Consider the following 224,733-nt stretch of genomic DNA (forward strand, 5'->3'; position numbering starts at 1 on the left):
TGTCGATCCTCGGCGCGGTCGTCGCCTCGATGCAGCTGCTCCAGGCGAAGCACGAGCGCGTCCTCGCCGAGCGCGCCGCGACCGAGGAGTTCCCCGAGCACTGGGGCCGCTTCGGGCACGTGCTGGACCGGCTGCCCTCCTCGTCCTCCCTCGAGGCGCTGAGCTTCCGCATCCACTCGGTCGCGTTCGTGTGCTGGACCTTCACCCTGATCTTCGGGGCAATCTGGGCCCGCGAGGCATGGGGCCGCTTCTGGGGCTGGGACCCCAAGGAGGTGTGGACCTTCATCATCTGGGTGATCTACGCGGCCTACCTCCACGCCCGCGCCACCGGCGGCTTCCGCGGCTCCCGTGCAGCGGGCCTGGCCCTGGCCGGCTTCGTCGCCGTGGTCTTCAACTACACGATCGTGAACACGGTGATCAACGGCCTGCACTCCTACTCCGGCCTCGGCTGAGACTGCGGCCAGGGCTGGCGGTCCGGCCGCGGCCGGTACGCCGCGTCCGGTTGATCAATCGGCCTCGGCTGGCACGCCTCGTCCGGTTGATCAATTGGCCTGGGCTGGTGCTCCGGTCCCGGCTCTGCCCGCACCGAGCAGTTCTTCGACGATCCGTTCCAATACTTGGAACGGATCATCGAAGTGTTTCCGGCCCCAGCGGTGCGGAGAGGTCAGCGCCGCAGCCCGCGCAGAGTTGTTCGACGCGAGGTACCACTTTCCTGGTACCTGGCGACGATCAACTCTGCGCAGTGGTCGTGCGGATGGGGTCGGTGCCTGCGCGTGTGCTGTTGGTCGACGTGAGGTACCACTTTCCTGGTACCTGGCGTCGATCAACGGCGGTGGGAGGGCTCGGCCGAGCTGCGCTGAGGGGGCGCGGCCGAGCTCCGCGGGGAGGGCGCGGCAGACTTCCGGTGACCGGTCCGGTCAGCAGCGGTGCATGGGGCGTTCCGCGGCACGGATCGCCGAGGCGGCTCTTCCCGAAGCGGCCAGGTCAGGCGCTGCGGCCGGTGTCGGTCCCGCCGTCGCCGGGGCCGTCGTCGAGCTCGCCGGAGTCGCCGGGGCCTTCGCCGCGCTCGCGACGCTCACGACGCTCGCGGCGGATGTCCTCGTCGAGCTTGCGCAGGAACTCGGGATCCTCGTCGGGGGCGAGGGGGCCGTCGCGCCGCGGACCGGGACTGCCGGAGGAGCCTCGGCCCCACCAGGAGCGCTCCTTGCCCACGAACAGCCAGGTGAGCGGTCCCACCCAGGGGATCAGCACGATCAGTACGATCCATGCCCATTTCGGCACACCTCTGACCTTGTCGTCCTGGGTCTGCACACAGTCGGCGAGTGCGAAGACGGTCAGGGCGATCGAGAGGACTGCCAGGATGCCGCGGGCCATGGGGACAGTCTAGGGCGCGGACCTGGGATGGGGCCGGGGACTCGGAACTGGGCTGGCAGCGGCCTGGGACTCGGGACCGGATCGGGAACTCGGGACCGGATCGGGAACTCGGGACCGGATAGGGAGCTCGGGACCGGATCCGGACCGGGCGGGGACGCGGAACGAGACCGGACGACGGCAGGGCGGCCGTCGCGTCCGCGTCACTGTTCGCGGCCCGCGCCGAGATCGCGGCCCGCAGTCCCGCGCTGTGTTCGCGGCCCGAGTCCCGCGGCGTGATCCTGGCCCCGAGCCGCCTCCGCGGACAGCGGGTTCCCGGGCGGGGGACCTAGTCTGGAGCGATGCGACAGTTCCTGCTCTACGCCGTCATCCGCCTGGGCCTGTGGATAGCCCTGTGGTGGGTGCTCACCGTGAGCGGGGTGGGCGTGATGCTCGCCGGCGTGCTCGCGGCGTTGATCGCGATGCTGATCTCGATCCTGTTCCTGGACCGTCTGCGGGACGCCGCGGCGATGCGCTGGAAGCTCGCGCACGAGCGCAGGGTCGAGAAGCGCGGCGAGACCGTGGACGAGGACGCCGAGTACGAGGACGGGCTCTTCGCCGACGAGGTCCGGATCGACGGAGAGACGCGGGTGGAGGACACCAACGCAGGCGCCGCGGACCTGCCCGACCTCCCCGAGGACGGCACGAGCGACGGGGACACCAGGGCCTGAGCTGCCCCAGGGCGCTCAGCGCGCTGACACGCTGCCCTGTGCCCTGTGCCCTGTGCCCTGTGCCCTCCGCTGGGGGCCCGTCGCTCCCCGGATGCTGCGTCGTGCGGAACGACGAGGTCAGAGCACGAGGCCGACGAGCAGCAGCAGCGAGAACACCAGCTCGAGCCGTCCGGTCGCGCCGAGCACGGGGATCAGGTCCCGGCCCCCCGTCCCGCCGAGCACCTTCCGCACCGGACCGAGGGCGAGCGGCAGGGCGAGCAGCACGAGCGCCGCGGGCCGGTGCGCGATGATCACCGGCACCATGAGCACGAAGGGCGCCAGCAGCGTCGTCGTGTAGAGCAGGCGCGTGCCGCGCTCGCCGAGCCGGACCGCGAGGGTCCTCTTGCCGGAGGCGGCGTCGGTGGGGATGTCGCGCAGGTTGTTGGTGAGCATCAGCGCGACGGCGAGCAGCCCGATCGCGACCGAGGCGAGCAGCGCAGCCCAGGAGGGGCGGCCCGTGATCGCGAGCGCCGTGCCGTTGACGGCGACGAGACCGAAGAACACGAACACGAAGACCTCGCCGAGGCCCAGGTAGCCGTAGGGCTTCCTGCCGCCGGTGTAGAACCAGGCCGCGGCGATCGCGGCGGCGCCGACGACCAGCGCCCACCACATCTGCGCCACGGCCACCAGCGCGACGCCGAACAGGCCGCCGAGGGCGAGGGAGATGATCGCGGCGCGCTTCACGGTCGCGGGGCGGGCGGCGCCGGAGCCGGTGAGGCGGAAGGGGCCGACGCGGTCGTCGTCCGTGCCGCGGATCCCGTCGGAGTAGTCGTTGGCGAAGTTCACGCCGATCTGCAGCGAGAAGGAGACGGCGAGGGCCAGCAGCGCCCGGGGGATCACCAGCGCCCAGTCGACCGATCCGGTGAGTTCGCCGAGCTGCCACACGGCGACGCCGGTTCCGGCGGCGACGGGGGCGAGGGCGGCGGGGAGGGTCTTCGGTCGGGCGCCCTCCACCCACTGCGGCAGGCTGGCCATCGTGCTCCTCACGCGTGCTGGGGCCGGCGGTCGACGGCCCCGACGAGCTTACGCCGCGGCGCGGCGCCGGACCGTCCCGTCGACTGTGAGTCGTGACCCGAGTGACGAGCACCGGGCCACCCGGATGCCGGGCCGCCGCGATGCAGGATCGGCCCGATGCCGGGCAGCTCCGATGCCCCGCCGCCGCTCTGCTCGACGTCCGTGGCGCACGGGCTCCGCGGCCTCCCCGACGGCGCGGCCGACGGGCAGGGCGGGGCAGCGGGCCCTCAGCCGCCGGCGAGGCGGCGGGCGGCGGCGCGGTCCACCTTGCCGATGCCCAGCAGCGGCAGCTCCTCGACGACGTGGACGCGCTTGGGGATCATGTGCGCGGGCACCTCGGTGGTGCGCAGCGCGGAGCGGACGAGCGCCGAGGCCTCCGCGGGGTCCGTGCCCTCCTCGAGGGTGACCAGCGCCTCGACCCGCTGGCCCCATTCCGGGTCGGGCACCCCGACCACGACGGAGGTGCGGACCAGGCCGCGCAGCATGAGGGAGCGGTCGATCGCGCGCTCGACGTCCTGGGGGAGGACCTTGCGTCCGCCGGTGTTGATCACGTCGTCGGCCCGGCCCAGCACGGTCAGCGCGCCGTCGTCCCCGATCTCGGCGAGATCGGAGGTGAGGAAGGCGCGGTCCGCGCCGTCGTCGGCGACGGGCGCGCCGGCGGCCGGCGCGTCGGTGCCCTCCCCGGCGGTCGGCGCCGAGGCGGCGGCGAACACTCCGCCGTCGGTGACGCCGTCGGCGGTGAGATAGCCGAGGGCGAGGGTGGGGGAGGAGATCCGCAACCGGCCCGCGCCGGACTCGTCGGGGTCGAGCACCGACAGGGACACCCCGGGCAGCGGCCGACTGTCGTAGACGCAGCCGCCCGCGGTCTCGGAGGAGCCGTAGGTGGTGCGCACCGGGATCCGCTGCCCGCAGGCGCGGGTGAGGACGTCGGTGCTGGTCGCCGCTCCGCCGACGAGCACGGCGGCGAAGCGCTTCAGCAGGCCGCGGGCGCGGGCGTCGTCCCCGGTCGCGCCGGTGACGATGCGGGTGAGCTGGGTGGGGACGAGGGAGGTGAACGCGGGCAGCCCGGACCGCTCCGCCTGCTCGAGGACGGGTCCGGCGAGCTCCACGAAGGCGGCGGCGTCGAAATGGCCGCGCAGGTCCGGCAGCGGATCCGGCAGGGCGGGCCCCGGAAGGCCCAGCACCTGGCCGGTGCGGTGGGCGCGGGCGAGGACCTGCACCCCGGCGATGTGCGTCGGCGGCAGCAGCGGCAGCCAGAACCCGTGCCCGCGGGAGTCCGGGGCGGTGCCGTCGGCGGCGAAGAGCTGCGCGGTCGCGTCCTGCGAGGCCCTCAGCGCGGCGAGGCTGAGCGCGACGGCCTTCGCGGTCCCGGTCGATCCGGAGGTCGGGACCACCAGCGCTGTGTCCTCGAGCCCGGCGGGCAGCCTGTCGGGGGCCGGGAAGTGCCCGAGCCACAGGCGCGCCCGGCCCGCCATCACCTCGCCGATCGCCTCGGAGTGCGCGGCGATAGAGGCGGCGGAGGCGTCGTAGGCGGGCGGGACCAGCCAGGGCAGGGACGCGGCGGCGGGGCCGTCGGGCACGGGCGCGGCCATCTCAGCCCTGCGGGTGGGGGAAGGAGGACCAGTCGGGGTCGCGCTTCTCGAGGAAGGCGTCGCGGCCCTCGGCGGCCTCGTCGGTCATGTACGCCAGGCGCGTCGCCTCCCCGGCGAAGACCTGCTGGCCCATGAGGCCGTCGTCGGCGAGGTTGAAGGCGAACTTCAGCATACGTATCGCCTGCGGGGACTTCGTCGCGATGGTCGCGGCCATCGCGAGGGCCTCCTCCTCGATCCGTGCGTGGTCGACGACCCGGTTCACGGCGCCCCAGTCGTAGGCGTCCTGGGCGGAGTACTCCTCGGCGAGGAAGAAGATCTCCCGCGCGCGCTTCTGACCGACCTGCTTGGCGAGATAGGCGGAGCCGTAGCCGCCGTCGAAGGAGCCGACGTTCGCGTCGGTCTGCTTGAAGCGGGCGTGCTCGCGGGAGGCGATCGACATGTCCGCGACCACGTGCAGGGAGTGCCCGCCGCCGGCGGCCCAGCCGTTCACGACCGCGATCACGACCTTGCCCATGGTGCGCATGAGGCGCTGCACCTCGAGGATGTGGAGGCGGCCGGCGGAACGGGTGCGCACGGAACCGGTCTCCTCCACAGCCTCCTCGGCGGCGTACTCGTAGCCGGCACGGCCGCGGATCCGCTGGTCGCCGCCGGAGCAGAAGGAGTGCCCGCCGTCCTTGGGGGAGGGGCCGTTGCCGGTCAGCAGGATCACGCCCACCCCGGTGTCGAGCCGGGCATGGTCCAGCGCCCGGTACAGCTCGTCGACCGTGTGGGGGCGGAAGGCGTTGCGCACCTCGGGACGGTCGAAGGCGATCCGCACCGTCGGCAGGTCCCGGGAGGTCAGCTCCCCGTCGGGCGACTCGATCCGCTCCACCGCCCGGTGGTAGGTGATGTCGGTGAGCTCGGGCCCGCCGTGCTCCTGCGGCGGCACCTCCCGCCAGCGGCGGGGGTCGAAGGTGTCGGAGACCCGACGGGGCAGCGGAGCGGGCGGGGTCGTCATGGCCTCCAGGGTAGTCCGGGCAGAGCCGGCCACGGATCGCTGCGCAGCCTTCCGCAGATGCGCACGTCGAGGCGCTCGCCGTCGATCAGGAACTTCCCACGCTCGACCCCCTCGTCGACGAAGCCTGCCGCGCGGGCGACCGCCGCGGAGGCGGGATTGTTCACCCGGTGTCCGAGCTCGAGCCTCTCGAGGCCCCACCCGCCGCCGGCCGTCGGCGTCAGCGCCTGGTCCGCGACGGTGGCGGCCGCCCGGGACGCGAGCCCACGACCGCGATGCTCGGCGCGCAGCCAGTAGAAGAACCAGCCGCTGCGGTTCTCCTCGTCCACGGTGATCGCCACCAGGCCGACGAGCCGATCTTCCGCATTGACGATCGCGGTCGCCCGGCGCTGCGGGGCGAGCAGCCAGGCCACCTGCTCATGGGCCTGCTCGAGAGTCCGCACCCCGGCTTGGCGGGCCATGTCAGGCGCCGAGCGGAAAGCGCCCAGCACCGCGAGTGCGTCCTCGGCCCCTACGGGGCGCAGCCCGTATCCGTCTCCGGGCGTCATCGGGAGCGCTGAGGGGCCGGACGCGGCCGGGCTCCGCGAGGCATCGTCGGTCGTGGGTTGCATCGCCTCATCGTGCCGTGCCTCGTACGCGCGGCGCACGCTCATTACTCTCGGGAACATGCTCATTCCCCCTGCCCTCCGCGAGCGCGGCATCGACCGCGTCCACGCCTGGTCCATCCCGATGACCACCCGGTTCCGCCGGATCACCGAGCGCGACGGCCTGCTGCTGCACGGTCCGGAGGGCTGGGCGGAGTTCTCCCCGTTCTGGGACTACGACGCGGCCGAGTCGACGGCCTGGCTGCGCGCCGCCCTCGAGGACGCGACGACGCCCCGCCCCGCACCGCGGCGCGAGGAGGTCGAGGTCAACGCCACGATCCCGGTGCTCCCACCGGTGCTCGCGGCGCGGATCGCGACGGTCGGCGGGGCGCGGACGGCGAAGGTGAAGGTCGCCGACCCCGGCTCCGACCTCGCCTCCGACGCGCAGCGCCTCGAGGCGGTCCGCGACGCGATGGGCCCCGACGCCCGGATCCGCATCGACGCGAACGCCGCCTGGACGTACGAGGAGGCGCTCGAGGCGCTGCCCGTCCTGGACCGGGCCGCGGGCGGGCTCGAGTACGCCGAGCAGCCCTGCGCCGCGCTCGAGGACCTCGCCGCGCTGCGCCGCGCCCTCGACATCCCGATCGCGGCCGACGAGTCGGTGCGCCGGGCGGAGGACCCGCTCCGGGTCGCCCGGGCCGAGGCCGCCGACCTGCTGGTGATGAAGGTCCAGCCGCTCGGCGGCATCACCCGCTGCCTCGAGCTGGCCGAGGAGGCGGGGCTGCCGGTCGTGGTCTCCTCCGCGCTCGAGTCGAGCATCGGCCTCGGCGCGGGGCTCGCCCTCGCCGCGGCGCTGCCGGAGCTGCCGCACGCCTGCGGCCTCGCGACCGCGACCCTGCTCACCGGCGACCTCTCCCCGCAGCCGCTGCACGCGACCGGCGGCACGCTGCCCGTCGGCCGGACGGCGCCGAGTGAGGAGCTGCTCGCCCGCCACGCGGCCGACGACGCCCTCGCCGCACGCTGGGAGGAGCGGCTCACGGCCTGCGCAGCCCTGCTCTGACAGCCCGCGCGCAGGCCGGGACTACCCTGACGGGGTGCACGAGCCCTCCGCCCCGATCCCCGCACCGCTGACGATCCCCGCGCCCCGGCCCACCGGCTCCGGCGCCGTGGACCAGGCGGTCGCGGTCTGGTCCGCGCTCGCGGAGCTCGGACTGGCCGAGGCGGTGCTCGCCCCCGGCTCGCGCTCCGCGCCGCTGGTCTACGGCCTCGCTGCCGACGAGGTCGCCGGTCGGATCCGTGCCCACGTGCGGATCGACGAGCGCGCCGCCGCCTTCACGGCCCTGGGTCTCGGCCGCCTGGACCCCGCCCGGCCCGCCGCGGTCGTGACCACCTCCGGCACCGCCACCGCGCACCTCCACGCCGCCGTGATGGAGGCGCACCACTCGCGGATCCCGCTGCTCGTGCTCACCGCGGACCGGCCTGCCGAGCTGCGCGAGGTCGGCGCGAACCAGACCACTCGCCAGGCCGGCATGTTCCGCTCGCTGGTGCGCCTGACCGTGGACCTGCCCGCCCCGACCGCCGGGGCGGCGAGCCCGGTCGAGCTGCGCACGGCCGTCTCCACCGCCGCCCGCGCCCTCGCCGCCGCGACCGGGGAGCACCCCGGTCCCGTGCACCTGAACCTCTCCTTCCGCGACCCGCTCGTGCCCCGCGCAGAGGAGTCGGAGCAGCCCGACAGGACCGCGGCGCGCGAACGGATCGTCCTCACGCGCCGCGTCCCCGCCCCGGCGCCCGCCCCGCAGCCGGTCCCGGTCGACTCCCGCACCGTCGTCGTCGCCGGGGACGGGGCGGGACCGGCCGCCGCCGCGCTCGCCGATGCGCACGGCCTGCCGCTGCTGGCCGAGCCGAGCTCCGGCGCGCTCACGGCGGACGGCCTCGTCCCCCGCTATCCGGCGCTGCTGCGCGCGGTGATGGCCGATTCCGCGCACCCGCTGCGCCCGCGCCGTGCGATCGTGCTCGGTCACCCCACGCTGTCCCGGCCGGTCGTCGGCGCGCTCCTGGGCGCGGCCGACGTCGAGGTGGTCGTCGTGGACCCGCATCCGGACTGGCCCGACGTGGCCCGCCGCGCGAGCCTCGTGGTCCCCGCCGCGATCGGGCAGGAGATCCCCGGGACGGGACAGGAGGCGACCGGGACCGAGCAGGACACGCTCGGTCCCGGACAGGACGCGGCCTCACCCGGTGCCGCGTCGGCCGCGCCCGACGCCCCCGAGATCGATCCGGCTCGGCGCCGCGCGTGGATCCAGGCGTGGCGCACCGCGGCCGACGCCGCCGCAGCACGGCAGCCGCAGCCGTGGCAGCAGCGCGCCGCGCTCGCGGTGTGGGAGGCCTCCGCGCCGGGCGACCTGCTCGTGCTCGGCTCCTCGAGCCTCGTGCGCGACCTCGAGCAGCACGCCGGCCCCACCTCTGCCCGTGTGATCGCCAACCGCGGCCTCGCCGGGATCGACGGCACCACCGCCATGGCCGGCGGCCTCGCCCTGGCCCGCGCCGCACGGGATGAGCCGGGGGAGCGGGGCCGCACCCGGGTCCTCGTCGGCGACCTCACCGCCCTCCACGACCTCACCGGTCTGCTCGTCGGCCCCGAGGAGCCGCGCCCCGACCTCGACGTGATCGTCGTCGACGACGGCGGGGGCCGCATCTTCTCCGGCCTCGAGCATGCCGCGGCCTCGCCCGCGCTGCTGCGCCGCTTCTTCACCACCCCGCACGGCGCCGACATCGCCGCGGTCGCCGCGGGCCTCGGCGCCGACGCACGGACTCTCCAGGCCGACGCGCTGCCGGCGGCGCTCGCCGAACCCACGCAGGGGCTGCGGGTGCTCGTCGTCCAGGAGCCGCCCAGCGAGGTCCCGAGGAACTCTTGAGCGCGAGTGGTGACATGACCCCATGAACGACGAGCACGCCCCGCAGCCGCCCCGAGACCCGAGCGCCGGGACCCCGGATGCCCCGCACGGCCCGACCCCGTCCTACGGCAGCCCTGCCCCCTACGACGGGGCGCCCCCGTACGCCGCGTCCTACGGCGCGACACCGGCCTACGGCGCGGCTCCGGTCCAGGGCGCGCCGTCGGCCGAGACGACCGAACAGCTCCCGGCCACAGCCTCCTCGTTCGATCACGCCGTCCACGGCTCCGCCGCTGCCGGCTCCGGCGCCCCCGCGCCGGTCGCCGCCGGGGCCGCCGGGACGGCCGCGCCCCGCCGCGGGCCCGGCTGGGGCGGGACCAGCGCCCTCGTGCTCGCCGGGATGCTGCTCTCCAGCGGCCTCACCCTCGGCGGCGTCGTCGCCTATGACCAGCTGCAGGGCGACGAGCCGGTCGCGGCCGCCCAGGACTCGCAGACCTCCGAGGCGCGACCTGCCGCGACGACCACTGCGGAGGACCCGGACTGGGCCGCGATCTCCGAGCAGGTCTCCCCGAGCGCCGTCTCGATCCTCTCCTCCACCGGCTCCGGCACCAGCCAGGGGACCGGCGTGGTCCTCGACGAGGACGGCACGATCCTCACCAACGACCACGTCGCCGGCGACGCCGAGTCCCTGCAGGTCACCACCAGCGACGGACGCAGCTTCGCCGCGAGCGTCGTGGGCACCGACCCCTCGACCGACCTCGCCGTGATCCGCCTGGAGGACCCGCCCGAGGACCTGCAGCCGGCGACCTTCGCGGACTCCTCCACCGTGGTCGTGGGCCAGCCCGTGATGGCTCTGGGCACCCCGCTCGGCCTCGAGAACACGGTCACCACCGGCATCGTCTCGGCGCTGGACCGGCCGGTCAGCGCCACCGGCGAGGAGACCGACGGCTCCGACACCACGTACACCTCCGCGATCCAGACCGACGCCGCGATCAACCCCGGCAACTCCGGCGGACCGCTCGTGGACGCCGCCGGGCAGGTCATCGGCATCAACACCGCGATCGCCTCGATCCCCAACGAGTCCGGGCAGGCCGGCAGCATCGGGCTCGGCTTCGCTATCCCCGCGAACACGGCGATGCTGATCGCCGAGCAGCTCCAGGACGGCGGCACCGTCCAGCACGCCTTCGTCGGCGTGACCACCACCGACGGCACGGCCGACGACGGCAGCGCCGGCTACCACGGCGCGGAGGTCGTCGCCGTGGAGCCGGGCAGCCCCGCGGCGGAGGCGGGACTGGCCGAGGGGGACCTCATCACCGGGATCGACGACACCCCCGTCGGCGGGGCGGGCGCCCTGACCGGCATCGTGCGCGGCCTCGAGGTCGGCTCCACCCACACGCTCGAGCTGGTGCGCGACGGGAAGGTGCAGACGCTCGAGATCACCCTCGCGGCCCGGGAGGGCTGAGCAGGGGAGACCTCGTGCCCGTCCGGCCGTCGCTCGGGCGGCGACGTGGCGGGCGGCGCAGTCGCCCGTCCCGTGCTCTCGGGCGCCGCGCCTGGGACCTCAGGCCTCGGCGTCGCCGCGCAGGGCCCGCAGCATCGGACGGCACTTCGCGAGCGCCTCGGCATGCTCGGAGACCGGGTCGGAGGCCGCGACCAGACCGCCCCCGGCCTGCAGCACCGCGGAGCGCTCACCGGTCAGATGCGCCATCCGCAGCGCGATCGCCCACTGGCCGTCGCCGCTCGCGTCCATCCAGCCCACCGGGGCCGCGTACCCGCCGCGGTCGCGCGGCTCGAGGCGGGCGATGATCTCGTCGGCCTGCTCGCGCGGGGTGCCGGAGACCGCCGCCGAAGGATGCAGGCGCGCGGCGACGTCCAGGCTCGTCACCCCCTCGTGCAGGCGGGCCGAGACGTCCGAGGCGAGGTGCTCGAGCCCCGGCAGGCGCAGCACGAACGGCTCCGCGGAGACCTCGATCTCCGCGGCGAGGTCCTCGAGCCGCTCGACCACGGAGTCCACCGCGTAGGCGTGCTCGGAGCGCTCCTTGTGATCGGCGCGGAACGCCCGACGGTCCGCCTCGTCGAGCTCGCCGTCGTCGGCCGCCGGCCGGGACCCTGCCAGCACGCGCGAGAAGACCCGCCCGTCCTCCGTCTGGGCGAGCATCTCCGGGCTCGCGCCGATCACGTCCTCGAGGTGGTACACCCAGGTGCTCGGGTAGGCGCGGGCGAGCCGCGTGAGCAGCAGGGCGGGGGAGAGCGGCTCCGGGGTGCGCACCGAGGTGCGCTCGGAGAGCACGACCTTCTCGGCGACGCCGGAGCGGATCTCGTCCACGGCCTGCTGGACCAGCGCCTGGTACTCGTCGGGCGTGTGGTCCGCCTCGAGCTCGAGCGGCGCGGCCGCGGGCGCGTCGACGGGGGAGGAGGGGAACAGGTCGCGCCAGGAGGCCGGCAGCTCCGGCTCCTCGTCGATCCCGACGACCGTGAGGAAGGCCTCCCCGTCGTGGACGCCGAGCAGCGCGCGCGGCACCAGCAGCGTCGAGGGGCGCTCGGAGGCGCCCGCGTAGGAGAAGGAGCCCAGCGCGATCAGGCCGCTGGTGCGCACCCGCACCTCGTCGTCGACACGGGCGCGGGAGGCGAGGTCGCGGAAGGCGGCGCTCGCGGCCGCGAAGCGGTCCGGGCCGGTGGTGCGCACCGACCAGGCCCGGCCCACGGCCACCAGTCCCTGGCCGTGCCGCAGCCAGGCGCCGGAGACCCCCGCGGGGACATGGCCCAGCAGGTCCACCGGCTCCTCGATCCGCACGCTGCGCACGAGCGGCGTCGCGGAGGCGGGCGCGGAGAGGTCGGGATGCGTGAGAGGAGCGGACATCCGTGTCATTATGCGACACCCCCGCGCCGCCGCGCCGTGACCCGCGTCCCGTCCCCGGATGCGTCCTGCGGAGGGGGCGAGGTGCGACCATGGTCCGGCGAGAGACCGCGGGCCCGGCACCGACCGGGCGCCTTCCCCCACCTCCCGAGGAGCATCGCGTGAGCACAGACGGCGACAGCATCACGACGCCCCTGGTGCGCGGGCTCCTCGCGGCGCTGTCCGTGCTCGGGATCGGCCTGGCCGTGGTGGTCGTGCCGGCGCTGGCGGCGCAGGCCGCCGGCACCGCCTCGAGCGCCACCGCGCTGGACGCCGTGCTGATCGCGCTGAACGTCCTGGTGCTCGGGCACGGCGGCGGGGTCGTGCTGAGCACCGGCGTGATCGACGGGGCGGTGACGCTCACCCCCGTCGGCCTGCAGATCCTGCTCGTGCTCCTGGCAGCGCTGTCGCTGCGCCGGGTCGGCCACCGCCTCGAGCTCGTGCGCGGCGACGGCGTGCTGCGCGTCGGGGCGCTGCGGGATGCGGGCGTCTCCCTCGCCGCCTTCGGCGGGACCTACGCGATCGGTCTCGCCGTGCTCGCCGCGATCGGCCGCAGCGCCGATGCCGCGCCGATGGTGACCTCCGCCGTCGTCTCCGGGGCGCTGGTCGCCATCGGCGGCGGACTGATCGGCCTGCTGTGGTCGCTGCGGCGCGAGCCCACCACGGCGGTGCCGGGCGTGCGGGTGCTCGAGCTGCTGCCGGCCCCCTACGGCGCGGTCGCCCGCTCCGCGCTGCTGGCGGTGCTGGGCCTGTTCGGCGCAGGGATGCTGCTGGTGCTGGTCCTGATGCTCACGCACGTGCCGGCCCAGTCCGCGCTCTTCGACCAGCTCGACCCCGGGATCGTCGGCGGCCTGGTGCTCACACTGCTGCAGCTGGCGCTGCTGCCGCTGCTGGCGGTGTGGGCGCTGGTGGTGCTGCTGGGCGGCACGGTCGTGGTGGGCACCTCCACCGGGATCTCCCTCGGCGAGGTCCAGACCGGCGTGCTGCCGGTCCTCCCGATCCTCGGTGCGCTGCCCGAGCCGGGCGACCTGCCGGGAGCGACCTGGGCGCTGATGCTGGTGCCCGCGCTCGCCGTCGGCCTCGGCGCCGTCTCCCTGGTGCGGGACGTGGCCGAGCTCGAGCGGCGCGAGCAGATCACGGCCTGGATCGCCTACCCGGTCGTGGTCGTCGTCGCGGTGCTGCTGCTCGCCGGGCTCACCACCGGCGGGATCGGCGACGGCCGCCTGGTGCACCTCGGTCCCGCCATGGGAACCCTCGTGCTGCCCCTGCTGGGCGTGGTCGTGCTCGCGACCGGGCTCGTGATCGCCGTCCTCGCCACGGACCTCGTGCCGTGGACGCGACGCAGCATCGCCTCCCTGCGCGAGCGCGTGGACGCCGCCGAGTCCGCGGAGCGCGGCGAGGGCGCCGACGGCGCGAGGGACGAGGTCGCGGACAGGGCCGACGACGAGCACTCGTCGGACCTGAACGCCTGGGACGAGGGCGCCGAGGACGGCGACGACCAGGACGAGGATCTCGACGGCGACCGGGACGAGGACGCTCGGGACGGGGACGCCTGGAGCGCGGACGCCGCGGACGATGCCGCTGCCGACCACGCCGACGAGGACCCGATCGAGCCGCCCGCGGACGAGGACCCGCTCAGCCCCCGAGCAGGCCGCTGAGCCAGTCGACCATCGACCCCTGCGCCTCTGAGTCGCAGGCGGTGCGCGACTGCTCCGTGATCGCCGAGGCGCGGCACTCCTCGAGCTCGGCGAGCGGGCCGTAGAACAGGGTGCTCAGCAGCGCCCCGGAGATGATCATCAGCGTCGCCGGGACGCCGAGCAGACCCCCGATCACCACCATCGACCAGCGCCGGTCCTTCACCGACTGGACGATCACCGGCACCAGCAGCACGAGCGCGACCAGCCCGGTCACCCCCGCCAGCAGCGAGAGCGGCAGCGGCATCATCATCAGCAGCCACGAGGCGAGCAGCGCGATCGCGAGCGCGCCCACCCGGCGGCGATGGCGCCTCTCCGGGGTGACGTCGGAGCGCGGGGAGGAGTCGGGATCGCTGTTCACCCCACCCATTGTGCCGTGCCCGCGGAAGACGCCGTCGTACGGCCGTCGGGACGGCGTCCCGCACCGCCGCCGCGGCGGGCCCCTGGCTCCACCGCCGCCGCGGGCTCCCGCCCCCTCCGTCTCAGCGGGCCCCCGGCCGCCGCGCACTACCCTGGGACGGTGACCCGCACCCCTGTCGTCGTCCTGATCTCCGGCACCGGCTCGAACCTCGCCGCCCTCCTCGCCGCCGCGGCGGAGGAGCAGTGCCCCTACGAGGTGGTCGCCGTCCTCGCCGACCGCGAGGCCTCCGGCCTCGAGCACGCCCGCGCCGCCAGCATCCCCACCGAGGTGGTGGCCCTGCGCGACCACCCCGACCGCGCCGCCTGGGACCGAGCCCTCACCGCCGCCGTCGCCGCCCACGACCCGCAGCTCGTGGTGCTCGCCGGATTCATGAAGCTCGTCGGCCCCCCGCTGCTCGAGTCCTTCGGCGGCCGGATCATCAACACCCACCCCGCCCTGCTGCCCGCCTTCCCCGGCGCCCACGGCGTGCGCGACGCCCTCGCCTACGGCGTGAAGGTCACCGGCTGCAGCGTGATCGAGGTCGACGCGGGGGTGGACACCGGGCGGATCCTCGCCCAGCGTGCCGTGGACGTGCTCGAGGAGGACACCGAGGAGGCCCTCCACGAGCGGATCAAGGCCGTCGAGCAGCCTCTGCTGGTCGAGGTCGTGCGACGCCTCACCGCCGCCCGCTGACGCCTCCGGCCCGCCCCGTCCCGGCGGAAGCACGCGGCACCGTTCCGCTCCCGCCCGCCGGGACCCGCGCCCCGTCTCGTCGATGCCCGCCGGGGTCGGGGACGGGCACGCGGACCGCTAGGCTGGGCCCCACACGACTGGCGCAGGTGGGGGACCACCGGGGAGTGTTGTGACGTCGGGGGCATCGACCGCCTGGGTGCCCTCCGCAAGCAGATCCGAACAGGAGCACGCCACGTGAGCACCGCAGGACGCCGCCCGATCCGCCGAGCCCTCCTCTCCGTCTTCGACAAGACCGGCATCGTCGACCTCGCCCGCACCCTCGCCGAGCAGGGCGCGGAGATCGTCTCGACCGGCTCCACCGCCTCCACGATCCGCGACGCCGGCATCGCCGTGACCGAGGTCGAGACCGTCACCGGCTTCCCTGAGATGCTCGACGGCCGCGTCAAGACCCTCCACCCGCGCGTGCACGGCGGGATCCTCGCCGACCAGCGCCTGGAGTCCCACCGCGACCAGCTCGCCGAGCACGACATCGCCCCCTTCGACCTCGTGGTCGTGAACCTCTACCCCTTCGCCGAGACCGTCGCCGCCGGCGGCAGCTTCGCCGAGATCATCGAGAAGATCGACGTGGGCGGCCCGACCATGGTGCGCGGCGCCGCGAAGAACTTCGCCTCCGTCGCCGTGGTCGTGGACCCCGAGGGCTACCCGATCGCGGCCGAGGCCGCGGAGGAGGGCGGCTTCACCCTCGCCGAGCGCCAGGAGCTCGCCGCCATCGCCTTCACCCGCACCGCCGAGTACGACGAGGCGATCAGCGACTGGATGCTCGGCCAGCTCGCCGAGGACGACGCGTCCGCCGAGCCCGAGGTCGAGGCCGACGACGTCGAGATCCCCTCGATCCTCGACCTCTCCGACGCGGACGCCGCAGAGCTCGGCATCACCGCGACCCTCCGCTACGGCGAGAACCCCCACCAGAGGGCCCGGCTCGCCGTCACCGACGAGACCGTCCCCGGGATCGCGGGCGCCGAGCAGCTCGGCGGCAAGGCCATGAGCTACAACAACTACGTCGACGCCGACGCCGCGGTGCGCGCCGCCCACGACCACGCTCGCCCCGCCGTCGCCGTGGTCAAGCACAACAACCCCTGCGGCGTCGCCGTGGTCGACGAGGGCCAGGACATCGCCCTCGCCCACGCCCGCGCCCACGGCACCGACCCCGTCTCCGCCTACGGCGGCGTGATCGCCGCGAACCGCACGGTCACCCTCACCATGGCCCAGCAGGTCAAGCCGATCTTCACCGAGGTGATCCTCGCCCCCGGCTACGAGGACGAGGCCCTCGAGCTGCTGCGCACCAAGAAGAACCTCCGCATCCTGAAGCTCGAGGGGGAGTACTCCCGCGGCGTCGAGATGCGCGAGATCTGGGGCGGCATGCTGATCCAGGACGCGGACCGCATCGACGCAGGCGGCGACGCCCCCGCCGGCTGGACGCTCGCCGCGGGCGAGGCGGCCGACGAGGCGACCCTCGCCGACCTCGAGTTCGCCTGGCGCGCGGTGCGCGCCGTGAAGTCCAACGCGATCCTGCTGGCCGCGGACGGCGCCGCCGTCGGCATCGGGATGGGCCAGGTCAACCGCCTGGACTCCTGCCGCCTGGCCGTCTCCCGCGCCAACACCCTCGGCGAGCACGCCGAGGGCGAGGCCGCGCCGGAGCGGGCCCGCGGCGCGGTCGCCGCGTCGGACGCCTTCTTCCCCTTCGCCGATGGGGTGCAGATCCTGCTGGACGCCGGCGTGCGCGCGATCGTCCAGCCCGGCGGCTCGATCCGCGACGACGAGGTGATCGAGGCGTGCCGTGACGCGGGCGTCACGCTCTACCTCACCGGCACCCGTCACTTCGCCCACTGACCGCCCGGCACCGCCCGTCCGCGCCGCCCGGCCCGGACGGGCGGCGCCGCCCCGCCCTGCCCGCGTCGGCCTGCGCCGATCCCGGGCGGAGCTCCCCGACGGCGGAGGACCTCTGTTCACCTCCGGTCCATCCGTGACCTTTAAACTTGGGCGCATCCACCAGCGAGCGCCGAAGGAGTGACCGTGAAGATCCCCGACAACCAGAGCCTGCGCGAGTACATCGAGCACCTGCGCGAGGAGGGGTACTCGGTCCAGGACGGCCACACCCCGGACCCGGACCTGATCGACCCTCAGGGGAACCCGGTCTACACCTGGCAGGAGGGGTACCCGTACGAGACCCGGATGGACCGGGAGGACTACGAGCTGCAGAAGTACCAGCTCCAGGTCGAGCTGCTGAAGTTCCAGTACTGGCTCGAGGACAACGACCAGAAGGCCGTCATCATCTTCGAGGGGCGCGACGCGGCCGGCAAGGGAGGCACGATCAAGCGCTTCACCGAGCACCTCAACCCCCGCACCGCCCGCGTCGTCGCACTGAACAAGCCCAGCGACCGCGAGCGCGGCCAGTGGTACTTCCAGCGCTACGTCCAGCACCTGCCCACCGAGGGCGAGATGGTGCTCTTCGACCGCTCCTGGTACAACCGCGCCGGCGTCGAGCGGGTGATGGGCTTCGCGACCCCCGAGCAGTACGAGACCTTCATGAATCAGGTCCCCCACTTCGAGCGGATGCTGGTGGACTCCGGCATCCATCTCACCAAGTTCTGGTTCTCGGTCTCGCAGAAGGAGCAGCGCACCCGCTTCGCGATCCGGCAGCTGGACCCGGTGCGGCGCTGGAAGCTCTCCCCGATGGACCTCGAGTCGCTGGACCGCTGGGAGGCGTACACCGAGGCCAAGGAGGAGATGTTCCGCCGCACGGACAAGAAGTACGCGCCGTGGACGATCATCCGCTCCAACGACAAGAAGCGCGCCCGCCTGAACGCGATGCGCTACTTCCTCTCCCAGTTCGAGTACGAGGACAAGGACCACGAGGTCGTGGGGAGCCCGGACCCGAAGCTGGTCATGCGCGGGAAGATGGAGGAGGCCGACGAGTGAGCCGCTCACGGCGCCGCTCGTGTGACGGGCCGGTCACCCCTGGGGGTGACCGGCCCGTCAGCTCTCCGGTGCGGCTCAGAAGTCCAGGCGCTCCGTCGGCGGCAGCGCCACCTCGCCCGAGTCGGGCTGCTCCGGCGCGGCGGCCGGCTCCGGCTCCTCGTCGAGCGCCGGGATGGTGCCGGTGGCCGTCGCCCGGTGCGGCGAGGTCATCGAGGCGGGGGAGAGCAGCCCGGCCAGACGTGCCTCGTCCAGCAGGCCGCGCTCGAGCACCAGGTCCCGGACCGGACGGCCGGTCGCCAGCGCCTCCTCCGCGACCTCGGTCGCGGCCGCGTACCCGATCACCGGCACCAGCGCCGTGACCACCCCGATCGAGCGGTGCAGATAGTCCCCCAGCACCTCCTCGTTCAGGGTGATCCCGGCGACGCAGCGGTCGGCGAGGGTGTTCATCGCCCGGGTCATGATCTGCGTGGACTCGAGGATGTTGAAGGCGATCACCGGCTCGAACACGTTCAGCTGCAGCTGACCGCCCTCGGCCGCGAAGGTCACCGAGAGATCGTTGCCGATCACCTCGTAGGCGACCTGGTTGACGACCTCCGGGATCACCGGGTTCACCTTGCCTGGCATGATCGAGCTGCCCGGCTGCACGGCCGGCAGGTTGATCTCGTGCAGGCCGGCACGCGGCCCGGAGCTCAGCAGGCGCAGGTCGTTGCAGATCTTCGAGATCTTCACCGCGATGCGCTTGAGGATCCCGGAGAAGGTCACGAAGGCGCCGGTGTCGCTGGTGGCCTCGACCAGGTCGGCGGAGACCACGAAGGGCACCCCCGTCAGCTCGGCGAGCTCGGCCGTGGCCATCGCCGCATAGCGCGGATCGGACGTGATGCCGGTGCCGATCGCCGTCGCGCCGAGGTTGATCTCCTGGAACAGCGTCGCGGTGCGGGTGAGGCGCTGGACGTCCTCCTCGATCGTGGTGGCCCAGGCGTGGAACTCCTGGCCCACGGTCATCGGGACGGCGTCCTGCAGCTGGGTGCGTCCCATCTTCAGGACCGAGGAGAACTCCTCGCCCTTGGCGCGCAGGGTGGAGATCAGGTGGTCCATCGACTCGGCCAGCGCAGGGAAGGACAGCATGATCGTCAGCCGGATCGCCGTGGGGTAGACGTCGTTGGTGGACTGGCCGAGGTTGACGTGGTTGTTGGGGTGCAGCCGGTCGTACTGCCCCTTCTCGTGCCCCAGGATCTCCAGCGCGCGGTTGGCGATCACCTCGTTGGCGTTCATGTTCGTGCTGGTGCCGGCCCCGCCCTGGATCATGTCCACGATGAAGTGCTCGTGGAGGGCGCCGCCGATGATCTCCTCGCAGGCGCGGTCGATCGCGGCGAAGCGCTCGTCGTCGAGCGCCCCCAGGCGATGGTTGGCGCGGGCGGCGGCGCGCTTGACCTGGGCGAGGGCCTCGATCATCCGGGGGAAGTGCTGCAGCTGCACCCCCGTGATGTGGAAGTTCTCCTTCGCACGCAGGGTCTGGACGCCGTAGTAGGCATCGTCTGGGACGTCGCGGTCTCCGAGCAGGTCGTGCTCACGGCGGGTGCCGGTCGACGTCGCACCGGGGCTGGTCATCGTGGGATCCTCCGGATGTCGCTGTGGCCGACGGCTCTGCCGGCCCCTGCCAGGGTAGCGGGGCGGGGACCGTACGATGGCCGGGTGCGCGCGCCCCGATCCCCCCACACGCTCCGCGCCGCCTTCCGGCGGCAGACGGTGCTCGCCCTCGCCCTGCCCGCGCTCGCGCTGATCGTCCTGATCGGGGCGACGCTGTCGGCGCCGCTGGCCGGCGTGCTCTTGGCGACCCTGCTGCTGGTCCTCGCGCTGATGCGGGCCCTGCTGCCGGTGCGGGCGGTCGGCGCGCTCGCCGTCCGCTCCCGCGGCCTCGACGTCGCGGTGCTGCTCGCTCTCGCGCTCGGCATCGCGGTGCTGAGCACCTCGCCGAACCTCTGACCCGAAGCGCTCCGGGAGGGCCCGTCGGGTGTGAGCTTCGTCGGCCCGCCGGCGGGAGCGGGGCCCGCCCGCGGTGTGGGACGATCTGTGCGTGCCCACCGACTCCGCCCGGCTCCATGCCGTGTTCGACCTCGCGATGAGGATCGGGGAGGGCCTGCTCACCAACGGTGCCGCCGCCTCGGAGGTCACCGCGACGGTGCTGCGGGTGACCAGCTCGTCCGGCCTGCGCAACGTCTCCGTGCAGGTCACCTTCAACGAGGTCACGATCTCCTATCTCGCCGACGAGTCCGCGACCCCGTTCACGAGGGTCCGCTCGGCAGGGGAGCGGACCCAGGACTTCGCGCGCCTGGCCGCCTTCGAGGACATCTCCCACCAGTACCTCTCCGGGGAGCTGCCGCTGGACGAGGCCCGGCACCGGGCCGCCGCGGTCCCGCAGCGCCAGCCGCTGTACCGGCTCGTGCTCGTGGTCGCGGGCTTCGCGGTGATGGGCGGCGCGGCCGCGCTCAGCTTCGGCGCCGGCAGCCTCGTCGTGGTCGCCGCGACCCTCGCCGCCGGGCTGCTGATCGCGGCGGCGGAGCTGCTGGCCCGGTGGAGCATCCCGCCGTTCTACAGCCAGGCGCTCGGCGGGCTCGTCGCCGTCGCCGCGGCGATCGGGGTCAGCGCGATCGACCCCACCCAGAACTCCTCGATCGTCGTGGTCTCGTGCCTGATCGTGCAGCTCGCGGGGCTCTCCTCGATCAGCGCCGTGCAGGACGCGGTGACGGGCTGGTACATCACCGCCGCGGGACGCATGCTCGAGACGCTCATGCTCACCGTCGGTATCGTGGTGGGCGTGCGCGCCGGGCTGCTCGCGGCCGACGCGATCGGCGCGGACATCTCCGTGACCGCGTCGATGCCGCTGTCGATCACGACGGCGCTGGTGGTGCTGATCTCGGGGCTCGGCATGGGGCTCGGCTACGGCGTCGGCACCCAGACCCCGCCCCGGCTGCTGCTGATGGCCGCGCTGGTCGCCGCCGGCTCGGGCCTCGTCTCGCACCTGATCACCGGGACGCTGAACGACCGCACCGTCGCCGTCGGCGTCGCCGCCTTCCTCACCGGCCTGGTCGCGACCGCGCTCGCCGACCGGGTGCGCGCCCCCTCCCTCGCCTTCGTCATGGCCGGGGTGATCCCGCTGGTGCCCGGCAGCCGGATCTACCGCGGCCTGCTCGGGCTGCAGGACGACCTCTCGATGGGCATCTCCGAGCTGCTCGAGGCGGCGCAGGTCGCGATCGCGATCGCCGCGGGCGTCGTGCTCGGCCAGCTCATCTCCTCGCGGATCATGCCCTACTTCCGCCGCAGCGGCATCGCCTACACCCCGGCGATCTCCTCGCCCTTCACCACCATGCGCCGTCGCCGTCTCTCGCTCGGCACGCGGTCGATGCGGCGTCGTCGCGGCACTCCGGTGATCGAGCCGTCTACGATGACCGGAGAGATGACGGCGCTGTCACCGGCTCTGTTCGAGGACGCGGACCTGCTCGACGACCTCGAGCCCCCCGCGGATCTCGTGGACCGCGACCGCGGGGAGCGCCGCGACGAGGACGAGGAGGTCCCATGACCGAGAACGCACTGCTGGCCGTCGCCGGCTACTCCACCAGCGGCACCGGCCGCGGCCGCGGCATCGAGCTGCTGGCGCTGCGGTCCGACGGGCAGGGCCTCGCCGTCGAGCGTCGTGCCGCCGTCGACCTGCCCGACCCCTCCTTCGTGCTGTGGAGCGAGGACGGCACCCTGCTGCACGCGGTGCTCGAGACCGAGCCGACCCGGGTGGTCACCGTGCGTGTGGACGAGGACGGGGCGCGGGCGGAGGTCGTCGCGGACCTCGCGCTGGACGGGGCGGGCGGCTGCCACCTCGCCCACGGCAGCGACGGCCGCTCCCTCGTGATCGCCCAGTACGGCTCCGGCTCCGTGGCGACGGTGGGCCTGGACGAGGAGGGCCTGCCCACCGCGCAGATCGACGTCGACGACCACCACGAGCTGACCGACGGCATCGCGGAGACCGCGCCGCACCCGCACCAGGTCGTGGCGCTGCCCGGCACCGAGGCCCTCGCCGTCCCCGACCTCGGCCTGGACCGCGTGCTGCTGTACCGCCAGGGCGCCGGCGGCATGATCGACATCGCCGGGGAGATCTCGCTGAGCCGGGGGAACGGACCGCGCCACCTCGTGGCCGACCACGAGTCCGAGCAGATCCACATCGCCTGCGAGCGCTCCGGCATGGTCGCCACCGCCGTGCGCGCCCACGAGACCTCGCCCCGCTCCGTCCCCGCCGTCATGCCGCAGGCGCCGCGCCGCTGGGCCGTGCGCTCGATGATGCCGGCCAGCGGCAGCGAGTCCGCCGCCGCGCTCTCCCACATCGAGCTCGTCGCCGACGAGTCCGCGCTGCTGGTCGCCAATCGCGGGCCCGACACCCTCTCGCTGCTCTCCCTCGACGCGATGCGGCCGCAGCGCGTGGCCGAGGTCGAGGTGGGCGCGCACCCGCGTCACTTCACCCAGTGGGGTGACCTGGTGCTGGTCGCCGCGCAGGAGGGGGACCGGATCGACGTGCTGCGCCGTCGCGGCGAGGAGCTCTCGCGGGTCGGGGAGCCGATCCCCGCGCCGTCGGTCGCGTGCCTCGCGGTGCGTCCGGTGGCCTGAGGACCGCGTCCCGGGAGCGGTCTCCCCGGACGCGGGTGAGCGGCTCCGCAGCGGACCTGTTGCCGACGGTGGCCGCGAGACGGATAGACTCACCGGCGCCCTACCGGTCGGCCGGTGGGTTCCGTCGTGCCCTCGCCCCGTCCTGGAAGGACCCTTCCCGATGACCGCTGCCGCTGACTCCCGCACCGCTCCCGCTCGGCAGGGAGCGGTGCTCTCGGCCGCACCGGAGCGCTCCGCAGCCGCCGATCGCGCCGCCGAGAGGTTCGAGCGGTCCTTCGGCTACGCGCCCGACGGGGTCTGGTCCGCGCCGGGCCGCGTCAACATCATCGGTGAGCACGTCGACTACCAGGACGGCCTCTGCCTGCCGATGGCGATCTCGCACCGCTGCTTCGCCGCTGCCGCCCGCACCCCCACCTCGCGGGTGCGTCTGCGCTCCGCCCAGGACGACCTCGAGCTCGACCTCGACGCGGCCGCGCTCGAGCCCGGCGCGGTCGAGGGCTGGCCCGCCTACGTCGCCGGCGTGCTCTGGGCGCTGCGCCCCTTCATCTCCGGCGCCGTCACCCAGGGCATGGACGTCCTCATCGACGGGCAGGTCCCGCTCGGGGCGGGCCTGTCCAGCTCGGCCGCGCTCGAGTGCGCCGCCGCCGAGGCGATCGAGTCGCTGCTGACGCTGGGCACCACGCCGCTGGACCGGGTGCGCGCCGCGATCACCGCCGAGACCGACTTCGCCGGCGCCTCCACGGGCGGGCTCGACCAGTCCGCCTCGGTCCTCTCCCGTGAGGGCCACGCCCTGTTCCTGGACTGCCGGGACTTCTCCACCCGCGCGGTGCCGTGGGACCTCGCCTCCCAGGGCCTCGCCCTGCTCATCACCGACACCCGCGCCGAGCATTCCCATGTCGACGGGGAGTACACGGCGCGCCGCGCCGACAGCGAGCGCGCCGCCGACTCGCTCGGCGTGGCGACCCTGCGCGACGCCGATCCCGCCCGGCGCGAGGAGCTCCTGGTGAGCATCGACGACGAGGTCGTGCGCCGCCGCGCCCGCCACGTGATCACCGAGATCCAGCGCGTGCAGGAGTTCGACGCGCTGCTCGCCGAGGGGACGGTGCGCGCGCACGTCACGGAGCTCGGCGCGCTGCTGAACGCCTCCCACGACTCGCTGCGCGAGGACTACGAGGTGACGGTGCCGCAGCTCGACCTCGCCGTGGACACCGCCCGCGAGGCCGGTGCGCACGGCGCTCGCATGACCGGCGGCGGCTTCGGCGGCTCGACCATCGCGCTGGTGGAGGCGGAGCAAGCGCAGTCGATCGCCGAGGCCATCGCCGCCGCCTTCGCCGCGGCCGGCTTCACCGCCCCGGAGTTCTTCCTGGCACTGCCCTCGGAGGGCGCCGGCCAGGACCGCTGAGCCGCGACGCCGGAAACACCGGCGGACGACGTCTTTCCGCCGTCGGTGCCTCCCCGCCGTCGGCGCGGCACCGTCGTCAGCGCGTCGCGTCGCCGGGCGCGGGGGCCGCGAGCCAGTCCCGCACCCCCGCGAGGAGCCGGGAGCGGACCGGTGCGGGAGCGGCCGAGAGACGGATCGAGGAGGCGGCGAGGTCGGCGAGCTCGACGTCGTCCAGCCCGATCCGCCGCGCGGTCTCGTACTGGTCCAGCAGCCGGGAGCCGAACAGCAGCGGGTCGTCGGCGCCGAGCGCGATCTGCGCCCCGGCCTCGATCAGCCGGCGCAGAGGCACGTCCTCGGCGTGCTCGAGCACCCCGAGGGAGGCGTTCGAGGCCGGGCAGAGCTCGAACCCGATCCCGGCTGCCACCACCTGCTCCAGCAGCTGCGGGTCCTCGGCGGCGCGCACCCCGTGGCCCAGCCGGTCCGGTCGCAGGTGCTCGACGACCTCCCGCACGTGCGCGGGCCCCAGCAGCTCCCCGCCGTGCGGCACCGCCAGCAGCCCGGCCTCCCGCGCGATGCGGAAGGCGGGGGCGAAGTCCTCGGTGTCACCGCGCCGCTCGTCGTTGGAGAGCCCGAAGCCGATCACCCGGCCGGCGCTGCGCGCCGCGAGCCGGGCCAGGGTGCGGGCGTCCAGCGGATGCCGGGTGCGGGAGGCGGCCACCACGATCCCGACGCTGACCCCGGTCTCCGTCTCGGAGCGCTCGGCCTGGTCCAGCACGATCTCGACCGCGGGGGTGATTCCGCCGACGAAGGGCGCATAGCTGGTCGGGTCCACCTGCAGCTCGAGCCGGCCCGAGCCCTCGGCGGCGTCGTCGACCACCGCCTCATGGAGCAGACGCCGCATCGCCGACTCCGTGTCGACGACCGCGCGGGCAGTGTCGTACTGGCGCTGGAAGCGGAACCATCCGCGCCGGTCGGGCTCGACCTGCAGTGCCACGTCGTCGGTGAGGGAGCGGGGCAGTCGCATGCCCCGCTCCGCCGCCAGCTCCCACAGCGTCGTCGGACGCATCGAGCCGGTGAAGTGCAGGTGCAGATGCGCCTTGGGCAGGGTCCGCAGGTCGCGGCCCGATCCGGCGGGGGAGGGGCTCATCCCGCCAGGAGCGCGGCCACCCGGTCGATGCCCTCGACGATGTCCTCGTCCCCGAGGGCGTAGGAGAAGCGCAGGTGGCCGGGGGCGCCGAAGGCCTCGCCCGGCACCGCGGCGACCTCCGCCTCCTCGAGGATCACGGTCGCGAGCTCGGTCGAGGTGGTCACCTTCCGGCCGCGGATCTCCCGGCCCAGCAGCTGCGAGACGTCGGGGAAGACGTAGAACGCGCCGGTGGGCGTCGGCACGGTGAAGCCGTCGATCGCGGAGAGCTTCTCGACGATCAGCTGCCGACGCCGGTCGAAGGCGAGGCGCATCTCCTCGACGGGCTCCTTCGGCCCCTTCAGCGCCGCGAGCGCCGCCCGCTGGGCGATGTTGTTGACGTGGGAGGTGAGATGGGACTGCAGGTTCGAGGCCGCCTTGATGACGTCGAGGGGGCCCACCATCCAGCCCACCCGCCAGCCGGTCATCGCGAAGGACTTCGCCACGCCGCCGAGCAGGATCGTGGTGTCGGCGAGCTCGGGGACGGCCTTCAGCACCGAGGTGAAGGGCATGTCGCCGTAGGTGAGGGACTGGTAGATCTCGTCGGTGATCACCCACAGCCCGTGCTCGAGCGCCCAGCGGCCGATCTCCTCGACCTGCTCGGGGGAGAGCACCGCGCCGGTCGGGTTCGAGGGGGAGCACAGCACCAAGGCGCGGGTGCGGTCGGTGCGGGCGGCCTCGAGCTGCGCGACCGTGGGGACGTAGCCCTGGTCGGCGCCGGCGAGGACGGGGACCTCGGACGCGCCGGACTGGCGGATCGCCTCGGGGTAGGTGGTCCAGTACGGGGCGGGCAGCAGCACCTCGTCGCCCGGGTCCAGCACGGTCGCGAAGGCCTGGAACACGGCCTGCTTGCCGCCGTTGGTCACCAGCACCTGGGCCGGATCGATCTCGAGCGACGTCGTGGCCGAGACCGACGCGGCGAGGGCCTCGCGCAGCTCGGGAAGGCCGGCGGTCGCGGAGTAGCGGTGGTTGCGCGGATCGCGCGCGGCCTCCACGGCGGCGTCTACGATGTGCGCGGGGGTGGGGAAGTCCGGCTCTCCGGCGCCGAAGCCGATGACGGGCCGTCCGGCGGCCTTGAGCGCCTTGGCGGTCGAGTCGACCGCGAGGGTCGCGGAGGGCTCGATCGCGCCGATGCGCTGCGAGATGCGGGAACGGGAGGCGGGAGTGCGTGCGTCGTCGGTGGTCACCCGACTATCGTGACAGAGCTCGCCCCGCGCCGCCAGGATGGACGCCCCTTGGGAACGGGGGCGGGCCGGGACTCGCCGAGGCTCCGGAATGTGACGTGATCCGGGTCGATTCGCACGAGTCCCCGTCGGCTTGTATGCTGGTCGCTGGTCAGAATCGCTCAGGCTTCTCCGGGCACGTCCCGGGACCGGGCGAGGCGACCGCACGGGGCTCGTCCCCGTGAAGGGCAGTGGCGCAATTGGTAGCGCAGCGGTCTCCAAAACCGCAGGTTGCAGGTTCGAGCCCTGTCTGCCCTGCCGGTCCGGCCGGGGTCACCCGGCCGGATGCGGATGACCTCGACGAGATCGGATAGCTCCCTGTGAACTCCAGCCAGAACGCCCCGTCGGCACCGCGCACCGGTGACGTCCAGGGCTCCGGGTCGAAGAACCCGCTCCTGGCGATCGGTCTGTTCATCCGTCAGGTGATCGCCGAGCTGCGCAAGGTGGTCGTCCCCAGCAGGCGCGAGCTGGTCCTGTACTCGATCACGGTGCTGCTGTTCGTCGCCTTCATGATCCTGCTGATCTTCGGGCTCGACGCGGCCTTCAGCTGGATCTCGCGGATCGCCTTCACGGTCCCCGACGTGTGAGCGGGCGCCTGATCCGCACCTCGCACAGCCCTGTGACCGACCAGTCCACCGCAGCCAGGAAGGCAGGTTCCCGCCGATGAGCGAGACGACCTCTACCCCCGACAAGTCCTTCGACGACGTCGACGACACCCTCTCCTTCTCCGCCTCGGCCCCGACCGGCGAGGCCGCGGGCGAGGACGCCGCCGCCGAGGAGACCGCGGCCGAGGACGCCGAGCTCGACGCGGAGCTCTCCGACGACGACGCGCCGGCTGGCGACGAGAGCGCCGAGGCGCCCGTCGACCACGCCGACGACCCGGCCGAAGCCGACGACTCCGACGAGCCGGCCGGCGCCGACGAGGCCCCGGCCGCCGAGGACGCCCCCGCGGCCGAGGAGGCCGAGGAGGACCCGGTCCAGCAGCTGCGCATGCACCTGCGCTCCGCGCTCGGCGAGTGGTACGTCATCCACTCCTACTCAGGGCACGAGAACCGCGTGAAGACCCAGCTCGCCACGCGCACCGAGACCATGGACATGGAGGAGTTCATCTTCGAGGTCCAGGTCCCGATGGAGGACGCGACCGAGGTCAAGAACGGCCAGAAGAAGATCGTCCGCCGCGTGCGCATCCCCGGCTACGTGCTGGTGCGCATGGACCTGACCACCGAGTCCTGGCGCGTCGTGCGCGACACCCCCGGCGTGACCGGCTTCGTCGGCAACGCGACCGAGCCCACCCCGCTCACCTTCGACGAGATCTTCTCGATGCTCGCGCCGTCCGTCGGCCTTCCCGAGAAGAAGCGCTCCTCCGGCTCGTCCGGCTCCTCCTCGAAGCCCGCGGCCGCGCAGAAGGTGCCCGACTTCCAGGTCGGCGAGTCCGTCACCGTCATGGACGGCCCCTTCGAGACCATGCCGGCCACGATCTCCGAGATCCACGCCGAGGCCCAGAAGCTGCAGGTGCTCGTGTCGATCTTCGGCCGCGAGACCCCGGTCGAGCTCGGCTTCGACCAGGTCGCCAAGATCTGACCAGCCGGTCCGCCTCGTGCGGGCCCTCGGACGCGCGGCCCCTCGCCCGCGTCCGCCCCGAATCCCCGCGGCGCGCCCGGCTCCGGCCGGGCGGGCTCCCCGGTGGGGGAGTACGACCGAGATCACGCACGATCGAGGTCGACGCCGCAGCGACGTGCAGGTAACGTCGCATCCCGGTTCCGCGTCCGCCTCGTGCGAGCGCGGGTCCAGCAGTGGGAGGAGCGCGTGATCAGCTCCGCCCGGACCACACCACAGTAAGGAAGAGCAATGGCTCCCAAGAAGAAGATCGCGAGCATCATCAAGCTCCAGATCCAGGCCGGCCAGGCCACCCCTGCGCCGCCCGTGGGTCCCGCGCTCGGCGCTGCCGGCGTGAACATGATGGAGTTCGTGAAGGCCTACAACGATCGCACCGCCGATCAGCGTGGCAACATCATCCCCGTCGAGATCACGGTCTACGAGGACCGCTCGTTCACCTTCATCACGAAGACCCCGCCGGCCGCGGAGCTCATCAAGAAGGCCGCCGGCCTCCAGAAGGGCTCGGCCGTGCCGCACACCGACAAGGTCGGCAAGATCACCCAGGCTCAGGTCCGCGAGATCGCGGAGACGAAGATGCCTGATCTGAACGCGAACGACATCGAGGCCGCGGCGAAGATCGTCGAGGGCACCGCTCGTTCCATGGGCATCACGGTGGAGGGCTGAGAACGATGGCATTCCGTAGCAAGGCTTACAAGAACGGCGCCGCTCTGATCGAAGAGGGCCGCACCTACTCCCCGCTCGACGCGCTGCGCCTCGCGCAGAAGTCCAGCCCGGCGAAGTTCGACGCCTCCGTCGAGGTCTCGATGCGTCTCGGCGTCGACCCCCGCAAGGCGGACCAGATGGTGCGCGGCACCGTCAACCTGCCCAACGGCACCGGCAAGACCGCGCGCGTCATCGTCTTCGCGTCCGGCGCGCAGGCCGAGGCCGCTCTCGCGGCGGGCGCCGACGAGGTCGGCGACGACGACCTGATCGAGAAGGTCGCCGGCGGCTGGACCGATTTCGACGCGGCCGTCGCCACCCCGAACCTGATGGGCAAGGTCGGCAAGCTGGGCCGCGTGCTCGGCCCCCGCGGCCTCATGCCGAACCCCAAGACCGGCACCGTGACCATGGACGTCACCAAGGCCGTGAACGACATCAAGGGCGGCAAGATCGAGTTCCGCACCGACCGTGCGGCGAACCTGCACTACATCGTCGGCAAGGTCTCCTTCACCGACAAGCAGCTCGTCGAGAACTACGTCGCGGCGCTGGACGAGATCCTCCGTCTCAAGCCGTCCGCGTCCAAGGGCCGCTACATCACGAAGATCACCGTGTCCACCACCATGGGCCCCGGCATCCCGGTCGACGTGAACCGCACCCGCAACCTCCTCGAGGACACCGACGAGGCCTGAGCCTCCTCATCTCCTCGCATCTCGGCGCCTCGCCCACCGCTCAGGTGGGCGGGGCGCCGTGCTGTGTCGGGCGCCGGGCCTGGAGGCTCTTCGACGATCCGTACCAGGGAAGTGGAGCGGATCGTCGAACAACTCCGCCCCGGTCCGCTTCGCGGGGCGCCGCTTCGCGGGCCGCACCCGCACCGCAGCGGAGCCGGCAGGTGAGTTGATCGACGTCCGGTACCGCTTCGCTGGTACTTCTCGTCGAACAAGTGCGCCGAGGGCTGCGCGGTACGGAGAGCCGGTGGCGCCGCCGGTCGCCTCGAGCCGCGCAGCTCTCGGCGCCCACCGCCCACCACCCGACGCCCGCCGCCGTCCACCCGCCGCCCGTCGCCGGACTGTGACGGAGACCGCCGCCCGCACCGTGGCGCGCACACCCGTCCCTGCACTACTCTGGACCTACCGAAGACCGCCGGTCGTCGCCCTCCACCCGGAGAGCGACCGAAGAAGTCCCCACGGGACGGCCTGCGCAGGTGAACGAACGCGACCCGCACGGTCGCGCCCTCCGAGGAGCAGCTGCTCCCGGGGAGCCGGATCGTGCGTGCTGGCCTCGACACCTGCGTGTCGAGGCCTTTTCCTGTTCCAGGGCCCTTCACCCGGTGGCGAGAGACCTCTGGAAGGAGGGCCATGGCGAATCCCGAGAAGGTGGACGCCGTCGCGGAGATCGCGGACATGTTCCGTGAGTCCGACGCCGCCGTCATCACCGAGTATCGCGGGCTCAGCGTGGGGGAGCTCAAGGAGCTCCGTCGTGCGCTGGGTTCCGAGACGACCTACGCCGTGGTGAAGAACACGCTCACGGAGATCGCCGCCCGCAAGGCCGGTATCGACGTGTTCGACGGCACGCTCAGCGGGCCGACCGCGATCGCCTTCATCAAGGGCGAGCCGGTGGAGCCTGCGAAGGCTCTGCGTGACTTCGCCAAGACCCACGAGAACCTCGTGGTCAAGTCCGGCTACTTCGAGGGCAAGCTGCTCTCGCAGGAGGACGTCCAGAAGCTCGCGGACCTCGAGTCCCGCGAGGTCCTGCTGGCCAAGGCCGCCGGCGCCATGAAGGCGTCGATGTCCAAGGCCGCCGCAGTGTTCGCTGCACCGCTGTCCAAGACGGCGCGCACCGTGGACGCGCTGCGGGCCAAGCAGGAAGCCGCCTGAGCCTTCCGGCTCACCGGCTTCCGCACCACAGCCACAGCGCTGTCCCCCGGCTGCCCCGTCGGAGCATCCGGATCGCAAGACCCGGCGCGTGAGCGCCGCTCAACACCGCAGGGACGCAGGTCCCGCCTACAGGAAGGAACGCCCTCATGGCGAAGCTCAGCAACGACGAGCTCATCGAAGCTTTCAAGGAGATGTCCCTCATCGAGCTCTCCGAGTTCGTGAAGCAGTTCGAGGACGTCTTCGACGTCACCGCCGCCGCCCCCGTGGCCGTCGCCGGTGCCGCTCCCGCCGCCGGTGGTGGCGAGGCCGCCGCCGAGGAGGAGAAGACCGAGTTCGACGTCATCCTCGAGTCGGCCGGCTCCGCGAAGATCGCCGTCATCAAGGAGGTGCGCGGCCTGACCTCCCTCGGTCTGAAGGAGGCCAAGGCGCTCGTCGACGAGGCCCCCAAGCCCGTCCTCGAGGGTGTCAAGCAGGAGGACGCCGAGGCCGCCAAGGCGAAGCTCGAGGAGGCCGGCGCGACCGTCTCCGTCAAGTGATCTCCGGCGCACGCCCCGGCGTGCGCCTCACCTGACGGCAGTCGCACTGCCCCGTGGAGGGCCGTCCCGCATCGCGCGGGGCGGCCCTTCCGCATGTCTGCAGCGGGGGAGCGGCGCGCACGGGCGCAATCCGGGCCCGCGCCGGGCCGGCTCCCGGGCCCCCGGCATCGGGGCGCAGCGCCGACACGATCCCTGCGCGGGGGTCCGAGGAATCGCCTCTGACATGGCCCGACACCCCGCCGCGGGCCCCGCCTGCTTGACTGCGGAACGATTTCCGTCCACACTTTTTCCCGTACGGGGCTGATCCTGCCGCATGCGCCCGGTGTAATGACACCGCCGGGCCGGTCGAGACAGACGGGCAGGACGCGCCGACGAGAACCCCGCGCCAGGCATATAGCGGCCGACGCGGATGGAGGAGCCCTTTCGGGGGCCTTGTCTCCATCCGCGATTTTGTGTATGCTCGGTCCTTGCGCTGTGCGTCCCCCGTGGGTTCCGTCGACTGACCTCGACGCCGTTCTCTCCACTTCCTGACGGGTGTTCGCCGCGCCTGGGATTCCGTCATCGGCCTGTGGAAGGACCCCCCTTTGGCTGCCTCGAGCACCGATCGCACCACCGACATCGCACTTCGCACCGCCTCCCCTCGCGTCACCTTCGCGAAGCTCGGCGACCCTCTTGAGGTCCCGGATCTGCTGAGTCTGCAGACCACCTCGTTCGACTGGTTGCTGGGCAACGAGCGCTGGCAGGAGCGTGCGGCCGAGGCCGCCGCCGCCGGCCGTGAGGACGTGCCGCAGACCTCCGGTCTCGCGGACATCCTCGAGGAGATCTCCCCGATCGAGGACTTCGCCGGCAACATGTCGCTGTCGTTCCGCGACCACACCTTCGACGACCCGAAGTACACGGTCGAGGAGTGCAAGGAGAAGGACCTCACCTACGCGGCTCCGCTGTACGTCATCGCGGAGTTCATGAACAACGAGACCGGTGAGATCAAGACCCAGACGGTCTTCATGGGCGAGTTCCCGCTCATGACCGACAAGGGCACCTTCATCATCAACGGCACCGAGCGCGTCGTCGTCTCGCAGCTCGTCCGCTCCCCGGGCGTGTACTTCGAGGAGTCGATCGACAAGACCTCGGACAAGCACATCTTCTCCGCCAAGGTCATCCCCTCGCGCGGCGCCTGGCTCGAGTTCGAGGTCGACAAGCGCGACCAGGTCGGCGTGCGCATCGACCGCAAGCGCAAGCAGTCCGTCACGACCCTGCTGCAGGCCCTCGGCATGTCCCACAGCGACATCCTCGAGGAGTTCGGCGAGTTCGAGTCGATGCGCTCCACCCTCGAGAAGGACCGCATCGCCTCCCAGGACGAGGCCCTCATCGACATCTACCGCAAGCAGCGCCCGGGCGAGCCGCCCACACGCGATGCGGGCGAGGCGATGCTGAACAACCTCTACTTCAACGCCAAGCGCTACGACCTGGCGAAGGTCGGCCGCTACAAGATCGGCAAGAAGCTCGGCCTCGAGGGCAGCCTCTCCGAGTCGACCCTGCGCCTGCAGGACATCGTCGCGACCATCAAGTACATCGTCGCCCTGCACGACGGCGTCTCCGAGTACACGAGCGTCGACGACCGTCCGGTGCGCGTCGAGACCGACGACATCGACCACTTCGGCAACCGTCGCATCCGCGCCGTCGGCGAGCTGATCCAGAACCAGGTCCGTACGGGCCTGTCCCGCATGGAGCGCGTCGTCCGCGAGCGCATGACCACGCAGGACGTCGAGGCGATCACCCCGCTGACGCTGATCAACATCCGTCCGGTCACCGCGGCGATCAAGGAGTTCTTCGGAACCTCCCAGCTCTCGCAGTTCATGGACCAGAACAACCCGCTGTCGGGCCTGACGCACAAGCGTCGCCTCTCGGCGCTGGGCCCGGGCGGCCTCTCCCGCGACCGCGCGGGCATGGAGGTTCGTGACGTCCACCCGAGCCACTACGGCCGCATGTGCCCGATCGAGACCCCCGAGGGTCCGAACATCGGCCTGATCGGCTCGCTGGCGACCTTCGCCCGCATCAACCCCTTCGGCTTCGTGGAGACCCCGTACCGCAAGGTCGTCGACTCCGTCGTGACCGACGAGATCGTCTACCTCACCGCGGACGACGAGGATCGCCACATCATCGCCCAGGCGAACGCGAAGATCGATGAGGACGGCCACTTCCTCGCCGACGAGGTGCTCGTGCGCCTCCCCGGCGGCGAGCCCGACCTCGTGCCGATCTCGGACGTGGACTACATGGACGTCTCCGCACGTCAGATGGTCTCCGTCGCGACCGCGATGATCCCCTTCCTCGAGCACGACGACGCCAACCGTGCGCTCATGGGCTCGAACATGCAGCGCCAGGCCGTGCCGCTGCTCCGTTCCGAGATGCCGCTGGTCGGCACCGGCATGGAGCGTCGCGCCGCGGTGGACGCGGGCGACGTGGTCGTCGCGCAGAAGGGCGGCGTCATCGAGGAGCTCTCGGCGGACCTCATCATGGTGATGGCCGACGACGGCACCCGTCAGACCTACCCGATCGGGAAGTTCCAGCGCTCCAACGCCGGCAACTCCTACAACCAGCGAGTCCTCTTCGACGAGGGCGACCGCGTCGAGGCCGGTTCCATCCTGGCCGACGGCCCCTCGACCGACCAGGGCGAGCTCGCCATCGGCAAGAACCTGCTGGTCGCGTTCATGTCCTGGGAGGGTCACAACTACGAGGACGGCATCATCCTGTCCTCGCGCATGGTCCAGGACGACGTCCTCACCTCGATCCACATCGAGGAGCACGAGGTCGACGCCCGCGACACCAAGCTCGGCAAGGAGGAGATCACCCGGGACATCCCGAACGTCGGCGACGACGTGCTGGCCGATCTCGACGAGCGCGGCATCATCCGCATCGGCGCCGAGGTCGAGCCGGGCGACATCCTGGTCGGCAAGGTGACGCCGAAGGGCGAGACCGAGCTGACCCCGGAGGAGCGCCTGCTGCGCGCGATCTTCGGCGAGAAGGCCCGTGAGGTGCGCGACACCTCGCTGCGCGTCCCGCACGGCGAGTCCGGCACCGTCATCGGCGTGCGCGTCTTCACCGACGACGAGGACGGGGACATCCTCCCCACCGGCGTCAACGAGATGGTCCGCGTCTACGTGGCCCAGAAGCGCAAGATCACCGACGGCGACAAGCTCGCCGGCCGTCACGGCAACAAGGGCGTCATCGCGAAGATCCTGCCGGTCGAGGACATGCCGTTCCTGGAGGACGGCACCCCGATCGACATCATCCTCAACCCGATGGGCGTGCCCGGCCGAATGAACATCGGCCAGGTCATGGAGACCCACCTCGGCTGGGTCGCGAAGTCCGGCTGGGGGCTCGATCCCGAGGACCCGACCGCCGCGGACCTGCCCGAGGCCGCGCTGCACGGCGAGCCCGGCACCCCGGTCGCGGTCCCGGTCTTCGACGGCCTCACCGCCGACGAGGTCACCGGCCTGATCGCCAACCACCTGCCCAACCGCGACGGCGAGCGGATGGTCAAGGAGAACGGCAAGGCGCGCCTGTTCGACGGCCGCTCCGGCGAGCCGTTCCCGGACCCGATCTCCGTGGGCTACATGTACATGCTGAAGCTCCACCACCTGGTGGACGACAAGCTGCACGCCCGCTCGACCGGTCCGTACTCGATGATCACGCAGCAGCCGCTGGGCGGTAAGGCCCAGTTCGGCGGCCAGCGCTTCGGCGAGATGGAGGTGTGGGCCCTGGAGGCGTACGGCGCCGCCTACGCCCTGCAGGAGCTGCTGACCATCAAGTCCGACGACATCTCGGGCCGCGTGAAGGTGTACGAGGCGATCGTCAAGGGCGAGAACATCCCCGAGCCCGGTATCCCGGAGTCCTTCCGCGTGCTGCTCAAGGAGATGCAGTCGCTGTGCCTGAACGTGGAGGTGCTGTCCAGCGACGGCACCGCCCAGGAGGTCCAGGAGAGCGACGAGGAGGTCTTCCGCGCCGCGGAGGAGCTCGGCATCGACCTGTCCCGCCGGCCCCACGAGGGCGTCGGCTCCATCGAAGAGGTCTGACGGACGGGGGACCGGGAGGTCCCGTCGGCCGCCCCGCGCCGCCGACGAGCCTCCCGGCCCCGCCCTCGACCCCCGTTCCCTCAGACACCACGACTTCCGATCGAGAGAAGGACACCTGTGCTCGACGTCAACACCTTCGATGAGCTGCGCATCGGCCTCGCGACCGCCGATGACATCCGCGGCTGGTCCCACGGCGAGGTCAAGAAGCCCGAGACCATCAACTACCGCACCCTGAAGCCCGAGATGGACGGCCTGTTCTGCGAGCGCATCTTCGGTCCCACCCGGGACTGGGAGTGCTACTGCGGCAAGTACAAGCGCGTCCGCTTCAAGGGCATCGTCTGCGAGCGCTGCGGCGTGGAGGTCACCAAGTCCTCCGTGCGCCGTGAGCGCATGGGCCACGTGGAGCTCGCGGCCCCTGTCACCCACATCTGGTACTTCAAGGGCGTGCCGAGCCGTCTCGGCTACCTGCTGGACCTGGCCCCGAAGGATCTCGAGAAGATCATCTACTTCGCGGCGTACATGATCACCGACGTGGACGAGCAGGCTCGCCACGACGACATGCCCGATCTGCAGGCCCGCTTCGACCTCGAGGTCAAGGAGCTCGAGAACGAGCGCGACGCCGCGATCAACCAGCGCGCCGTCACCGCGGAGAAGGACCTCGCCCAGCTCGAGGAGGAGGGTGCCAAGGCCGACGCGAAGCGCAAGGTCCGCGACTCCTCCGAGCGCGAGCAGGCCCAGATCCGCAAGAAGTACGACGCGGAGGTCGACCGCATCACCCGCGTGTGGGAGCGCTTCAAGACCCTCAAGGTCGCCGACCTCGAGGGCGACGAGCAGCTCTACCGCGCGATGAAGCTGCGCTACGGCACCTACTTCGAGGGCGGCATGGGCGCCGAGGCGATCCAGCGTCGTCTCTCCGACTTCGACCTCGAGGCCGAGGCGGAGGCGCTCCGCGAGGTCATCGCCACCGGCAAGGGGCAGAAGAAGGCCCGTGCGCTCAAGCGGCTCAAGGTCGTCTCCGCCTTCCTCACCACCACCAACTCGCCCGTCGGCATGGTGCTGGACGCGGTCCCGGTCATCCCGCCGGACCTGCGCCCGATGGTGCAGCTGGACGGCGGCCGCTTCGCGACCTCCGACCTCAACGACCTGTACCGTCGCGTGATCAACCGCAACAACCGCCTCAAGCGGCTGCTGGATCTCGGCGCCCCCGAGATCATCGTGAACAACGAGAAGCGCATGCTGCAGGAGTCGGTCGACTCGCTGTTCGACAACGGCCGTCGCGGCCGCCCGGTCACGGGCCCCGGCAACCGTCCGCTGAAGTCGCTCTCCGACATGCTCAAGGGCAAGCAGGGCCGCTTCCGCCAGAACCTGCTGGGCAAGCGCGTGGACTACTCCGCCCGCTCCGTGATCGTCAACGGCCCGCAGCTGAAGCTGCACCAGTGCGGTCTGCCCAAGGGCATGGCGCTGGAGCTGTTCAAGCCCTTCGTGATGAAGCGCCTGGTCGAGCTCAGCCACGCCCAGAACGTCAAGGCCGCCAAGCGCATGGTCGAGCGCGCCCGCCCCGAGGTCTGGGACGTGCTCGAGGAGGTCATCACCGAGCACCCGGTGCTGCTGAACCGTGCGCCGACGCTGCACCGCCTGGGCATCCAGGCGTTCGAGCCGCAGCTCGTCGAGGGCAAGGCGATCCACCTGCACCCGCTGGTGTGCGCCGCCTTCAACGCGGACTTCGACGGCGACCAGATGGCCGTGCACCTGCCGCTGTCGGCGGAGGCGCAGGCCGAGGCCCGCATCCTGATGCTGTCCTCGAACAACATCCTCAAGCCGTCCGACGGCCGTCCGGTCACCATGCCCGCGCAGGACATGATCATCGGCCTGTACCACATCACCACGGTGCGTGAGGACGTCGAGGGCGCGGGTCGCTCCTTCTCCTCCGTGGCCGAGGCGATCATGGCCTTCGACCGCGGTGAGCTGCATCTGAACGCGCCCGTCTCCCTCCGCTTCGAGGACATCGTCCCGCCGAGCGACTGGGAGGCCCCCGAGGGCTGGACCGAGGGCGACGCGATCACCCTCACCACCACCCTCGGCGCGGTGTACTTCAACGAGACGCTACCGGAGGACTTCCCCTTCGTGCAGGGCCAGGTCGGCAAGAAGCGCCTGGGCGGGATCGTCAACGCCCTCGCCGAGCGCTACGACAAGGGCCAGGTCGCGGCGTCCCTCGACGCGCTGAAGGCCTACGGCTTCTCGTGGTCCACCCGCTCGGGCGCGTCCTTCGCGCTGTCCGACGTGGTGACCCCGCCCGGCAAGGCGGAGATCATCGCGAAGCACGAGACGAAGGCCGCCCAGGTCCAGGAGAACCGCGACCTCGGCCTCATCTCCGAGTCCGAGCGCAACGCGGAGCTCATCGACATCTGGACCGAGGCGACCAACGAGGTCGACCAGGCGATGCGGGCGAACTTCGAGTCGACCAACACCATCTACCGCATGGTGGACTCCGGCGCCCGAGGCAACTGGATGCAGATCCGCCAGATCGCCGGCATGCGCGGCCTGGTCACCAACCCGAAGGGCGAGATCATCCCGCGCCCGATCCTCTCCAACTACAAGGAGGGGCTCTCGGTCCTGGAGTACTTCGTCGCCTCGCACGGCTCCCGCAAGGGCCTGGCGGACACGGCGCTGAAGACCGCCCAGTCGGGCTACCTGACCCGTCGTCTGGTGGACGTCTCCCAGGACGTCATCGTCCGCGAGGACGACTGCGGCACCACCAAGGGCCTCGTGCTCCCGATCGCGGTCGAGGAGGCCGGCGTGCTGCGCACGCACGAGCACGCGGAGTCCACGGTCTACGGCCGTGTCCTCGCGACCGCCGCGATCGGCGCCGACGGCACCGAGGCGGCGCCGGCGGGCACCGAGCTCGGCGACGTGGTCATCGAGCAGCTCGTCGAGGCGGGCGTGCGCGAGGTGAAGATCCGCTCCGTGCTGACCTGCGACTCGGCGGTGGGCACCTGCGCCCAGTGCTACGGCAAGTCGCTCGCGACCGGCCAGCTGGTCGACATCGGCGAGGCCGTCGGCATCGTCGCGGCCCAGTCCATCGGCGAGCCCGGCACGCAGCTGACCATGCGTACCTTCCACTCCGGTGGTGTGGCCAGCGCCGACGGCGACATCACGCACGGTCTGCCGCGTGTGCAGGAGCTGTTCGAGGCCCGCACCCCGGCCGGCTTCGCGCCGATCTCCGAGTTCTCCGGTCGCGCCGCGATCGAGGAGAACGACAAGCAGCGCCGGATCACGGTCACGCCGGACGACGGCTCGGACGAGGTCACCTACACCGTCTCCAAGCGCGTCACCCTGCTGATCGCCGACGGCGACCACATCGAGGTCGGCCAGCAGCTCACCCAGGGCTCCGTCGATCCCAAGCAGGTGCTGCGCATCCTCGGCCCCCGCAAGGTGCAGCAGCACCTCGTGGACGAGGTCCAGAAGGTGTACATCTCCCAGGGCGTGGACATCCATGCCAAGCACATCGAGGTCATCGTGCGCCAGATGCTCCGTCGCGTGACGGTCATCGAGTCCGGCGACACCGATCTGCTGCCGGGCGACTTCGCCGAGCGCGTCACCTTCGAGCGGGAGAACCGTCGGGTCCTCTCCGAGGGCGGGCAGCCGGCCTCGGGTCGTCCGGAGCTGATGGGCATCACCAAGGCGTCGCTCGCGACCGAGTCGTGGCTCTCGGCGGCCTCCTTCCAGGAGACCACCCGGGTGCTCACCGAGGCCGCCCTGAACCGCAAGAGCGATCAGCTCATGGGGCTCAAGGAGAACGTCATCATCGGCAAGCTCATCCCGGCGGGCACCGGCCTGTCGCGGTTCCGCCGCATCGCGGTCGAGCCCACCGACGAGGCGAAGGCGCAGATGTACCAGGTGCCGGGCTACGACGAGCTGGACTTCTCCGGCTTCGGCCAGACCGGCGCGGTCAACCTCGACGACATCGACTACGCCGATCCCTTCCGCACCGACTTCCGGTGAGCGGAGCAGCGGTGAGCGGGTGCTGAGCGCCTTCTGACCGAAAACGCCGCGGGGCGGTCCCACCACACGGTGGGGCCGCCCCGCGGCGTTCCTGCGCCCTGCGGGCGTTCTGGGGGCGTCCTGCGGAGGAAACGCCCTCCGAGGGTCCGTCGGGAGGGCGGGGGAGTGGCCTGCGTCGCGCCGAAGAGGCCTCTGACCGGGCCCGGCGTGATCTGTCGGACGCGGAGGTTCACGAGAGGGTAAAGGCCTCGTGGGCCCCAGCCCAAAGTCCGGTTTCACCCCTTACGTCACGTGGAGAAGAACGGAAGAGTGGCACCCGGCAGTTCCCACGCGACCTTTCCTGCAGCACCGACCCGCGCCCGCGGGGGTGTGCGCGTGCCGGAGCTGCAGATCCCGCCCTACGGGATCCGACGCTCAGGGAACGACACGTGAAGGCCGCGGACGCGGCAGGGAAAAGGTGGAACAGTGAAGAAGACTCCGTGGATCGTCGGTGCGGCGACCGTGTGCGTGGTGGCCGTCGGCGGCGGCGGTACCGCCTTCGCGATGTCGAACGAGGCCCAGATCACCGCCTACGGCGAGGAGACCGCGGTCCGCATCTTCTCCCAGCCCACCGTCGGCGACCTGCTCGCCGCCCAGGGCATCGAGGTCAAGGACACCGACCTCGTGACCCCGGGCCTCGAGGAGCTCGTCACCGACGGCATGGACATCCAGGTCGTCCAGCGCACCCCCGTCACCGTCTCCATCGACGGCGAGGAGCAGGAGCTGCTGACCACCGGTGACACCGTCGCCGACGCGCTGGCGGAGACCGAGTACACGGCCGAGGGCGCCGCGATCAGCCCCGCCCCCGAGACCTCCCTCGAGGACGCGGGCGGCGAGGTCTCCGTGGTCACCCGCAAGACCGTCACCTTCGTCGGCCAGTACGGCCAGGACACCTTCGAGGTCACCGCCCTCACCGTGGGCGAGGCGATGAAGAAGGTCCTCGGCGATATCGAGGACACCGACACCTCCGACGTCCCGCTCGACACCGTCCTCGAGGACGGCGCGACCCACGAGGTCCACCGCGTCCGCGAGAAGGAGCGCACGGAGACCGAGGAGATCCCCTTCGAGACGAAGACCGTCGAGGACGACTCCCTCGCCGAGGGCACCACCAAGACCACCACCGAGGGCAAGGCCGGCTCCACCGAGAAGGTCTACACCGACACCGTCGTGGACGGCGAGGTCACCGAGTCCGAGCTCGTCTCGGAGGAGGTCGTCTCCGAGCCCGTCACCGAGGTCGTCGCCAAGGGCACCAAGCCTGCCCCCGAGCCCGAGCCCGAGCCCGAGGTCGAGGAGGAGCAGGCCGCTCCCGCCGCCCAGGAGGCGCCGAAGACCGAGAAGCGCGAGTCCGACACCAAGTCGAACCGCAGCTCCGAGCGCGAGTCCACCGAGTCCACCGAGGAGAAGTCCTCGGAGTCCGGCAACACCGGCGCCTCCGCCCCCGCCGCCGCGTCCGGCGGCGTGTGGGACCGCCTCGCCCAGTGCGAGTCCGGCGGCAACTGGTCGATCAACACCGGCAACGGCTACTACGGCGGCATCCAGTTCAACAACCAGACCTGGAAGGCCTACGGCGGCGACAAGTACGCGCCCCGCGCCGACCTCGCCACCCGCGAGCAGCAGATCGACATCGCCAAGAAGGTCCAGGCGAACCAGGGCTGGGGCGCCTGGCCGTCCTGCACCTCGAAGCTCGGCATCCGCTGATCGACGTACTGCGAGGAACGAGCGGTAGGAGATCAGCGCGAGAGCGCAGCTGATCGACGTACTGCGAGGAACGAGCGGTAGGAGATGAGCGCGAGAGCGCAGCTGATCTCCACCCCTCTCGCGCGACGAGCGCGCCGCATCTGCGGCGCGCTCGTCGCGTTCCGGGCCCGTACCCTGCCGCTTCACCTCGGTGCAAGTTCCCGGCCACATGCCGTCATGTGATCTGCGTCGGATGGGACGCGAAGCTTTGACCGCATCGTGCGCGTCTCAGTAGAATCGAGACCGCGTCCGGAGTGCCCTCTGGTCGTGACCGGGACAGAACCGCCGCTCCTCGGAGTCGGCGGGAGGCGTCCCCCGCGAGGAGCGGATCTTCGCGGCGTGCCCGAAAGCGGGAAGTCGGCCTGGCCCGGCCGCTGCCCGTGGGCACCGATCACGGTCCTCCAGGACGCCCGGCAGGTGCCATCACCTGACGGGCGGGTCGAACCGCCGAGCTCCCGGGCCGAGGGAGCGGCGGATCGGGTCGCCGGCCGTGCGAACGGTCGAAGAAGTCGATCCAGCGGGACGAACAGTCCTGATGGCCGAACAGGAAGAGAAGCTGTGCCCACTATTCAGCAGTTGGTGCGCAAGGGGCGGGACGCCCGGTCGTCCGCTTCGAAGACGCCCGCGCTCAAGGGTTCGCCCCAGCGCCGCGGTGTCTGCACGCGCGTCTACACCCAGACCCCCAAGAAGCCGAACTCCGCGCTGCGCAAGATCGCGCGTGTGAAGCTGTCGACCGGCCTCGAGGTCACCGCCTACATCCCCGGCGAGGGTCACAACCTGCAGGAGCACTCGATCGTGCTCGTCCGCGGCGGCCGTGTGAAGGACCTGCCCGGTGTCCGCTACAAGATCGTGCGAGGCGCCCTGGACACCCAGGCCGTCAAGGGCCGCCAGCAGGCGCGCTCCCGCTACGGCGCGAAGAAGGAGAAGAAGTAATGCCTCGTAAGGGCCCCGCTCCCAAGCGCCAGCTCGTCGTCGACCCGGTCTACGGCTCGCCGATCGTCACCCAGCTCATCAACAAGATCCTCCTGGACGGCAAGAAGACCGTCGCCGAGGGGATCGTCTACGGTGCGCTCGAGGGCGCCCGTGAGAAGAACGGCCAGGACCCGGTCGTGACCCTGAAGAAGGCGCTGGACAACATCCGTCCGTCGCTCGAGGTCCGCTCCCGCCGCGTCGGCGGTGCGACCTACCAGGTCCCGATCGAGGTCAAGCCCGGTCGCTCGACCACGCTGGCGCTGCGCTGGCTGGTCAGCTACTCCCGCGCCCGCCGCGAGAACACCATGACCGAGCGTCTGATGAACGAGATCCTCGACGCGTCCAACGGCCTCGGTGCCGCTGTGAAGCGCCGCGAGGACACTCACAAGATGGCCGAGTCGAACCGCGCCTTCGCTCACTACCGCTGGTGAGAGCACGGTGGGGTCCGCCCTCGCGGGTGGGCCCCACCGATCGCCGTCCGGCGGCTCCTGCAGCACCCGTTCTCCAGAAAGGCACAAGCCCGTGGCACTCGAAGTGCTCAGCGACCTGAACAAGGTCCGCAACATCGGCATCATGGCTCACATCGATGCCGGCAAGACCACCACGACCGAGCGCATCCTCTTCTACACCGGCGTGAACTACAAGATGGGCGAGACCCACGACGGCGCCGGCACGATGGACTGGATGGAGCAGGAGAAGGAGCGCGGCATCACGATCACGTCGGCCGCGACGACCTGCTACTGGCACGACAACCAGATCAACATCATCGACACCCCCGGGCACGTCGACTTCACGGTCGAGGTGGAGCGCTCGCTCCGCGTGCTCGACGGCGCCGTCGCGGTGTTCGACGGCAAGGAGGGCGTGGAGCCCCAGTCGGAGACCGTCTGGCGCCAGGCCGACAAGTACGACGTCCCCCGCATCTGCTTCGTCAACAAGATGGACAAGCTGGGTGCCGACTTCTTCTTCACCGTGAAGACGATCGTTGAGCGCCTCGGTGCGAAGCCGCTGGTCATGCAGGTCCCGATCGGTGCGGAGAACGACTTCACCGGTGTGGTCGACCTCGTCGAGATGAAGGCCTACGACTGGCCCGACACGCTCGAGGAGGACATGCCCGCGATCAACTCGAAGAAGGGTGATCCCTCGCTCGGCCAGTGGCAGCGCGAGATCCCGATCCCGGAGGACCTCCGGGAGACGGTCGAGGAGTACCGCAACAAGCTCGTCGAGGACGTGGCCGAGAGCTCCGAGGAGCTCATGGACAAGTACCTCGAGGAGGGCGACCTCAGCGTCGACGAGCTGAAGGCCGGCATCCGCCGCCTGACCGTCAACTCCGAGGCCTACCCGGTCTTCTGCGGCACCGCCTTCAAGAACAAGGGCGTCCAGCCCATGCTCAACGGTGTCGTCGACTACCTGCCCTCGCCGCTCGACGTTCCCGACATGGTCGGCCACAAGCCGGGCGACGAGTCCGTCGAGCTGACCCGCGCCGCGGACTGGGACGCGCCCTTCTCGGCCCTCGCGTTCAAGGTCGCCGCGCACCCGTTCTTCGGATCGCTGACCTACGTCCGCGTCTACTCGGGCCAGGTCAAGCAGGGCGAGCAGATCCTCAACGCCACCACCGGCAAGAAGGAGCGCGTCGGCAAGCTCTTCCAGATGCACTCCAACAAGGAGAACCCCGTGGACGAGGCCTTCGCCGGCCACATCTACGCGTTCATCGGCCTGAAGGACACCACCACCGGTGACACCCTGACCGATCCGGCGAACCCGATCCAGCTGGAGTCCATGAGCTTCCCGGAGCCCGTGATCTCGGTGGCCATCGAGCCGAAGACCAAGAGCGACCAGGAGAAGCTCGGCGTCGCCATCCAGAAGCTCGCCAAGGAGGACCCGACCTTCCAGGTGGAGCTCGACGAGGAGACCGGCCAGACGGTCATCCGCGGCATGGGCGAGCTGCACCTCGACGTCCTCGTGGACCGCATGCGTCGCGAGTTTAACGTCGAGGCGAACATCGGCAAGCCGCAGGTCGCCTACCGCGAGACGATCAAGCGCGTCGTGGAGAAGTACGACTTCACCCACAAGAAGCAGACCGGCGGCTCCGGCCAGTTCGCGAAGGTGCAGATCACCTTCGGTCCGCTGACCGATGCCGAGGACGGCGTGTTCTACGAGTTCGAGAACAAGGTCACCGGCGGCCGCATCCCGCGCGAGTACATCCCGAGCGTGGACGCGGGCATCCAGGACGCCCTGCAGTCCGGCATCCTCGCCGGCTACCCGGTCGTGAACGTGAAGGCCTCCCTGATCGACGGCGCGTACCACGACGTCGACTCCTCGGAGATGGCCTTCAAGATCGCCGGCTCCATGGCCGCCAAGGAGGCCCTGCGCAAGGCGCAGCCGGTCATCCTCGAGCCGCTCATGGACGTCGAGGTCCGTACTCCGGAGGAGTACATGGGAGATGTCATCGGCGACCTGAACTCGCGTCGCGGGCAGGTGCAGTCGATGGAGGACGCGAGCGGGGTCAAGATCGTCCGTGCTCTCGTCCCGCTGTCGGAGATGTTCGGCTACGTCGGCGACCTGCGGTCCAAGACCCAGGGTCGTGCGATGTACACGATGCAGTTCCACAGCTACGCGGAGGTCCCGTCCAGCATTGCGGACGAGATCGTCGCGAAGACCCGGGGCGAGTGAGAGGCCGGGGGAGCAGGTAGGCTCCTTCTCCTGTTCCCCCGCTTCCCTCGGACCCCCTCCTCTCGGGGAGGGGATCCGATCCCGATCCAGAAGTACCACGAGAAAGTCCTAGGAGGACACCACAATGGCCAAGGCCAAGTTCGAGCGGACCAAGCCGCACGTCAACATCGGCACGATCGGTCACGTCGACCACGGCAAGACCACGCTGAGCGCCGCGATCTCGAAGGTTCTGTACGACAAGTTCCCCGAGGTCAACATCAAGCGTGACTTCGACCAGATCGACAACGCGCCCGAGGAGAAGCAGCGCGGCATCACGATCAACGTCTCGCACATCGAGTACGAGACCGACAAGCGCCACTACGCGCACGTCGACGCGCCCGGCCACGCCGACTACGTGAAGAACATGATTACCGGTGCGGCGCAGATGGACGGCGCCATCCTCGTGGTCGCCGCCACCGACGGCCCCATGGCTCAGACCCGTGAGCACGTGCTGCTCGCGAAGCAGGTCGGCGTTCCCTACCTGCTCGCCGCCCTCAACAAGTCCGACATGGTCGAGGACGAGGAGATCCTCGAGCTCGTCGAGATGGAGGTCCGCGAGATGCTGGGCTCCCAGGGCTTCGACGAGGACGCGCCGGTCATCCAGGTCTCCGCGCTGAAGGCGCTCGAGGGCGATCCCAAGTGGGTCAAGTCCGTCGAGGACCTCATGGAGGCCGTGGACGAGAAGATCCCGGACCCGGTCCGTGACCTCGACCAGCCCTTCCTCATGCCGATCGAGGACGTCTTCACGATCCAGGGTCGTGGCACCGTCGTCACCGGCAAGGTCGACCGCGGCAAGCTCGCGATCAACTCCGAGATCGAGATCCTCGGCATCCGTGCGCCCCAGAAGACCACGGTCACCGGCATCGAGATGTTCCACAAGCAGATGGACGAGGCGTGGGCCGGCGAGAACTGCGGCCTGCTGCTCCGCGGCACCAAGCGCGAGGACGTCGAGCGCGGCCAGGTCGTGGCCAAGCCCGGCACCATCACCCCGCACACCGAGTTCGAGGCGCAGGTCTACATCCTGTCCAAGGACGAGGGCGGCCGTCACAACCCGTTCTACTCGAACTACCGTCCGCAGTTCTACTTCCGGACCACCGACGTCACCGGCGTCATCACGCTGCCCGAGGGCACCGAGATGGTCATGCCCGGCGACAACACCGAGATGTCGGTGGAGCTGATCCAGCCCATCGCCATGGAGGAAGGCCTCGGCTTCGCCATCCGTGAGGGTGGCCGCACCGTGGGCTCCGGCCGCGTCACCAAGATCAACAAGTGATCTGAGCGGGGGAGACCCCGCCGACGTGGCTCGCCCCCTCGGGGGCACCGCGCAGAGAAGGCCCCGCACCGGTTCGCCGGTGCGGGGCCTTCTCGCATCTCCGGACGGCATTCGGGGCGGGCACGACCATGCGGTCGTCCCTCGTCCGGCCGACGGCGCAGTGCCTGGACGATGCTCCGTCGAGGCGGGACGGAGGTCGGCCGCAGGCCGAGGTCCGCGCCGGAGCGAGTGGAGTCTCAGGCAGGGCGAGGGCCGGGCTGGACGGTGGCGAGCTCGGGGCGGGGCACCCCTCCGTGGTCCCCGGTAGGGATAGGCAGGATCCCATGGTCCGGAGACGGAGACGGAGACGGAGACGGAGACAGAGACGGAGTCGGAGTTCCGTGGCCCGGAGACGGGGCACAGGAGAGCCCCCGGCCGACGGATCGTCGACCGGGGGCTCTGGAGATGCGGTGCGTCGGGAGGCTCAGCGCTCCGGCGTCGTGCCGTCCTGCGGCGCGGCGCCGTCCGGCCGCGCAGCGCCATCCTGCTGTGCGGTGTCATCTGGCGGCGCAGTGCTCGGGTTCCGGTGGTCCCCGGTCGCCGTCCCGTCCTGCACGCCGCCCGCCTGGGCGTCCTCGCGCTGCGGGGTGCCGGCCGGTTGCCCGAAGCTCGGGCGGTGCGGGCGCGGCGGCGCACCGGCCTGGTCCGCGCTGCTCCCGGGCTCGGGAGCGGCGCCGAACCCCTGCTGCGGTGCCGCGCCGTGCTGCGGGCCGACACTCTGCAGCCCGGACTGACCCTGCGCAGAGAACCCGCTCTGCTGCGGGCCGGGTGCGCCGTACCCGGGACCGCGCTGCCCGGACGGGGAGCCGTACTGCCCGCCGCCCTGCGTGGGTGCGGGAGCGCCGTACTGCCCGCCGCCCTGCGTCGGGGCAGGGCTGCCGAAGCGTCCGCTCGCCTGCGGCGATGCCTGCGGAGCGGCTGCGGGGGAGGGGGCCACGGCCGGCCCGGCACCGGACTCCGCAAGGATCCGCCGAGCCTGGTCCGCGTGCTTGTGCTCGACCAGCAGCTCGTACTGCATGGGGATCGTAGAGGTCATCGAGGTGAAATCCCGCTTCCCGCCGGTCATCGCATAGCCGATCACGGACCACACGGTGAAGAACACGATGCCCATCAGGACGCTCGACAGGACGATCATCAGATCACCCGGCGTGATCAGCATGAACAGCAGCCCCAGGAACAGGCCCATCCACAGCCCGGACAGGATGCCCTGACCGATCACCTTCGGCCAGGTGCGCCGGCCGGTGACCCGCTCCATGAGCTTCAGATCCGTGCCCACGATCAGCGTGGACTCCACCGGGAACTCGTGGTCGGCGAGGGTGTCGACCACCGACTGCACCTCCTGGTATGTGCTGTACACGCCGAGGGACCGCGGATACTCGAGGTCGTAGAGGCGCGCGGTCAGTGGGGACGACGCCGAGGGGCTCTGACGGGCATAGGGACTCTGACTCATGGAGGTCACGGTAGCCCCCCGGTTCCGGATCCGCCTGAGCGCTCCCGGGGCGATCCCTGAACACGGCGGCGTGCTCGTGGCCGTGTCAGGCGGACGGCGCCCCCGGCCCCTCTCACCGGATCCCGCCCCGCCCGGACGGGGAGGTTCTGACCGGGTATATGAAAACGTGACGCGCCCGGGACGGATTCGGTCGGGCTCTGGACATACTGCGGCGTAGCATGTGGGCCACGACACCCTCGGGTGCGCGCTCAGCATGGCGAACCCGCCCCTTTCAACGACGAAAGAGATCCCATGGACACTCCCAGTGACAGCACGAACCTGCCGCTGACCCCCCTCGACCGTCTCGCGGCATCCCGCCGGCGCTTCCTCGCGCTGGCCGGTGCGGGCGTCGGCGCCGGGGCCCTCGCGGCCTGCGCGACCGGTGGCGGCGGCGGCGACGAGGACGGCGGCTCCGACGGCGGCGGCGTCGCCGAGGGCGGCGGCGAGGTCAGCGACGAGAACCCCTTCGGCGTCGACCCCTCCCAGCCCGTCGAGGTCGTCATCTTCAACGGCGGCTACGGCGACCAGTACGCGATCGACGCGGGGAAGGCGATGTCCGAGCTGCACGACGGCATCGAGGTCACCGTCAGCTCGACCGTCGACATCCAGCCCGAGCTGCAGCCCCGCTTCGTCGCGGGCGAGCCGCCGGACGTCTTCGACAACTCCGGCGCGCAGGCGATGAACTCCGCGGCGCTCATCTCCGAGGGGCAGCTCGCCACGCTCGACGAGCTGATCAAGGCGCCCTCGATCGACGGCGGCACGATCGAGGAGTCCCTCCTGCCCGGCGCTCTCGAGCCCGGCACCTACTCCGGCAAGCTCTACTCCCTGAACTACGTGTACACGGTGTTCGCGCTGTGGTACTCCGCCAAGCAGTTCGAGGAGAAGGGCTGGAGCGCCCCGGTCACCTGGGACGACGTCATGACGATCGGCGAGAACGCCGCGGGGGAGGGGCTCTCGCTCTTCGCCTTCGGCGGTCAGAACGCCGCGGACTACTACCACACCATGGCGATCGCGATGGCGGTCAAGCAGGGCGGCAAGGAGGTCGCCACGGCGCTCGACTCCCTCGATGCGGGAGCGTACGAGCAGGACGCCGTCGTGCAGGCGATCGACGCCATCGGCGAGGCGGTCGCGGCGGACTTCTTCCTGCCCGGTGGCGCCGGTATCAAGCACACCGAGGCCCAGGCGCAGTGGGTCACCGGGAAGGCTGTGATGTACCCCTCCGGCTCGTGGATCGAGAACGAGCAGAAGGGCGTCACCCCCGACGACTTCGCGATGACCGGCTGCCCCGAGCCGCTGCTGAGCGCGGACGGCGCGATGCCGGCCGAGGCCATCCACGGCACCGCGGGCGAGCCCTTCCAGGTCCCGGCCCAGGCGAAGAACGGCGCTGGCGGCCTTGAGTTCCTGCGCGTGATGCTCTCCAAGGAGCAGGCGCAGAACTTCGCGAAGGTCACCTCCTCCACCACGATCGTGAAGGACTCCGTGCCCGAGGACGCCTTCGGCTCCACGGCGCTGGCCTCCGCGAACGAGATGATCCAGGCTGCGGGCGAGAACGTCTTCACCTGGAACTTCACGGACTGGTACGGCCTCGGGCCGGACTTCAAGCCGATCTGGAACGAGTTCCTCAGCGGCGGGATCAAGGCCGACGAGGTGCGCGAGCGCTCCCAGGCCGTGCTCGACCGGGTGCGGGAGGACGACAGCATCGAGAAGTTCGACGTCGAGGGATGAGTCTCCCGACCTCGACGCTCACCGATCCGTCGGACGCGCCGCATGCTCCCCGCGTGCGGCGCGGCCGGCGCCCCGCGCCGTCGCGTCTGCTCTTCTTCGCCGTCTTCCTCGGCCTCCCGTTGCTGGTCTACATCGTCTTCGTCGTCTCGCCGTTCCTGCAGGCGTTCTACTACTCCCTCACCGACTGGAAGGGGGTCAGCGGGAACGCCGACTTCATCGGCCTGGACAACTACGTCCGGATCTTCACCGACCCGGTCTACCTCAAGGCGCTGCGCAACAACCTGCTGCTGATGATCATCCTGCCCGCCGTGACCATCACCCTGGCCTTCGTCCTGGCCGTCATGGTCACGATCGGTGGGGACACCAAGGGCGAGATCCACGGCATCCGCGGCTCGAACATCTATCGCGTGGTGAGCTTCTTCCCCTACGTGCTGCCGGCCGTCGTGATCGGCATCCTCTTCGCCTTCATCTACTCCCCGAACGGCGGCCTGCTCAACGGCCTGCTGAACCTCCCGCTGAGGCTGCTGAACGCCCTCGGCGCGGATGTCCCGCTGGTCGGCACCGCCTGGCTCGGCGATCCCCGCTTCGCCCTCGGCGCGATCATCCTGGCCGTGGTGTGGTCGCTCGTCGGCTTCTACATGGTCCTGTTCGTCGCCGCGATCAAGGCGATCCCCTCGGAGATCATCGAGGCCGCCCGGCTCGACGGCTGCGGCCGTGTCCGCCTCGCGGCGCAGGTCGTGCTCCCTCAGATCCGGGAGAACGTCTCCACGGCGGTGGTCTACATGGGGATCATGGCACTGGACATGTTCGTCTACGTCTCGGTGATGACCCCGTCAGGAGGCACCGCCCGCAGCACCGAGGTGGTCTCCCGCTATCTCTACGAGACCGCCTTCGCGCGCTCGCAGTTCGGCCTCGCCTCGGCGATGGGCGTGGTGCTGGCGCTGGTGACGATGCTGATGGCCGTCATCGTGCTGTTCGGCAGCCGGTCGAAGGAGGACGCATGACCCAGGCTCCGCCCCTCGACACCACCGCCTCCGCAGAGGAGGGCGGCACGCGCCGGATAGAGCCCCGTCGGCCGCGCCGCAGCCGCGGCGACCGCGCCTTCGCCGGCGTCGCCCACGTGGTGCTGATCATGTGGACCCTCGCGGTGGTGCTGCCGCTGCTGTGGACCGTCTACAGCTCGTTCAAGACGTCCCGCGAGATCCTCACCTCGCCGTTCTCGATGCCGAGCGAGTGGAACCTCGACAACTTCATCACCGCCTGGACCGAGGCCGGGATCGGCCGCTACTTCCTGAACACGCTCATCGTCGTCGGCGGTGCGCTGTTCCTGGTGATGCTGCTCGGCGCGATGTGCGCGTACGTCCTGGCGCGCTTCGAGTTCCCGGGCCGTCGGATCATCTACTACGGGATGATCGCGGGGCTCACGTTCCCGATCTTCCTCGCCGTCGTCCCGCTGTTCTTCGTGCTGATGAACATGGGCCTGCGCGGCACGTACATCGGGCTGATCCTCGCCTACGTCGGCTTCGCGCTGCCGTTCACGGTGTTCTTCCTCTACGCCTTCTTCCGGCAGCTGCCGGAGGAGATCGCCGAGGCCGCCGCGATCGACGGCGCCGGGGACTTCCGCACCTTCTTCCAGATCATGGTGCCGCTGGCCACCCCCGGCCTGATGAGCGTCACGATCTTCAACTTCCTGGGGCTGTGGAACCAGTACCTCCTGCCGGTGGTGCTGAACACCGACGAGGACAAGTACGTCCTCGCCCAGGGACTGAAGAGCCTCCAGGCGCAGCAGGGCTACGAATCGGACTGGGGTGCGATGTTCGCCTCGGTGACGATCACGATCCTGCCGGTGCTGATCGTCTACGTGATCTTCCAGCGCCAGCTCCAGGGCGGGCTCGGCCCCAGCACGAACAAGTAGGAGCACCCCGCTCGCCCCGGCCCGCTGCGTTGGGGAGCGACGAGGAGCGGAGGGCCGGGACCCCGGCGGCACGGATGCCGTACGGTGGTCCAGGCCCTCCGTCGCGTCGGGACCGGCATCGTGGCCGGAGAACCATCCCCGCAGCCGCAGCCGCAGCCGCAGCCGTCGCCGCTGCCGCGACTTCAGGCGCGGCCGCCCGGGCCCCCGTTGTGACGGGGTGCACGACACTCTCCCTTGTGGGCCTGTGCGCTCGTCTGGCAGACTGTTCGAGTTGTCTGCGCGGGCCGACATGCCCGGTTCCGTTCTCCGAGGTCCACCTCGGCGAATGATCACCGGATGAGGTCCGTCCCGAGGATGCGAACCGCACCATCGTGCGGAGTGCGCATCAGAGGTAGGGATCCGACGCAGAAGCAGCCGATCCTCGGCGGTCCCGTGCTGGGCTTTTGCGCCCCGTACAGGCCGACACGCCCGTCCTCGGGTACCGGGGAGAGGCCGCATCCATGCCAGACGAAGAAGAGAGACAGGACGCCATGGCGGGACAGAAGATCCGCATCCGGCTCAAGTCGTACGACCACGAGGTGATCGACAGCTCGGCGCGCAAGATCGTCGACACGGTGACCTCCGCGGGCGCGACTGTGGTGGGCCCGGTGCCGCTGCCGACCGAGAAGAACGTGTTCGTCGTGATCCGGTCGCCCCACAAGTACAAGGACTCCCGTGAGCACTTCGAGATGCGCACGCACAAGCGACTGATCGACATCGTCGACCCCACGCCCAAGGCCGTGGACTCGCTCATGCGCCTCGACCTGCCGGCGGACGTCAACATCGAGATCAAGCTCTGAGGGTGGTGGAGATGAGCAACGAACTGACCGGCCAGAAGGCCACCCCCGTCGCGGGCGTGCTCGGCACCAAGCTCGGCATGACCCAGGTCTGGGACGAGAACGGCAAGCTCGTGCCCGTGACCGTCGTGCAGACCGGCGCGAACGTCGTCACCCAGGTCCGCTCCGTCGAGACCGACGGCTACGACGCGGTCCAGATCGCCTTCGGGCAGATCGACCCCCGCAAGGTGTCGAAGCCGCTCAAGGGCCACTTCGAGAAGGCCGGCGTGACCCCGCGCCGCCACCTCGTCGAGCTGCGCACCTCCGACGCCGCCGACTACTCCCTCGGCCAGGAGATCGACGCGTCGATCTTCGCCGCGGGCCAGAAGGTCGACGTCGTGGGCACCTCCAAGGGCAAGGGCACCGCGGGTGTCATGAAGCGTCACGGCTTCGCGGGCGTCAGCGCCACGCACGGCCAGCACCGCAACCACCGCAAGCCCGGCTCCATCGGCGGCGCCTCCACCCCCGGTCGCGTGTTCAAGGGCCAGCGCATGGCTGGCCGCATGGGCGGCGACCGCACCAGTGTCCAGAACCTGACCGTTCACGCGGTCGACGTCGAGAAGGGCCTCGTGCTCGTCAAGGGTGCCGTCCCCGGCCCCAAGGGCGGCCTCGTGCTGGTCCGCTCGGCTGTCAAGACTCCCGCGAAGGAGGCCTGAGCCCGATGGCAGCGAATCTGACCGTCGACGTGCTCGACCCGGCCGGCAAGAAGTCCGGCACCGTCGAGCTGCCTGCGTCGATCTTCGACGTCCAGACCAACGTGGCCCTGATCCACCAGGTCGTCGTCGCCCAGCAGGCGGCGGCCCGACAGGGCACCCACAAGGCCAAGACCCGCGCCGAGGTGCGCGGCGGCGGCAAGAAGCCCTGGAAGCAGAAGGGCACCGGCCGCGCCCGTCAGGGCTCGCTCCGCGCCCCGCAGTTCACCGGCGGCGGCACCGTCCACGGTCCCGTCCCGCGCGACTACTCCCAGCGCACCCCGAAGAAGATGAAGGCCGCCGCCCTGCGCGGTGCCCTCTCGGACCGGGCCCGCAACGGCCGCGTGCACGTCGTCTCCTCGCTCCTCGCGGGCGAGTCCGCCTCCACCAAGGCTGCGAAGGTCACCCTGTCGCACGTCTCCGACCGTCGCCACCTGCTGGTGGTCGTGCGTCGTGACGACGACCTGGGCGCCCTGAGCACCCGCAATCTGCCTGCCGCCCACGTCCTGTACGCGGACCAGGTGAACACCTACGACGTCATGCTCTCCGACGACGTGGTCTTCACCGCCGATGCGCTCGAGGACTTCGTGGCCCAGGCCTCCCTGACCCTGCCCACCTCGATCTTTGCCGCGGCAAAGGCCGGCTCGTCGGCTCCCGCCGCCGCTGCCGCGTCTGTCGTTGCCCAGGACGCTCCGTTCGGCGAGGGCTCCGCGGCCCCGCTGGCCGACGGCTCCGCCCCCGAGGGCTTCGACATCAAGGGCAACCAGGGCTCGATGAAGTTCCACACCCCGGACTCCCCGTGGTACGGCCGCACCAAGGCCGAGGTCTGGTTCGCGTCTCCGGAGGCCGCCAAGGCCGCCGGGTTCGTGAACGCGGTCAAGGAGTCCGCCTCGTCCGATGAGGAGGCCGCCAAGTGAGCGCGCAGAACAAGGATCCCCGCGACGTCCTGCTGGCCCCGGTCGTCTCCGAGAAGAGCTACGGGCTGATGGACGAGGGCAAGTACACCTTCGTGGTGGCTGCCGACGCCAACAAGACCGAGATCAAGATCGCCGTCGAGAAGATCTTCGACGTCAAGGTCTCCTCGGTGAACACGATCAACCGTCAGGGCAAGGCGCGTCGCACGCGCTTCGGGATGGGCAAGCGCAAGGACACCAAGCGCGCCATCGTGACCCTGACCGACGGAGCCATCGACATCTTCGGAGGGTCGGTCGCCTGAGGCGGCCGATCTCCGAGGAGCAGAGAGTCTGAGGGAAACCCACATGGCAATTCGTAAGAGCAAGCCGACCACTCCCGGTCGTCGCGGCTCGAGTGGCGCCGACTTCGTCGAGGTCACCCGGTCCACGCCGGAGAAGTCCCTGGTGCGCCCGCTGTCCAAGTCCGGCGGCCGCAACAGCAACGGTCGTATCACCTCCCGTCACCGGGGCGGCGGCCACAAGCGGGCCTACCGCGTGATCGACTTCCGCCGTCACGACAAGGACGGCGTCAAGGCCAAGGTCGCTCACATCGAGTACGACCCCAACCGCACCGCGCGCATCGCGCTGCTGCACTACCTGGACGGCGAGAAGCGCTACATCCTCGCGCCGGCCAAGCTGCGTCAGGGCGACTGGATCGAGAACGGCGTCGGCGCCGACATCAAGCCCGGCAACAACCTGCCGCTCAAGAACATCCCGCTCGGCACCGTGGTGCACGCGATCGAGCTCCGCCCCGGCGGCGGCGCGAAGATCGCCCGCTCCGCCGGCGCCTCCGTGCAGCTCGTCGCCAAGGAGGGCCCGTACGCCCAGCTGCGTATGCCCTCCGGCGAGATCCGGAACGTCGACGCCCGCTGCCGCGCCACCATCGGCGAGGTCGGCAACGCCGAGCAGTCCAACATCAACTGGGGCAAGGCCGGCCGCATGCGGTGGAAGGGCAAGCGCCCCCACGTCCGCGGTGTGGTCATGAACCCCGTCGATCACCCCCATGGTGGTGGCGAGGGCCGCACCTCGGGTGGTCGTCATCCGGTGTCGCCCTGGGGTCAGCCCGAGGGCCGTACCCGAAAGCCGGGCAAGGAGAGCGACAAGCTCATCGTGCGCCGTCGTCGGACCGGCAAGAAGCGCTGATAGGGAGAACCGCACATGCCTCGCAGTATTTCCAAGGGCCCGTTCGTGGACGACCACCTTCAGAAGAAGGTGGACGCCCAGAACGAGAAGGGCACCAAGAACCTCATCAAGACCTGGTCGCGTCGTTCGGTGATCACCCCGGACTTCCTCGGCCACACCTTCGCAGTGCACGACGGTCGCAAGCACGTCTCGGTGTTCGTCACCGAGTCGATGGTCGGCCACAAGCTCGGCGAGTTCGCCCCCACGCGGACTTTCAAGGGCCACGAGAAGGACGACAAGAAGGGCCGTCGTCGCTGACATGACGTCAGCAGCGACTGCACTTCTCGAACTCGAGAGAAAGCAGGAAGCAATGGAAGCCAAGGCGCAGGTGCGGTACCTCCGCATGTCGCCCATGAAGGCTCGCCGCGTTGTGGACCTGATTCGTGGCAAGAGCACGGCCGAGGCCCTGGACACCCTGCGGTTCGCCCCGCAGGCGGCCAGCGAGCCCGTCCTGAAGCTCGTGGAGTCCGCGATCGCCAACGCGCGGGTGAAGGCAGACCAGGCGGGGGAGCGCTTCGACGAGCGCGAGCTCGTCGTGTCCGCCGCATTCGTCGACGAGGGTCCGACCATGAAGCGGTTCCAGCCGCGTGCTCAGGGTCGTGCCTTCCAGATCAAGAAGCGCACCAGCCACGTCACCGTGGTGGTCGCTCCCGTGAACAAGTAAGGAGTCCCGAATGGGCCAGAAGGTCAATCCGAACGGGTTCCGCCTCGGGATCACCACGGAGCACAGCAGCCGGTGGTTCGCCGACTCCTCGAAGGAGGGGCAGCGGTACCGCGACTACGTGAAGGAAGACGTCGCGATCCGCAAGCTCATGTCCGAGGGGCTCGAGCGCGCCGGCATCTCCAAGGTCGAGATCGAGCGCACCCGCGATCGCGTCCGCGTCGATCTCCACACCGCCCGCCCGGGCATCGTCATCGGGCGTCGCGGTGCGGAGGCCGAGCGTCTGCGCGGTGAGCTGGAGAAGCTCACCGGCAAGCAGATCCAGCTGAACATCCTCGAGGTCAAGAACCCCGAGGCCGATGCACAGCTGGTCGCCCAGGGCATCGCCGAGCAGCTCGCCGCCCGCGTCTCCTTCCGTCGTGCGATGCGCAAGGGCATGCAGTCCGCGCAGCGCGCCGGCGCGAAGGGCATCCGAGTGGCCGTCTCCGGCCGCCTCGGCGGCGCCGAGATGAGCCGCAACGAGTTCTACCGCGAGGGGCGCGTGCCGCTGCACACCCTCCGTGCGAACATCGACTACGGCTTCTACGAGGCCCGCACCGCCTTCGGCCGCATCGGCGTGAAGGTCTGGATCTACAAGGGCGACGTCACCGCCAAGGAGCTCGCGGCCCAGCAGGCCGCCTCGCAGGGTCCCCGCTCCGGCGGACGCGGCCCGCGTGCCGAGCGCCCGCGCGGTCGTCGCAACGAGCGCAACGCCGCTGCCCGTCGTGAGAACAACGAGTCTGCCCCGCAGACCGCTGCTCCCGCCGAGCAGGCCGCGGCTCCCGCGCAGCAGCCCGGAACGGAGGCCTGAGCGACATGCTGATCCCTCGCAGGACCAAGCACCGCAAGCAGCACCACCCGACCCGCAGCGGCATGGCCAAGGGCGGCACCGATCTGGCATTCGGTGAGTACGGCATCCAGGCGCTCGCGCCGGCGTACGTCACCAACCGTCAGATCGAGGCGGCTCGTATCGCCATGACCCGCTACATGAAGCGTGGCGGCAAGGTGTTCATCAACATCTACCCCGATCGTCCGCTCACCAAGAAGCCTGCCGAGGTCCGCATGGGCTCCGGCAAGGGCTCGGTCGAGTGGTGGATCGCCAACATCAAGCCGGGACGCGTCATGTTCGAGGTCGCCGGCGTCGAGGAGGAGGTGGCTCGCGAGGCTCTGCGCCTGGCGATGCACAAGCTCCCCATGAAGTGCCGCATCCTGAGCCGAGAGAGTGGTGACATCTGATGGCAGCGACCAAGCTCACCGCCGATGAACTCGACAAGCTGGACGACTCCAAGCTGGCCGAGGAACTGGCGAAGGCGAAGGACGAGCTGTTCAAGCTCCGTTTCCAGAACGCCACCGGTCAGCTCGAGAGCTCCGGCCGTCTGCGGTCCGTCAAGAAGGACATCGCACGGATCTACACGATCCTGCGCGAGCGCGAGCTGGGCATCCGTCAGGCGCCCGGCGCCGCCGAGTGACCCCGGAGCGAGGAACTGAGATGACTGAGAACAACCAGGCCGTGACCCCGGCCGTCGAGGATCTCGCGAAGGAGGGTGCGCAGGCGTCGTCCGCCGAGCGTCCCTACCGCAAGACCCTGCGCGGCTACGTGGTCTCCGACAAGATGGACAAGACGATCGTGGTCGAGGTCGAGGAGCGTGTGAAGCACGCCCGCTACGGCAAGGTCACGACCAAGACGAGCAAGTTCAAGGCCCACGACGAGGAGAACACCGCCGGCATCGGCGATCACGTCCTCGTCATGGAGACCCGTCCGCTCTCCGCGTCCAAGCGGTGGCGGCTGGTCGAGATCCTCGAGCGCGCCAAGTGATCCGCCGGCGGTCCGCGTGATCGCCCGGCAGCACTGAGAAGGGCCGGTCCTCCCCACGGGGAGGGCCGGCCCTTCTTCTGCATCCGGGGCTCAGCCCGGAAGGTCGCCGAGGTGCACCAGGAGCGCACCGGCCAGAGCGTCCTCGGCCTCCGGGGCGGCGACCTCGCGCAGCTCCCCGTCCCTGACGCGCAGCTCCACGACGAATCCGCCGTCCTCCCTCCGCCGGAGTGCGGAGAAGGCGGCGCCGAGCGCCTCGCGCAGCTGGTCCTCCCGCGGCAGCCACACCGCCTCGTCCTGCTCCACGGAGTCCAGCGCCCATTCGGTCGTGCCGTTGAAGCGCAGGACGCGGGTGCCGGTGCGCCCTCTGCCCACCTCCACCACCATCGAGGAGAGCATGAACGCCTCCTCGCGCAGCAGCGCGTTGTCGATCGCGAAGAGGTCCCCGTCGGCCGGTTCCCAGGGCAGATCCGCGTCTCGGAGCCGTCTGGCCACATCGATGTCGATCATGGGGAGAAACCTACGCCCCTGCCGGGTGTCGGCACCATGCTCCAGGTCCGGGGACCGGATCGCCGGAGGGTGTGAGGACGCCCCCCGCGCGCAGGAGAGCAAGCACACACGAGGGAGCCCGCCCCGCAGGGGTGACAGTTCCGGGGGCGGAGCGTAGTCTTGAACGGTTGCCGGAGGACTGCGCCCCGCCCCATGGTGGTGGTGCCCGATTCCGCGACAGGATCCGGGACACCCGATCCGTCCTCGCCGGAGACCTCGCACGAGAGGCGAACGCCGCGCGTTCACCACGCCAGTGCCTGAGTCCGGCAGAGGGTTTTTTGGTGCCCGGGACCCGTCGGCGGCGACGTCCCGGCGCGGCAGCGTCCATGGCGGCGCCGAGCAAGGTCCATATTCCGTTCCGCCAGGCTCGGCCGGCCCGCTCCCGCGGGCCGGAAGAGAACCGGTGAGACGATAGGAGAACGAGTGATTCAGCAGGAGTCGCGACTGAAGGTCGCCGACAACACGGGTGCCAAGGAGATTCTCTGCATCCGTGTTCTCGGTGGCTCCGGTCGCCGTTACGCCAGCATCGGCGACACCATCGTGGCGACCGTCAAGGACGCCATCCCCGGTGGCAACGTCAAGAAGGGCGACGTCGTCAAGGCGGTCGTCGTCCGCACGTCCAAGGAGGTCCGTCGCATCGACGGCTCCTACATCCGCTTCGACGAGAACGCGGCGGTCATCCTCAAGACCGACGGCGAGCCGCGCGGTACCCGCATCTTCGGCCCCGTCGGCCGCGAGCTGCGCGACAAGCGCTTCATGAAGATCGTCTCGCTGGCACCGGAGGTGCTGTGACATGGCAAAGATGAAGATCAAGAAGGGCGATCTCGTCCAGGTCATCACGGGCCGCACGAGCGACGCCGACAAGGCCGCCGCACGTGGCCTCGAGGCCGGCGACAAGGGCAAGCAGGGTCGCGTCCTGCAGGTGTTCCCCGATACCCAGCGCGTGCTGGTCGAGGGCATCAACCGCCGCACCCATCACGTCAAGCCGAACCAGGCCGGCGGCGCGGGCGGCATCGAGCAGCGCGAGGCCCCCATCCACGTCTCCAACGTGGCCCTGGTCGACCCGGAGGACAACAAGCCGACCAAGATCGGCTACCGCGTCGAGACCGTCGAGCTCGAGAACGGCCGCACCAAGCAGGTGCGCGTCCGCTTCGCCAAGCGCTCCGGGAAGGACATCTGATGAGCGAGACCGCCACCCAGGCGCCCACCCCGCGTCTGAAGACGAAGTACAACGACACCATCAAGGCGCAGCTGACCGAGCAGTTCGGCTACGAGAACGTCATGCTGGTGCCCGGCCTGACCAAGATCGTCGTGAACATGGGCGTCGGCGACGCCGCACGCGACTCGAAGGTCATCGACGGCGCCATCAAGGACCTCGCCGCCATCACCGGCCAGAAGCCCCAGGTCACCAAGGCTCGCAAGTCCATCGCGCAGTTCAAGCTGCGTGAGGGCATGCCGATCGGTGCGCACGTCACGCTGCGCAACGCTCGCATGTGGGAGTTCCTGGACCGTCTGCTCTCGACCGCGCTCCCGCGAATCCGCGACTTCCGCGGCCTCTCGCCGAAGCACTTCGACGGCAACGGCAACTACACCTTCGGTCTCACGGAGCAGGTCATGTTCCACGAGATCGACCAGGACAAGATCGACCGCGTCCGAGGCATGGACATCACGGTCGTCACCACCGCGAAGACCGACGACGAGGGGCGCGCGCTGCTCAAGCTGCTCGGCTTCCCCTTCAAGGAGGAGAACTGATATGGCGAAGACAGCCCTGATCAAGAAGTCGGAGCGCAAGCCGAAGTTCGCGGTGCGCGCCTACACCCGGTGCCAGCGCTGCGGTCGGCCCCACTCGGTCTACCGCAAGTTCGGCCTCTGCCGCGTGTGCCTGCGCGAGATGGCTCACCGCGGCGAGCTCCCCGGCGTCACCAAGAGCAGCTGGTAAGGACTACCGCCACAGGTCCCACGGCCCCGTCACGGGGCGTAGGGGAAACCAGGTGAGGAAGAAGCAACAGACATGACCATGACCGACCCGATCGCGGACATGCTCACGCGGATCAGGAACGCCTCCGGGGCGTACCACGAGACCGCGTCCATGCCGTATTCGAAGCTCAAGGCCCGCATCGCGGACATCCTGAAGGCAGAGGGCTACATCCTCGGCTGGCGTGAGGAGGAGGCCGAGGTGGGCAAGTCGCTCGTCCTCGAGCTCAAGTACTCCGACAGCCGCGAGCGCGCCATCTCCGGGATCCGCCGCATCTCGAAGCCGGGCCTGCGCGTGTACGCGAAGTCCACCAACCTGCCCAAGGTCCTCGGCGGACTGGGCGTGGCGATCCTGTCCACGTCCTCCGGCCTCCTGACCGACAAGCAGGCTGCCAAGAAGGGTGTGGGTGGGGAAGTCCTCGCCTACATCTGGTGAGCGGGAGAGGAGACCACTAGCTATGTCCCGCATCGGACGCCTGCCGGTCGCAGTGCCGGCCTCTGTCCAGAACGTCACCATCGAGGACCGCACCGTCACGGTGACCGGCCCCAAGGGCGAGTTCACCCACGAGGTGCCCGCGCCCCTGACCGTCACGCGCGACGACGAGGGCAACATCGTCGTCTCGCGTCCCGATGACGAGCAGGAGAGCCGTGCGCTGCACGGTCTGACCCGCACGCTCATCAACAACATCGTCCTCGGCGTCACCGAGGGCTTCACGAAGAAGCTGGAGATCGTCGGCACGGGCTACCGCGTCGTCGCGAAGGGCACGGACCTCGAGTTCGCGCTCGGCTTCTCCCACCCCGTCACGGTGAAGGCGCCCGAGGGCATCACCTTCGCCGTCGAGTCGCCGACCAAGTTCTCGGTCAGCGGCATCTCGAAGCAGCAGGTCGGGCACGTGGCCGCGAAGATCCGCGGGATCCGTCCGCCGGAGCCCTACAAGGGCAAGGGCGTGCGGTACGCCGACGAGGTCGTGCTCCGCAAGGCCGGAAAGGCTGGTAAGTGACCATGGGTTACGCACTCAAGCACACCAAGGGCAACCGCGGCAGCAAGCTGCGCTCGCGCGGTCGTCGTCACCTCCGCGTCCGTCGCCGCGTCATCGGCACCGCCCAGCGTCCGCGCCTGGTGGTCACCCGTTCGTCGCGTCACGTCTTCGTGCAGGTCGTCGACGACTCCCTCGGCAAGACCATCGCGTCGGCCTCCACCATGGAGGCGGACCTCCGCGGCGCCGAGGCGACGAAGTCGGACAAGGCCCGCACCGTCGGCACCCTGGTCGCCGGGCGCGCCAAGGCCGCCGGCATCGACGCGGTCGTCTTCGACCGCGGTGGCAACAAGTACCACGGCCGCGTGGCCGCCGTCGCCGACGGCGCCCGCGAGGCCGGCCTGGCGCTGTGACCGCCGCCCGGACACAGGACGAGAAGAGGATCTGAATATGGCTGCACAGCAGCGTAGCAACGGTCCCGCGGCCTCCGGCCGACGGGACGACAACACCAGCAACAGCAACAACGAGCGCGGCGGCCGCCAGGGCGGCGACCGCGGCGGCCGTCAGGGTGGTCGCGGTCGCGGTCAGGACGCCGAGAAGTCGGCGTTCCTGGAGCGCGTCGTGAGCATCAACCGCGTCTCCAAGGTCGTCAAGGGCGGCCGTCGCTTCGCCTTCACCGCCCTCGTGGTGGTCGGCGACGGTGACGGCACCGTCGGCGTCGGCTACGGCAAGGCCAAGGAGGTGCCGGCGGCGATCTCCAAGGGCGTCGAGGAGGCGAAGAAGAACTTCTTCCGCGTCCCACGCGTCCAGGGCACCGTCGTTCACCCGGTCCAGGGCGAGGATGCGGCGGGCGTCGTCCTGCTGCGCCCGGCAGCCCCCGGCACCGGCGTGATCGCCGGCGGTCCGGTCCGCGCCGTGCTCGAGTGCGCCGGAGTGCACGACGTGCTCTCCAAGTCGCTCGGCTCGACCAACGCGATCAACATCGTGCGGGCCACCGTCGACGCCCTCAAGCAGCTCGAGGAGCCGGAGGCCGTGGCCGCGCGTCGTGGTCTCGCGGTCGAGGACGTCGCCCCGGCGGCGCTCCTGCGGGCCCAGGCCGAGGGTCGCGCCGCGGCCCGTGCCGAGAAGGTGGGTGCGTGATGCAGATCAAGGTCACCCAGACCCGTTCCGAGATCGGCGGCACCCAGAGCCAGCGAGCCACCCTGCGCGGCCTCGGCCTCAAGCGCATCGGTGACACGGTGGTGAAGGAAGACCGCCCCGAGATCCGCGGCATGATCCGCACCGTCACCCACCTGGTGACGTTCGAAGAGGTGGAGTGAATCTCATGAGCATCGAGGACCAGAACGCAGCAACCCCTCTGAAGCTCCACGACCTGCGCCCCGCGCCCGGTTCCAAGACCGCGCGCACCCGCGTCGGCCGTGGTGAGGCTTCGAAGGGCAAGACGGCCGGTCGAGGCACCAAGGGCACCAAGGCCCGCTACCAGGTGCCCGTCGGCTTCGAGGGCGGGCAGATGCCGCTGCACATGCGGCTGCCGAAGCTTCGCGGCTTCACCAACCCCTTCCGCGTCGAGTACCAGGTCGTGAACCTGTCGACCCTGCAGGAGCTGTTCCCCGAGGGCGGCACCGTCACGGTCGAGGACCTCGTCGCCAAGGGCGCTGTCCGCAAGAACCAGCCCGTGAAGGTGCTGGGCCAGGGAGAGGTGAGCGTCAAGCTCGACATCACCGCTCAGAAGTTCTCCGCCTCGGCGGAGCAGAAGATCGCGGCGGCCGGCGGGTCCGTCACCACCGCGTGACATCTTTTTGACGGGCACCGCGGCACAGACTTAGTCTGAGCCGCGGTGCCCTGTCGTCATTCCAGGGCCGGTCCGAGAGTCCGCGTGCACCACGCGGCCGCAGGACGGCCGACCACCGCCTCGGCCCCGTCCCAGGACCTCCAGGAGGGAATCAGGTGAACTCGTTCGTGCGCGCGCTGCGCACCCCCGAGCTGAGGGCGAAGATCCTCTTCACGCTCGGTCTGATCGCCGTCTATCGACTCGGCGTCTTCATCCCCACCCCGGGATTCGACGCCACCAACGTCATGATGTGCGCGGATCAGGCCGCCTCGGGCCAGGGCGCCAACGTGCTGGGCATGGTCAACATGTTCTCCGGCGGCGCGCTGCTGCAGCTGTCCATCTTCTCCCTCGGCGTGATGCCGTACATCACCGCCTCGATCATCGTGCAGCTCCTGCGCGTGGTGATCCCGCGGTTCGAGGCACTCCACAAGGAGGGCGCCTCCGGCACCGCCAAGCTCACCCAGTACACCCGCTATCTCACGATCGGCCTGGGCGTCCTCCAGGCCACCACGATCATCACGCTGGTGCGCTCGGGCAACTTCTTCGTCGGCTGCACCCTCGAGCTCGTCCCCGACCAGTCGATCCCGACCCTGCTGCTCATGGTCATGACCATGACCGTCGGCACCGTCCTGATCATGTTCATGGGCGAGATGATCACCGAGCGCGGCGTCGGCAACGGCATGTCGCTGATGATCTTCTCGTCCATCGCGGCGAGCTTCCCCTCCGCCTTCGGGCAGGTCTGGCAGCTCAAGGGCTGGATCACCTTCTCCCTCGTGATGCTCGTGGGCCTGCTGATCATGGTCGGCATGGTCTTCGTCGAGCAGTCCCAGCGCCGCATCCCCGTGCAGTACGCCAAGCGCATGGTGGGACGGCGCATGTACGGCGGGACCTCGACCTACATCCCGATCAAGGTCAACCAGGCCGGCGTCATCCCCGTCATCTTCGCCTCCTCGATCCTCGCGCTGCCGCAGATGGCCGCCTCCTTCGGCGACCCGTCGGCCGGATGGGTGCAGTGGATCAACTCGCACCTCGTCCTCGGCCAGTCCTTCTCGTGGATCTACGCGGTGGTCTACGTGGCGCTGATCGTCTTCTTCGCGTTCTTCTACGTCTCGATCACCTTCAACGCGGAGGAGATCGCCGACAACATGAAGAAGTACGGCGGCTTCGTCCCCAACGTGCGCGCGGGCAGGCCCACCGAGCGTTACCTGCGCTACGTCATCAACCGCATCCAGAGCGGCGGCGCCGTCTATCTCGCGGTGATCTGCCTGATCCCGCTGGTCGCGCTGTTCTACCTCGGCACCTCGCAGGACTTCCCGCTGGGCGGCGTCTCCCTCCTGATCGTGATCGGCGTGGGACTGGACACCGTCAAGCAGATCGACGCGAAGCTCCAGCAGCACCACTACGAAGGGATTCTCCGGTGACCACCCCCACCGCCTCGAACGGCTCGACCGCCCCCGCCCGTCGCCTGCTGATCGTCGGCCCGCCCGGAGCGGGCAAGGGCACCCAGGCCGTGCGCATCGCGGAGGAGCTCTCGATCCCCGCGATCTCCACCGGCGACATCTTCCGCGCGAACGTTTCGGGGCAGACCGAGCTCGGCGTCCTCGCGAAGTCCTACATGGACAAGGGCGAGTACGTCCCGGACTCCGTCACCAACGACATGGTCCGCTCGCGCCTGGCCGAGGCCGACGCCCGGGACGGCTTCCTGCTGGACGGGTACCCCCGCACCCTCGACCAGGTCGAGGCGCTCGACGACATGCTCGCCGAGCTCGGCACCCCGCTGGACCTCGTGCTGCTGCTCGTGGTCGAGCAGGAGGAGGTCGTGCAGCGCCTGCTGGCGCGCGGCGCCGAGCAGGGCCGCAGCGACGACACCGAGGAGACGATCCGACGCCGCCTCGAGGTCTACGCCGAGCAGACCGCCCCGCTGATCGACGTCTACGAGCAGCGCGGCCTGGTGCGCCGCGTGGACGGCATGGCCCCGATCGACGAGGTCACCGCCGCGCTGCGCGAGGCCCTCGGCGCCCGATGAGCCTCCTGCCCGAACGGGTGGAGTGGAAGACGCCCGAGCAGATCGCGGTGATGCGGCGCAGCGGCCACCTCCTGCACCGCGTCCACGACATGCTCGAGTCCGAGATCCGCCCCGGGATCACCACGGACGAGCTCGACTCCCTCGCCCACACGATGATCCGCGACGCGGGGGCGACACCGAACTTCCTGGGCTACCAGGGCTACCCGGCCACGCTCTGCATCAGCGTCAACGACGTGGTGGTCCACGGCATCCCCGACGCCCGCCCCCTCGAGGAGGGGGACGTCGTCTCCATCGACGGGGGCCTGATCATCGACGGCTGGCACTCGGACGCGGCCCGTACCCACATCGTCGGCCGGCCCCGCTCGGTCGGCGACGAGGACCTGGTGCGGATCACCGAGGAGGCGCTCTGGGCCGGGATCGCGGCGCTCGCCACCGCCGAGCGCGTGGGCGACGTCGGCGCCGCGATCGAGGACTACGTCGAGCAGGCGGCGGGGGAGTCCCTCTCCCACCTCGAGGGCTTCGGCGGCCACGGCATCGGCACCGCGATGCACCAGGCGCCCGATGTCATGAACTACCGGGTCCGCTCCCGCGGACCGAAGGTGCGCCCGGGTCTGTGCGTCGCGATCGAGCCGATGCTGATCCAGGGCCAGGGGAACTGGGAGCTCGAGGACGACGAGTGGACGGTCCGCGCCACCTGCGGCGGCCGCGCCGCCCACGCCGAGCACTCGGTCGCCGTGACCGAGCAGGGGCTGCTGGTGCTGACCGCCGGCGACGGGGGAGCGGCCGAGCTCGCCCGGCGCGGGGTCGTCGCCGCGCCCGATCCCCTCGCGGCCTGAGCCGGCAGGCTCCGTCCGCCCGCTGCGGGGTCGTCCCGTCCACGGGCGCGGAGGGGGAGCGGGGCCGACGTGATGGGCATCATCGCGTCGGCCCTCGCCGAATCCGGACCTCGCGTGTAGGCTGGTCCATCGGGTGTGCTCCGATCGCGCGTGCGAACGTGTGCTCGTGCAGTCCCGTCGTGCCGTCCGTCCGGCAGGTCCTCGAGGCCGCAGGGCGAGGCCGACGCGCTGCCTCGGCGCCACCCTCGTCGATCACCGTACCGTCACCCGACGGTCGGTGTGCAGGGCCTGGGGAACCAGGAACCAAGTACGCGGAACTCGGCCCCGGCTTCGCCGGAGGCGGGAGATTGGGGAGGCATGGCGAAGAAGGACGGAGTGATCGAGGTCGAGGGCACGGTCACGGAGGCGCTCGCGAACGCGCGCTTCCGCGTCGAGCTCGACAACGGGCACATGGTGCTCGCGCACATCTCCGGAAAGATGCGCCAGCACTACATCCGCATCCTTCCCGAGGACCGTGTGGTCGTCGAGCTGAGCCCCTATGACCTCGACCGGGGCCGCATCGTCTACCGCTACAAGTGATCGTCCCGGGAGAAGGAAAGCTATGAAGGTCAAGCCGAGCGTCAAGCCGATCTGTGACAACTGCAAGGTGATCCGTCGCCACTCGCGCGTCATGGTCATCTGCTCGAACCCCCGTCACAAGCAGCGCCAGGGCTGAGCGGAGCGATCCGCCCGTCCCGGCTCCTGCCGTGACAGCCGCCGTCAGGCGGCACGCCCCGCAGCGCGGGGCATCGCGCCCGCATCGCGGGCACCACACAAGTGAAGAGACGACACCACCGGCATCGGCCGGTCACCCGCAGGACGGAGGCTGCGGCGTCGGGGAGACAGTCCCGGCGAGGTGTCGGCTCAGGCCTCCGAGACAGTAGGAGAATCTGCACATGGCACGTCTGGTGGGAGTGGACCTTCCGCGCGAGAAGCGCCTCGAGGTCGCCCTGACGTACATCTTCGGCATGGGACGCACGCGCGCCCAGGAGACCCTCGCAGCGACCGGCGTCTCCGGTGACAAGCGCGTCCGTGAGGTGAGCGACGAGGAGCTCGTCCAGCTCCGCGATCACATCGAGGCGAACTACATGGTCGAGGGCGACCTCCGCCGCGAGGTGGCCGCCGACATCCGCCGCAAGGTCGAGATCGGCAGCTACCAGGGGCTGCGCCACCGCCGCGGCCTGCCCGTCCACGGTCAGCGCACGAAGACCAACGCGCGCACCCGCAAGGGTCCGAAGCGCACGGTCGCCGGCAAGAAGAAGGCTCGCTGATCCGCGGCTTCCGCTGATCGGCCGCCCGGCTCCGTGCCCGGAGCCCGCAGTCACTTCGCGCCGTTGAGGGAACCGGCGCACCCCCACACCACCAGAGGAGTTCTGCCGCATGGCAACCAAGACCCGTCAGGCCGCTGCGCGCAAGCCGCGCCGCAAGGACAAGAAGAACATCGTCAACGGCCAGGCCCACATCAAGAGCACGTTCAACAACACCATCGTGTCCATCACGGACCCGACCGGCGCCGTCATCTCCTGGGCCTCCGCCGGCCAGGTGGGCTTCAAGGGCTCGCGCAAGTCGACCCCGTACGCCGCGCAGATGGCCGCCGAGGCCGCCGCGCGCCAGGCGCAGGAGCACGGCCTGAAGAAGGTCGACGTCTTCGTGAAGGGCCCGGGCTCGGGCCGCGAGACCGCGATCCGCTCGCTCACCGCGACCGGCCTCGAGGTGGGCTCGATCCAGGACGTCACCCCGCAGCCGCACAACGGCACCCGTCCGGCCAAGCGCCGCCGCGTCTGATCCCGTCGACCGTGACGACGGGACGCCCCGCTCGTCACGGTCGACCGTGTCGGGCGGGGTCTCCCGCGCCCGGCGTCCCCGGACCCCTCGCGGGTCACCCCCGTCTTCCAGGCCCACCGCCCCCTTCTGAGCGTCATATGGCGGACGCTCGCCGAAAGGATCCACAGTGCTCATTGCACAGCGCCCCACGCTGACCGAAGAGGTCGTGTCGGACAACCGCTCCCGGTTCGTCATCGAGCCGCTCGAGCCGGGCTTCGGCTACACCCTCGGCAACTCCCTGCGCCGCACCCTGCTGTCCTCCATCCCCGGCGCCGCGGTCACCTCGATCCGCATCGACGGCGTGCTGCACGAGTTCAGCACCGTCCCCGGCGTCAAGGAGGACATCACCGAGGTCATCCTCAACATCAAGAACCTCGTCGTCTCCTCGGAGAACGACGAGCCGGTCGTGATGTACCTGCGCCGCGAGGAGGCCGGCCGCGTCACCGCCGCCGATATCACCCCGCCGGCCGGCGTGGAGATCCACAACCCCGACCTGCACATCGCGACCCTCAACGAGAAGGGCCGCCTGGAGGTCGAGCTGATCGTCGAGCGCGGCCGCGGCTACGTCTCCGCCGCGCAGAACAAGGGCGTCGACGGAGAGATCGGCCGGGTCCCGGTCGACTCGATCTACTCGCCCGTGCTGAAGGTGACCTACAAGGTCGAGGCGACCCGTGTCGAGCAGCGCACCGACTTCGACAAGCTCATCGTCGACGTCGAGACCAAGCCGGCCATCAGCCCCCGCGACGCGGTGGCCTCGGCGGGCAAGACCCTGGTCGAGCTGTTCGGCCTGGCCCACGAGCTGAACCAGGAGGCGGAGGGCATCGAGATCGGCCCCTCGCCCACCGACCAGGCGATGGCCGCTGATCTGGCCCTGCCGATCAACGACCTGAACCTCACGGTCCGCTCGTACAACTGCCTGATGCGCGAGGGCGTCCACACCGTCGGCGAGCTGACCGCCCGCTCCGAGGCGGACCTGCTCGATATCCGCAACTTCGGACAGAAGTCCATCGACGAGGTCAAGGCGAAGCTCGCCGAGCTCGGGCTGTCGCTGAAGGACTCCCCGGCCGGGTTCGACCCCGCTGCCCTGGACTCCTACTCCGACGACTTCGGCGACCAGTACTGACCTTCACTTCCACCAAGGAGAACGACCATGCCTGCACCCACCAAGGGCGCGCGCCTCGGCGGATCCCCCGCGCACGAGCGGATGATCATCGCGGGCCTCGCCACCGAGCTGTTCCGTCACGGCCGGATCACCACCACCGAGACCAAGGCCAAGCGCCTCCGCCCCCACGCGGAGCGTCTGATCACCCAGGCGAAGAAGGGCGACCTCGCCTCCCGTCGCCGCGTGATGCAGACCGTCCGTGACAAGGGCGTCGTCTACCAGCTCTTCGAGGAGATCGCTCCGACCTTCTCCGAGCGTCCCGGCGGCTACACCCGCATCACCAAGGTCGGCCCCCGCAAGGGCGACAACGCCCCGATGGCCGTCATCGAGCTGGTCACGGAGGAGTACTCCGCGAAGCAGTCCGTGGTGAAGGAGGCCGAGGGCGCCGCGAAGAACGCGTCCAAGGCCGACGAGAAGCCCGCCGCCGAGGAGAGCACCGCACCGCAGGGCGAGGAGGCCGCGACGGCCGGGGAGGACGACGCCTGAGCAGCGTCTGATCCCGCCTGATCACGAGGGCGGACCGACGGGAGGGATCCCGACGGTCCGCCCTCGTCGTCGTCCCCGCCCCTCCGCAGCGTCGCCGAGGCCCCGCCGACTCCCGTCCGGGGCCGCTGACGGTGCTCACCGCCGACGGGACCTCGAGAGGCAGGGGGCGGTGCAGTACGGTGTGTGCGGTCGGCGTGCAGCGGTGTGGCCAGGCAGGTCCCGCACTTCGCAGGCATGGCCGGCGTCCCGTTCCCCATCCTCCGGAGTGACCCCACCATGACGCAGCACCCTTCCTCCTCGTCGTCGCACCCCGCCCTCCCCGCACCGTCCGCCCCGGTCCTCGGGCAGTTGGGCGGAGACGCCCCACCCGCCGGTTCCTCCCTGCGCCGCCGTTCGGTGTTCGCGGGATCGGCGCTGGCCGGCGCTGCGATGCTGGCCACGGGCGTCGCCCGCGCCGAGGGGGAGCCGGACCCCGACGGCGCCCACGAGGACCAGCCGCCCGCGCAGGGCGGCACCGGCCGACGCGCGGCCGAGCCGCGCACCACCACCATCGCGCTGCGGGAGGCAGAGCTCGTGGAGCGCGATGGGCGCCAGGTCCGTAGGGTGGTCGGTCACCCTGCGGCGCTGGTCGGCATCACCTGGGACGAGGGGGACGTCGAGCCGGCCGTCTCGGCGCGCGGCCTGCAGGTCGACGGGGCCTGGAGTCCCTGGCACGAGCTCGAGGTCGCCGTCGACCTCGACACCGGGGTGCGCAGCAGCGGCACGGAGCCGGTGTTCTTCGCCGACGTCACCGAGGTCGAGGTGATCGGCGAGCTGGACGGCGCGGACGCGACCGAGGGCCTGTACGTCCATCTCATCGACTTCCCCGAGGATCCCAAGCAGGCCCCGATGGCGCTGGACGAGGGCGGGATCCCGGCCGACGAGGTCGCGCGTGAACGCGATGGCGAGGAGGCTGCGAGCGCGTCGGCCGAGCCGACCGCGCCGCAGGAGACCCCGCAGCGGCGCGCCGAGGAGACCGCCGCCCCCGAGGAGACCGGCGAGGACGGGCAGCCCGGCTCCGCGCCTGTTCCCTCCGACGGCGGCGGGGCGGGCCCCTCCGACGGGGGCGGGGCAGACCCCTCCGACGGCGGTGGTGGCGAGCCCTCCGACACCGGCGGCGTGGGAGGCGGCGTCGGCGGCGCCGGAGTCCAGGGCGCAGCGGTGCCTGCCCGGGGTCCGTTCCCGCCGATGGCGCTGGCCCCGAAGGATCTCGGGATCCCCGGCGCGCCGCCGATGATCACCCGGGCGCAGTGGGGCGCGACGGAGAGCGCGACCCGCTCGACCTCCACGAGCTCCGCCCTGAAGTCCGTGGTGCTGCACCACACCGCCGGGACCAACAACTACTCGCGGTCCCAGGCCGCTCAGCAGATCCGCGGCATCTTCGACTATCACGTGCGGGTGCTGGGCTGGGCGGACATCGGGTACAACGTGCTGGTGGATCGCTACGGGCAGATCTACGAGGGGCGGCACGGCGGCCTCACGCGCAACGTGAACGGCGCCCACGCCCTGGGGTTCAACACCGGCAGCTTCGGCATCTCCGTGATGGGCGACCATTCCTCGCTCAAGGCCAGCACCGAGGCGCGGGAGGCCGTGATGCGGGTGGCCGCCTGGAAGCTGCTGTCCACCTTCCTCGACGACGTGAAGGCGAAGAGCTCCTGGACGGTCGGCGTGGACGGCACCCGCTGGAAGCGCGGCACCACGGTGAGCCTGCCGAGGTTCTTCGGGCACCGTGACGTGAACACGACCTCGTGCCCCGGCGACGCCCTCTACAGCGCGATGGACGACCTGCGCTGGGGGATCCAGACCCGGATCGACTCCGGGTGGCGCTTCCATCTGCGCGCCTTCGCGGACCACGGCGGCGCCTCGACGCTGGGCACGGTGCTGACCTCGGCGCAGAAGGAGGGCGACCACACGATCACCCGCCTCTCCGAGGGCCTCATCGTGTCCGGCCCGGGCCTCTCGGCACGGGCGGCGACCACCACCGACTCGATCCGCCGCAGCTGGCGGCCGTCCTGGGGCAGGCCGTTGGAGGACCACGTCAGCGCCGGTGATCGCCACACGCAGCGCTTCGACGAGGGGATGGCGGTGCGGGAGGACGGGCGCAACCGCTTCGTCACCCCCTACTTCGTTGACGTCCCCGTCACCCACCAGTACTTCCTGGAGATCCACGACCTGCGTGAGCAGGGGATCATCCCCGGCTGGTCGGGGCGGAAGTTCCGGGTCAAGGACGCGACCACGCGCAACCAGGCGATCACCTTCCTGTACCGGCTCCTGGGATCGCCGAGCTTCACGCCGCCCACGCGCTCCCCGTTCTCCGACATCACCCCGCGGCACGCGCAGTACCGCGAGGTCACGTGGGCGCATTCGAAGGGGATCCTCGAGCCTTTCTCGGACGGCAGCTTCCGTCCGTCGGCCGCGGTGCGTCGTGACGAGCTCTCCCGCTTCCTGCACCGGGGGGCCGGGAGCCCGAAGTGGTCGCCGGCGCGGGCCTATGAGTTCTCGGACGTGTCGAAGAGCTCGTCGTACGCGACCGAGATCGCCTGGATGGCGGACACCGGCATCTCCGCCGGCTGGGGTCGCTCCTTCAAGCCCGGCGATCCGGTGAACCACGAACGTCTGGCCGCGCTGCTCACCCGCTTCCAGGGCGTGATCGGCTGAGCGACGCCTGAGCCGCAGACGAAACCGACGGATGGGCGACGGCGCGCGCGAGCTCTCGGCTCGCGCGCCCCGTCGTCGTAGCGGCTCAGCTGCTTTCGCTCAGCCGAAGTACCGCGGCAGGGTGCCCTCGCGCAGCTCCCGCAGCTCGCCCACGGAGAAGGCGCCGAGCCCGTCGATCTCCAGGGCGTCCCCGCCCGTGGTGCCGAGGCGCAGCGCGGGCACGCCGTGCTCGGCGGCGAGGGCGAGGAACAGCTCCTCGGACTCCGTCGGCACGGCGACCAGCGCTCGGGCCTGCGACTCGGAGAACAGAGCGGAGACGAGATCCACGCCGTCGCGCGCGAGCAGGGCGGCGAGGTCGATACGGGCACCGGTCCCGAAGCGGACCACGGCCTCGACCAGGGCCTGGACGAGACCCCCCTCGGAGAGGTCGTGCGCAGCGGCGGCGAAATGCTGCTCGGAGGAGGCGATCAGCACGCGGGCGAGCGTGCGCTCGGCCTCGAGGTCGACCTGCGGGGGCAGCCCGCCGAGGTGCTGGTGGATCACGTCGGACCACGCCGAGCCCGAGAGCTCCTCGCGGGTCGTGCCCAGCAGCAGCACCGCCTGCCCCTCGTCCTGCCAGCCGGAGGGGACGCGGCGCGAGACGTCCTCGAACACGCCCAGCACGCCCACCACGGGGGTGGGGTGGATCGCGGAGTCGATCAGGCCCGGCTCGCCGGTGGAGTTGTACAGCGAGACGTTGCCGCCGGTGACGGGCACCTCGAGCGCCTCGCACGCCTCGGCGAGCCCGCCGATCGCCTCGACCAGCTGCCACATGGGGCCCGGGTCCTCGGGCGAGCCGAAGTTCAGGCAGTCCGTGATCGCCAGCGGCGTCGCCCCGGCGGTCGCGACGTTGCGGTACGCCTCGGCCAGGGCGATCTGCGCGCCGGTGCGGGGGTCGAGCTTGGTGTAGCGGCCGTTCGCGTCGGTCGCGAGCGCGATGCCGCGTCCGGTCTCCTCGTCGATGCGCAGCACGCCGGCGTCGTCGGGCATGGCCAGCGCCGTGTTCCCGCCGACGTAGCGGTCGTACTGGTCGGTGACCCAGCCCGGGGAGGCGAGGTTCGGGGAGGCGATCAGCGTGCGGATCTGCGCGAGGATCTCCTCGGCGCCCTCGGGGCGGGGGAGGGCCTCGGCGCGGTCGGCCTGGAGGGCGTCCTGCCAGTCGGGGCGGGCGTAGGGCCGGTCGTAGACGGGGGAGTCGATCGCGACGGTCGCCGGGTCCACGTCCACGATCCGCTCGCCGTGGTGGTCGATGGTGAGGCGGCCGTCGCCGGTGACCTCGCCGATCACGGCCGCCTCGACGTCCCACTTCGCGGCGATCGCCTGGAACTCGTCGAGCTTCTCCGGCGGGACGACCGCCATCATGCGCTCCTGCGACTCGCTCATGAGGATCTCCCCAGCGGTGAGGGTCGGGTCGCGCAGCAGCACCTCCTCGAGGTGGATGTGCATGCCTGAGCCGCCGTTGGCGGCGAGCTCGGAGGTCGCGCAGGAGATGCCCGCGGCGCCGAGGTCCTGGATGGCAGCGACGGTGCCGGCCGCATACAGCTCGAGGCAGCACTCGATGAGGACCTTCTCCATGAAGGGATCGCCCACCTGGACGCTCGGGCGCTTCAGCGGCCCGTCCTCCTCGAAGGTCTCCGAGGCGAGGATGGAGGCGCCGCCGATCCCGTCCCCGCCGGTGCGGGCGCCGAAGAGGACCACCTTGTTGCCCGCGCCGGTCGCGGCGCCGGAGCGGATGTCCTCGTGGCGCATCATGCCCACTGCGAGCGCGTTGACCAGCGGGTTGGTCTGGTAGGAGGCGTCGAAGACGGTCTCGCCGCCGATGTTCGGCAGGCCGAGGGAGTTGCCGTAGCCGCCCACGCCGGCGACCACGCCGTGGACCACCCGGGCGGTGTCGGGGTGGTCGATCGCGCCGAAGCGCAGCTGGTCCATGACTGCGACGGGCCGGGCGCCCATCGAGATGATGTCGCGCGCGATGCCGCCCACGCCGGTCGCGGCGCCCTGGTACGGCTCGACGTAGGAGGGGTGGTTGTGGGACTCGACCTTGAAGGTCACCGCCCAGCCGTCGCCGATGTCGACGACGCCGGCGTCCTCGCCCATGCCCACCAGCAGCTTCTCGCGCATCGCGTCGGTGGTGTGCTTCCCGAAGGTGCGCAGGTGCTTCTTCGAGGACTTGTAGGAGCAGTGCTCGGACCACATGACCGAGTACATGGCGAGCTCGGCGTTGGTGGGGCGACGGCCCAGGATCGCGCGGATGCTCGCGTACTCGTCGTCCTTCAGCCCGAGCTCCGCATAGGGCTGCACCTGGTCCGGCGTCGCGGAAGCGTTCTCGACGGTGTCGGACTCCGCGGTGTGGCCGTGGGGGGAGGTGGGAGTGGTCTCAGCGGTCATCGCGGGGTCGGGTCCGTTCGTCACGAGGGCTGGGGGAGCGGCGGGCCTCGCGGCCCGGCGCAGGGTGCCCCCAGTCTACGAGCGACACGGACGGCAGGGGCGCCCGGGGCAAGCGCTGAGATCGGGAGTGAGACCGGAACGGCATCCGGCGGGGCGGCGCGCACGGGAAGAGCGGCCGACGGGGACCTCGTCCCGTCGGCCGCTCTCCCGGCCCGTGCTGGTCAGGCGCTCGGCGTTCGGCCTGTCAGCGCTCTGACCGTCAGCGCTCGGGGCGTCAGCGCGAGGAGCCCTTCCTCCCCTCGCCGCGACGCGCTCGCTTCTCCGCATCGCGCAGCGCCTTCTCGCTCACGGGCGCGTCGCTGCTCGCCCGCTGCGCGCGGAAGTACGCGGCGGCCTCGTCCTGGCGCTCCTGCTCCCCGCCGAGCGCGATCGGCGCCCGAACGTGGCCCGGCCGGATGTCGAAGGCCGCGACCAGGTCCAGCACGTGCGGGCGCAGGCGCCACAGCAGTCGGCGCAGGTCACCCTCGATCTGGCGGCCGCGCTGGGTGGAGATCATCCCGCTGAGCAGGAACCAGGCGAGGTCGTCGTTGATCGCGGTGAGGCCGAACAGGTCCCGGACGTCGGTGAGCACCGCCTTCGAGCCCTCGTCCTCGAGCGCCTCGATCCCGGCGGTGAACGCCCGCCAGCGCACGAGATCGGCGTGCGCGCGGGCGGCGTCGAGCATCTCGACCTGGTGCTTGTTGACCTCGGCGGCGGCGTCGGCCGGGCTCATCCTCGCGGTGCTGCGCAGGGCGAGGGCGACCTCCTCGACCTTGATCCTGGCGCGGTCGGCGAGCATCTCCTCCTGGAACTCGGCGCTACGCATCGAGTCGAAGGCGCGGCGCGCGTTGCCGCGGTCGCTCACGCTCTGGCCGAGGCGGGCCCAGGGGGTGTGGCGCTTGGCGAGCACCTCGGCGCGCTGGGAGATGAAACGGCCGATCCCGGCGCGGTCCACGTTCTTCAGCTCGGAGGTGTAGTCCGACAGCAGCCGCTTGGCGACCAGCTGCAGCAGGATCGTGTTGTCGCCCTCGAAGGTCGCGTACACGTCGAGGTCCTGGTGGAGCCCGACGAGCTGGTTCTCGGCCATGAAGCCGGAGCCGCCGCAGGCCTCGCGGCACTCCTGGATGGTGTCCAGGGCGAGCCAGGTGGAGGTCGGCTTGAGCGTCGCAGCGAGGGTCTCGAGGTCCTCGCGGCCCTCGGGGGTGTCGCCGCGGCCGGAGAATACGTCGTCGAAGGCATGCAGCAGCTGCTCGTGCGCGAAGGCGCCCGCGTAGGTCGCGGCGAGCTTCGGCAGCAGGCGGTGCAGATGCGCCTGGTAGTCCATCAGCACGGTCTCGCGCGTCGGGTCGGCGGCGGTGAACTGGCGGCGCTGGGTGGCGTAGGTGATCGCGATGTGCAGGGCGAGCTGCGAGGCGCGGATCGCGGAGCCGTCGAGCGAGACGCGGCCCTGCACGAGCGTGCCGATCATCGTGAAGAAGCGCCGCCCGGGGGAGTCGATGGGGGAGGAGTAGGTGCCGTCCGCGGCGACGTCCCCGTAGCGGTTCAGCAGGTTGCGGCGCGGGACGCGCACGTGGTCGAAGGCGAGGCGACCGTTGTCGATGCCGTTCAGGCCGCCCTTCTCGCCGTCGTCCTCGCTCTGCACGCCGGGCAGGAGGTTCCCCTGCGCATCGCGCACCGGCACGTAGAAGCAGTGCACGCCGTGGTCGACGCCGTTCGTGATCAGGCGCGCGAAGACCGTGGCGGCCCTCGCGTGGATCGCGGCGTTGCCGAGGTAGTCCTTCCACGCGGCGCGGAAGGGGGTGTTGATGACCCACTCGCCGTCCTCGCCGCCCTCGGGGTCGAAGGTCGCCGTGGTGGCGAGGGACTGCACGTCGGAGCCGTGCCCGATCTCGGTCATCGCGAAAGCGCCGGGGGTCTTTAGGTTCATGGCGCCCGGCACCCAGGCCTTCTGCTGCTCCTCGTCGCCCAGCTGCACGATCGCGGAGGTGAACAGCCCCCACTGCACGCCGGCCTTGATCTGGAGGGACGGGTCGGCGACGACCAGCTCCTCGAAGGCGGCGACGTTGGCGCCGTTGTCGTTCGGGCCGCCGAGGTGCTCGGGGAGCATCGGCAGCGAGACCTCTTCCTCGGCGAGGGTCCGGAGCTGGCCGAAGACCCGCTCCCGGTGCTCGGCGACGCTCGCGTCGATCGGGCGGTGCATCTCGGGGCGGGCCGCCCGCTCGCGGGCGTCGCGCCGAGCGTCGGCCCAGCTGCCCAGCAGCGCCTCGGAGACCATCTCGACGTCGAGGCGGGGGCTGCCGTCGGCGGGGACCGGGATCGGGCCGGTCGGCGTGGGGCTCGCGGCGGCGTCGGCGGCTCTCGCGGCGGCGGGCGCGGGGGCGGATGTGGTGGTGGAGGTCTCGGCGGTCATGCGTGCAGTCCCTTCATCAGCCAGGTGACCAGGTGGGTCACGAGCTGATCGGAGGTGAGGGTGGTCGGGGCGCCGTCGGCGGCCTCGAGGTCGTTCATCCAGGTGTCCACGGCCCGTTCGACGAAGCCCACCGCGCCGGTCGCCCAGATCTGCGGCGAGGGGGTCCCGGCGGGGAGGAAGGTCGTGATGATGCGGGTCACGGAGTCGAGGAAGTGGTTCAGCCCGTCGCTGGGGCGGGTGACGAAGCGGTACACGCCGGGGGAGCGCTGCGCGGTCGCGACGTAGGCGCGGATCATCGCGTGGATGCGCTCCTCGGGCGCGGGCTCGCGGCCCATCCGCTCCTCGAGCACGCGCATCTCCGCGAGCAGCTTGTCGTGCATCGCCTGGAGGATGCTGCGGCCCAGGTCGCGCTGGAGGTGGGACTTGTCCTCGAAGTACCGGTAGACGATGGACTTCGAGGTGCCCGAGGCCGCGGCGATGTCCTCCATCGTCACGTCGGGGCCGCGCTCGTGGATCAGATGCCGGGCCACGTCCAGCAGCTCGGCACGTCGCTGCTCTCGGTGCTGGGCCCAGCGGGCTGAGCGCCCGTCCACGGGGGCTTGCGTCGTCGCATTCACAGAACCTAGGGTATCAAGTACCGACGGTTCTATGTAAAGTCCTTCCCGACGATCCGTCCCCGTGACCACGAAGAGGTGCCCCACAGTGACCCCCACCGACTCCCCGCGCGATGCGCTGATCCTCGGCGGCAACCGGATCCCGTTCGCCCGCTCCGGCGGGCCCTACGCCGGGATCTCCAACCAGGACCTGCTCACCGCCGCGCTCGAGGGCCTCGTCGCCCGCTACTCGCTCCAGGGCGAGAAGCTCGGCGAGGTCGCCGGCGGCGCCGTGCTGAAGCTCGCCGGCGACCTCAACCTCACCCGCGAGAGCGCGCTGGGCACGCCGCTGGACCCCCGCACCCCCGCCGTCGACATGTCCAAGGCCTGCGCGACCAGCCTCGAGACCGTCCTGCACGTCTCCAACCGGATCCGTCTGGGCCAGATCGACTCCGCGATCGCCTGCGGCGTCGACTCCGCCTCCGACTCGCCGATCGAGGTCACCCCGCGCCTGCGCCGCATCCTCCACCGCGCCTTCGCGGCGAGGACCGCGATGCAGCGCGTCAAGGCGCTCTCCGCGATCCGCCCCGCGGACCTCGCCCCGGTCCCGCCCCGCAACGGCGAGCCCCGCACGGGCCTGTCCATGGGCGAGCACCAGGCGCTGACCACCGCGCAGTGGGGCATCACCCGCGAGGCCCAGGACGAGCTCGCGCTCGCCTCCCACAAGAACCTCGCCGCCGCCTACGACGCCGGGTTCCTCGACGACCTCGTCACCGGCTACCGCGGCCTCGCCCGCGACCAGAACCTGCGTGCCGACTCGACCCTGGAGAAGCTCGGCACCCTCAAGCCCGTCTTCGGCGTGAAGTCGCCGCAGGTCGCAGAGCCGACGATGACCGCCGGCAACTCCACCCCGCTCTCCGACGGCGCCTCCTCCGTGCTGCTGGGCAGCGCCGAGTGGGCCGCCGAGCGCGGCCTCACCCCGCTCGCCCGCGTGGTCGACGCGCGCAGCGCCGCCGTCGACTTCGCCCATGGCGACGAGGGCCTGCTCATGGCCCCCGCCTACGCGGTCCCCGAGCTGCTGGACGCGAACGGCCTGGCCCTGCAGGACCTCGACCTCTACGAGATCCACGAGGCCTTCGCCTCCACCGTGCTGACCACGCTCAAGGCCTGGGAGTCCGAGGAGTTCTGCCGCGAGCGCCTGGGCCGCTCCGCGCCGCTCGGCGCGATCGACCGCTCGCGGCTGAACATCACCGGCTCCTCCCTCGCCGCCGGCCACCCCTTCGCCGCGACCGGCGGCCGCCTCGTCGCGACCCTCGCCAAGCTCCTGCACGAGCGGGCGAAGGAGACCGGCCGGGTCCAGCGCGGCCTGATCTCGGTCTGCGCCGCCGCCGGTCAGGGCACGGTCATGCTGCTCGAGTCCGTCACCGACTGACACCCCGACCCTTCACGGAGGTCCCCATGGCCGACGCCTACACCCGCTTCATCCGCTCCGCCCCCGGCGGCATGCTCGCCAAGCAGCTGGGCCTGCCCCGCCCCTCCCGGCTCCTGCGCCGGGAGGACCGCCCCGAGCCCGTGCTCGGCCCCGTCGTCGTGCTCGGCGCCTCGGCCGGCGCCGACGCGGTCGCACACCGACTCCTCGAGGGCGGCGTCGACGTGCGCCGCCGTGTCGAGGGCCTGCGCTCGATCGGCTCCGTGATCGTCGTGGCCGACGAGCTCTCCGCGCCCGCGGAGCTCGGGCCGCTGCTGCTCCCGCTCGCCGGCGCGATGCGCGCCCTCGCACCGGGCGCGCGCCTGGTGACGATCTCCCGCCCGGCGACGGGCGAGGAGCCTGCGCGCGATGCCGCCCGCGGCGGTGTCGAGGGGTTCCTGCGCTCGGTCGCGCACGAGATGCGCGGCGGCGCGACCGCCAACGGCATCCTGCTGGCCGACGGGGTCGGTGTCGACGCCCCCGGCGCCGTCGGCGCGCTGCGCTTCTTCCTCTCCGCCCGCAGCGCCTTCATCACCGGTCAGCTGCTGACCGTCTCCACCGAGGCGGGCAGCACGACCGAGAACGCCTCGCTCCCGCTCGCCGGGCGCACGGCGCTGGTCACCGGGGCCGCGCGCGGCATCGGCGCGGCGATCGCCCGCACGCTCGCGGCCGACGGCGCACGGCTCGTGGTGCTCGACGTCCCCGGCGCGGGCACCGAGCTCGCGCGCCTGGCCAACGAGCTGCGCGCGATCCCGCTCCAGCTCGACGTCACCTCGGCCGACGCCGGGCGCCGCGTGGTCGAGTTCCTGCGTGAGAAGGGGCTGACCCTCGACGTGCTGGTGCTCAACGCCGGCATCACACGGGACAAACTGTTCGCCAACATGACCCCGGACCGCTGGGACCCCGTGCTCGCCGTGAACATTACCAGCCAGATCGCGCTCACCGAGGCCCTGCTCGAGGCCGGGAACGTGCTCGGCGCGCAGCCGCGCATCGTCTCGCTCGCCTCCACCAGCGGCATCGCCGGCAACCGCGGCCAGACCAACTACGCCGCGTCCAAGGCGGGCGTGATGGCCTTCGTCGACGCGCTCTCGGGTCGTCTCGCCCCGCTCGGCGGCACCGCGAACGCGGTCGCGCCCGGCTTCATCGAGACCGAGATGACCGCGAAGATGCCGCCGCTGACCCGCGAGGTCGCCCGGCGCGTGAACTCGCTGCAGCAGGGCGGCCTGCCCGTCGACGTCGCCGAGGCGATCGCCTTCCTCGCGAGCGACGAGGCGGGCGGCGTGCAGGGCGAGACCCTGCGCGTGTGCGGCCAGAACATGGTGGGCAAGTGAGGGCGCGGCAGGGCGCCGCGGCGCGCGCCGAGAACGCGCCGGAGCAGGTCAAGGACCTCTCCGACGTCCCCTCGTTCCCCGCGATCTACGCCGCCGCGCTCGACCCCCGCTCCCGCCTCGGCGGGAAGCGCGGAAAGGGCGGAAAGGGCGGCGGCGCGGACACGCTGCCGAACATCGCCTACCGGGTGAGAAAGGTGCGGATCGACGCCGAGCGCGCCCGCGACTTCGACCACCTGATGGGCGGTCCCGCGACGGACCTGGTCCACCCCGGCGTGCTGCACGTGCTCGCCTTCCCCGTCTCGCTCGCGCTCATGGCCCGGCGCGACTTCCCCTTCCCGCTGCTGGGCCTCGTCCACCTGCGCAACCAGGTGCTCCAGCACCGGCCCGTGAAGGTGGACGATCTCGTGGACGTCGAGTGCCGGGTGCGGGACCTGCGCCCGCACCGCAAGGGCCGCACCTTCGAGGCGGTCTCGACGATCCTCGGCGAGGACGGCGAGATCATCGCCACCGACGTCTCCACCTATCTCGTCAAGGGCGGGAAGCCGGCCGCGGCGGAGCCCTCGGGCACCGCTCCGTCGGACGACGCGCCCTCGGACGGCGGGCGGTCGCGGCGCGACTTCGTGCCGCCGCAGCCGACGGGCCGCTGGGTGCTCGGTGCGGACATCGGACGGCGCTACGGCGCCGTCTCAGGCGACGTGAACCCGATCCACCTCTCCGCCGTCACCGCGAAGGCCTTCGGCTTCCCCTCGGCGATCGCGCACGGGATGTACACCGCCTCGCGCGCCTTCACCGAGGCGAGGGTGGACCTGTCGAAGCCGCTGCGCTGGGACGTCAGCTTCGACGCCCCGGTCACGCTGCCCGGCTCCGTGCTCGTCGCCTTCGAGGACGATCCATCGGCCGGGACCGCACGGTGCGTGGGCTGGAAGCCCGCCCGCGGCGAGAAGGGGCCGCGGCGCTGCTTCGAGGTCGAGGTGACGACGCTCGAGCGGTAGACGGGGCGGGGTCGGGACGGTCTCGGCGGTGCCCTCGCCGCTCATCCTGTGAGCGGTGGGCAGGGCGGGGGCGAGCCCCTGAGGGACCGGAGACCTCGGCCTCGGAGTCTGTAGCGGCGGTGGTCGACGGGATGCTCCCGTCGACCACCGCCGCTCTCGCTGTCGGGGCTCCTGCTGATTCTTCGAGCGGTGATCCGTCGACAACGCGAACAGGAGACTGGCGGTGTTCGAAACGGTGTCGTACTGGCGATGTCTGTCGCTTCGGTCTGATCGCGGCGCTCGGTCCCGGAGCTGTGAAGTGCGTGAGCGTTCTGTCTCCTCCACACAGGATGTTTGTCCACAATTCCAGACTACTGATCAGTAGTGATGGCGCAGCTCTTTCGTTCGTCGAACAGACATGCGAAAATACAGGCATGTCATTCGATTCGCGCGGTGGGGCCGTCGAGCCTCCGGAGCCCGACGGGGAGTCCCGTCGGCCCGGGGGCGCGCCGAGCCTCGTCGCGGGGGTCGAGGAGCTCGTCGTCGACGGCATCGACGTCGTCCAGGCCAAAGCGGCGCTCGCACGGCTCGGGGAGCGGGGATCGGCCGATCTCGAGGCGCTCGACGCGCAGCGGACGATCGCCCTGCTGACGGAGCTGCGGAAGCTCTCCGGCGCGGTGGCGGCGATCGAGGCGCGTGCCCTCGTCCGTCTCGAGGCGGCGGTCGCCGCCGACAGCCTCGAGCGCGGGGAGACGCCCCAGCAGGCGCAGAAGGTCGCGCGTGCGGAGGCTGCAGCTGCGCTGAAGAAGTCCACATCGGCCGCGGGGCAGAGCATGTCCTCGTGCAGGCGGCTCGTCCGCTCGATGCCCCGTGTGCTCCGGGCCCTCGCCCAGGGGCGGGCGATGCCCTCCGCCGGCCACCAGGTGGGGCGCGCGATGGGGCCGGCGACCCCCGCGCAGCGGGAGCAGGTGGACCGGATCCTCGGCGCGCATCTCGCGGACCTCGAAGACTGCGGACCGGGGGAATGGGGCGACGAGGCCGCGCGGATCCTCCACGCGCTGGACCCCGAGGGTGCGGCCGCGCGTCACCGCGTGGCGCGACGGGAGCGCAGCGTCACCGTACGCCGCGGACGGCACGGCATGGCGACCCTGACCGCGCATCTGCCCGGCCTCGACGCCGCGCGGATCCGCAAGACGCTGTCGGTGGCCGCCGAGCGGTCGCGGGCCGACGGCGACCGGCGCGGTCACCAGCAGATCATGGCCGATCTCCTCGCCGACACGGTCCTCGGCCGCGGCGAGGGAGGCGAGCTGCCCGTGGTCGACATCGGCGTGATCATCACCGACCGCTCCCTGCTCGCGCCCGGCCATGCCGACGCCGCGACCGTGGAAGGACTCGGCGCGGTCCCGTACGAGCACATCCGCGAGGAGATGCTGCGCGCGCTCGAGCACCCGGATCCCGAGGTCGTCCTCGCGCTGCGCATGCTCTACGCGCACAGGGAGGAAGGCCAGCTCGTCGCCGCCGAGTCCCGGGCGCGGGCGTTCCCCGCCGGCCTCGGCCGCCTCCTCCGCTACGCGCACCAGACCTGCCGCGCCCCGCACTGCGACGCGAGCATCCGGCAGATCGACCACATCGTCCCCTGGGCGCAGGGCGGGCCGACGAGTCTCGACAACGGCAACGGGCTCTGCGCCGCCGACAACCAGAAGGAGGCGGCTGGCGCGACCGCCCGCGTGCTCACCGACGAGGACGGGACCCGACGCACCGTCGAATGGACCACCCGCTACGGACAGACCGCAAGGCGGCGCGGGGTGAATTTCGATCCCGTCGGCACGGCGCTGCGGAAGGGGGAAGGACACCGGCGGTCCCGGACGTCGACGAGGGAGCCGCCGCGGAGCCCGACCAAGACGGGCTCACCCCGGTGCACCGACTCCTCGCGCTGCCGGAGCTCCGTGCAGTGGAGGCAGTGGAGGAGGACGGCGAGGTGCAGGCTGCCGAGGTGCGTCCCGAGGACGCGCGGCCTCTCGGCGAAGGGTCCGCTCCCGACGCAGAGCCCGCGACGTCGCGACCAGGGGGCACAGTGCGGCCGCATCCTCCCGCAGGGAGAAGAGCGGCCCGGGTGGACTACCTCGTGGTCCTGCCGCCCACTGGCTCACGCGCACGGCCACCGGAGCAGGACGCGGCCTGAGACCGAGCCGTCGGCACCTTCAGCCCAGCCCGGCCTCGAGCGTCCCCAGCAGGTGCTCGACGAACTCGGCGGGCCGGACCTCGTCGAGCAGCTCCACCGTCGGTCTCCGACCCCATCGCCCCAGCTCGTCGCCGACGGTCTGGCCACGGGTGAGCGTCCCTGCGAGCTCGACGTCCACGGGGAGCGGCCGAGTGCTCGCGAACTCGCCGGTCAGGGCATGGGCGGTGACCAGCGGATCGTGCACGCGCGCGGTCCAGCCGAAGCCGTCAGCCTGATGGAACTCGAAGTAGAAGCGCACCGCATCGGCGAGGATCCGCGCGACCGGCTGCGCCGAGCGGGCGGCGAGGGCCTCGAGCCGCTCGAGCTCCGCCCCGGTGAAGACGATCTGCTCGGTCGCCTGCAGCGCGCCCAGCACCGGCAGCTGCGGTGCCGAGGCGAAGGCCGCGAGCACGCGCTGCGCCGCCTCCGGGTCCACCGCGATGTTCCACTCGCTGGTCGCACCGGTGTTGCCGCGATGGTTGATCGCACCGCCCATCACGTGCAGCCGGCGCAGCAGCCGCGGCAGCTCCGGCTCGATCTCGAGGGCGAGTGCGAGATTCGTGTGCGGGCCGAGGACCAGGCCGACGAGCTCCCCGGGCCGTTCCCGCGCCAGGTCCACCCACAGCTGCGCCCCCGTGCGGGGATGCTCCGCGCGCGCGGCCTCGGGCAGCACGGCGTGGCCGAGCCCACCCGGGCCGTGGGTGTCGTCGGCGAACATCGGCGGCTCGACCAGCGGACGGTCCGCGCCGAGGGCGACCGGTGCGTCCAGGCCCAGCAGCTCCGAGAGCGCGAGGTTGTTGCGGTGCACGGTCGCGGCCGGGACGTTCCCGCCGGTCGAGACGATCCCGGCGATCTCCGCGTCGTCACGGCAGGCGAGATAGGTCAGGGCGATCGCGTCGTCGATGCCGGTGTCGCAGTCGACCAGGAGGGGAAGTGCCATGGGGTCAGCCTACGGAGGCACGGACGCTCGTGATCCGGCCGCCGACCGGTCGGGGCAGCCGGCGCCGCCCGTCGGTGCGGACTCGGACCGGTGACGCCCGTATCGTGCGACAAGCGGAGAGCGCCGGGCTCTCGGGGCGCTGGAATTCGTCAGCCCAGCGGCCCGAACAGGGCGAACGCGAGGCCGGCGATGAGGAGCGCGCCCGGGATCAGCATGCTCCCCACCAGCAGTCGGGGCCTGCCCTCGGCGGAGTTCGCCCCGGCTCGCAGGCCCTGGCCGATGAACCAGGCCGCGAGGACGAGATCGATCAGCGCCACGAGCAGGACGACGACGAAGGGGGCGGTGTCCATGAGCCCATCCCACCATGCTCCCCGGCGCGACAGAGGCCGCTTCCGGAATCCCTTCCCTCGGGTCGCAGGAGGGCGGAGGATCTCTCCATGGCGCATCCGCAGATGTTCGACGACGACGATCCGTGGCTCGAGCGCGTCCGGGAGATCGCCCTCGCCCTGCCCGGGGCGAGGGAGAAGATCAGCCATGGCCGGCCCGCCTTCCACACCGTGAAGGTGCACTGCTACTACGGCGGATCCCTCAAGGTCGACGGGGAGTGGGTTCCTCATGAGCAGTCCGTGATGCTGCACCTCCCGCCCCGAGAACGGGCCGCGCTCGCCGAGGAGCCCCGCAGCTACGTGCCCGCCTATCTCGGGCCGTCGGGCTGGCTCGGCATCGACCTGGACGAGGCGACCGACCTCGTCGAGCTCGCCGAGCTGATCGAGGAGTCCTATCGCACCGTCGCCCCGGCGCGGCTTATCGCGGAGCTGGAGGCGCGGGAGGGCTGAGCTGCAGGCGAGAGGTCGGGCCCGACTCAGTTCGGCGGCGTCGGCAGGTCCTGGAACGCCTCGAGCAGCGGCATCAGATGCTCGCCGATCTCGACCTGCGCGAGCAGCAGCCCGATCGTCCCGTCGGCGTCGACGAAGAAGTCCGTGCCGAAGCCGCCCGACCATCCCCAGCGGCCGCGATGCTCCCCGTCCGTGACGACGCAGACGCCGAAGCCCCAGCCCGTCCCGTCCCAGAAGCCGGGGTAGAACGAGTCGGGCTGCTTGACGGACGAGGGCACCTGATCGGTCGTCATCATCGCGAGGTGCTCGTCGGAGAGCAGCTCGCCGTCCCGCAGCGCGCGCAGGAAGCGCAGGTAGTCCGCGGCGGTCGAGACGAGCTCGCCGTGGGAGACGTCCCCGTTCGGCGGGCCGACGAGCGGTCCGGCACCCGCGGGCTCGACCTCCACCAGCTCGCCGTCCTCGACGGCGCAGGCAGGCGGGAGGCGGTGGCGCTGCGCCTCGGGCACGAACGCGCTGGTGTCGACCATCCCGAGCGGATCCAGCAGGTCCGCGCGCAGGTGCGCGTCCAGCGGCGATCCGGTCACCCGGGAGAGCAGGATCCCGAGCACGGAGAAGGAGTGGTGGTAGCGCCACACCCGACCGGGCTCGCCCGCCAGCGGCAGCGCGCCGAGCGCCGCGAGCCATTCGTCGGCCGCGAGGGTCCACGGCGCCGAGCCCGCCTCGAGGCCGGACTCCGCCATCGCCCGCTGCAGCGGACCCTCCGCGGTCGCGATCCCGATCCCGGAGGTGCAGTTCAGCAGATGACGGAGCGTGATCTCGGTGTGGGAGGGGACGGCCTGGTCGAGGTCGGCGTCAGGACGGGGGAGCACGCGCGGGGCGGCGAGCTCGGGGAGCCAGGGAGCGACCGGGGAGTCGAGCGCGAGCACGCCCCGTTCGACCAGGCGCAGCGCCGCGACGGCCTGGATCGCCTTGGTCATCGACTGGATGCGCACGATCGCGTCGGCCGGGAACGCCGCACCCCCGGGCGCGACCGCCCCGCGGGCGACGGGCTCGGGATCCCGCCCGTGCGCGGTGATCCCGCCGGGCACGGTCCCCGCATCGATCGCGGACTCGAGCAGTCGGACGGCGGGCGAGGTCGGTGGCGACATGGACACAGCGTAGGGGTGCGGTCGACAGCCGGGACAGGGCCGGCCGTGCGGACCACCCCGCCGCCTAGACTCGGACCATGACCACCTTCGAGGACTTCGTGCTGCTGGAGCCGCGTGAGGTCCCGCTCGGCGGACCGCGCGGCATGACCGTGCACCGCACCCTGCCCGCCCGGCGCACCTCCCTCATCGGCGCCTGGTGCTTCGTGGACCACTTCGGTCCCGACGACGTCTCCGCGACCGACGGGATGCGCGTGGCCCGCCACCCGCACACCGGGCTCGCGACCGTGTCCTGGCTGTTCGACGGGGCGATCACCCACCGCGACTCGATCGGCAGCCACGCCCTGGTGCGGCCCGGCGACGTGGACCTCATGGTCGCCGGCTCCGGCATCACCCACTCGGAGTTCTCCGCGAACGACACCACCGTGCTGCACGGCGTCCAGCTCTGGTACGCCCTGCCGGACCGGACCCGCTTCCGCGAGCAGGAGTTCCTCGTCCACACCCCGACGGAGGTCGCGACCGGCACGGCCCGCGCCCGCGTGGGCCTCGGGACGCTGCACGGCGTGGACGGTGACGGGGACCTGCTCGAGGACGCGAGCCCCGTCGTCACCGACACGGACCTCGGCATGGCCCAGCTCGAGCTGCGTGCCGGGAGCACGCTGCGGCTCGACCTCGACCCGGGCCACGAGCACGGCGTGCTCGTGGACCGCGGCACCGCGCGGCTCACGACGGCCCGCGGGACGGGACCTGCGACGGGCGGAACGAACGACGAGTCGTCGGCCCGGTCGCTGCGCGCCGATGTCGCGCCGCGCGAGCTGATGGTCCTGCCCGACGACGTCGACCACCTCGAGATCGAGGTGACCGGCGACGAGGACCTCCGCCTGATGCTGCTCTCCGGCGAGCCCCTGGGCGAGGACATCATCATGTGGTGGAACTTCGTGGGCCGCTCCCACGAGGAGATCGAGGCGTTCCGCGCCCGCTACCAGGCCGAGATCGGCGTCGAGCTCGCACTCGAGAACGCCCCGATCGCGCAGAGCGCCCGTGAGCGCGGGGGACTCGCCGAGGACGACGAGCAGTTCGGCCCCTTCGCCCCGCACACCCCCGCCGCGCTGCCCGCCCCGAGGCTGCCCGGCGGGCGCCTGCGCTCGCGCGGACGGCGGGGCATGCCCGCCTGAGACCGACGCGAGGGCCGCGCCCCCGCCCCCGAGGAACGCTGCACGGCCCGCCCTGCACCCGACGTCCCTGCCCTCCATCCCACTGCACGAGAGATCTCATGACCAGCACCGCCTCCCAGCCCGAGCCGACCGACGAGCTCCCCGCCCCCGACCAGACCGAGCGGGTGATCCTGCGCGCCGCCCAGGAGCACGGCGAGATCGGCTGCCCCTGCGACATGCTCGTGATCGGGGATACGACCGGTGTGCTCACCGCCGAGGCGCTCGAGCTCCTCTCCGACCACCCCGGCGCGCGGGTCCTGTCCTGGACCAGCTCCCGCGCGGAGACCGACGCGCTCGCCACGCTGCTGCCCGGTCCGCTCGAGGCCGGGCGCCTCGTGCTGCCGACGGATGCGGAGCCCGCCCCGCTCGAGCAGTTCGCGGCCGGGGCCGAGGCGCATCTCGCGCTGGCCCGTCTGCCGAAGTCCCTCGCCGCGCTCGAGGACCTCGCCCGACGCCTCGCGGTCGTCGCGGAGCGCAGCGGGCGGGACGACCTCACCCTCGTCGCCGGCGGCCGCGTCAAGCACATGACCCATTCCCAGAACGACACCCTCGCCGCCGTGTTCTCCGAGGTGCGCGGCTCGCGCGGACTGGGCAAGTCCCGCGCCCTCGTCGCCTCCGGCCCGCGCGCCGACGTCGACGCCGCGCAGCCCGCGACCGGTGAGGCGCGCATCGCGGTGCGCGGTCAGGAGCAGGCGCTCGCGCTGCGCGGCCTCAGCGGCGTGTTCGGCGGGGCCCGGGCCGACGCCGGCTCCCTCCTGCTGCTCGAGGCGCTCGATCGAGCGGTCGACGGCGGGGAGCTCGCGACGGGAGACGAGCAGTCCGGCACCGCCGCAGAGGACGGAGCCGGGGAGAACGCGATGGCCCGCGCGGACGGGGACGCCGGCGACCTGCCCCTCGCGGTCGACCTCGGCTGCGGCAACGGTCTGCTCACCGCGTATCTCGCCGCCGCGCTGCCGGGGATGCGGGTGCTCGGCAGCGACGACGACGCCGATGCGGTCGCCTCGACCCGCGCGACCCTCGCCGCCACCGGACTGGACCGCGAAGGGGTGCAGGTGACCTGGGACGTCTCGCTCTCCCGGTGCGAGGAGGCGAGCGCCGACCTGGTGCTGCTGAACCCGCCCTTCCACGACGGCACCGTGGTCGACGCGACGCTCGTCCAAGGCCTCCTCGACGCCGCGGCCCGCGTGCTGCGCCCCGGCGGGCAGCTGTGGTTCGTGCACAACTCCCACCTGCGCTACCGGCCCGAGCTCGAGGCCCGCTTCGGTGCCGTCCGCCAGCGCGCCCGCGACCGCCGCTTCACGGTGCTGAGCGCGGTCAGGGCCTGACAGCGCAGGCCGCTCCCGGGGAGGAGGCTGCCGTGACGGGGCCTCGGGGCCGGCGAGGCGATGTCGCCGCTCAGGCCACCAGGCTGCGCAGCACCGAGCTGAACATGGTCAGGCCGTCGGTGCCGGTGCGGGTGCCCGCGCCGGGCTCGTCGGGCCCGAAGCCGGGCTCGACCGCGTGCTCCGGGTGCGGCATGAGGCCCACGACGTTGCCCGCGGCGTTGGTGACGCCCGCGATGTCGTGGCGCGAGCCGTTGGGGTTCTGCTCGAAGCCGGCCGGGCCGTGGGTGGCACCGGCGGCGTAGCGGAAGACCACACGGCCCTCGTCCTCGAGCTGGGCCAGGGTGCGCTCGTCGGCCACGTACTGGCCGTCCTGGTTCTTCAGCGGCACCCGGATGACCTGGCCGGCCTCGTAGCCGGAGGTCCAGGCGGTGCGGTTGTTCTCCACGGCCAGCGGCTGGTCGCGGCAGATGAACGCGCGGTGCGCGTTCTTGATCATCGCGCCGGGCAGCAGATGCGTCTCGCAGAGGATCTGGAAGCCGTTGCAGATGCCGAGGACGGGCATGCCGCCGTTCGCGGCGTCGACCACCTTGTCCATCACGGGGGCGAAGCGGCTGATCGCCCCCGCGCGCAGGTAGTCGCCGTAGGAGAAGCCGCCGGGCAGCACGACCGCGTCGACCTCGTGCAGCGAGTCGTCGCCGTGCCACAGCGCGACCGGCTCGGCGCCGCCGAGCCGCACGGCGCGCAGCGCGTCGCGGTCGTCGAGCGTGCCGGGGAAGGTCACCACACCGATCCGCATCAGGCCGCGCCCTTCGCAGAGGGGTCCTCCACGTCGATCGAGACGACGTCCTCGATCACCGGGTTCGACAGCAGGGTCTCGGCGGCCTCGCGCAGGGAGGCGAGCACCTCGTCGGTGACCTCGCCCTCGACCTCGAGCTCGAACCGCTTGCCCTGGCGCACCGAGGCGATGCCCTCGAAGCCCAGACGGGGCAGCGCGGCGGCGACCGCCTTGCCCTGCGGGTCGAGGATCTCCGGCTTCGGCATGACGTGGACCACGACACGTGGCATGGGGGCACTCCTGAGGGGACGTGTGGCGCGCGCGGCGGCGTGCCGGGGCAGGTGCTCGGGCTCGGCCCGAGAATCCCATCGTACCGAGGAACGCGGCCGTGCCGACGGGGCGCCCACGGCGGCGCTTCCCGATCGGACGAGCCCCTCCGCCCTGGCACGGTCCGGGCGAGGGGGACTAGGTTCGAGGCACGCGACCTCGATCCCCGGGAGGACCCGATGAAGATCCGCCACCTCGTCCATTCCTGCCTGCTCGTGGAGACCGCCGGGCGACGCCTGCTCGTGGATCCGGGCGGCTTCAGCGCCGACGCGGTGCGGGGCCTGGGCGCCGAGGAGCTCGCGAGCCTCGACGCCGTGGTGATCACCCATCAGCACCCCGACCACGTCGACCCCGCGCTGCTGGGCGAGGTGCTCGCCGCCGCGTCCGACGCCGAGGTAATCGCCGAGCCGGAGACCGCCCGGATGCTCACCGCCGCCGATGCCTCCGACGACGGCGCCGGCGAGGGGAGCGGCGGACCCCTCGTCGCGCAGGAGCGGGTGATCCCGCTCGCGGCCGGGGAGGCGCACCGCTTCACGCCCGTCGGCGACAACCCGTCGCTGCGGCTCGAGGCCGTCGGCGGACGCCATGCGATCATCCACCCCGACATCCCGCGGATCGGGAACTGCGGGATCGTCCTGTCCGCCGGGGACGGGCCGCGGCTCGGCATCACCGGGGACTCCCTCGAGCCGGTCCCCGAGTTCCACGGCATCGACGTCCTCGCCTTCGCCGTCACAGCGCCCTGGTCGAAGATGTCCGAGACCATCGAGTTCCTCCGCGCCGTCGGCCCGCGACTCGCCCTGCCCGTCCACGACGCGGTCGCGAGCGACCTCGGACGACCGATCTACCTGCGCCAGGCCACGAACCTCGCCCCCGAGGGCACCGAGGTGAGGGACTGGCCGGAGGACGGCGTCGTCGAGGTCGCCCGGAGCTGACGGCGACATGTCGCACCGGACCGAGAGCCAGAGCCGCCTCGAGAAGGCGCTCGCGGCGACCGACCGGCGACGGTTCCTCCCCGAGGAGCTGCAGGGGCTCGCCGGCGAGGACCGGCCCCTGCCGATCGGTCACGACCAGACGAACTCCCAGCCCACGACGGTGCGGAACATGCTCTCCCTGCTCGACGTGCGACCGGGGCAGCGAGTGCTCGACCTCGGCGCGGGATCGGGGTGGACGACGGCGCTGCTGGCCCGGCTGTGCGGACCGGAGGGGAGGGTGATCGGCGTCGAGCGGCGCGCCGAGCTGATCGGCCCGGCCCGGGCCGCGCTCGCCGGGACAGCGGACGCGGGGACGGCCGATGCCGAGATCCGTCTCGCGCACCCCGGCGTGCTCGGCGCGCCGCAGGACGCGCCGTACGACCGGATCCTCGTCTCCGCGCAGGCCGACGCCGTGCCGGAGAGCCTCGTCGCGCAGCTCGCGGACGGCGGCGTCATGGTGATCCCCGTGCGCGAGCGGATGCTGCGCCTGGAGCGTCACGGCGAGGGGGTCACCGTGAGCGAGCACGGCGCCTATCTCTTCGTCCCCCTCGTCGAGGATCCGCCGACGACCCGCTGACAGCAGCGCTGGACACGAGGGGCGTGCGCCGGGCGGGGACCGGTAGGGTGTGGGGCGTGCACGGGAGTCCGGTAGGCCGGGCTGAGAGGGAGTACTCGAACTCCGACCGTAGAACCTGATCCGGATCATGCCGGCGCAGGGAGCTCCGCCGAGCGATCGTCGCCGCGCGCCCGTGCCCGTACGAAAGGCATGGACCGTGACCTCATCGCCCGCCCGCACCTCCTCCGCGACCGAGGACGCCGCCTGGACGCCCGGCGTGTCCGCCGAGTCTGCCGCAGCCGTCGACGACCCGACCGCGACCCCGCTCGGCTTCGGCGTCGGCGCCCGCGTCACCGCCGCCGTGATGAGCGAGGACTACGCCAGGATCCTCACCGATGCGCTCTCCCGGCTGGACCTCACCGGCCTCGTGCACGAGACCGGGGACGTCTCGACCTATCTCGGCGGCCACGAGACCCACCTCCAGCGCGCCCTGATCGACCTGGCCGAGGCCCTCGCCCGCACCGGTCACCACGCGACCCTCTCCGTGCTCCTCTCGCGCGGCTGCCCCGGCGAGGTGGCCTGCGAGCTGCCCGGCGGCGCGGGCCCCCGCGCGACCGAGGTGCCGCAGCCGCGCCGCACCGGTCGCTTCGCGAGCGCCGAGTGGGCCCTGTACCCGCTGGCCGACGAGGTCGCCGTCGACGGCACCGCCCCCGATCACATGCGCGACATCTACGCCGCGATCGAGCATGCGAAGGACCTCGGCACCTTCCGCGGCTCCGAGCACTTCGTCACCCGGCTCGAGGGCGACGCCGGCGACGTGATCGCGACCGCGCTCGCCGGCTGGCTGCTCGTCGGCCGCGGCGTCCAGCACGTCACCAGCCACCTCACCCTCTCGCTGAACAGCCCCTCGCACGAGGTGCGGGAGCTCGCGGCGGGCGCCGACGCACCGGGCGCCGACGACGAGGGCCGGGAGGATGCGCGATGACCGAGGAGCACGGCACCGCCGCGCCCGCGCACGAGTCCGCCGAGGCGCCCGCCGACGTCGGCGCGACCGCCTCTGCCGGCACGTCCCGTCGCCGCACCCCGCTGAGCCTGCGCGAGCTCGTGCTCGTGGTGGTGCTCGGCGTCGTGTTCGGGTTCCTGTACTGGGTGTTCGTGCAGGCCTGGAACGGCCTGGCGATCGCGATGGGCCCGGCCGGGGACCTCGCCCAGCACCTCGTGTTCGGCTCCTGGCTGCTGGTGGCGCCGGTCGCGATCGCGATCCTGCGCCGCCCGGGCGTGGGGATCCTCGCCGAGATGCTCGCCGCGATCATCGAGGTGGTCTTCCTCGGCAGCCCCGTCGGCCCCCTGCTGCTGCTCTCCGCGGCGCTGCAGGGGATCGGCTCCGAGCTGCCCTTCGCCCTGGCCCGCTATCGCCGCTTCGGCTGGGGCGTGTTCGCCGCCTCCGGCGCGCTCGGCGCGGGTCTGGTGTTCTTCTGGACCGCGTACCGGATGGGCTGGTACGGCCAGGACCTGCTCGCGCTCCGGCTCGGCGTGCAGGTGCTGTCCGGGATCGTGCTCGGCGGACTGCTGGCGAAGGTGATCGTCCGCGCGCTCGAGCGCACCGGCGTGCTCGCCGACTTCGCGATCGGCGCCGCGGACGCGGCACCGATCCCCGAGCGCCGTGTCCGCTGAGGCGCACGCTGCGGGAGCGGCCCCGGAGCAGGAGCAGGGCCCGGTCCTGGCACCGGCTCCCGCCGGCGACCCCCGGGTGCTGGTGGCCGAGGGGCTCGAGGCGGTGCTGCCCTCGGGGGCCGGTGTCGGCCCCTGGAGCGGGGAGATCCGTGCGGGCGAGCAGGTGCTGCTGCTGGGACCGTCCGGCTCGGGCAAGTCGACCCTGCTGCGGGTGCTCGCCGGGGCGATCCCGTCCCATCAGCGCGGTCGGGTCACCGGAACGGTGCGTCTGTTCGACGGCACGGCCGGGGACCCGGCCGACGGCATGTCCGGAGGCACGGCCGGAGGTCCGGACGACGGCACGGCCGGCGGTGCGGCCGATGGCGTCGCCGAGGGTGCGGGCGTGATCGACCCGGTGGCGGGCGGGGTCCTCGCGACCGCACCCGTGCTCGGCCATCTCGGCCAGGACCCGGTCGACGGGGTCTGCCTCCCGCTGATCGCCGACGACGTCGCGCTCCCGCTCGAGAGCGCCTGCACGCCTCCGGAGCGGATCGGGCCGCGGGTCCACGAGGTGCTCAGCGCGATGGGCGTGGGCGAGCTCGCGCACCGCTCCGCCGCGACGCTCTCCGGCGGGCAGCTGCAGCGGGCCTCGCTCGCCGCCGCGATCGCCGCGCGGCCCCGTCTGCTCCTGCTCGACGAGCCCACCGCCATGCTCGACGCCGAGGGCGTGGCCGCGGTGCGGGGCGCCGTCGACGCCGCGACGGATCAGACCGGCTGCGCGCTGCTGCTGGTCGAGCACCGTCTCGACGAATGGGCGGGGGAGCGGGGCCTGGACGGGCTCCCCGCGCGGACCGTGGCGCTGGATCGCTCCGGCCGGGTGCTCGCCGACGGGCCGACGCGGGAGGTGCTCACCGCCCACGGACGCGCCCTGCGGGAGCAGGGGTGCTGGCTGCCGCGCGAGATCGAGGAGCGGATCGGCGGGTCGTGGCCGGCCGAGCCCGCTGGATCTGCTGAACCGGCTGGATCCGCCGCCTTCGTGCCCTCGGCGTCCGCGACACCTCGCTCGGAGGTGCTGCTGCATCTCCGGGACGCGACCCTCGGCCCGCCCGGCCCGTCGGGTCGGGGCGAGGGTGCCGTGCTCGCCGGCGCGGACCTCGAGATCCGCGCCGGGAGTCTGCTCGCGGTCGTCGGCCGCAACGGCGCCGGGAAGTCCACGCTCCTCGGCGCCCTCTCCCGACTGGACCCCCTGCGTGCCGGGACGCTCGAGGGCGCGGCGGCGGGCCTCGTCCTCCAGCGGCCCGAGTCCCAGTTCGTCGCCGACACCGTCGAGGACGAGCTCTCCGCGAGCGGGGCCTCGCACGACGTGCGGGGCGCGATGCTCGAGCGCCTCGACCTCGCCGACCACGCGTCGCAGAGCCCCTACCGCCTCTCCGGCGGGCAGCAGCGCCGCCTCTCCCTCGGCGCGATGCTGCTCGCCGACCGCCCGGTGCTCCTGGCCGACGAGCCCGGCTACGGCCTGGACCGCGCCGCGCACGAGGCCGTCCTCGCCCTCCTGCGGGAGGCGGCCGATGCGGGACGCGGCGTGGTCATGACCACCCACGACCTGCGGAGCCTCGAGGTCGCGGACGAGGTCGTGGTGATCGCGGACGGACGGCTCGTCGGCCCCCTCGCCCCGGCCGCGCTGCTTGCGGATAACGCGCTGCTGCGCCGGGCCGGGCTGCGGGTCGCAGGCCGATCGGGCCCGCATCTCCGCGAGGACACAGAGACCGAGAGGGAGGGCTCATCGGCCCCTGCGCGCACCGACGGCTCGCTCACCCCGGGGATGGGAACCACGCGCTCCGAGCGCTCGTCGGGGGCAGGAACCCCGTGCTCCGAGCGGCCGCGCTCCGCGCCCGCCGACCAGCCGGCGCCGCGGACGGCGCTCGACCCGCCCGCCCTGCCGCGGGCCCCGCTCGCGAGGCGCGATCCGACCGTGCTGCTCGGCCTGCTCACGGCGCTCAGCATCGTCTGCATCACGCTCACCGACCCCGCGCCGCTGCTGGTGCTCTACGCGCTGCTGGCCGCGGGGACGATGCTCGGGCTCCGACTCGGCCCGCTCGCGCTCGCCCGTGCGCAGGCGCCGTTCGTGCTGTTCGCGGCCGGGGTGTTCATGGTCAACGTGCTCAGCCGACCCGGCCACGAGCCGTGGCCCGACCTTCCCGTGCGCGTGACCAGCGAGGGGATCGTGCTCGGTGCCGCGCTCGCGCTGCGGGCGCTGGTGATCGGGCTCGGCGCGGTCGCCGTCGTGCGCGCGAGCGACCCCGGCCGCACCATGACCAGCCTGCGCACCCATGCCCGTCTCCCGGCCCGCATCGCGCTCGCGCTCCTGGCCGGCCAGCGCCTCCTCGAGGACCTGCCGCGGCGCTGGACGACGATCACCCGCGCCCACCGGCTGCGCCGGCCCCCGTCGGCCGACGGCATCCCCGCCCGGCTCGGGCCGCGGGCGATGGCGCGATGCGCCTTCGCGCTGCTCGTCGACGCGATCCGCTCCTCGACCAGGATCGCCTTCGCGCTCGAGAGCCGGGGCCTGGGCACGGGGGAGCGCACGCAGTGGCGCACCGCCGCGCTCACCCGGGCCGACGGCGCGCTCGTGGTCGGGGTCGTGCTCGCGGTCGGCGCGGTGCTGGTCCTCGCCGGCTGAGCGAAGGGCCGGACGGGCGCCTCAGAAGCTCGTGCCGGTCAGCCGCTCGTAGGCCTCGACGTAGCGGGCACGGGTCTGGGTGACCACCTCGGCGGGCAGCTCGGGTGGCGGGGTGTTCGAGCCCTTCGACCAGCCGGAGGCGGGGGAGGTGAGCCAGTCGCGCACGAACTGCTTGTCCAGGCTCGGCTGGACGCGGCCCTCCTGGTAGGTGTCCGCGGACCAGAAGCGGGAGGAGTCGGGGGTGAGCACCTCGTCGCCGAGCACCAGCGTGCCGTCGGTGCGGGAGCGGCCGAACTCGAGCTTCGTGTCCGCCAGCACGATCCCGCGCTCCCCGGCGAGGGAGCGCGCCCGCTCGTAGACCGCGAGGGTCATCCGCTCGAGCTGCTCGGTCAGCTCCGCCCCGAGCAGGTCCCGGGCCTGGGCGACGGTGATGTTCTCGTCGTGCGCCCCGGCCTCCGCCTTCGTCGACGGGGTGAACAGCGCCGGGTCCAGGCGCGAGGCCTCCACCAGCCCGGACGGCAGCAGGTGCCCGCCCACCGAGCCGCCGGCCCGGTAGTCGGCCAGGCCCGAGCCCGTCAGGTAGCCGCGGGCGATGCACTCCAGCGGCACCATGTCCAGGCCGCGGCAGCGCAGCGCCCGCCCGGCCACCTGCTCCGGCACGTCGGAGGCGGAGAGCACGTGGTGGGGGACGAGGTCCGCGAGCTGCTCGAACCAGAACAGGCTGATCCCGGTGAGCAGGCGGCCCTTGTCCGGGATCCCCGGCTGGAGGGAGTGGTCGTAGGCGCTGATGCGGTCGGTCGCGAGGACCAGCACCTCCTCGGCGGTCGCGGGATCCGCGCCGGCGGGGACGTACAGCTCGCGCACCTTGCCGGAGACGACGTGGTCCCAGCCCGGCAGGTCCGGGGCCTCGATCAGCGGCGCGTCGGAGGAGGGGGAGGCGCTCATGCGCTCACGCTCCCCTCGGCGGCGGCACGGGCGATGTCGCCGCGGTGGTGGGAGCCCTCGAGCTCGATCGCGCGAGCGCCGGCGAGGGCGAGCTCACGGGCGGCCGTGAGGTCCGCGCCGGCGCCGACCACCGTCAGGACCCGGCCGCCGGCGCTGACCAGCACCCCGTCGGCGTCCAGCGCCGTGCCCGCGTGGATCACGTGCGCGCCGAGGCGCTCGGCCTCCTCGATCCCGGTGATCGGATCGCCGATCTGCGCGGAGCCGGGATAGCCGGCCGAGGCCACCACCACCGTCACCGCGGCGCCCTCGACCCACTCGGGGGCGTCGACGGCGGAGAGGTCGCCCTGCGCGGCGGCCAGCAGCAGCGGCGCGAAGGGGGAGGCGAGGCGCTCGAGGACCACCTGGGTCTCGGGATCGCCGAAGCGGGCGTTGAACTCCACCACGCGCAGGCCGCGGGAGGTGAGGGCGAGGCCGCAGTACAGGATCCCGGAGAAGGGGATGCCGCGGGCGGCGAGCTCGTCGATCGTGGGCTGGGCGACGGAGGTCACGACCTCCCGGGCCAGGCTCTCGGGGGCCCAGGGGAGCGGGGAGTAGGCGCCCATGCCGCCGGTGTTGGGGCCCTCGTCGCCGTCGAGCGCGCGCTTGAAGTCCTGCGCGGGGGCCAGCGGCAGGACCCGCGTGCCGTCGCTCACGCAGAACAGCGACACCTCGGGGCCGTCGAGGTACTCCTCGAGCACGACCTGGCCGCCGGAGGCGAGCACGGTCTCGGCATGCGCCACGGCGACGTCCCGGGCGGGGGTGACCACGACGCCCTTGCCGGCGGCGAGCCCGTCGGCCTTGACCACGAAGGGCACGTCGCCCAGAGGGTTCACGCGGTCCAGGCCTGCGTCGAGCTGCTCGGGCGCGGTGACCGTGACGGAGGCGGCGGTCGGCACGCCCGCGGCGGCCATGATCTCCTTCGCCCAGGACTTGGAGCCCTCGAGGTTCGCGGCCTCGGCGGAGGGGCCGAAGACGGTGTGCCCGGCCTCGCGCAGGCGATCCGTGGCGCCCGCGACCAGCGGTGCCTCCGGGCCGATCACCACCAGGTCCGGCCGCAGCTCGTCGGCCAGGAGCACCTGGCCGGCGAGGTCCGCGACGGCGACGTCGTGGCAGGTCGCGAGCTGCGCGATCCCGGGATTGCCGGGGGCGGCGTGCAGCTCGGGGGCGGGGCGGTCGGCGGCGAGGCGACGGATGATCGCATGCTCGCGGCCTCCGGAGCCGATGACGAGGATCTTCACGCGGGCCAGCGTAACCAGCGCCGTGCCGATCCCGATGAGGTGCCCGCACTGCGGAGGACCGGGGCCGCCGTTACGATCGAGCGCATGCCCGCAGAGATCCCGGATCCCGCCCCCGCCACCGCACGGCTGCGCCTGGACCTCTCCTACGACGGCACCGACTTCCACGGCTGGGCCGCCCAGCCCGGTCAGCGCACCGTCCAGGGCGAGCTCGAGGCCGCCCTCTCACGCATCGCGCGCGTGCCCGCGCGGGTCACCGTCGCCGGCCGCACCGACGCCGGCGTCCACGCCCGCGGCCAGGTCTGCCATCTCGACCTGCCCCGCGACGTGCTCGCCACGATCCCCGGTCGCTCCGACCGCAGCCCCGCCGAGGCGCTCGTCACACGCCTGGCCGGGGTGCTGCCGGACGACGTCGTCGTCCACGTCGCCCGCGAGGTCACCTCCGAGTTCGACGCCCGCTTCGGGGCGCTGTGGCGCCGCTACCGCTACCGGATCTCCGACGGCCCCGCCGCCCACGACCCGCTGCGACGGGACGTGCTGCGCCACCGTCGGCCGCTGGACGTGCAGGCGATGGCGCGGGCGAGCGAGCCGCTGCTGGGCGAGCACGACTTCCTCTCCTACTGCCGGCCGCGCGAGGGCGCGACCACGGTGCGCGAGCTGCGGGAGCTGCGCTGGGAGCGGCCCGGGGAGGGGCGGGCCGACGAGGGCCTGATCGTCGCGACCGTCGTCGCCGACGCGTTCTGCCACCACATGGTCCGCTCCCTCGTCGGCGCGCTGCTCGGGGTGGGGGAGGGGCGGCGCTCCGAGAGCTGGCCCGCCGAGGTCCTCGCCGCCCGCACCCGCGAGTCCTCGACCCGGGACGGGGCCGGCGCCGCCCCGCTCTGCCCGCCGCAGGGCCTGACCCTCGACCACGTCGCCTATCCGCCCGACGAGGAGCTCGCCGCCTGGGCCGCCCGCACGCGCACCCTCCGCGCGCCGCTGCCGGTCGAGGACGTCGCCGTCGCGGAGTGAGCGCTCGGGCGTGAGCGGCCGCGAGCGAGCACCCTCCGGCGGGCGCGAGCGGGCCGCCGCGAGACCGGTCGGAGATCACACTCCCCGGCCCCTTCCTGCGTTGACGCTCCCTCCAGGCGGCCCGTAAGATGAGCGGTCGTTGTGCCTCGATGTGTGCCCGACTCCGCTGCCGTTCTCTCACGGTGCGGCGCGATCGGGATCTCACCCACATCCAGGCCCGCCGTCGCATGGTCAGCGGAGCGGGCCGGGTACAGCCACAGGGGCCATGCTTTTACCCGAAGGAAGCGTGCCCACGGTCCATTCGAACCGTGCCCGGACGGCGTCCTGCCGACCTGGCACCACCACGAGAGAAGAAGGCACGAGTGCGTACGTTCACCCCGAAGCCCGGCGATGTCGAGCGTTCCTGGTACGTCATCGACGCAACGGATGTCGTCCTCGGCCGGCTCGCTTCCCAGGCTGCCCAGCTCCTGCGGGGGAAGCACAAGCCGGTCTTCGCACCCCATGTGGATGCGGGCGACTTCGTCATCATCATCAACGCCGACAAGGTCGCGCTGACCGGCAACAAGCGTGAGGCGAAGCTCGCCTACCGCCATTCCGGCTACCCGGGCGGCCTCCGCGGCGTCCCCTACTCCGAGCTTCTCGAGAAGAATCCCGAGAAGGCAGTGGAGAAGGCCATCCGCGGCATGCTCCCCAAGAACAAGCTCGCTGATCAGCAGATCAAGAAGCTCAAGATCTACTCGGGTTCCGAGCACCCCCACAGCGCTCAGCAGCCCGTCCCCTTCACCATCGACCAGGTGGCGCAGTAAGCGGGGGCTCCCGCCACTCCGCCCTGCCGCACGGAAGAACCAAGGAGAACCGTGACTGAGACCACCCCCGAGTCCCTCGAGGCCGTGACCGACGAGTCGGCCCCCTCGAGCTTCACCACCGAGTCGACCGGCGAGGCCGCCGTCGGCACCGGCCAGTCGGCCACTGCCCCCGGCTACGGCACCGGCCGTCGCAAGCGTGCGATCGCCCGTGTCCGCCTGGTCCCCGGCTCCGGCCAGTGGACCATCAACGGCCGCTCGCTCGAGAACTACTTCCCGAACAAGCTGCACCAGCAGGAGGTCAACGACCCGTTCACGGTCCTCGAGCTCCAGGGCCGCTTCGACGTGATCGTGCGCCTCAACGGCGGCGGCCCGTCCGGCCAGGCCGGGGCCGTGCGCCTCGGCGTCGCCCGCGCGCTGAACCAGATCGACGAGGAGCACAACCGCCCGACCCTCAAGAAGGCCGGCTTCCTCCGTCGCGACGCGCGCATCATCGAGCGCAAGAAGGCAGGCCTCAAGAAGGCCCGCAAGGCGCCGCAGTACTCCAAGCGCTGATCGGCGCGGAGCAGCGCTCCGCCCCACCTGCGCAGTACGCACGATGCCCTCGACCTCCGGGTCGGGGGCATCGTCGCGTCCAGGGCGGTTGGCGGGCGAGGCATCGCGGCGTGCCGGGAGCGAGGTCGGTGGTGGAGTCGACTGTCGGGGCGGGGGTGGTCAGGTGGTGGCGTATGGCGTACCAGTACGCCTATATCGTCGTACCGGTACGCCATACGCCAGGAGTCGACCACGGCTGGCCGGGCGCGGCAGGGGCCGGGGTCGGAATGGGACCAGGGCCGGGGCCGACGCGCTCCGCCCGGTGCTCAGCTCAGCAGCTCGCGCAGGTCCTCCGCGGTGACGGCCGAGCGGAAGGCCTCCCCGCCGTCGGTGAGCGAGTCGAACAGCTCGGCCTTGCGGCGCTGCAGCGCGAGGACCTTCTCCTCGATCGTGTCCTCGGCGATCATCCGGTACACCATCACCTGCCGGTCCTGTCCGATGCGATGGGCGCGGTCCACGGCCTGGTTCTCCGCCGCCGGGTTCCACCACGGGTCCAGCAGGAAGACGTAGTCCGCCTCGGTGAGGGTGAGGCCGAAGCCGCCCGCCTTCAGGGAGATCAGGAACACCGGTGCGTCCCCCTCGCGGAAGCCGCTGACGGCCGCATCGCGGTCCCGGGTCGAGCCGTCCAGGTGCGCGAAGTCTATCCCGCGCGCGGAGAGCTCGCCCGCGACCCGGTCGAGATAGGTGGTGAACTGGCTGAACAGCAGCACCCGGTGCCCGTCGCCGATGACCTCCTCGAGCCGGTCGAAGAGCGCCTCGAGCTTGGAGCTGGGCACGTCCGCGTACTCCTCCGCGTCCACCAGCGAGGGGTCCAGCGCCAGCATCCGCAGCAGGGTCAGGGAGCGGAAGACGATGAAGCGGGAGCGGTCCAGGTCCGTGTCGATCAGGCCCAGCACCTTCTTCCGCTCTCGCTGCAGCACCGAGTCGTAGACGGCGCGGTGCTGCGGCGACAGCGTCACCGTGAGCACCTCCTCGTGCTTCTCCGGCAGCTCCTTCGCGACGAGCTCCTTGGTGCGGCGCAGCAGGAAGGGGCGGATCCGACGGCGCAGCTGCTCCATCCGCTGCGGCGCCTCGCCGGTCGCGATCGGGAGCGTGAAGCGCTTGCGGAACCCGGTCGCGGTGCCGAGCAGGCCCGGCGCGACCAGGTCGAGGATCGCCCACAGGTCGTCCAGGGAGTTCTCCATCGGGGTGCCCGTGATCGCGAGGCGCATGCCGGCGCGCACCCGCTTCGCCGCCAGGTGCGTGCGGGAGCGGCGGTTCTTCACGAACTGCGCCTCGTCCAGCACGAAGCCCTGGAAACGGTGCGAGGCGAACAGCTCCTCGTCCAGTCGCAGCACCGCATAGCTGGTCACCACGAGGTCCGCGCCCTCGAGGTCCTCCTCGGCGGCGCCGCCGCGGGAGGCGGAGGTGCCCTCGAGCACCTTCACGCGCAGCCCCGGCGCGAAGCGCTCGGCCTCACGGCGCCACACCGGCAGCACCGAGGCGGGGGCGACGACGAGGAAGGGCGGGGCCGACGGGGACTGCTCGCGGGCATGGGCGATCAGGGCGAGGGTCTGCACCGTCTTGCCCAGGCCCATGTCGTCGGCGAGCACCCCGCCGAGCCCCTGGTCGAACAGCATGGCCAGCCACGCGAAGCCCTCACGCTGGTAGGGCCGCAGCTCCGCCTGCAGGCCGCGGGGCAGCGGCGGCGCGGGACGGTGCTCGAGGGTGCGCAGCGGGTCGACGACCGCGGTCCACTCCGCGCTCGCCTCGGTCTGGTCGGCGATCTCGGCGAGCTCGTCCCACATGTCGACCTGGTACTTCGAGATCCGCTGGACCTCGGGCTCCCATTCCGCGAGCGCCTCGCCCTCGCGGATCAGCTCGCGCAGCGCGTCGAAGGCGGGGTGGTCCAGGGAGAAGTAGGTCTTGTCCGGCATCAGCAGCTTGTCCCGGCCGCGGGCGAGCGCCACGAACAGGCTCGGGAAGGGGATCTGCCGGCCCTCGACGGTGATGTCGAAGCCGAGGTCGAACCAGTCGTTCTTGCCGGGGGAGGCGTGCTGGGTGATCCGCACCTGCGGGGCGCCGTCGAGCTCGCGGTAGGCGTGGCGGGTGCCGGTGACCTCGACCTCCACATGGTCCAGGGCGTCCAGCGCATCGAGCACGTGGGCGGTGAACTCGGCGGTGTCCACGCCGGAGAGGAGCTGGGCGGCGTCGCTGGGTTGGTGGGGCCACAGGGTCATGGCCTCGGCGATCACCGCGTCCTCGTGGGCGGTGTCGCGGTGCGCGCCCTGGCGCTGGTCGATCGGCAGGCGCCGGTCCGGGTCGTGGTAGCGCCAGGACCAGCGCAGGGCGAGCCGGTCCCCGTCGGCGTAGGCGGTCTCGAGGTGGAGGGTGGGCCGACGGGCCGCCGGCAGGGCGACGCTGCCGTCGAGGCTGGTCATGGGGCTCAGCGCGCGCAGCTTCGGGTAGGCGACCTCGAGGAACGCCTCGCGGTCCGCGGCGGGGACGCGCAGCGGCTCCCGACGGTGCAGGAGGGTGCGCAGGTCGCGCGGCACCGCGGCGGGAAGCGGGGCGATGCGGGCGGTGAGCAGCTCCTCGTCCGCGGGGAGCGCCTCGAGCACCCCGGCGCCGCCGAGCAGTCGGCCGTGCTCCGTCTCGAGGCCGTCGATCGCGAAGCGCGGCGCGACCTCGAGGGCGCCGGTGGAGCTCTCCACCTGGGCGTCGGCGGGGGAGTGCCCGGCGGAGGGGTCGTCCGGGGCGCCCCCGTCCGCGGAGGTGCCCGAGTGGTCCTCGTCGGCGGACGGCTCCTCGCCGTCGGCGGCTCCGTCGGCGGTCTCGTCGGCCGCGCCGGTGGGGACCGCGCGCAGGTCCAGACCCGCCTCACCCTCGCGCGCGAGCGAGATCGCGGCCAGGCCGCTGCCGGGCAGCAGCTCGACCCCGGCGTCCAGCGCATGGGCGAGCGCCTGCCACAGCAGGGGCGAGGTGATGGTGTTCAGCCACAGGTGGTCGACTGCGCCGGAGGTGTAGGAGCGCTCCACCGAGGCGGCCGCGAAGATCCTGGTCAGCGCCTCGCCCTGGGCGGGGTCGTACTCGCGACCCGCGAGGCGGAACTCGAAGCTGCGCCAGGAGAGGTCGCCCTTGATCCACAGGCCCTTGCGTCCGCGGGTCACGGGGCGCAGGCCCAGCCACAGCTCGGCGCCGGCGGCGAGATGCGCGGGCGTGGCGACCTCGCGGTGGTGGCGGGAGGTGCCGGTGCCCGAGGTGGCCGCCTCGAGATCCACCCGCAGCGCGAGCGGCTTCGCGACGGTCCCGGACCGCGCGGAGGAGGCGCGGGAGCTCAGCAGGGGACGCAGCACTGTGCGCCACTCCGCGGGCGGCTCTTCCCGCGCGGCGCGGACGGCGAGGTCGTTGGTCCGGTACAGCAGCGCTCCGACGTGCAGGCATGCCTCGCCCACCGAGCAGTCGCAGCGCGAGGAGAGCGGTCGCCACAGCCCCCCCGGCCCCGGGGTCTGGAAGCGGCGGGAGACGGCGTCCTCCTCGTACTCGGTCAGGACCGCCTCGGTGTGATGCCGGGCGCCGTCGGTGTCCGTGACCTGGGCCGACAGGGTCGAGCTCGCCTCGTCCCAGTCCACGGCGCCCACGCTCCCGCCGCGCGCGGCGGCGAGGCTCCTGCCCGCCGTGCGATCGCCCACGTGGTGGCTGATCGCGGAGGGCAGCAGTCGAGGGAGCGGGACCGTTGGGGACATCCCGCCAACGTAACCCGCGCCGCACCCCGCGCACGAGGGATCTCACCGGAATCACGACCCTCAGCGGGTAGTCTCACAGCGTCCTCCCGGTCGCCGCGGCATCGACGAGCCCGTCGGCCCCGTCGATCCCGACCCGGGAGCAGCACCACCCCCGACACTTCCTAGGAGACCCCCGTGGCACGACTCTTCGGCACCGACGGAGTGCGCGGACGCGCCAACGACGACATCACCGCGGAGCTCGCGGTCGAGCTGTCTGTGGGCGCGGCGCACGTGCTCGGCACGCTCGGCGCCTTCGGCGGCACCCGCCCCCGCGCGATCGTCGCCCGCGACACGCGTCCCTCGGGGCACTTCCTCGCCGCCGCGGTCAGCGCCGGCCTCGCCTCCGCGGGCGTGGACGTGCTCGACGCCGAGGTGCTGCCCACGCCGGGCCTCGCCTATCTCGTGCAGTCCACGGGCGCGGACCTCGGCGTGATGATCTCCGCCTCCCACAACCCCGCCCCCGACAACGGCATCAAGTTCTTCGCCCGCGGCGGCACCAAGCTGCCCGACGAGGTCGAGGACGCGATCGAGGCCCGCCTCGGGGAGCAGTGGGAGCGCCCGCAGGGCACCGACGTCGGCACCATCACCCGCTACGAGGGCGCGATCGAGGAGTACGTGACCCACCTCGTAGGCACCCTGGACCGCTCCCTCGAGGGACTCACCGTCGTCGCCGACTGCGCCAACGGCGCCGCCGCGATCTCCGGCCCCGAGGCGCTGCGCCGCGCCGGCGCGACCGTGCACGTGATCGGCGACTGCTCCGACGGCGGGCTGATCAACGACGGCGTCGGCTCCACCCACCTCGAGCCGCTGCAGGCCGCGGTGCGCGAGCACGGCGCCGACATCGGCGTGGCCTTCGACGGCGACGCCGACCGCTGCCTCGCCGTCGATGCGGCGGGGGAGATCATCGACGGCGACCAGATCATGGCGATCCTGGCCCTGGACCTCAAGGAGCGCGGCAAGCTCCACGAGGACACCCTGGTCGTCACCGTCATGAGCAACCTCGGCCTCAAGCTCGCCATGAAGGAGCACGGGATCGTGCTGGGACAGACCGCCGTCGGCGACCGCTACGTGCTCGAGGAGATGAACCTCGGCGGCTTCTCCATCGGCGGCGAGCAGTCCGGCCACGTGATCATCGCCGAGCACGCCACCACGGGCGACGGCGAGCTCACCGCCCTCCACCTGCTCCAGCGCATCGCCGAGACCGGCCGCACGGCCGCGGAGCTCAAGTCCGTGATGAGCCGCATGCCGCAGGCGCTGATCAATGTCAAGGACGTCGACAAGGCCAAGGCCACCATCGACCGCCGCGTCGGCGACGCGATCGCGGCGGCGGAGAAGGAGCTCGGGGAGACCGGCCGGGTGCTGCTGCGCCCCTCCGGGACCGAGCCCGTCGTGCGCGTGATGGTCGAGGCCCCCACCGACGCGCAGGCCACCGCCGTGGCCGAGCGCCTCGCTGTCGTGGTCCGCGAGCGCGTCGGCCTCTGAGCCCCGCCCGGGCCGGGGCCGACGCACACGTCCCTGGCCCCCGCGGACTCAGACCTTCCGCAGCAGCACCGAGTGGACCCGGTGCTGGCCGTCCTTGCGCAGCACGAGGTCGGCACGGCCGCGGGTGGGGATCACGTTCTCGGCGAGGTTCGGGCCGTTGATCGAGCTCCAGATCCGCTGCGCGGTCGCCGCGGCCTCCTCGTCGGTGAGGTCGGCGTAGCGGCGGAAGTAGGAGCGCGGGTCGGAGAACGCGGTGCGGCGCAGCGCGAGGAAGCGATCCACGTACCAGCGCTGGACGTCCTCGGCCCGCGCGTCGACGTAGATGGAGAAGTCGAAGAAGTCCGAGACGGCCATGCCGAGCCGCCCGTCGCGGCGGGGCCGGGCGGGCTGGAGCACGTTCAGGCCCTCGACGATGAGCACGTCCGGCTGCTCCACCACGACCTTCTCGTCCTCCAGGATGTCGTAGGTCAGGTGGGAGTAGACCGGCGCCTCGACCCGCTCCTGCCCGGCCTTCACGTCCGCCACGAAGCGCAGCAGACGGCGCCGGTCGTAGCTCTCCGGGAAGCCCTTGCGCTGCATGATCCCGCGCGACTCGAGCACCCGGTTGGGGTACAGGAAGCCGTCGGTGGTCACGAGCTGCACGCGCGGGGTCTCGGGCCAGCGGGCCATGAGCTCGCGCAGCAGTCGCGCGGTGGTCGACTTGCCCACGGCCACCGAGCCGGCCACGCCGATGATGTACGGGGTGCGCTGCTGGCGCTGGTCCAGGAACTCCTCCCGCGCCCGTCGCAGCGACTGCGCGGCCGCGACCTGGATGTTCAGCAGGCGCGAGATGGGGCGGTAGACGGCGTCGACCTCGGAGAGGTCCACCCGGTCGCCGAGGCCTCGCAGGCGGTCCACGTCCTCCTCGCTCAGCGGCAGCGGGGTCTGCTGGGAGAGCCGGGCCCAGTCCTCTCGCAGGATCTCCTCGAACGGGGTGACCGTGGCGTGCGCCGATGCTGCCTTCATGCGGGAGATTCTTCCAGCATTCCGGCGCCGAGCCGTGCTGCGGTGCGTCGACCCGCCGGGCGGAGCCGCTCCAGGCGGCGGCCCCGGCAGGGCCCGGCGCCCGCGCCGGCAGAGCCCGTCGCCCTGCTCGGCCTTGGCCGACGGCACGACCGGATGCAGAGGACGCGGCGGGGTGACCAGCGCGCCCGTGCGACCGTCTGCGCGTTTCTGATCGGTCCCGTGCATGCTCGGCCACGCCTGCGCGGCGAGGGGCCGCGAGGTGAGGAACGACTCGCTCGGATCCTGCGTGCGCGGCGTCGTGCGGGACGCGGAAAGCTACGGTGAGCGGCATGTGTGGAATCGTCGGATACGCAGGCCCCCGCGCCGCAGCACCCTCCTCCCGTCCCGTGGACGTGGCCCTCCAGGGCCTCGCCCGCCTCGAGTACCGCGGCTACGACTCCGCGGGCGTCGCCGTCCTGGACGACGGCGCCGTGCGCGTGACCAAGCGCGCCGGCAAGCTCGCGAACCTCCGCGAGGCGCTCGAGGGCTCCGCGGAGTCCACGGGGCACGTCGCCATCGCGCACACCCGCTGGGCCACCCACGGCGGCCCCACGGACGGCAATGCCCACCCCCACCTCGGCGGCCGCGACGGCGAGCTCGCCCTGGTCCACAACGGCATCATCGAGAACTTCGCCGCGCTGCGCGCCGAGCTCGAGGCCGACGGCTACACCTTCTCCTCCGAGACCGACTCCGAGGCCGCCGCGCACCTGGTCGCCCGCGAGATGGAGGCCGCCGGAGACCTCACCGAGGCGATGCGCCGCACCGCCGCGAACCTCGAGGGCGCCTTCACGCTCCTGGCCGTCCACCGCGACGCGCCGGACGTCGTCGTCGCCGCCCGCCGCAACTCCCCGCTGGTCGTCGGCCTCGGCGAGGGCGAGAACTTCCTCGGCTCCGACGTCGCCGCCTTCGTCGACTCCACCAAGGAGGCGCTCGAGATCGGCCAGGACCAGGTCGTCACCGTCTCCGCCGACTCGGTCGCGATCGTCGACTTCGACGGCAACGAGGTCACCGACGCCAAGCGCTACACCATCGAGTGGGACGCCGCGGCCGCGCAGAAGGGCGGCTACGACTCCTTCATGGCCAAGGAGATCCACGAGCAGTCGGGCGCCGTCGCCGACACCCTCCGCGGCCGCCTCGAGAACGGCACCCTCCAGCTGGACGACATGGAGATCGACCCCTCGGTGCTGCGCAGCATCGACAAGATCGTCGTGATCGCCTGCGGCACCGCCGCGAACGCCGGCGCCGTCGCGAAGTACGCGATCGAGCACTGGTGCCGCATCCCCACCGAGGTCGAGCTCGCCCACGAGTTCCGGTACCGCGACCCGGTCGTCACCGAGAAGACCCTGGTCGTCGCGATCTCCCAGTCCGGCGAGACGATGGACACCCTGATGGCGGTGCGCCACGCCCGCGAGCAGGGCGCGAAGGTGATCGCGCTGTGCAACACCCGCGGCTCCACCATCCCGCGCGAGTCCGACGCGGCGCTGTACCTGCACGTCGGCCCCGAGATCGCGGTCGCCTCCACCAAGGCGTACCTCGGCCAGATCGTCGCGAGCTACCTGCTGGGCCTGTTCCTCGCCCAGGTGCGCGGCAACCTCTTCCCCGACGAGATCGCGGCGCTGATGGAGGATCTCGAGCAGATCCCCGCGCAGATCCAGCAGGTCCTGGACAGCTCCGCGCAGGTCGAGCAGCTCGCGAAGGACATGAAGGACGTCACCAGCGTGCTCTTCCTGGGACGTCACGTGGGTTACCCGACCGCGATGGAGGGCGCGCTCAAGCTCAAGGAGATCGCCTACATCCACGCCGAGGGCTTCGCCGCCGGCGAGCTCAAGCACGGCCCGATCGCCCTGGTCGAGGAGGGGCAGCCGGTGTTCGTCATCGTGCCCTCCCCGCGCGGCCGCCACTCCCTGCACTCCAAGGTCGTCTCCAACATCCAGGAGGTGCGCGCCCGCGGCGCGCGCACCCTGGTGATCGCCGAGGAGGGCGACGACGCGGTGCTGCCCTACGCCGACGAGGTGATCCGCGTGCCCGCCACGCGCACCCTCTTCGCGGCGCTGCTGACCGTGATCCCGCTGCAGATCTTCTCCTGCGAGCTCGCGACGGCGAAGGGCCTGGACGTGGACCAGCCCCGCAACCTCGCGAAGTCCGTCACCGTCGAGTGACCCGCCACCTCGGATGAACTGCCCCGTCGGGTGAGCGCGCCCGTCGGGATCGCGCGTCCGACGGGCCTCTCCGCTTGCGCAGGAGCACCTCTCCGGGCGGCGCCTCGCGCCGTCGACCGCCGGCCGCCTCGCCCCGCGAGGCGGCCGGCGGTGTGATACTGCCCCTGTGAGCACCTTTCCCACCGCGACCCCGACGCCCGGCCCCGACGAGACCTTCGGGGGCCGGGCGTTCGCGCCGCGGGAGGACGGGACGATCGTCGGCGTCGGCGTGGACGTCGTGGACATCCCGCGCCTGGACGCGATGATCTCCCGCACCCCCGCCCTGCTGGACCGTCTCCTGACCCCGGGGGAGCGGGAGCTCTCGCCGGCCTCGCGCGCGGCGAGGGTCGCCGCGAAGGAGGCGGTGGGCAAGGCCCTCGGCGCGCCCGGCGACTTCTCCTGGCAGGACGTGACCGTCGAGCGCGCCGCCGGCAGGCGCCCGCACCTGCGTCTGCGGGGCGCGACCCTCGCCGCCGCCGAGCGGCAGGACGTCGAGCACCTGCATCTCTCCCTCTCGCACGACGGCGCGATCGCGACCGCGATCGTCGTCGCCGAGCGCGCCTCCGCCCCGAGGAGCCTGTGATGCTGCGGGCCCACGGCGCCGAGGCGGTCCGCGAGGCCGAGCGGCCCCTGCTCGAGGCGGGGGAGCCGCTCATGCTCCGGGCCGCCGCGGCGCTGGCCGAGCGCGCCGTCCACCACTTGCGCTCGGAGCCCTTCGCCCCGCAGGTGCTGGTCCTGGCCGGGGCGGGGTCCAACGGCGGCGACGGCCTCCACGCCGCCGCGATCCTGCGCCGCGAGCACTCCCTGGCCGCCGACGCGATCACCACCGCCCCGCGCCGCCACGAGGAGGGGGCCGCCGCGCTGGAGAGGTCGGGCGGGGACCTCCATCCCCTCGCGGGTCTCGACGAGGAGCGCCTCGCCCACCTCCTCAGCGGCGCCGACCTGGTGATCGACGCGATCCTCGGGATCGGCGGCCGGCCCGAGGCGCCCGCTGAGCTCCTTCCCCTGCTCAAGGCGGTGCGGGACAGCGGAGTGCCCGTCCTCGCCGCGGACCTGCCGAGCTTCGTCGACGCCACCACCGGGCGGGCCGCCCCCGAGGCGCTCCGGGCCCGGGAGACCGTCACCTTCGGCGCCGTGAAGGCGGGGCTGCTGCTGCCCGTAGGCGCCGAGCTCGCCGGGACCGTGCATCTGGTGGATCTCGGCCTGGACGAGTATCTCCCCGCCCGTGCGGCGGTCGAGCGGCTCGAGGACGCCGACGTGCGCGCCCTCCTGCCGCGCCCGGGCCGCGAGTCCACCAAGTACCGCCGCGGCGTGGTCGCCCTCGCCGCCGGCAGCGAGCAGTATCCCGGCGCCGCGGTCCTCGCCGTCTCCGGCGCCGCCCGCACCGGCGCGGGCATGGTCCGCTGCCTCGCCCCGCAGGCCGTGCTCGACCTGGTGATGCGGGCCCGTCCCGAGACCGTCGGCCATCCCGTCGGCCCCGGTCGCGCCGGTGGCCGGGTGCTGGACGACGAGACCCTCGCCCGCACCCATGCCGTCGTGATCGGCCCCGGCCTGCCCAGCGACGACCCGCGCGTGCGTCGGGGCGTCGCGCTGCTGGCCGGGCAGATGGACGTGCCGTCGGCCGCGCCGCGACGCGGCGTGCTCGACGCGGGCGCGCTCGGGGCGATCGGCCCCGGTGCCCGCTTCGCCCCCGACGTGGTGCTCACCCCGCACCGTGGCGAGGCCGAGCGCCTCGCCCGCCGCCTCGACGTCGACCCGGATCTGCCCGCCCCCGAGCTCGCCCGCGCGCTCGCCGCCGCGACGGGCGCGACCGTGCTGCTCAAGGGCGCGATCACCCTCGTCGCCCCCAGGGACGGCGGGCCGCTGCGCTCCCAGGACGACGCCACACCCCAGCTCGCGACCGCCGGCACCGGCGACGTGCTCGCCGGGGTGCTGGGCACCCTGCTCGCCGCGGGCCTGCCCGGCCCTGACGCCGCCGCGCTCGCGGCGCTGCTCCACGGCCGCGCAGGGCGCCTTGCCTCGCGTGACGGACTGCACCCCCTGGTGGCCCTCGACGTCGCGGACTCTCTGCCGGAGGCCATCGGGACTATCCTGGCGGACGCCCAGGACCTGAACCGAGGAGCCCGATGACCATCCCGATCCCTGCCGAGGACCCACGGCACGTGCCCAACCGGGCGGTGATCGACCCCTCCGCGATCACGCAGAACACGCGGGCGCTGGGGACCCTCCTCGAGGAGCAGACGGCGCTGATGGCGGTCGTGAAGGCCGACGGCTACGGGCACGGCATGCTCACCGCCGCCCGGGCCGCGCTCGAGGGCGGCGCGACCTGGCTGGGTGTCGCCCACCCCGCCAGCGCCCTGGCGCTGGCCCGCGCGGACCTCGACGCACAGATCCTCACCTGGCTGTACGAGCCTCACACCGCGCGGATCGTGCTGCCCGAGGTGCTGCGCTCCGGCGTCGACGTGGCCGTCGGCTCCCTGGAGATGCTGCAGCTCGTCGCCGCGGCCGCCCGCGAGGCCGACCGCCGCGCCCGCGTCCACCTCAAGATCGACACCGGCATGGGCCGCAACGGCGTGCTGCCCTGGCAGGTCCGGGAGATGGGCGTCGCGATCCGCGACGACGACTTCCTCCAGCTCACCGCCGCCTGGACCCACCTGACCAGCGCGGACGATCCCGAGGATCCTGCCACCGATCAGCAGGCGGAGCTGTTCGACTCGGCCTGCGAGGCGCTCGAGGACGAGGTGGGACCGATCCCGCTGCAGCACATCGCGAACTCCGCCGCGACCCTCACCCGCCCCGACCTGCACCGCGACATCGTGCGTCCCGGCATCGCGCTGTACGGCTATCCGCCGGTCCCGGCCGACGTGCCGCTGCGTCCCGCGATGACCCTCTCCAGCCGGCTCGCGCTGGTCAAGGAGGTGCCCGAGGGGCACAGCGTCGGCTACGGCCGGATCCACCGCACCAGCCGCTCCACGACTCTGGGCCTGGTGCCGATCGGCTACGCCGACGGCCTCCACCGCACCGCCTCGGACAGCATCGACGTGCTGGTGCGCACCCGGAGCGGGGACCGCCGCGTCCCCCAGGTGGGCCGGATCAGCATGGACCAGATCGTGGTGGATCTCGGCCCCGAGACCGCCGCCCGGGCCGGTGACGAGGTGGTCCTGTTCGGCGACGCGGGCGGAGAGCCCGACGCCCCCTCCGCCCCGACCGCGGACCACTGGGCCCGCGCCGCGGAGACCATCCCCTACGAGGTGCTGACCTCCGTCTCCGGACGCGTCACCCGGGAGGTGCGCGCATGAGCGCCGCGGACAGGACCGGCCCCGGCAGGACCAGCGCTCCCGGCGGCGCGAGCGGCACGGCGGGGGAGCCCGACGGCGCCCTCGTGCTGCGCACCCGCGATGCGGACGGCACCCGCGCTCTCGCCGGCGCGCTCGCCGACGTGCTGCGGCCCGGCGACCTGCTGGTCCTCGACGGACCGCTCGGCGCCGGCAAGACCACCTTCACCCAGGGGCTCGGCGCCGGCCTCGGCGTGCGCGGCCCCGTCGCCTCGCCCACCTTCGTGATCGAGCGGGTCCACCCGAACCTCGCAGGCGGCCCCGACCTCGTGCACGTGGACGCCTACCGCCTCGGCGGCGAGGGCGAGATCGACGACCTCGACCTCGAGGCCGATCTCGACCGCGCCGTGACCGTCGTCGAATGGGGCAGGGACCGGGTCGAGCACCTCGCCGACTCGGTGCTGCTGGTCGAGCTCGAGCGTCCCGACCGGGTCGACGACCCGCTGGACCCGGACGAGCCCCGCACGCTGCGGCTCACCCCGCGCGGCCCCCGCTGGGACGGCGCCGCGATCGCCGCCCTCGAGGCTGCGCTCGCCGCGGTGGCCGGGCTGGACGGCACGGCGGAGCCCGCCGATGCCGAACCGACCGCGGCGGATGCCGATCCGACCACCGACACCGCCGAGGGAGAACGCTGATGCTGTTGGGAATCGACACCTCGGGCGCGGTGAGCGTCGCCGTCGCCCGCGGAGAGCTGGCCGCGGCCTCCGCCTCGTCCTCGGGAGCCGCTCCCGCACAGGGAGACGCGCCGTCCTCGCCTCCCGGCCTCGAGGTCCTCGCTGTCCGCTCCGACACGCGCTCCCGCCACCACGACGAGGTGCTGCTCGCCCTGGTGGAGGAGACCCTGCAGGCTGCCGGCGTCACCCGCGGAGAGCTGACCGGCGTGGTCGTCGGCCGCGGCCCGGGCCCCTTCACCGGCCTGCGCGTGGGGCTCGTCTCCGCCCGTTCGATCGCCTCCGTGCTCGGCGTGCCCCTGCACGGGCTGAGCTCCCTCGACGCGCTCGCCCACGAGGCGCTCGCCACCGTGCCCGCCGAGCGCGGCCCTGTCACCGTCGGCGTGGCGCTGGACGCGCGCCGCCGCGAGGTCTACCACGCCCGCTATCGCCGCGAGGCCGGCGGCGAGATCCTCCGGATCGCGGAGCCGGCCGTCGACGCCCCGGCCGAGGTCGCCGCGGAGCTGACCGGCTGCGACCTGCTCGTCGGCTCCGGCACCGCGCTCTACCCCGAGCTGCTGCCCGCCACCGCCGAGCTCGAGCACGTCGACGCCGGGCACCTGCTGCTGGCCGCCTCCGCCCTCGCCGCCCGCGGGGAGGACCTGACCAGCACCGAGCCGATGTACCTGCGCGAGCCCGACGCCGCGAAGCCCACCGCGCGCAAGAGCGCCCTGGGGCGCTGAGGTGACGGCCGCCGACAGGTCCGGCCGCCGGGCCGGAGCGGAGGGCGCAGGCTCGGTGGATGGTGCGGGGCCGGCGGGCGACGCAGGCCCGGCGAGGGGCGTAGGACGCGCCGGCCCGGCGGACCGGGCCGGCGCCCCCTGGTCCCTGCGACCGGCGACCCTCGAGGACGTCGAGGAGATCGCCTTCGCCGAGCTCGAGCTGTTTCCCGACGAGGCCTGGAGTGTGTTCCAGCTCGCCGAGGAGATCGAGCACCCCGACCGCCGCTACGTCGTCGCGGTCGAGGGCGAGGCCGCATCGTCGACCACCGGCGGTGACGGGCCGGACACCAGCACCGCCAGGCCGCACACCGGCGCCGACGGGTCGGCTCGCCGCGCCGATCCGCTCCGCAGCCCCGATGGCCGGTCCCTCGGCATCGACCGGGCCCCTGCCGCCGGGGCCGTCGGCGGTGCGCTGCTCGGCTATGCCGGCATCATGCTCGCCGGCGACCTCGCCGACCTCCACACGATCGGCACCCGCCGGGAGGGGGAGGGTATCGGTCGCGCCCTGCTCGCCTGGTGCGAGCAGCAGGCCCGGGACGGCGGCGCCGAGCGGATGCTGCTCGAGGTCCGCGAGGACAACACCCGCGCCCGCGCCGTCTACGCCGCCGCGGGATATCGCGAGATCGGACGGCGCCGCGGCTACTACCGGATCCGCGGCCGACGCATCGACGCCCTGGTCATGGAGCGCGACCTCGCCGCCCCCGGCGGCCCGTCGGCCTGACCCTGCCGTTCCACTCCGGCGCAGGTCAGGCGCCCGACCCTGGCCGACGGCCTGATCTTCCCGGCCACGCCTTGGCATGTCCGGGCGATGGTGCAGACAACTGCGCTCTGTGCGTGACCTCAGCTCCCCTACGGGGTCGAGGTCACGCACAGAGCGCAGAAGTGTGCGCGGCCGGTCGGGTCAGGGTGGGCAGAGCTGACATGCGGCTGGCCGGAGCGGGACCGGGCAGGGGCCCGGCGCCCGGGCTGGTGGTGCCCGGCTCAGACGTGGTCGCGGACCTTCTGGAAGATGTCCGGGTAGCGGGCGTCCAGGCGGACCGTCGCGATGCGCAGACCGATCAGCAGCACGGCCACGCCGATCACGATCGCCAGCACGCCGGCCCCGGTGATCAGCGCCAGGTTCCCCGCGATCGCGCCCCAGATGCCGAGACCCAGCGGCGGTAGCATCGGCACGAACACCGTCACCATCGAGATCGCCATCGAGAGCATGGCGTTCGAGCTCGAGGCGGACTTGTCCTTCATCGGGTTGGTGCCCGGGGCAGAGCTCGGGTAGGGCAGCAGCACGCCCACCACCATCGAGGTGCCCCAGCCGGAGATCATCGCGCCGAGCGAGCCGAGCACGGTCATGGGGATCAGCTCCGGCAGTCCGTACAGCAGCGGCAGCGCGACGGTGATCACCACGACCGCGGGGATCATCAGCACCGCCATCGCCGCGATGCGGCCCAGCAGGTTGGCGCGGGCAGGGGCGCCGGCGACGATGTTGACCCAGCCGGACGGTCCGTCGAAGCCGATCTCGTTGGAGATGCTCAGCCCCGTCATCGCGCACATGAACACGGCCATGCCCAGCATCATCGGTCGGGCCTCGGGGACCATGAGCCCCATCGCCACGAAGAACACGATCACCACGGGATAGATGCCGAGGGCGGCGAGATAGCGGGTGTCCCGTCGCCAGTAGCGCAGGGACTTGCCCATCACGGCGCCGAAGGGGCCGGCGGGCACGAAGCGCGGCACCAGCGGGGAGACCTTCGCCTGGCCCGAGGAGGCGTCCCCGGTCAGCGCCGAGGTCATCGACAGGTCGATCGAGCGCTTCCACCACAGCCAGACCAGCACGATCGTCGCCGCGCCGATCAGGGCGCGCAGCAGCGCCGCGAGCACCCGGCCCTCGGCGAGATCCATCGGCACGGAGAACAGCGCACCGAGCGGCGTCCAGGCGAGCACCTCGGTCGCCAGCGGCAGCTGCTCGCGCACCCAGAGCATGTCGAGGTCCTCGATGCGCTGGGCGGACAGCGAGAAGGCATAGATCGCCACGAACATCGCCAGGAAGCCGAAGATCCCGCCGAGCTCGCGGCCCTTGCGGCTCGAGGCCCGGGCGGCAGAGTGCGCGAACCAGGCCCGCGGCAGCAGCAGGCACAGCGCGAGGCCGGCGAGGTTCGCGGGGATCAGCGCGAGGGCGCCGAGCACGACCCACCCGGCGCCCTGGCCGAAAAGCACCAGCCACAGCAGCTCGAAGGCGGTGGCGATCGCGAGCGCGAGCAGGGTGAAGAGGCTCGGCAGGCTCAGCGCGGCCGCCGCGAACATCCCCGGCTGCAGCTCCCTCGCGCTGCGGGGGAAGAGGGCGAACGAACGCGGATCCAGGGTGTCGTCGATCCCGAAGGCGAGGACGGGGATCAGGAACCACAGCAGCACGGTGACGGCGCCGAGGCCGCGCACGATCTGCGGGAACAGCTCTCCCTCCCCGGCCCACAGCGTGGTGCCCAGGAACAGGAAGACCAGTATGGCCAGGCCGCCCAGGCCGTAGAGCACCCCGATCGAGGTGCCGATGATCTTGCCGATGTTCTTGCGGTAGGATCGCTTCCACAGCGTCCACTTGAGCTTCAGCTGCAGGCGCACCAGGTCGCGTCCGCGGATCTCGCCGTGGCGCACGTCCTGCGCGGCCGCGGTCCGTGCGTGCTCGGTGCTCAGGACTCCAGCCACGACAGGCTCCCCTCCGCGACGTCGCCGCCGCCGACGAGGTCGATGAAGGTCTGCACGAGGCTGCCGCCCTGGCGCACCTGGTCGAGGGTGCCGTCGGCCATCAGCCGCCCCTCGGCGATGATCGCGACGTGGCTGCACAGCCCCTCGACCAGCTCCATGACGTGGCTGGAGAGCACGACCGTGCCGCCGCCCTCGACGTAGGCGGTGAGGATCGTGCGGATCACCTGCGCGGAGACCGGGTCGACGGCCTCGAGCGGCTCGTCGAGCACGAGCAGGCGCGGGGCGTGCAGCAGGGCGCTCGCCAGGAGGATCTTCTTGGTCATGCCGGCGGAGTAGTCCACGACCAGCTTCCCGTCCTCGCCCGCGAGGTCGAGCGCGGTCAGCAGTGACTCCATCCGCTCCTCGACCACGGCCGGCTCCATCCCGCGGAGCAGGCCGACGTAGGTCAGCAGCTCCCGTCCGGTGAGCCGGTCGAAGGTGCGCAGCCCGTCGGCGAGGACGCCGAGGCGCGCCTTGGCCGCCTGCGGCTCGGCCCACATGTCGTGGCCGAGCACGTGCGCGGTGCCGTCGTCGGGCCGCAGCAGGCCTGTCGCCATCGACAGGGTGGTGGTCTTGCCGGCGCCGTTGGGACCGACGATCCCGTAGAACGAGCCCTGCGGCACGTCCAGGGAAAGACCGTGCACCACCTCGGTGCCGGAGAAGGACTTGCGCAGCCCGCGGATCGACAGCGCGGTCGAGCTCGGGACCGAGGCCTCGGCGGAGACCGGGGCGGCGGCACCGGCGAGCGGGCCGGGCGCCTCGGCGGTCCCGGAGGGGTGGGCCGGGGGCGGCGCCGAGGTCCCTGCCGCCTCCGGGGCGGTCCCCGGGACGGGAGGAGAGGAGGGGAGGGAGGGGTCGCTGGGCATGGGGTCACGCTATCGGCCGGTCCGTCCGCGACGATCCCTCCCACGGCGGGCGGGACCTCGACCTTCGTCGGTGCTCGACCGCGGCGGAGCATCGGTCGGAGCGCGGCCGATCCGTCGTCGAAGGCGCTGGTGATCGCGGAGAAGAGGGAGGCGGTGGCTAGGATGCCGGTGAGTCACCGTGGCTCGAACGGAAGGAGCCCCATGTCGAATCCGCGCCCTGCCCCCGGGGACCCGGGTCTCGCCCCCGAGGTCCAGGAGATCCCGATCGGAGTGCGCCGGGCCGCGTCATGGTCGTGGCGACTGCTCGTGATCGTCGCCGCCGGCGCGCTGCTGCTGTGGGGGCTGACCCAGGTCACGACCATCGTGATCCCTGTGCTCATCGCGATCCTGCTCGCCGCGCTGCTCCAGCCCGTGGTCAAGATCCTCACCCGCTACACCTTCCTGGGCCGTGCCGCCTCCAGCGGGATCGCGCTGCTGGGACTGCTGCTCGTCATCGCCGGGATGTTCACCCTCGCCGGTCGGCAGCTGATCGCGCAGTGGGACGACATCCAGATCCGCGCGGTGCAGGGCTTCCAGGCGCTGCTGGAGTGGGTGCAGACCACCTTCCAGATCGACACCCCGATGATCGACTCCGCCCTCCAGGAGGGCCTCGAGCAGCTGCAGCAGTACTCGGGCCAGCTGGTCAGCGGCGCGGTCACCACCGCCGCCGCGCTCGGCAACATCGGCACCGGGCTCGTCGTCGCCCTGTTCACGCTGTTCTTCGTGCTCCACGGCGGGGGCGGGATCTGGCGCTGGTCCGTCGGCCTGCTGCCGCCCGCCGCCCGCGTGCCCACCCACGAGGCGTTCCGTCGCGGATGGAAGGCGCTGTCGGCCTACGTGCGCACGCAGGTGCTGGTGGCCGCGGTCGACGCGACCGGCATCGCGATCGGCATGGTCGCGCTGAGCCTGGGCTCCTACGCGGTGCCGATCTGGCTGCTGGTGTTCCTGTTCAGCTTCATCCCGCTGGTCGGTGCGATCGCCTCCGGCGCGATCGCCGTGCTGCTGGTGCTGGTGCTCAACGGCTGGGTCAGCGCGCTGATCATGCTCGCCATCGTGCTCGCCGTGCAGCAGCTCGAGGGGAACGTCCTCCAGCCCTTCATCATGGGCAAGGCCGTCGAGATCCACCCCCTCGGCGTGTTCCTCGGCGTGGCCCTCGGCGCGATGATCGCCGGGATCCCCGGCGCGCTGTTCGCGATCCCGCTGATCGCCTTCGTCAACGCGACGCTGCTGTACGTGATGGGCCGCGACCCGAGTCCCGAGCTCGGCCACGACAAGGCCAGCGCCGAGCACTTCGCCGCGCTCGGCGCCGGCGTGCCCGCGCACCAGCTGGCCGAGGCCGCCTCGGACTCCGAGGCGCAGCGGATGTCGGCCGACCAGGACTCCTCGGCGGACCTGGCGATGCTCGGCACCGTCCCCGCCGCCGAGCGCCGGACCGCGACGGAGGACGGCGCGACGCCGGGGGTGACCGGCGCGCACGCCGCCGACGGGACGGACGCGCACGACGCCGGCGCGGCGGACGCGCACGACGCCGGCGGGGCCGGCTCGCGCGCCGCCGACGCGACCGGGACGGCGTCCCCCGAGGCGCCGTCGACCGACCAGGTGGACGGGGCGTCGGCCCAGCCGCCCGCTCCGCGTCACCGCGCGGAGGACGAGCGGGACTGACCCCGCTCGCAGTGCGAGAGAGCCCCTTCCGGCAGCTGCCGGAAGGGGCTCTCTCGTCGGTTCGGGCAGTGCCCCTTCGCCCCGTGGGGCGCGCGGCTCAGGCCGAGTACGGCTTGGCGCGGAGGATCTCGATCGGGAAGGACTTCCCGGTCGGCGCGGTGTAGTCGACGGTGTCGCCGACCTTCGAGCCGTGGATCGCGCTGCCCAGCGGCGACTCGATGGAGTAGACCTCCAGGTCGTCGTCGCCGTCGGCGATCTCGCGGTTGCCCAGCAGGAAGGTGCGCTCCTTGCCGGCCATCGAGATCGCCACGACCATGCCGGGCTCGACGACGCCGTCGTCCTTCGGGGACTCCCCGACCACGGCGTTCTTCAGCAGACGCTGGAGGTCCGCGATGCGCGCCTCCATCTTCCCCTGCTCCTCGCGGGCGGCGTGATAGCCGCCGTTCTCCTTGAGGTCGCCCTCGTCGCGAGCCGCGGCGATGCGCTCGGCGATCTCGGTGCGGCCCGGGCCCTCGAGCTCGGCGAGCTCCTTGGCCAGGCGGTCGTACGCGTCCTGGGTGAGCCAGGCGCCATTCGGCTGGCTGCTCATGGGTTCACTCCTGTCGTCCTCGGTGAAGCGCACGGGGACGAAGACCCCCAATACGCGAATCACGGGGCACATGTCCTCATGCGCCCCGTGTGCGGGTGATGATGACCGGTCGTTCGCCGGTTCCAGGCAACATTACACGGCGCGCTGTGCATTTCCCGGGACCGGTGGACGTTTTACGCGCATCGTGAAATCCGCGGGAACGGTCCTCCGGTCGGCAGCGGGGTCAGCCGACGGTGCAGCCGACGACCTCGGCGGAGACCGCCTCGCCCTGAGTGGAGATCTCGACGTGGTGCGCGGTGCGGCGCTCGGTCTGCGCCGGGATCGTGGTCTCGACGAAGCCGACCTGCGCGCGCCCCTCGTTCATCGCCTGGATCCGGCAGGTCGCCTCGGTGCCGGGCGCCATCGTCACCACGAAGTCCACGCCGATGCGGTCGGAGGCGAGATGGTTGTAGGCCAGGACGTCGTAGCGGACCTCCTCGCGCGCGACGAAGAGCCCCACCACGATCACGATCGCGACGAACACCGCACCGGCGACGGCGACCAGGATCTTCGCGGTGCGGGGGAGACGAGCGGTCCGCCGTAGCGCTGGCGGTGGAGCTCCTCGGCATCGTCCATGCGCCCAGTCTCCCAGACCCTCCCCGGGAGCGGTCCGGGAGCGCGGGCGGAGGGAGCGAGGGACCGGTCACGTCCGAGGCGAGGAGGCAGCCCGCGCCCTGCTCGCTCGCGGAGAGGTGGCGTACGATCGGGCGCTGGTGCAGGTGTCGCGGACCGTGTCGGTCGCGCGCGTGAACCGCACCGGGGCAATGCCCCGCCCGTCGTCTCCGAGGAGTCCCGTGACCGTCCAGCTGCCCGCCCCCGATGAGCCCCTGCGGATGGTGGCCGTCCATGCGCACCCCGACGACGAGTCGTCCAAGGGTGCCGGGTCGACCGCACGCTACGCACGCGAGGGAGTGCAGGTCACGGTGCTCACCGCGACCGGCGGAGAGCGCGGCGACGTGCTGAACCCCCGCCTCCGCGACGATCCGGGGATCACCCCCGAGAGCCTGCCCGGGATCCGCCGCCGCGAGATGGAGCGGGCGAAGGAGATCCTGGGCGTGGACCACGAGTGGCTCGGCTTCGTCGACTCCGGACTGCCCGAGGGGGACCCGCTGCCGCCGCTGCCCGCCGGGAGCTTCGCGACCCTCCCCGTCGAGGAGGCTGTCCGTCCGCTGGTCGAGGCGGTGCGCCGCCTGCGCCCGCACGTGATGACCACCTATGACGAGAACGGCGGCTACCCGCACCCCGACCACATCCAGGTCAACCGCATCTCCGTGGCGGCCTTCGACCTCGCCGCGGACCCTGACTTCGCGCCCGAGCTCGGCGAGCCCTGGGAGGTCGCGAAGCTGTACTACATCAACGGCTTCCACCGTCAGCGCTTCGCCGCCGTGAGCCGTCACCTGCGCGCCGAGGGCACCCCCAACGAGGAGCTCGACCAGATGCTCCAGCACTACGACGAGAGCCACGACCGGTTGCTCACCACCCGCATCGACGTGCGCGACTATCTCGGGATCCGCGACGACGCGCTGCGCGCCCACGCCACCCAGGTCGACCCCGAGGGGCCCTTCTTCCGCATCTCGCACGACGCGGAGATCGTGGCCTGGGGCACCGAGGACTACGAGCTGCACATCTCCAGGATCGGTGTGAAGCTGCCCGAGCGGGACCTGTTCGCCGGGCTCCGCCACGAGACCGTGGAGGCCCGCCCGTGAGCGGGGCAGGCCTCGTCGGAGCGGGCGTGCTCCCGGCCGTCGGCGCCGTGCTCCAGGCCGCGCCGAGCCCGTCGGACGGCGAAGAGTTCAACTCCGTCACCGTCTCCCCGGGCCTGCCCGGCTTCCTCGCGACCTTCGTGCTCGCGGTGGTCGTCGTGCTGCTCCTGATCGACATGACGCGGCGCGTCCGACGGGTGCAGGCCAGGGCCCGGGTCGAGGAGCGCCAGGCGCAGCTCGAGCGCGAGGAGGCCGAGGCGGCCGAGCGCGAGCAGGCCGCGGGCGACTCCGCAGACGGAGGGCCCGCCGACGGCGAGGGTGCCGAGGAGGCGCAGGCCGACGGCGCGGACGCCACGCCGGACGCAGAGCCCGAGGACTCTGCGGAGCCGACGGACCCTGCGGGGCCGTCGGACTCCTCGGACCCGTCGGACGACGACGCGCCCGAGGGCGACGAGCGCCGCTGAGCGCGCGCCGCCCGGGGAGCGGCTCTCCTCAGAGCACCGCCGCGGCGACGGCGGCGAAGTGGCAGCCGAAGCCGATCAGGGTGCCCGCGTGGAAGATCTCGTGGAAGCCGAACCAGGCGGGGGAGGGGTTCGGCCGCTTCAGCGCGTACATCACCGCGCCCGCCGTGTAGGCGAGCCCGCCCGCGAGCAGCAGGATCACCACCGGCCAGCCGCCGCCCGCATGCAGCTGCGGCATGTAGAACACCGCCACCCAGCCGAGGGCGACATAGGCGGGGACGTACAGCCAGCGCGGTGCACCGGTCCAGAAGATCCGGAAGCACACCCCGACCAGTGCGCCGCCCCAGGCGATGCCGAGCAGCGTGAGCGCCTGGCGCGGGGCCAGCAGCGCCGCGGCGATCGGGGTGTAGGTGCCGGCGATGATCAGGAAGATGTTCGCGTGGTCGAAGCGGCGCAGGATGATCGCGTGCTGCGGGGACCACGTGCCGCGGTGGTAGACCGCGCTGATCCCGAACAGCATCCCGGCCGTCAGCACGAACACCGCGCAGGCCAGGCGGATCGTCAGGGTCTGGCCGACGGCGACCAGCAGCAGCCCGAGCACGAGGGTGGTCGGGAAGGCGATCAGGTGCAGCATCCCGCGCAGACGCGGCTTGGGCAGCTGGAGGCCGAGCTGGGTGGCGCGCCGTGCCATCGCCCGGGTCAGGGTGCGCGGCGCGAAGGGGAAGTTCTCCGCCGTGGGCAGGTCCTCGTCGCGCAGCTCGGTGGTGCCGCCGCTGCCGGCCACGGCCTCGGCGATCTCGCGCGGCGCGGGGTCCTGGAGCGTCGGGGCGCCGCCGGGGGTGGCGGGAGACTCGTCGGCGTCGCGCGGGGTGCGGCCGGAGCCGCTCGCGGCGGCCTCGTCATGGGGTCCGGGGGTCATGGACACACCGTAACCTACGCAACCGTAGGTTCGGTACGGGGGTCCTGTGACCGTCTCGTGCGGATTCACCCCGATCGTCGGGCGGCGCTCCCGCCGTCGTCGATAATGGACGCAGCGCGCCGCACCCGGCGCGCCCCCGGGGCCCAGCCGCCGGGCGGGCACGACGAGGGGACGAAGGCGAGCATGGTTGCCGACGGGCTGCTGTACCGCGTGTACGAGCGCAGGCTGTCCAGGGAGCTCGAGTCCTTCGACCTCCCGCAGCACCTCGGCGTGATCGTCGACGGGAACCGCCGCTGGGCGAAGGCCGCGGGGGAGTCCACCGCCCAGGGCCATCGCGCCGGCGCTGCGAAGATCGTCGAGTTCCTCTCCTGGTGCGAGGACCTCGGCATCCCGCTGGTGACCGTGTGGATGCTCTCCACCGACAACCTCCGGCGCCCGCCGCAAGAGCTCGTCGCCCTGTACGAGATCATCACCTCCACCATCGAGCAGATCACCGATGCCGGCTACTGCGTGCGCCTGACCGGCAGCGCCGACTCCCTCCCCGAGGAGATGCGCGAGGGGATCGCCCGCCTGCAGCAGGAGACCTCGCCCGAGGCCCGCCTGACCGTCAACGTCGCGATCGGCTACGGCGGCCGCGAGGAGATCGTCCACGCGGTGCGCGAGCTGGTGCGGGACCTCGGCGCGCAGGGCAAGGGCATCGAGGAGATCGCCGAGGGGATCAGCGTCGGCGCGATCGCCGAGCACCTCTACACACGCGGCCAGCCCGACCCCGACCTCATCATCCGCACCTCCGGCGAGCAGCGCCTCTCCGGGTTCCTGCTCTGGCAGTCGGTGCATTCCGAGTACTGGTTCTGCGAGACCTACTGGCCCGGGTTCCGCCGCATCGACCTGCTGCGCGCCCTGCGCGACTACTGCCGACGCGAGCGCCGCTACGGCGCCTGAGGCCGTCGGCCCCGTGCCTCGTCGGCCGCCGTGAGTGCGACGCACCCGTCCGCCCTCCCCGCATCGCGCTGTGAGCGGTGGCACACTGGCCCTCATCGGGAGCCCGCAGAACTCCCGATGACGATCGGGTGAACGTCGTGTCCGCTGCCCGCGGGACTCGCCCGACGGCGGGTGCACCGAGGGCTATGGTCCAGGCATCCGCGAGATTCCGGGAGGCTCCCATGGACGAGACGACCACTGCCCGCGAGACGACGACCGCCTTCGGCGGCAGCTTCTCGCCCGGACCGGACGGCGGGACGGCGGTGATCAGCGCCGCGAACCCCGACGGCGCCCCCGTGGTCCCCTCGCTCCGGCCCGGCACCGCCCAGCAGATGCTCGCCGAGATCGAGACGGGGGTGATCACCTACGTGCTGGACACCTCGGTGCTGCTCTCGGACCCGCTCTCGCTGCACCGCTTCGCCGAGCACGACATCGTGCTGCCGATCGTGGTGGTCACCGAGCTCGAGGCCAAGCGCCACCACCCAGACCTCGGCTACTTCGCCCGTCAGGCGCTGCGCATCCTCGACGACCTGCGCGAGCTGCACGGGAACCTCTCCGTGCCGCTCCCGATCGGCAAGGACGGCGGCCACGTGCACGTCGAGCTGAACCACATGAACACCGCCTCGCTGCCCGACGGCTTCCGCCTCGGCGACAACGACACCCGCATCCTCGCCGTCGCGAAGAACCTCCAGCTCGAGGGCAAGAACGTGGTGCTGGTCTCCAAGGATCTGCCGATGCGCATCAAGGCCAGCGCCTCCGGCATCCACGCCGAGGAGTACCGGGCCGAGCTCGCCCGCGATCGCGGCTACACCGGCATGGTCACCACCTCCGTGGACGAGCAGACCATGACCGACCTCTACGACGGTCAGGTCGTCGAGGTGCCGGAGATCGCCCACCACCCCGTGCACACGGGCCTGACGATCACGAGCCCGCGCGGCTCGGCGCTCGGCCGCGTCACCGGGGACAAGCAGGTGCGGCTCGTGCAAGGGGACCAGACCGTGTTCGGGGTCGCCGGCCGCTCCGCCGAGCAGCGCGTCGCGATCGACCTGCTCCAGGACGAGTCCATCGGCATCGTCTCCCTCGGCGGCCGTGCCGGCACCGGCAAGAGCGCCCTCGCCCTCTGCGCGGGTCTCGAGGCCGTGCTCGAGCGCCGCACCCAGCGGAAGATCATGGTGTTCCGGCCACTGTTCGCCGTGGGCGGGCAGGAGCTCGGCTATCTCCCCGGCGACCAGAGCGAGAAGATGGGCCCCTGGGGGCAGGCCGTGTTCGACACGCTCGGCTCGATGGTGTCCCAGAACGTCATCGACGAGGTGCTCTCCCGCGGCATGCTCGAGGTGCTCCCGCTGACCCACATCCGCGGCCGCTCCCTCCACGACGCCTTCGTGATCGTCGACGAGGCCCAGTCCCTCGAGCGCAACGTGCTGCTGACCATGCTCTCCCGCATCGGCCAGAACTCCCGCGTGGTGCTCACCCACGACATCGCCCAGCGCGACAACCTCCGCATCGGGCGCTACGACGGGATCGCCTCCGTGGTCGAGGCGCTGAAGGAGAAGGAGCTCTTCGCGCACATCACCCTGCAGCGCTCCGAGCGGTCGAAGGTCGCGGAGCTCGTCACCCACGTGCTGGACGAGCCGATCCCCTGAGTGGCGGGGCGGGGTACCGGCGCTGAATGTCGAGGCCGAGGCTCTGTCGGGCGGCACGGCGCGGGGCGAGGAACCGCTGACTGGGCGGACGGGTGAGGTCTGCACTGCAGCGGACGGGACGGTGGTGACACGCTCTGGCCATATGGCCACGTCGTGTCACCACCGTCCCGTCGGCGCTCGGGAGCGCCGTTGACGTCCCCTCCCCAGCGGTGACTTCTCCACAGAGCCGGCGACTCCAACGGACCGTTCCGCAGAGATGCTGGGATCTCCGCATGAGGGTTCGAGGAGTCGTGCACAGAAAGGGGCTGGCGGAGGTCGAGCCTGATCCCGATCGGCGCAGTGCTCTCCTGCGCAGCGGGAAGATCCGCTCCGTGGGCCAGTGGTACGTGACCGAGGAAGCACCGGAGGACCTCCTCTCCGTGCTGGAGCTCGGGGTCCGACCGACCTGTCTCGACGCAGCCGCGCTGCATGGCCTGTGGGTCCCGATGGCAGTGGGTGTGCACGCATACCGGCCACGGAGGGTCGAAGCTCCACCTGATGCTCCTCGCCTGGCGCAGATCAGGCGCCGGCGTGACGCGGGGTCGGGTGAGCTCGTGCCGATCCCCGTCTCAGGAGCAGGACAGCCGGCCCCTGCGACGCATCCTCTGATCCTGCACGCGCCGAGCCTCCGTGGCTGGGGGAGTCAGGACCCTGTCCCCGACATCGTCCGCACCCTCGATCACGCGGCGCGCTGCCAGTCCACGGTGAACGCGGCGATCCTCATCGAGTCCGCGCTGAACAAGCGATGCCTCAGCACGATGGACCTGGATCGCCTTCTCGCAGGGCTGCCTCAGCGGAAGCGACACCCTCTGGTACGAGTCCGCGCCGACGCGCAGTCCGGGACCGAGACCGCTGTTCGCTGGTGGCTCGAGGAGCGCCGGGTGCGGGTGCGCAGCCAGGCTCAGCTGCTGCCAGACGTGAGGGTGGATCTGCTGATCGGCACGAACTGGGTGATCGAATGCGACAGCCGGCGATTCCACGACGACCCCGCGCAGTACCGGGAGGATCGGCGGCGCGACCTGGCGCTCTCTTCGCGCGGCTATCGGGTCACCCGTCTGACCTGGGAACAGGTCTTTCTGGAATGGCCGAGGACATCCGCGATGCTGGTGGAGATGCTCCGTCGGCGTGATCATCGCCGTCTGCTCCCGGTGCGGGCAGCGGGGTGAGCGCACTGGTGACATGGCTCAGTCGGGATGACGGGACGGGACGAATATGACACGTCGTGGCGATATAGCCACGACGCGTCACATTCGTCCCGTCCCCGGCGAGGGTCCAGGCCCCCGGCGACGGCTCAGGCCCCCGGCGAGGGTCCAGGCCCCCGGCGAGGGTCCCGTCCCCGGCGACGGCTCAGTACTCCGGCGGGCAGATCAGCCCGTGGGCCGACCCGGACGGCCGGATCAGGCCTTCGGCGCGGTCATCGAGAGGACGTCCAGTGCGCTGTCGAGCTGCTCCTCGGTGAGCTCGCCGCGCTCGACGAAGCCCAGCGCGATCACGGCCTCGCGCACAGAGATGCGCTCGGCGACGGCGTGCTTGGCGATCTTCGCGGCGGACTCGTAGCCGATCAGCTTGTTCAGCGGGGTGACGATCGAGGGGGAGGCCTCTGCGTAGAAGCGGGCCTTCTCCTCGTTCGCGGTGAGCCCGTCGACGGTCTTGTCGGCCAGCACCGTGGAGGCGTTGGCGAGCAGGCGGATCGACTCCAGCAGGCTCGTGCCCATCAGCGGGATCTGCACGTTCAGCTCGAAGGCGCCCTGCGAACCGCCCCAGGCGATGGCCGCGTCGTTGCCGACGATCTTCGCGCACACCATCAGCACGGCCTCGGGGATGACGGGGTTGACCTTGCCGGGCATGATCGAGGAGCCGGGCTGCAGGTCGGGGATCGCGATCTCGCCCAGGCCGGTGTTGGGGCCGGAGCCCATCCAGCGCAGGTCGTTGCAGATCTTCGTGAGGGAGACGGCGATGGTGCGCAGCGCACCGGACATCTCCACCAGGCCGTCGCGGTTCGACTGCGCCTCGAAGTGGTTGCGCGCCTCGGTCAGGGGCAGGCCGGTCTGGTCGACGAGGTTCGCGATGACCTTCTGCGGGAACCCGATCGGGGTGTTGATGCCGGTGCCGACGGCGGTGCCGCCCTGGGGGACCTCCGCGGTGCGGGGCAGCGCCGCCTCGACGCGCTCGATCCCGTAGCGGATCGAGGCCGCGTAGCCGCCGAACTCCTGGCCGAGGGTGACGGGGGTGGCGTCCATCAGATGGGTGCGGCCGGATTTGACGACGTCCTTCCACGCCTCGGCCTTCTTCTCGAGCGCCTCGGCGAGGTGGGCGAGGGAGGGCAGCAGGTGCTCGACGACGCCGGCGGTCACGGCGACGTGCACGGAGGTGGGGAACACGTCGTTGCTGGACTGGGAGCAGTTGACGTGGTCGTTGGGGTGGGTCTCGGTGCCCGCGCTGGTGGCGAGGGTCGCCAGGACCTCGTTCATGTTCATGTTCGAGCTGGTGCCCGAGCCGGTCTGGTAGGTGTCCACCGGGAACTGGTCGTCGTGCTCGCCGGCGATGACCGCATCGGCCGCGGCGACGATCGCGTCGGCGATGGTGCCGTCCAGCACCCCGAGCTCCTTGTTCGCACGGGCGGCGGCCTTCTTGACCTGGGCGAGAGCGTGGATGTGCGCGGGCTCGAGGCCCTGCCCGGAGATGGGGAAGTTCTCGACCGCACGCTGGGTCTGGGCGCGGTACAGCGCCGAGACGGGCACGCGCACCTCTCCCATGGTGTCGTGCTCGATGCGGTAGTCGCTCTGCTGCGCTGCGGGGGTGGACTGGTTCATCGACGGGCCTTCCTGTTCGTCTTCTCTGTCGGGTGGTCGGATCCGGTCCTCGGGCGGTCCCGGGCCGGTGGAGGGGGAGGCGGGCTGGGGCTGCGTGCCCGAGCAGAGGGCCCCGGCGGGGCGGGTCAGGTGAGCTCGTGGCTCCAGGGCGGGTTCGCGCCGGCGCGCGAGACGGTGATCGCCGAGAGCGCGGCGGCACGTCGGAGCACGGCGGCGAGATCGTCCGACGGGATCGCGGCGAGCATCTCGCGACGGTCCTCGCCGAGCAGGCCCTTGTCGGCCAGCGCGTCGAGGATCCCGGCGGAGAAGGTGTCGCCGGCGCCGACGGTGTCGACCACCTCGACCCGCACCGGCGCGACCTGCACGCGCCCGCTGGCGGAGAACGCGACCGCGCCGTCGCCGCCTCGGGTCAGCACGGTCAGGGACGGGCCGAGGTCGCGCCACGAGGCGGCGACGTCCTCGACGTCCTCGGTGCCGTACAGCCAGGCCACGTCCTCGTCGGACGCCTTGACGACGTCGGACAGCGCGATGTTCTCCTCGATCCGGGCGCGGACGTCCTCCGGCGCGCCCATCAGGGTGGGGCGCGCGTTGGGGTCGTAGCTGATCGTCGAGGACCCGCGGGCGCTGCGCAGCAGGGCGGAGAGCGTCGTGGCCCCCGGCTCGAGCACGGCGGCGATGGAGGAGGTGTGCACGGCGTCCGGCGCCGCGGGCAGCCCGGCGGTGTCCGGGTTCCAGGCGAGGTCGAAGGTGTAGGTCGCGGCGCCGTGCGCATCCAGCACGGCCTCGGCGGTCGAGGTGCGGCCGGTTCGGACCGAGGCGGGCGTGAGCTGCACGCCGGACTCGTCGAGGTGGGCGCGGATCGCGTCGCCTCGGGCGTCGTCGCCGATCGCGGTGAGCAGATGGGCATCGTGGCCGAGTCGCGACAGGGCGACGGCCACGTTCAGGGGGGAGCCGCCGGGGTGCTCGCGACGACCGCCATCGGCGTCGACGACGATGTCGGTGAGGGCTTCTCCGGCGATCAGGATTCTCGCGGTCACGCTTCGATCATCGCAGGTTTCCAGGGCGCGGGCGACATGAGCGGGGGAGGGGCGCCGTGGCCCGGATCACCCCGGGAGGCGGAGGGCGGCGCGGGCGGGGACAATGGCCCGCATGCACGATGCCCAGTCCGAGAGCCCCGACCGCACCGAGAGCCCCGCCGCCGGCGGCGGGGGCGGCCCTGTCCGCACGGGGGCCGACAGCGAGGCCGCGGGTCGCACGAGGGCCGACAGCGAGGGCGCCGGTCGCACGAAGGCCGACGCCGCGAGGGCCGACGGCACAGCGGCAGCGAGCGCTGGGTCCGACGGCGCAGCGGCAGCGAGCGATGCATCCGACGGCGCGCGGGCCGAGTCCGCCGGGGCCGACGGCACACAGGCCGAGGTGACCGGCGCTGATGAGCTGCCCGGCGAGCGGCCGAAGTCCGCGTACCAGCTGCCGACCAAGCAGAACACGGTGCTGCGCAACATCGTCTGGGCGATCGTGCTGACCATGGTCGTGGTGATCGTGCTGGCGGTGGGCTTCTTCGGGGTAGGCAGCGACCTCGAGCGCGAGCCGCTGGAGAACTCCGAGGTGGACGTCGCCGCGACCGCCGAACGCGCCCAGGACGTGGCCGACTTCCCCGTCGCCGTGCCCGCGACCGGCGAGGACTGGCAGGTGCGCTCGGCGCGCTTCACCGACGGGCAGAGCCCGCGCTGGACCGTGCAGTACACCGCGCCCGGCGGGGATCTCGTGACCCTGGCCGAGGACACCGAGGTCAGCGCGTCGCTGCTGTCGGCCGAGATGCCCGGCGCGACCGTCACCGAGCAGACGAGCCTCCGGGGCGCCGAATGCCAGGTGCTCGGCGGCGGGGACGACGCGGAGCAGACCGGCATCGCCTGCCAGGGCGAGGGCTTCGGGATCCTCGTCCACGGCGCGGCCGATCAGGCCGAGCTCGAGCAGCTCATGGACGAGGCGCTCGCCGCGATCGGCTGAGGCCTCGGCCGACGATCCGGAGCGGTCGCTCAGCGCTCGGCGCCGTCCTCCTCGCGCCGCGCGGCCACGGCGTCCTCGAGCCGCTCGCGGGCCCCGTCCAGCCACTGCTGGCAGCGACGGGCGAGCATCTCGCCGCGCTCCCACAGCGCGATCGAGTCCTCGAGCCCGCCCTGCCCGGACTCGAGGCGGCGCACCACCTCGACGAGCTGGTCGCGGGCCGCCTCGTAGGACAGCTCGGCGATATCGGCGGGGAGGGCCTTCTCGTCCCCGGCCGGGGTGCCGGGCGCGGTGCCCGGGGTGCCGGGAGCGCCTTCGTCGGCAGTCAGTTCGTTCTCCGGGGCATCGGGCGTGCTCATGCGGTCTCCTCGTCGTTCTCGGTCCGGTCCTGCTCGGGGCGGGCCCGGTCGTCGGTCGGTGCCTGCGGGGCAGGCGGGGTGTAGGGGTCGGTGTCCACGTGCAGGGCGCCGAACCGGCCGCCGGCGACCCGCACCGACAGCGCCTCGCCGACCTCGCTCTGCTCGGGGGCGCGGATGATCGTGCCGTCGGCCGTCTGCACCACGGCGTAGCCGCGCTCGAGGGTCGCCAGCGGGCTCAGGGCCCGCACCTGCCTGCCGAGGTGGGAGACCTCGTCGGCCGCCCGGTCCAGGCGCGAGCCGATCAGGGTGCGGGCCAGCGAGATGCGGGAGCGGATCTCGTCGGCGCGGCCGGCGAGGATGCTCGAGGGGTTCTCGAGCACGGGCCGCGAGCGCATGGCATCCAGCCCCGACTGCTCCCGCTCGATGCGGGCGCGGATCGCGGCGCGCAGACGCGTGCGGCCCAGGTCCAGCTGCTCGAGCTCGGCCTGGATATCGGGCACCACGCGCTTGGCCGCATCGGTGGGGGTGGAGGCGCGGACGTCGGCGGCGAGGTCGATCAGCGGGGTGTCCACCTCGTGTCCGATCGCGGAGACGATCGGGGTGTCGGCGCCGGCGACCAGGCGGGTGAGCTGCTCGTCGGAGAAGGGGAGCAGGTCCTCGAGGGAGCCGCCGCCGCGCGAGATGATGATGACATCGACATCCTCGCGGGCATCGAGCTCCTTCAGCGCGGCGGAGACCTCCCGCACCGCCTTCGTGCCCTGCACCGCGACCTCGCGGATCTCGAACTGCACCGCGGGCCAGCGCCGACGGGCGTTGACGACCACGTCGCGCTCCGCGGCGGACTCCCGCCCGCAGATCAGCCCCACCACGCGCGGCAGGAAGGGAAGCGGCTTCTTCCGCGAGGCGGCGAACAGGCCCTCCGCGGCGAGCACCCGCTTGAGCTGCTCGAGCCGGGCCAGCAGCTCGCCGAGCCCGACGGGGCGGATGTCGTCGGCCTCGAGCTGGAGACTGCCGCGCTTGGTCCAGAAGCTGGGCTTGGCGTGCACGACCACGCGCGCGCCGGGCACCGGCTCGACCGGCAGGGCACGCAGTACGTGCTCGCGCACCGGCACCGAGAAGGACATGTCCACGTCGATGTCGCGCAGGGTCATGAAGCTCAGCCCCGCGCCCGGCCGACGGTTCAGCTGCACGATCTCGCCCTCGACCCACAGCGGGGACATCCGCGCGACGTACTCGCCGACCTTCACGGACAGCTGCCGCAGCGGCCACGGGTTCTCCGCCGTGGTCTGCGCGGCGGTCGCGGCGAGCGGCGGGCGGGCCCCGGCGGCCGGGGCGCCGGTCACCTCGGCGCCCTCGCCCGCCCCGCCCGGATCGGGGGTCGTCTGCGTCATGGGGTCCACTCTTCCACGACCGGCCGACATCGCGCGGACCGGACGGCGCCGGCTGTGGATGTCCCCGTCCTGTGGAGGGTTGGTGACTCTTGCCCCACGACCTGCCACTTCAGGCCCGCGCCTCCTACGATGGGAGGCGTGAGCACCGGAACCGTCCTCCTTGCCGAGCCCCGCGGGTACTGCGCGGGCGTCGATCGTGCCGTCGTCGCCGTCGAGCGCGCCCTCGAGCACTATGACGAGACCGTCTACGTCCGTCACGAGATCGTGCACAACAAGTTCGTCGTGGACCGCCTGACGGAGAAGGGCGCCGTCTTCGTCGAGGAGGTCGACGAGGTGCCCGAGGGCGCGCTCGTGATCTTCTCCGCCCACGGCATCTCCCCGAAGGTCCGCGAGATGGCGGAGGAGCGCAATCTCCGCACCATCGACGCGACCTGCCCCCTGGTCACCAAGGTCCACAAGGAGGCGGTGCGCTTCGCCCGCCAGGACTACGACATCCTGCTGGTGGGCCACGTGGGCCACGAGGAGGTCGAGGGCACCGCCGGCGAGGCGCCGGAGCACGTGCAGATCGTCAACGGCCCCGAGGACGTCGACAAGGTCACCGTGCGCGACCCCGAGAAGGTCGTGTGGCTCTCGCAGACCACCCTCAGCGTCGACGAGACGATGGAGACCGTGGACCGCCTCAAGGAGCGTTTCCCCACCCTGCAGGCGCCGCCCAGCGACGACATCTGCTACGCGACCCAGAACCGCCAGGTCGCGATCAAGAAGATCGCCCCCGACGCGGACCTCGTCCTCGTCGTCGGCTCCCCGAACTCCTCGAACTCCGTGCGCCTGATGGAGGTCGCGCTCGAGGCCGGGGCGAAGGCCTCCCACCGCATCGACAGCGTCTCCGAGCTGCGCGAGGAGTGGTTCGAGGATGTGGAGAGCGTGGGCGTGACCTCCGGCGCCTCCGTGCCGGACGTGCTGGTCCAGGAGCTGCTCGCCGAGCTCTCCGAGCGCGGCTTCGGCGATGTGAAGCCCGTGCGCACCGCCACCGAGGACCTCATGTTCTCCCTGCCGCGCGAGCTGCGCCAGGAGATGAAGAGCCGCGGCGAGTCCGACCGCCGCACCAAGCCCACCGGGGACCGCGCCACCGCCGAGTCCTGACCCGCCGGTCACCTCGCTGTGGAGACGACCGGCGGGAGCCGTCGGGATTCGGCATGATGGTCCGGTGATCCCTCGCACGGCCGCCCGCCCGCTGTCCCTCGCGCTCCTGGCGACCCTGCTCGTCTCCCTCGCCGTGCTCGCCCCGGCCGTTCTGCCGCAGGCCCGCGCCGAGGGCTACAACACCGGCCGCACCGCCCCGTCGATGCTGGTGGTGGACGGCTCGGGCTCGATGCGGGCCGACGACGTCGGCGGGCGCAGCCGCATGGACGTGGCCAAGGAGGCGCTCAGCACCCTGGTGCCGATGCTGCCTGAGGACGCGAGCGTGGGCCTGATGACCTACGGCAACTCCGATCCCGCGACCGCCGCCAGCCAGGAGGCCGGCTGCCAGGACGTGAAGACCCTGGTGAAGCCAGAGGGTCTGGACCGCCAGGCGCTGCTCGGCGCGATCGAGGACGTGCAGCCCTCCGGGTACACCCCGATCGGCCTGTCCCTGACGAAGGCCGCGGCCGAGCTGCCCGAGGCGGAGATGCGCTCGATCGTGCTGGTCTCCGACGGGATCGACGAGTGCGGCGGCCCGCCGCCCTGCGAGGTCGCCGCCGATCTCGCGCAGAAGCACCCCGAGATGCGCATCCACACGATCGGCTTCAAGGCCGAGCAGGACGCCCGCGACGAGCTGGCCTGCATCGCCGAGGCGACTGGCGGCACCTTCGCCGATGCCACCGACGCCGAGACCCTGCGCGACGAGCTGCTGGTGAAGATGACCCGCGCGATCCAGGGGTACGCCACGCAGGGGCAGCCGATCACCGGCGGGACCAGCCCCGAGACCGCCGTGGATCTCGCGCCCGGCTCGTTCCTCGACGTGCTCGAGCACGGCAGCGCCGCGATCGACGACGGCGAGGGCTTCTCCCGCTTCTACCGCCTGCAGCTCGCCGAGGGCGAGATCGCGCACCTCACCGCGACGATGGTGCTGCCCGGCGGGGACGGGGACGCCAGCAGCCTCGCCCAGCTGCGCCTGGCCACCAGCTCCGCCGACGGGGTCGACTGCCGCATCGGCGAGGTCCAGGCCCGCGCGGAGGCCGACCTCGGCCAGGGGCCGATCACCGCGGCCGTCGCGACGCCGCGCCTGGGGGAGACCGCGAACCTCACCTGCTTCGGGGAGGACGCCGACGGGACCGTGATCCTCGAGGTCGAGCGCACCGGCGACCCGGCGCTCGAGGAGGCGGTGCCGGTCGAGCTGCAGTTCTTCGCGGAGGAGAAGGTGGCGCTGGACGGCCTGCCTCCCGCCGCGAAGTACGTGCGCCCGCAGGAGCCGCTCGCCGTTGCGACCGACGGTGAGCAGATCCAGCCCGCGTTCTCCTTCGCCTCCGCCGTGCAGGACCTCGACGGGCCGATGCGCGGCACGATCATCCCCGGCGAGGTGCAGTTCTTCCGCATCCCGGCTCAGTACGGCCAGCAGGTCCGCGCGGCGATCGCGCTCGGCGAGTTCGAGGTGCCCCCCGGGATGGGGCTGACGCTGCAGGCCCGGATGTACTCGCCGCTGAGGGACGACGTGTACCTCGTGGTGCCGCCGTCGGCCTCGGGCGAGGCGACCGGGGTCTCGACGAAGGCCGCGCCGAAGACCACTCTGCAGGTGAACCAGGCGGCCCCGATCCAGTTCCGCAACCGCGAGGACGGCGGCACCGAGGCCCGCACCTCCTTCCTCGCCGGGGACTACTACCTGCAGCTTGCCGTGGTCCCCTCCGACTACTCGGCGCAGCGTCTGTTCGAGGTGCCCTACGTGCTCGATCTCGATGCGGTGGGCGAGCCCGCCGAGGGGCCGGAGCTGAGCGGGCAGGGCGCGGTGGAGGACCGCTCCGCCGCGGACCCCGGATCGGCTCCCCGGGCCTCGGACGGCGGGGGAGCTTCCGATGCGGGCGGTGCCTCGGACGCGGGCGGTGCGCCGGAGCTCGAGGACCCGCCGACCGAGGACGAGCGCAGCGGTTTCGCCGTGCCGCCGGTGGTGTGGGCCGTGCTCGGAGGACTCGGCGGCGGTGTGCTGCTGGCCGCGATCGTGATCGGTGCGGTGGTGCTGGCGCGGCGGGGCCGCTGACGGGCCGGGAGGCGGCGCGCGAGCAGCCCGCGGCCCGGGCGCGTCCTGGCGGCACAGGTCCAGCCGCGCCGACGACGAGGCCGCGTCCGGGCAGGATCAGCCGGCCGAGCGCTCCTCGCGGCTCTCGACCCCTCGCTCCGGGCTCGCGAGCTTCGCGATCTCGTCCTCCTCGAGGGTGCGGGCACGGCGCGTGAGCTGCTCGACGTCCTCGACCGCGGTGCCGGCGAGGCCCAGGTCCTCGAACTTCCGCGCGGTCACCATCACCCTCGACTGCAGCGAGCCGACGGCCTCGTTGAAGGCGGCGACGGAGGAGTCCAGCGACCGCCCCACCTTGCCCAGATGGGAGGTGAACGTCCCGAGCCGGTGGTGGAGCTCGCGGCCCGCCTCGAGCACCTCGCGGGCGTCGCGGTTCAGCGAGTCGGTGCGCCAGGTGTGCGCGACCGTGCGCAGCAGCGCCATGAGCGTGGCGGGGGAAGCGATCACGACGTCCTTCGCGAAGCCGTGCTCGAGCAGGTCCGGCGCGGACTCGAGCGCGGCGGCGAGCACCCCGTCGCTCGGCACGAACAGCACCGTGAACTCCGGGGTGTCCCCGAGGGCCTTCCAGTAGGCCTTGCCGGCGATCTGGTCCACGTGATGGCGCAGCGCCCGGGCATGCGCGGTGCGCCGGGCGCGGGCGCGCTTCGGGTCCTGCTCCTCGACCGAGTCGAGATAGGCGTCCATCGGCGCCTTCGCGTCCACGACCAGGGTGCGCTCGCCGGAGAGGTGGACGACGAGGTCGGGGCGCTGGCCTTTCTCCCCGTCGGCCCGGGTGCCTCCGAGCTGCTCGGAGAAGTCCACGTGCTCGAGCATCCCCGCGGCCTCGACGATCCGGCGCAGCTGCACCTCGCCCCAGCGGCCGCGCGAGGTCGGGGCGCGCAGCGCGGCGGTGAGTGCGGTGGTGCCCTGTTCGAGGGACTGGGCCCGCCGCCCCAGCTCGCCGAGGTGATTGCGCAGCGCCCCTTCGGCCTCGGCGCGTGCCGCCTCGGAGCGGGCCAGGTTCCGCTCGAGCTGGGCGAGGGTCGCGGTCAGCGGGGCGAGCGTGCGCTGCAGCTCGGCCTCGCGCTCCTCCTCGGCGGCGTCGCGCCGGGCGACGTCCCGCTCGTGGCGCTCGTCGGCCAGGCGCAGCAGGCGATCGGCCGAGTCCTCGCCCGCGCGGTTCTGTGTGAGCGCGGAGCGCATGCGCTCGCGCAGCACGAGGAACGTCCCGGCCGCGCCGAGCAGCGCGCCGAGGACGAGACCCAGGAGGAGCATCGTGGTTCCGCTCATGGGATCAGCACATCACGGGGGTGGGACAGACGAGCGGACCCGCGCTCCCGGCGCGCGGTCAGACGGTCGTGGCCTGGGCGTCCCGGGAGGTCTGCACCTCGCCCATGTGGTCGGTCGCCCAGCTGATCAGCGCCCCGAGCGGCTTGAGCAGCGAACGCCCCAGCTCTGTCAGCTCGTACTCGACGCGCGGCGGGATCTCGGGGTGGACGGTGCGCAGCACGAGCCCGTCGGCCTCGAGGGAGCGCAGGGTCTGGGTGAGCATCTTCTGGGAGATGCCGTCGACCGTGCGCAGCAGCTCGGAGAAGCGGCACGGACCGTCCTCGAGCGTGGTGATCAGCAGCACCGTCCAGCGGTCGCCGATGCGGTCCAGCAGGCGGCGCGAGGGGCAGTCGCGGGCGAAGGGGTCGTACGGGCGTGGGGTGGACATCGGGCGGTCTCCTCAAAGGCGGGAACGGCGGCGGACGGGCTGTGGGTGAGAGGCCGACGGCCCGGCGGGCCGGGGCTCGATGGGGGAGGGGGCCGACGGTGGCGAGGGGTTACCGCGAGGTGCCTACTTCCCCGCAGAGAGAAGGTTACCTACAGTGAGCATGCAGGTCCATGCTTCACAGTGGATCCCTCATCGAGACGGCACCCTTGACGGTGCCTCGCAGCAGCGCCCCGCAGCGGGCGCGGAAGGAGAGCTCCTATGGCTCGCATCGTGATCCTCGGCGGCACCGGCTACGCGGGAGGCCATCTCGCGCAGGAGGCCGCCTCCCGCGGCCACGACGTCCTCGCCCTCAGCCGCACCGCCCCCGAGCAGGTTCCCGCCGGGGTCACCCACCGCGCCGGCGACGTGCGCGAGGAGTCCTTCCTCGCCGAGGCGCTCGACGGCGCCGACGTCGTCGTCTCCGCTCTCTCGCCCCGCGGCGACATGGCCGACCTCGAGGCCTTCCGCGCCCTGATCGCGTCCGTCGCCCGTCTCGCCCGCGAGAAGGGCGTGCGGCTCGGCGTGATCGGCGGGGCGGGCTCGCTGCTGGTCGCCGAGGGCGGCCCGAAGCTCGTGGACACCCCCGAGTTCCCCAAGGAGTTCGCCGAGGAGCCGCGCGTGCTCGACGCCGTCCTGCAGGACCTCCGCGGCGCCGAGGAGGGGCTGGACTGGTTCTTCGTCAGCCCCGCCGGCGGCTTCGGCTCCTTCGCCCCGGGTGAGCGCACCGGCGCCTACCGCGTCGGCGGCGACGTGCTGCTGACCGACGAGAACGGCGACTCCAACCTCTCCGGCCAGGACCTCGCCGTCGCACTGGTCGACGAGATCGAGACCCCGGCCCACCGCCGCACCCGCTTCACCGTCGCGTACTGAGGGCGACTCTCCGGGGTCCCGTCGGCCGCGCGCCGGCGGGCCCCCGAGGCCGTCCGGCGGCGGCTGTCGGGTGATTGCTCGCCGGTGGACCATGACGGCAGCTCGGGCGTCGAGACGGCCGGGAGCGGCCCTGTGCGGGGCAGGGTCCGCGATCTCACTGTCCGAGGGCGTTGCCGGAGCGCCCGTGCCTCGTAGACTCATCTCCCGTGGCTCTTACTATCGGAATCGTCGGGCTGCCCAATGTCGGCAAGTCCACCCTGTTCAACGCTCTGACCCGCGCGGAGGTCCTCGCGGCGAACTACCCGTTCGCGACGATCGACCCCAACGTCGGCGTGGTCCCGCTGCCCGATCCGCGCCTGGCGCAGCTCGCCGAGATCTTCGGCAGCCAGAAGCTGCTGCCGGCGACGGTGTCCTTCGTGGACATCGCCGGGATCGTCAAGGGCGCGAGCGAGGGCGAGGGCCTGGGCAACAAGTTCCTCGCCAACATCCGCGAGGCCGAGGCGATCTGCCAGGTCACCCGCGCGTTCTCCGACCCCGACGTGACCCGCGTGGAGGGCTCCACCGACGCCGCCGGCGACATGGAGACCATCACCACCGAGCTGATCCTCGCCGACCTCCAGACCATCGAGAACTCGATGCAGCGCCTGGAGAAGGACACCAAGCGCGGCCTCATCGACGCCGCCGTGCTCGAGAACGTCACCAAGGCCAAAGCCCTGCTGGAGACCGGCAGGACCCTCTACCAGGGTGCGAAGGACGCCGGCATCGACGTCGCCCAGCTGCGCGAGCTGCAGCTGATGACCGCGAAGCCCTTCATCTACGTCTTCAACACCGACGAGGACGGCCTCGCCGACACCGCCATGCAGCAGCAGCTGCGCGAGCTCGTCGCCCCCGCCGAGGCGATTTTCCTCGACGCCAAGTTCGAGTCCGAGCTCATCGAGCTCGACGCCGACGAGGCCGCCGAGATGCTCGAGAGCACCGGCCAGGAGGAGTCGGGCCTCGACCAGCTGGCGCGCGTCGGCTTCGACACCCTGGGCCTGCAGACCTACCTCACCGCCGGTCCCAAGGAGTCCCGCGCCTGGACCATCCCGAAGGGAGCGACCGCCCCGCAGGCCGCCGGCGTCATCCACACCGACTTCGAGCGCGGCTTCATCAAGGCCGAGATCGTCTCTTTCGACCAGCTGATCGAGGCTGGCTCGATGGCCGAGGCCAAGGCCAAGGGCTGGGTGCGCATGGAGGGCAAGGAGTACGTCATGCGCGACGGTGACGTGGTGGAGTTCCGCTTCAACGTTTAACCCTTCGATGAGCGGTGGTGCGTGAGTGGTTCCCGGGCGATCGAGGTGGATGCAGATGCATCTCGCGAGGAAGCACTGGGCGATCGTCGCTGTCACGGCGGCGCTGGTGGTCGGCGGGTGCGCGATGGCCTTTGCAAGGGGAATCTGGGGCGTGTTCGTCGCCTGTGCTGCTCTGACGTTGGTAGGTTCGACGGGTCCGGTTCTATTGCTTCTGCCGCGGTCCGCGGTGACGCCGATGCTGGTCGTGCAGGTGGCATCGTGTGCGGTGTGGCTCATGCTCATCGGATGGGGGCTGGTCCTGCTGCTGGACCCGGCGTACACCGTCGGCTGGGTGTTCCCAGGGAAAAGCGGCGTCGGCCCGCGTGTGGAGGACGAGGACGACGCATGGGGGATCGGCTGGCTCACTCTCGGTCTTGGGCTCTTCTGCACGGTGCTGGTCATCGACGTCGAGATCATCCCTCGCGTCCGCCGTGCGGGACGGGAGTCGTGACTCCGAGAGCGCCGCGGTCCGGGGTGGGCTGTCCGTCGTGCCCGCGGGCCGACCGTCCGAGGCAATGGTTTCTCTCCAGAGGTTGCTCCGTGCCGGAGCTCGGTGGAATTTAGATTTAATGTCTAAGTATTCCGCAACCCGACTTCTGTTTTGATAGGTTCAGCTGGCGACTTAGGAAAGACCGATCCCATCGGTATGCCTTGTGTTGTCTAGAAGCTCTCTGGCCGCCAGCCCGATAGGTATTTGTCCGTGAGTTGAAGAACATTGTCGTCACCCAGGTTGGCACGAACGTTGCTCACAGCCTCTTCGATTGTAACTTCAGATTCGAATAGCTCGACGAGAATCTCCCAGGCGAGACGATCTTCAGATCTGACCTGTCGAGAGCCCATCGATTGTGATCGCGCAGTGGACTTAAGCGAGTGGAGTACTGCTCGTAGCAGAGCGGGATCGTCACTTGATGCCAGAGGTACTTCGCCTGTTGCTGTTTGGACGGCATTGTAGATGCGCCAGGCATCCCATTCACGCCACGGCTCGGCTGGTGGGGTTCGCTGAAGTCGAGCAACAAACTGCTCATGAATCCGAGCTGCAAACGCTTCACTGACGAGTTTGAGCCCCACGCCTTCGCGATAGCCCACGCTGTGGATAAGATCGAGCTGGGATGAGTACGTTTCGATGCCGTCAAGGATTTGTGAGACTAATGCTTCTCGCTCTGCCTCATCTCCGACGCGGCGGAGGAGCCGAAGTATAACGCGGCCAACAGAGATCTTGGGGCTTCCGATATCGAAGAAGCCTCGCACCTCATTCTCGGGAATGGTGTCGATGAGGTTCAGAAGCGTGATTGATCCCGGGACGACCATTTCGGTCGTAAATCTTGTTTCTAATGAGGTGAGACCTTCGAGGACGGATTCGAGCTGCTTAGGGTCCAAATCGGTCAGGTACCCCTTGAGAGCTACGCCGTCGCTGAGAAACTCAAGGGCCTGTTCGGCGCTTCGAAACGCGACGAGTTCGTCGGGTGCGACTCGGTCTAAATAGAGGTTGAGGAAGTCGATGTGGGCCATCCGGTGTGCGGTTCGCCAGGCACTTAGCCAGTCAGGCCCAAAGTGGTTGTTCCCGACGTATTGCACCGCGGCGGGGAATACGCGATTGAATAGCGCCCGAACAACTTCATCGTCCTCGGGGAACTTAGCGAGGAGTGCAGTGATGGCCTTCTGAGCACGGTCGTCCTTGCGTCCCATGATCTCCCGTGTGCTCGTGAGTTCACTTCGAAGCTTCGATAGTTGATGGGTGAATTCAGGACGGAAGACGCGAAGTGCCTCCATTGCGAGAAGATCGACCAGATCGACTTCAACGCCGAGGCTCCTGATCGTCGACCTGGCGGAGATCGCGTAACGCGTAACGTCACGCATGTTCGAGAATAGCGGATCGATCACTTCCCAGTAGACGTCACTCCATCGACTTTCGTCGAGTGTAGCGTCCGTAACGGGGGCGAGGATGCGATTCAGTTCTTCGAAAACTTGGGACCGAAGTAGCTTCTCTGGTGCATGTGGAACATCGAAGCTCAACTGGACGATTTTCTCGAGGTAAGCCCGTCCGGGTATGCCATCTTCGGTGAGGGCCTGTTCCACGCGTTCTCTGTCAAAGGCAAGCACGTAAATAATATTTGGAAAGCTCGCCGTCAAGCGGACGAGTTTGAAGATCTCGCGGATCTCGAGAGTGGTGAGGCGGTCGATGTCGTCAATGACGACGACGATAGGTTGCGCGAGTAAGGCGAGTTCCTTCGTGATCTCTTCCCGTACCTTCTTGGCACTGCGCTCTGCGTTCGTTGTCTCAGCAAGTCCGCCGAGCGCGGCTGCGGTGGCCTCACCTACAGCCGCTGCACCCGGAAACGGAATGAACTGAGACACAGGTTTGAGGACGCTGGCGTATTGAGCGAGCCAGTCCGCAGTCTTCCCGAAGCGGCTCTTGCTTTGAACGTTGAGCTCCGCTGCGATCTCAGTGAAGAAGAAGTTGACGAGCTGGTTCGAGCCGGAGAACATCCAAGGGTTGAAGTCGACGACCGTGAGAGCGGGCGCGGTCGCAAACTGTTCGCGCATCAGGTTGATGAACGAGCTCTTTCCGTGTCCCCAAGGCCCCAAGATGCCAACCACGAGTCCCTGGCTCGCGTCGAGCTCCCGGATCGACTCCGCGAAGTCGTGCGCGACCGGTGCACGCCCGAGGTCATCTTCGCTCGAAGAGGTGATCGGCGCGTCGATCGGAGGTCTCTGTTCGGGGTGTTCGCCGTTCATAGTGCTAGCAAAGCACGGCCGCATTGAGCTTTGCGGGAGCACCTGGCGCGCAAGCTTCGTGTCGATACAAGCTGTGTTAATCGAAGGCCGGGTCGGACGGATGTGGGGGCGCTTCGCCGCGGCCCACGCCCCGTCGCTCGTTGGCGGACAGCCGGTAGTCGAGTCGCCTGCTTGGGGCCCGCGAGGGTGGTGGTCGGGGATCGCCGTCGTCGCACCAGTCCTAGTCCTTATAGTCCTGGTCGTGGCCGAGGTCCTTGCGGCACGGTCCCATGCTGCGCACCCGGTGACGGGTGAATGCGCAGAGGGTGGTTCCGGCAGACTGCCCTACGTGTGGACACGTGGTGGAGTTCCGGTTCAACGTGTGATCCGGTTCCGGTCCGACGCCTGCGTCGGTGCCACGCGAGATTTCGACGGCGCGACAGCTGCGCAGATCAAGGCGTTCGTGGGGTGATCGCGCATAGTCATCCGGATCGTGAGGCGTCGACACGAGTTGCCGATGCCGCCGGTCTGTCGGCGACCGACGACCTCACCGACGGTGAAGTCCGCTGGGCCGGTGCCCTCCGCCGAGCGTCCGACGGACCGGGCGTCGTGCGCGCGTGCGGTCGATGGGGTCGAGGAGCCGCCGCCTCACGCGGCGTACGATCCAACAGATGGGATCCTCAGAGGTGCGTGCAGGTCTCCCGGTTCCACCGAGCGCTCGCCTCGTCGTGCTCTCCGGTCTCCCGGGGGTCGGGAAGACGAGCGTCGCCGAGATCGTCGCTGCGCGCACCGGGTCGGTCCACCTGTCCATCGACGCGGTCGAGGACTCGATCCTCGCCTGTGGTCTGCCACGAGGCTGGGAGGTCGGGGTCGCCGCCTACGAGGCGACGCGTGCGATGGCCGAGCTGAACCTGCGGCTCGGCCACGATGTCGTCGTCGACGCGGTGAACGACAGTGACGAGGCTCGGCAGACCTGGCGTGCTGCCGCGGCACGAACAGGTGCAGACATGGAGTTCGTGCACGTCCCGATCTCGGATGCGCAGGAGCATCGACGGAGGCTCCATGGCAGGGATCGAGGGCTTGCGCCCGTCGGTGAACCGACCTGGGCGGACGTGCATCGCAGGCGTTCCGACTATGCGGCGTGGTCCGATGCCGTGGCGGAGATCGACACAGGCGAACGGACTGCCGATGAGGTCGCGGATCTTCTCGTCACCGGGCTCGGCGTGCGGTGACGGCCTCGATGCTAGGGGTATCTTGGCGTCAAGATAAAACGTAGGCGGCGATCAGGCTCCATCACGTCCAGATCTCCATCCCTCGCGGCGGAGAGGATGACGCTCGCCGCTTCTATCGTGCGGTGCTCGGGCTGCACGAGGTGACCAATCCGCCGTCGCTCGTCGGACGGGGCGGATGCTGTTTCCGTGCCTTCGACGGCAACGTGGTCACCGCCGAACTCCATCTCGGCGTGGACGACGCGTTCCATCCGGCCGAGAAGGCTCATCCCGGTCTCGTCCTCGGCACTCTCATCGAGCTCGAGGCGACGGCTGCACGCATCGAACACCCCGGCTACGAGCTCTCCTGGGCGGAGCGAGACACCTACGAGGGGTACGTCCGCCTCCACGCGCGCGACGGCTTCGTCAGCCGTGTCGAGGTGATGACGCCGACTGCGTGACACGCGGTCGGCGCAGTCGCTCGGTGCCTGGGGGTCTCGTCGGAGGGCGTGGCCGCGCTCAGAACAGCGGCCATGGCACCGCCGGCATCTCGCCGCCCGGCGCCGGGAAGAGCCCATCCTCCTGGAGCCGGGCGCACCGCGCGGCCAGCGCCGCGAGCTCCTCGGCGCTGAGCAGGTCCGCAAGACGCTCGCCGAGCTCACCATGCAGCCCGTCGGCGACGCGGCCGACGCCTCCCAGCTCCTCGGCGGCCAAAGGCTCGCCCAGCCAGCCCCACAGGACGGTGCGCAGCTTGTCCTCGTGGTGGAAGGTGAGGCCGTGGTCGACGCCGAAGCGGTGCCCGCCCTCCATGGCCAGGACGTGGTCGCCCTTGCGGTCGGCGTTGTTGACGATCACGTCGAACACCGCCATGCGCCGCAGCGCGGGCGTGTCCTCGTGGACCAGGACGATCTGCTGACCATCCTGGTCCTCGCCCTCGAGGACGGCCCGCCAGCCGGTGTCGGGCACCTGGTCCGCCGCGACGAGGTCCACGGGGCTCTGTTCGGGGTCCCGCTCCTGCCAGAGCTGCACCATCCCCTCGCCGAACGGGCCGTCGCGCAGCCAGGTGCGCGGCACGACGTCCCAGCCGAGGGCCTCGGAGACCAGGAAGGAGGCCACTTCCCGGCGGGCCAGGGTCCCGCCGGGGAAGTCCCATAGTGGGGCCTCGCCCGCCACCGGCTTGTACACGACCGCATCGTCGCCGATGCTGCCCAGGAACGTCGCGTTCGACGCCGTCGCGAGGCGACCGGTGAGCGTCAGCTCGGCGGTCACCAGGTCAGCCTGGGACATCAGGACTCGGGGATGATGCAGGTGTGGCCATCGGGGTCGATGGGGTGGCCGCAGAGCGTGCACAGGGGACGCCCGGCGTCCACGACCTCGCGGGTGCGCTGGGTGAACGCCCGGGCGGTGCCGACGGGCATCTTCACCCTCAGCATCTCGGAGTCCTCCGGGAACGGGTCCTCGGCGAAGGGGTCCTCCGCGAGCCCCTCGTCGAGTTCGTCGTCGGCGGGGAGCGGATGCGCCTCGATGATCACCTGGGCCGTGGTGGGGTCCCAGCCGATGCCGATGGTGCCGGCGCGGAACTGCTCCTGGACGGCGTCCAGCGGATCGTTGTCGACGAGCTCGACGGGAGTGCTGGTGGGCACGCTCCAGCGGTTGCCCTCGACCTCGCGGAGCTGGTCGAGGACCTCGTCGATCTTCTGCGCGAGCAGGGCCGACTGCTCCTTCTCGAGGGCGATGCTCACGATCTGCGTCCCCGTGCGCGCCTGCAGGTAGAAGGTCCGGGCCCCGGGCCGCCCGATCGTCCCGATGACGACCCGGTCCGGCCAGTCGAACTCATGAACATGTGCGGGCACGTCGGTCATGGGACGATCCTAGGCGTCGGGCCGTCGGCGGCGGGAGCTCCCGCACCGCCGCCTACCGCGGCGTCGCCGGCGCGGGCGCCCTCCGCGAGCCAGGACAGGTCGCCGGAGTCGGTGTTGCTCGCCAGGACCCTCGGCCTGCTCGCGCCGTAGCTCACGATCGACACCGAGGCGGGTCCCGCCTCGAGCCGCTGGAACATGTCCAGGTGCATGCCGAGCGCATCGGCCAGGACAGACTTGATGATGTCGCCGTGGCTCACCGCCACCCACACCGCCCCCGGCCCGTGCTCGGCCTCTATGGCCGCATCATGACGTCTGATCGCCGCCACCGCTCTGGCCTGCATCCCCGCCAGGGATTCACCACCGGGGAAGACGACTGCGGAGGGATGCGACTGCACGGTCCGCCACAGGTCCTCCTTCGCGAGCTCGTCGAGCCGGCGGCCCTGCCACTGCCCGTAGTCGCACTCCGTGAGCTCGTCGTCGACCGACGAGGGCGGAGCGCCTGTCTGCCGATCGACGATGGCCCGGGCAGTCTCCAGGCAGCGATCGAGAGGGCTCGAGACCACCCTGGCCACGGGCACCGCCGCGATCCTGTCCCCGGTCCGCGCCGCCTGGTCCTGTCCGTGGGCGTCCAGGGCGACACCGGGGGTCCGCCCTGCCAGCAGTCCTGTCGCATTGGCTGTGGTGCGACCGTGCCGCACGAGGAGAACTGTCGCCATCCCTCCAGCCTAGCTGCGCGGTCGAGGTCCGCGTCAGCCTCTGTCCATCAATCACGGGGGCCCCTTCCATGTCGCCCGGCGGACCGATCCCCGGGGCCGGCCCTGCCGGACTGTGCGGCTGGCGGGCGGCTGGTCTCGTCGCGTGACACAGCAGCGGAGCGTTCGACCGAGCAGCGTCGACGATGCCGCCTGGATGGCCGAGCTCCGTGCGGTGGTCATGCGGCCCGATCTCGAGCGCCTGGGGCGCTACGACCCGGAGCGCGTGCGGCGGAGATTCCTCGACGCGTTCACCCCGGCGCACACCCGCGTCATCCAGCACGCGGGCGTCGACGTCGGCCTGGTCGCGACGCGGCCTGAGGCGGAGGACGATGGCTGACTCTGACGGGATCGAGCCGCACCGCACCGGTGAGGTCCGCAGGGAGACCGTGGCGCTGCGACGGCTCTGCATGTCCGACGCCGCGGCGGTGCATGAGGCGTTCGCCTCGGCCGGCGACCAGGCCCGCCCGGGGGAGGTGACCACTGCGGAGGGAGCCGAGCGGTACGTCGCGCGCCCTCTCGAGGCGGGCTCGTCGCACGAGGCCTGGGCGATCGTCGAGGCCGACGAGCTGATCGGGCTCATCGGCGTCACGGTCGACGAGGAGAACCGCAGCGGCTGGTTCTGGTACTGGATGACGCACCGCGCGCGAGGACGCGGCCTCACCCGCCGTGCGGCCTCGACCGTCGCGGAATGGGCGCTCACCGAGCGCGGCAAGTTCCTCATCGACGGGCAGCGCATCGACGTCGAGACCTACGGCCGGCTGCGGGCGGATCCGGCACCCGAGTTCGACACCCTGCCCCTGCTCATCGGTCTGTGAGCGCACCAGGCGGGGTGGGCGACCGTGCGATGTCGGCGGCGAGCACGGCCGGCCACCGTCGCACCTCCTCGGGCATCGAGGCGACCTGCAGTGCGGCGTTCGGCATGAGCGAGACCAGCGCCTCGGCGGTCGAGACCGGGTGGCCCGGGTCGCCGATCCAGGCGAGCACCGTGGTCGGCTGGGCCAGACCCGCGATCTGCTCCGGCGCCGGGAGGTCGCTGAGCGCCGCCCCGCGATAGACGGCGGGCAGGAGATCCGCCGCGACATGAGGCACCGTGTCGGGGTGGCCTGGTGCCGCCGGCGGACGCGGGGCCGCGGCGTCGGCCGCGAGCAAGCGCTCGACGCCGTGCGCCTCGAGGAACGTGGCGGCCCTGCGGTACTCCTCGGCCCGCGCCGCCCTCGTCCCCCAGACGGTCGGCGGGAGCAGGAGGGTGAACCCGCTGAAGCGGTCGGGCTCCCGTACCGCCGCGTGGAGCAGCGTGCCCGCCCCCATGGAGGGGCCCACGCCGTGCACCTGCTCGCCGGGGAACCACACCTCGAGCAGGTGCAGCAGGTCCTCGGCGAGGGTGGGCCACAGATAGTCCTCCGGGACCGGACGGCCGGTGGAGTGTCCGTGCCCGCGCGCGTCGTAGCGCAGCAGTCGCGTGTCGGAGAGTCCGCGGCCGAGATCGAGATCCAGCAGCCGATCGCGGGATCGGCTCGAGGTGAGCCCGTGCAGCTGGACCACAGGCGGGCCGGACTCGTAGCTGAACGCCCAGGCGATCTGCGCTCCGGGGACCTCGATCCTGTGCATCTGATCGCCGCCTCTGTATCTGCGCTGGTCGCGCCTATAGTAGCGCCATGCGGCTCACGCACGTCTCCCACTTGCGGCTGCCGTTCGGGCCTCTGCTCGGGATCGATCTCGAGGCGTCGGCGCCCGGACGGTCTCTGCCGATCTCCTTCGACCAGGCGCGGCACGTGCAGCTCGGGGACCGGCCCGGGTCCTGGATGGCTCTCGCCTTCCGGCTGCCCGGCCCCCTCGAACATGACGAGCTCGCCGCCGCGTGGACGGCGGTGGTGCGGACCCACGGCACCCTGCGCACCGTCTTCGTGGACCATGGAGACTTGCCCCCATCGCTGCACCAGGTCACGTACGGTCCCGGGACCTGGGTCGAGCACGAGGTCGCGCCCGGGCAGTCGATGAGCTCCGCGCTGCAGGACGTCCTGGACGCGCACTGCCGACCGCTCTCGCGACCCTCGCACCGGCTGTGCATGATCGAAACGTCCGACGGGCCCACGCTCGTGGTCGCCGCCGACCACTCTCACGTGGACATGTGGTCGATGCTGGTCATCGTCCGAGACCTGCTGGCCGCCCTCGACAGGATCCAGCGGGGCGAGGTCCCCGCACCGGCGCACGTGCCTGCCTTCGTCGAGCACACGCAGGCTCTCCAGGACCTTCCCCCGGCGCCGGAGGAAGTTCAGCGGCGCTGGCAGGAGGTCATCGACGCGGGCGGCGGTGCGATGCCCCGTTTCCCGCTGCCGCTGGGAGCTCCGCTGGCCCATGCCGAGCGGGTCGTCGTCCGGGACGTGCTCGACGCCGACGCTCTGGCGGCCTATTCCGAGAGGGCGCGGCAGGAGGGGGTCTCGACCCTCGCCCTGACGATCTCCGCGATGACGAGCACCACCCGGGACCTGGCCGGCACGGCGCTGCGAGCCGTGTTCCCGGTGCACAGCCGCTACGAGCAGCGCTGGCACGACTCCGTCGGCTGGTTCATCACGAACTCGGTGCTGGAGTCCGGCGATCCCGACCCGTCGGCCTGCGCCGCCGCGCTCAAGGAGTCGCTGCGGCTCGGCTCCCATCCGCTCGCCGAGCTCATGACGCCATGGGGCGGCATGCCCGAGGCGCCGGGGATGCTGGCCGTGTCGTGGCTGGACATGCGTCGCCTGCCGGTGACGATCGACAACCACGGCCTGGAAGCCCAGTACATCAGCGCCGGCATCCGCACCGACGGGGTGATGCTGTGGTTCGTCACCGACACCTCCGGCATCCACCTGCGGTGCCGGTACCCGGACACCCCGGAGGCACGGCAGAGCGTGGGCGCCTGGCTGGACGATCTCGTCGCCCGCATGCGTCGATCGAGTGCCGGAGGAGGCTGATCCTCCTCGCGGCCGACGCCGTCCCGGAGCGCTCACGCGAGCCGGCCGATCTCTCTGAATCCGTGACAGCGCGGCGGCGCACTGCGAGGCGGAGGCGATGAGCGCGCATCCCGCCTTCCCGACCCATGTCTTCGACGCCTTCGGCGCAGAGCCTCTTCCATGCCGGTGTTCCTCTCGAAGCTGCACGCCGAGCACCCGCCGCGCTGGGTGACCTTCACGGGGCAGGACCTGCAGTCGGTCACCGGCCTCGAGTCCGAGGAGTACATGGACGATGCCGCCCACCACGAGGTCTGGGCGGCGGGCACCTTCGCGGAGCGGTTCCCCTTCGTCGCGGAGTTCCTCCGCACCGCGCGCGCCGGGCAGACCGCTCTGTTCACCGAAGCCTCCGGGGAGTTCACGATCGAGGACGACTGAGCGGCGCGGCTGTTCGTCATCCCCGTCAGCCGGGCGACGGCGGTACGGCCCGAGCAGAGCGTCCAGCTCCGGGGCGGTCGTGCTCCTCCTTCAACCACGCGAGGATCTCGCCCGCCTTCACGTCGGCGCCGTCGAGTCCTCGCTCCCGCCTCGAGGTCGTCGGAGACGCGGACGCGCTCCACGACCCGCGCCTCGTCACCGTCCCGCTCCGCGAGGAGCACCTGACGGCGCTGCGCGCCAGCCTGCGCCGGCACGTGCTGCTGCAGGCCGTGCTGCTGCCCCTGTGCTACGAGGCCGGGATCCGCGAGGACTGGGACGAGCAGGCCGCCGCCGCGCTCCTGGGCCCGATCCTGCTGAGCAGTCCGGAGGAGATCGACGCGACGATGCGGGGCCTCCACGTCGACCGACGCAGCCTCGTCGCGCACCGGGCGCGCATCCCGCACCTGCCCGAGCACGTCGCCCTCACCCTGGCAGAGCCCGGGCGCCTCCGCTTCGCAGTCGAGCCGACCGAGGACCCGCTGGTCTGGAGCGTCTCCGAGCAGTTCGTGGACCGTTCCGCATTCGACGCGCACCAGGCGCGCGTCCGCTCGAGCGCCTGGTTCGCGGCCACCTCGGTGATCGCACGCGACTACGTCGTCACGGTGGCCGGGGGCGCGGACGATCCGACCCCGGCGGATGACTCCTCGCCCGGTCGAGTCCGGAGGGTCGCGGGGACGAGGACGCCGAGATCCCCTCCTTCACGCCCACCATCGGGTAGCTCCAGACTGGCCCTTCGAGGTGGACACGTCCGTGCAGGTCGAGGCGACTATCACCGGGCCAGCGGCGGAGCGTGCGGTGGAACGATTCCTCGCACCCCTCACGCAGGTCCTGGACGACTCCGTCCCGGACGGCGTCCGCGTCCACTTCTGGGGCGGGTTCTCCGCCGAGACCGCGCCGCGGGTCGACGGGGACGGGTGGGTGATCGTCCTGGACTCCGCGGGGGAGGACGGGTTCGACTCGCTCCTGGACGCGACCGAGGACCTCGCTGAGGCGCTCCGGTCGACGCCCGGTCCGGTGCGACTCACCTGGCGCGAGCTGCCGGCGACCCTTGCGACGGGCGCCGACCCGGACGACCACCGAGGGTGAGCCGGAGATCCGGCCGGGCCCACGCACCCCGCGATCGGCTCGCACGCTGGGACGGTGTCGCCATGCCGCGAGGCCGCGTAGGGTCGAGGACCCCGACACCCGAGGAGGGTGAGAATGCTGAACTGGTTGCGGAAGCTGCGAAGGGCCCAGGGAGACGCCCGGGCCGTCAAGCAGGGCCCCGAGGCCGTGGGCAAGCGCGCCGGACGCCGCGCGATCAACAAGGCCGCCAAGCGCGCGCTGCGCTGAGCGACGCCCGGGAGCCCCGGACGCGCTGAGCATCCTCGGCGCTTCGGGCGCCCGACGTGATCGTCGGGCGCCGGCCCTCAGCGCGGCTGCGGCGTCAGCGTGCGGGTGTACTGCACCTCGCCGGTCGCATCGATCAGCTCGACGGTGAACTCCTCTCCGTCGGGCGCGATCTCCACCCGGCCGAAGAACTGGCCCTTCCCGTCGCGCGGGGAGCCCATCGCGGGGCCGGCCTTCTGGAAGTCGACCTCGGGGCCGAAGGTGCTGTCCATCTCGTTGGGGCCGAAGGAGCCGGCGTTGATCGGCCCGGCCACGAACTCCCAGAACGGGTCGAAGTCGGTGAACGCGGCCCGCTCGGGGGAGTAGTGGTGCGCGGCGCAGTAGTGGACGTCGCCGGTGAGGAAGACGACGTTGCGGGTGCGCTGGGACTTGATCCCCGATAGCAGGCGCGCGAGCTCCAGCTCACGGCCCAGGGGCGCGCCGTCCTCGGCGTTGGCGATCGACTCCTGGCCCTCGCCGTCGGGCACCACGATCCCCAGCGGCAGGTCCGCGAGGATCACCTTCCAGGTCGCCTGCGAGCGACGCAGACCCTTCAGCAGCCACTGCAGCTGCTCCTCGCCGAGCATCGACGTGGCGCGCTGCTCCCGCCCGTCGGTGTTCTCGCCCTTGTGCGTGCGCATGTCGAGCACGAACACGTCCAGCGCCGGACCGCGGGAGATCTTCCGGTAGATCCGCTCCGGCTCGAAGCCGGTGCCGGGCTTCAGCGAGCGGACGTCGGCGATGGGCTGGTACTCCTGCCAGGCGCGTCGGCCGCGGGCGGCCAGGGTGTCCACATCGACGACGCTGTAGCGGTCGTCTTCCAGCACCTCGCCGGGCCACCAGTTGTTGGTGGTCTCGTGGTCGTCCCAGGTGGCGATGACCGGGACCTCGGCGTACAGCGCGCGGACGTTCTCGTCCCTCAGGTTGTAGCTGTGGCGGCCGCGGAACTCCCGCAGGGTCTCGGCCACCTTCGCGACCTCGTCGGTGACCAGGTTGCGCCAGATCGTGCCGTCGGGCTCCTCGATGCTCTCCTCGATCGGGCCGTCGGCGTAGATCGTGTCCCCGGCGTGGAGGAAGAAGTCGGGCTCCACGGCGCGCATCGTCTCGTAGCCGAACATGCCGCCGACGTCGGGGTTGATGCCGTAGCCCTGGCCGGCGGTGTCGGCCGTCCAGACGAAGGACTGCGCCCCGTCGGAGCGGTGCCCGGGTGCGGTCCCGAAGCGGCCGACGCCGACCTCGCCGCGTTTCCCGTTCTCGTCCTCGAAGAACAGCTCGACCTCGTACTGCGTGTCGGAGGGGAGGTCCGTCGCGCTGATCCGGGCGGTGAAGTCGGTCCGCTCGGTAGCCCAGGGGCCGCGCAGCACGATCGGCTCGCCGTCCCGGCCGCGGCCCTTCCCGCGGCCCCTCGAGGAGGAGGTGAGGCGGCGGCCCTCACGGTCCAGTGCGTGCAGGACCGCGTGGAGCCGGCCCTCGCCCGAGGCGCGGGACCAGAGCACGGCGGAGTCCATGGTGACGTCGCCGGTCTGCAGGCCGGAGGGCAGGGTCAGGCGAGCGGCGGCGGGGCGGGAGGGCGCGGGACGGGCGGAGGCGGCGGACGGGGTGACGGCGGGGACCGCGGCGGCGAGGGAGGCCGCGGCGGCGCCCTTGAGGAGGGTGCGACGGGCAGGGGAGCGGAAGCTGTCCATGCCGGCAGTGAACTCCGCCAGGGTGACGAGACCGTGGCCCGAGGATGAACTCCGGGCGAGCCCGGCGGTCACCGCCGGGCACTGTCGTCGTCCCCGCAGCACGCGACTACCGTGGGGCCATGAGCACAGCGAAGCCGCAGCGACCCGACCACATCGAGGTGCGCGGAGCGCGCGTGCACAACCTCCGCGGCCTCGACGTCGACATCCCGCTGGACCGCCTGGTCGCGATCGCCGGCGTCTCCGGCTCCGGCAAGTCCTCCCTCGCCATGGGCGTGGTCTACGCCGAGGGCTCCCGCCGCTACGTCGAGGCGCTGTCGACCTACACCCGCCGTCGCATGGCGCAGGCCCCGCGCGCGGACGTCGACGAGGTCGTGCACGTCCCCGCCGCGCTCGCGCTGCGCCAGCGGCCTGGGGTGCCGAGCGTCCGCTCCACCTTCGGCACCTCCACCGAGCTGCTGAACGTGCTGCGACTGATGTACTCGCGCCTGGCCTCCCACCTCTGCCCGAACGGGCACCGCGTCCCGCCCTCGCTGCTGGTCGCCGCCGAGGAGCCCTATCCCTGCCCGGAGTGCGGAGCGGACGTGGACCCGCCCGGCGCCGAGGCGCTCGCCTTCAACTCCGAGGGCGCCTGTCCCGCCTGCGAGGGCACCGGGATCGTGCGCGAGGTCGACGACGACACTCTGGTCCCGGATCCCTCGAAGACCCTCGACGAGGGCGCCGTGAAGCCCTGGAACATGTTCGGATGGAAGGTGCAGCCGGACATCGCCCGCGAGTTCGGGGTGCGCACCGACGTGCCCTGGCGGGACCTCGAGGACTGGGAGAAGGACATCGTCCTGGACGGCCCCGAGGAGAAGAAGGAGATCACGGTCCGCTCGAAGAAGGGCGCCCACGACCTCGACTTCACCTTCCGCAACGCCCGCCTCACCGTCACCGAGGAGCTGCGCCGCGCCCACGACGAGAAGCGCCTCGCCCGCGTCTCCCGCTTCCTGGTCGAGCGCACCTGCCCCGCCTGCGACGGCACGCGGCTCTCGCCCGCCGCCCGACGGCCCGAGATCGCGGGACTCGACCTGGCCGTCGCCTCTGCGATGACGCTCGACGAGCTCCTGGACTGGGCGCCGAGGATCATCGAGCCCCTCCCCTCCGAGATGCATCCGATGGCGCGCGGGCTGGTGGACCAGTTCCTGCAGATGGCGGAGCGGCTCGTCCACCTCGGCCTCGGCTATCTCTCCCTGGACCGGGCCGGCTCCACCCTCTCGACAGGGGAGCGCCAGCGCGCCCAGCTCGCCCGCGCCGTCCGCAACCGCACCACCGGCGTGCTCTACGTGCTCGACGAGCCCAGCATCGGCATGCACCCCTCGAACATCGACGGGCTCGTCGAGCTGATCGGCGACCTGCTCGCCGACGGGAACTCCGTGCTCGTCGTCGACCACGACGTGCAGCTGCTGCGCGAGGCCGACGAGATCCTCGAGATCGGCCCCGGCGCGGGCGGCGACGGCGGCACCGTCATCGCCCAGGGCAGCGTCGAGGAGATCACTGCCGACGCCGCCTCCCGGCTCGGCCCGTTCCTCGACGGCCGCGAGGAGATCGTCGTGCGCGAGCGCGCCGCCGAGCAGGACGTCTTCGCGCACGGCGCGATCCGCCTGGAGAGCGCGCCGCTGCACACCGTGAGGGAGCTCGACGTCCGCGTTCCCCGAGGCCGGCTCACCGCCGTCACCGGTGTCTCCGGCTCGGGCAAGACCACCCTGGTGCTCGAGACTCTCGTTCCCGCGCTGCGTGCGAGCAGCGAGGGTCGCGACCTGCCCGCTCATGTCCGTGCGCTCGAGGCCGACGGGGTCCGGCACGTCCACCGCATCGACGCGACCCCGATCGGCGTGAACGTCCGCTCGACCGTGGCCACCTACTCGGGTGTGCTGGACCCCCTGCGCCGCGAGTTCGCCCGCACCCCGGCCGCGCAGGAGCGCGGTCTGACCATGGGCGACTTCTCCTACAACACCGGCTCCCTGCGCTGTCCCCGCTGCGAGGGCACGGGCCGCGTCGAGCTCGACGTGCAGTTCCTGCCCGACGTCGACATCGACTGCCCCGACTGCGAGGGGAGCCGCTACGCCCCTGAGGCCTCGGAGATCCGGCGAGGGGACGTGACCCTGCCCGGCCTGCTCTCCGCCACCGTCGCCGAGGCGATCGAGCTCGTCGGCGACGTCCGCGCCGTCCGCCGCACCCTCGAGACCCTGGTCGATCTCGGGCTCGGCTATCTCACCCTGGGCGAGGACACCCCGGCCCTCTCGGGCGGCGAGGCGCAGCGGCTCAAGCTCGCCGGGCAGATGGGCCGCACCCAGCGCGACGCCGTGTTCGTCTTCGACGAGCCGAGCGTCGGCCTGCACCCGCTGGACGTGCGCACCCTCGTGCACGTCCTGGACCGGCTCGTCGACAACGGCGCGACCGTCGTGGTCATCGAGCACGACCTCGACCTGATCGCCAACGCCGACTGGGTGATCGACATGGGACCGGGCGGCGGGGCCGCGGGCGGCCGCCTCGTCGCCCACGGCACCCCCGAGCAGATCGCGGCCGACGAGAACAGCCTCACGGGCACCCATCTGCGCCGCCACCTGGGCGGATGACGGCGACGGGCACTCGGCCTGTGGAGAGCAAAGACGAGCCCCAGCACCCCAGAACTTCCACGGCACGCGAGCGGCGCTGCGGCCGGTGGACCTGATCACCGCAGGCCACCGCTCGAACTACCGCGACGACGTGGTCATGAACCACGCCTACTTCACCGCCCGCCGCGACGGCGGGGACCGGCCGCCGAGATCATCAACTAACGAGGGCGCGGACACCCCCACGGCTAGGCTGGCCGAGGCCGCGCGCAGAGGCGTGGCACCCCGGCACGAGGAGACCCCATGGCCCTGCACGAGATCACCCTCCCCTCCGCGAACGGTCGCGACGAGATCCAGGCCTGGCTGCACGTGCCCGCCGCAGAGCCCCGTGGCATCGTGCAGATCGTCCACGGGCTCGGCGAGCACTCCCGCCGCTACCTGCATGTGATCAGCGCCCTCGTCGACGACGGCTTCGCCGTCCTCGCGGGCGACCATGCAGGACACGGCGCGACCGCGATGCGCTCGGGCATCTGGGCGGACGCCGGGGACGACGCGGCGCGCGTCGTCGTCGAGGACGAGCTCGCGCTCCAGGCTCGTGCCCGCGATATCCTGCCCGGCCTGCCGCACGTCCTCTACGGCCACAGCTGGGGCTCGATGATCGCGCGAGTCGCCGCGACCGCACCGCAGGCGCAGCTCGCCGGACTGGTTCTCGGCGGGATCGCGGCCCAGATGCGAGGGATCGAGGCGAGCATCGACCGCGAGGCGCTCGCCGCCCTCGCCACCGGCGCGCAGCGGGCCGACCCCGCCCCCGAGGAGCTCGTCGGCCAGCTCTTCGACGGCTTCCTCGACCGCTTCGGCGAGAGCGCTGGGCCCACTGCCTGGGTCGCGCTCGACGAGGACGTCGTCGCCGACCACGGCCGCGACCCCCTCAACAACTTCGGCGCCCCGATGAGCGCCCGCTTCCTCCAGGGCTTCGTGGACATCTACGACCGGGCGAATTCCGAGGCGTTCTACTCCGACCTGCCTGCGGGACTGCCCGTACTGATCCTCGCCGGCGACCAGGACCCGGTGGCGAACTACGGCGAGGGTGCGCTCCACGTCGCCAACCGTCTGCACGAGGCCGGCCGCACCGACGTGCGCACCCGCGTCTACCCGGGCGTGCGCCACGAGGTCCACAACGAGCCCACCACCCGCGACGACGTCGTTCAGGAGATCCTCGCCTTCGCCGATCGCGTGACGGAGGCCTGAGGGGCTGGGCCGACGGACGGCGAGCGCGCCGAGCTACCGCCGTGCCGCCAGGTAGACCCGGATCGCCTCCAGCAGCTCGGCGAGATCCCGCTTCGACATCGCGAAGCCGTCGATCCTGCAGCGCTGCGCCGCCCCCGCGAGCCGCCGGTGCGCGCCGACGTCCCGGGGCGATGCCACGATGAGCGCATGGAACCCGACGACGTGCAATTCTTCCTCGCGCTCGAGGAGCAGGTGTGGCAGGCGCAGGTCACGGGGGAGGCCGCGGCCGAGCGGGAGCTGCTGCCGGGTGACTTCCTCGGCGTGGACACCGGCGGGTTCAACGACCTCGAGCGCCATCTCGACCAGCTGGCCGACGGCCCGATCACCGAGTCCTACGCGCTGTCCGAGGCACCGCTGCTGCGGGTGGGGGAGGACGCCGTGCTGCTGAGCTACCGCGCCGATGCCCGCGCCCCGGGCGAGCAGGCTGCGGAGACGTTCTTCATCACCTCGCTCTGGCAGCGTCGCGGGGATCGGTGGTGGAACACCTTCAGCCAGGACACCCCCGGCGCCCGCTGAGCTCGCTCAGCCCGTCGGCCCTGCTCCTCACGCACGTCCGTGCCGTGCTCCGTCCGCGCCGTGCTCCGGGAAGTCCCGGAAGTCTTCCGTGTGGGCCGGGGCTGCTTCTCTGTCTGACCGATGTTACGACTGGCCCTTCCTCGTGCCGTTGTCGCCGTCGCCGGCGGTGGTGTCGTCGGGGTCGGTGGGGGCGGCGTTCGCCTCGCCGGTGCCGTCGCCCGCGTTCTCCGGCTCCCAGCCGTCGGCCCAGGTGTCGGTCTCGAAGTCGTACCCCACGGGCCTGCCGTCCTCATCAGTACGGCGGTACCAGTCGGTGTAGTCCGCATGTGTGGACTCGACGTCCGCTCCGGCGCCGGTCCCGGGCGCGGAGGGGACCACCTGGAGCTCGAAGTCGTCGTCGTACTTGTCCACGCCCGTCACGATGGCGTTGCGCAGGGCGGTGTCCGCGTACTTCTCGCGCAGCGTGCGCGGATCGGTGCTCAGCTCCCGTAGCCAGGCGATGATCAGCAGCAGCACGATGATCGCGAAGGGCACCGCGGTGATGATCACCAGCGACTGCAGGCCCTGCAGCGCGGACTCGTCGCCCAGCAGCAGCATCACCAGGGCGATGCCGCCCATCACCATGCCCCAGAACACCACCAGCAGCTTGGGCGGGTTCTGACTGCCCCGCGTGGTGAGGATGCCCATCACCACCGAGGCCGAGTCCGCGGCGGTGATGAAGAAGATCGCCAGGATCGCCATGATCAGCACGGGCAGGACGTCTGCGAACGGCAGGTTCTCCACCATGTCGAAGAGCACCTGGGCCGGGTTGACCGTGTCGATCTCCCCGAGCTTCCCGTCGCGGTACATGGAGATGGCGGTGCCGCCCATCACGCCGTAGGCCACGAAGAGCAGGGCGGAGGGGATGAAGATGACGCCCAGGATGAACTGCCGGATCGTGCGCCCGCGGGAGATGCGAGCGATGAAGATGCCGACGAAGGGCGACCAGGAGATCCACCAGGCCCAGTAGTAGACGGTCCAGGCGGACTGGAAGTCGAGCGTGTCCTGGCCCCAGGAGGCCGAGCGGCCCATCATCTCCATCATCGAGTTGAAGTACTCCATGACCCCGGAGGGCACCAGGTTCAGCAGCAGCAGCGTGGGGCCGAGCAGGAAGATCAGCCCGGCGAAGCCGATCGTCAGCACGATGTTGGTGTTGGAGAGGTAGCGGATGCCGCGGGAGACACCCGAGACCGCCGAGATCACGAAGCCGATCGAGAGCACGGCGATGATCAGCACCAGCACCGTGTTGGTCAGCTCGGAGAGGCCGGAGACGATGACGACGCCCTCGCCGATCTGCAGGGCGGCGATGCCCAGGGCGGCGGCGGTGCCGAACAGGGTGGCGATGATCGCGAAGATGTCCACCAGCTGGCCGGCCCAGCCCTCGGAGCGCTTCTTCCCGAAGAAGCGCTCGAACACGGAGGACATCAGCAGGGTGCGGCCGCGTCGGTATGCGGAGTAGGCGACCGCGCCGCCCACCAGCGCGTAGATCGCCCAGGCGTGGAAGCCCCAGTGGAAGTAGGTCTGCGCCAGGGCCCGGTGCATGGCTCCGGTGGACTCCGGCTCATTCGTCAGCGGCGGCGGGGACAGGAAGTAGGTCAGCGGCTCCGAGGGGCCCCAGAACATCACGCCGATGCCGAGCCCGGCGGCGAACAGCATCGCCACCCAGCTGAAGGTCGAGAACTCGGGACGCTCATCGTCCTTGCCCAGCGGAATCTTGCCGTAGCGGGTGAAGGCCAGGACCAGCATGGTCACCAGCACGATGGTGGCGACGGCGTTGAACAGCCACCCCAGGTGCTCCATCACCCAGCCGTAGGCCGCGTTCGCGACCACGCTGACGCTGTCCGTGGCGACGATGCCCCAGATCACGAATCCGACGGCGAGGACCCCGGCCACGGCGAGGACGAACTTGTCGATGCTGTAGCGGCGGCGCTGCTCGTCGATGGCGATGCCGGGCACGAGGGCGGGGTGGATGTTGTGGGGGTACTTGGGGCGTGCGTAGTCGAAGGTCGCCAGCTTGTCCGAGCGGCGGGCGGCTCGACGTCGCGGCGCGGAGCGCTGGGTCTGCTCCGTTCTCTGGTGGGGGTCGTCCTCGGTGTTCACAAGGTCTCCGTTCGTGGGGAGTGGGGGAAGCGAATCGTGGTGCGGGTGCTGCAACGCCGGGCAGGACCGATGGACGGCCCTGCCCGGCGCGGTCTCGGGGCACGGTCTCGCGGAGGGGGCACGGCCTCGCGGAGTGCGCGGATCAGGCCCCGTGGGGGCGGATCAGGCCTGCTGCTCGCGGATCAGGTCCGCGGCGCGCTCGCCGATCAGCATCGTAGTGATGTTGGGATTCACCGCGACCAGCTGCGGCATGACCGAGCCGTCCACGACCCGCAGGCCCTTCACACCCTTGACCCGCAGCTGCGGGTCCAGCGGCGACATCTCGTCGTCGGCCGCGCCCATCCGCACCGTCCCGGCCGGGTGGTAGACGGTGTTGTGCGTCTTCGCGACGTAGTCGGCGATCTCCTCGTCGCTCTGCACGTCCTCGCCCGGGAACAGCTCCCGGCCGCGGTAGGCGTCCATCCCGGACTGGGAGACGATCTCGCGGGCCTTGCGGATGCCCGCGACGGCCACGCGCATGTCGTGGCCCTCCTCGTCGGTGAAGTAGCGCGGATCGACCTTCGGCTTGTCGCGGTAGTCGATCGAGCGCAGGCGCACCGTGCCGCGGGAGCGGGCGTGGGTGACGTTCGGAGTCAGGGCGAAGGACTCCGGGGAGGTGGGGTAGCCCTGGCGGCGGGTGTGCATGTCGAAGGGCACCGAGCCGTAGTGCATCATCAGGTCCGGCAGGTCCAGGCCCTCCTCGGTGGGGGTGAAGATCCCGATCTCCCACCACTGGGTGGACTCGCGCGTCATCTTCTGCGTCGACTCCCAGGAGATGACCGCCTCGGGGTGGTCCTGCAGGTTCGAGCCGACGCCGGGGGAGTCCACGCGCAACTCGATGCCCACCTCACGCAGGTGATCGGCGGGGCCGATCCCCGAGAGCATCAGCAGCTTCGGCGAGTCGATCGCGCCGGCGGAGAGGATGACCTCCTTGCGGGCGTGCATGATCGAGGAGCGGTCGAAGGCGTTGTCGATGTACTCCACGCCCGTGGCCCGCTGGTCCTCGTCGAAGAGGACCTGCATGACCTGGTGCCCGGTGAGGACGTGCAGGTTCTCCCGGTCCCGGATCGGGTGGAGGTAGGAGACGGAGGAGGAGGCGCGGGTGCCGTCGGCCTGGCGGTTGACCTGGAACCAGTTCGCGCCGTTGACGACGGTGGAGAAGTCGTTGAAGCGGGCGCGGGGGATCCCGGCCTGCTCGCACGCGTCGAGCAGGGCGATGCCGAGCTTGTCGTCGGCCGGGGCGTCCATCAGCTCGACGGGGCCCTCGCTGCCGTGGCCGGCGCCCTCGCGGTCGCGGTTGTTCTCCAGCCGCTCGATCAGCGGGAGCATGTCCTTGAAGCCCCAGCCCTCGGCGCCGAGGCGCTCCCACAGGTCCATGTCCTCCGCCGGCGGGTGGAAGGCGATGCAGGAGTTGTGGGAGGAGCATCCGCCCAGCACCTTCGCCCGGGCGTGGCGCATGAAGGAGTTGCCGTTCTCCTGCGGCTCGATCGGGTAGTCCCAGTCCAGCCCCGACTCCAGCAGCTCGGGCCAGCGCTTCAGCTGCAGCACCTCCTCGTGGTCGAGGTCGTGCGGGCCGGCCTCGAGCAGAGCCACCTCGAGGCTCGGGTCCTCGCTCAGGCGGGCGGCGACGACGGCTCCGGCGGAGCCGCCGCCGACCACGATGTAGTCGTACTCGGCGATGGGGTTCTCGGACGTGAGGTCCTTGCTGGTCATCTCTCCTGCTTCCTGATGAAGGGGACGGTGGGGACGTGCGAGGGGCGCACGCTCCCGCGTACCGGACCGGGGCGCGCGGGAGCGAACACGCGCGCGGTCATCCCTTGCGGGGGAACCAGCCGGAGACGGCCGGCTCGGTGTTCTGGTAGATGTGCTTGGCCTCGGTGTACTCCTCGAGACCCGTGGCGCCGAGCTCGCGCCCGAACCCGGACATCTTGAAGCCGCCCCACTCCGCCTGCGGCAGGTAGGGGTGGTAGTCGTTGATCCAGATCGTGCCGTGGCGCAGCGCGCGCGAGACCCGGTTCGCGGTGCCCGCGTCGGAGGTCCACACCGCGCCGGCCAGGCCGTACTCGGTGTGGTTGGCGATCTCGATCGCCTCCTGCTCGGTGGAGAAGGTCTCCACCGTGATCACCGGGCCGAAGCCCTCCTCGATCACGGCAGGGTTGTCCCGGGTGCAGCGGTCCAGCACCGTCGGGGCGTAGAAGAAGCCCTTCTCGTGCTCGGGGCCGCCCCAGTGGCCGCCGGTGCGCAGCCGCGCCCCGGCCTCGACGCCGCGCTTCACGTAGTCGGTGACCTTCTCGCGGTGGGCCTTCGAGATCAGCGGACCGGTCTCCGCGCTCTCGTCGAAGGGGCCGCCCATGACGATGCCCTCGGCGCGGGCGACGAGGTCGTCGACGAACCGCTCGGCGATGGACTCGTGGATGATCAGACGCGTGCCCGCCGAGCACACCAGGCCCGAGTCGAGGAAACCGGCGTTCAGCGCGTTGTCGAGCGCCGCCTCGTAGTCCGCGTCGGCGAAGACGACGTTGGGGTTCTTCCCGCCGAGCTCGAGCGCGACCTTCTTGATGCCCTTCGCAGCGGACTCGGCGATCTTCCGCCCGGTGACCAGGCCGCCCGTGAAGGAGACCAGGTCGATCTCCGGGTGGGAGGACAGCGGGGCGCCGACGGTGCCGCCGTCGCCGAGCACCAGGTTCGCCACGCCCTTGGGGAGCCCGAGCTCGTCGAGCACCTCCATCATCAGCATCGTGGTGTGCGGGGTGAGCTCGGCGGGCTTGATCACGAAGGCGTTGCCGGCCGCGAGGGCGGGCGCGATCTTCCACGCGGCCTGCAGCAGCGGGAAGTTCCACGGCGTGATCATGCCGCACACGCCGACGGGCTCGCGGACCACGCGGGAGATCACCGAGGCATCCCCCGCGTCGACCAGACGGCCCGGGTCCTGGTCGGCGATCTTCCCGAAGTAGCGGAAGCAGGAGGCGATGTCGTCCATGTCGCCCTCGGCCTCGACCAGACGCTTGCCGGTGTCCTGCGCCTCGGCGCGGGCGAACTCGTCCTTCCGCTCGGCCAGGCGGCCCGCGACGCGCAGCAGGAAGTCGCCGCGCCGGGCGGCCGGGGTGCCGGACCACTCGCCGCGCTCGAAGGCGGCGCGGGCGGCGAGGATCGCGCGCTCGACGTCCTCGGCGTCGGCCTCGGAGACCACGCCCACCTCGGTGCCGTCGGCCGGACAGGTGATCGAGCGGGTCTCACCGGTGGAGGACGGCACCCAGGCGCCGTCGATGAACAGGGTCGCGGGGCTCTCAGTCATGGTTCTCCTTCGTCGTCCGCGCGGTGGCGGGGTCGGTGGGCTGGTCGGGCTGGGTCGCATCGGACCGGTGGTCCTCCCCCTGGGCGCCCTCGGGCTCGGCGTCGACGTGGTCGGCGTCGTCCCAGGTGTCCGGGGCGGTGACAGGGATCGTGCCGGTGGCGGTGCCGATCTCGTCGCTCATCGTCAGGTACATGATGTGAGCGTCGTAGGCGTCCAGGACGTCGCTGATGACCTGCTCCTTCGTGTACCCCATGATGTCGCGTCCGCGGGAGCCGGTGCGCGAGAAGATCTCGATGCGGTAGTAGACGTCCCGCACGGTGGAGAGGTTCGCGGCGAAGCTCGGCACCGAGTACGCGACCGGGTAGGCCTGATACTTGAAGTCCTCGGCATGCGGGAACGAGACGACCAGGTCGATGTACGGCACGCCGTAGTCGGGATGTTCGCCGCGATGGCAGGAGACGTCCGCGCCGAGGGCGCGCAGCTCCGAGGCGACCTCCTCGACGGCGGGGGTCGCGACCTCCGCCACGAAGGCGCGGGCCCTGCCCTCGTCGGCGTAGGACATGCGGCCCCGCAGGCGCTGCTGCCACGGGACGCGGTCGTGGGACTCGCCGCCGCGCACCCGGGAGGTGAGCACGCCGGGCAGGGCCGCGGTGCGGGCGTCGAGGTCCATCTGCTCGGTGCGCAGCACCTTCCACAGGCTGAACATCACCAGGTACACCAGGATCGACAGCGGCAGGCCCACCACCACGGTCGCGGCCTGGAGGGTGTACACCCCGTCGATGAAGAGCATCACGAGGGTGAGCGCGCCGGTGATCACGGCCCATACGATCCGCAGCCAGGGCGGGCCGTCGGAGTCCGTGCTGGAGGCCTTCGAGGTCATGTTCGCCATCACCAGCGAGCCGGAGTCCGCGGAGGTGACGTAGAAGAACAATCCCGTCACCACGGCGAGCGAGACGGTGAAGAGCGCACCCGGGTACTGCTCGAGCAGGTTGAAGAAGCCGGACTCGGGCTGGTTCACGGCGAGGTCGAGGAAGTCTCCGTCGCCTGCGAAGCTCAGCGCCGCGTTCCCGAAGATCGACACCCACAGCAGGATGAACGAGAAGGGGATCAGCAGCACGCCGACGACGAACTCGCGAAGGGTGCGGCCACGGGAGATGCGCGCCAGGAACAGGCTCACGAAGGGCGCCCAGGCGATCCACCACGCCCAGAAGAACAGGGTCCAGTCCGCCATCCACTGGTCGGAGGGGTAGTCGGCGGCGCCGTCGGTGTAGGCGAAGGTGTTCATCATCATCCCGGGGAAGCGGGAGAAGAAGTCGCCGATGTTCTGGACGAGGGCGTTGAGCAGCTGGTGGGTCTGCCCGGAGAAGAGCACCCAGAGCATCAGTGCGATCGCCAGCAGCACGTTGAGCTCGGAGAGGCGACGGATGCCCTTGTCGACGCCGGAGACGGTCGAGACGATCGTGATGCCGACCGCGAGCGCCATCAGAGCGATCTGCACCGCGATCGAGTTCGGGATCCCGAACAGGGCGGAGAGCCCGTAGTTCAGGAACACCACGCCGATGCCGAGGGAGACGGAGATCCCGAAGATCGTGCCGATCGTCGAGCCGATCTCGGCGACATGGCCGACGGCGCCGTGGATGCGCCGGCCGAAGATCGGTGCGAGCGCCGAGCGGATCGACAGCGGCAGGTGGTAGCGATAGGCGAACAGGCCGAAGGCCATGCCCATCAGCGCGTACATCGCCCAGCCGGGGATGCCGTAGTGGAAGATCGTCCAGATCGTCGCCATCCGGGCGGCCTCGTCGGAGCCGGGCGGCGCATCGGGCGGGGTGAGGATGTTGGTGGCCGGGCCCGAGATGCCGAAGAACATCAGGTCCACGCCGATGCCGGCGGCGAACAGCATCGCCGCCCAGGTGAAGAGGTTGTACTTCGGCACGGAGTGGTCCGGGCCCATCCGGGTGCGGCCCACGCGGGAGAGCGCCACGAGCAGCACGAAGACGACCACGATCGCGGCGGTCAGGACGTAGTACCAGCCGAAGTTCGTCGCGATCCAGCCCATCGACCCGAAGATCGCGGTCTCGGCGGCGCCGGGCCAGATCGCGGCGAACAGCACGAACGCCACGATGATCACGGAGGTGCCGACGAAGACCGGCAGGTTCACGCGGGAGTGCGCGGGCCGAGCACCTCCCTCCTTCTGTGCGCTGGGGGCGGGCGGGGCCTCGGCCATCACGATCCTCTCGGTCGACGCTCGGGACAGGACCGCTCGCGGCGCGGGCGATCCGACGGGGGAGTTCCGGCTCGGCGAGCGAGGACCGCTGCTCCTGCGCGGACGCTGTCCCTGACCGCCGACCGAGCATGACTCTAGGAACGGATTGTCGGATGCTCCAGTTCTCTGGACGATTCGTGAGGAACCAGTCAGGCAGCTGCGCGGGATTGCCGGGATCGACCGGGGATCGCCCTGACCTGCGCAGTGAGGCGGCAGATGGACTCCTTCGTCCTGCGATGTCCGTGCGCTCCCCGGCCCGCGCGCGCCGTCGGGCAGGCGAGGAGGGTGGCCGCGCTCACGTCCGGGAGCGCAGGGACGCGAGCATCGCGGGCAGGATCGCGACCGCGGCGCCGGCCAGGCACAGCACGCCGCCGAGCGCGGCGAGCGGCGGCGGCACCTCGCCGAGGACCGTCCAGGCGAGCACCACCGTGATCGCGGGGACGATCAGGGAGGAGGAGGTGAGCACCCCGGCCGGCGTGTGGGTGAGGGCGTAGCCCCACAGCAGGAAGGCGGCCGCGGTGGGCAGCACGCCCATGTACACCACCGCCGCGATCGCCGAGGCCGGGGCACGGCTCAGCTCCGCGACGAGCTGCGGGGCGAAGGGCAGGCAGGCCAGCATCCCCGCCGTCATCCCGACGACGGTCATCGAGGTCGAGTCGATGTGGGCCAGCAGCGGCTTCTGCCCAAGCACGCTGCCGGCGTAGAGCACGGCCGCGAGCAGCCCGAGCACGAGCCCCGGTCCCTCCACGTGCCCGGTCGAGGTGGCCAGGGTGATCAGCCCGATCCCGCACAGCGCGATCACGACGCCGACGAGCAGCCGCAGGGACAGTCCCTCGCCGAGCAGCACGCCGGAGGCGACGGCCACGATCAGCGGCGCGAGATTCACGAGCATCGCGGCGGTCGCGGGATCCAGGAACAGCTCCGAGGCGTTGAGCACCACCGAGTACACGCAGAACCAGGCCACGCCCCAGGCGAGCACCCCGGCCCACATCCTGCCGTTCCGCGGCGTCCGCACCCGCCCGGTCAGCACGAGCGGGAGCATCACCAGCACCGCGGTCACCATCCGCAGCAGCGTCATCGCGCCGGGGGAGAGGTGCGCACCGGAGAAGCGGATGACGATGAAGGAGGACGCCCACAGCAGCATCACCGCGGCGGCGGCGAGCCAGGGCAGCGCCGGGCGGGACGGTGCGGCGGGGGCGACGGGGGACGGCATGCCTCCATCGTGCTCCTCGGTCGGACGCGAGGGCGAAACGCCGGCGCGGGTCTCACGGCTCGGTCGGCCCGCCCGCAGGTCGGAAGGCCCTGTCGCCGGGCGGCGCGGGCGTCCCGCCTGCTGTCGGGCGGTGCGGTCCGCTCAGCCGGCGGCGGCCTCGAGCCGGGCGACGTCGAGCTTCGTCTGCGTCATCATCTCGCGCGTCACCGCCTCGGCGTGCGGGCCCTGCAGCAGCTCGTTCAGCCGCTGCGGGATCACCTGCCAGGACAGGCCGAAGCGGTCACGGCACCAGCCGCACTGCGACTCCGCGCCGCCGTCGGCGATCAGCGCCTCCCACAGCCGGTCGACCTCCTCCTGCGACTCGACGGTGAGCATGATCGAGACCGCCTCCGACAACGGGAAGGCGGGCCCGCCGTTCAGCCGCGTGTACGGCACCCCGCCGAGCACCAGGTCGACGGTGAGCGCCTGACCGGTCATATCGGGACCGTCCGGCGGGCCGCCGCCGGCCTCGTAGACGGTGCGCTGGAGGATCCGGGAGTCCTCGACGAGGGAGACGTAGAACTCGGCGGCCTCGTCGATGCGGCCGTCGAACCAGAGACAGGTGCCGATGGTGGTCATGGGGCTGTCCTCCTGCAGTGTCGGTGCTGCGGGTCGGTGCGGGCCGGCGGCCCGTCGTGCGCTCACAGTAGAGCCGTGGCGCCGCCGCAGGTAGGTCCGATCCTGCGCACTGCGGGCCCTGCCCGCCGCGGAGGGGCGGGTCTATCGTGCGCGGCATGAGCATCCACATGGAGAACGTCGGGATCGCGGTACGTGATCTCGAGGAGGCGATCGCCTTCTTCACCGACCTGGGCCTGACCGTGCTCGGGACCGACACCGTGCAGGGCGAATGGGCGTCGACCGCCGTGGGGCTGGACGACAACCACGCGCGGATCGCGCTGCTCGGACTGCCCGACGGGAGCGGGCAGCTGGAGCTGTTCGAGTACCTCCACCCCGAGGCGATCGAGACCGCCCCGACGCAGCCGCACGAGATCGGCATGCACCGCGTCGCCTTCCGGGTCGAGGACCTCGACGCGGCGCTCGAGATCGCGGCGCGTCACGGCTGCCGTCCCGTGCGGGGCGTGGCGACCTACGAGGACGTCTACCGCCTGACCTACCTGCGCGGCCCGAGCGGGATCCTGGTCATGCTCGCCGAGCAGCTCGGCGGGACCGGGGACTGAGCCGGAGGGCCGGCGGCGGGCGAGGCGACCGGAGGAGCGGCCGACGGGACGCGGTGCGGCGTGCCATCGGGCTCGTCGGCCTTCAGGCGCTCGCCGGGTTCCAGCCGAGCGCCGGTCCGAGGCGGGTGGCGATGTCGGTGAGGATCTGCACGTAGTCCTCGTGGGAGAAGCTGAAGGGGAGCGCGAAGGCGACTTCGTCGACCTCGCGGAAGCCCTCGTGCGCCCACAGCTGCTCGGCGATCTCCTCGCTCGTGCCCACCAGGTCCGGGGCGAACATCAACCGGCGCGGACCCTGCGGGGTGCGGGTGCGCGGGAGGCGCTCGGCGGCATAGGAGCGGTAGCGCTCCGCCTGGGCGGCCGAGGCCGAGTCGGTGGGGATCACGACCAGGCCCTGCGAGGCGCGGGTGCCGCCCGCGGCACGGAAGGCGCGGATCTGTGCGGCCTGGACCGCGGCGAAGTCCGGCTCCTCGTCGGGACCGGGGAAGAGGACGCTGGAGGAGAGCAGGTGCAGGCCGTGCTCCCCGGCCCAGACGGCGGAGTCGAGGGACCCGGCGCCGTACCAGAGCCGCTCTCGCAGACCGGGGGAGTGGGGCTCGACGCGGGAGGAGTACTCCTCGACCACGCCCTGCTTCCCCTCCAGCTCCCGCACCCGCTCGCCGGCGAGCAGGCCCGCGAGACGCTCCACTTGGTCTTGGAGAAGTCCTCGACCTCGGCGGTGTCCGGGTAGAGGGCGTCCTTGACGGTGTCGTACTGCATCGGGGTGCCGACGCTGACGCCGGGATTGATCCGGCCGCCGGAGAGCACGTCGACGGTCGCGAGGTCCTCCGCGAGGCGCAGCGGGTTCTCCCAGCCCAGCGGCGTCACCGCGGTGCCCAGCTCGATCCGGGAGGTGCGCTGGCTCGCCGCGGCCATCACCGCGATCGGGGAGGAGATCCCGAACTGCAGGTGGCGGTGGCGCAGCCAGGCGCTGTCGAGGCCGAGCTCCTCGCCGAGCTCGATGAGCGACAGGGTCGACTCGTGCCCGACCGCGGGATCGGCCGGATCGAACAGGCCGATGGTGAGGAAGCCGAGGCGGCGCAGGGGACGGGAGCGATCGGGCATCGAGGACCTTCCGGAGCAGGGCGCCCTGGGGCGCGGTGCGCTCATCGTAGCCAGCGACGCTCCCCGGTGATCAGCCGCGGTCGAGCAGACGCTCGAGCGGGATCGTGCCGTCCTGCCAGGGGGTCAGCAGCCACACCGCGAGATACGCGCCGACGCCGAGCACGGGCAGCAGGAAGGAGGCGAGCACGAGCAGGCGCATGAGCCACACGTTCAGTCCGGTGAGCTCGGCGAGGCCGCCGGCGATGCCGCCGAGGATGCGCTGGGGGCCGCGGCGGAATCGGAAGCCGCGGAGGGTCGCGAAGATGGAGTTCATGGGATCGAGGCTAGGCGCGGTCGCGGCCTCTCGGCACTGGGGCTGGCCCCCGTCCTCGGCGCGGGATTCCCGCTCCTGCGCCGGGCGGGGCCCGGGCGGCGGGGACCGGGCCGCAGCTCCCGGGCCCGGCTGCTGCGGCCCGGTCCTGTCATTCCTCCTCGCCGGCGGGCCAGGCGTTCGGTGTGCATCCCTGCAGGTCGATGGACTGCTGGAGCATGACCGGGGCGGGTGCGCCCTCGGCCGGGCAGCTCGCGTGGCCGTGGCCGAGGAAGTGCCCCACCTCGTGGTTGATCATGTACGCGCGGTACTCGGCGAGGTCGTCGTAGGTGGGGGTCGCGTGCAGCCAGCGGTCGGAGTTCAGCGCCACCTCGGGCCCGATCCGGCAGCTCCACAGCCCGCCTGTCCTCGCCGGCAGGCACATCTCGTCGACCGTGGGCGGGGAGCCGATCGAGATCGTGAACTCCGCCTCCGCCGGGTCCGCGACCCGGTGGAAGACGACGTCGGCCGGGCCCTGCCAGCCGCGCTCGTCGGCGAGCACGGCGGCGATCTCCTCTGCGGCCTCCTCGGCATCGACGCCGATCCCGTCCTCGACGCGCACCGCGTAGGTGCGCAGCACGCCCTCGGTCGGCGCGTCCCCCGCCGCGGCGGCGATGGTCCAGGTCCCGGCGCCGACGGTCCCGCTGCGCACCATCTCCTCGTCACCGCCCGCCTCCGGGGACTCCGCCTCGGGGGTCCCCTCCGCCGCGTCGTCGGTCGGCGTCGCCTCCTCGCCAGAGGCCTCTTCGCCGGTCGGCCCCGCCGCCGGGGCGTCGTCCTCCGCCGTGCTCCCGCCGCCCTCGTCGGAGGCGGCGGGCGTCTCCTCATGCTCCGGGGCCGCGGTCTCCGCGGCCGTGCCGCCGTCCTGCTGCTCCGTCGACCTGCCCGCCCCGCGCACGAGCGAGACGAGCAGCAGCACCAGCGCGATCACGACCAGCAGCACGAGCGCTGTGCGCACGAGGCGACCCCGCCTCGTCAGGCGGAGGACGGGGCGGTGCGGTGCGGGCTCGGTCACCCCTCGAGAGTACGGGCGAGGTCCCTATCCTGGGCGGATGCCCACGCGCTATGTCGGCCTCGATCTGGCCGCCCAGGATCGTCGCACCGGGCTCGCGGTGCTGCGCGAGCAGGATCCGGTCTCCGGCGTGCTCGTGCTCGAGGAGGCGAGCACCGGGGCGGACGATGCCCTCATCGCGCAGAGGGTGCGCGACGCGGGGAAGGTCGGGGTCGATGTGCCGGTCGGCTGGCCGCGAGGTTTCGTCGAGCTGCTCGCCGCCCAGGCGACCGGGACCCTCTCGCCACCCGGGTCGACCGGGGACGAGTGGCGTCGAGGACTGGCGATGCGGGAGACCGACCGTGCCGTCCACGCCCGCACGGGACTGACTCCGCTGAGCGTCTCCACGGACCGCATCGCCCATCCCGCGCTGCGCTGGGCGGGGATCGAGGCGCGGCTGCGGGTGGAGGGGGTCGACGTCGCCCGCGACGGGACCGGGCGGATCTGCGAGGTGTATCCCGCGGCGGCGCTGCGGCGGTGGGGTCTGCCGCACCGCGGCTACAAGGGCACAGGCGGGCGCGCGGCGCGCCGCGGACTGGTCGAGGCGCTCGGCGGGCGGTTCCCCGGCCTGGACTGGGCCGGCCACGACGCCGCCTGCGTGGAGGTGGACGACGTCCTGGACGCGGTGATCGCCGCGCTGATCGCCCGGGAGGTCGCCCGCGGCCGTGCCCTCCCGCCGCCGGACCCGCTGCGGGAGACCGCCCTGGTCGAGGGGTGGATCTGGCTGCCCGCGTAGCAGGCGCCGCCGCTCAGTCCGCCTCGGGCAGGTCCTCCTCGCTCAGCCTCGGCTCGACCCGCCGCTCGGGGGCGTAGCCGGCCTTGTCGGCGAAGAAGGCGCGGATGCGGTCCATGTCGGCGCGCACGTCCCCGGTGACCTCCATGATCGGGCCGAGTCCGCTGGTCATGGTGGTGCGGTCCACGTAGCCGAGGGTGAGCGGGAGCCCCGTCGCGCGCGCGATCCGGTAGAAGCCGGACTTCCAGTGCGTGTGCTCCCCGCGCGTGCCGTCCGGGGTGATGACCAGCCCGAACACCGTGCCGGTGCGGACCAGGGCGATGACCTCGTCGACCACCTTGGCGGGGTCGCGGCGAGCCACCGGGATGCCGCCGAGCGTTCGCATCACCGGTCCCTTCCAGCCGGTGAACAGGTCGTGCTTGCCCAGCCAGCGCAGCTTGATCCGCAGCCGCCAGGCGATCCCCAGCATGAGCACGAAGTCCCAGTTGGAAGTGTGCGGGGCGCCGATGAAGAGCGTGGGCCGGTCCGGGACGCGCTCGACGACGAGCCTCCAGGGCGACACCGCCCAGAACAGGCGTGCGATGAGCTGACGGATCATGGTGCGAGGGTATGCGCTGACCGGGGCACGGACGGGCGAATGCCCGTGTCCGGGCTGATCGGTCTGCGAGCGAAGGTCCCGCCGTGCGGTCGGGGCCCGGCCCACAGGGCTCGCCTGCCGCTCATTCGCCCCGCGGCGGCCTGCGGGTCTGCTTGAGGTCGGCGCGGCGACGCTTGGCGGCGAGGCGTCGGCGGCGGGAGCCGGCCGTCGGCCGGGTCGCCCGACGCGGCACCTCCGGGGCGACAGCCTCGCGCAGCAGCGCGGCGAGCCGCTCGCGCGCCGCCCGACGGTTCCGGTGCTGCGAGCGCTGTTCGGAGGCGGTGACGGTGAGGACCCTGCCGGCGGTGCGGGTCGCGAGACGTTCGAGCACGCGGGCACGCTGGACCTCGTCCAGGGCCGAGGTGGCGGCGAGGTCCAGGCTCAGCTGCACCCGCGAGTCGGCGGTGTTCACTCCCTGACCGCCCGGCCCGGAGGCATGGGAGAACTGCTCGACCAGCTCCGCGGCGGGGATGCGCAGGCCGTGGGGTGCGCCCGGTCCGGGATCCACTTGCAGGTCTTCCATGTCCCCAGTGTGCCGCGCCGAGGGTCTGGCCGTCGGGCCGCGGACGGGGCACGATGGGGCCATGGCTGATCCGAAGCAGACCCTGACCCCCGAGCAGATCGCCGACGCCGGGCTCACCGGCTGGCACCAGGAGGGCGAAGCCCTCACCGCACGCTTCGACACCGGCGACTTCGCGACCGGGCTCGCGTTCGTGAACCGTGTCGGCGTCTCCGCCGAGGCGGCGAACCATCATCCCGACATCCTCCTGACCTATCCCGAGGTCACCGTGACCCTCTCGAGCCACGACGTGGGCGGGGTGACCTCCCGCGACCTCGCACTCGCCGGCACCGTCAGCACCCATGCCGAGGAGCTCGGGATCCGCCCTGCGGAGGGCTGAGATCCGTACGCGCGCGCAGGAGGGCCATCGGGGCGCGCCCGAACTCCCGGCCGCCGCGTCAGGGCGTCCATGAGATCCCGCGAGACAGGACTTCGGGCCCTGGAGCGCTCGGGGCGCCGGAACTAAGGTCGACGCATGATCGAGAATTCGAAGCTCACCGTCATCGGGGCCGGCGCCGTCGGCTCCAGCGTCGCCTACGCCTCGCTCATCCGCGGCTCCGCCCGCCACGTCGCCCTGTACGACATCGACGCCGCGAAGACCGAGGCCGAGGTGCTCGACCTCGCCCACGGCACCCTGTTCACCCGTGCCAGCGACATCATCGGTGGCTCCGACATCGGCGTGGTCGAGGGCTCCCATGTCGTGGTGATCACCGCCGGCGCCAAGCAGAAGCCCGGACAGACCCGCATCGAGCTCGCGGCGACCAACGCGAAGATCGTCGGGGACATCATGCGCCGCACCCTCGAGGTCGCACCGAACGCGGTCTTCGTGATCGTCACGAACCCCTGCGACGTCCTCACCATGCTCGCCCACGAAGCCTCCGGACTGCCGGCCGAAAGGGTGTTCGCCTCCGGCACCGTGCTGGACACCTCGCGCCTGCGCTGGGAGATCGCGCGACGCACCGGGGTGGCGCCCACCTCCGTCCACGCCCAGATCGTCGGCGAGCACGGCGACACCGAATTCCCGTTGTGGTCCGCCGCCCGCATCCACTCCGTGCCGATCCTCGAGTGGCGGGCGGAGGACGGCGCACAGCGGTTCACGCTCGAGGAGCTCGACCGGATCGCCGTGGACGTGCGGGACGCCGCCTACAAGGTGATCCAGGGCAAGGGGGCGACGAACTACGCGATCGGCCTGTCCAGCGCGCGCATCGTCGAGGCGATCCTCAAGGACGAGAACGCGGTGCTGAACGTCTCCACCGTGCTCGAGGACTTCCACGGCATCGATGGGGTGGCCCTGTCCGTGCCGAGCATCGTCGGCTCGTTCGGCGCCCGACCGATCCGCGAGACGCCGTTCGACGCGCCGGAGCTCGAGAAGCTGCGCTCCAGCGCCGATGCGCTCGAAGCCGTCGCCGCCAGCCTGCGCGGCTGACGCACCAGGCTCGGGAGGTCGCGCGGGCCTCCCCGGGAGCCTCAGAGTCGAGGCCCCCGACATCCCCGGGATGTCGGGGGCCTCGTCCCTGACCGCGTCACCGCCGGAGCGCCCGCTCCGGCACGACCTCGGAGACCTCTCATGTGGACCCAGACCCTCGACCCGCTCGACAACCTCCTGCTCTCGGCCCTCGCGGCCGCCCTCCCCATCTTCGTCTTCCTCCTGCTGATGGTGGTGCTGAAGCTCTCCGGGGTGCTCTCGGGCCTGATCGCCCTGGCCGTCGAGGTGCTCGTCGCGCTGATCGCCTACGGCATGCCCGCCACCGCAGTCGCCGGCGCCGGGCTCTCGGGGCTGCTCACGGCACTCTGGCCGATCGCGTACATCATCGTGATGGCTGTGTGGCTGTACCGCCTGGCGGTGCTCTCGGGCCGTTTCGACATCATCCGCGACTCGATCGGCGCGGTCTCGGCCGACCAGCGCATCCAGGTGCTGCTGATCAGCTTCGCCTTCGGGGCCTTCCTCGAGGGCGTCGCAGGGTTCGGGGTGCCGATCGCGATCTGCGCGGCGCTGCTGGTGCAGCTCGGCTTCGCCCCGATGCGCGCGGCGGTGCTCTCCCTGATCGCGAACGTCGGAGCGGGCGCCTACGGCGCGATCGGCATCCCCGTGCTGGTGGGCGCTCAGGTGACCGGGATGGAGGTGATGGACCTCTCCCGCATGATGGTGGTGATCCTGCAGCCGCTGACCCTGGTGGTGCCCTTCCTGCTGGTCGTGGTCATGGACGGGGTGCGTGGACTGCGGGAGACCTTCCCGATGACCCTGGTGGTCTCGCTCGCGTTCAGCGGCGTGCAGGCCGGGGTGCTGTGGTTCATCGGCCCGGAGCTCGCCGACATCGGTGCGGGCCTGGCGGGGATGGTCGCCGTGTTCGCCGTCGCCCGAGCCTGGGCCCCGGAGCGGATCCACCGCGAGGACGACGCACCGGTGCCCGTGCTGCGCGCCCACAGCTTCAACGAGGTGGTCGTGGCATGGAGCCCCTTCTACATCCTCTCGGCGTTCATCCTGCTGTGGTCCCTGCCCCCGGTGGAGAAGCTGTTCACCACCGGCGCGCTCGGCGGAACCACCATTGCGGTCCCGCTGCCGGGGCTGACCGGTCACATCGCCACGGCCGACGGGACGGTGGTCGAGACGACCTGGACCCTTTCGCTGCTCGGTGCCACCGGCACCGCGATCCTGCTGGCCGTGATCGTCTCCTTCCTCACCACCCCGCAGGTGACCCTGCGGGAGGTGCTCGGCGAGCTGGTGGGGACGGTGCGGAGCCTGGGCATGGCGATCGTTCTGATCGCGGTGATCCTGATGCTCGCGAACATCGCCAACCACTCCGGTGGCTCCTCCACGATGGGCTACGCCCTGGCGGCCGTCGGCCCGGTGTTCCCGCTGCTCGCCCCGGTGATCGGATGGATCGGCGTGTTCCTCACCGGCTCGGTGGTCAACAACAACACGCTGTTCGGACCGCTGCAGACCGCGACCGCGGGCAACATCGGGGTGGACCCGTCGCTGCTCGTGGCCGCCAACACCGCCGGCGGCACCACCGCCAAGGTGATCTCGCCGCAGTCGATCGCGATCGCGGCCGGCGCGGTGGGACTGTCAGGGCGCGAGGGCGAGATCACCCGCAAAGCGATCGCCCCCAGCCTCGGCATGCTCGTGGTGATCTGCGTCTGGAGCCTGCTGCTGTCGATCCTCCTCTGACGCCGGGGAGCGCCTGCCACGGGTGCGGGAGCGCCCGACGGGGACCGAGCCCCGTGGAGCGGACCACGACATCGCCCTCCGGGCGGAGGATGCGCAGCATCGGTCGTTGCGGATCGAGCACCGTCCCGGAGGCGATGTCGGGCCGTGCCTCGATGAGAGCGCGACGGCTGCTGTCGCATTCGAGCCACTCGCCGCAGGCATAGGTCATGTCCTGGGCAAAGCGCATGGGTGGTCCGTCCGAGGAGATGCGGCCCGGAACTCGGGGTGGGCAGGTGCGGCGAGGGCAAGGGCGCGCAGCGCGATCAGCGCTCGAGACCGAGGACGACCTCGAGGCCGTCGACGCGCAGGGCAGCTGACTCACGCGTGGACGGGCGCCGTGGCGTCCTCGCGCACTGCCGCGGCGATCCCTGCGTGCACGGCGATCAGCACCAGCTGGTACACGGCGGTCTGGTAGCCGAACCGGTCCTCGAAGGGGATGACGTCCTGGGCGTCGAGCCGCGCGCGGTCGTAGACGACCGTGCCGGTCCCGGTGAGCTTCTGCCCGAACCCGTCCCAGTCGTCGCTGCGCGTGACCGCGGCCTGGACCAACGGCACCACGGCGATGTGCTGGGACCCGTCGGCCGCCTCGACCAGGGTGTCCAAGTAGTCGGCGAAGTAGGCGCCGGTGGTGTAGAACTTCCGGCCCGTCACCTCGGCGTGCTCGCCCTCGACCGCGACCTTCGTGCCCTGGGAGCCTCGCTCCACGGAGCCGATCTCCGACCAGGCGTTCCCGATCACCGCCCCGTCGGCGATCCGTCGCAGCCATCGCTGCCGGAATTCGGCGTGCGGTGTGATCAGGAGGTCCTCGACGAAGGCGATGTGCCCGCGCCAGATCTGGGGCAGGTTCGGGTCCGCGGCGGCGAGGTCCACCAGCAGCGAGGCCAGCTGCCCGAAAGTGGCGCCCAGGCCGCCCGCCTCGACCGGCAGCCGCACGGTCCCGAAGCCGGCCTCGGCCAGGGCACGCACCGCGGCGTGGGGGAGGAGCCTGCCGCGTTCGCGCTCCAGGGCGCCCTCGGCGATCGACTCGATGACGGGGGCGAAGCGGGAGCGGAGCTCGGCGAGCGTGGTCATAGGTGTCCTTCTGTCGATCCTCACGGTTGGTGATGACCGACCCTAGGGGCCGCTCGTCCGCCGGGCCAGGGTGGCCGACGCACGCCGTCATACGGCGACGTCGATGGCCAGGACGGACGGACGGGCCAACGGGCCGACGGGCCGACGGGCCGACGGGTGCGAGAATGCCGGGATGACCGCCACCCTCGTCGCCCATGACCTCGCAGGAGGGTACGGCCACCGCGTCCTCTTCGACGGCCTCGACCTCACCGTCGCCCCCGGGGACGTGATCGGCGTGGTCGGCGCGAACGGCGCCGGGAAGTCGACGCTGCTGCGCCTCCTCGCAGGAGCCGCCGCCCCGCAGCAGGGCGGACTGTCCCTCTCCCCGTCGGACGCCTTCGTGGGCTGGCTCCCGCAGGAGCACGAGCGGACCCCCGGGGAGAGCGTCGCCGGGTACGTCGCCCGACGCACGGGCTGCGCCCGGGCCACCGCCGACCTGGATGCCGCCGCCACCGCCCTCGAGCACGACGCCCCGCCCGGCGGCCCCGACCCGTCCGACGTCTACGCCGCGGCGCTGGACCGCTGGCTCGCCAGCGGCGCGGCCGACCTCGAGGAGCGCCTGCCCGTCGTGCTCGCCGATCTCGGCCTGCCGATCGGCCCGGGAGAGGCGGAGCAGGTAGCGATGACCTCCCTCTCCGGCGGCCAGGCCGCCCGGGTGGGACTCGCCGCGCTGCTGCTCTCCCGCTTCGACCTGGTGCTGCTGGACGAGCCCACCAACGACCTCGACCTCGACGGCCTCGACCGGCTCGAGGCCTTCGTCCAAGGCCTCCGCGGCGGGGTGGTGCTGGTCAGCCACGACCGCGAGTTCCTCGCCCGCTGCGTCACCGAGGTGCTCGAGCTGGACCTCGCCCAGCACTCCCACCGTCTCTACGGCGGCGGCTACGAGGCCTATCTCGAGGAGCGCTCCACGGTGCGACGCCATGCCCGCGAGCGCTACGAGGAGTTCGCGCAGAAGAAGGCCGACCTCGTCGACCGCGCCCGCACCCAGCGCGAATGGTCCAGCCAGGGCGTCCGCAACGCGATGCGCAAGGCGCCGGACAACGACCGGATCCGCCGACGCGCCCAGACCGAGTCCAGCGAGAAGCAGGCGCGCAAGGTGCGGCAGATGGAGAGCCGGATCGCGCGGCTCGAGGAGGTCGAGGAGCCGCGCAAGGAGTGGCAGCTCCAGTTCACGATCGGGGCCGCGCCCCGCTCCGGCAGCGTCGTCGCCACCCTCGCGGGCGCCGCGGTGCACCGGGGCGCCTTCACGCTGGGGCCGCTCTCCCTCCAGGTCGACGCCGGTGACCGCATCGGCATCACCGGCCCCAACGGCGCCGGGAAGTCGACCCTGCTGCAGCTGCTGCTGGGCAGGATCGAGCCCGACGAGGGCGCGGCCTCGCTCGGCGCGAACGTGCGGATCGGCGAGATCGACCAGGCGCGCTCCCTGCTGGCCGACGAGGCGCCGCTGGCCGACGCGGCGGGGGCGCTGCTGCCGGAGATGACCCCGGCGGACGTGCGCACCCTGCTGGCGAAGTTCGGCCTGCGCGCGGACCACGTGGGTCGGCCCTGCGCCGAGCTGTCCCCGGGCGAGCGGACCCGTGCGGCGCTCGCCCTGCTCCAGGCGCGCGGCGTGAACCTGCTGGTGCTCGACGAGCCGACCAACCACCTGGATCTGCCCGCCATCGAGCAGCTCGAGCAGGCGCTCGAGAGCTACACGGGAACGCTGCTGCTGGTCACGCACGACCGGCGCATGCTCGAGACCGTGCGCATCGACCGACGGTGGCAGGTGGAGGGCGGCGCGGTCACCGAGCTCTGAGTCCCCGTCAGCCCGCGAGCGGGCAGGGATCGAGCACGTCGAGCGCGATCCGCGCCGCCTCATCGGGGGAGGAGGCCTCGTGCAGCACCGGCTCGGCGGCGCCCGCGACACCCACCAGCCAGGTCGCGCCGCCCTCCTCGTCGAGCCGGGCCACGATCACCGCACCGCGCTCCACGCGCGGGATCCGCAGCAGCGGACGCTCCGGGTCCAGGTGCAGGACGCCGTCGAGCTCGGGACGCTCCGCGAGGAGGGCGCGGCGGATCTGCTCGCGCTCGAGCCAGTCGCCGAAGGCGACCGCGAGGGCACGGGTGAACTGCATGGAGGGTCCTTCCTCGGAAGCCAGGATCCGCTCGGGCGCTCAGGGCCCGACGGGGAACAGCTCGACCGCCTGGAATGCGGTCTCCCGGAAATTGTCGGACAGCGGTCCGACAGATGGGAGTGACCGAGGCGTACTCCTCACGGGAATCCGGCGCTCTGAGACGCGTCTCACGCGCCCCGGGGCCAGCCTCGAGGCTCAGCAGGCGATGTCGTCCTCGACGAGCCCTTTGAAGCGGCTGCGATGGAACACCATCGCCTCGGCGGTCGGGGAGCTGTCGATCGAGAGGACCTCGAGCAGCGCGAGGTCGTGATCACCCGCGCGCACCTCGTCGTGGACCCGCACCGTCATCCAGGCGGGGGCGCCCTGCAGCACCAGCGCGCCGTGCTCGTCGGTCTTCACGTCCAGGCCCTCGAAGCGGCGCTCCCGGTCCGGGCCCGCGAGCTGGCGCATGACACCGCGCTGGCGATCGCCGAGCACGGTGATCCCGAGATGTCCGTGCTCGCGCAGCAGCGGCCAGGTGCGCGAGCTGTGCTGCACCGCGACGGAGACCAGCGGCGGCTCGAGGGAGACCCCGACCGTGAAGGTCGAGGCGACGAGTCCGTGGCGCACGCCGTCGATCTCTGCGGCGACCAGCACCACTCCCTGCGGGAAGTGGGAGAAGGCCTCACGGAGCGCGGAATCGGTCAGCATGCTCTGACTCTAGGACGCGTGCCGCGCCCGCGCACGGCCGGGCCCACGTCCTGGGACCCGACCGTCATGCGGCGTCATAGTGGCAGGTCAGCGAGGTGGGTCAGCCCTCCGAGATCGCCTCGCCCATCGCGCTGATCTGGAAGCTCGCCCCCTCGGGATCCGCGATGGTGGTGATCCGTCCGAAGGGCGAGTCGATCGGACCGTCGAGCACGCTCCCGCCGAGCTCCCGCACCCTCGCGAGCGCCTGCTCGGTCCTCTCGACGCCGAAGTAGACGCGCCATCCCATGGCCTCCTCGGGCATCATCCCCGCCGCATCGCAGAGGCCCCAGCTCGCGCTCTCTCCGGAGCCGTTGGTCGCGTAGCGGAAGCCGTCCCCGTCCTCGTCCATCCCCTCGCCCATCGGCACCAGCTCGGCGTCGAACACCGCGGTGTAGAAGGCGGCGGCGTCGTCGTAGCGGTGGGTCATCAGCTCGAACCAGACGGGGGAGCCGGGTCTCCCGGTGAACTCGTAGCCCTCGAGCTGCTTCGGCTGCCACATCCCGATGGGGGCGCCGACGGAGTCGAGGACCACGGCCATGCGGCCGGAGTCGCCGATGTCATCGGCGGGGACGACGACGCCGCCGCCCGCCTCGCGGGCCCTGGCGACGCGGGCGTCGACGTCGTCGACGGTGAGGTAGACGCCCCACTCGGACGGCAGGGGGCTGCCCTCGGGGCAGGTCATCCCCGCCACGGACATCGCGCCGCCGACGAGCTTCCCGTCGTTGCGGAGGATCCGATAGCCGCCGAACTCCTCCCCGAGGCCCTCGACCTCCCAGCCGAACAGACCGCAGTAGAAGGGCATCACGGCGGAGAGGTCCTGCGCGGAGAGATCGAGCCAGGTGGTGGTGCCGGTGCTGCGGGTCATGGTTCCTCCTGTGGTCGTGGTCCTCGCGGCGGACGCGGCCGGTCCGGCCGGGGCTCCCACGCTAGGCCGAGGGCGGGGCGGAGGTGCGTCCGATCATGCGCAGTCCGCGCCGCCGCGGCGCCGCGGGATCAGGCGGGGCGCAGCGCCGGCAGCGCGGAGAGCATCGGCACGCTCCCGCCCGCCCCGGAGGTCCCGAAGCGGAGCGTGACCTCCCCGGTCCCGGTCAGCGGCGCAGGGTGCGCCGCGACCATCGGCGCCCGCGGTGCGAGCAGGTCCAGCGGATCGGCGTGCGGCGGCACCGCGAAGGCGAGCAGAAAGGGGGCGCCCGCGCACAGGGGGAGGACGACGTGGTCGACACCCGTGACCAGCACGCCCGAGGCCGGCAGGCCGATCGGCGCGGGCTGCGGATACCAGCCCACCCAGATCGAAGGATCGCCGCGCCGATCCGCGCCCTCGGGGAGCTCCAGCACCGCCCGCACTGCCCGGGCGCCCAGCGGGTGCGGGCGCAGCATCGTGAAGGGGCGCGGGGGAGCATCGGCGACCGTCTGCGCGAGACGGCGCAGCTGCCCCGGGGTGACGCCGACGGTGCTGCGGAACCGGCGGCCGAAGCTCGACACGGAGTCGAAGCCCACCTCGCAGGCCACGTCGATGACCGCGGCGTCGTCCGCCAGCAGCAGCTCCTTCGACCGTCCGACGCGCAGGGCGATCAGGTACTGGCCGGGGCCGATCCCGAGCTGCGCGCTGAACAGCCGCGAGAAGTGGAAAGGGCTGTAGCCGGCCGCATCGGCGAGATCGGCGACCCGCAGCGAGGGCGCCCGATCCCGGGCGAGCTCCACCACGGAGGCCAGCGCGGCCTCCGGCAGGGGAGTCGTGAGCGGCGTCACCCTCGAGAGTCTACGGCGGCGGCCCGTCGGACGGCCTGGCCGACGGGAGCTCGTTCATCGGACCTGCGGCGACGCGGACGGCCGGGGAGGCGGCGACCCCGCCGACCGGGACGGGTCGACGGGGTCGCGGGGGAGGGGGCGCCGAGCGGTGAGCCGGAGGGCCGGGATCAGCGCTCGGGGCCGGGGACCTCGGCCGGCTTCGAGTTGCGCAGGAAGAACGCCCCGACGAGGCCCAGCGCGGCGATCCCGGCGGAGACGTCGAACGCGACGTCGACGCCGTGGATCTGGCCCTCGACCCCGTGCTCGGCCGGGTCCAGCGCGGCGACCGTCATCACGGTGACCAGCACGGCAGTGCCGACCGAGGCGGCGATCTGGCGCAGGGTGTTGTTCACGGCGGCGCCGTGCGGGATCAGGCGCTGCGGCAGCTGGTTCAGCGCCGCCGTGGTGACCGGCATGATCACCATCGCAGTGCCCAGCATCCGCACCGCGTTGACGATCGCGATGTAGGCGAAGGAGGTCTCCGGGGTGAGCCGTGCCAGCATCAGGCTCATCGACGCCAGCAGCGCGAAGCCGACGATCGCGAGCACCCGGGCTCCGAAGCGGTCGAAGATCCGGCCCGTCACCGGGGACATGACGCCCATGACGACCGCGCCCGGCAGCAGCACCATCCCCGACTCCATCGCGGAGAAGTCGCTCATGTTCTGCATGAACAGCGGGATCATCAGCATGCCGCCGATCATCGCCATGAACACCAGCATGCCCAGCACGGTGCCGAGGGTGAACATCGGAGTGCGCAGGACCCGCAGCTGCAGCAGCGGCTCCTCGATCCGCAGCTGACGCCGCACGAACCACACCAGCGCGACCACCCCGACGGCCAGCGGCGCGGTCACCTGCGCGCTCGCCCAGCCGGAGGTGCCCGCCGCGGAGAATCCGAACAGCAGGCCGCCGAAGCCGAAGGTCGACAGGATCAGGGAGAGCACATCGAGGCGGGGATCGGTCTGCTCGGTGACGTTGCGCAGCGTGAGATGGGCGAAGACCAGCGCGCCGAGCGTGATCGGCAGCATCATCACGAACAGCACCCGCCAGGACCAGTGGTCCACGATGAAGCCCGACAGCGTCGGGCCGATCGCCGGGGCGAAGGAGATCACGAGGCCGAAGGTGCCCATCGCCGTGCCGCGACGATCGATCGGGAAGATCGCGAAGAGGATCGTCTGCATCAGCGGCATGATCATGCCGCCGCTGGCGGCCTGCACCACGCGGCCCACCAGGAGCACCGCGTACACCGGCGCGACCGCGCAGATGAGCGTGCCCAGCGCGAAGATGCCCATCGCCGCGAAGAACATCGTGCGGGTGGAGAACTTCTGGATCAGGAACGCCGTCGCGGGGATCATGATCCCGTTGACCAGCATGAACAGCGTGGTCACCCACTGGGCGGCATTCGCGGTGATATCGAAGTCCGCCATGAACGCCGGCAGCGCAGTGTTCAGCAGTGTCTGGTTGAGGATGATGACGAAGGCGCCGGCGAGCAGCACCGCCATCACGATGTTCGGGTTCACACGCGCCGGGGCCGCGCCCTCGGAGCCTGCCGTCCTGCCGTCCGTCTCGCCGCTCACGGCGGGCACCTCTCTCGTCCGGGTCGCCACCTGGCCCCTCTCTGCTCGTCCCCGCTCGACGCGGTCGGCGGTCTCGACCGCCTCCAGCACAGTAGGTCGAAATTTGCACTGAGTGCAAGGTCTGGGGAGGGAGGTGCATGCCTCATCCGGCCGCGCTCATCGCTCGATGGAGCGGTGGCCTCCCTCCCTCCTCGTGCGCGTCGACGAGCCGATCGCCTCCCTCGCTCCCGGGTGCTTCGCCCGACGAGCACCTGCCCTCGCCGAGGCCGTCGGTAGGTGGGCCGCGTCATCGCCGCGCTCGCCCGGCTCGCGGTCGGCGAGGGGACTGATGCTCACCGTGAGCAGCGTGTGACGGGCAGGGCGATGACCGGGATGAGGGGTGACGGGCGGGAGCATTCGGCAGGACGACGCGGCGGGGGCGCCCACCGCCAGGTGGACGCCCCCGCGTCGGCCCGTCGTGGCGACGGGCGAGCCTCCCGAAGCGCAGGGCCTGCCGCTCCGACGCCAGCTCGCGCCGCTGTCAGTCGACGGAGATCTCGCCCATCGGGCCCCAGCCGTCGCTGTCGATCTGGTGGGAGATGATCTGCGGCGTCGCCGTGAGGTACTGCGGGAACTCCTCCTGCATCTTCTTGAAGTGCGGGGAGTCCACGTGCGGGCCGGCGCCCTCGTCGGTGAACGCCTCGATGAGCACGTAGGTGTTGGGATCCTTGACGCTGCGCGACCACTCGAACCACAGGTTGCCCGGCTCGGCGAGCGTGTTCTCGGTGAACTCGCTCGCGATCTCGGGCCAGCGGTCGGCGAACTCGGGCTTCACAGGGAACTTCACGTTGATGAGGATCATCGTCGGGTCCTTTCTGAGAGGTGACGGGACCAGCCTGCCGTATCCGGCACGCGCGGGGAACCTCGATTCTCGCAGGGCAAGAAGCAGAGCTCAGGCACAATGGTCGCCGGAAGGAGGACGACGATGACCTCGAACGACACAGGCCGATCAGCCCAGGACCAGGGCGGCCAGGTCGCCCGGGCGATCGCGGTGCTGGAGGCGGTGGCGCAGCACGGCAGCAGCACCGCTCGGGGGATCTCCGAGGCGACCTCGATCCCGCTGCCCACGGTGTACCGGATCGCGCAGGAGCTGATCCGCTCCGAGTACCTCGTGCACCTGCGCACGGAGAAGCGCTTCGCGCTGGGCTACAAGCTGCACCGCCTGGCCGTCGGCCTCCATGACGATCTCGGCATCCCGCGCTCTGTGCGCGAGGAGGTCCACGCCATGCATCGTGACCTGGGCATGGCCGCCTATCTCGCGATCCACCGCGGCACCGACTTCGTCGTCGTGCACGTCTCCGACTCGCCGCAGGCTCCGCGGCTGTCCCCGCTCGGATTCGGCTTCCACGAGAGCCCGCACGCGACCGCCTTCGGGAAGGCGGGGCTCGCCTACCTCGCTCCCGACGAGCAGGAGGAGTACCTGGCAGGGCCGCTGCGTGCCCACACCGACCGCACCCTCGTAGACCCGGCGGAGCTGCGCCGCCAGCTCGCCGAGATCGCCGAGCGCGGCATCGCCTGGGAGCATCAGGAGTTCGTGCCCGGCTCCAGCTGCCTCGCCGCGACGATCAAGGCCGACGACGGGATGCTGCTGGGCACCGTCGCGGTCTCCGCGCCGGTCGCCGCCTACGAGGGGCGCCTCCGCCACGTCGAGGACCGGGTGCGGGCGTGCGCCTCCCGCGCCGGGCGCGCCTATCGTCTGGGGGCGCAGACCCACTGACCGCGGCACCCGTCGGCGTTCTCGCCCGGTGATAACTGCGCTGTGCGCTCGCCGCAGCCCCTGCCTATCGTGTGCCCCAGGTCACTGACGAAGATGCAGTGGGAAGGAGACGCCATGAGCGCACCGGACGGCGACGAGGCCGTGAACGAGATCGAAGGGACCGACGAGGCGGAGGCGACGCTCACCGCCCTGATCAAGGCCGCGTTCCCGCACGAGCGCGTGCCGGACTCGGCCTACCGGCGGGCCGCGGAGACCGTCCGCTGCGCCGCGGAGGAGAGCGCGTGGATGCGGGTCAAGCTCGCCCACGGCCTCGACTCCCTCGAGGCCCTCGCGGACGGCCGCTTCGCCGAGCTGAGCCCCGAGGAGGCGCTGCCGCTGCTGCTGCGCATCCAGCACACGACCTTCTTCGGCTTCGTGCGGCAGACCGTGGTGGTCAGCCTCTACGAGGACGAGGAGGTCTGGGAGGTGATCGGCTACGAGGGCCCCTCCTTCGAGAAGGGCGGCTACCTCCACCGCGGCTTCGACGATCTGGACTGGCTGCCGGATCCGCGGATCGAGGAGTACGACGGGGAGCCTCTGGAGGAGGTCGTCTCCGATCTCCCCCGCGGGGCGACCACGAAGAGCGTCCGGGGCGCCGCCGTCCCGGCAGGGCAGAGCAGGGCGCGCGCCGGACGCACCGGCCGCGGGACGAAGGGGCAGCAGGCATGAGCAGCATCGACCACTCCACCGAGGCCGTCGTCATCATCGGGTCGGGCGCCGGCGGCGGCACCCTCGCCTACGAGCTGACCAAGGCGGGCATCGAGTGCGTGCTGCTCGAGGCCGGCCCGTACCTGCGCGGCGAGGACTACATGAACCTCGAATGGGCCGCCTTCGACCAGATGGCGTGGGCCGACACCCGCACCACCTCCGGCAGCTGGCGCATCGCGAAGGACTTCCCGAACCTGCCGGCCTGGATCGTCAAGGCCGTCGGCGGCACCACCACCCACTGGTCCGGGGCGACCCCGCGCTTCAAGCCGCACGAGTTCCGCACCCGCAGCACCTACGGCCGGGTCGACGGCGCGAGCCTGATGGACTGGCCGCTGAGCTACGAGGAGCTCGAGCCGTACTACACCCGCGCCGAGGACGCGATCGGCTCCACCCACCGCGGGGGCCGACCGCCGCTGCCGGCGAACAACAATTACAAGGTCCTCGCCGCCGGCGCCGAGAAGCTCGGCTACCGCCACTACGCCACCGGGCCCTACGGCACCAACGCCGAGCCCTATGACGGCCGACCCGCTTCGATCCAGGACGGCTTCAACTTCCAGGGCGACAAGAGCGGCGCGAAGTGGTCGACGATGGTGCGCGAGATCCCGCGCGCCCTCGAGACGGGCAAGCTCGACCTGCGGCCCGACTCCCACGTCGCGCAGATCCTGCACGACCGGACGGGACGGGTCGACGCGGTGCTCTACCTCGACGCCGAGGGCAACCTGCACCGCCAGGCGGCGAAGCTCGTGTGCGTCGCCGGCAACGCGATCGAGACGCCGCGCCTGCTGCACCTGAGCTCCTCGTCGCTGTTCCCCGACGGGCTCGCGAACTCCTCCGGCCTCGTGGGCCGCAACTACATGCGCCACATGACCGGCAGCGTGTACGCGCAGTTCGACAAGCCGGTGCACATGTACCGCGGCGAGACGATGGCCGGATGCATCAGCGATGAGTCCGTGCACGACCCCTCCCGCGGCTTCGCCGGCGGCTACTACATCCAGACCATCTCTCTGGGGCCCGCCTTCATGGCGACCTTCGCCGAGCCCGGCTCCTGGGGGCCGAGCTTCACCCGTCTGCTGGACGCCTACGAGAACACCGCCGGCTGCTGGCTGGTGGGGGAGGACATGCCCCAGGAGTCCAATGCGGTCACGCTCGACTCCACCGTCACGGACCAGCACGGCCTGCCGGTCGCGCACGTCCACTTCGACGATCACCCCAACGACCTCGCGATGCGCGAGCACGCCTACTCCCGCGGCGAGGCGCTGTACGAGGCCGTGGGGGCGGTGGGCACGCATCGCACCACCCCGTACCCCTCCACGCACAACCTCGGCACCTGCCGGATGAGCGAGCGGCCGGAGGACGGTGTGGTGGATCGCTTCGGGCGGGCGCACGACGTGCCGAACCTGTTCGTCTCGGACGGCTCGCAGTTCACGACCGGGGCCGCGGCGAACCCGACGCTGACGATCGTGGCGCTCGCGATCCGTCAGGCCGAGCACATCGCCGAGTCGCTCCGCGCCGGCACGGTCTGATCCGGAGCGGACAGGTACCGGCGGGGCTGCCCCGCCGGGATCCTTCAGGAATCGAGAGGCAGATCTCGACCGGTATCGAGGAGGCCGCTTCAATGGGTGAGTGCGACTCCCGAGGAGGGAGTTGCCGATGTTGTCTGCGTCGTTTCGAGCGGAGGTCATCGAGACAGTCATAGCGGGGAAGCCGGCGATGGTCGCTGCGCGAGAAGCAGGTATGAGCTGTTCCCGGCTGAGGAAGTGGCTGCGGCAGGCTGGGGTGATGCTCAAACGCGGAATGCCCAGCAGTCACGCCTCGTCCTCGGTCATCCTCCCTCCGTCTGCGGAGAGTTTCGGCGCGGCATCGGGGCATGGGCGTAGGCTCCAGCTCGCTGACCGGGTGCTCATCGAGCTGGGCATCGTCCAGGGCCGCAGTTCTGGCGAGATCGCGTCTGGCCTGCGGGTGCATCGCTCGACCGTGTTCCGCGAGATCGCTCGTCACAGCCTGATCGCGGAGGACGGCCGGTGGGGCCATGACGATGCTCATTACAGTGCCGCGCTGGCACAGTTCTGGGCTGATCAGGCCCGGGCGCGTCCGAAGGCGTTCAAGCTCGAGACCCTGCCGTTGCTGCGCCGGGTGGTCGTGGCGCTGCTGGATCAGAAGCTGTCTCCGCAGCAGGTGAGCGTGCGTCTGCGGCGGTTGTTCCCGAACGATGAGGACATGCAGATCAGCCACGAGACCCTCTACCAGGCTCTTTACGTCCAGGGCGCGGGCGCGCTGCGTCACGAGCTGACGGTCGAGGGCGCGATCCGTTCCGGTCGCAAGGGCCGTATCCCGTCCTCGAAGCTGCCGGCCCGGAACAAGCGCCGCTGGCTGGACGGACACCGGCTGGCCGATCGAGAGGAGAAGCTCGCGGCCGAGCACGCGGGCAGGAAGATTCCCGGCCACTGGGAGGGAGACCTGGTCGTGGGGCCGAACAACTCCGGGATCATCACGCTGGTCGAACGGGCCTCCCGGTTCACGCTCCTGGGACGACTGCCCGGGACTCGTGACTCCGCCACCGTGATCGACGTGCTCACCAGCATGGTCGAGGACCTGCCCGAGGCGGTGAAACGCTCGATCACCTGGGACCAGGGAACCGAGATGGCCCAGCACTCCCGGTTCACCGTGGCCACGGGCTGCCCGGTGTTCTTCTGCGATCCTCATTCGCCCTGGCAGCGTCCCACGAACGAGAACCTCAACGGCCAGCTCCGCTGGGAATACCCCAAGGGCACCGACTTCAACCACGTCACCGACGACGAACTCCGCACCGTTCAGGACATGCTCAACGCAAGACCCCGAGTGGTCCTCGACGGGGCTACTCCCAGTGAGACACTCGACGAACTGATCACCACAGTCGCACTCACCGACTGAACCGGCCGGAGGGATACCGGTCGAGATCTGCCTCTCGATGTGCGTATCGATGCCGGACCGGCGATCGGTCGGCCCGGTGGCGTGCGGGCGGCGCAAGGGGCCGGGGTGCGGGGCGGTGCAGGGGGCCGGACCGCGGGGCGGAGCCGGGGCAGGTCCGCCGGGAGTGCGGGCGGAGCGGGGGACGGTCGGCCCGGCGAGGGGTCAGACGTTGATCGTGACGTCCCCTGACTCGCGCAGCTTCCCGGCGATCTCGGTGGCGGCCTCGTTCTGCTGCTGCATGGTGGCCTGCTGGGCGAGCTGGTCCTTCATCTCCTCGAAGGAGGGGACCTCCTCGGCGGAGCCGCCGGCGGCGGACTGCTGCTCGACCAACGCGTCGTACTGGGCCTTCAGCTCCTCGTCGCTCGGCTCGGCGATGTCGGCCTCCTGCTCGATGTAGGTCGTGATCGCGAACTGCGAGGCGGCGTCCTGGCGGACCTGCTCCGCGGAGATGCCCTGCTGCTCGAGGGCGCTGACCACCTCGTCCCCCGAGCCCAGACCGTTCTGCTCCGCGATCTCGTCGAGGGTGGTGTCGATGTCCTTGTCGGTGGCCTCGATGCCCGCGTCCTCGGCCCCCTGGCGCAGCAGCTCGTTGTTCACCAGCTGCTCGGCGACCTGGGTCTTCAGCTGCTCCTCATCGGGCGCCTGCCCGCCGGCCTGCTGCTGCATCGCCATCTGCTGGTACTGGGACTGGTAGGTCTGGACGAAGTCGTCCTTGGTGATCTCCGTGCCGTTGACGGTCGCGACGACCTCGGGCACGTCGGAGACGTCGGCCTCCTGGGCCTGCGGGTCGTCGGCCGCGCCGCCGCCGTCGGACGCGCCCGGAGCCGCCTGGCCTCCACCGTCGGAGGCGGCCGGTGCCGCCTGCCCGCCGCCGTCGGACGCCTGCGAGGGATCGTCCTGCCCGCCGCTGCACGCGGCGGTCAGACCGAGCGCGGCGGTGAGCGTGAGCGCGGCGAGGGTGCGCCGCAGGGCTGAGGTGCTTCGGACCTTCACTGTGCCTCCTGGGGATCGTTGGCCCGGGCGACGGTACGCTCCGAACCCTGGTGCCGCGTTCCGGGAGCGTCCAGGAAGCCGGTCACAGCACCGACGGCGTGGGGTGAATCACGAAATGGTAACGGTGCGGGCCGCGTCGACGGTGCCGGGCCCGCGGAGCTCGCCCCGCTCGGTGCCTGGCGCAGCAGGACGACGCAGGGGCCCGCACGCCTCTCGGCGTCCGGTCCCCTGCGGGCGGTCATCACTCGAGGTGCTCAAGCGCGTAGACCGTCATCGCGTCGCGAACGTGCTCGGCGAAGGGCCGGCCGTCGACCGTGAAGGTCGCCCCGAATCGGGGATCGGTGACGTACATGTCGCCGATGCCGACGAAGGCCTCTGCGCCGGGCCGTTTCCCGCCCCATCCCGCGCTGATCCAGCTGTACAGCCGGGCCGTCAGCGCCTGGACTTCCTCGTGCTCCGCGGGCAGCTCGCGCGCCGAGGTGTCGGCGAAGCCTGCCGCCAGGGCGTCGACCTCCTCGCGGAAGCCCTCCTTCTCGGCGTCGCTCAACGAGCGCCACCACCGGTCGGAATCGGCGTAGGCCTGCTCGCCCCACCTCTCCTCGACCTCCTCGCGGTACTGCGTGTGGTCGAATCCGTCGAACATCGTGTCCGTCATGAGCTCTCCTCCTGTCTCGAGAATCCGGATCGTGGACTGCACCGAGGCGACGATGCGGGACAGGCGCTCCTGCTCCCTCTCGAGCTGCGCGGCATGCGCCCGCAGCGCGGAGACCGTCTCGACCTGCTCGTCGAGCACGCGGCCGATCTCGGAAAGCTCGAGCCCCAGCTCGCGCAGGACGAGGATCCGCTGCAGGCGCAGCAGCGACGCGCCGTCGTAGAACCGCTGCCCGCCGTGGCCGGTGCGGCTCGGGGCGAGCAGGCCCACCTGCTGGTAGTGGCGCAGGGTGCGGCTGGTAACGCCGGTGCTGCGGACGATCTCCTGGATCGACCACTCCGGGGCCGAGTGCTGGGGCGACTCCATGGCTCCTCCTCTCGTCGGTCTCCTTCGGTGCGATCACGATCTTTCCGCTTGACGTGACGTCAAGCGCAAGGGGAGCGGCGGGAGAATCTTCGCCGGAGCCGCGCCCCGCAGGGACGACGACGCCCGCCGGACCGTGCGGGGCACGCACGGCGGGCGTCACGAGAGGGGCCGTCTGCAGAAAGGGGCGTCAGGCGGCACGCCGCGGAGCTCAGCGCCGCGGCGTGCCGCCTGAGTCCCATTCTGCAGGCAGGCCCGGCCCATGCAGGCGGGCCCGGGGGGCACGTGTCGGGTCGGAGCGACGAGTCGGCGGGCGACCGTCGCTCAGTAGCCGATGGACCTCAGGTACTCGCGGGACTCGCGGATGCAGTCGATCGGGTCGCGGCCGTAGGTGTCGTCCTGCTCGATGAGGAAGTACTCGGCACCGGCCTTCTCCGCGGCGGGCAGCAGCGCGGGCCAGTTCATGTTGCCCTGGCCCACCTCGGCGAACTGTCCGAGGGAGAGGAAGGTCCCGTAGAACTCCTTCATGTCCATCTCGCCGGCGTCGAAGCGCCTCACGGCGTCCTCGGGCATCGGCGCGACGCGGAAGTCCTTGACGTGGATGAGCTTGCAAGTGCCGGAATAGGCCTCGAGCATGTCCAGCGGAGCCATGCCGCCGCGCTGGACCCAGTGCAGGTCCACCTCGAACAGCAACGAGGGGGCGACGCGGCGCACGATGTCGAAGATCCGCTCGCCGTCGAACCGGATGAGGTCCACGTGGTGGTTGTGGTAGCAGAGCGTGATGCCCTTCGCGGCGAGACGGGCCGCATAGGGCTCGACGGAGGCCGCCCAGTCCTCGGCCGCCTCCTTCGAGGTCATCGCCGAGAACGGCATCATGCCGATGCGCAGGAAGCGCGCTCCGGTCTTCCCGCACGCCGCGACAGCGCGGTCGAACTCGGTCTCGAGCGCGAAGCCGTTGCCGCCCGGGGCGATCGAGACGCTCATCGCGGCGGTCTCGACGCCGAGGTCCGCCTTGCCGCGCACGAGGTCGTCGATCAGCTCATCGGTCATCTCCACCTGGGAGACCTCGACGGCGTCGATGTCGAGTTCGCGCACCTGGCGCAGGACCTCGTACATCCCCTTCTCGTCGATCTGGTCCTTGAGCATCATGAGCTGGAGTCCGAGGATGGGCATGGGTGTTCTCCTTCGAAGAGTGCGATGGCGGTGGGAATGCGGGAGCGGCCCGGGCCGACGGGAGGTCGGCGCCGGGCCGCACGGAGAGCGCTCAGGAGCGGGTGGGGAACTTCCCCTCCTCCTCGATGCGCTTGTTCAGCTCGGAGAGGTACTCCTCGGCCGGGTAGTCGACCAGGTCGATCTCGCGACCGGTCCAGGCCGACAGCTGCATGCCGGAGGCCAGGCGGACGCCGTTGATGCCCTCGGCGCCGTCGGCGATCAGCGGGGTGCCGTCGTTGACGTGAGCGGCGAAGTTGGTCAGGACGTCGATGTGCTGCTGGCCCCAGGCCGACTCGTAGGTCCTCTCCTCGACGGTGTACAGCGAGGAGGCGTCCATCTCGCCGCGGAACAGCTTGGCCACGTCCTCCATGGTCATCTTGTCGCTGAGGCTGCGCTCGTCCTCCGACAGGCGGTAGACGGTGACCTTGTTCGACTTGTCGACGACGACCTTGCCCTCGTCGAACAGCAGCTCGAGGCGGTCGGTGCCGATGATGTCGTTGGTCGAGGTCATGAAATGACCGGTGACGCCCTCGCCGAAGTCGACGAGCGCGTTGACCTCGTCCTCGGTGGCGATGTCGCGCTGGAAGCCGAAGGCGAGCTTCGCGAAGACCTTCTTCGGAGTACCGGCGAGCCACTGCCACAGGTCAAGCTGGTGGGGAGCCTGGTTGACGAGCACGCCGCCGCCCTCGCCGCCCCAGGTCGCGCGCCACTCGGACTGGTCGTAGTAGCCCTGCGGGCGCCACCACGACGTGATGATCCAGGAGGTGTGGCGCAGCCTGCCGAGCTCGCCGGCGTCGATCAGCGCCTTGAGGTCGGTGTAGACGGGGTTGGTGCGCTGGTTGAACATGATGGCGAAGGTGGTCTCGGGATGGTCGGCCGCGAAGGCGTTCATCTCCTCGACCTGTTTGGTGTAGACGCCTGCGGGCTTCTCGGTGAGTGTGTGTATGCCCTTGCCGATCGCGGTGATCGTCATCTCGGGGTGGAGGTAATGCGGCACGGTGGTGACCACGGCGTCGACGTCCCCGGAGTCCAGCATCTCGACGTAGTCGTCGTAGAAGGGGGTGCCCGCGTGCTTCTCCGCGGCGGCGTCCTCCTTCGCGGGATCGGTGTCGGCGATGGCGCCGAGCGTCATGCCCGCGATCTTCCCGTCGGCCAGGAGGCCGGCGTACATGCCGCCCTGAGCGCCGAATCCGATGATGCCGAGGCGGATGTTCTTCTCCGACATGGTGTCTCCGTTCTGTGGTGGTGACGCGCTCCCGGGAGGGGATGCGGGTGGATCTGGTGGGACCGAGGAGCGAGGGGAGGGAGGGCGGGAGGAACGCGCTCTCCGTCTCCGTCGAGCCTATGTGCGTCGGCGGACCCGTGGCCGGGGCCGCCGACGCACGGGGATCAGGCCTGCTCAGAGGCCGAGGCGGCGGACGCCGCGTGACGTTCCTCGAGGATCGCGGCGTTCTCGTCGACCCGCTTCTTGGTCAGCGGGTACCAGAAGACGGGGGCCAGCAGCGAGACCAGCAGCAGGGCGGGGACGAGGGTGCCGAGGGTGTAGATGCCGTCGAGCACGGACTGGTTCTGCTCCACGCCGCCGGACTGGTAGCCGATCCAGCCGAGCGCCCAGCCGACGAGACCGCCGGCGATCGCCTGGCCGAGCTTGCGGGACCAGGAGTACATGCCGTAGACGGTCGCGTCGTTGCGCTCGCCGGTGCCAGCTGAACGGCCTGATGTCCTTCTTCTGCTGGGGTGTCGCTGCAGCGGTGCTCATCGTCGAAGCTCCTCCGGGTTCATCCTTGAACCGCGAGCGCGGCGCGCGCGGGGCCGTGGTTCGCTCAGATCGCGATGCGCTCCGTGGGACCGGTGAGGCGGGGTGAGGAGAGTCTGGTCAGGAGATCCGAGGAGAGGGCGATGTTGCCGGAGGTTGCAGTGCTGCCGAATGGACTCGAACCTGTTGCCTCATGAGTTAATGGAAGGCTTACCAGCATCGATGCTCTTGTCGCCACCTGAAGACGTCGGTCGTATGGCGGGGCGTGGGCCGGGTCTGCTCGTTCGGTTGTCAACGGTTGCCGGTGGCGGCCGGCAGTCGCTTCAGGTCCGCCGAGAGGCGGTGCGCTCGGCGACTCTCGCCGAGGAGTCCCGGAGGCGCTGACACGGGAACGACGGACGGCCGGGCCGCCCACGAGGGGCGATCCGGCCGTCCGGGAGGGTGCGGCGGAGCCGCAGGCGGTCATCGCCCCGTCGGGGGCGCGGCCGCTGAGGGGATCAGTAGAGGTTCAGGAAGGCCTGCAGGACCTCGACGGTGTCCCCGTCGATCTCGTCGGAGCCGTTCTGGGCGGCGCCGACCTCGTGCTGGAGGCCCGCGACGGTGTCCTCGCCGATCACGCCGTCCTGCGAGGTCTTGGCCCAGGCCTGCAGGGCGAGGGTGGTCTCCTCGTCCATCTCGCCGGTCTGCTCGACGCCCAGCCAGTCCTGGAGGGCGGTGATGGTCTTCGGGCCCATCTTGCCGTCGACCTCGAGGGTGCCGGCGACGGAGAGGTCGCCGGTGGCCTTGGAGCCGGGCTCGCCCTTGGACGCCTGCGGGGCCGGGGCGGCCTCCTCGGCCGGGGCCTCCTGCTGCTTCGGCTCCTCCTGCTTCTTCTCGGTCTCCTTGGTGAAGCCGTTCTCGTCGCAGTTGTCGGCGATGCCGTCACCGTCGCAGCTCCAGTCGCCCTGGGGCTCGGTGCTCTCGCGCTCGGTGGAGCGGTTCGCCTGCTGGTCGGACTCGCGGGGCTCGGGAGCCTGCTGCTGCTCCTGCTCCTCGGCCGGGGCCTGCTGCTCCTGCTCGGGGGCCTCCTCCTGCTCCTCGGCCGTGGGGGCGCCCGAGGTGTCGGAACCGCCGTTGATCGAGACGCCGCAGGTGGGCCAGGCGCCCTTGCCCTGCACGGCCAGGACGCGCTCGGCGACCGCGATCTGCTGGATCTTCGAGGCCTGGTCGGCGGTCGAGGCGTACTCGGTGCCGCCGAAGCCCTCCCAGGTCTGCTGGGAGAACTGCAGGCCGCCGTAGTAGCCGTTGCCGGTGTTGATGGACCAGTTTCCGCCGGACTCGCAGGCGGCGACCTCGTCCCAGCCGGTGGCGGCCGAGGCGGAGGTGGTGGTCGCGGCGATCATGCCGGAGGCGACGACGGCGCCGCCGGCGACGGCGACGGCCGAGCGGCTGAGGCCGCGGCGGAGGGTGGCAGCGCGGGAAGTGCGCTGGGCGTGGGTGCTGTGCTTGGACAAGGGGACGTCCTCTCAGGTCGTGGGCGGTCGGCGGCCCCGGGCGGGCGCGGCTCGACCTCTTCGGACGTCGGCCACCGTAGGGGCTCACCGCCCCCTCGCGGCAAGGACCCGGCCCCGGAACTGACCGGGGTTTTACTCTTCCGGTTCGAGGGCATGACTCGCCGAGGCAGGTTCTGCGCGTCCCTGACCTGCGGTGACGCGGTGGGCTTCCTGTTCGGAGCGGCATGGTGTGAGTCATGGCGCGTCCTGTGGCGCCCTTCACAGAGTCAGTCCGCCGCGCGGTCAGCCGACGGCGGGCGGCCCGTCGGCCTCGCGGCAGCGGGCCGGTCGGCTCGGCCCCGGCGCCCCGTCCTGGCGGCCTCTCTCGCGCCCGCCTCAGTCGGCGTCCGGAGGGTCGAGCGCGGCCGCCGCCGCGGCGCGGTGCTCCTCCGCACCGGTCTCCAGCGCATAGAGCCCGTAGGCGAGCGGGGAGGCGGAGAACATCTCCTCGGCGTGCTCCCCGAGCCGCGGGTGGACGGTGCCGCCGCCGGCCTCGTAGGCGGCGATCGTCGCCGCGAAGGCCTCCGGGGGAGCGCTCGCGCGGTGGAACATGAAGTCCCGCGCCGGATCGCCGACGGACGCGGTGGTCCAGTCCAGCACTGCGCTGAGCCGCTCGCCCTCTACGAGGGTGTGGCCCGGGTAGACCTCGCCGTGGGTGAGCACGCTGCGGTCCGACCAGAAGGAGTCCTCCGCCAGCCACGCCTCCCAGCGCTCCCGCAGCGCGGGGGCGATCGGGAAGGCCTCGGCGACGCGGGCGAGGTTCTCGCGCCAGGTGTCGCGCACCTGCTCCGGGGTGCGGGACGGGATCCCGGTGGCGGCGGCCGCGACCGGGTCCACGGCGTGGAGCTGGGCGAGGAAGGTGCCGAGGGTGCGGGCGTACTCGGTCGAGGCCATGTCCAGGTGCCACCGGACCGTGCCGTCGGGGTCGACGGTCAGCCCCGGGGTGCCGGGCAGGAGGGGATAGGCGATCAGGCGCTCCGTGCTGATCCGCCAGTCGGGGGTAGCGACGGCCAGGTGCGGGGCGAGGTGGGCGAGCAGCCGGCCCTCGACCGCGGCGCGGGTCAGCACCTCGGCGCGGCGGGGGATGCGCAGCACCCAGTCCTGGCCGTCCCGTGCCCGGGCGAAGGCGACGCGGAAGTCGTGGCCGATCTCCTCGGTGCGCAGCGAGTCGCCGAGGAGGTCGAGCCCGTGATCGGCGGCGAGGGCGAGGAGCTGATCGAGGTCGGCGGGCGGGGGAGTCCCGGCGTCGGCCGTGGCCGACGACGGGCTCGAGGGGGAGGTCTCGGTCATCCCGGCAGTCTGCCCGGTCGCGCGCACGACGTCATCCGGTTTCCCGGCCGACGGTGCGCCCGGCCGGTGCTCGCCGGCCGCGATGCCTGCCCGCGTAGGCTCGGGCCATGCGCGGGATGCGAGGAGGCATCGGCGCCGTGTCCCAGGCAGCGCTTCTCGCGCTCGCCCTGGTCACGGCGGTGCATCTCGCGGCGCAGCTGCGCGGCGGCGGGCCCGTCGCCGAGGTGACCCAGCCCCTGCTCATGCCGCTGCTGCTCGGTGCGCTGCTGGCCGGGACCGAGCCCCCGCGCGGCCGGCTCGTCCGGCTCTTCGCGCTGGGTCTCGTGCTCTCGTGGGCGGGGGACACCCTCCCGCGGCTCCTCGACGGTCAGGCGCAGTTCCTCGCCATGCTCACCAGCTTCCTGCTCGCCCAGATCGTGTACGCGCTCGCGCTGTGGCCGCTGCGGGGAGGCTCGCTCCTCGCGGAGGGGCCACCGGTGCTCTCGGCCGTCCGGGGATCCGGGATGCGGCGCGTCCTCGCGGGCCGTGCCGCGGTGCTGCCCTATTTCGTCGACGCCGTGGTGATCGTGGGCCTGTGCGCCCCGTCGGCCGGAGCGTTGCTGCCCGCGCTGGTGGTCTACGCCGCGGCGATCTGCGCGATGGCGGTGCTCGCCACCGGTCTCGGCGTGCGCGGCGGGATCGGGGAGCGGTGTTCGTGGTCTCCGATTCCCTCATCGCCCTGAGAACCTTCGACGTGCTCACCCTCCCCGCGCACGAGCTGTGGGTGATGGCGACCTATGTCGCGGCGCAGGTGCTGCTCGTGCTCGGCGTGCTGGGACACACCGCCCGGGCCGGACGATGGTCGAGAAATGGCGCTGGGCGTTCCTCTACGCCTATATAGCCGTAGAGGAACGCCCAGCGCCAGTGGCCGACCATGGCCAGGCGGGCCAGGCGGGCCAGGCGGGCCAGGCGGGCCAGGCGGGCCAGGCGGGCCAGGCGGGCCAGGCGGGCCAGGCGGCCCAGGCGGGCCAGGCGGACCGGGCGAGCCAGGCGGGCCAGGCTGATCGGGCGAGCCAGGCGGGCCGGGTGGGGCTGCCGGGCACGGGGCCGGGTCGGCGAGGCCGGTCCACCCGGTGGGGAGGCCCGCTCAGCCCCTGCGCGCCTCGGCGTGCTCGGCGTGCGCCTGCTCGCGGGCGCGGCGCTTGGCCTCCTTGGTCTCCCGCAGCTCCTCCTCCTCGGCGAGGGTGATCACCGTGCCGCCGGGATCGGTCGCGACGGTGCCGTCGGGGTGGGTGACCAGCAGGCCGTCCGGCTGCTCGTCGGAGCGCTCGCCCCGCTCGTTGAAGGCGAGCCGCGCCTCGTGCACACGGTGGGCGTCGGCGAGGAGCTCGCGCACGCTGTGCTCGGCCACGACGATGTCCTCGTACTTCGCGGGCAGGCCGTCGACGATCTTCTCGTGGGCGAGCATCTTCTCGTACATCGCGTCCCGCTGCTCCTCGAAGGAGCGGTAGGTCATCTCGAGATATGCGCGGGCCTCGTGATGGGCGTTGTTCACCGCGGCCTGCGCTCGTCCCTTCGGGGACAGCAGCGAGGCGAGGACGGTGACCGTGAGGACGCCGATGATCACGCTGAGCGAGAAGGCGGTGGTGATCTCCGGGATCGCGTGCACGGCCTCGCCGCCGTTGATGAAGCCCAGCTCGTTCTCGTGCAGCGCGTGCACGACGAGCTTCACGCCGATGAAGGCGAGGATGATCGACAGGCCGTAGGAGAGGTAGACCAGGCGGTCGAGCAGCCCGTCGATGAGGAAGTACAGCTGACGCAGGCCCAGCAGGGAGAACACGGTCGCGGTGAACACGATGTAGGTGTTCTGGGTGAGGCCGAAGATCGCCGGGATCGAGTCGAGCGCGAAGAGGATGTCGGTCGCGCCGATCGCGATCATGACCAGCAGCATCGGGGTGAGGACGCGCTTGCCGTTCTCGATGGTGAAGAACTTGTCGCCGTCGTACTCGTCGGTCGCGGGCAGGACCTTCTTCACCAGGCGTACGAAGACGCCCTCGGAGTCCTCGTGGGAGTCCTCCTTCAGCTCGTCCACGATCATCTTGATCGCCGTGTAGAGCAGGATCGCACCGAAGAGGTAGAAGGCCCAGGAGAAGTTGTCGATCGCGGCGGCGCCGAGGGCGATCATGCCCGAGCGGGCGATGATCGCGAAGGTGATGCCGAACAGCAGCACCTTCTGCTGGTCCTCTCGGGGCACGGAGAAGCCGGCGATGATGATCAGGAAGACGAAGAGGTTGTCGACCGAGAGGGCCTTCTCGGTGACGTACCCGGCGAAGTACTCGGTGCCCATGTCGACGCCGCCGAAGACGAGGACGAGCACGCCGAAGGCGAGCGCGATGCCGACGTAGAGCGCGGACCACACGCCCGCTTCGCGCAGGGTGGGGATGTGCGCCTTGCGCACATGGAAGATGTAGTCGAAGGCGAGGAGCCCGAGCACCACGATGATGGTGACGGCCCAGATCAGGGGGGAGACGGTCATGGAGGACCTTCCGGGTCGCGAGGTGGACCCGGGTCTCTCCACCCTCCGGCCTGTGCCGGTGGGCCGCTGCGCCCGGGGGCCCGTTCGGCGGTCCCCGTGGTGACGTGCGCAGCGTGGCGGATACTCCCCCGTTGCCGTCCGCGAGAGTAGACGGCGTCCCTGGGAAGCTCCCGAACGTCGCTCGTGGGTGCGGGGGAGTTCTGCGACCGAGCTCTCGCCCTCGGGCTGTCACCCTCGGGCGGTCAGCGGTCCTCGAGTGCGTCCTCCAGCTCGTCCTTGGTCATCGTCGAGCGGCCCTCGACCCCCTGCCGGCGGGCGTCCTCGTACAGCTGCTCCTTCGTGCGTCCCTTCGCGCCGCTGTGCGAGCGCTCGCCGCCCCGCTCGGACGGGGACTTGTCCTCGAGCGAGGTCCGGCTGGCCTCCTCGGACTCTCCCTCCTGGGCGCGGGTCTTGTTCACGGTGCGGGCCGCGATCTCCTCGGCCTCGTCCTCGGGGACGCCCTTGTCGAGCTGGCCGTCCTTGATGTGCTGGTACTGGCGTTCGCGCTTCTCGTTCCATGCCTCGGGCATGACTGCTCCTCCTTCTCCGTCGTGCGTCTGCGATCTCCGCTCGGAGCGGTCGTCGTGCCGGAGATGACCGGCACGTCCATGCTGTGGCACAGCGGGCCGATGTCGAGGTCGGGGACCGATCGGTCGAGCCCGGAAGCGGGGCCCGGACGGCGCGGACCGTCCCAGCGGGAGGCGGGGCCGGCCGTCTGGGACGGCTTCCCCGTCGGCCGGCGACGCCCGCTCTCGCAGCTCACTCGCGGGCGCGGTCCCCGGACATCGATCCGATGCTGTTGGACGGGGTGGCCTCGTCCTTCCAGCGGAGCAGCGCGCCGACGCCCTCGGGGATCCCGAGCGCGTCCTCCTGCAGGGCGGAGACCGAGGCGTCGATGGCCAGAGCCGTGCGCAGCAGCTCCTCGATGCCGGCGGGCTCGCCGCCGGTGACGAACACCAGCTCCTCGACCTGGCCGCGGCCGATCGCCTGGGCGACCTCGGTCGCGCCGCCCACCGAGGCGCCGTCGCGCGCCTGGCTCTCGCGGAAGCGGCCCTCGAGGTCCCGCTGCCTCCCGGCGATGAACTCCTCGGTGGTGCGGGTGAGCGCCTCGCGGAAGGGGCCGCGGTCCAGCGCGGCACCGCGGCTGCCGCCGGGGACCTCCAGGAGCCGCTCGCGGGTCTCACGGCCCAGCGCCTCGCGCAGCAGTCCCATCGCGCGCACGTCGCCGCTGATCATCACCATGTCCACGCGGTGCTCCCGCAGCGCGCGTTCGACGGCCTCGGCGACCGCGTCGGCGTTGCGCTCCCAGGAGTCCTCGACGCGGGCCTCGAAGTTGTCGGCCCGCCAGCCGTGCTGGGGGCCGCCTCCGACGCTCGCCTTGTGGAGGACGTCGTGGCCGCCCTCGACGGTCGCGTCCTCTCCCAGACCGTTCGGGCCGTGGGCGATCGACGGGTTCTCCGGTGCTCGCAGGTGCAGGTCGGCGCCTGCCCGGTCCACGACCACCAGCAGCTGGCGCACGGCGAAGGGGATCAGCTGCATCAGCGGCAGCAGCTGCGGGAACTCGCCCCGGTGGGCCGACTCCTGCACCGGCGGCGCCGGCAGCACCCGGTCCACGAGGATCCCGTCGTCGGTCGCGAAGACGGAGCGGCCCTGACGTCCGCCGAGGGTGGAGGGCCTGAGCACCGTCTCCTCGATCTGCGTGAGCAGCCCCTGCGGGGCGCCGTCGGCCGCGAGGGAGGAGCGCATCCGCGCCCAGCGGGCCTCGAGCTCGCCGGCCGCTTGAGGGTCGGTCCGGGTGGTGTCGAGGTGGACCGAGACGACGGGGCCGGTCGCTTCGAGGACGGGCGTGAGCCAGGGCAGTTTCACAGTGGACCTCCAGGTGCTCGACGTGCGGGGACGACCGTGCTCCCAGCTCGGCCTCTTCGCCCCGCCTGGGTCCGTTCAACCCTGGCACGCGGGGTCCGGCATCGCAAGCGGGTTCGGGCCGAGGGGGTCGCTGCCCTGCGTGGGGCCCGCTCCGGCTCCCGTCCCGCGGGGCGGTCAGAAGGTGAAGCCGCGGAAGAGCAGCAGCGCCAGGCCCAGGCCGACGACGAGGTTCACGACGGTCGCCGCCGCGAACACGACGATCGGCTTCCAGCCGGACTCCCTGATGCTCGAGGCGTTGAACTCGAGGCCGATCGAGACGAAGGCGAGGGTCAGCGCCCAGGTCTGCAGCTCCTTGGCGGCGTCCAGCCGCGGCTCGAGGACGGCCTCGGGGAGGGACTCTGCGAGCACCGTCGCCACGACCGAGGCGAGCAGGAAGCCGAGCACGAACTTCGGGAACCGCTCCCAGAGCATCGCCAGCGAGCGGCGATCTCCCACGCGGCGCGTGCCGGAGCCGGCGACGGCCCGGCCGGCGGCGGGGGCGACCCTGAAGGAGAAGTACAGCGTCAGCAGCACGGCGACGATGCCCAGCAGCGCGTTCTGGGTGACCTTCACGATCGAGGCGATCTGCAGCGGCTGCTCGCCGGCGACCGCGCCCGCGGCCGTCACCGCGGCGGTGGTGTCGATGTTGCCGCCGATCCAGGCGCCGGTGACCGCGGGGGACAGCCCCATCAGATCCGCGAGCCAGGGCAACAGGAAGATCGAGGGCACCGCGAAGACGATCACGAGGGTGGCGGTGTAGGCGAGCTGCTCCTTCTTCGCCTCCACGGCGCCGGCGGCCGCGACGGCGGCGGAGACCCCGCAGATCGACAGGGCGGAGGCGAGCAGGGCCCGCAGCCTGTCGTCCAGCCCCAGCAGCCCGGCGAACCACCAGGTGAACGCGAAGACGACGGTGATCAGCAGGATCGCCTGGAGCACGGCGGGACCCGCCGCGCGCACCACGATCGCGAAGTTCACGCTCGCGCCCAGCAGCACCAGGCCCACCTTGATGAACAGCTCGGTGCGGAAGGCCGCGGCCATGCGACGGCGCACCCCGGTCAGGGACAGCACCGCGTTGCCGAGGAAGCCGAGCGCGATCGCGTAGACCGGGTACTCGATCGACTTCGCGACCTTCCCGACGGCGGTGCCCTCGGTGAGCTCGGGGACCGCATCGGTGAGCACCGAGACCAGCCAGGCCAGAGCCACCACGATCACGAGGCCCGCGACGGTCCAGCCGAGCGCGGCGCGCGGAGCCGGGCCGGGGGAGGGGGCAAAGGCCTCGGCCGCGGCGCCGTCGGCGGCGGTCCGCTCCGTCGCGCTCACGGGATCAGCTCCGAGGAGATCAGCCCGGCCATGCAGGCGCCGAACAGGACGAGCCCCACGAGCGTCGCGATCCAGTCCTCGCCGAGGGAGAACCGCTTGTGGTCATCGGGGTTGTCGGGACGCTCGGTGCTGCTCACCGTTCCTCCTCCAGTCTCGGGATGCCCCGGCGCACGCACCGGGGCCTGGAGGCACTGTAGGACATCGGCTCGGGGTGTCTCGGCGAGCGACCAGCACGTTCGCTCCGCGACCGTGTCCTGTCAGGCGCCCGTCAGCTCTCGTCCACGTGACGGACACCCGCGGCGGCCGCCACGACGCGCCAGTCCTCGGCGAGGGAGGCGATCGTCGCGTGGGCGTTCAGGCCGGAGGGCTGGGGGACGACGTGGAGGTCGATCCCGGCCGGCCAGCCCTCGACCTCGGCGGGGTCCTGCCGTCCGAGCCGGGCGCGGGGCAGCGCGTAGGCGGTGCGGAAGGCGGTGATCCCGGCGATCGCGACCGTGCGGGGACGCAGCGTCTCGAGCCGCTTGACGAGGCGGCGGCCGGACGCGCGCAGCTCCTCGCGCCCCAGCTCGTCGGCGCGCACGGTCGCACGGCCGATCAGGTTCGTGATCCCGATGCCGCGGGTGCGGAGGTCCTGCTCGTCCTCGGGGTCCAGGCCCCGGGAGGCGTCCACGAGGCGGGAGGTGAGGCCGGCGCGGTGCAGGGAGGGCCAGAAGCGGTTCCCGGGCCGGGCGAAGGGGGCGTTCACGGCCGCGGTCCACAGCCCCGGGTTGATGCCGACGATCAGCAGGCGCAGCTCCTCGCCCCGTCGCGGGTCCGGCAGCACGTCGTCGATCGCGTCGGGGTCGGGGGTCGCGAAGTCGGTCAGCTCGTCCCGGGAGGGACGTCGGCCGCCGAGCGGGGAGGGGCGACGGATGCTCATCCCTGCACTGTATGTCGGCCGGCGGTCGTACTGTGCTCCCATGCGCCCCACGGAGGCAGGACGACTGCAGGTGATCGCGGGCCCGATGTTCGCGGGCAAGACCGAGGAGCTGCTGCGGCGCGTGCACCGGGCGCGTCTGGCGGGTCGGCGCGTCGAGGTGGTCGGCCACAGCCTCGACGACCGCGGCGGCGCGGACCGGCTCAGCACCCATCTGGGCCGCAGCACGCCCGCCCGGATGCTCGAGGACCCGGACGTGCTGCGAGGGCTGCCGGACGCGCCCGAGGGCGCCGAGGGCCGGGTCGAGCTGCTCGCCCTCGACGAGGCGCAGTTCTTCGGTCCCGCCCTCGTGCCGGTGGTCGAGCAGCTGCTCGAGGCCGGGATCGACGTCGCCGTCGCCGGGCTGTGCCTCACCTACGACGGCGAGCCCTTCTCCCCGCTGCCGGAGCTGATGGCGCGGGCCGAGGAGGTCGTGAAGCTCACCGCGGTGTGCACGGTGTGCGGCGCGGACGCCGCCTTCCACATACGCCTGGTCGACGACGGGGCCGACGCCCGGCGCGCGACCGCCGCGCAGGTGGGCGGCGGGGAGTCCTACCGGGCGCGCTGCCGCGCCCACCGCGATCCCGCCGCGCGGGAGCCGCGCCGGCTCAGGTGAGCGGCTCGACGCCCTCGTCGACCTCGCAGTCCACCCTCCGCGCGTGCCCGCTCGCGTCGTCCCGCCCGCGTACGCCTCACCCGTCCTGCCTCCCCGTCTCGCTACGCTGGCACGATGATCCTCACCCCGGACCAGGCACCCGTCGGCTCCCCGCGCACCGGACGCCCGGACGGCGAGCTCGAGCCGATCACCGCCGTGCGCTACGCGGCCGTGGCGGGGGAGCGCGCCGAGCAGGCGCTGCCCGCCGAGGCCGGAGCGGCGGGGATCGTCGGCCGCACCATCGCGCCCGGCGAGGTGCTGCGCTGGTTCGTGCACCCGGTCCTTGACGAGGAGCTGAGCTGGGGCGCGACCCATGTCGCGCTCGACCTCGTCCTCGACGACGGCTCCCGCCTCTCGCAGCACGAGCCCCGCGACCAGCACGGCTCCCTCGCCACCGCCCGCGGCCTCGGCGAGGCGAGGATCCTCTACGCCGACCAGTGGAACGACGTCCAGGTGGGGCTCGAGGCGCTCGTCGGCCGCCGGATCGAGGAGGTGCTGGTCGAGGTCGACGTGCCCGAGGACCACGAGGCCGATCTCCTCGAGGATCTCGAGTCCGAGCCCGGGGAGGCCGCGCCGCCCGCCCCGCTGCACGGCTGGATCGACGGCCCCTCCCTCGCCGTGCCGCCCGCGGACCCGCCGCTCGAGGACCCCGTCGCCTGGGTCGACACCCGGCGCGGCACCCGCTCGGCCTTCGAGTTCTCGCGCGGGAACACCCTGCCGATCACCGCCCTGCCCAACGGCTTCGCGAAGTTCACCCCCGCGACCGACGCCCGCACCCGCCGCTGGATCTACCAGCACCACCGCACCCATCTCCAGGGCCTGTCCCTCACCCATCAGCCGAGCCCCTGGATGGGCGACCGCCACCAGCTGGTGATGATGCCGCTGCTGGGCGAGAGCCCGGACGCGAGCCCCGCCGCGCGCGAGCGCGCCTTCACCCACGAGGACGAGACCGCCCGCCCCGACCTCTATGCCGTCGCCCTCGAGGGCGGGATCGGGATGCGGCTCGCGCCCACCGACCACGGCGCCGTCTGCGAGATCTCCCTGCCGGAGGACTCCGGGCCCGGCCACCTCCTCCTCGAGGGCGTGGACGCGCACAGCCGCCTCGACGCCGCCGGCGCCGTCTTCGACGGGCGGGTCCAGGGCTGGATCGACTCCTCGCCCCAGGAGGGGTACGACCGGGCCGACGGGGCGACCCGCATGTTCGTGCTCGCCGAGGTGCAGCCCGCCCCCGTGCGCGTCGGCCGCGCGGAGGGCGACAGCGGAGGCAGCGTGCTCAGCTTCGCGCCCGGCACCCGCACCATCACGGTCCGCCTGGTGACGAGCCTGCTCGGCCAGGACCAGGCCCAGCGCACCTTCGCGCTCGAGCTCGCCGGACGCACCCTGGAGCAGGTCCGCGAGCAGGCCCACGCCCTGTGGACCCGCCGCCTGCAGGTGCTCGAGGCGCCCGGCGCGACCGCCCCGCAGCGCCGCACCCTGTACGGCAGCCTCTACCGCCTGAACCTCTACCCGTCCTCCCACTGGGAGAACCGCGGCACCGCCGAGGTGGTCGAGCCCGTCCACGCGAGCCCCGTGCTGCCCGTGCGCGGCGCGGCGACCGACACCCGCACCAACGCCGAGACGGTGCCGGGGCGGATGTACGTCGACCACGGCTTCTGGGACACCTATCGCACCGCCTGGCCCGCCTACGCACTGCTCTACCCCGAGCTCGCCGCGGAGCTCGCCGACGGCTTCGTGCAGCAGCACCGCGAGGGCGGCTGGATCGCGCGCTGGTCCTCACCCGGCTATGCCGACTGCATGACCGGCACCAGCAGCGACATCGCCTTCGCGGACCTGCAGGTCAAGGGCGTGCCGCTACCCGATCCGCAGGCGACCTACGAGGCCGCGCTGCGCAATGCGACCGTCGCCCCGCCGCAGCCCGAGGTGGGCCGCAAGGGCGGGGAGACCGCCGTGTTCCGCGGCTACGTCGCCACCGATGCCGAGGTGGGGGAGAGCGTCTCCTGGAGCCTCGAGGCGCACATCAACGACGCCGGCATCGCCGCGCAGGCGGCGCTGCTCGCCGAGCGGGCCGAGGCCGAGGGGGACCGGCTCCGCGCCGAGCGGCTGCGCGGCGAGTCCGCCTATCTCGCCGCGCGCAGCGCGAACTACGCCCTGCTGTTCGACCGGACGACGGAGTTCTTCCGCGGCCGACGCGCAGACGGGGCCTTCGCCGTCCCGGCCGAGGAGTTCGACCCGCTGGAGTGGGGAGGGGACTTCACGGAGACCAACGGCTGGACCTTCGCCTTCCACGCCCCGCACGATCCCGAGGGCCTCGCCGCCCTGCACGGCGGCCGCGACATGCTGCGCGGCCGGCTCGAGCAGTACCTGGACACGCCCGAGCGCGCCGACCGCCGCGGCACCTACGACACCACCATCCACGAGATGGTCGAGGCGCGGGCGGTGCGGATGGGCCAGTTCGGGTTCTCCAACCAGCCCGCCCATCACATCCCTTTCCTGTTCCACCACGTGGGGGCGCCGGAGGAGGCCTCCCGGATCGTCCGCGAGGTGCAGCGGCGCCTCTTCGTCGGCGAGCAGATCGGGCAGGGGTATCCCGGCGACGAGGACAACGGCGAGATGAGCGCCTGGTGGCTGCTGACGGCGCTGGGGCTGTACCCGCTGCAGCTCGGCACGGGCCGCTATCACCTGGTCGCGCCGCTGTTCGAGACGGTGCGGGTGCGGCCGCTGGGCCGGGAGGGCTTCACCCTCACCGCGCACGGCGCCGGCGGGGCGCCGGCCGGTGCCGAGGACGTCTGCATCACCGGGATGCGGGTGCGCGGCGCGGAGCACGCGGACTCGTGGATCGACCACGCGGATCTCCGCGGCGAGATCGAGGTCGAGCTCGGCGCGGAGCCCGGTGACTGGGCCACGATCCCGCCCTCGCCGACCGCGCCGGGGCAGCGGCCGCAGCCGCTGAGGGATCTCTTCGCCGCGGACCCCTCGCAGCCGCTGCTGGACGACGACGCCCGCACCGAGCTCGTGCTGGAGACGGCGAGCGCCGTGCTCGACCTGCCCGAGCTCGGCGAGCCGATGCAGGCCCGCTTCCTCACCCTCACCTCCTCCGCGGAGACGGGCGGGGACCCGATCGCGTGGCGGCTGGAGGGCTCGGACGACGGCCAGAGCTGGGAGGTGCTCGACGCCCGCTCCGCGCAGCGCTTCGAATGGCGACGCCAGACCCGCCCCTTCGAGATCGCCTCCCCGCGGCCGTGCCTGCATCACCGCCTGGTGGTGACGACCTCCGAGGGCCCGCTGCGGCTGGCGGAGCTCGAGCTGCTCGCCTGAGCGGGAACCGGCCGCCGCACGAGCCCTCCTCGTCCCGAGAGCGGGGTGCCCGCGCGGCGGTCGATCAGCACCCACGGCAGGGTCATCGCCGCCCACACCGCGGCGATCAGCACGGCCTCGACCAGCAGGTACTGCGGCCACGGCCCCAGCAGGTCCAGGATGCTCGGCCCGGAGGGCGCCCGGTTCAGGTAACCGTAGTTCGCGCCGGTGAGGGTGTTGCCGGCGACGGCGATCCCCGCCCACAGCAGCGTCGCCGCGTAGGCGAGGCCGTACCCGCGCCAGGTGGGCCGGCAGCCGAGCCCCCACACCAGCACCACCGGGGCGAGCACTCCGGCGCCGTGCGCGATCCAGTACTCCGCGAACTCCAGCGGCACCCACACGAAGTAGTTCAGGTCCGGGGTGAGCACCGACTGCATGTTCAGCGTCAGCCCCCAGAACCAGCACACCACCACCGCCCAGCGCGCCTGCGTGATCAGGGCGATCGGGACCAGGAAGCGCAGCGCATCGGAGTAGTGCAGCGGCAGGGACTCCTCGAGGTTCCACGCCCAGGGCATGAACCCCCATGCCGTCCAGGCCGTGGAGTTCGCCAGCAGCGCCCAGCCCGCGACCCGCAGCGCCCGGTCCACCCGGGCGCTCTCGCCGCGGCGCGCCCAGCGCACCAGGACGACGGCGGCGAGGACGAGGAGCACCAGCATCGCGAGGTGCACGCCGCCGTAGGCGGGCATGTGCCCGATCGCGGGGGCGGCGAGGAGCGGGTCGTCGGGGCCCGGGCCGGGGCGGTCCAGATGCATCGTCGGCTCTCCTCGTGGTCGCTCGGCCCCGCCCCGTCGTCGGGGCGCACGGGCAGAGCATACGGAAGCGCCCCGCCGAGGCGGCGCGCTTCTGCACGTCTGGGGGCGGTTCCTCTCAGGCGGCGGCGCCCTGGCGGCGCAGCCTGATCTCCTTGAGCAGCGTCACGAGCGCGGCGGCGACCACCGTGCCGGCCAGCAGCGCGAGCACGAAGCCCCACACCGGGCTGATCGCGAAGGCGACGAAGATGCCGCCGTGCGGTGCCTGCGAGCCGACGCCGAACGCCATGATCAGCGCGCCGGTGACCGCGCCGCCGGTCATCATCGAAGGGATCACGCGCAGGGGGTCCGCGGCGGCGAAGGGGATCGCGCCCTCGGAGATGAACGCCGCGCCCAGCAGCCAGGCCGTCGTCCCGTTCTCCCGCTCCACGGGGGAGTAGAGGCGGCGCCGCACCAGGGTGGACAGCGCCATCGCCAGCGGCGGCACCATGCCGGCGGCCATCACGGCGGCCATGATCTCGAACGCGGCCTCGGTGCCCTGGGACAGCCCCGCGGTCGCGAAGAGATACGCCGCCTTGTTCACGGGCCCGCCCAGGTCGAAGCACATCATCAGCCCGATGGTCACGCCGAGCAGCACGGCGGAGGAGCCGGACATGCCCGTCAGCCCGTCCTGCAGCGCGGTCATGAGGGCGGCGAGCGGGCGGCCCAGGAACAGCAGCATCAGCCCGCCGACCACGAAGGTGGTCACCAGCGGGATGATCACCACCGGCATCAGCCCGGCGAGCCAGCGAGGCGGGGTGAGGGTGGTGAACCACAGCGCGATCAGGCCCGCGAGCAGGCCCGTGATGAGACCGCCGAGGAAGCCGGCGCCCACGGCCACCGACACGGCACCGCCGATGAAGCCGGGCGCGATGCCGGGCCGGCCGGCGAGGCCGAAGGCGATGTAGCCCGACAGTGCCGCGACGAGGAAGCCCATGCCGAGGTTCCCGAGCGTGAACAGCACCGCGCCGAGGTAGAGGGCGAGGCCCGCGCGCTCGGTCTGCGCCATGCCGGTCGCGCCCTCGTACTCCTGGTGCCCGGGCAGCGAGGACAGCGAGAACCCGGTCGCGACGTCCTGGGCGACGAAGGCGACGTCGAAGCCCGCGACGAGGAAGCCGAGCGCCATCAGCAGGCCGCCCGCGGCGACGAAGGGGATCATGTAGGACACGCCCGTCATCACGGCGCCCTGGATCCGGCGGGGCCAGGACTGGGATGTGCCGCTCTCCGCCTTCTCCGAGGTCCCGGCGCCGGCCTGCACACGGCGGGCCGACGGATCGGAGGCCGCGGCGACCGCCTCGTCGATCATCTCCCCGCCGTGGGAGATCGCTCGCTTGACGGGGTGCTCCACGAGGGGCAGGCCCGCGAAGCGCTCCCGGCCGGAGATGTTCACGTCCGCGGCGACGATCAGGGCGCTCGCACGAGCGATCTGCTCGTCGGTGAACGGGGTGATGCCGCCGGAGCCCTGGGTCTCCACGTGCAGCTCGATCCCCTTGTCCTTCGCGGCGTTCTCCAGGGACTCGGCGGCCATGTAGGTGTGGGCGATCCCGGTGGGGCAGGAGGTGATCGCCAGCAGCACCGGGGCGTCCGCCGACGCCTCGTCCGATGTGGCGGTGCTCGACGCGGCAGCGCTCGCCGAGGCGGCGCTCGCCGAGGCGGAGCCGGAGGTCTGAGCGGCGGTCGGGGCGGCGCCCGTCCCGACCGCTGCGTCGGCGGGCTCCTCGGACGTCGCGGCGCCGGCGGCCTGCGCGTCGGTCCCCGCCTCCTCGGGGGCGACCACGTCCATCACGAGCGCGGAGACCTCCTCGGGGGTGGACGCCCCGCGCAGCGCGGCGAGGAACTCCGGGCGGATCAGGGCGCGGGAGAGCTGGGCGAGGAGCTTCAGGTGCTGGTCGTCGGTGCCGGCGGGCGCGGTGATCGCGATGATCAGATCGGCCGGGCCGTCGGCGGAGCCGAAGTCCACCGGCTCGCTCAGCCGCACGAGCGCGAGTGCCGCCTCGTGGACGGCCTCGGTGCGGCAGTGGGGGATCGCGAAGCCGCCGGGCATGCCGGTCGCGAAGGACTCCTCGCGCTTCAGCAGACCGGCCTCGAGGCCGTCGCGCTCGGCGCGGCCGGTCGCGGCGACGATATCGGCCATCATGCCGATCACGGCGTGCTTGTCCCCGGGCGGGGCGACGTCGAGCCTCACCAGCTCGGGGGTCATCAGCGCAGCGGACATGGGGGTTCTCCTTTGAACGGGCACCCTGGCGGGGCGGGTGGAGCGGGTCAGAGTCGGACGACGGTGGAGGCGTCGATCCGCACCTGGTCGGGACGGGGGATGGTGGTGCCGGGCAGGCCGACCGCGGCCGTGCCGTAGGCGAGGGCGCGCGCGAGCCGGTCGGCCGGGGCCTCCTCGAGCGCGCGCGCGATGAGATAGCCGGCGGTCGCGGAGTCGCCCGCGCCGACGGTGGAGACGACGGGCCCGGGCGGGACCGGGCAGTACCAGGCCGCCCCTTCGGTCGCGAGGAGGCCGCCGGCCCCGCCGAGGGTCACGAGCACCGCGCCGACGCCGCGGCGGTGCAGGTCCAGCGCGGCCTCCGCGACGGGGTCGAGCCGTCCCGCGGCCGCCTCGGCCTCGAGCGCCGCACCGTCCGCGTCGAGGATCTGGCCGAGCTCCTCGGCGTTGGGCTTGAGGAAGTCGGGGGCGGCGCGGTCCAGCGCGGCGGCGAGCGCGGCGAGCGGGGCGTCGGAGGTGTCCACGCCCACCCCCGCGCCGCGCTCCCGCAGCGCGACGACGAGGCGCACGTACTCGTCCGTCGGCAGGCCGGGGGCGAGGGAGCCGGAGAGCATGACGCTGTCCCCGGGGCGGGCGACGGCCAGCAGCAGCTCCTCGAGGGCGGCGACCTCGGCCCGGTCCAGCGTCGCGCCGGGCTCGTTGAGCTTCGTGGTGGTCTCCGGGGTGGAGAGCACGGTGAGGTTCGTGCGCACACGGCCCGCGACGGGGCTCGCCCGGTGGGGGAGGCCCTCGGCCTCGAGCAGGTCCAGCAGCGCATCCTGCGGCGCGGCGGGGAGGACGGCGGTCACGGGCAGCCCGGCGCGGTGCACGCCCAGCGCGACGTTGATCCCCTTGCCGCCGGGCTGGAGGCCGTCGGCGCGGATGCGGTGCACGGCGCCGGGGACCAGGGGACCGCCGAGGTCGACGGTGCGGTCGAGGGAGGGGTTCGCGGTGAAGGTGATGATCATGCGGTCAGCACCTCGATCCCGGCCTCCTCGAGCTCGGCGGCGAGCTCGGCGGGCAGGCCGTCGTCGGTGACCAGGGCGTCGATCCCGGCGGTCGTCGCGAAGGTGACCAGATGACGCGTGCCGGCCTTAGAGGAGTCCGCGAGCACGACGCGTCGTGCCGCGCAGCGGGCCATCGCGGACTTCACCGCCGCCTCGTCGGGGTCCGGGGTGGTGAAGCCGGAGGGGTCGAAGCCGTTGCAGCCCAGCACGACGAGCTCGGGATGCAGCAGGCCCATCGCCTCGACGGTCCCGGCGCCGACGGCGGCCTGGGTGGTGGGGCGGACCCGCCCCGGCAGCACGTGCACCTCGAGATCGGTGTGCACGAGCGCGCCCTGCGCGATCGCCGGGGCATGGGTGATCACGGGGCCGCGCCGGCCGCTGAGGTGCGGGATGAGCTCGCCGACCGTGGTGCCCGCATCGAGCATCACCGCGGCGCGGGGATCGGCGGGCAGCAGGCTGGCGGCGGCGCGGGCGATGCGGCGCTTGGCTGCGACATTGGTGGTGCGGCGGGCCTCGAGGTCGGGCTCGACCTCGGCGGTGCTCGGAGGCACGGCCCCGCCGTGGACCCGCACGAGCAGTCGCTCGGCGGCGAGCTGGTCGAGGTCGCGGCGCACCGTCTCGGTGGTGACGTCGAAGTCGACCGCGAGCTCGGTGACGGTCACGCGGCCGCTCGCCTCGAGCAGCTCGAGGATGCGGCGCCGGCGTTCACGGGCGTACATGGGGCACCTGCTTCGTCGGAGGTCGGACGGGGGCCGTCGCGGTGCGGGGCCGTGGACGGCCCGGCGGGATAAGAGCACCATACGCCCAAAAACCACAGAGAACAACAGTGGAAGTGCCTTTGTTTCTGTGGATGGGGTGAGGTGGTGCGGGCGGGGGCGAGAGCGCCTCTAGAGTGAGCGAGCCGTCCACTCCCAGGAGGAACGATGACCCCGCCGAACCAGACGCCGCGTGCGAGCCAGCGTGCGAGCCAGACCGCGAAGGCCGCCGACGAGTACGCCGCCGAGCGCCGGGTGCGCCACTTCACCAGGCGCGACCAGGCCAAGCGCTTCCTCGACGAGGTGAACTACCCCCACAGCATCCATCCGGCTCTGGTGCCGGGCGTCTCCGTGGAGGAACAGAAGGTCCGCTACGGGATCGACAAGGTCATCGTCGGCGTGGTGGGCGCCGCGATCATCGGCTTCGTCGCCTGGGGCGTGCTCGCCCCGCAGCAGGTCTTCGACATCTCCGGCGCGGCGCTGACCTGGGTGATGCACAACCTCGGCTGGGTCTTCAACGTCCTCGCCATCGGCATGGTGATCCTGCTGCTGGTGATCGCCCTGTCCCGCTACGGCAGGATCCCGCTGGGCCTGGACGGGGAGAATCCCGAGTACGGCACCGCCTCCTGGGCGGCGATGCTCTTCGGTGCCGGCATCGGCATCGGCATCATCTTCTTCGGCCCCTTCGAGCCGCTGACCTACTACCTCTCCCCGCGCCCCGGCGCCCCCTACGACGCCGGCTCGATCGCCGCGATGAAGGGCGCGATCGCGCAGTCCGCGCTGCACTGGGGGATCAACGCCTGGGCGATCTACGCGATCGTCGGCCTCGCCGTCGCCTACATCTCCTTCCGCCGCGGGCGGGTGCCGCTGATCAGCGCGATCGTCGCCGGGCTCTGGGGCGGGGACTCCTCCTCGCCCGCCAGCCGCGTCATCGACGCGCTCGCGATCATCGCGACCCTCTTCGGCACCGCCGCCTCCCTCGGCATCGGCGCCCTCCAGATCGCCCGGGGCGTGGAGATCGTCGGCGGGCTGCCGGCCACGGGCACGGCGCTCGCCATGGTGATCATCGGCGTGCTGACCCTCGGCACGATCGCCTCGGCGGTCTCCGGCGTCGCGCGCGGCATCCGCTGGCTGTCGAATATCAACATGGCGCTCGCCCTCGTGCTGGCCGTGTTCATCTTCGCCGTCGGCCCCGCCGTGTTCCTGATGAACATCATCCCCGGAGCGATCACCGAGTACTTCGGCACCCTGCCGGACATGCTCGGTGCGAACATGTCCGAAGGCGCAGACATGCAGACCTTCCTCTCCAGCTGGACCACCTTCTACTGGGCGTGGTGGGTCAGCTGGGCGCCCTTCGTCGGCGTGTTCACCGCGAAGATCTCCCGCGGCCGCACCATCCGACAGTTCGTGCTCGGCGTGCTGCTGATCCCCTCCTCGATCATCGTGCTGGCCTTCGCCGTCCTCGGCGGCACCGCGATCTGGCTGCAGCGCCGGGCCAGCGAGCTCGACGCCGCCGGGAACACCGTCGGCATCGCCGACCCCGATCTCGCGATCGCGCCCGACGGGACGATCGAGTCGCTCCCCGCCCCGCAGGAGATCTTCTTCGCGGTCGTGGACCAGCTGCCCGGCGCCGGCATCATCTCCGCCGTGGTGATCGTGATGCTCGCGATCTTCTTCATCACCTCCGCCGACTCCGCCTCGCTGGTGAACTCGCAGCTGTCCCAGAAGGGAAACCCCGCCCCGAACCGCCTCATCACCGCGTTCTGGGCGCTGTGCATGGCGGGCATCGCCATGGTGATCCTGCTGTTCGGCGGGCAGAACGCCCTGCAGGGCCTGCAGAACCTCATCGTCGTCTCCGCCCTGCCCTTCGCCGTGGTGCTGGTGCTGATGGCGGTCGCGCTGGTCAAGGAGCTGCGCAACGACCCGATGACCATCCGTGAACACTACCAGGAGGCCGCGGTCGAGAACGCGGTCAGGGCGGGCGTGGCGGAGTACGGCGATCACTTCGCCCTCGCGATCGAGCCGACCGCCCCGGACAGCGAGTACGCCACCGGCGGCGGGTTCGACTCCACCGCCCCCGGGGTCACCGAGTGGTACGCCCGCACCGACGAGGACGGCAACCCGATCGACTACGACTACGAGCGGGGCGTCTACCTCGACGCCGACGGGAACCCGCTGCCCGACGAGGACGAGGGCGCGGACCCCGGGGCCTGCGACGCCGTGGACCCCGGGGCGGACGACGCCGAGGGGGACGATTCCGCGGAGAGCTCGCTGGAGGAGGCTCCCGAGGACGGCGAAGGGCGCGCTCGGCGAACGGGCGGAGACACCGGGCGGAGCTGAGTCGCCGGACCGGCGGCAGCGCGGGGCCCGCGGGGCGGGGAGCGCCCGGTGCGCGGGACGGGACTGAGGCATCGGCCATCCCCGTGCCGCAGCGAGGGAGGCGCGGGGCGGGCGGGCCGCTACCATCGGAGCACTCCGCGCCGCCCATCCACAGGAGCTGTGACCCGATGACCCAGGCCTACCACGCCGATTCCTCCGACCTCGTAGAGAAGGAGGTGCTGACCTGGGAGCTGTTCGGCACCGCCTCGCGCGAGCTGGCCCAGACGATCGCCGACTCCGACTTCGAGCCGGAGATCATCATCGCCGTGGCACGTGGCGGTCTGCTCCCAGCCGGGGCGCTCTCCTATGCGCTGGGCGTGAAGCTCTCCGACGCGATCAACGTCGAGTTCTACACCGACGTGCACGAGACCCTGCCCGATCCGGTGCTGCTCGCCCCCATGCTCGACACCGAGTCGATCAAGGGCAAGCGCCTGCTGGTCGTCGACGACGTCGCAGACTCCGGCCGCACCCTCGCGCTCGTGCTCGACCTGATGCGCGAGATGGGCGCCGACGCCCGCAGCGCCGTCATCTACGGCAAGCCCCGCTCGGTCGTGGACCCGGACTTCGTCTGGCGCCGCACCGACGAGTGGATCGTCTTCCCCTGGTCGGCCGAGCCGCCCGTCACCCCGTCGGTGGGCTGAGCGCAGCGACCTGCACCCTCCGCGGGCGCGCCTGAGACGATTCGGGTCAGGTTCTGAGCCACTTCGGCATCGAGAATGGCTCAGAACCTGACCCGATCGTGGTTCCGGGCCGGGCTGTGCGGGGTCAGGGATGCACGGCGCTGAGCTCTTCGGTCGGGGACGGAGGTGGCCCACCGTCGCACAGCCGGCGCAGCCCGGCAAGCATGCGCGGCGCCGCGCCGCCACGTGGAGGGACGACGCGGCGTCGGATGTCGGAGCGGGCGGGGCGGAGAGGCGGGACGCTCAGCGGGCGGCCGGCGGCTCCGTCGAGTCGCCGGCGGGCTCCTGTCCGCGGCCCGTCCCTGCATCGTGCGCGTCGGCGGTGCCGCGACCGTCGGCCGCGGCGTGCCCTGCGCCCTCGCCGTGCTCCTCGCCGCCGCCGTTTTGGCCGAAGGGCAGGAAGTGCACGATCACGGCGAGGATCCCGCCGATGATCAGGCCGAACACGAAGGAGAAGAAGGTGTTGACCAGCCAGGCGAGCAGCGCGCCGACGCCGGCGACCCCCGCGACCAGGCCCTCGAGATGGTGCACCAGGCCGTAGGGCTGGGCGAGGCCGAGCTCATGGGTGCCGACCAGCAGGATGTGGCCGCCCACCCACAGCATCGCGACCATGCCGACGTAGCTGATCACGTCCATGACCCGCGGCATCGCGCCCACCAGGCCGCGACCGAAGCGCTTCTTCCCCTCGGAGGAGTCCTCGTCCTTGGCCATCGCCAGGCCGATGTCGTCCATCTTCACCAGCAGGCCCACGGCGCCGTAGACCAGCGCGGTGATGCCGATCGCGATCACCACGAGCACCGCGGCGCGCGTCCACAGGCTGTCGGTGTCCACCGAGTTCATCGAGATCACCATGATCTCGGCCGAGAGGATCAGGTCGGTGCGCACGGCGCCCGAGACGACCTTGTCCTCCGCCCCGGCGCCCTTGGTGCTCGCAGGCGCCTCCTTGGGCTTCCCGCGCACCAGCTCCCAGACCTTCTCGGCGCCCTCGAAGCTGAGGTACAGGCCGCCGAGCATGAGGATCGGGGTGAGCAGCCAGGGGGCGAACACGCTCAGCAGCAGCAGGACCGGCAGGATGAAGACGAGCTTGTTGCGCAGCGAGCCCTTGGTGATCCGCCAGATGATCGGCAGCTCCCGGTTGGGCTTGATCCCCTGGACGTACTGCGGCGTCACCGCGGCATCGTCGATCACGACACCGATCGCCTTGGAGCCTGCCTTCGCGGAGGCGGCGGCGACGTCGTCGGCGCTGGCCGCTGCGAGGCGCGCGAGCGCGGCGACGTCGTCGAGCAGGGCGGCGAGTCCACCGGCCATGAGAGTCCTTCTTCCGAGGAGTCGGCCGCGGGCGCGACCGGGCTCAGGATAACGGCGCAGGAGTCACGGATCGCTCGGCAGGGCCATGATCACGGCACGAGTCCGGTCCCGCCCACGGCCCGGCGCCCGTCAGCGCCTCGGCACGAGGTCGTCCCGCCTTCCCCTTGCGGCGAACATCCGTGACCGCCTCTCGACGCGACGCCGCGCAGGTGACAGTGTGGGGGTATGGATATCGCACTCATCGGAGGACATGGAAAGGTCGCGCTGCTCGCGGCCCCGCTGCTGGTCGAGGCCGGTCACACGGTGCACTCCGTGATCCGCAACGCCGAGCAGGCAGGCGAGGTCGAGGCGACGGGCGCGAGGGCCGTGCTCGCTGATATCGAGACCCTCGACGAGAGGGGCTGGGACGAGCTCCTGCGCGGGAAGGACGCCGTGGTGTGGACCGCGGGCGCCGGCGGCGGGGCCCCCAAGCGCACCCGTGCGGTCGACCACGACGCGGCGGTCGCCTCGATGGACGCCGCCGAGCGCGTCGGCGCCACCCGCTATGTGATGGTCAGCTACTTCGGCGCCTCGCTCGACCACGGCGTGCCCGAGGACGACTCGTTCCACACCTACGCAGAGGCGAAGGCCCGGGCCGACGAACATCTGCGCGGCACGGGACTGGACTGGACGATCCTCGGTCCCTCGGGCCTCACCCTCGAGGAGCCGACCGGTCGCATCGACACCGCCGCCTCGGAGTCCGGCACGGTCTCGCGCGGCAACGTCGCGCGCGCCATCGTCGCTGCGCTCGCCGAGCCCGGATCCGTCGGGAAGTTCGTGACCTTCAACGACGGCGAGCAGGAGATCGGCGAGGCCTTCGCCGCGCTCAGCCGCTGATCCGGAAGCCCGTCTGTCCGCGCGGCGTCTCGCGGCGCACGTCGATCCCGTCGACGCGGGCGCTGGAAGGCCCCTGCCGGAGGTGGTCGAGCATGGCCTCGACCACCTCTGGCGTGCCTTCGACGTCCGCCTCGACGGTGCCGTCCCAGAGGTTGCGCACGGTCCCGGCGGCGCCGAGTCGCGCCGCCTCCCTGGCGGCGTCCATCCTGAAGCCGACGCCCTGGACGCTTCCGTGCACGCGCACGATCCGGCGGATCCGCTCCGCGCCGTCGACGCCTGCGTCGGCGCCCTGATCCTGGTCCTGCTCCGGCTCGCTCATCGCCCCCGCTTCCCGCTCTCCTCGCCTCGCTGGTGCGCCGCAGCGCCCGTTGCGACAAGAGTACGGGCCGGGAACCGCCCCGTCGCCGGGCGCGTCTCGCGCTCGGCGGGCCCTCGGGCAACGACCCTCGTCCCTGACCCCGAACGCCCGGCCCTTGAGCCCGACTCGACACCGGGCCCCGTCCCGGCCCGTGGGCCGGGACGGGACGGGGTCACTCGTTGTCGCCGCCGGTGTCCTCCAGCTCGTTCGAGACCGCGTCGCCGCCGTCGCCCCACTGCCAGGCGGTGATGTCCGGGGCGTCCTCGCCGTGCTCATAGGCGTGGGCACGGGCGCGGACCCGGGCATCGACCATGCGCTGGCGCAGTCCGGCGAATCGCGTTCCCAGCCCGTCGACGCGGTCGATCACGTCCATCACCAGGTGGTAGCGGTCGGTGTCGTTGAGCATCAGCATGTCGAAGGGCGTGGTGGTGGTGCCCTCCTCCTTGTAGCCGCGCACGTGGATGCGGGAGTGACGGTCGTGGCGGTAGGCGAGGCGGTGGATCAGCCACGGATAGCCGTGATAGGCGAACACCACCGGGACGTCCTCCCCGAAGTACCCGTCGAAGTCCTTCTGCGAGAGGCCGTGCGGGTGCTCGGATTCGTCCTGCAGCCGCATCAGGTCCACCACGTTGACCACCCGCACCCGCAGGTCGGGGATCTCCTCGCGCAGGATCTTCGCCGCGGCGAGCACCTCGATGGTGGGGATGTCGCCGGCCGCGGCGAGCACCACCTCCGGCTCCTCGCCCGGCTCCTCGGTCCCGGCCCAGTCCCAGATGCCGAGTCCCCGCGTGCAGTGCACGACCGCCTCGTCCATCGTCAGCCAGTTCGGGTTCGGCTGCTTCCCCGCCACGACCACGTTCACGTACTGCTTCGATCGCAGGCAGTGGTCGTAGGTGGACAGCAGCGTGTTCGCGTCCGGCGGCAGGTAGACCCGCACGATCTCGGCCTTCTTGTTGACCATGTGGTCGATGAAGCCGGGGTCCTGGTGGGAGAAGCCGTTGTGGTCCTGACGCCACACGTGCGAGCTCAGCAGGTAGTTCAGCGAGGCGATCGGTCGGCGCCACTCGAGCTCGTTGGTCACCTTCAGCCACTTCGCGTGCTGGTTGACCATCGAGTCGACGATGTGGATGAACGCCTCGTAGGAGGAGAACATGCCGTGCCGGCCGGTGAGCAGGTAGCCCTCGAGCCAGCCCTGGCACTGGTGCTCCGAGAGCATCTCCATCACCCGTCCCGCCCGGGCGAGGTGCTCCGAGCGGTCATGCTCCTCGAAGTCCGCGTTCCACTGCTTGTCGGTGACCTCGTAGACGGTCTGGAGCCGGTTCGAGGCGGTCTCGTCGGGCCCGAAGATGCGGAAGGTCGAGGGGTTCTCGCGCACCACGTCCCGCAGCCAGGTGCCCAGCACCCGCGTCGCCTCGGAGACGGAGCCGCCGGGCGCGGGCACGTCGACGCCGTACTCGCGGAAGTCGGGCAGGCGCAGCGGGGTGAGCACGGAGCCGCCGTTGGTCGACGGGTTCGCGGACATGCGCAGCGTGCCCGTCGGGGCGGCGGAGGCGACGTCGTCGACCAGCTTCCCGGTCTCGTCGAAGAGCTCCTCGGGGTGGTAGGAGCGCAGCCAGGCGTCGAGCTCGGCGAGGTGCTCGTCGGTGTCCCGGGCGCTGGCCAGCGGCACCTGGTGCGAGCGCCAGGATCCCTCGGCCTGCTGGCCGTCGATCTCCTTCGGGCCGGTCCAGCCCTTCGGGGTGCGCAGCACGATCATCGGCCAGGCGGGGCGCTCGGTCTCGCGGCCGGCCTCGGCGTCCTCCGCGGCCTGCGCCTTGATCTCCGCGATCCTGTCCAGGGCGGTGTCGAGCACCTCGGCGAAGCGGCGGTGGGTCTCGAGCGGATCCTCGTCGTCGAAGCCGCCGGTGAAGAGGAGCGGCTCGTGCCCGTAGCCGCGCATCAGCGCCTCGAGCTCGTCGTCGCCGATCCGGGCAAGCACAGTCGGGTTCGCGATCTTGTACCCGTTCAGGTGCAGGATCGGCAGCACCACCCCGTCCTGCTGGGGGTTGAGGAACTTGTTGGAGTGCCAGGAGGTGGCGAGCGGCCCGGTCTCCGCCTCGCCGTCGCCGACCACGGTGAACGCGATCTGGTCGGGGTTGTCGAACATGGCGCCGTAGGCGTGGGAGAGGGCGTAGCCGAGCTCGCCGCCCTCGTGGATCGAGCCGGGCGTCTCCGGGGCGACGTGCGAGGGGATCCCGCCGGGGAAGGAGAACTGCGTGAACAGGCGCTTCATCCCCTCCTCGTCCTCGCTCACCGCGTGGTACACCTCGGAGTAGGTGCCCTCGAGGTACGACGCGGCGACGAGGCCGGGGCCGCCGTGCCCGGGGCCGGTGATGTACATGGCGTTCAGCCCGCGCTGGGCTATGGCCCTGTTCGCGTGGGCGTAGAGGAAGGTCAGGCCCGGGGTGGTGCCCCAGTGTCCGAGCAGTCGCGGCTTGACATGCTCGCGCTGCAGGGGTCTGCGCAGCAGCGGGTTGTCCTTGAGATAGATCTGGCCGACCGAGAGGTAGTTCGCGGCGCGCCACCAGGCGTCGAGCCGCTCGAGGTCGGTGTCGGAGGGGGCGGAGGCGGGGGTGCTGGGCCATGCGGGAGAGGTGGTCATGGTGCCTTCCTGATGTACCTGATGATCCTGGGACCTGAGGTGCCGTGCCATGGACCGGCTCGGCGCCGATACGGCCACCGTATGGCCGGAGCAGCAGGGTGGGAAGGGACCTTCGGGTCCTGGACGGCGTGCCGGGGCATCGCGCCGGGCGCAGGAGGGCGCGGAACCGTCCGGACCGACCGATGAGCACTCGATGAGGGTCCGATGAGAAGGTGCTCAGGAACCGTCGGGAGCGTCGCCCGACGGCATAGCCTGAGGTCATACGCAGACCGGCGGGCTCGATCCGCCGGCCGATCCCAGGAAGGCCGACCCCATGACCCGCACCTCCGCCCGTTCCCGCAGCACCGTCCGGGCCATCGCCCTCTCGGCCCTCGTGCTCGGCCTCGCCGCCGGGTGCGGCGCCGATTCCGGCAGCGACGAGGCCCCTGCCGTCGAGGGCCCCGGCGCCTCCGAGCAGGAGGACGACGGCGCCGCCGACGACGACACCGCCACCGCCGACGACACCGCCTCTGACGACGGCGCGAGCGACGACGGCGCCTCCGACGACGGCGCGGCGAGCGACGACGGGGGAGCGGCCCCGTTGGCCGGCGCCGCGGCGCTGCCCGAGGACGCCGACCTCGCCACCGAGCAGCTGCCGATCACCGCGGAGAAGGCCGTGGAGATCGGCCTCGGCGCGGCCGGCGGCGGCGAGCTGGTGCAGATCGAGATCGACCACGACGACGACGTGTGGGAGTGGGAGCTCGAGATCGTCGACGGCGGCCGCCAGCACGACCTCGACATCGACGCGACCAGCGGCGAGGTCACCGAGCACGACCAGGACGATGACGACGACCAGGACCCGGCCGTCGACGTGACCTCCCCGATGCCCTACGCCGAGGCGATCGAGATCGCGCTCGGGAAGGAGCCGGGCCGGGTCTCCGGATGGGACCTCTCCTCCGACGACGGCCGCATCCACTACACGATCGACATCGACCGCAGCAGCGGCGGCGACGTGGAGGTCGAGGTGGACGTCGAGACGGGCGAGGTCCGCGTCGACGACTGAGCTGCCTGCCGCCGAGACGTGGACGGGGGCCTCTGAGGAACCGCGTCTCGACGCCGCGGATCCGCCGGTCCTGTCGCTGGCGGTTCTGAACGAACCCCTGTGGTGAGCCCCGACCGCTACGCTCCTCCACATGGCGAACTCGAAGAAGAAGTCCTCGAAGAAGAAGTCCGACGGGTCCGGGCAGGAGGCGCCCCGCGGGTTCCCGATCGCGAACGACTGGAAGGGTGACGTGCAGGACTTCGACCCGCGCGCTACCCCCGGCTTCTCCGGCAAGAAGGCCGACGGCAAGGAGTTCCTGCTCGCCCGCGATGCGGAGCTCGACGAGCTCCAGGAGCGGCTCTACGCCGCCTACCACGGCAACGGCGAGGGCCGGTCGGTGCTGCTGATCGTGCAGGGCATGGACACCTCCGGCAAGGGCGGGATCATGCGCCACGTCGTGGGGAGCGTCGATCCGCAGGGCGTGGAGATCACCGCGTTCAAGGCCCCGACGGCGGAGGAGAAGAAGCACGACTTCCTGTGGCGGATCCGCCCGCACGCCCCGGCTCCGGGGATGATCGGCGTGTTCGACCGCTCGCAGTACGAGGACGTGCTCATCCACCGCGTCCACGGCTGGGCGGACTCGAAGGAGATCCGCTCGCGGTACACGGCGATCAACGCCTTCGAGCGGGAGCTCGCCGCGGCCGGCACCACGGTCGTGAAGGTCATGCTCCACGTCTCCTACGAGGAGCAGGGATCGAGGCTGATGGAGCGGCTCGAGCGCCCGGACAAGCATTGGAAGTACAACCCCGCCGACGTCGACGAGCGCCAGCACTGGGACGACTACATGGACGCGTACACCAAGGCGCTGCGCGCCACCTCCACCGTCGGTGCGCCCTGGCACGTGATCCCCGCCGACCGCAAATGGTACGCGCGGATCGCCGTGCAGCAGCTGCTGATCGACGCGCTGACGGACATCGACCCGCAGTGGCCGACGGCGGACTTCGACGTCCTGGCGGAGATCGACCGGCTGCGCGAGACGATGGGGCAGGGCGAGTCGGACTGAGCCCGCCCGGGCCCGTGACCTCGGCTTGTGTCCGCACGCTCGCAGGCCGATGATGGAGCCATGGCTTCCATCACCTTCAAGAACGAACCCGTCACCACCGTCGGCGAGCTGCCCGCGAAGGGCTCGGCGCTGCCGGCCTTCGAGCTCGTGGGCCAGGACCTCGGCGCCGTCTCCGGCGCGGACCTCGCCGGCAAGCGCGTCGTGCTGAACATCTTCCCGTCCCTGGACACCGGCACCTGCGCCATGTCCGTGCGGAAGTTCAACGAGCTCGCCGCCGGCTTCGAGAACACCGTCGTCGTCTGCGTCTCGAAGGACCTGCCCTTCGCGCAGGCCCGCTTCTGCGGTGCCGAGGGCATCGAGAACGTGGTCACCGGCTCCGCCTTCCGCTCCTCCTTCGGCGAGGACTTCGGCGTGACCATGAAGGACGGGCCGCTCGCGGGTCTGCTCTCCCGCGCGGTCGTCATCGCCGACGTCGACGGCACGGTCCTGTACACCGAGCAGGTCGCCGAGGTCTCCGAGGAGCCCGACTACGACGCCGCCGCGGCCGTGCTCGCCTGAGCCCGCCCGCCCCGCCGGACCCGGCCGCGACCGCTCGTTGCGCGCCGGGTCCTGTGCTTCCCGGCCTGTGCACCCTCGCCCCCGCGCACCTCGACCCCTGTGCTTGCCGGCCAACGCACCTCGGCCCCTGAACACCTCGGCCCCTTGGCACCGGTCGCCCCACCGATCCTCGGGCCGCCCGACGGAAGGAGCTCACCATGTCCGCCCTGACCATCACCCTCGAGCGCGTCCACGACCTGCTGGACGACGACGGGCCCGCCGACGGCGAGCGCCGCGTGCTGGTGGACCGTCTCTGGCCGCGCGGGGTGAAGAAGGAGCGCCTCGTCCACGACGAGTGGGACAAGGACGTCGCCCCGAGCTCCGAGCTGCGCAAGGCCTTCCACGGCGGGGAACTCGACTTCGAGGAGTTCTCCACCCGCTATCGCCGCGAGCTGGAGGAGGGCGGGGCCGCCCAGGCGCTCCTGGACCGGGCGGAGGAGGACGGGGCGGGCATCCTCGTGCTGCTGTTCGCTGCGAAGGACCTCGAGCACAACCACGCCCAGGTGCTGCAGGAGGTGCTGCAGGAGCTCGCCGGCTGAGGCCGATGGCCCCGCCCCTGCCGGCTGATCCCGCCCCCGTCGACGGGGACGAAGGTCCGGGCGCTTCCTGTCAACGCGCCCCTAACGTGGAGGGGCAGGCCGTCGACGGCGGACGGCCGACAGCCCCGTCCCGTCCAGGAAGGACCTGCCATGTCCGTGGCGACCGCCTCGATCCTCCACCCGCAGCTCGACATCGAGGAGCGCCTCGAGCCTGCTCACGAGCAGATCGTGCGGGACACCCTCCCGCTCGTCGGGGAGCACGTCGAGGAGATCGCCCCGGTGTTCTACGGGCGGATGTTCGCCGCGCACCCCGAGCTGCTGCGCGACACCTTCAACCGCGGCAACCAGGCCCAGGGCGCCCAGCAGAAGGCGCTCGCCGCCTCCGTCGCGACCTATGCGACCCTGCTGGTCGCCCCGGACGGGCCGAGCCCCGCCGCGCTGCTGTCCCGGATCGGGCACAAGCACGTCTCCCTCGGCATCACCGAGGACCAGTACGAGATCGTCCACGAGCACCTGATGGCCGCGATCGTCGAGGTGCTCGGCGCCGACGTGGTCACCGGGGACGTGGCCGCCGCGTGGGACGCCGTCTACTGGCACATGGCCCGCACGCTCATCGCCTTCGAGCACGGGCTGTACGCCGAGGCGCAGGTGACCCCGGGCGACGTGTTCCGCACCGCCCGCGTCATCCGCCGGATCGAGGAGAGCTCGAGCGTGGCGAGCTTCGAGCTGGCCGCCCCCGAGGGGACGAACCGCTCGCCGACTTCCTGCCCGGCCAGTACATCAGCGTCGGCGTGCGCCTGGCCGACGGGGCGAGGCAGCTGCGTCAGTACTCGCTCTCCGACGCCCCCGGCCGGGGACGCTGGCGGATCTCGGTGCGGCGCGAGGACGGGGACCCGGTCGGCGAGGTCTCCTCGCACCTGCACCGCACCCTCCACGAGGGCGACGAGCTGCAGGTGACCCTCCCCGCCGGCGAACTGGTCCTCGACGCGCAGGCGACCTCGCCCCTCGTGCTGGTCTCGGCGGGCATCGGGATCACCCCGATGCTGGGGATGCTGCGCCATCTCGCCGCGGTCGCCAGCGAGCGCGAGGTGGTCGTGCTGCACGCCGACGGCGACGCGGCCGACGCCGCGCACCTGCCCGAGCTGCTGGACACCGTCGCCTCCCTGCCCGAGGACAGCGGCTCCCGCGCCCGGCTGTGGTTCTCCGGCGAGCACGGCGAGGACCCCCTCGCGGGCCGGACGGCCCCCCACCTCTCGGCGCATGCGGGTCGGATGACGATCACGGGCGAGCACCTGCCCGAGGGTGCGGAGATCTACCTCTGCGGCGGCAGCGCGTTCCTGCGCGGCGCCCGCGAGCAGCTGCTCGCCGCCGGGGCCGAGGAGGAGCGGATGCACGTGGAGCTGTTCTCCCCGAACGACTGGCTGCTCCCGGGCGCCTGAGTCCCGTGGACCGCCCGTCGCGGACGGCGGAGGAGGACTAGGGTCATCCCTCGTGGAACCCCTCTCCCTTCTCGTCCTGCTCGTCATGGGCGTGGTCGCCGGCGCCATCAACGCGGCGGTGGGATCCGGCTCTCTCCTCACCCTCCCGGTGCTGCTGGCGGTGGGCCTCCCGCCCGGCGTCGCGGTCCGCACGAACACGGTGGGGATGTTCTTCTCCACCGTCGGCTCCGTGCTCGGCTATCGCCGCGAGATCGCCGAGGAGCGACGCCATCTCACGCCGCTGGTGCTCACCGCTCTGCTGGGCGCGAGCGCAGGCGCGCTGCTGCTGCTGACCTCCCCTGCCGAGGCGCTCGACGTGGTCGTGCCCGTGCTGATCGTCGTCGCCCTCGCGCTCGTGGTCCTGCAGAAGCCGCTGACTACCGCGCTGCGCTCCCGCTCGGAGAAGCGGGCCGGGCACCGCTCCGCGGACGACGGGGCGGTGCCCGAGGGGGCGGCCGATGCGGGCGCGTCGGCGGACGGCTCCGAGCGCAGCCCGCTGCGCTCCCCGGCGCTGGTCGGCTCGATCGGTGCGGCCTCCGTCTACGGCGGCTACTTCACGGCCGCGCAGGGAGTGCTGTACCTGGGGATCCTCGGCGTCTTCACCGGGCGGCCGATGGGCTCGGTCAACAGCGTCAAGAACCTGCTGAGCCTGTGCGTGAACCTCGCCGCCGCGCTGATCTACTCGATCGCCTTCTTCGTGGTCGACGCGCAGGTGGTGTGGGCCGCGAGCGCCGCGATCGCGGTGGGCTCGCTGCTGGGCGGCTTCTTCGGCGCGCACCTGGCGAAGCGTCTGCCCGAGTGGGCGCTGCGCGGCGTGATCGTGGTGGTCGCGCTGGCGGCGCTGCTGCGTGAGGTGCTCTGAGCCTTCGGTCTCAGCGCAGGAAGGGCAGCACCCGCTCGAGCACCTCGTCCGGCGGGAACAGGGTGCCGCCGTGGTCCCGGCCGGGCAGGGACACGAACTCTGCGTCCGGCATCAGCGCGGCGGCCCGCGCGGATTCCTCGTGGCGGGGATGGTCCGCATCGCCGGCCATCCACAGGGCCGGCACGGTGCAGGAGGCGAGCGCCTCGTCCGGAACGGCGGCGGTGGCGTCGGTCGCGGCGAGCAGCGCCGCGACCGCCTCGTGGTCCGCGGCGAGGAAGGCGGTGCGGGTGGCGCGGGCACGGCGCGAGGTGACCTCAGGCCCCAGCCCCTGCCCGGCGCAGAACGACTCCATTCCCTGCTCGCGGACCGCGTCGATCACGCCCGGGAAGAACACCGAGTCCACCGCGCCCCGCTGCGCGGAGGCCGAGCCGCCGAGGCTCACCAGGCGCGTGACCAGGCCCGGATGCTCCAGCGTCGTGCTCAGCGCGATGCGCGCGCCGAGGGAGTAGCCCATCAGCGCCGCGCGGCCGATTCCCTCGGCCTCGAGCACGGCGAGGAGGTCCTGCACGAGGACCTCCTGCGTGTACGCCGCGGGGTCGTGGGGCTTCCCGGAGCTGCCGTGGCCGCGCAGGTCCACCCGGAGCACGGTGTGCTCGGCGGTGAGCGGCCCGAGATAGCCGAGTCCCCGCCAGATCGCACGGGAGAGCACCGAGCCGTGCAGCAGCACCAGCGGCGGCCCGTCCCCGGAGACGTCGTAGCGCAGGTCGACGCCGTCGACGGGGGAGGGGATGACGGGCATGGGGAGATCCTTC

The 224,733-nt window shown here is 71.9% G+C and carries 211 protein-coding genes, 1 tRNA gene, 2 pseudogenes and 2 riboswitches (1 of these 216 only partly in view); of the genes and pseudogenes, 132 read left to right on the forward strand and 82 right to left on the reverse strand.

Annotation, left to right across the window (positions count from 1 at the left end; genetic code table 11):
- Window positions 1–452, forward strand: the 3' portion of a protein-coding gene (ccsB, locus tag RBL05_RS14295) for a c-type cytochrome biogenesis protein CcsB (RefSeq protein ID WP_318603827.1). It extends 703 nt beyond the left edge of the window; only the last 452 of its 1,155 coding nucleotides appear in the window; its start codon lies beyond the left edge, outside the window; it ends in the stop codon at window positions 450–452.
- Between the two features lie 532 nt (window positions 453–984).
- On the opposite strand, the gene RBL05_RS14300 is transcribed toward ccsB, so the two are convergent.
- The gene (locus tag RBL05_RS14300) at window positions 985–1,374 is read right to left on the reverse strand and encodes a PLD nuclease N-terminal domain-containing protein (protein ID WP_308738900.1); all 390 of its coding nucleotides are present in this window, start codon (window positions 1,372–1,374) and stop codon (window positions 985–987) included.
- Between the two features lie 338 nt (window positions 1,375–1,712).
- Between RBL05_RS14300 and RBL05_RS14305 the strand changes: the two genes are divergently transcribed.
- Window positions 1,713–2,081 (forward strand): DUF4229 domain-containing protein, encoded by a 369-nt coding sequence (locus tag RBL05_RS14305; protein WP_308738899.1) that lies wholly within the window; start codon window positions 1,713–1,715, stop codon window positions 2,079–2,081.
- A 117-nt stretch (window positions 2,082–2,198) separates the two neighbouring features.
- On the opposite strand, the gene RBL05_RS14310 is transcribed toward RBL05_RS14305, so the two are convergent.
- The 4 genes from RBL05_RS14310 to RBL05_RS14325 all read right to left on the reverse strand — a co-directional run bounded on the left by RBL05_RS14310 (window position 2,199) and on the right by RBL05_RS14325 (window position 6,331).
- Window positions 2,199–3,095 carry a 1,4-dihydroxy-2-naphthoate polyprenyltransferase gene (locus tag RBL05_RS14310; protein ID WP_318603830.1) on the reverse strand — a complete coding sequence of 299 codons (897 nt, stop codon included), beginning with the start codon at window positions 3,093–3,095 and terminating at the stop codon, window positions 2,199–2,201.
- Between the two features lie 266 nt (window positions 3,096–3,361).
- Window positions 3,362–4,726 carry an AMP-binding protein gene (locus tag RBL05_RS14315; protein ID WP_308738898.1) on the reverse strand — a complete coding sequence of 455 codons (1,365 nt, stop codon included), beginning with the start codon at window positions 4,724–4,726 and terminating at the stop codon, window positions 3,362–3,364.
- A gap of 1 nt (window position 4,727) precedes the next feature.
- Window positions 4,728–5,723 carry a 1,4-dihydroxy-2-naphthoyl-CoA synthase gene (locus tag RBL05_RS14320; RefSeq protein WP_308738897.1) on the reverse strand — a complete coding sequence of 332 codons (996 nt, stop codon included), beginning with the start codon at window positions 5,721–5,723 and terminating at the stop codon, window positions 4,728–4,730.
- On the reverse strand, window positions 5,720–6,331 hold the full coding sequence (locus tag RBL05_RS14325; RefSeq protein ID WP_308738896.1) for a GNAT family N-acetyltransferase: 612 nt from the start codon (window positions 6,329–6,331) through the stop codon (window positions 5,720–5,722). The genes RBL05_RS14320 and RBL05_RS14325 overlap by 4 nt, the downstream gene beginning before the upstream one ends.
- A 55-nt stretch (window positions 6,332–6,386) precedes the next feature.
- Between RBL05_RS14325 and RBL05_RS14330 the strand changes: the two genes are divergently transcribed.
- The 3 genes from RBL05_RS14330 to RBL05_RS14340 are packed head-to-tail and all read left to right on the forward strand — an operon-like array spanning window position 6,387 to window position 10,654.
- Complete coding sequence (locus tag RBL05_RS14330; protein WP_308738895.1) at window positions 6,387–7,364, forward strand: o-succinylbenzoate synthase; 978 nt, start codon at window positions 6,387–6,389, stop codon at window positions 7,362–7,364.
- 34 nt (window positions 7,365–7,398) lie between these two features.
- Window positions 7,399–9,216 carry a 2-succinyl-5-enolpyruvyl-6-hydroxy-3-cyclohexene-1-carboxylic-acid synthase gene (gene menD / locus RBL05_RS14335; protein WP_308738894.1) on the forward strand — a complete coding sequence of 606 codons (1,818 nt, stop codon included), beginning with the start codon at window positions 7,399–7,401 and terminating at the stop codon, window positions 9,214–9,216.
- A gap of 22 nt (window positions 9,217–9,238) precedes the next feature.
- Complete coding sequence (locus tag RBL05_RS14340; protein WP_308738893.1) at window positions 9,239–10,654, forward strand: S1C family serine protease; 1,416 nt, start codon at window positions 9,239–9,241, stop codon at window positions 10,652–10,654.
- 99 nt (window positions 10,655–10,753) lie between these two features.
- On the opposite strand, the gene RBL05_RS14345 is transcribed toward RBL05_RS14340, so the two are convergent.
- Window positions 10,754–12,052, reverse strand: coding sequence for an isochorismate synthase MenF (locus RBL05_RS14345; RefSeq protein ID WP_308738892.1), 1,299 nt, complete (start codon window positions 12,050–12,052; stop codon window positions 10,754–10,756).
- Between the two features lie 158 nt (window positions 12,053–12,210).
- Between RBL05_RS14345 and RBL05_RS14350 the strand changes: the two genes are divergently transcribed.
- The gene (locus RBL05_RS14350; protein ID WP_308738891.1) at window positions 12,211–13,746 is read left to right on the forward strand and encodes a DUF6350 family protein; all 1,536 of its coding nucleotides are present in this window, start codon (window positions 12,211–12,213) and stop codon (window positions 13,744–13,746) included.
- Here RBL05_RS14350 and RBL05_RS14355 read toward each other — a convergent pair.
- Window positions 13,724–14,152 carry a hypothetical protein gene (locus tag RBL05_RS14355; RefSeq protein ID WP_126986329.1) on the reverse strand — a complete coding sequence of 143 codons (429 nt, stop codon included), beginning with the start codon at window positions 14,150–14,152 and terminating at the stop codon, window positions 13,724–13,726. The two genes, RBL05_RS14350 and RBL05_RS14355, sit on opposite strands and share 23 nt — an antisense overlap.
- A gap of 150 nt (window positions 14,153–14,302) precedes the next feature.
- Between RBL05_RS14355 and purN the strand changes: the two genes are divergently transcribed.
- The 3 genes from purN to ppk2 all read left to right on the forward strand — a co-directional run bounded on the left by purN (window position 14,303) and on the right by ppk2 (window position 17,854).
- Window positions 14,303–14,875, forward strand: coding sequence for a phosphoribosylglycinamide formyltransferase (gene purN, locus RBL05_RS14360; RefSeq protein ID WP_308738890.1), 573 nt, complete (start codon window positions 14,303–14,305; stop codon window positions 14,873–14,875).
- A gap of 123 nt (window positions 14,876–14,998) precedes the next feature.
- Window positions 14,999–15,080: riboswitch (ZMP/ZTP riboswitch) on the forward strand.
- A gap of 29 nt (window positions 15,081–15,109) precedes the next feature.
- Entirely contained in the window at window positions 15,110–16,765 is a 1,656-nt protein-coding gene (gene purH, locus RBL05_RS14365) for a bifunctional phosphoribosylaminoimidazolecarboxamide formyltransferase/IMP cyclohydrolase (protein ID WP_308738889.1), read from the forward strand.
- Window positions 16,766–16,948: 183 nt separating this feature from the next.
- Window positions 16,949–17,854 carry a polyphosphate kinase 2 gene (gene ppk2, locus RBL05_RS14370; RefSeq protein ID WP_308738888.1) on the forward strand — a complete coding sequence of 302 codons (906 nt, stop codon included), beginning with the start codon at window positions 16,949–16,951 and terminating at the stop codon, window positions 17,852–17,854.
- Between the two features lie 75 nt (window positions 17,855–17,929).
- Here the strand turns inward: ppk2 and aspA are convergent, their stop codons facing one another.
- Window positions 17,930–19,462 (reverse strand): aspartate ammonia-lyase, encoded by a 1,533-nt coding sequence (gene aspA, locus RBL05_RS14375; RefSeq protein WP_308738887.1) that lies wholly within the window; start codon window positions 19,460–19,462, stop codon window positions 17,930–17,932.
- A gap of 84 nt (window positions 19,463–19,546) precedes the next feature.
- Here aspA and RBL05_RS14380 point away from each other — a divergent pair, with 84 nt between their 5' ends.
- From RBL05_RS14380 to galK, 4 genes are all read left to right on the forward strand, one after another.
- Window positions 19,547–19,837: a DUF3017 domain-containing protein gene (locus RBL05_RS14380; RefSeq protein ID WP_308738886.1), complete on the forward strand. Its 291-nt coding sequence runs from the start codon at window positions 19,547–19,549 to the stop codon at window positions 19,835–19,837.
- Window positions 19,838–19,928: 91 nt separating this feature from the next.
- Entirely contained in the window at window positions 19,929–21,431 is a 1,503-nt protein-coding gene (locus tag RBL05_RS14385; protein ID WP_308738885.1) for a threonine/serine ThrE exporter family protein, read from the forward strand.
- Entirely contained in the window at window positions 21,428–22,504 is a 1,077-nt protein-coding gene (locus RBL05_RS14390; RefSeq protein WP_308738884.1) for a lactonase family protein, read from the forward strand. The genes RBL05_RS14385 and RBL05_RS14390 overlap by 4 nt, the downstream gene beginning before the upstream one ends.
- 160 nt (window positions 22,505–22,664) lie before the next feature.
- Window positions 22,665–23,906, forward strand: a complete 1,242-nt coding sequence (gene galK / locus RBL05_RS14395; RefSeq protein ID WP_308738883.1) for a galactokinase — start codon at window positions 22,665–22,667, stop codon at window positions 23,904–23,906.
- Window positions 23,907–23,982: 76 nt separating this feature from the next.
- Here the strand turns inward: galK and RBL05_RS14400 are convergent, their stop codons facing one another.
- On the reverse strand, window positions 23,983–25,032 hold the full coding sequence (locus RBL05_RS14400) for an adenosine deaminase (protein WP_308738882.1): 1,050 nt from the start codon (window positions 25,030–25,032) through the stop codon (window positions 23,983–23,985).
- Window positions 25,029–26,255: a pyridoxal phosphate-dependent aminotransferase gene (locus RBL05_RS14405; RefSeq protein ID WP_308738881.1), complete on the reverse strand. Its 1,227-nt coding sequence runs from the start codon at window positions 26,253–26,255 to the stop codon at window positions 25,029–25,031. The genes RBL05_RS14400 and RBL05_RS14405 overlap by 4 nt, the downstream gene beginning before the upstream one ends.
- A 221-nt stretch (window positions 26,256–26,476) precedes the next feature.
- Between RBL05_RS14405 and RBL05_RS14410 the strand changes: the two genes are divergently transcribed.
- From RBL05_RS14410 to tuf, 14 genes are all read left to right on the forward strand, one after another.
- Window positions 26,477–26,549 (forward strand) — tRNA-Trp (locus RBL05_RS14410).
- A gap of 62 nt (window positions 26,550–26,611) precedes the next feature.
- Entirely contained in the window at window positions 26,612–26,878 is a 267-nt protein-coding gene (secE, locus tag RBL05_RS14415) for a preprotein translocase subunit SecE (protein ID WP_308738880.1), read from the forward strand.
- Window positions 26,879–26,954: 76 nt separating this feature from the next.
- A complete protein-coding gene (nusG, locus tag RBL05_RS14420) occupies window positions 26,955–27,872 on the forward strand; it encodes a transcription termination/antitermination protein NusG (protein WP_308738879.1) in 918 nt (305 codons plus the stop codon).
- A 267-nt stretch (window positions 27,873–28,139) separates the two neighbouring features.
- A complete protein-coding gene (rplK, locus tag RBL05_RS14425; RefSeq protein WP_010550349.1) occupies window positions 28,140–28,571 on the forward strand; it encodes a 50S ribosomal protein L11 in 432 nt (143 codons plus the stop codon).
- 5 nt (window positions 28,572–28,576) lie between these two features.
- On the forward strand, window positions 28,577–29,296 hold the full coding sequence (gene rplA / locus RBL05_RS14430) for a 50S ribosomal protein L1 (RefSeq protein WP_263310545.1): 720 nt from the start codon (window positions 28,577–28,579) through the stop codon (window positions 29,294–29,296).
- Window positions 29,297–29,962: 666 nt separating this feature from the next.
- Window positions 29,963–30,481, forward strand: coding sequence for a 50S ribosomal protein L10 (rplJ, locus tag RBL05_RS14435; protein ID WP_308738878.1), 519 nt, complete (start codon window positions 29,963–29,965; stop codon window positions 30,479–30,481).
- A gap of 146 nt (window positions 30,482–30,627) precedes the next feature.
- Complete coding sequence (rplL, locus tag RBL05_RS14440) at window positions 30,628–31,017, forward strand: 50S ribosomal protein L7/L12 (RefSeq protein ID WP_062947591.1); 390 nt, start codon at window positions 30,628–30,630, stop codon at window positions 31,015–31,017.
- 584 nt (window positions 31,018–31,601) lie between these two features.
- Window positions 31,602–35,090, forward strand: coding sequence for a DNA-directed RNA polymerase subunit beta (gene rpoB / locus RBL05_RS14445; protein WP_308738877.1), 3,489 nt, complete (start codon window positions 31,602–31,604; stop codon window positions 35,088–35,090).
- 117 nt (window positions 35,091–35,207) lie between these two features.
- Window positions 35,208–39,092 (forward strand): DNA-directed RNA polymerase subunit beta', encoded by a 3,885-nt coding sequence (locus RBL05_RS14450; RefSeq protein ID WP_308738876.1) that lies wholly within the window; start codon window positions 35,208–35,210, stop codon window positions 39,090–39,092.
- A gap of 465 nt (window positions 39,093–39,557) precedes the next feature.
- On the forward strand, window positions 39,558–40,829 hold the full coding sequence (locus RBL05_RS14455) for a resuscitation-promoting factor (protein WP_308738875.1): 1,272 nt from the start codon (window positions 39,558–39,560) through the stop codon (window positions 40,827–40,829).
- 597 nt (window positions 40,830–41,426) lie between these two features.
- On the forward strand, window positions 41,427–41,801 hold the full coding sequence (gene rpsL / locus RBL05_RS14460) for a 30S ribosomal protein S12 (protein WP_010550342.1): 375 nt from the start codon (window positions 41,427–41,429) through the stop codon (window positions 41,799–41,801).
- Entirely contained in the window at window positions 41,801–42,271 is a 471-nt protein-coding gene (gene rpsG / locus RBL05_RS14465) for a 30S ribosomal protein S7 (protein ID WP_010550341.1), read from the forward strand. The genes rpsL and rpsG overlap by 1 nt, the downstream gene beginning before the upstream one ends.
- Before the next feature lie 91 nt (window positions 42,272–42,362).
- Window positions 42,363–44,510: an elongation factor G gene (gene fusA / locus RBL05_RS14470; protein WP_308738874.1), complete on the forward strand. Its 2,148-nt coding sequence runs from the start codon at window positions 42,363–42,365 to the stop codon at window positions 44,508–44,510.
- Between the two features lie 124 nt (window positions 44,511–44,634).
- Window positions 44,635–45,822 carry an elongation factor Tu gene (gene tuf / locus RBL05_RS14475; RefSeq protein WP_308738873.1) on the forward strand — a complete coding sequence of 396 codons (1,188 nt, stop codon included), beginning with the start codon at window positions 44,635–44,637 and terminating at the stop codon, window positions 45,820–45,822.
- Between the two features lie 463 nt (window positions 45,823–46,285).
- Here the strand turns inward: tuf and RBL05_RS14480 are convergent, their stop codons facing one another.
- Window positions 46,286–47,311, reverse strand: a complete 1,026-nt coding sequence (locus tag RBL05_RS14480; protein WP_308738872.1) for a general stress protein — start codon at window positions 47,309–47,311, stop codon at window positions 46,286–46,288.
- A 291-nt stretch (window positions 47,312–47,602) separates the two neighbouring features.
- On the opposite strand from RBL05_RS14480, the gene ngcE reads away from it, so the two are divergent.
- From ngcE to rpsQ, 14 genes are all read left to right on the forward strand, one after another.
- Window positions 47,603–49,075 carry an N-acetylglucosamine/diacetylchitobiose ABC transporter substrate-binding protein gene (gene ngcE / locus RBL05_RS14485; RefSeq protein ID WP_308738871.1) on the forward strand — a complete coding sequence of 491 codons (1,473 nt, stop codon included), beginning with the start codon at window positions 47,603–47,605 and terminating at the stop codon, window positions 49,073–49,075.
- Window positions 49,072–50,079 (forward strand): carbohydrate ABC transporter permease, encoded by a 1,008-nt coding sequence (locus RBL05_RS14490; protein ID WP_308738870.1) that lies wholly within the window; start codon window positions 49,072–49,074, stop codon window positions 50,077–50,079. The genes ngcE and RBL05_RS14490 overlap by 4 nt, the downstream gene beginning before the upstream one ends.
- Entirely contained in the window at window positions 50,076–50,990 is a 915-nt protein-coding gene (locus RBL05_RS14495; RefSeq protein WP_308738869.1) for a carbohydrate ABC transporter permease, read from the forward strand. The genes RBL05_RS14490 and RBL05_RS14495 overlap by 4 nt, the downstream gene beginning before the upstream one ends.
- 530 nt (window positions 50,991–51,520) lie before the next feature.
- A complete protein-coding gene (rpsJ, locus tag RBL05_RS14500; RefSeq protein ID WP_010550334.1) occupies window positions 51,521–51,829 on the forward strand; it encodes a 30S ribosomal protein S10 in 309 nt (102 codons plus the stop codon).
- A gap of 11 nt (window positions 51,830–51,840) precedes the next feature.
- A complete protein-coding gene (rplC, locus tag RBL05_RS14505; protein ID WP_062948134.1) occupies window positions 51,841–52,521 on the forward strand; it encodes a 50S ribosomal protein L3 in 681 nt (226 codons plus the stop codon).
- 5 nt (window positions 52,522–52,526) lie between these two features.
- Window positions 52,527–53,474, forward strand: coding sequence for a 50S ribosomal protein L4 (gene rplD / locus RBL05_RS14510; protein ID WP_010550332.1), 948 nt, complete (start codon window positions 52,527–52,529; stop codon window positions 53,472–53,474).
- A complete protein-coding gene (rplW, locus tag RBL05_RS14515; RefSeq protein ID WP_263310555.1) occupies window positions 53,471–53,773 on the forward strand; it encodes a 50S ribosomal protein L23 in 303 nt (100 codons plus the stop codon). Before rplD ends, rplW begins: the two co-directional genes overlap by 4 nt.
- A gap of 43 nt (window positions 53,774–53,816) precedes the next feature.
- Window positions 53,817–54,653: a 50S ribosomal protein L2 gene (rplB, locus tag RBL05_RS14520; RefSeq protein ID WP_010550330.1), complete on the forward strand. Its 837-nt coding sequence runs from the start codon at window positions 53,817–53,819 to the stop codon at window positions 54,651–54,653.
- Between the two features lie 15 nt (window positions 54,654–54,668).
- Window positions 54,669–54,950: a 30S ribosomal protein S19 gene (gene rpsS, locus RBL05_RS14525; protein WP_010550329.1), complete on the forward strand. Its 282-nt coding sequence runs from the start codon at window positions 54,669–54,671 to the stop codon at window positions 54,948–54,950.
- Window positions 54,951–55,002: 52 nt separating this feature from the next.
- A complete protein-coding gene (gene rplV, locus RBL05_RS14530) occupies window positions 55,003–55,356 on the forward strand; it encodes a 50S ribosomal protein L22 (RefSeq protein WP_010550328.1) in 354 nt (117 codons plus the stop codon).
- 10 nt (window positions 55,357–55,366) lie between these two features.
- Window positions 55,367–56,203, forward strand: a complete 837-nt coding sequence (rpsC, locus tag RBL05_RS14535; RefSeq protein WP_053917131.1) for a 30S ribosomal protein S3 — start codon at window positions 55,367–55,369, stop codon at window positions 56,201–56,203.
- Between the two features lie 5 nt (window positions 56,204–56,208).
- Entirely contained in the window at window positions 56,209–56,628 is a 420-nt protein-coding gene (gene rplP / locus RBL05_RS14540) for a 50S ribosomal protein L16 (protein WP_115413539.1), read from the forward strand.
- Entirely contained in the window at window positions 56,628–56,861 is a 234-nt protein-coding gene (gene rpmC, locus RBL05_RS14545) for a 50S ribosomal protein L29 (RefSeq protein WP_010550325.1), read from the forward strand. The genes rplP and rpmC overlap by 1 nt, the downstream gene beginning before the upstream one ends.
- Window positions 56,862–56,881: 20 nt before the next feature.
- Complete coding sequence (gene rpsQ, locus RBL05_RS14550; RefSeq protein ID WP_308738867.1) at window positions 56,882–57,208, forward strand: 30S ribosomal protein S17; 327 nt, start codon at window positions 56,882–56,884, stop codon at window positions 57,206–57,208.
- 90 nt (window positions 57,209–57,298) lie between these two features.
- Here the strand turns inward: rpsQ and RBL05_RS14555 are convergent, their stop codons facing one another.
- Window positions 57,299–57,715: a hypothetical protein gene (locus RBL05_RS14555; protein ID WP_308738866.1), complete on the reverse strand. Its 417-nt coding sequence runs from the start codon at window positions 57,713–57,715 to the stop codon at window positions 57,299–57,301.
- Between the two features lie 462 nt (window positions 57,716–58,177).
- On the opposite strand from RBL05_RS14555, the gene rplN reads away from it, so the two are divergent.
- The 20 genes from rplN (at window position 58,178) to RBL05_RS14655 (ending at window position 71,606) form a co-directional block, all read left to right on the forward strand.
- On the forward strand, window positions 58,178–58,546 hold the full coding sequence (rplN, locus tag RBL05_RS14560; protein ID WP_010550321.1) for a 50S ribosomal protein L14: 369 nt from the start codon (window positions 58,178–58,180) through the stop codon (window positions 58,544–58,546).
- Between the two features lies 1 nt (window position 58,547).
- Window positions 58,548–58,934, forward strand: a complete 387-nt coding sequence (rplX, locus tag RBL05_RS14565) for a 50S ribosomal protein L24 (RefSeq protein WP_062947604.1) — start codon at window positions 58,548–58,550, stop codon at window positions 58,932–58,934.
- Entirely contained in the window at window positions 58,934–59,506 is a 573-nt protein-coding gene (gene rplE, locus RBL05_RS14570) for a 50S ribosomal protein L5 (RefSeq protein ID WP_010550319.1), read from the forward strand. The genes rplX and rplE overlap by 1 nt, the downstream gene beginning before the upstream one ends.
- A gap of 1 nt (window position 59,507) precedes the next feature.
- Window positions 59,508–59,693 carry a type Z 30S ribosomal protein S14 gene (locus RBL05_RS14575; protein ID WP_010550318.1) on the forward strand — a complete coding sequence of 62 codons (186 nt, stop codon included), beginning with the start codon at window positions 59,508–59,510 and terminating at the stop codon, window positions 59,691–59,693.
- A 72-nt stretch (window positions 59,694–59,765) separates the two neighbouring features.
- Window positions 59,766–60,164 carry a 30S ribosomal protein S8 gene (gene rpsH, locus RBL05_RS14580; protein ID WP_010550317.1) on the forward strand — a complete coding sequence of 133 codons (399 nt, stop codon included), beginning with the start codon at window positions 59,766–59,768 and terminating at the stop codon, window positions 60,162–60,164.
- Window positions 60,165–60,186: 22 nt separating this feature from the next.
- Window positions 60,187–60,729, forward strand: coding sequence for a 50S ribosomal protein L6 (rplF, locus tag RBL05_RS14585; RefSeq protein ID WP_308738865.1), 543 nt, complete (start codon window positions 60,187–60,189; stop codon window positions 60,727–60,729).
- A gap of 2 nt (window positions 60,730–60,731) precedes the next feature.
- Window positions 60,732–61,118 (forward strand): 50S ribosomal protein L18, encoded by a 387-nt coding sequence (gene rplR, locus RBL05_RS14590; protein ID WP_308738864.1) that lies wholly within the window; start codon window positions 60,732–60,734, stop codon window positions 61,116–61,118.
- Window positions 61,119–61,155: 37 nt separating this feature from the next.
- Window positions 61,156–61,845: a 30S ribosomal protein S5 gene (gene rpsE, locus RBL05_RS14595; protein ID WP_270409004.1), complete on the forward strand. Its 690-nt coding sequence runs from the start codon at window positions 61,156–61,158 to the stop codon at window positions 61,843–61,845.
- Entirely contained in the window at window positions 61,842–62,024 is a 183-nt protein-coding gene (gene rpmD / locus RBL05_RS14600; RefSeq protein WP_053917125.1) for a 50S ribosomal protein L30, read from the forward strand. The genes rpsE and rpmD overlap by 4 nt, the downstream gene beginning before the upstream one ends.
- Window positions 62,025–62,029: 5 nt before the next feature.
- Window positions 62,030–62,497 (forward strand): 50S ribosomal protein L15, encoded by a 468-nt coding sequence (gene rplO, locus RBL05_RS14605; protein ID WP_010550312.1) that lies wholly within the window; start codon window positions 62,030–62,032, stop codon window positions 62,495–62,497.
- Window positions 62,498–62,652: 155 nt separating this feature from the next.
- Window positions 62,653–63,957, forward strand: coding sequence for a preprotein translocase subunit SecY (gene secY / locus RBL05_RS14610; RefSeq protein ID WP_308738863.1), 1,305 nt, complete (start codon window positions 62,653–62,655; stop codon window positions 63,955–63,957).
- Window positions 63,954–64,562: an adenylate kinase gene (locus RBL05_RS14615; protein ID WP_308738862.1), complete on the forward strand. Its 609-nt coding sequence runs from the start codon at window positions 63,954–63,956 to the stop codon at window positions 64,560–64,562. The genes secY and RBL05_RS14615 overlap by 4 nt, the downstream gene beginning before the upstream one ends.
- A complete protein-coding gene (map, locus tag RBL05_RS14620; RefSeq protein WP_308738861.1) occupies window positions 64,559–65,398 on the forward strand; it encodes a type I methionyl aminopeptidase in 840 nt (279 codons plus the stop codon). Before RBL05_RS14615 ends, map begins: the two co-directional genes overlap by 4 nt.
- A gap of 357 nt (window positions 65,399–65,755) precedes the next feature.
- On the forward strand, window positions 65,756–65,977 hold the full coding sequence (infA, locus tag RBL05_RS14625; protein ID WP_010550308.1) for a translation initiation factor IF-1: 222 nt from the start codon (window positions 65,756–65,758) through the stop codon (window positions 65,975–65,977).
- 22 nt (window positions 65,978–65,999) lie between these two features.
- Window positions 66,000–66,113 carry a 50S ribosomal protein L36 gene (rpmJ, locus tag RBL05_RS14630; RefSeq protein ID WP_010532506.1) on the forward strand — a complete coding sequence of 38 codons (114 nt, stop codon included), beginning with the start codon at window positions 66,000–66,002 and terminating at the stop codon, window positions 66,111–66,113.
- Window positions 66,114–66,333: 220 nt separating this feature from the next.
- The gene (gene rpsM, locus RBL05_RS14635) at window positions 66,334–66,708 is read left to right on the forward strand and encodes a 30S ribosomal protein S13 (RefSeq protein ID WP_010550307.1); all 375 of its coding nucleotides are present in this window, start codon (window positions 66,334–66,336) and stop codon (window positions 66,706–66,708) included.
- 109 nt (window positions 66,709–66,817) lie between these two features.
- Complete coding sequence (gene rpsK, locus RBL05_RS14640) at window positions 66,818–67,222, forward strand: 30S ribosomal protein S11 (RefSeq protein ID WP_010550306.1); 405 nt, start codon at window positions 66,818–66,820, stop codon at window positions 67,220–67,222.
- Window positions 67,223–67,388: 166 nt separating this feature from the next.
- Window positions 67,389–68,384, forward strand: a complete 996-nt coding sequence (locus tag RBL05_RS14645) for a DNA-directed RNA polymerase subunit alpha (protein WP_308738860.1) — start codon at window positions 67,389–67,391, stop codon at window positions 68,382–68,384.
- Between the two features lie 27 nt (window positions 68,385–68,411).
- Entirely contained in the window at window positions 68,412–68,909 is a 498-nt protein-coding gene (gene rplQ / locus RBL05_RS14650; protein ID WP_318603862.1) for a 50S ribosomal protein L17, read from the forward strand.
- 276 nt (window positions 68,910–69,185) lie between these two features.
- Entirely contained in the window at window positions 69,186–71,606 is a 2,421-nt protein-coding gene (locus RBL05_RS14655; protein ID WP_308738859.1) for an S-layer homology domain-containing protein, read from the forward strand.
- 99 nt (window positions 71,607–71,705) lie between these two features.
- On the opposite strand, the gene purL is transcribed toward RBL05_RS14655, so the two are convergent.
- From purL to RBL05_RS14670, 3 genes are all read right to left on the reverse strand, one after another.
- Window positions 71,706–74,033 (reverse strand): phosphoribosylformylglycinamidine synthase subunit PurL, encoded by a 2,328-nt coding sequence (gene purL / locus RBL05_RS14660; protein ID WP_318603864.1) that lies wholly within the window; start codon window positions 74,031–74,033, stop codon window positions 71,706–71,708.
- A gap of 274 nt (window positions 74,034–74,307) precedes the next feature.
- Window positions 74,308–76,482, reverse strand: a complete 2,175-nt coding sequence (locus RBL05_RS14665; protein ID WP_308738858.1) for an acyl-CoA dehydrogenase — start codon at window positions 76,480–76,482, stop codon at window positions 74,308–74,310.
- A complete protein-coding gene (locus tag RBL05_RS14670) occupies window positions 76,479–77,099 on the reverse strand; it encodes a TetR/AcrR family transcriptional regulator (protein WP_308738857.1) in 621 nt (206 codons plus the stop codon). The genes RBL05_RS14665 and RBL05_RS14670 overlap by 4 nt, the downstream gene beginning before the upstream one ends.
- Before the next feature lie 85 nt (window positions 77,100–77,184).
- Between RBL05_RS14670 and RBL05_RS14675 the strand changes: the two genes are divergently transcribed.
- From RBL05_RS14675 to RBL05_RS14685, 3 genes are read left to right on the forward strand one after another with little or no spacing between them, the layout of a single operon-like run.
- Window positions 77,185–78,507: an acetyl-CoA C-acetyltransferase gene (locus tag RBL05_RS14675; RefSeq protein ID WP_308738856.1), complete on the forward strand. Its 1,323-nt coding sequence runs from the start codon at window positions 77,185–77,187 to the stop codon at window positions 78,505–78,507.
- Between the two features lie 26 nt (window positions 78,508–78,533).
- Window positions 78,534–79,874 carry a 3-oxoacyl-ACP reductase gene (locus RBL05_RS14680; RefSeq protein ID WP_308738855.1) on the forward strand — a complete coding sequence of 447 codons (1,341 nt, stop codon included), beginning with the start codon at window positions 78,534–78,536 and terminating at the stop codon, window positions 79,872–79,874.
- Window positions 79,871–80,866, forward strand: a complete 996-nt coding sequence (locus RBL05_RS14685) for a MaoC/PaaZ C-terminal domain-containing protein (RefSeq protein WP_308738854.1) — start codon at window positions 79,871–79,873, stop codon at window positions 80,864–80,866. Before RBL05_RS14680 ends, RBL05_RS14685 begins: the two co-directional genes overlap by 4 nt.
- Before the next feature lie 416 nt (window positions 80,867–81,282).
- Here RBL05_RS14685 and RBL05_RS14690 read toward each other — a convergent pair whose 3' ends face one another.
- From RBL05_RS14690 to RBL05_RS14700, 3 genes are all read right to left on the reverse strand, one after another.
- Window positions 81,283–82,422, reverse strand: a complete 1,140-nt coding sequence (locus RBL05_RS14690; protein ID WP_318603867.1) for a hypothetical protein — start codon at window positions 82,420–82,422, stop codon at window positions 81,283–81,285.
- A gap of 624 nt (window positions 82,423–83,046) precedes the next feature.
- Window positions 83,047–84,006: a nucleoside hydrolase gene (locus RBL05_RS14695; RefSeq protein WP_308738852.1), complete on the reverse strand. Its 960-nt coding sequence runs from the start codon at window positions 84,004–84,006 to the stop codon at window positions 83,047–83,049.
- A 149-nt stretch (window positions 84,007–84,155) separates the two neighbouring features.
- Window positions 84,156–84,356 carry a hypothetical protein gene (locus RBL05_RS14700; RefSeq protein ID WP_308738851.1) on the reverse strand — a complete coding sequence of 67 codons (201 nt, stop codon included), beginning with the start codon at window positions 84,354–84,356 and terminating at the stop codon, window positions 84,156–84,158.
- Window positions 84,357–84,443: 87 nt separating this feature from the next.
- On the opposite strand from RBL05_RS14700, the gene RBL05_RS14705 reads away from it, so the two are divergent.
- A complete protein-coding gene (locus RBL05_RS14705; RefSeq protein ID WP_308738850.1) occupies window positions 84,444–84,842 on the forward strand; it encodes an MmcQ/YjbR family DNA-binding protein in 399 nt (132 codons plus the stop codon).
- Window positions 84,843–84,868: 26 nt separating this feature from the next.
- On the opposite strand, the gene RBL05_RS14710 is transcribed toward RBL05_RS14705, so the two are convergent.
- Window positions 84,869–85,990, reverse strand: a complete 1,122-nt coding sequence (locus tag RBL05_RS14710) for a serine hydrolase domain-containing protein (protein WP_308738849.1) — start codon at window positions 85,988–85,990, stop codon at window positions 84,869–84,871.
- Window positions 85,991–86,067: 77 nt separating this feature from the next.
- On the opposite strand from RBL05_RS14710, the gene RBL05_RS14715 reads away from it, so the two are divergent.
- Entirely contained in the window at window positions 86,068–87,162 is a 1,095-nt protein-coding gene (locus RBL05_RS14715; protein WP_308738848.1) for a pirin family protein, read from the forward strand.
- Window positions 87,163–87,260: 98 nt separating this feature from the next.
- The gene (locus tag RBL05_RS14720) at window positions 87,261–88,526 is read left to right on the forward strand and encodes a class I SAM-dependent methyltransferase (protein ID WP_308738847.1); all 1,266 of its coding nucleotides are present in this window, start codon (window positions 87,261–87,263) and stop codon (window positions 88,524–88,526) included.
- A gap of 70 nt (window positions 88,527–88,596) precedes the next feature.
- Here the strand turns inward: RBL05_RS14720 and purQ are convergent, their stop codons facing one another.
- Both purQ and purS read right to left on the reverse strand, forming a co-directional pair.
- Window positions 88,597–89,322 (reverse strand): phosphoribosylformylglycinamidine synthase subunit PurQ, encoded by a 726-nt coding sequence (gene purQ, locus RBL05_RS14725; RefSeq protein ID WP_308738846.1) that lies wholly within the window; start codon window positions 89,320–89,322, stop codon window positions 88,597–88,599.
- On the reverse strand, window positions 89,322–89,591 hold the full coding sequence (gene purS, locus RBL05_RS14730) for a phosphoribosylformylglycinamidine synthase subunit PurS (protein WP_053917105.1): 270 nt from the start codon (window positions 89,589–89,591) through the stop codon (window positions 89,322–89,324). Before purS ends, purQ begins: the two co-directional genes overlap by 1 nt.
- Window positions 89,592–89,807: 216 nt before the next feature.
- On the opposite strand from purS, the gene RBL05_RS14735 reads away from it, so the two are divergent.
- From RBL05_RS14735 to RBL05_RS14755, 5 genes are all read left to right on the forward strand, one after another.
- Window positions 89,808–90,560 (forward strand): MBL fold metallo-hydrolase, encoded by a 753-nt coding sequence (locus tag RBL05_RS14735; protein WP_308738845.1) that lies wholly within the window; start codon window positions 89,808–89,810, stop codon window positions 90,558–90,560.
- Window positions 90,561–90,567: 7 nt separating this feature from the next.
- Window positions 90,568–91,176 carry a protein-L-isoaspartate O-methyltransferase family protein gene (locus RBL05_RS14740; RefSeq protein ID WP_308738844.1) on the forward strand — a complete coding sequence of 203 codons (609 nt, stop codon included), beginning with the start codon at window positions 90,568–90,570 and terminating at the stop codon, window positions 91,174–91,176.
- A gap of 50 nt (window positions 91,177–91,226) precedes the next feature.
- Window positions 91,227–91,335: riboswitch (TPP riboswitch) on the forward strand.
- A gap of 37 nt (window positions 91,336–91,372) precedes the next feature.
- Window positions 91,373–92,140: a YkoF family thiamine/hydroxymethylpyrimidine-binding protein gene (locus RBL05_RS14745; protein ID WP_308738843.1), complete on the forward strand. Its 768-nt coding sequence runs from the start codon at window positions 91,373–91,375 to the stop codon at window positions 92,138–92,140.
- Window positions 92,137–92,829: an ECF transporter S component gene (locus RBL05_RS14750; RefSeq protein WP_308738842.1), complete on the forward strand. Its 693-nt coding sequence runs from the start codon at window positions 92,137–92,139 to the stop codon at window positions 92,827–92,829. The genes RBL05_RS14745 and RBL05_RS14750 overlap by 4 nt, the downstream gene beginning before the upstream one ends.
- Entirely contained in the window at window positions 92,819–95,488 is a 2,670-nt protein-coding gene (locus RBL05_RS14755; protein WP_318603872.1) for an ATP-binding cassette domain-containing protein, read from the forward strand. Before RBL05_RS14750 ends, RBL05_RS14755 begins: the two co-directional genes overlap by 11 nt.
- A 21-nt stretch (window positions 95,489–95,509) precedes the next feature.
- Here the strand turns inward: RBL05_RS14755 and RBL05_RS14760 are convergent, their stop codons facing one another.
- Window positions 95,510–96,433: a phosphoribosylaminoimidazolesuccinocarboxamide synthase gene (locus RBL05_RS14760; RefSeq protein WP_308738840.1), complete on the reverse strand. Its 924-nt coding sequence runs from the start codon at window positions 96,431–96,433 to the stop codon at window positions 95,510–95,512.
- Entirely contained in the window at window positions 96,430–97,710 is a 1,281-nt protein-coding gene (gene purD, locus RBL05_RS14765; protein WP_308738839.1) for a phosphoribosylamine--glycine ligase, read from the reverse strand. The genes RBL05_RS14760 and purD overlap by 4 nt, the downstream gene beginning before the upstream one ends.
- A gap of 84 nt (window positions 97,711–97,794) precedes the next feature.
- On the opposite strand from purD, the gene truA reads away from it, so the two are divergent.
- From truA to rpsI, 3 genes are all read left to right on the forward strand, one after another.
- The gene (gene truA / locus RBL05_RS14770) at window positions 97,795–98,718 is read left to right on the forward strand and encodes a tRNA pseudouridine(38-40) synthase TruA (RefSeq protein ID WP_308738838.1); all 924 of its coding nucleotides are present in this window, start codon (window positions 97,795–97,797) and stop codon (window positions 98,716–98,718) included.
- A 362-nt stretch (window positions 98,719–99,080) separates the two neighbouring features.
- The gene (gene rplM, locus RBL05_RS14775; protein ID WP_010550278.1) at window positions 99,081–99,524 is read left to right on the forward strand and encodes a 50S ribosomal protein L13; all 444 of its coding nucleotides are present in this window, start codon (window positions 99,081–99,083) and stop codon (window positions 99,522–99,524) included.
- Between the two features lie 51 nt (window positions 99,525–99,575).
- A complete protein-coding gene (gene rpsI, locus RBL05_RS14780) occupies window positions 99,576–100,076 on the forward strand; it encodes a 30S ribosomal protein S9 (RefSeq protein WP_010550277.1) in 501 nt (166 codons plus the stop codon).
- A gap of 305 nt (window positions 100,077–100,381) precedes the next feature.
- On the opposite strand, the gene RBL05_RS14785 is transcribed toward rpsI, so the two are convergent.
- Complete coding sequence (locus RBL05_RS14785; RefSeq protein WP_308738837.1) at window positions 100,382–103,840, reverse strand: SNF2-related protein; 3,459 nt, start codon at window positions 103,838–103,840, stop codon at window positions 100,382–100,384.
- Window positions 103,841–104,014: 174 nt separating this feature from the next.
- Here RBL05_RS14785 and glmM point away from each other — a divergent pair, with 174 nt between their 5' ends.
- Window positions 104,015–105,361 (forward strand): phosphoglucosamine mutase, encoded by a 1,347-nt coding sequence (gene glmM / locus RBL05_RS14790; protein ID WP_263310588.1) that lies wholly within the window; start codon window positions 104,015–104,017, stop codon window positions 105,359–105,361.
- 48 nt (window positions 105,362–105,409) lie between these two features.
- Here glmM and coaA read toward each other — a convergent pair whose 3' ends face one another.
- Window positions 105,410–106,366 (reverse strand): type I pantothenate kinase, encoded by a 957-nt coding sequence (gene coaA, locus RBL05_RS14795; RefSeq protein WP_318603876.1) that lies wholly within the window; start codon window positions 106,364–106,366, stop codon window positions 105,410–105,412.
- A 329-nt stretch (window positions 106,367–106,695) separates the two neighbouring features.
- On the opposite strand from coaA, the gene glmS reads away from it, so the two are divergent.
- From glmS to RBL05_RS14830, 7 genes are all read left to right on the forward strand, one after another.
- A complete protein-coding gene (gene glmS / locus RBL05_RS14800) occupies window positions 106,696–108,564 on the forward strand; it encodes a glutamine--fructose-6-phosphate transaminase (isomerizing) (protein WP_308738836.1) in 1,869 nt (622 codons plus the stop codon).
- A gap of 166 nt (window positions 108,565–108,730) precedes the next feature.
- A complete protein-coding gene (locus tag RBL05_RS14805; protein WP_010550270.1) occupies window positions 108,731–109,186 on the forward strand; it encodes a holo-ACP synthase in 456 nt (151 codons plus the stop codon).
- Window positions 109,186–110,733 carry an NAD(P)H-hydrate dehydratase gene (locus tag RBL05_RS14810; RefSeq protein WP_308738835.1) on the forward strand — a complete coding sequence of 516 codons (1,548 nt, stop codon included), beginning with the start codon at window positions 109,186–109,188 and terminating at the stop codon, window positions 110,731–110,733. The genes RBL05_RS14805 and RBL05_RS14810 overlap by 1 nt, the downstream gene beginning before the upstream one ends.
- Window positions 110,730–111,902: an alanine racemase gene (gene alr / locus RBL05_RS14815; protein ID WP_308738834.1), complete on the forward strand. Its 1,173-nt coding sequence runs from the start codon at window positions 110,730–110,732 to the stop codon at window positions 111,900–111,902. Before RBL05_RS14810 ends, alr begins: the two co-directional genes overlap by 4 nt.
- On the forward strand, window positions 111,899–112,573 hold the full coding sequence (gene tsaE, locus RBL05_RS14820) for a tRNA (adenosine(37)-N6)-threonylcarbamoyltransferase complex ATPase subunit type 1 TsaE (RefSeq protein ID WP_308738833.1): 675 nt from the start codon (window positions 111,899–111,901) through the stop codon (window positions 112,571–112,573). The genes alr and tsaE overlap by 4 nt, the downstream gene beginning before the upstream one ends.
- On the forward strand, window positions 112,573–113,331 hold the full coding sequence (gene tsaB, locus RBL05_RS14825) for a tRNA (adenosine(37)-N6)-threonylcarbamoyltransferase complex dimerization subunit type 1 TsaB (protein ID WP_308738832.1): 759 nt from the start codon (window positions 112,573–112,575) through the stop codon (window positions 113,329–113,331). Before tsaE ends, tsaB begins: the two co-directional genes overlap by 1 nt.
- Window position 113,332: 1 nt before the next feature.
- On the forward strand, window positions 113,333–114,091 hold the full coding sequence (locus tag RBL05_RS14830) for a GNAT family N-acetyltransferase (RefSeq protein ID WP_308738831.1): 759 nt from the start codon (window positions 113,333–113,335) through the stop codon (window positions 114,089–114,091).
- A gap of 260 nt (window positions 114,092–114,351) precedes the next feature.
- On the opposite strand, the gene RBL05_RS14835 is transcribed toward RBL05_RS14830, so the two are convergent.
- A complete protein-coding gene (locus RBL05_RS14835) occupies window positions 114,352–116,064 on the reverse strand; it encodes a hypothetical protein (RefSeq protein ID WP_308738830.1) in 1,713 nt (570 codons plus the stop codon).
- Complete coding sequence (locus RBL05_RS14840; RefSeq protein WP_308738829.1) at window positions 116,049–116,969, reverse strand: ABC transporter ATP-binding protein; 921 nt, start codon at window positions 116,967–116,969, stop codon at window positions 116,049–116,051. The genes RBL05_RS14835 and RBL05_RS14840 overlap by 16 nt, the downstream gene beginning before the upstream one ends.
- A 201-nt stretch (window positions 116,970–117,170) precedes the next feature.
- Here RBL05_RS14840 and RBL05_RS14845 point away from each other — a divergent pair, with 201 nt between their 5' ends.
- A complete protein-coding gene (locus RBL05_RS14845) occupies window positions 117,171–118,670 on the forward strand; it encodes an AI-2E family transporter (RefSeq protein WP_308738828.1) in 1,500 nt (499 codons plus the stop codon).
- 97 nt (window positions 118,671–118,767) lie between these two features.
- On the opposite strand, the gene greA is transcribed toward RBL05_RS14845, so the two are convergent.
- Both greA and RBL05_RS14855 read right to left on the reverse strand, forming a co-directional pair.
- Window positions 118,768–119,259 carry a transcription elongation factor GreA gene (greA, locus tag RBL05_RS14850; protein WP_010550261.1) on the reverse strand — a complete coding sequence of 164 codons (492 nt, stop codon included), beginning with the start codon at window positions 119,257–119,259 and terminating at the stop codon, window positions 118,768–118,770.
- 223 nt (window positions 119,260–119,482) lie between these two features.
- The gene (locus RBL05_RS14855; RefSeq protein ID WP_308738827.1) at window positions 119,483–119,782 is read right to left on the reverse strand and encodes a DUF4307 domain-containing protein; all 300 of its coding nucleotides are present in this window, start codon (window positions 119,780–119,782) and stop codon (window positions 119,483–119,485) included.
- A 310-nt stretch (window positions 119,783–120,092) separates the two neighbouring features.
- On the opposite strand from RBL05_RS14855, the gene mca reads away from it, so the two are divergent.
- Both mca and RBL05_RS14865 read left to right on the forward strand, forming a co-directional pair.
- Window positions 120,093–121,004, forward strand: a complete 912-nt coding sequence (mca, locus tag RBL05_RS14860; protein WP_308738826.1) for a mycothiol conjugate amidase Mca — start codon at window positions 120,093–120,095, stop codon at window positions 121,002–121,004.
- On the forward strand, window positions 121,001–121,465 hold the full coding sequence (locus RBL05_RS14865; protein ID WP_308738825.1) for a hypothetical protein: 465 nt from the start codon (window positions 121,001–121,003) through the stop codon (window positions 121,463–121,465). The genes mca and RBL05_RS14865 overlap by 4 nt, the downstream gene beginning before the upstream one ends.
- Window positions 121,466–121,493: 28 nt before the next feature.
- Here the strand turns inward: RBL05_RS14865 and trhA are convergent, their stop codons facing one another.
- Window positions 121,494–122,381 carry a PAQR family membrane homeostasis protein TrhA gene (gene trhA / locus RBL05_RS14870; RefSeq protein WP_308738824.1) on the reverse strand — a complete coding sequence of 296 codons (888 nt, stop codon included), beginning with the start codon at window positions 122,379–122,381 and terminating at the stop codon, window positions 121,494–121,496.
- Window positions 122,382–122,564: 183 nt separating this feature from the next.
- On the opposite strand from trhA, the gene RBL05_RS14875 reads away from it, so the two are divergent.
- The 3 genes from RBL05_RS14875 (at window position 122,565) to RBL05_RS14885 (ending at window position 126,210) form a co-directional block, all read left to right on the forward strand.
- A complete protein-coding gene (locus tag RBL05_RS14875; protein WP_308741165.1) occupies window positions 122,565–123,323 on the forward strand; it encodes an isoprenyl transferase in 759 nt (252 codons plus the stop codon).
- A 371-nt stretch (window positions 123,324–123,694) separates the two neighbouring features.
- Window positions 123,695–125,005, forward strand: coding sequence for a PhoH family protein (locus tag RBL05_RS14880; protein WP_308741164.1), 1,311 nt, complete (start codon window positions 123,695–123,697; stop codon window positions 125,003–125,005).
- A 371-nt stretch (window positions 125,006–125,376) separates the two neighbouring features.
- Entirely contained in the window at window positions 125,377–126,210 is an 834-nt protein-coding gene (locus RBL05_RS14885; protein WP_308738823.1) for a hypothetical protein, read from the forward strand.
- A gap of 231 nt (window positions 126,211–126,441) precedes the next feature.
- Here the strand turns inward: RBL05_RS14885 and RBL05_RS14890 are convergent, their stop codons facing one another.
- Both RBL05_RS14890 and RBL05_RS14895 read right to left on the reverse strand, forming a co-directional pair.
- On the reverse strand, window positions 126,442–127,857 hold the full coding sequence (locus RBL05_RS14890) for a class II fumarate hydratase (RefSeq protein WP_010550253.1): 1,416 nt from the start codon (window positions 127,855–127,857) through the stop codon (window positions 126,442–126,444).
- 125 nt (window positions 127,858–127,982) lie between these two features.
- A complete protein-coding gene (locus RBL05_RS14895) occupies window positions 127,983–128,894 on the reverse strand; it encodes a carbohydrate kinase family protein (RefSeq protein WP_308738822.1) in 912 nt (303 codons plus the stop codon).
- Window positions 128,895–129,006: 112 nt separating this feature from the next.
- Here RBL05_RS14895 and RBL05_RS14900 point away from each other — a divergent pair, with 112 nt between their 5' ends.
- The gene (locus RBL05_RS14900; protein ID WP_308738821.1) at window positions 129,007–129,864 is read left to right on the forward strand and encodes a DUF4245 family protein; all 858 of its coding nucleotides are present in this window, start codon (window positions 129,007–129,009) and stop codon (window positions 129,862–129,864) included.
- A 29-nt stretch (window positions 129,865–129,893) separates the two neighbouring features.
- Here the strand turns inward: RBL05_RS14900 and RBL05_RS14905 are convergent, their stop codons facing one another.
- On the reverse strand, window positions 129,894–130,220 hold the full coding sequence (locus RBL05_RS14905; protein ID WP_308738820.1) for an exodeoxyribonuclease VII small subunit: 327 nt from the start codon (window positions 130,218–130,220) through the stop codon (window positions 129,894–129,896).
- Window positions 130,217–131,611 (reverse strand): exodeoxyribonuclease VII large subunit, encoded by a 1,395-nt coding sequence (xseA, locus tag RBL05_RS14910; protein WP_308738819.1) that lies wholly within the window; start codon window positions 131,609–131,611, stop codon window positions 130,217–130,219. The genes RBL05_RS14905 and xseA overlap by 4 nt, the downstream gene beginning before the upstream one ends.
- Before the next feature lie 129 nt (window positions 131,612–131,740).
- Between xseA and RBL05_RS14915 the strand changes: the two genes are divergently transcribed.
- Window positions 131,741–132,754, forward strand: coding sequence for a 4-hydroxy-3-methylbut-2-enyl diphosphate reductase (locus RBL05_RS14915; RefSeq protein WP_308738818.1), 1,014 nt, complete (start codon window positions 131,741–131,743; stop codon window positions 132,752–132,754).
- Between the two features lie 64 nt (window positions 132,755–132,818).
- Window positions 132,819–134,843, forward strand: coding sequence for a vWA domain-containing protein (locus RBL05_RS14920; RefSeq protein WP_308738817.1), 2,025 nt, complete (start codon window positions 132,819–132,821; stop codon window positions 134,841–134,843).
- Window positions 134,844–134,939: 96 nt separating this feature from the next.
- Here the strand turns inward: RBL05_RS14920 and RBL05_RS14925 are convergent, their stop codons facing one another.
- On the reverse strand, window positions 134,940–136,148 hold the full coding sequence (locus RBL05_RS14925; RefSeq protein ID WP_308738816.1) for a DNA recombination protein RmuC: 1,209 nt from the start codon (window positions 136,146–136,148) through the stop codon (window positions 134,940–134,942).
- A 58-nt stretch (window positions 136,149–136,206) separates the two neighbouring features.
- Window positions 136,207–136,575: a winged helix-turn-helix transcriptional regulator gene (locus tag RBL05_RS14930; protein ID WP_308738815.1), complete on the reverse strand. Its 369-nt coding sequence runs from the start codon at window positions 136,573–136,575 to the stop codon at window positions 136,207–136,209.
- A gap of 258 nt (window positions 136,576–136,833) precedes the next feature.
- Here RBL05_RS14930 and RBL05_RS14935 point away from each other — a divergent pair, with 258 nt between their 5' ends.
- The 3 genes from RBL05_RS14935 (at window position 136,834) to RBL05_RS14945 (ending at window position 139,266) form a co-directional block, all read left to right on the forward strand.
- Entirely contained in the window at window positions 136,834–137,484 is a 651-nt protein-coding gene (locus RBL05_RS14935) for an NAD(P)-dependent oxidoreductase (RefSeq protein ID WP_308738814.1), read from the forward strand.
- Window positions 137,485–137,690: 206 nt separating this feature from the next.
- The gene (gene ychF / locus RBL05_RS14940; protein ID WP_308738813.1) at window positions 137,691–138,776 is read left to right on the forward strand and encodes a redox-regulated ATPase YchF; all 1,086 of its coding nucleotides are present in this window, start codon (window positions 137,691–137,693) and stop codon (window positions 138,774–138,776) included.
- A gap of 49 nt (window positions 138,777–138,825) precedes the next feature.
- Window positions 138,826–139,266 carry a hypothetical protein gene (locus tag RBL05_RS14945; RefSeq protein WP_308738812.1) on the forward strand — a complete coding sequence of 147 codons (441 nt, stop codon included), beginning with the start codon at window positions 138,826–138,828 and terminating at the stop codon, window positions 139,264–139,266.
- A 209-nt stretch (window positions 139,267–139,475) separates the two neighbouring features.
- On the opposite strand, the gene RBL05_RS14950 is transcribed toward RBL05_RS14945, so the two are convergent.
- Window positions 139,476–141,551: a P-loop NTPase fold protein gene (locus RBL05_RS14950; RefSeq protein ID WP_308738811.1), complete on the reverse strand. Its 2,076-nt coding sequence runs from the start codon at window positions 141,549–141,551 to the stop codon at window positions 139,476–139,478.
- A gap of 650 nt (window positions 141,552–142,201) precedes the next feature.
- Here RBL05_RS14950 and RBL05_RS14955 point away from each other — a divergent pair.
- A complete protein-coding gene (locus RBL05_RS14955; RefSeq protein WP_308738810.1) occupies window positions 142,202–142,762 on the forward strand; it encodes an AAA family ATPase in 561 nt (186 codons plus the stop codon).
- A gap of 122 nt (window positions 142,763–142,884) precedes the next feature.
- Window positions 142,885–143,199, forward strand: a complete 315-nt coding sequence (locus RBL05_RS14960; RefSeq protein ID WP_318603884.1) for a glyoxalase — start codon at window positions 142,885–142,887, stop codon at window positions 143,197–143,199.
- Between the two features lie 58 nt (window positions 143,200–143,257).
- Here the strand turns inward: RBL05_RS14960 and RBL05_RS14965 are convergent, their stop codons facing one another.
- Genes RBL05_RS14965 through RBL05_RS14975 form a run of 3 tightly spaced genes read right to left on the reverse strand, consistent with a single transcriptional unit; the run spans window position 143,258 to window position 145,316 of the window.
- Window positions 143,258–144,025 carry an SCO1664 family protein gene (locus RBL05_RS14965; protein ID WP_308738808.1) on the reverse strand — a complete coding sequence of 256 codons (768 nt, stop codon included), beginning with the start codon at window positions 144,023–144,025 and terminating at the stop codon, window positions 143,258–143,260.
- Window positions 144,025–144,600: a DUF3090 domain-containing protein gene (locus tag RBL05_RS14970; protein WP_308738807.1), complete on the reverse strand. Its 576-nt coding sequence runs from the start codon at window positions 144,598–144,600 to the stop codon at window positions 144,025–144,027. The genes RBL05_RS14965 and RBL05_RS14970 overlap by 1 nt, the downstream gene beginning before the upstream one ends.
- Window positions 144,597–145,316: a histidine phosphatase family protein gene (locus RBL05_RS14975; RefSeq protein WP_308738806.1), complete on the reverse strand. Its 720-nt coding sequence runs from the start codon at window positions 145,314–145,316 to the stop codon at window positions 144,597–144,599. The genes RBL05_RS14970 and RBL05_RS14975 overlap by 4 nt, the downstream gene beginning before the upstream one ends.
- 193 nt (window positions 145,317–145,509) lie before the next feature.
- On the opposite strand from RBL05_RS14975, the gene RBL05_RS14980 reads away from it, so the two are divergent.
- Both RBL05_RS14980 and RBL05_RS14985 read left to right on the forward strand, forming a co-directional pair.
- Window positions 145,510–145,692, forward strand: a complete 183-nt coding sequence (locus tag RBL05_RS14980; protein WP_308738805.1) for a hypothetical protein — start codon at window positions 145,510–145,512, stop codon at window positions 145,690–145,692.
- Window positions 145,685–146,170 carry a GNAT family N-acetyltransferase gene (locus RBL05_RS14985; RefSeq protein WP_308738804.1) on the forward strand — a complete coding sequence of 162 codons (486 nt, stop codon included), beginning with the start codon at window positions 145,685–145,687 and terminating at the stop codon, window positions 146,168–146,170. Before RBL05_RS14980 ends, RBL05_RS14985 begins: the two co-directional genes overlap by 8 nt.
- Here the strand turns inward: RBL05_RS14985 and RBL05_RS14990 are convergent.
- Complete coding sequence (locus RBL05_RS14990) at window positions 146,157–146,963, reverse strand: alpha/beta hydrolase (RefSeq protein ID WP_318603885.1); 807 nt, start codon at window positions 146,961–146,963, stop codon at window positions 146,157–146,159. The two genes, RBL05_RS14985 and RBL05_RS14990, sit on opposite strands and share 14 nt — an antisense overlap.
- 47 nt (window positions 146,964–147,010) lie before the next feature.
- Between RBL05_RS14990 and RBL05_RS14995 the strand changes: the two genes are divergently transcribed.
- The 5 genes and pseudogenes from RBL05_RS14995 (at window position 147,011) to RBL05_RS15010 (ending at window position 150,091) form a co-directional block, all read left to right on the forward strand.
- Window positions 147,011–148,306 carry a condensation domain-containing protein gene (locus tag RBL05_RS14995; RefSeq protein ID WP_308738802.1) on the forward strand — a complete coding sequence of 432 codons (1,296 nt, stop codon included), beginning with the start codon at window positions 147,011–147,013 and terminating at the stop codon, window positions 148,304–148,306.
- A 159-nt stretch (window positions 148,307–148,465) separates the two neighbouring features.
- Window positions 148,466–148,720, forward strand: coding sequence for a hypothetical protein (locus tag RBL05_RS15000; protein ID WP_308738801.1), 255 nt, complete (start codon window positions 148,466–148,468; stop codon window positions 148,718–148,720).
- Between the two features lie 104 nt (window positions 148,721–148,824).
- A pseudogene (locus tag RBL05_RS16965) lies at window positions 148,825–149,106 on the forward strand (DUF6357 family protein); the annotation flags it as partial.
- 448 nt (window positions 149,107–149,554) lie between these two features.
- On the forward strand, window positions 149,555–149,845 hold the full coding sequence (locus tag RBL05_RS15005) for a hypothetical protein (protein WP_308738800.1): 291 nt from the start codon (window positions 149,555–149,557) through the stop codon (window positions 149,843–149,845).
- A 114-nt stretch (window positions 149,846–149,959) separates the two neighbouring features.
- On the forward strand, window positions 149,960–150,091 hold the full coding sequence (locus tag RBL05_RS15010) for a hypothetical protein (RefSeq protein ID WP_308738799.1): 132 nt from the start codon (window positions 149,960–149,962) through the stop codon (window positions 150,089–150,091).
- A 77-nt stretch (window positions 150,092–150,168) separates the two neighbouring features.
- Here the strand turns inward: RBL05_RS15010 and RBL05_RS15015 are convergent, their stop codons facing one another.
- Complete coding sequence (locus tag RBL05_RS15015; protein ID WP_308738798.1) at window positions 150,169–151,812, reverse strand: alkaline phosphatase D family protein; 1,644 nt, start codon at window positions 151,810–151,812, stop codon at window positions 150,169–150,171.
- A gap of 119 nt (window positions 151,813–151,931) precedes the next feature.
- Here RBL05_RS15015 and RBL05_RS15020 point away from each other — a divergent pair, with 119 nt between their 5' ends.
- From RBL05_RS15020 to RBL05_RS15030, 3 genes are all read left to right on the forward strand, one after another.
- Window positions 151,932–154,427: an excinuclease ABC subunit UvrA gene (locus RBL05_RS15020; protein ID WP_308738797.1), complete on the forward strand. Its 2,496-nt coding sequence runs from the start codon at window positions 151,932–151,934 to the stop codon at window positions 154,425–154,427.
- An 85-nt stretch (window positions 154,428–154,512) separates the two neighbouring features.
- Window positions 154,513–154,851 carry a hypothetical protein gene (locus tag RBL05_RS16970; protein WP_412523771.1) on the forward strand — a complete coding sequence of 113 codons (339 nt, stop codon included), beginning with the start codon at window positions 154,513–154,515 and terminating at the stop codon, window positions 154,849–154,851.
- The gene (locus RBL05_RS15030) at window positions 154,767–155,651 is read left to right on the forward strand and encodes an alpha/beta fold hydrolase (protein WP_412523794.1); all 885 of its coding nucleotides are present in this window, start codon (window positions 154,767–154,769) and stop codon (window positions 155,649–155,651) included. Before RBL05_RS16970 ends, RBL05_RS15030 begins: the two co-directional genes overlap by 85 nt.
- A 33-nt stretch (window positions 155,652–155,684) precedes the next feature.
- Here the strand turns inward: RBL05_RS15030 and RBL05_RS15035 are convergent, their stop codons facing one another.
- Window positions 155,685–155,828 carry a hypothetical protein gene (locus RBL05_RS15035; RefSeq protein ID WP_308738795.1) on the reverse strand — a complete coding sequence of 48 codons (144 nt, stop codon included), beginning with the start codon at window positions 155,826–155,828 and terminating at the stop codon, window positions 155,685–155,687.
- A 9-nt stretch (window positions 155,829–155,837) separates the two neighbouring features.
- Between RBL05_RS15035 and RBL05_RS15040 the strand changes: the two genes are divergently transcribed.
- A complete protein-coding gene (locus RBL05_RS15040) occupies window positions 155,838–156,206 on the forward strand; it encodes a nuclear transport factor 2 family protein (protein ID WP_308738794.1) in 369 nt (122 codons plus the stop codon).
- A 123-nt stretch (window positions 156,207–156,329) separates the two neighbouring features.
- On the opposite strand, the gene RBL05_RS15045 is transcribed toward RBL05_RS15040, so the two are convergent.
- The 6 genes from RBL05_RS15045 to RBL05_RS15070 all read right to left on the reverse strand — a co-directional run bounded on the left by RBL05_RS15045 (window position 156,330) and on the right by RBL05_RS15070 (window position 165,773).
- Complete coding sequence (locus RBL05_RS15045) at window positions 156,330–158,345, reverse strand: BCCT family transporter (protein ID WP_308738793.1); 2,016 nt, start codon at window positions 158,343–158,345, stop codon at window positions 156,330–156,332.
- A 162-nt stretch (window positions 158,346–158,507) separates the two neighbouring features.
- A complete protein-coding gene (locus tag RBL05_RS15050; protein WP_308738792.1) occupies window positions 158,508–160,097 on the reverse strand; it encodes a GMC family oxidoreductase in 1,590 nt (529 codons plus the stop codon).
- 97 nt (window positions 160,098–160,194) lie between these two features.
- Window positions 160,195–161,679, reverse strand: coding sequence for an aldehyde dehydrogenase family protein (locus tag RBL05_RS15055; protein WP_308738791.1), 1,485 nt, complete (start codon window positions 161,677–161,679; stop codon window positions 160,195–160,197).
- Window positions 161,672–163,903, reverse strand: a complete 2,232-nt coding sequence (gene betT / locus RBL05_RS15060) for a choline BCCT transporter BetT (protein ID WP_308738790.1) — start codon at window positions 163,901–163,903, stop codon at window positions 161,672–161,674. Before betT ends, RBL05_RS15055 begins: the two co-directional genes overlap by 8 nt.
- Before the next feature lie 334 nt (window positions 163,904–164,237).
- A complete protein-coding gene (locus RBL05_RS15065; protein WP_308738789.1) occupies window positions 164,238–165,155 on the reverse strand; it encodes a DMT family transporter in 918 nt (305 codons plus the stop codon).
- 141 nt (window positions 165,156–165,296) lie between these two features.
- On the reverse strand, window positions 165,297–165,773 hold the full coding sequence (locus tag RBL05_RS15070; protein WP_308738788.1) for a VOC family protein: 477 nt from the start codon (window positions 165,771–165,773) through the stop codon (window positions 165,297–165,299).
- Between the two features lie 155 nt (window positions 165,774–165,928).
- Here RBL05_RS15070 and RBL05_RS15075 point away from each other — a divergent pair, with 155 nt between their 5' ends.
- Complete coding sequence (locus tag RBL05_RS15075) at window positions 165,929–166,372, forward strand: VOC family protein (RefSeq protein WP_308738787.1); 444 nt, start codon at window positions 165,929–165,931, stop codon at window positions 166,370–166,372.
- 82 nt (window positions 166,373–166,454) lie between these two features.
- Here the strand turns inward: RBL05_RS15075 and RBL05_RS15080 are convergent.
- The 3 genes and pseudogenes from RBL05_RS15080 to RBL05_RS15090 form a co-directional block, all read right to left on the reverse strand.
- Window positions 166,455–167,473, reverse strand: a pseudogene (locus RBL05_RS15080) (LLM class flavin-dependent oxidoreductase).
- A 70-nt stretch (window positions 167,474–167,543) separates the two neighbouring features.
- A complete protein-coding gene (locus RBL05_RS15085) occupies window positions 167,544–167,786 on the reverse strand; it encodes a PspC domain-containing protein (protein ID WP_308738786.1) in 243 nt (80 codons plus the stop codon).
- Between the two features lie 148 nt (window positions 167,787–167,934).
- A complete protein-coding gene (locus RBL05_RS15090; protein ID WP_308738785.1) occupies window positions 167,935–168,837 on the reverse strand; it encodes a DUF3152 domain-containing protein in 903 nt (300 codons plus the stop codon).
- A 37-nt stretch (window positions 168,838–168,874) separates the two neighbouring features.
- Between RBL05_RS15090 and RBL05_RS15095 the strand changes: the two genes are divergently transcribed.
- A complete protein-coding gene (locus RBL05_RS15095) occupies window positions 168,875–169,609 on the forward strand; it encodes a DUF429 domain-containing protein (RefSeq protein WP_308738784.1) in 735 nt (244 codons plus the stop codon).
- A 13-nt stretch (window positions 169,610–169,622) separates the two neighbouring features.
- Here the strand turns inward: RBL05_RS15095 and RBL05_RS15100 are convergent, their stop codons facing one another.
- The gene (locus RBL05_RS15100) at window positions 169,623–170,204 is read right to left on the reverse strand and encodes a 1-acyl-sn-glycerol-3-phosphate acyltransferase (protein WP_308738783.1); all 582 of its coding nucleotides are present in this window, start codon (window positions 170,202–170,204) and stop codon (window positions 169,623–169,625) included.
- Window positions 170,205–170,325: 121 nt separating this feature from the next.
- Window positions 170,326–170,766, reverse strand: a complete 441-nt coding sequence (arfB, locus tag RBL05_RS15105) for an alternative ribosome rescue aminoacyl-tRNA hydrolase ArfB (RefSeq protein WP_308738782.1) — start codon at window positions 170,764–170,766, stop codon at window positions 170,326–170,328.
- A 61-nt stretch (window positions 170,767–170,827) separates the two neighbouring features.
- Between arfB and RBL05_RS15110 the strand changes: the two genes are divergently transcribed.
- The 3 genes from RBL05_RS15110 to RBL05_RS15120 all read left to right on the forward strand — a co-directional run bounded on the left by RBL05_RS15110 (window position 170,828) and on the right by RBL05_RS15120 (window position 173,971).
- The gene (locus tag RBL05_RS15110) at window positions 170,828–171,142 is read left to right on the forward strand and encodes a 4a-hydroxytetrahydrobiopterin dehydratase (RefSeq protein WP_308738781.1); all 315 of its coding nucleotides are present in this window, start codon (window positions 170,828–170,830) and stop codon (window positions 171,140–171,142) included.
- Between the two features lie 135 nt (window positions 171,143–171,277).
- A complete protein-coding gene (locus RBL05_RS15115; RefSeq protein WP_010550211.1) occupies window positions 171,278–172,228 on the forward strand; it encodes an L-lactate dehydrogenase in 951 nt (316 codons plus the stop codon).
- A 141-nt stretch (window positions 172,229–172,369) separates the two neighbouring features.
- Window positions 172,370–173,971 carry an L-lactate permease gene (locus tag RBL05_RS15120; protein ID WP_308738780.1) on the forward strand — a complete coding sequence of 534 codons (1,602 nt, stop codon included), beginning with the start codon at window positions 172,370–172,372 and terminating at the stop codon, window positions 173,969–173,971.
- A 357-nt stretch (window positions 173,972–174,328) separates the two neighbouring features.
- Here RBL05_RS15120 and RBL05_RS15125 read toward each other — a convergent pair whose 3' ends face one another.
- Window positions 174,329–175,081: an acyl-CoA dehydrogenase family protein gene (locus tag RBL05_RS15125; protein ID WP_308738779.1), complete on the reverse strand. Its 753-nt coding sequence runs from the start codon at window positions 175,079–175,081 to the stop codon at window positions 174,329–174,331.
- Window positions 175,082–175,253: 172 nt separating this feature from the next.
- On the opposite strand from RBL05_RS15125, the gene RBL05_RS15130 reads away from it, so the two are divergent.
- The gene (locus tag RBL05_RS15130; protein WP_308738778.1) at window positions 175,254–176,915 is read left to right on the forward strand and encodes an ABC-F family ATP-binding cassette domain-containing protein; all 1,662 of its coding nucleotides are present in this window, start codon (window positions 175,254–175,256) and stop codon (window positions 176,913–176,915) included.
- Between the two features lie 7 nt (window positions 176,916–176,922).
- Here the strand turns inward: RBL05_RS15130 and RBL05_RS15135 are convergent, their stop codons facing one another.
- The 6 genes from RBL05_RS15135 to RBL05_RS15160 form a co-directional block, all read right to left on the reverse strand.
- Window positions 176,923–177,234, reverse strand: coding sequence for a hypothetical protein (locus RBL05_RS15135; protein WP_308738777.1), 312 nt, complete (start codon window positions 177,232–177,234; stop codon window positions 176,923–176,925).
- 195 nt (window positions 177,235–177,429) lie between these two features.
- Window positions 177,430–177,924, reverse strand: coding sequence for a flavin reductase family protein (locus RBL05_RS15140; protein WP_308738776.1), 495 nt, complete (start codon window positions 177,922–177,924; stop codon window positions 177,430–177,432).
- A 100-nt stretch (window positions 177,925–178,024) separates the two neighbouring features.
- Complete coding sequence (locus RBL05_RS15145; RefSeq protein ID WP_308738775.1) at window positions 178,025–178,828, reverse strand: VOC family protein; 804 nt, start codon at window positions 178,826–178,828, stop codon at window positions 178,025–178,027.
- 128 nt (window positions 178,829–178,956) lie between these two features.
- A complete protein-coding gene (locus RBL05_RS15150; protein WP_308738774.1) occupies window positions 178,957–179,712 on the reverse strand; it encodes a helix-turn-helix transcriptional regulator in 756 nt (251 codons plus the stop codon).
- Between the two features lie 167 nt (window positions 179,713–179,879).
- Complete coding sequence (locus RBL05_RS15155; protein WP_308738773.1) at window positions 179,880–181,325, reverse strand: MDR family MFS transporter; 1,446 nt, start codon at window positions 181,323–181,325, stop codon at window positions 179,880–179,882.
- A gap of 520 nt (window positions 181,326–181,845) precedes the next feature.
- Complete coding sequence (locus tag RBL05_RS15160) at window positions 181,846–182,166, reverse strand: putative quinol monooxygenase (RefSeq protein WP_263311009.1); 321 nt, start codon at window positions 182,164–182,166, stop codon at window positions 181,846–181,848.
- A 123-nt stretch (window positions 182,167–182,289) separates the two neighbouring features.
- Here RBL05_RS15160 and RBL05_RS15165 point away from each other — a divergent pair, with 123 nt between their 5' ends.
- The 4 genes from RBL05_RS15165 (at window position 182,290) to RBL05_RS15180 (ending at window position 186,738) form a co-directional block, all read left to right on the forward strand.
- Complete coding sequence (locus RBL05_RS15165) at window positions 182,290–183,081, forward strand: IclR family transcriptional regulator (protein ID WP_308738772.1); 792 nt, start codon at window positions 182,290–182,292, stop codon at window positions 183,079–183,081.
- 114 nt (window positions 183,082–183,195) lie between these two features.
- A complete protein-coding gene (locus tag RBL05_RS15170; protein ID WP_308738771.1) occupies window positions 183,196–183,789 on the forward strand; it encodes a hypothetical protein in 594 nt (197 codons plus the stop codon).
- On the forward strand, window positions 183,786–185,351 hold the full coding sequence (locus RBL05_RS15175) for a GMC family oxidoreductase (protein WP_308738770.1): 1,566 nt from the start codon (window positions 183,786–183,788) through the stop codon (window positions 185,349–185,351). Before RBL05_RS15170 ends, RBL05_RS15175 begins: the two co-directional genes overlap by 4 nt.
- Window positions 185,352–185,478: 127 nt before the next feature.
- Window positions 185,479–186,738 carry an IS30 family transposase gene (locus tag RBL05_RS15180; protein ID WP_308738769.1) on the forward strand — a complete coding sequence of 420 codons (1,260 nt, stop codon included), beginning with the start codon at window positions 185,479–185,481 and terminating at the stop codon, window positions 186,736–186,738.
- Between the two features lie 201 nt (window positions 186,739–186,939).
- On the opposite strand, the gene rdfA is transcribed toward RBL05_RS15180, so the two are convergent.
- From rdfA to mphO, 7 genes are all read right to left on the reverse strand, one after another.
- Window positions 186,940–187,770 carry a rod-determining factor RdfA gene (gene rdfA / locus RBL05_RS15185; RefSeq protein ID WP_308738768.1) on the reverse strand — a complete coding sequence of 277 codons (831 nt, stop codon included), beginning with the start codon at window positions 187,768–187,770 and terminating at the stop codon, window positions 186,940–186,942.
- A gap of 241 nt (window positions 187,771–188,011) precedes the next feature.
- Window positions 188,012–188,788 carry a MerR family transcriptional regulator gene (locus RBL05_RS15190; protein WP_308738767.1) on the reverse strand — a complete coding sequence of 259 codons (777 nt, stop codon included), beginning with the start codon at window positions 188,786–188,788 and terminating at the stop codon, window positions 188,012–188,014.
- A 321-nt stretch (window positions 188,789–189,109) separates the two neighbouring features.
- Window positions 189,110–189,958 carry a sugar phosphate isomerase/epimerase family protein gene (locus tag RBL05_RS15195; RefSeq protein ID WP_308738766.1) on the reverse strand — a complete coding sequence of 283 codons (849 nt, stop codon included), beginning with the start codon at window positions 189,956–189,958 and terminating at the stop codon, window positions 189,110–189,112.
- 91 nt (window positions 189,959–190,049) lie between these two features.
- Window positions 190,050–191,222: a Gfo/Idh/MocA family protein gene (locus RBL05_RS15200; RefSeq protein WP_308738765.1), complete on the reverse strand. Its 1,173-nt coding sequence runs from the start codon at window positions 191,220–191,222 to the stop codon at window positions 190,050–190,052.
- Window positions 191,223–191,386: 164 nt separating this feature from the next.
- Window positions 191,387–191,665 carry an MFS transporter gene (locus RBL05_RS15205; RefSeq protein ID WP_318603893.1) on the reverse strand — a complete coding sequence of 93 codons (279 nt, stop codon included), beginning with the start codon at window positions 191,663–191,665 and terminating at the stop codon, window positions 191,387–191,389.
- A 585-nt stretch (window positions 191,666–192,250) separates the two neighbouring features.
- Complete coding sequence (locus tag RBL05_RS15210) at window positions 192,251–193,246, reverse strand: transglycosylase family protein (RefSeq protein WP_308738764.1); 996 nt, start codon at window positions 193,244–193,246, stop codon at window positions 192,251–192,253.
- A gap of 375 nt (window positions 193,247–193,621) precedes the next feature.
- The gene (gene mphO, locus RBL05_RS15215; RefSeq protein ID WP_308738763.1) at window positions 193,622–194,575 is read right to left on the reverse strand and encodes a macrolide 2'-phosphotransferase MphO; all 954 of its coding nucleotides are present in this window, start codon (window positions 194,573–194,575) and stop codon (window positions 193,622–193,624) included.
- A gap of 107 nt (window positions 194,576–194,682) precedes the next feature.
- On the opposite strand from mphO, the gene RBL05_RS15220 reads away from it, so the two are divergent.
- A complete protein-coding gene (locus tag RBL05_RS15220) occupies window positions 194,683–195,297 on the forward strand; it encodes a lysoplasmalogenase family protein (protein WP_318603894.1) in 615 nt (204 codons plus the stop codon).
- Window positions 195,270–195,455: a lysoplasmalogenase family protein gene (locus tag RBL05_RS15225; protein WP_318603895.1), complete on the forward strand. Its 186-nt coding sequence runs from the start codon at window positions 195,270–195,272 to the stop codon at window positions 195,453–195,455. The genes RBL05_RS15220 and RBL05_RS15225 overlap by 28 nt, the downstream gene beginning before the upstream one ends.
- Before the next feature lie 246 nt (window positions 195,456–195,701).
- Here the strand turns inward: RBL05_RS15225 and RBL05_RS15230 are convergent, their stop codons facing one another.
- The 6 genes from RBL05_RS15230 to RBL05_RS15255 form a co-directional block, all read right to left on the reverse strand.
- Window positions 195,702–197,090 (reverse strand): TerC family protein, encoded by a 1,389-nt coding sequence (locus RBL05_RS15230; protein WP_308738761.1) that lies wholly within the window; start codon window positions 197,088–197,090, stop codon window positions 195,702–195,704.
- A gap of 242 nt (window positions 197,091–197,332) precedes the next feature.
- Window positions 197,333–197,659 (reverse strand): plasmid stabilization protein, encoded by a 327-nt coding sequence (locus RBL05_RS15235; protein WP_308738760.1) that lies wholly within the window; start codon window positions 197,657–197,659, stop codon window positions 197,333–197,335.
- Window positions 197,660–197,888: 229 nt separating this feature from the next.
- Window positions 197,889–198,995, reverse strand: a complete 1,107-nt coding sequence (locus RBL05_RS15240; RefSeq protein ID WP_308738759.1) for a Vms1/Ankzf1 family peptidyl-tRNA hydrolase — start codon at window positions 198,993–198,995, stop codon at window positions 197,889–197,891.
- Between the two features lie 174 nt (window positions 198,996–199,169).
- Complete coding sequence (locus RBL05_RS15245) at window positions 199,170–200,354, reverse strand: YeiH family protein (RefSeq protein WP_308738758.1); 1,185 nt, start codon at window positions 200,352–200,354, stop codon at window positions 199,170–199,172.
- Window positions 200,351–200,491 (reverse strand): hypothetical protein, encoded by a 141-nt coding sequence (locus RBL05_RS15250; RefSeq protein ID WP_164736164.1) that lies wholly within the window; start codon window positions 200,489–200,491, stop codon window positions 200,351–200,353. Before RBL05_RS15250 ends, RBL05_RS15245 begins: the two co-directional genes overlap by 4 nt.
- A gap of 131 nt (window positions 200,492–200,622) precedes the next feature.
- Window positions 200,623–201,273 (reverse strand): mismatch-specific DNA-glycosylase, encoded by a 651-nt coding sequence (locus RBL05_RS15255; protein ID WP_308738757.1) that lies wholly within the window; start codon window positions 201,271–201,273, stop codon window positions 200,623–200,625.
- Between the two features lie 40 nt (window positions 201,274–201,313).
- On the opposite strand from RBL05_RS15255, the gene RBL05_RS15260 reads away from it, so the two are divergent.
- Together RBL05_RS15260 and RBL05_RS15265 are read left to right on the forward strand one after the other, a co-directional pair.
- On the forward strand, window positions 201,314–201,925 hold the full coding sequence (locus RBL05_RS15260) for a thymidine kinase (RefSeq protein WP_308738756.1): 612 nt from the start codon (window positions 201,314–201,316) through the stop codon (window positions 201,923–201,925).
- A gap of 114 nt (window positions 201,926–202,039) precedes the next feature.
- Window positions 202,040–205,279: a GH92 family glycosyl hydrolase gene (locus RBL05_RS15265; RefSeq protein ID WP_308738755.1), complete on the forward strand. Its 3,240-nt coding sequence runs from the start codon at window positions 202,040–202,042 to the stop codon at window positions 205,277–205,279.
- Here RBL05_RS15265 and RBL05_RS15270 read toward each other — a convergent pair.
- The 4 genes from RBL05_RS15270 to RBL05_RS15285 form a co-directional block, all read right to left on the reverse strand.
- Window positions 205,213–206,070 (reverse strand): TIGR02206 family membrane protein, encoded by an 858-nt coding sequence (locus RBL05_RS15270; protein ID WP_308738754.1) that lies wholly within the window; start codon window positions 206,068–206,070, stop codon window positions 205,213–205,215. The two genes, RBL05_RS15265 and RBL05_RS15270, sit on opposite strands and share 67 nt — an antisense overlap.
- A 115-nt stretch (window positions 206,071–206,185) precedes the next feature.
- Window positions 206,186–208,321, reverse strand: a complete 2,136-nt coding sequence (locus tag RBL05_RS15275) for a fructose-specific PTS transporter subunit EIIC (RefSeq protein WP_308738753.1) — start codon at window positions 208,319–208,321, stop codon at window positions 206,186–206,188.
- A gap of 47 nt (window positions 208,322–208,368) precedes the next feature.
- Complete coding sequence (locus RBL05_RS15280; protein ID WP_308738752.1) at window positions 208,369–209,325, reverse strand: 1-phosphofructokinase family hexose kinase; 957 nt, start codon at window positions 209,323–209,325, stop codon at window positions 208,369–208,371.
- Window positions 209,322–210,083 carry a DeoR/GlpR family DNA-binding transcription regulator gene (locus tag RBL05_RS15285; protein WP_308738751.1) on the reverse strand — a complete coding sequence of 254 codons (762 nt, stop codon included), beginning with the start codon at window positions 210,081–210,083 and terminating at the stop codon, window positions 209,322–209,324. Before RBL05_RS15285 ends, RBL05_RS15280 begins: the two co-directional genes overlap by 4 nt.
- 204 nt (window positions 210,084–210,287) lie before the next feature.
- Between RBL05_RS15285 and RBL05_RS15290 the strand changes: the two genes are divergently transcribed.
- Window positions 210,288–212,459 (forward strand): BCCT family transporter, encoded by a 2,172-nt coding sequence (locus tag RBL05_RS15290; protein ID WP_318603896.1) that lies wholly within the window; start codon window positions 210,288–210,290, stop codon window positions 212,457–212,459.
- Between the two features lie 167 nt (window positions 212,460–212,626).
- Window positions 212,627–213,139, forward strand: coding sequence for a phosphoribosyltransferase (locus RBL05_RS15295; protein WP_053918501.1), 513 nt, complete (start codon window positions 212,627–212,629; stop codon window positions 213,137–213,139).
- Between the two features lie 282 nt (window positions 213,140–213,421).
- Here the strand turns inward: RBL05_RS15295 and RBL05_RS15300 are convergent, their stop codons facing one another.
- On the reverse strand, window positions 213,422–214,486 hold the full coding sequence (locus RBL05_RS15300) for a DUF808 domain-containing protein (protein WP_308738749.1): 1,065 nt from the start codon (window positions 214,484–214,486) through the stop codon (window positions 213,422–213,424).
- A 225-nt stretch (window positions 214,487–214,711) separates the two neighbouring features.
- Here RBL05_RS15300 and RBL05_RS15305 point away from each other — a divergent pair, with 225 nt between their 5' ends.
- Window positions 214,712–215,362 (forward strand): SDR family oxidoreductase, encoded by a 651-nt coding sequence (locus RBL05_RS15305; RefSeq protein WP_308738748.1) that lies wholly within the window; start codon window positions 214,712–214,714, stop codon window positions 215,360–215,362.
- On the opposite strand, the gene RBL05_RS15310 is transcribed toward RBL05_RS15305, so the two are convergent.
- Together RBL05_RS15310 and RBL05_RS15315 are read right to left on the reverse strand one after the other, a co-directional pair.
- Window positions 215,352–215,681 (reverse strand): acylphosphatase, encoded by a 330-nt coding sequence (locus tag RBL05_RS15310; protein WP_308738747.1) that lies wholly within the window; start codon window positions 215,679–215,681, stop codon window positions 215,352–215,354. The two genes, RBL05_RS15305 and RBL05_RS15310, sit on opposite strands and share 11 nt — an antisense overlap.
- Before the next feature lie 211 nt (window positions 215,682–215,892).
- Window positions 215,893–218,361, reverse strand: a complete 2,469-nt coding sequence (locus RBL05_RS15315) for a phosphoketolase (RefSeq protein WP_308738746.1) — start codon at window positions 218,359–218,361, stop codon at window positions 215,893–215,895.
- A 313-nt stretch (window positions 218,362–218,674) separates the two neighbouring features.
- Here RBL05_RS15315 and RBL05_RS15320 point away from each other — a divergent pair, with 313 nt between their 5' ends.
- The 7 genes from RBL05_RS15320 (at window position 218,675) to RBL05_RS15350 (ending at window position 223,921) form a co-directional block, all read left to right on the forward strand.
- Window positions 218,675–219,403 carry a PepSY domain-containing protein gene (locus RBL05_RS15320; protein ID WP_308738745.1) on the forward strand — a complete coding sequence of 243 codons (729 nt, stop codon included), beginning with the start codon at window positions 218,675–218,677 and terminating at the stop codon, window positions 219,401–219,403.
- A 130-nt stretch (window positions 219,404–219,533) separates the two neighbouring features.
- On the forward strand, window positions 219,534–220,445 hold the full coding sequence (locus tag RBL05_RS15325; protein ID WP_308738744.1) for a PPK2 family polyphosphate kinase: 912 nt from the start codon (window positions 219,534–219,536) through the stop codon (window positions 220,443–220,445).
- Between the two features lie 60 nt (window positions 220,446–220,505).
- Window positions 220,506–221,003 carry a thiol peroxidase gene (tpx, locus tag RBL05_RS15330; protein WP_263311515.1) on the forward strand — a complete coding sequence of 166 codons (498 nt, stop codon included), beginning with the start codon at window positions 220,506–220,508 and terminating at the stop codon, window positions 221,001–221,003.
- Between the two features lie 197 nt (window positions 221,004–221,200).
- Window positions 221,201–221,581: a DUF488 domain-containing protein gene (locus RBL05_RS15335; protein WP_308738743.1), complete on the forward strand. Its 381-nt coding sequence runs from the start codon at window positions 221,201–221,203 to the stop codon at window positions 221,579–221,581.
- Between the two features lie 150 nt (window positions 221,582–221,731).
- Window positions 221,732–222,538: a globin domain-containing protein gene (locus RBL05_RS15340; protein ID WP_318603897.1), complete on the forward strand. Its 807-nt coding sequence runs from the start codon at window positions 221,732–221,734 to the stop codon at window positions 222,536–222,538.
- A complete protein-coding gene (locus tag RBL05_RS15345; protein WP_318603898.1) occupies window positions 222,535–223,020 on the forward strand; it encodes a hypothetical protein in 486 nt (161 codons plus the stop codon). The genes RBL05_RS15340 and RBL05_RS15345 overlap by 4 nt, the downstream gene beginning before the upstream one ends.
- A gap of 52 nt (window positions 223,021–223,072) precedes the next feature.
- Window positions 223,073–223,921 (forward strand): sulfite exporter TauE/SafE family protein, encoded by an 849-nt coding sequence (locus RBL05_RS15350; RefSeq protein WP_308738741.1) that lies wholly within the window; start codon window positions 223,073–223,075, stop codon window positions 223,919–223,921.
- Window positions 223,922–223,931: 10 nt separating this feature from the next.
- Here RBL05_RS15350 and RBL05_RS15355 read toward each other — a convergent pair whose 3' ends face one another.
- A complete protein-coding gene (locus RBL05_RS15355) occupies window positions 223,932–224,720 on the reverse strand; it encodes an alpha/beta fold hydrolase (protein WP_308738740.1) in 789 nt (262 codons plus the stop codon).
- Window positions 224,721–224,733 lie beyond the last annotated feature (13 nt).

It is taken from the genome of Brachybacterium sp. GU-2 (assembly GCF_030866705.2).
In the GTDB taxonomy this organism is placed as follows: Bacteria; Actinomycetota; Actinomycetes; order Actinomycetales; family Dermabacteraceae; genus Brachybacterium; species Brachybacterium conglomeratum.

Excerpts from the sequence above, each read along its gene's own strand:
- RBL05_RS15115 (WP_010550211.1), top strand. The coding sequence starts at position 171,278 with ATGATCGAGAATTCGAAGCTCACCGTCATCGGGGCCGGCGCCGTCGGC.
- RBL05_RS14495 (WP_308738869.1), top strand. The coding sequence starts at position 50,076 with ATGACCCAGGCTCCGCCCCTCGACACCACCGCCTCCGCAGAGGAGGGC.
- RBL05_RS14355 (WP_126986329.1), bottom strand. The coding sequence starts at position 14,152 with ATGGGTGGGGTGAACAGCGATCCCGACTCCTCCCCGCGCTCCGACGTC.
- RBL05_RS14915 (WP_308738818.1), top strand. The coding sequence starts at position 131,741 with ATGGGAGGCGTGAGCACCGGAACCGTCCTCCTTGCCGAGCCCCGCGGG.
- rplF (WP_308738865.1), top strand. The coding sequence starts at position 60,187 with ATGTCCCGCATCGGACGCCTGCCGGTCGCAGTGCCGGCCTCTGTCCAG.
- RBL05_RS15290 (WP_318603896.1), top strand. The coding sequence starts at position 210,288 with ATGACCCCGCCGAACCAGACGCCGCGTGCGAGCCAGCGTGCGAGCCAG.
- rplE (WP_010550319.1), top strand. The coding sequence starts at position 58,934 with ATGAGCGAGACCGCCACCCAGGCGCCCACCCCGCGTCTGAAGACGAAG.
- RBL05_RS14785 (WP_308738837.1), bottom strand. The coding sequence starts at position 103,840 with ATGTCCCCAACGGTCCCGCTCCCTCGACTGCTGCCCTCCGCGATCAGC.
- rplA (WP_263310545.1), top strand. The coding sequence starts at position 28,577 with ATGGCATTCCGTAGCAAGGCTTACAAGAACGGCGCCGCTCTGATCGAA.
- RBL05_RS14340 (WP_308738893.1), top strand. The coding sequence starts at position 9,239 with ATGAACGACGAGCACGCCCCGCAGCCGCCCCGAGACCCGAGCGCCGGG.
- RBL05_RS15095 (WP_308738784.1), top strand. The coding sequence starts at position 168,875 with ATGCCCACGCGCTATGTCGGCCTCGATCTGGCCGCCCAGGATCGTCGC.
- RBL05_RS14930 (WP_308738815.1), bottom strand. The coding sequence starts at position 136,575 with ATGTCCACCCCACGCCCGTACGACCCCTTCGCCCGCGACTGCCCCTCG.
- RBL05_RS15085 (WP_308738786.1), bottom strand. The coding sequence starts at position 167,786 with ATGAACTCCATCTTCGCGACCCTCCGCGGCTTCCGATTCCGCCGCGGC.
- RBL05_RS14320 (WP_308738897.1), bottom strand. The coding sequence starts at position 5,723 with ATGACGACCCCGCCCGCTCCGCTGCCCCGTCGGGTCTCCGACACCTTC.
- RBL05_RS14875 (WP_308741165.1), top strand. The coding sequence starts at position 122,565 with ATGGTTGCCGACGGGCTGCTGTACCGCGTGTACGAGCGCAGGCTGTCC.
- nusG (WP_308738879.1), top strand. The coding sequence starts at position 26,955 with ATGAGCGAGACGACCTCTACCCCCGACAAGTCCTTCGACGACGTCGAC.
- RBL05_RS15340 (WP_318603897.1), top strand. The coding sequence starts at position 221,732 with ATGTCCGTGGCGACCGCCTCGATCCTCCACCCGCAGCTCGACATCGAG.
- RBL05_RS14575 (WP_010550318.1), top strand. The coding sequence starts at position 59,508 with ATGGCGAAGACAGCCCTGATCAAGAAGTCGGAGCGCAAGCCGAAGTTC.
- RBL05_RS15325 (WP_308738744.1), top strand. The coding sequence starts at position 219,534 with ATGGCGAACTCGAAGAAGAAGTCCTCGAAGAAGAAGTCCGACGGGTCC.
- RBL05_RS15220 (WP_318603894.1), top strand. The coding sequence starts at position 194,683 with ATGCGCGGGATGCGAGGAGGCATCGGCGCCGTGTCCCAGGCAGCGCTT.
- RBL05_RS15335 (WP_308738743.1), top strand. The coding sequence starts at position 221,201 with ATGTCCGCCCTGACCATCACCCTCGAGCGCGTCCACGACCTGCTGGAC.
- RBL05_RS15275 (WP_308738753.1), bottom strand. The coding sequence starts at position 208,321 with ATGTCCGCTGCGCTGATGACCCCCGAGCTGGTGAGGCTCGACGTCGCC.
- RBL05_RS14900 (WP_308738821.1), top strand. The coding sequence starts at position 129,007 with ATGCACGATGCCCAGTCCGAGAGCCCCGACCGCACCGAGAGCCCCGCC.
- RBL05_RS15315 (WP_308738746.1), bottom strand. The coding sequence starts at position 218,361 with ATGACCACCTCTCCCGCATGGCCCAGCACCCCCGCCTCCGCCCCCTCC.
- RBL05_RS14705 (WP_308738850.1), top strand. The coding sequence starts at position 84,444 with ATGGCGCATCCGCAGATGTTCGACGACGACGATCCGTGGCTCGAGCGC.
- rplL (WP_062947591.1), top strand. The coding sequence starts at position 30,628 with ATGGCGAAGCTCAGCAACGACGAGCTCATCGAAGCTTTCAAGGAGATG.
- RBL05_RS14655 (WP_308738859.1), top strand. The coding sequence starts at position 69,186 with ATGACGCAGCACCCTTCCTCCTCGTCGTCGCACCCCGCCCTCCCCGCA.
- RBL05_RS14300 (WP_308738900.1), bottom strand. The coding sequence starts at position 1,374 with ATGGCCCGCGGCATCCTGGCAGTCCTCTCGATCGCCCTGACCGTCTTC.
- rpsG (WP_010550341.1), top strand. The coding sequence starts at position 41,801 with ATGCCTCGTAAGGGCCCCGCTCCCAAGCGCCAGCTCGTCGTCGACCCG.
- RBL05_RS15130 (WP_308738778.1), top strand. The coding sequence starts at position 175,254 with ATGACCGCCACCCTCGTCGCCCATGACCTCGCAGGAGGGTACGGCCAC.
- RBL05_RS15015 (WP_308738798.1), bottom strand. The coding sequence starts at position 151,812 with ATGGACAGCTTCCGCTCCCCTGCCCGTCGCACCCTCCTCAAGGGCGCC.
- purQ (WP_308738846.1), bottom strand. The coding sequence starts at position 89,322 with ATGCGGATCGGTGTGGTGACCTTCCCCGGCACGCTCGACGACCGCGAC.
- RBL05_RS14665 (WP_308738858.1), bottom strand. The coding sequence starts at position 76,482 with ATGACCGCCGAGACCTCCACCACCACATCCGCCCCCGCGCCCGCCGCC.
- RBL05_RS14720 (WP_308738847.1), top strand. The coding sequence starts at position 87,261 with ATGACCAGCACCGCCTCCCAGCCCGAGCCGACCGACGAGCTCCCCGCC.
- RBL05_RS15145 (WP_308738775.1), bottom strand. The coding sequence starts at position 178,828 with ATGACCCGCAGCACCGGCACCACCACCTGGCTCGATCTCTCCGCGCAG.
- RBL05_RS14995 (WP_308738802.1), top strand. The coding sequence starts at position 147,011 with ATGCGGCTCACGCACGTCTCCCACTTGCGGCTGCCGTTCGGGCCTCTG.
- arfB (WP_308738782.1), bottom strand. The coding sequence starts at position 170,766 with ATGGAAGACCTGCAAGTGGATCCCGGACCGGGCGCACCCCACGGCCTG.
- RBL05_RS15260 (WP_308738756.1), top strand. The coding sequence starts at position 201,314 with ATGCGCCCCACGGAGGCAGGACGACTGCAGGTGATCGCGGGCCCGATG.
- map (WP_308738861.1), top strand. The coding sequence starts at position 64,559 with ATGAGCCTCCTGCCCGAACGGGTGGAGTGGAAGACGCCCGAGCAGATC.
- tsaE (WP_308738833.1), top strand. The coding sequence starts at position 111,899 with ATGAGCGCCGCGGACAGGACCGGCCCCGGCAGGACCAGCGCTCCCGGC.
- coaA (WP_318603876.1), bottom strand. The coding sequence starts at position 106,366 with ATGAAGGCAGCATCGGCGCACGCCACGGTCACCCCGTTCGAGGAGATC.
- rpsJ (WP_010550334.1), top strand. The coding sequence starts at position 51,521 with ATGGCGGGACAGAAGATCCGCATCCGGCTCAAGTCGTACGACCACGAG.
- RBL05_RS15165 (WP_308738772.1), top strand. The coding sequence starts at position 182,290 with ATGACCTCGAACGACACAGGCCGATCAGCCCAGGACCAGGGCGGCCAG.
- RBL05_RS15310 (WP_308738747.1), bottom strand. The coding sequence starts at position 215,681 with ATGAGCGAGCCGGAGCAGGACCAGGATCAGGGCGCCGACGCAGGCGTC.
- RBL05_RS15070 (WP_308738788.1), bottom strand. The coding sequence starts at position 165,773 with ATGACCACCATCGGCACCTGTCTCTGGTTCGACGGCCGCATCGACGAG.
- RBL05_RS14810 (WP_308738835.1), top strand. The coding sequence starts at position 109,186 with ATGCTGCGGGCCCACGGCGCCGAGGCGGTCCGCGAGGCCGAGCGGCCC.
- RBL05_RS14985 (WP_308738804.1), top strand. The coding sequence starts at position 145,685 with ATGGCTGACTCTGACGGGATCGAGCCGCACCGCACCGGTGAGGTCCGC.
- RBL05_RS15020 (WP_308738797.1), top strand. The coding sequence starts at position 151,932 with ATGAGCACAGCGAAGCCGCAGCGACCCGACCACATCGAGGTGCGCGGA.
- rplD (WP_010550332.1), top strand. The coding sequence starts at position 52,527 with ATGGCAGCGAATCTGACCGTCGACGTGCTCGACCCGGCCGGCAAGAAG.
- RBL05_RS14325 (WP_308738896.1), bottom strand. The coding sequence starts at position 6,331 with ATGCAACCCACGACCGACGATGCCTCGCGGAGCCCGGCCGCGTCCGGC.
- RBL05_RS14890 (WP_010550253.1), bottom strand. The coding sequence starts at position 127,857 with ATGAACCAGTCCACCCCCGCAGCGCAGCAGAGCGACTACCGCATCGAG.
- RBL05_RS15355 (WP_308738740.1), bottom strand. The coding sequence starts at position 224,720 with ATGCCCGTCATCCCCTCCCCCGTCGACGGCGTCGACCTGCGCTACGAC.
- RBL05_RS15135 (WP_308738777.1), bottom strand. The coding sequence starts at position 177,234 with ATGCAGTTCACCCGTGCCCTCGCGGTCGCCTTCGGCGACTGGCTCGAG.
- RBL05_RS15050 (WP_308738792.1), bottom strand. The coding sequence starts at position 160,097 with ATGACCAGCAAGGACCTCACGTCCGAGAACCCCATCGCCGAGTACGAC.
- purS (WP_053917105.1), bottom strand. The coding sequence starts at position 89,591 with ATGCCACGTGTCGTGGTCCACGTCATGCCGAAGCCGGAGATCCTCGAC.
- RBL05_RS14925 (WP_308738816.1), bottom strand. The coding sequence starts at position 136,148 with ATGAGCGGAACCACGATGCTCCTCCTGGGTCTCGTCCTCGGCGCGCTG.
- xseA (WP_308738819.1), bottom strand. The coding sequence starts at position 131,611 with ATGACGCAGACGACCCCCGATCCGGGCGGGGCGGGCGAGGGCGCCGAG.
- rplV (WP_010550328.1), top strand. The coding sequence starts at position 55,003 with ATGGAAGCCAAGGCGCAGGTGCGGTACCTCCGCATGTCGCCCATGAAG.
- RBL05_RS15065 (WP_308738789.1), bottom strand. The coding sequence starts at position 165,155 with ATGCCGTCCCCCGTCGCCCCCGCCGCACCGTCCCGCCCGGCGCTGCCC.
- RBL05_RS14845 (WP_308738828.1), top strand. The coding sequence starts at position 117,171 with ATGTCGAATCCGCGCCCTGCCCCCGGGGACCCGGGTCTCGCCCCCGAG.
- rplR (WP_308738864.1), top strand. The coding sequence starts at position 60,732 with ATGGGTTACGCACTCAAGCACACCAAGGGCAACCGCGGCAGCAAGCTG.
- purL (WP_318603864.1), bottom strand. The coding sequence starts at position 74,033 with ATGACCGCTGAGACCACTCCCACCTCCCCCCACGGCCACACCGCGGAG.
- RBL05_RS15000 (WP_308738801.1), top strand. The coding sequence starts at position 148,466 with ATGCCGGTGTTCCTCTCGAAGCTGCACGCCGAGCACCCGCCGCGCTGG.
- RBL05_RS15170 (WP_308738771.1), top strand. The coding sequence starts at position 183,196 with ATGAGCGCACCGGACGGCGACGAGGCCGTGAACGAGATCGAAGGGACC.
- rpsE (WP_270409004.1), top strand. The coding sequence starts at position 61,156 with ATGGCTGCACAGCAGCGTAGCAACGGTCCCGCGGCCTCCGGCCGACGG.
- RBL05_RS14970 (WP_308738807.1), bottom strand. The coding sequence starts at position 144,600 with ATGACCGACGTGCCCGCACATGTTCATGAGTTCGACTGGCCGGACCGG.
- RBL05_RS14905 (WP_308738820.1), bottom strand. The coding sequence starts at position 130,220 with ATGAGCACGCCCGATGCCCCGGAGAACGAACTGACTGCCGACGAAGGC.
- RBL05_RS14945 (WP_308738812.1), top strand. The coding sequence starts at position 138,826 with ATGCAGATGCATCTCGCGAGGAAGCACTGGGCGATCGTCGCTGTCACG.
- RBL05_RS15255 (WP_308738757.1), bottom strand. The coding sequence starts at position 201,273 with ATGAGCATCCGTCGCCCCTCCCCGCTCGGCGGCCGACGTCCCTCCCGG.
- ngcE (WP_308738871.1), top strand. The coding sequence starts at position 47,603 with ATGGACACTCCCAGTGACAGCACGAACCTGCCGCTGACCCCCCTCGAC.
- tsaB (WP_308738832.1), top strand. The coding sequence starts at position 112,573 with ATGCTGTTGGGAATCGACACCTCGGGCGCGGTGAGCGTCGCCGTCGCC.
- rplJ (WP_308738878.1), top strand. The coding sequence starts at position 29,963 with ATGGCGAATCCCGAGAAGGTGGACGCCGTCGCGGAGATCGCGGACATG.
- RBL05_RS14955 (WP_308738810.1), top strand. The coding sequence starts at position 142,202 with ATGGGATCCTCAGAGGTGCGTGCAGGTCTCCCGGTTCCACCGAGCGCT.
- rpsH (WP_010550317.1), top strand. The coding sequence starts at position 59,766 with ATGACCATGACCGACCCGATCGCGGACATGCTCACGCGGATCAGGAAC.
- RBL05_RS15055 (WP_308738791.1), bottom strand. The coding sequence starts at position 161,679 with ATGACTGAGAGCCCCGCGACCCTGTTCATCGACGGCGCCTGGGTGCCG.
- rpsM (WP_010550307.1), top strand. The coding sequence starts at position 66,334 with ATGGCACGTCTGGTGGGAGTGGACCTTCCGCGCGAGAAGCGCCTCGAG.
- rpmJ (WP_010532506.1), top strand. The coding sequence starts at position 66,000 with ATGAAGGTCAAGCCGAGCGTCAAGCCGATCTGTGACAACTGCAAGGTG.
- RBL05_RS15120 (WP_308738780.1), top strand. The coding sequence starts at position 172,370 with ATGTGGACCCAGACCCTCGACCCGCTCGACAACCTCCTGCTCTCGGCC.
- RBL05_RS15100 (WP_308738783.1), bottom strand. The coding sequence starts at position 170,204 with ATGATCCGTCAGCTCATCGCACGCCTGTTCTGGGCGGTGTCGCCCTGG.
- aspA (WP_308738887.1), bottom strand. The coding sequence starts at position 19,462 with ATGACCAGCCCCGGTGCGACGTCGACCGGCACCCGCCGTGAGCACGAC.
- tuf (WP_308738873.1), top strand. The coding sequence starts at position 44,635 with ATGGCCAAGGCCAAGTTCGAGCGGACCAAGCCGCACGTCAACATCGGC.
- RBL05_RS15280 (WP_308738752.1), bottom strand. The coding sequence starts at position 209,325 with ATGATCATCACCTTCACCGCGAACCCCTCCCTCGACCGCACCGTCGAC.
- RBL05_RS14390 (WP_308738884.1), top strand. The coding sequence starts at position 21,428 with ATGACCGAGAACGCACTGCTGGCCGTCGCCGGCTACTCCACCAGCGGC.
- RBL05_RS14740 (WP_308738844.1), top strand. The coding sequence starts at position 90,568 with ATGTCGCACCGGACCGAGAGCCAGAGCCGCCTCGAGAAGGCGCTCGCG.
- RBL05_RS15075 (WP_308738787.1), top strand. The coding sequence starts at position 165,929 with ATGAGCATCCACATGGAGAACGTCGGGATCGCGGTACGTGATCTCGAG.
- RBL05_RS14735 (WP_308738845.1), top strand. The coding sequence starts at position 89,808 with ATGAAGATCCGCCACCTCGTCCATTCCTGCCTGCTCGTGGAGACCGCC.
- RBL05_RS14750 (WP_308738842.1), top strand. The coding sequence starts at position 92,137 with ATGACCGAGGAGCACGGCACCGCCGCGCCCGCGCACGAGTCCGCCGAG.
- RBL05_RS14710 (WP_308738849.1), bottom strand. The coding sequence starts at position 85,990 with ATGTCGCCACCGACCTCGCCCGCCGTCCGACTGCTCGAGTCCGCGATC.
- rplO (WP_010550312.1), top strand. The coding sequence starts at position 62,030 with ATGAGCATCGAGGACCAGAACGCAGCAACCCCTCTGAAGCTCCACGAC.
- alr (WP_308738834.1), top strand. The coding sequence starts at position 110,730 with ATGACCATCCCGATCCCTGCCGAGGACCCACGGCACGTGCCCAACCGG.
- rpsQ (WP_308738867.1), top strand. The coding sequence starts at position 56,882 with ATGACTGAGAACAACCAGGCCGTGACCCCGGCCGTCGAGGATCTCGCG.
- RBL05_RS14400 (WP_308738882.1), bottom strand. The coding sequence starts at position 25,032 with ATGAGCCCCTCCCCCGCCGGATCGGGCCGCGACCTGCGGACCCTGCCC.
- RBL05_RS15190 (WP_308738767.1), bottom strand. The coding sequence starts at position 188,788 with ATGGAGTCGCCCCAGCACTCGGCCCCGGAGTGGTCGATCCAGGAGATC.
- RBL05_RS15320 (WP_308738745.1), top strand. The coding sequence starts at position 218,675 with ATGACCCGCACCTCCGCCCGTTCCCGCAGCACCGTCCGGGCCATCGCC.
- RBL05_RS15265 (WP_308738755.1), top strand. The coding sequence starts at position 202,040 with ATGATCCTCACCCCGGACCAGGCACCCGTCGGCTCCCCGCGCACCGGA.
- RBL05_RS15285 (WP_308738751.1), bottom strand. The coding sequence starts at position 210,083 with ATGTACGCCCGTGAACGCCGGCGCCGCATCCTCGAGCTGCTCGAGGCG.
- RBL05_RS14695 (WP_308738852.1), bottom strand. The coding sequence starts at position 84,006 with ATGGCACTTCCCCTCCTGGTCGACTGCGACACCGGCATCGACGACGCG.
- RBL05_RS14950 (WP_308738811.1), bottom strand. The coding sequence starts at position 141,551 with ATGAACGGCGAACACCCCGAACAGAGACCTCCGATCGACGCGCCGATC.
- RBL05_RS15295 (WP_053918501.1), top strand. The coding sequence starts at position 212,627 with ATGACCCAGGCCTACCACGCCGATTCCTCCGACCTCGTAGAGAAGGAG.
- RBL05_RS15110 (WP_308738781.1), top strand. The coding sequence starts at position 170,828 with ATGGCTGATCCGAAGCAGACCCTGACCCCCGAGCAGATCGCCGACGCC.
- RBL05_RS14555 (WP_308738866.1), bottom strand. The coding sequence starts at position 57,715 with ATGATCGACATCGATGTGGCCAGACGGCTCCGAGACGCGGATCTGCCC.
- RBL05_RS14990 (WP_318603885.1), bottom strand. The coding sequence starts at position 146,963 with ATGCACAGGATCGAGGTCCCCGGAGCGCAGATCGCCTGGGCGTTCAGC.
- RBL05_RS14935 (WP_308738814.1), top strand. The coding sequence starts at position 136,834 with ATGGCTCGCATCGTGATCCTCGGCGGCACCGGCTACGCGGGAGGCCAT.
- greA (WP_010550261.1), bottom strand. The coding sequence starts at position 119,259 with ATGAGCAGCCAGCCGAATGGCGCCTGGCTCACCCAGGACGCGTACGAC.
- truA (WP_308738838.1), top strand. The coding sequence starts at position 97,795 with ATGCCCGCAGAGATCCCGGATCCCGCCCCCGCCACCGCACGGCTGCGC.
- rpmC (WP_010550325.1), top strand. The coding sequence starts at position 56,628 with ATGGCAGCGACCAAGCTCACCGCCGATGAACTCGACAAGCTGGACGAC.
- RBL05_RS15175 (WP_308738770.1), top strand. The coding sequence starts at position 183,786 with ATGAGCAGCATCGACCACTCCACCGAGGCCGTCGTCATCATCGGGTCG.
- RBL05_RS14840 (WP_308738829.1), bottom strand. The coding sequence starts at position 116,969 with ATGCCCAGCGACCCCTCCCTCCCCTCCTCTCCTCCCGTCCCGGGGACC.
- RBL05_RS15140 (WP_308738776.1), bottom strand. The coding sequence starts at position 177,924 with ATGCTGACCGATTCCGCGCTCCGTGAGGCCTTCTCCCACTTCCCGCAG.
- RBL05_RS15305 (WP_308738748.1), top strand. The coding sequence starts at position 214,712 with ATGGATATCGCACTCATCGGAGGACATGGAAAGGTCGCGCTGCTCGCG.
- RBL05_RS14345 (WP_308738892.1), bottom strand. The coding sequence starts at position 12,052 with ATGTCCGCTCCTCTCACGCATCCCGACCTCTCCGCGCCCGCCTCCGCG.
- RBL05_RS14330 (WP_308738895.1), top strand. The coding sequence starts at position 6,387 with ATGCTCATTCCCCCTGCCCTCCGCGAGCGCGGCATCGACCGCGTCCAC.
- RBL05_RS15200 (WP_308738765.1), bottom strand. The coding sequence starts at position 191,222 with ATGTCGGAGAAGAACATCCGCCTCGGCATCATCGGATTCGGCGCTCAG.
- rplQ (WP_318603862.1), top strand. The coding sequence starts at position 68,412 with ATGCCTGCACCCACCAAGGGCGCGCGCCTCGGCGGATCCCCCGCGCAC.
- RBL05_RS14980 (WP_308738805.1), top strand. The coding sequence starts at position 145,510 with ATGGCCGAGCTCCGTGCGGTGGTCATGCGGCCCGATCTCGAGCGCCTG.
- rpsK (WP_010550306.1), top strand. The coding sequence starts at position 66,818 with ATGGCAACCAAGACCCGTCAGGCCGCTGCGCGCAAGCCGCGCCGCAAG.
- RBL05_RS14480 (WP_308738872.1), bottom strand. The coding sequence starts at position 47,311 with ATGAGTCAGAGTCCCTATGCCCGTCAGAGCCCCTCGGCGTCGTCCCCA.
- RBL05_RS15300 (WP_308738749.1), bottom strand. The coding sequence starts at position 214,486 with ATGGCCGGTGGACTCGCCGCCCTGCTCGACGACGTCGCCGCGCTCGCG.
- galK (WP_308738883.1), top strand. The coding sequence starts at position 22,665 with ATGACCGCTGCCGCTGACTCCCGCACCGCTCCCGCTCGGCAGGGAGCG.
- RBL05_RS15270 (WP_308738754.1), bottom strand. The coding sequence starts at position 206,070 with ATGCATCTGGACCGCCCCGGCCCGGGCCCCGACGACCCGCTCCTCGCC.
- RBL05_RS15160 (WP_263311009.1), bottom strand. The coding sequence starts at position 182,166 with ATGATCCTCATCAACGTGAAGTTCCCTGTGAAGCCCGAGTTCGCCGAC.
- RBL05_RS15195 (WP_308738766.1), bottom strand. The coding sequence starts at position 189,958 with ATGCCCATCCTCGGACTCCAGCTCATGATGCTCAAGGACCAGATCGAC.
- RBL05_RS14760 (WP_308738840.1), bottom strand. The coding sequence starts at position 96,433 with ATGAGCGCCTCCCCCTCCTCCGACGCGCCGCTGATCGAGGCCCCGGAC.
- RBL05_RS14680 (WP_308738855.1), top strand. The coding sequence starts at position 78,534 with ATGGCCGACGCCTACACCCGCTTCATCCGCTCCGCCCCCGGCGGCATG.
- RBL05_RS14700 (WP_308738851.1), bottom strand. The coding sequence starts at position 84,356 with ATGGACACCGCCCCCTTCGTCGTCGTCCTGCTCGTGGCGCTGATCGAT.
- rplK (WP_010550349.1), top strand. The coding sequence starts at position 28,140 with ATGGCTCCCAAGAAGAAGATCGCGAGCATCATCAAGCTCCAGATCCAG.
- rplC (WP_062948134.1), top strand. The coding sequence starts at position 51,841 with ATGAGCAACGAACTGACCGGCCAGAAGGCCACCCCCGTCGCGGGCGTG.
- rplB (WP_010550330.1), top strand. The coding sequence starts at position 53,817 with ATGGCAATTCGTAAGAGCAAGCCGACCACTCCCGGTCGTCGCGGCTCG.
- RBL05_RS14880 (WP_308741164.1), top strand. The coding sequence starts at position 123,695 with ATGCTCGCCGAGATCGAGACGGGGGTGATCACCTACGTGCTGGACACC.
- rpsS (WP_010550329.1), top strand. The coding sequence starts at position 54,669 with ATGCCTCGCAGTATTTCCAAGGGCCCGTTCGTGGACGACCACCTTCAG.
- RBL05_RS15010 (WP_308738799.1), top strand. The coding sequence starts at position 149,960 with ATGCTGAACTGGTTGCGGAAGCTGCGAAGGGCCCAGGGAGACGCCCGG.
- RBL05_RS14310 (WP_318603830.1), bottom strand. The coding sequence starts at position 3,095 with ATGGCCAGCCTGCCGCAGTGGGTGGAGGGCGCCCGACCGAAGACCCTC.
- rplP (WP_115413539.1), top strand. The coding sequence starts at position 56,209 with ATGCTGATCCCTCGCAGGACCAAGCACCGCAAGCAGCACCACCCGACC.
- RBL05_RS14975 (WP_308738806.1), bottom strand. The coding sequence starts at position 145,316 with ATGGCGACAGTTCTCCTCGTGCGGCACGGTCGCACCACAGCCAATGCG.
- RBL05_RS15205 (WP_318603893.1), bottom strand. The coding sequence starts at position 191,665 with ATGTACTCCTGGTCCCGCAAGCTCGGCCAGGCGATCGCCGGCGGTCTC.
- mphO (WP_308738763.1), bottom strand. The coding sequence starts at position 194,575 with ATGACCGAGACCTCCCCCTCGAGCCCGTCGTCGGCCACGGCCGACGCC.
- RBL05_RS15180 (WP_308738769.1), top strand. The coding sequence starts at position 185,479 with ATGTTGTCTGCGTCGTTTCGAGCGGAGGTCATCGAGACAGTCATAGCG.
- RBL05_RS14715 (WP_308738848.1), top strand. The coding sequence starts at position 86,068 with ATGACCACCTTCGAGGACTTCGTGCTGCTGGAGCCGCGTGAGGTCCCG.
- RBL05_RS14965 (WP_308738808.1), bottom strand. The coding sequence starts at position 144,025 with ATGTCCCAGGCTGACCTGGTGACCGCCGAGCTGACGCTCACCGGTCGC.
- RBL05_RS15040 (WP_308738794.1), top strand. The coding sequence starts at position 155,838 with ATGGAACCCGACGACGTGCAATTCTTCCTCGCGCTCGAGGAGCAGGTG.
- RBL05_RS15235 (WP_308738760.1), bottom strand. The coding sequence starts at position 197,659 with ATGCCCGAGGCATGGAACGAGAAGCGCGAACGCCAGTACCAGCACATC.
- trhA (WP_308738824.1), bottom strand. The coding sequence starts at position 122,381 with ATGACCCCCGGACCCCATGACGAGGCCGCCGCGAGCGGCTCCGGCCGC.
- RBL05_RS15125 (WP_308738779.1), bottom strand. The coding sequence starts at position 175,081 with ATGACCACGCTCGCCGAGCTCCGCTCCCGCTTCGCCCCCGTCATCGAG.
- RBL05_RS15230 (WP_308738761.1), bottom strand. The coding sequence starts at position 197,090 with ATGACCGTCTCCCCCCTGATCTGGGCCGTCACCATCATCGTGGTGCTC.
- glmS (WP_308738836.1), top strand. The coding sequence starts at position 106,696 with ATGTGTGGAATCGTCGGATACGCAGGCCCCCGCGCCGCAGCACCCTCC.
- RBL05_RS14315 (WP_308738898.1), bottom strand. The coding sequence starts at position 4,726 with ATGGCCGCGCCCGTGCCCGACGGCCCCGCCGCCGCGTCCCTGCCCTGG.
- betT (WP_308738790.1), bottom strand. The coding sequence starts at position 163,903 with ATGGCCGAGGCCCCGCCCGCCCCCAGCGCACAGAAGGAGGGAGGTGCT.
- rplX (WP_062947604.1), top strand. The coding sequence starts at position 58,548 with ATGGCAAAGATGAAGATCAAGAAGGGCGATCTCGTCCAGGTCATCACG.
- infA (WP_010550308.1), top strand. The coding sequence starts at position 65,756 with ATGGCGAAGAAGGACGGAGTGATCGAGGTCGAGGGCACGGTCACGGAG.
- RBL05_RS14490 (WP_308738870.1), top strand. The coding sequence starts at position 49,072 with ATGAGTCTCCCGACCTCGACGCTCACCGATCCGTCGGACGCGCCGCAT.
- RBL05_RS14305 (WP_308738899.1), top strand. The coding sequence starts at position 1,713 with ATGCGACAGTTCCTGCTCTACGCCGTCATCCGCCTGGGCCTGTGGATA.
- tpx (WP_263311515.1), top strand. The coding sequence starts at position 220,506 with ATGGCTTCCATCACCTTCAAGAACGAACCCGTCACCACCGTCGGCGAG.
- rpsC (WP_053917131.1), top strand. The coding sequence starts at position 55,367 with ATGGGCCAGAAGGTCAATCCGAACGGGTTCCGCCTCGGGATCACCACG.